Below are 230,686 nucleotides of genomic sequence, written 5' to 3'. Positions count from 1 at the left end.
GAAAGAACTGCTCGTGAAGTTAATTAAAACAACAGATCAAGCCACTGTTGATTCAATCAAACAGGGGTAAGAATGATGAAGATCATAATTGGAACATATAATCAAGCTAAAATGAATGCCGTTAAAGATGTTTTTTCAGAAGCAGAAGTAATCGGAGCGGACGTAGATTCCAAGGTGGACTCCCAGCCCAGAACGGATGAAGAAACACTTGCTGGAGCTATCAATCGTGCAAAGGCAAGCAGGATGCAAATCGAAGATGGTTATGGGATTGGTCTGGAGGGCGGCGTAATGCTGATTGGCGACCAATTGCACCTTTGTAATTGGGGAGCACTTGTCACACCTGATCATCAATTATTTGTAGCTAGTGGTGCAAGAATACCGCTCCCAGATTCTATTGCGGAGCTTGTCATGAACGGACGAGAACTTGGAGATGTCATGAAAGAATGGACGAAGCTGAAAGATATCAGACATCATCAAGGTGCTATTGGCATTTTTACCAATGAGTGGGTATCCAGAAAGGAAATGTTTATCCACGTTGTAAAGTTGTTAGCTGGCCAATTAGCCTATTATGCAAAGTCTGAATAAATGGCATAATTTTTCTCTTGTGAAATTTTCAAAACATAGTATGATAGTAAAGGGGGTAAATAGGACTAAATTTCAGGAGGATTTATTATGAGAATGGAGAAATTTGGATTTCTGACTGTTTCGATATTGCTCATTTTCGTCATAGCTATGAGTATATGGTCCATTGAACCAACAGAAGAAGTCTTAACAGAAGCAACGGATGTAGCAGAGAATCAATTTGAACAAGAAATAAAAGACCCTAATGAAGAGTTAGATCATTTCTCTTTATTTGTACCAGAAGGATTTGAAGTGGAAGAACAATCACAGAATAATGTGATATTAACAAAAGATAATCAAACGTACATTTTATTTTATAATAAATTGGAATCGGATACGAGCAAATTAAATTATGAAGCAGCAATGGAAATGGAAGATCATGATAAGCTTGTTTCATTTGAAGATCAGGACCGATTTGGTTATATTAATATTGCAGAACGTGATGATCAATTTGAGGTGCAACTTGGTGTCGGTGGAGTGAAAGTGACTACCATCAGCTCCAAACAAGAATTAACAGAAGATGTGAAATCCATGATGAATATGGCTAATTCACTTGCATATGTAGAAGAGATGGGAGCATCATAAAAATAATGAGAACATTAAAGACAGAACAAGAATATCATCAATTAAAGGGCGAAGAAAAAGTTATTTTTTTATTTTCAGCAGATTGGTGTCCAGACTGTCGTGTAATTGAACCTTTCATACCAGAAGTAGAGGAAAAATTCTCCGACTATCTATTCGTATACGTGGATAGAGATCAATTTATTGATGTTTGTGTTGCCAACGATATATTTGGCATACCAAGCTTTGTGGCTTACGACCAAGGAGAAGAATTAGGCCGGTTCGTCAGTAAGGACAGAAAAACGCAAGAACAAATCGAGCAGTTTATTCAAGAGCTGTCATGATGTTATGAAACAAAGAAAAAGACTGGAACTAAGCATAGCGTACTAGTCCAACAAACCGAACAGAACGAAAAAATGTCATCCGTTGACATATCGTTCTGTTCGGTTTTCTTTATATGGTGGGAAGTGAAATTTTAGCAATGATGAAGCACGACGAAGTGAAAATTTAGTATGTACCAAGTATAAGGCATTTTTTACAAAGAAAGCACAATCATGGCTGTAAGCATGCTTAATAGGAAGATGGGTTCTTATAATATGGATAATGTCAGGACTGTATTGCAAAGTGGTCATTTTGAAATATTTTATCTGCTTAGCAAAGCTCTGGAGATAGGCTCCGCGTCCTTTGGGCACGGCTACTACTTGAAATACATCTGTGCTGCCATGTGCCGAGGAAGCCCACTTCGAAGCGATACTTGAAGACACAGGCACAAATGAAGTGGATCTTCAGCTCGCGCTGATTCCACGAGAGTCTCCGCCTATTTCCTACACTTGAGGGAAGTGTAACAACTTATGTAACAGCAAAAAGCAGTGGTTCTAGGCATAATGTTATTCAAAATCTGATATTTATGGATGCAATCAATATGCTAGCAATTCCAAAAGTTGTAGAGCAAACATCCTAGCACATGAATCCTTTCAAAATCACCACTAAGCAGCTAGTTGACATAATCCATATTATAGGGAGCTGCATATTATTTACATCAATTAGGTCCGACGAGTTATGCCCTGATCTTCTTATATGGTAAGAAAGAAAATTTTAAGTTGTCGTTCCGTTTTCTAACAGTACAGCCATGTCCACTCGGCGCCTGGAAACTAGGCGACTTATGCCCTTGGGCGAAAATGATCATCGGTGCGTATGCTCACCGTGATTCCATTATCTCTGTTGATGCTGTCCGGTTGATGCGTTTCTAAATGGCGCTTGCGTTATTCTAAGTAACAAAACAAAGCCCATCAAAAAAATATTCCTTCTGCACAGCATGCTATTTTTCATTTGCGACAAAAAGTGTTACAATACATTTTAGTGTTTTCTTCCGAGAAGGAGGATGAAGGATATGAAAATAAATGCATTACAAATGAAAAGAAAACTCGACGAATTATTTGAACGTGAGGAATGGAACGTTTCTTATAATAGAGATAAAAATATCTACCGTGTAGAATGGAAGGAATCAAAGCAAGGTGTTTCGATCAATATACCTAACGTCATTGCAAAATTTGAACGAAGAGGAGATATTGCACTGAAGGAACTGGAATTTCATGTTAGTGAATCATTAAAAATGATGAACGAAGAGCATGAATTAGAAGGAAAGGAAAGTCACATTTATCCAGTAATCCGTGCAACATCATTCCCTAAGAAAACTAAATCTGGTGTAAAACTTGTCTACACAGAACATACCGCTGAAACAAATGTATATTATGCGTTAGACTTAGGCACTACCTATCAATTGATTGATCAAAAAATGCTGGAGGAGCAGGGATGGACACTTGACAGACTAAAAGAAATCTCCCTCTTTAATATCCGGTCACTGTCTGTTGATTATAAAAAAGATACGGTAGCAGAGAATGATTTTTATTTCATCGCTTCTCAGGATGGTTATGATGCCAGCAGAATTCTAAATGAAGTTTTTCTAGAAGAAATGGCCGCTAATGCCTTAGGTGAAGTTGTAGTTGCCGTACCGCATCAGGATGTGCTGATTGTAGCAGACATCAAAAACGAAACAGGCTATGATATCATGGCGCAAATGAATATGAAGTTTTTTGCAGAAGGTCGGGTACCAATCACTTCTTTACCGTTCGTTTATGAGGATAAGCATTTGGAACCTATTTTCATTCTAGCGAAAAACAAACCAAAAAATTAAGAGAGAGGAACAAGCAAATGTTTGTATATTATAATCAGCAAGGTGTTGGAGATGTTTTATTATTTCCGCTAAAAAATAGTGAGAAAGTAAGCTATCAGACTTATCAGGATGTCGTCCAAATTGTCGATGACCAAAGCAATGAAATAGTAGGCTATAATATTTTTCATGCATCCAATTACTTCTCATCTTTAACAAACGGCAAAATTAAACTGACGGACGACATGGTAAGTGAAATTGCGAAGGCTTTTGAACAAAACAATGTCCCTGAGAAGCTTGATATCGACCTTTCTCCTAAATTCGTGGTTGGGTATGTCCATGATATTGCACAACATGACAACGCAGATAAACTTAAGGTATGTCAGGTTGATGTTGGTTCAGGACAATTACAAATTGTTTGTGGAGCTCCTAATATTGATAAAGGGCAGAAAGTGGTTGTTGCCAAGGTCGGAGCAATTATGCCGAGTGGAATGGAAATCAAACCAACTAAACTAAGAGGCGTTGATTCAGCGGGGATGATTTGTTCACAGAAAGAATTAGGACTGCCTAACGCTCCACAGGAAAAAGGAATTTATGTATTGCCAGCAGATCACGAAATTGGCAGTGAATTTCAATTTTAGAACCTTTGTCTTATGACAGAGGTTCTTTACACGTTTACATGACTTTTTTGGTGATAAAAAATAAGCTATTACAACCAGTCTTTTCATGATAAAATAAGAAGAAGGTTCTCGATTGCAAAATCGTACATTTTTAAGGAAGCGAGCGTGAACGTACGATGTGGAAAAATATTAAAAAGAAATGGGAACATCTATTTGATGAAGAAGAGCCCGAGGTAAAAAGAGAAGTGAAACAGCAGGATGATGCTATCGTTCAGCGAAAGTCAATCGAAACGAAAATGGCTTATCAATATCCGAAAAGTAACAATATGGAAATAAGAAAAAGACGCCAATCTGTACATAGTAAAAAGCAACAGAGAAGGGAAGAACAGTACGATCATAGAGAAACGCAATCAGAAGTTAAGCATGAACCATTTAAAGTACAGGAAATTCCTTCACCTATACATGGATTTCGCCCTCGGATTAACCGTACAGCGGAACGAGTGACGCAAGATGAAATAAAGCTGGAACCAAAGAATACGGTAATGGCGAACAGTCAAGATATCGAGGAGCCATACGAAGAACGAACAGAAAACGAAGAGCTGACACCAACCGCAATTACAGAAGAGATTGCTGATGAAACAGGGGCTGGAGAAGTGAATAAAGGAGTACATGAAGAGCGTGCTCTGGATAAAACACAGTCTCCAAAGGAAACTGAGCAGCCAAATGATACTAAATCAGTACAACTATCAAAAGTAATTGAAAAGAGGCATGAAACAAGATCTGATCGTAAAGTTCGACCGTTAAATGTAATGATGACGCCTCGGGATAAATGGCATCATGACCAAAAAAGACAAACGGAACATCAACAGGAAAGAAAGGAAGAGACACGGCAAAAGCAGCCAGTACAACCTGCAACGCCAGTACAACCTGAACAACCTGTCCAAGAAGCGTCTAATCATGTGGAACAGTCCCATAGTGATATTAGAAGGTCTGTGCCATTTCATTTACTCAATGATGTCGAGGAAGTAACGCATAATCATGAATCCTGGGTAGAAGAACAGTCGCAGAAATTACAGACAACATTACGTTATTTTAATATAAAAGCCAATGTTGTCGATGCTACACAAGGTCCGTCTGTCACCCGATTTGAAATACAGCCAGAACCAGGTGTCAAGGTTAGTAAAATAAAGAATTTAACGGATGATATAAAGCTGAATTTAGCAGCAAAGGATATAAGGATGGAAGCGCCGATACCAGGAAAAAACACAATAGGTATTGAAGTGCCGAACGAGCAATCTGAACCAGTCTTTTTACAAAAAATGCTGGAAAGTGATGCATTTCAGGATCATTCGTCTCCATTAACCGTTGCCCTTGGTGCGGATATTGAAGGACAATCTGTCGTAACAGATTTGAAGAAAATGCCTCATGGATTGATCGCAGGGGCAACTGGGTCGGGGAAAAGTGTATGTATCAACACTATCTTGATTAGCTTATTGTATAAAGCAAATCATCAGGAAGTGAAATTTCTGCTGATTGATCCCAAAATGGTGGAATTAACTCCATATAACGACATTCCTCACCTTGTATCTCCTGTCATAACAGATGTAAAGGCTGCAACGGCTGCACTAAAGTGGGCAGTAGCAGAAATGGAAGACAGATATGAGAAGTTTGTAACAGAAGGAGCACGTGACATTAACCGTTTCAATGAAAAAATGAAACAGCAAAATCGACCAGAGGATTATCTTCCGTATATGGTTATTGTCATTGATGAGCTGGCTGATTTAATGATGACATCCCCTCAGGATGTTGAAGATGCTATCTGCCGAATTGCTCAAAAAGCTAGAGCGTGTGGAATTCACTTACTAATCGCGACGCAAAGACCATCAGTAGATGTTATTACAGGATTGATCAAAGCAAATATTCCAACTAGAATTGCGTTTAGTGTTTCATCTCAAGTAGATTCACGAACGATCTTAGATACTAGTGGAGCAGAGAAATTACTAGGTAAAGGTGACATGCTGTTTGTTGAAAGTGGCTCATCTGATACAAAACGGATTCAAGGTGCTTTTGTATCAGATGATGAAATAGAAAGAATTACTAATTATGTAAAACAAATGGCTAGTCCAAATTATTTATTTGAACAGGAGCAATTAATTCAACGTTCTACGGAAAGTGAAGAAACCGATGAATTATATACTGAAGCAATCCAGTTCGTGATGGATTATAATGGTGCAAGTGCTTCCTTATTACAACGTCGTTTCAAGATTGGTTATAATCGAGCAGCAAGATTAATTGACATGATGGAGGATAACGGTATTATTTCTGGACAAAATGGAAGTAAACAAAGAGAAATCCTTGTGTCAAGCCAAGATATACGACAGAATAATTGAAGCATTTCACAATGGATGAACATTCCGCGCATGCCTTGTATATACTATAGGTAAATAGATGGCTGTGAAAGGGATTTTAACAAAAGACTTGACACATGAATAGATTTATAAGAAGATAAATCCTTGTGTGATCATATTAAAAACAAGCAAACACAACATACTGATAATGGAAAAGTAATGATGTGGTGCATGATATCCGTAAGTTGAACATCATGTTCCAGGGTTAGTGTACTGCAGGAAGTCAGACACTTCAGTAGCTATTATTTAAGCGTAAGTATAGTGAAGGTCTTACTTTATCTTTGATTTTGGAGGTTCTTTTTTATGGAAACTTACCATTTTATCGGAATCAAAGGAACTGGAATGAGTGCTCTCGCACAAATTCTAGTTGATTCTGGAATGAAAGTGCAAGGTTCAGATATTGAGAAATATATTTTTACTCAGGATGCATTAGAACGTAAAAACATAAATATTTTGCCTTTTTCGAGAGAAAATATACAAGAAGGTTTAACGATTATAGCAGGTAATGCTTTTAAAGATGATCATGAGGAGATTCAGAAAGCAAAAGAACTAGGCCTGCCATTTTACCGATACCATGAATTTCTAGGAGAATGGATTAATCGCTATACAAGTATTGCGGTAACAGGAGCTCACGGGAAGACTTCAACAACAGGATTGCTGGCGCATGTGCTGGATAGAAATAATCCAATCTCCTATTTGATTGGTGATGGTACTGGCAAAGGATCGGAGGATAGTCAGTATTTTGTATTCGAGGCTTGTGAATACCGCAGGCATTTTCTAGCCTATCAACCTGACTATGCTATTATGACCAATATTGATTTTGATCATCCGGATTATTTTCATAGTATTGATGACGTTTTTGATTCTTTTCAGGAAATGGCAGACAAGGTAAAGAAGGGTATAGTAGCTTGTGGTGATGATGAGTATTTGCAAGCCATCCAAGCTAAGGTACCTGTGCTTTATTATGGATTAAATGATAGTAATGACTTCCATGCCAAAAATGTGAAGGTATCGGAAAAAGGTACCTGCTTTGATGTTTTTGTACGAAACAATTTCTATGATACGTTTGAAATAAACGCATATGGAAATCATAATATTCTGAATGCGTTAGCGGTTATTACAATTTGTCATTATGAAGATTTCACAGCAGAACAAATAAAAGAGATTGTGTCGTTTCAAGGAGTAAAAAGAAGGTTTTCTGAAAAACCATTACATGACCAGATTCTTATTGATGATTATGCGCACCACCCAGTTGAAGTGGATGCTACAATCGAAGCAGCACAAAAGAAATATCCAAATAAAGAAATTGTTGCGATATTTCAGCCTCACACTTATTCACGAACGAAAACGTTCCTGCATGAATTTAGTGAAGCATTGTTGAAGGCAGATACCGTTTATTTATGCGATATTTTTGGATCGGCAAGAGAGTCTCAGGCTAACCTGACCATTCAGGATTTGCAAGCGATCATCGCTAATAGCAAACTGCTTGATATCGATAAGATTAATGTATTGAAGGAGCATAAAGACAGTGTGCTCGTATTCATGGGTGCTGGAGATATTCAGAAATACCAAGCGGCTTATGAAAAAACTTTTGAAAATTAAGAAGGATTCAACCGAACTTTGTAGAATGTATTATAAAGGAGGTTTGAATCCTTCTTTTTTTCTTTTTAAATGGTTAGGCGTAGCGAACTTTGTTTGCGTACAAACTGAGTTTATGATAAAAATGAAGTAAAATATTTGACAATATTGGATACTTTTCGCGTGAATTTCTTGGAAATCTTGTTTAGAATATGGAATTAAGGGTATAACAAAACTATCAGTTTTTTGCAATACATATAAAGGAGTGAAGTGCGCATGGAAATACTCTTATACTTAGCAGCCATTATAGCAGCAATTGCTTTCGCTGTTTTAGTTATCTATTTAGCGAAGGTTCTAAAGGAAGTAAAGCGTACGATGTCACATGTGGCAGATACTTTAGAAGGTTTGGAGAAACAAATGGAAGGTATCACAGTCGAGACCACCGCATTATTAAATAAAACTAATAAATTAGCGGAGGATATAAATGATAAAACAACTCGATTGAATACGTTGGTAGACGGTGTCAAAAATATTGGAGATAGCGTAAATGATTTTACGAATTCCATTAAAACCGTGTCACAATCTGTAAATCGAATTGCAGATGAAAATAAAGAAACAACAGCTCAAGCAATAAAGTGGAGTACTGTTGTAATGGAGTTATTTAATAAAAATAGAAATAAAAAAAACACAATGGAGGAATGAGAAATGACAAATCAACAAACACAAACTCAAAATGACAACGCTCAAAACATTAACAGTAAGGATTTTTTAATAGGTTCTTTAATCGGTGGAATTGTCGGAGCGTCTTTAGCTTTAATTTTTGCTCCTAAATCTGGGAAAGAATTGAGAAGTGATCTTAATCAAGGTGCAACATATGTAAAAGATCGTGCAAATGAATGGAAAGACGTTGCATACGAGAAAGGAAATGAATGGGGACACTATGCCAAAGAACAATCCCAAACTTGGGGACAGACTCTTTCTGATAAATCCCAGGATTTATCGACTAAATTGAAAGAAACAAAAGAAACCATTCAGGAAAAAATGACGAAAGACGAAGATCCAGAGAAAGCAGCAGAAGAAGTAGCACAAGCGATTGAAGAAGCTGCACAGGCTGTAGAAGCAGAAAATAAAGAAACGAACGTATAAGATATAAAATGGGCTGTAGCTGATGCAGTCCATTTTACTGTTTACATCACATTAAAAGGAGCATAATCAATGGAGATCACAACTATTACTTCGGTGGAGGATTTTAAAAGAGTGACAGAAAGCAATGATGACTTTGTTGTCTTTAAGCATAGCATAACTTGTCCGATCAGTGACGCTGCAAATCGAGAATTTGAGCAGTACAGTCAACATTCTAATAAGCCGCTTTTTCGCTTAGATGTACAAAAGGCCCGAGAACTTTCCAATTATATAGCGGATAGCTATCAGATCAAGCATGAATCACCACAAGTGATTTCTTTTACGGACCAAGAACCAACTTGGAACAATAGTCACTCTGCCATCACCGTTAGTAACTTAAAAGCAAATATCTAAGCAAGCTTAATTTACTCAACTATAGCCGAACATAACAACGACATGTCAGTAATCAACATTCTTGTTATGTTCGGCTTTTCTATGCAAATATTCTACACATCAGTGAAGTGCTGCATGCTTAACTTCATATTAATCACGGTGTTAACCGTCTGTAAGACTCCCACTTATCACAAAGTAGATAAGTGGGAGTAAACAGACGCTAACACCCTGGTAAGTTTCGCTAATGATCAGTGGGGGTCACCCCCAACTGATCAAAGTCCCGCTATATTACAGTATGATTTCTATTTGATCATTTGGTTGTAATTCTTCGAAAAAAGTGGCAGGGTTTCCGTTGCGAATTAGTTCAACTCTTCCTTTTGCTTGAGATAGATCTAAGGAAATAAAGCGGAAAATATCCTGAAAAATAAATGGATCAGTAGATGAGTGCTTTATTTGCAGTTTATCCTGATCGGAAATAACATCATCAAAGGCAAGTACCTCTCCGTGTCGATATACGGTTACCAATTCTTTTCGCAGTGTTAGCGGTTTGTGATTATAGGTTATCATTAGCTCGCGATAAGCTTGCACCCCTAATTTCGAGATAAGATCATTCACAGTCGGTTCTATATACATATAGTCGACTAATTGATCACCGTTCTTTAAAGATTGCTTCAGCTGTGCTTGTTCTTTATTAAGCTGCAATGACTTACTAAAATCCTCTAATACTAATTTCTGATCGTCAACCCATACGGAAAAGTCTTGTTGAATATTATTATCTATTTGAAATTGATGTAAGAAATCAGCTACGGAAATTTGCGAACGGTAGGCAATTTTATCTCCATCATGCAGATAAGTGTCCATCCCTGCAGCCTGACCGTTAATTGTCAAAGATGCATGTACCTGATAGGCAGATTGATTATAGAATATTGTAATCGTATGTAGCTCACCAATGAATTCCCCTGCTGTCATTTGAGCTGGTTCTCCATCTTTCCCCTTTTCAATTAACAATGTATCACCATTGTGGATTGTATCATCAACGTTCGCATTCATTCCATTTAATTGAATAGTCGGGGCTAACCCAAACGTTCCTGGCAGTGTAACGACTTTATCGTTGTATTCCACCATAGCAGCCATTCCGGGTTTTCCGTATAATTTCTTAACATTAATTCCCGCAGCAAGCAAACAATCTGCAACCGTTAAAGCTTTCATTTCAAATAACCGGATCATTCGATGATTAACCGTCACACTTATATAGTGGACGGGATTTTGTTTAGCGGCAATAGCGATCCCTATCGGTGTTATAAATTCGGGACCGACTGGTAAATTATCTTGTTTGGAAAGGAATGGAATGGCATCCACACCTCTGATAGCTACTCTGTTAGTTGGAAGATTTAATTTAATGGCAATTCGCTTTGCTAACTCTGGCGTTTGGCTTCCACCTCCAACTAGCATGACCGCTTTGGGTGGTGTCCCGTTTAACTGAATGATCTCTTCAGCTATCGAACCAGCGAGTGATTCGACGGCCGGAGCCACTTGTTCTATAAAATCCGGAAACTCTATCGTTTGTTCAAAGCCTAGAATATCTGAAACAGTAGCTTGCTTGTTCAGTGTGATTTCTTTCTTGAAATCCTCGGCTTGATTAAAATCTAATAAATACTGATCACTAATAGCCTCGGTGATCTCATCACCAGCCTTTGGAACCATACCGTAAGCCGTAACGGTGCCTTCCGATGTCAGTGCAATATCACTTGTGCCTGCACCGATATCAACCAGTGCAACGTTTAATCTTCTCATAGATGGAGGCATTAAGACGTGGATGGCAGCAATCGGTTCCAGAGTTAACGCTTCTAATTCTAAATCTGCACGTTGTAAAGCAGAAAGGAGAGATTCTACTACCACTTTTGGTAGAAATGTTGCAATGATTTCAACTTCGGCTTCTACACCCTGCTGATCAATCAATGAACCGATTGTTTCGCCATCTAGGCTGTACTGAATGACAGAATAACCGACACAATAATAATCCAGGCTTGCCTCTTCTTCTGTGGTGGCAAGTTGATATTGCGCCTTTTGAACGGCCTCCAATTCTAAAAAAAGGATATCTTCCTGATTCATTAAAGGCTGTTGCGTGATATCTTTAGCAGAAATAATGCGTTTTGTTTTTAATGCTCGGCCCGCGGCAGCAACACAAACACTATGTAATACCGTATTATGTTTGTTTTCTAACTGTAATTTGACCTGCTGAATCACTTTTGAAACAGAAACAATGTTATGTATTTGTCCATCTAACATCGAACGTTCTTGATGTTCGATCATATAATAATCAACTAATTTGTATTGGTTTTTATCCCTTTCCATTAATAGACCAACAACTGATCTGGTACCGATATCAAGTGCAAAGAGTTGCTCATTCATTATTCTGTTATTCCTTTCTATTGTGAAAAAATTATAAATATTCGTTTCTAAATGGTGACAATTCGACTTTTTTTAGCTATAATTATCCGTAATTCTATAGAAAGTATAACATTTTTTCTGGAATTTAAAATAGGACTAGGGGGATTTATAATGAGTAATGAGCAATTGGATCAGCTTCGCGGAAAGCTTGACCAGGTTAACTTAGAAATTCTTGAGTTAATTAACAAACGTGCTGAGCTAGTAAAAGAAACTGGCCAAGTAAAAGAGAAACAAGGTGCGAACCGAAGCTATGATCCTGTGCGTGAACGTGATATGTTAAATCTAATCACAAAGCATAACAATGGCCCGTTCGAAAATTCGACTATCGTTCACTTATTTAAAGAGATCTTTAAAGCAGGTCTTGAATTACAAGAAGATGATCATAGTAAAGCTTTACTAGTATCTCGTAAGAAAAAACCAGAAGATACTGTAATTGATATAAATGGTGATACATTTGGTGACGGTAACCAACACTTTATTTTTGGCCCATGTGCGGTGGAGAGTTATGAACAGGTGGCAGAAGTTGCCTCTGCGATTAAACAAGAAGGGCTTAAATTAATCCGTGGTGGAGCGTTTAAACCGAGAACGTCTCCTTATGATTTCCAAGGTTTAGGATTTGAAGGATTGGAAATCTTGAAAAAAGTTTCGGACGAATATGGTTTAGCAGTTGTAAGTGAAATTGTTAACCCTGCACATATTGAAGAAGCGGTTAATTACATTGATGTTATTCAAATCGGTGCACGAAACATGCAGAACTTTGAATTGTTAAAAGCTGCTGGTGAAACAAATAAACCAGTATTGTTAAAACGCGGTATGTCTGCGACTATTTCTGATTTCATTAATGCAGCTGAATACATCAATTCAAAAGGAAATGGACAAATTATTCTTTGTGAACGTGGTATCCGTACGTATGAGAAAGCAACACGAAATACATTGGATATTACGGCAGTGCCAATTCTAAAACAAGAGACACACTTACCTGTAATGGTCGACGTAACGCATTCTACTGGACGTAGAGATCTGTTACTGCCGGCAGCAAAAGCAGCATTAGCTATTGGTGCAGATGGTGTCATGGCTGAAGTACACCCAGATCCAGCAGTAGCACTTTCTGATTCAGCACAACAAATGGATATCCCGACATTCCATAACTTTATGAACGAGCTATTAAACAAATAATCTAAAAAACTCCTGATCTTCAGGAGTTTTTTTGTGCTAAACAAAGAAATTATATACGTACAGTCTTAGAAGTAATCATGCTAAATAGGAAAGTAGGTTCTATAATATGAATTATGTTAGCCATTGCTAGCCGAGCATCCATATTGAGATATTTACTGTGCTGGGATACCGCATCGGCAACAACGCCTATTTCCGGAGCTTTGCTAAGCAGACAATCCATATCAAAATAATATACAGCCTTTGTTAACATAATCCATATGCAAAGCATATCAAATCTATCTAAATTACCATTTGGCTATACAATCTTAGTTAGCATACATAATCTGTATTATAGAGCTTCTTTGTGATACTTGAAGTGGGAGTCTTACAGACGGTTTCACTTTATTCGTAATTTCGGCTTGCGTTTTTCCCATTTAAACCGTGATTCTTTTTGATCGGAGGAGCAATTGGGACAGATGACCGCGCGGGAGGGGATGGGCAGACAGCAGTACGGACATTCTTTTTTTGTCATCGATTCCATAGGGTGCTGATGCGGTTTCTTCCAGCGATTGATTTGTCTTACTACGATAAATACAGCAAAAAGGATAATGATAAAGCGAACCACTGCGGTGAGAAACAATCCATAATTAATCGTAACAGCACCTGCTTCTCTAGCAGCAGCAAGAGAGGAATACACTCCGCCATTTAAAGTGATATATAAATCTTCAACATTCATTTTAGAATAGAATAGACCAATTGGCGGAAGCAAAATGTCTGTAACCAATGAGTCAATAAAGCCACTAAAAGCAGCTCCAAGAACCATCCCTACACCCATGTCGACTGCGCTTCCGCGAATAGCGAACTGTCGAAATTCTTGAAATAACCCCATCTTGTCCACTCCTTTCTTCTTTTTCATCCTATGAATCAACAAATGAAATATGTATCGTATCATAAATTTCATAGAATTGTTTATACTAATAAATAGAAAAAAATGGTTGTTTTAAATGTGGTGAGGGAGGGAAGTGAAAGAAAGCTACAATCTATGATATCATCAAGTTTCATGATATACACCAAAATGCTTGCTACAACGGCTTCATTTCTTGTATAGTAGAGGAAATGGTTATGCTCTTAAAGCTAGGAATGAGTCAAAAAGAGAGTGACAAGCATCATTTGCTAGCATTTTTTGGAAAACGTTTTAGTTCATTTATGAAAAATTTTCATAAATGACATTAAATATTGTTAATTTTTGCACGAAATTTGTTATAATATCAGTGATATACATAAATAATGTAGATATCCAAACATTTATGCAGATGTGTTTGTTATAGAGTAACTATATCGTTAATACAATATTGGAGGTTAGGACAATGAATGTAACAATTTATGATGTAGCTAGAGAAGCGAATGTCTCAATGGCTACTGTTTCACGAGTAGTAAATGGTAATCCAAACGTGAAACCAGCAACAAGAAAAAAGGTACTTAATACAATTGAAAGATTAGGATACAGACCGAATGCTGTCGCGCGTGGACTAGCTAGTAAAAAAACAACTACTGTTGGGGTTATCATTCCGGATATCTCAAGTATCTTCTTTTCAGAGTTAGCAAGAGGTATTGATGACATTGCTACGATGTATAAATACAATATCATCTTAAGCAACTCGGATCAAAACAAGGAAAAAGAACTAAGACTGATCAATACAATGTTTGAAAAACAAGTAGACGGCTTAATTTATATGGGTGCAACCATTGGAGAAGATCATGTACAGCAATTAAAAACATCACCTGTACCTGTTGCACTTGCTGCAACGATTGATGCTACAGAAACGATTCCTTCTGTTAACATTGATTACGAACAAGCAGCATATGAAGCAACATCTCTCTTAATTGAAAATGGTACAAAACACCCTATTTACGTAACAGGTGCCGAGGACTCAGTAGTGAATGAAAGAAAATATGCAGGTTACGTAAAGGCAATTAAGGAAGCGAATAAAGAAGTGAATGAAGAATATGTAATTAAAACAGAATTCTCTTATGAATCCGGAGTAGATGCAGCTTCTAAAATTCTGAATATTACAGACCATCCAAAAGCTGTTTTTGCTGCAACGGATGAGATCGCATTAGGTGTTATTCATGGTTTACAAGATAATGGAATCAACGTTCCGGAAGATATGGAAGTGTTTGGTTTCGATAATACCAGATTAGCGACAATGGTCCGTCCAACACTTTCTACCGTAGTTCAGCCAATGTATGATATTGGTGCAGTAGCGATGCGACTGTTAACGAAATTCATGAATAAAGAGACAGTTGAAGATCAAAATGTCGTATTACCACATCAAATTGTAAAAAGAAACTCAACAAAACAATCATAATGTCGATATAAAAACTAGGGTGCATGTTACACCCTAGTTTTTATTAATTTATTAGAGCTTTTTCACTAGGGAGAGAAATCAAATGAGTAAAAAAGATATTTTAACTCCAATCGGCATTACGATAGGTTTTATTATGATTATGTTTGGAATAGTAAGCAGTGGTGGTGTTGGTGGATTTGCGGGTTTTATCCAAGGTTCATCAGTATTAATTGTCATAGGTGGGCTAGTAGCTGCCTTACTGGTCAATTTCAATATTGATCAAATTAAAACTACTAAGCATGTGATACAAGAAGTATTTAAACGAAATCAACATCAGTTAACTGATTTAATAGAATTATTCGAACGATTATCGGAAAGAGCACGTCGTGAAGGTTTATTAGCGTTAGAGAATGAATTAGAAGAAGTAGAAGACCCTTACATTCGAAAAGGGGTATTGCTTGCAATTGATGGTATCGAACCAGAGGTTATTACGGATATTATGAACGCAGAGATAGATGCAATGGAGGATCGCCATTACCGAGGTCGATTAATCATTGAGAAAGCGGGTGAATATGCACCTGCATGGGGGATGGTAGGGACATTAATTGGTTTGATTCTAATGTTGCAGAATTTAGAAGATCCGACTACTTTAGGACCTAGCATGGCTGTTGCTTTATTAACTACTTTCTATGGCTCTGTATTGGCCAATTTGGTTTTTATGCCAATGGCAGGTAAGTTAGAAACAAAAACAAGTGAAGAAATTTTTATGAAGCAAGTCATTATCGAAGGGGTAATTGGCGTTCAATCGGGCCAGAACCCTCGGATATTAAAAGAAAAATTAAGTGCATTCTTATCTGAGAAAGAAAAGAATAAAAAAATCGCCGAAGTAGAAGAGACCTTTACGGAGGAGTCTTTTAATGAAGCGTAGAATGAATCGTCGTGAGAAAAAGGGTGCACCGAAATGGATGGTCACATATTCTGATATGGTGACATTGATATTAGTTTTCTTTGTTTTGTTATTCTCGATGTCCCAAATAGATGTAGAGAAGTTCAAGGCAATTGCCGAGGCATTTCGAAGTGAAACAATCTTTGAAGCGATGCCTTCTGTAATGGAGGAACAATTTCCCTCTGAAAACACAAAAGTAAACAGTGAAGAGTTTATGAAAACAGAAGCGTTCGATTCAGAAGCAAGCGATGCCGTTACCAACACAGAAGAAGTACCAGATACGGATGAATTGGATGAATTACTTGCCGAAGTTGAAAACTATCTAAACAAGAATGACTTGAATAACGTTATTTCAGCAACTAGAACGGATCAAGGCGTCGTATTAGTTTTACAAGAAAGTGTGCTGTTTTTGTCCGGTGAAGCAGATATACTAGATCCTGCCAAACCTTTTTTAAATAAAGTTAGTAAATTGCTTTCTAATATTCCGAACGAAGTAAGAGTCGAGGGACATACCGACGATCGACCAATTTCGAGTTATCGTTATCCTTCAAATTGGGAATTGTCAGGTGCGAGAGCAAGCAGTGTTATCCGGTATATCCTGCAAACTGGAGATTTTAATGAATCACGTTTCATTGCAGCTGGGTTTGGAGATACCAGACCGGTGGCAGCTAATGATAGTCCGGAAGGGTGGAGCATTAATCGCCGGGTTGAGATCGTCATATTGGATTCGGAACAAGCGAATTAACGGCAGTCTGCCATTATGGGATAACGCTCTAATATTTAGTATCTTTATACATACAATGTGGAAAGTTACCTGGATGGAAATGTAATCTTGTTGTTCTAAATTTCACAAGTTAGCTAGTGAAAGAAAGGATGAAGCCTCATCCTTTCTTTTTATTTGTGATAAATTTTAGAACTTGTTGATACATGATTTGATTTTGTTCGGTAATCTCGAGGCGTCTCGGGATTTCTTTGTACTGCTCAGTTGTATCATGCCAGAAATGCGGCAAAGGAACAGGTGATGACGGTTGCCAATTATCAAGCCATTGTTGTGGAATAGATCCATGAAAAATATGATCTGTATTCATAATCTGCCATAATTGAGCCCATGCTCGCGGTACAACTCTCCAAATATCGTAGCCGCCACCACCAAGTGCCACCCATTTTCCGTCTGTAAACCGATGAGCAAGGGAATGAATAATCTGCGGTATCTCCTCAAAGATATGCACGGTGCAGTGAAGATGTGTTAAAGGGTCTAAATAATGAGCATCAACGCCATGCTGACTCACGATAATATCTGGCTGAAAATCTTCTGTAATGACTTCAATGGATGTCCGAAATACTTCGAGAAAAGAATCATCCTCAGTAAAAGCATCCAGTGGGAAATTGTAGCAGAATCCAAATCCTTGCTTAATTCCTCTTTCACTTGTTTTCCCTGTACCAGGATACAAATAGCGACCAGTTTCATGAAAAGAGACGGTACAGACATTGGGGTCATCGTAAAAGCAATGCTGTACACCATCTCCGTGATGGGCATCGGTATCAATATACAATACTTTCAATCCATATTGATCTCGTAAAAATTTTATTGCTATGGCAATATCATTAAAGATACAAAAGCCCGAAGCACGAGAAGGGAAGCCATGATGAAGTCCACCTCCTAAATTAAGAGCATGGGAAGCTTCTCCATCAGCTACTTGTTGACATGCTGCTACTGAGCCGGAAACCGTCATTAATGCAGCCTCATACATCCCTGAAAAACATGGCGTGTCATTAGTACCGATACCATACTTCTCCAAGTTAACTATCTCAGACCCGCTAGCCTGTTTTACAGCTTGAATGTAATCATCTGTATGTATCGTGGATAAAATCGATTCAGACACACGTGACGGTGTTACTATTTGATCATCAGACAGAGCTTGCATCATTTCTAATAAATCGATTGTTAGCAGTAATCTTTTTTGATTAAATGGATGCTCTTCATGAAATGAATAGTGTTGAAAGTCTTCAGTGTAAATAAAAACGGTTCGATCAGTGCTCATGTTGATCCTCCCAGTACGGGTACAGTACTTCATATTCACTCGATTCAAAATCTCGTACAACCACAATGGGATTCATCGTTTGAATACGGAATACTAATACTTTATAGCTTTGCTGCTTTGGATCCGGATAGCTGTAAACGGATACAATTTTAATTTGTCGTCTTGAAAAAAATTGACACACATCGGATAGGACACCAATACGATCAGGTACTTTTATTTCTAACTGAGTGCTTGGTGCATGTGTACCTGTTAGTTGTATATATGCATAAAGTAAATCCTTTTCTGTGACCATCCCTACCAATTGCTTATTCTGAACAACAGGCAAACAGGCAAACTCTTTTTGATAGAAGATGGTTGCTACTTCTTCAAAGAATTCATAAGGATGAATCGTGACGACCGGATTTATCATAATTGCTGCAATCGGTTTTTTTAGTAATTCTTTTTCAAATGATGGTTCGAGTATTGATGGACTGGCATCTCGAATATCCCGGTCTGATACGATTCCGATCACATGTCGTTCATTGTTTATTACTGGGATGTGGCGAATATTATGCTCTTTCATTAGTTGCAAAGCATGCAGCACTGTAGCTGATGAAGTTAAGGTAATAACGTCTTCTTTCATAATATCTTTGACAAGCATGTACTCACTCCCTATTGAAGGAATCTTAATTTATCGAAAAGCTCTATATGTTCTTTTGGTACATTCTTTCCGATCCGCACCATTAAGCAATTGGCTGGATGTGCCATGATTTCTGGTTCATTGGTAGGTGCCGGATACAAATCACCGGCTTTCATCATTTTTTCCATAATTTTGCGGTAATCCCAAACACTTAATGTGGTTTCATTTAAATCCCAATGCCAGTAATACTCAGTAGATAGAATAATGTAATTCTCCATATGTTCGTCTTTCATTGATGTTTCAATCAAAAGAGAACCTAACTTATTTCCTCTGTATGCAGGCGCAATTTCTATTGCTCCAAGCTCTAACATATCTGGGTATGGATATTTAGCCCATCTTTCTATTGGATCAGGATGCAAGAAGGTGACATACCCGATAATTTGATCTTGTACGGTAGCAATGATAATTCTTGCTTCAGGCAGCTCTGCAATTTCCTGTAATGCTCTCCATTGCTCTGAAGGTGGCCTGAAAGAAGTAAGTTCGTGGTGAAATTGTAAGGCAGCTATCTTATTTTTTGAAACAGGACCTTCTATGTGAATAGGAGTATGGCGACTATGTTTCTTGATGGATTGATAGTTTTTCGTATGTTTCACAAATTCGATCATCCTTTCAAGAGCCTATTTTTACCATTATAACGTAATATTCTATTTATGAATAGTGAGAAGAAGGGGATAGTATGATGTTAGAAAAAAACGGGCATAACCCGCCCGGTCCTCATTGAAATAAATGAAATACAACTATTTATAATATGAATTATGTTAGCTAAGCGTCCATATTGATAAGAACCCATTTTCATGTTCAGCATGATTACTTCTATTGCTGTACTTATATATTTTCTGTACTGATAAATAAAAAACTCTTATCATCTCATTGAGATGATAAGAGTTTTTCCGTTTATTGGCTATCTTGATTGTCTTGTTGCGTGTCTGGAGTTTGCTCATTTGGTTGTTGTTCTTCCGTTTGCTCATTATCGTTTTGTTCCTGGTTTTGATTATTTTGCTCCGATTCCTGCTCTTTATTGCCATTATTGTTATTGTTTGGCTGCTCTTTATTGTCTTCTTTTTGCTCTGGTTCAGGTTCAGAGAAATCACCTTGTACGACTACATTACTTCCTGAGGATTCCTGACCGTAATAATCGACAGCGCGAATCTGATAAACAGCTTTACTGCTTGGAATAGTGAATGAAGTTTCTGTAGTGGAACCGATTCGTTTGAAATTTTTGTCATCTGGATTACTTGCCTGGTAAATTCGGTAACCAACTACATCAGAACTGTTCGATTTGCTCCATGACAATTTCTGCTTATTTAATTTCAATCCACCAGGTGCACTTGGTGCTTTTCCGTCATTTGACACTTCTTGTTCATTAGGATATTTAATTTTTTCCCAAGCGCCGCCTTTTCCAGCCGTTAATTGTTTGATATTGCTTAGTTTGGTATAGCCCATATCCTTTAGCCAATCAGGATTGAAACTAAAGCCATTTCCATCAGAAAATTCATCTGGTGTTTTTTCACCTGCTAACACAACTTCGTCATCGATCGTTGCGTAAGAATCCTGAATCAGACTATAGTCTTTCTTAGTAGGAACGAAATTCGCATTATAAATATCTGTGTTGACTAAGCCAAGCTTACCGCATTCTTCAGAAGGCAGTAACCCTGATACAGCACAATACGAACGTGTTACTATACCCCCGGGACTTTCAAATTTATTTGATGGTGCCATCAGTTCAGGACGGATTTCTGTTGCTGCATTTACTAATTTTGCCCAGAATGTATTGTTTCGACTACTGTATCCTTTGTCTAATTGTTGATTATAGTCATAGCCCATCCAGCTTCCTAACGTAACATTCGGATTGGTTGCAATAAACCAAGTGTCCTTGAAGCTGTTGGTTGTACCTGTTTTGCCTGCCCAGTCTACGCTCTTATTCGTAAGATTAGCTCTTCCGGCAGTACCGGTACCACGTGTTAGTACATCGCGCATCATATCAAGCATTAAATAGCTTGTTTGCGGGCTGAATACTTCTGTTTTTTCACTCTCATGCTGATAAACCACTTCGCCTTCTTTTGTTTCGATTTTTTCAATCATATAATCTTCTACGAAAGAGCCCATGTTACCAAATGTAGCATAAGCATTTGTATTTTCCTCGACGGTTACACCATTTGTGATTCCGCCGAGTACTATGGATCTATATTCTTCATCTCCTTCTACGAGAGATGAGAAGCCCATTTTCGATAGAAATTGCTCGACAGGATTCTGATTTAGGATTTGACTGTAAACTTTTACCGCAGTTGCATTGTGTGAGCGGTATAAAGCTTCTCTTACTGAAGTCAGTCCATAAAAGCGACCTGAATAGTTTCCTGGAGAGTACCCTCCAGGATAAGCCCATGCTGCATCCGCAATAATCGATCCAGGCTGTACAACTCCCCATTCCATTGCCGGTGCATAAGCCACTAACGGTTTCATGGTACTACCATTTTGTCTGTTAACACTTGTGGCATGGTTTTTTTGAGAAGTATCAAAATCACGACCACCAACGAAACTGATAATTTTACCTGTGCTGTTTTCAATTAATACACTACCAACCTGAACTGGTTGTTTACCTAGCTGTACCATCTCTCCAGTTTCCGGGTCTTCTACCATAATTGCCTTGTTTGTTTTCTCATTACGTGCCAGCTTATCCTGTCCGTAGTTGTTATATTCTGCTGCAACCTTCTGAAAGGCATCATAGATATCCTTATCAATTGTGGAATGAATTTTATAGCCGTTGCTGCTGATTTCTCTCGATGCTTTTATCTCGTATTCTTCTTTCAATGTTTCACTTGTATCTATTTCTTCTTTTGTATAGCCGTCTTGCTCAGCGAGTACATATACTAATTTATCAATTGCCCGCTTTTGGATCTCTTGCATTAAATAAGGGTATTTCTCAGACTGTGACTCTTCCGGCTGTTTGAAATCTGCAACAATGTCATATTCCAATGCTTTCTGGTACTCATCCTGATTAATGTAACCTGCTTCTAACATTCTGCTAAGTACGGATTTCATACGAGTTAGACCTGGTTCTAATCCTTCTTCATTTTTGAGACCACCACCATTAATGAAGGGGGTGTAGTAGGATGGACTTTGAGGTAACCCAGCGATAAATGCAGCTTGCGGCAAGTTTAATTCATCAGCATTAACGCCAAAAATACCATCTGCAGCAGTCTGAATACCTGCAATATTTTGACCGGAAGCATTACGTCCAAATGGTACGATATTTAAATATGCTTCCAATATTTCATCCTTTTCAAAGAATAATTCCAAGCGCATCGCTAGTAGCATTTCTTTAGCTTTACGTTCAAAGGATACTTCATTTGTAAGAATTTGATTTTTGATAATTTGTTGTGTCAAGGTACTACCACCTGATTGTACGGAAGCATTTGTCACTTCCTGAAAAACTGCCCGTAACACTGCTTTTGGAACGATGCCGTTATGCGTGTTAAAATATTCATCTTCTGTTGCGATTACCGCATTTTGCACGTATGTACTTACATGGTCCAATGTAGTTTCATCACGGAGCAGGTCTGCACTGACTTCAGACAGAAACACATCATTGGCAAAGTATAATTCAGATGTTTCTGCATAATTATAGATAGCGCTTGCCATTTCTTCCTCACTTTGGATCTTTTCATCATCCACCAGGGAAGCGAAATATCCTGCACCAAGCCCCGCGACAAAAAAGCCGCCAACCAGCGCAATTGCGATAAAAAATAATATGATATTCCATATAATATGGTAACTGATTCTAGATGTACGTTGAATTACTTGTTTATTCCATAATTCTTTAAACGACTGCCATGTTTTTTGAAAAAATTCTTTTGCATTCTTTGCATTCATTCGTATATCCCCCTAAATATTCCACTATATATTATAGCACAGCCGTCAATCCAATTTACTTAAAAGTTGAAAAAATATTGCATTTTTCAATTGTTTATGCTATTAATGTAATAACAATGAAACATAACAAAAATGATGATGGTTTGAAGTAGCAGAAGATTCCCTTTATCAGCGAGCTGACGGTTGGTGCGAGTCAGTAAATAATCTGTCTGGCGAATTACGTTCCGGAGTTTCTTCATGTTGAATGAAGACGGCAGGTCTATGTCGTTAATTCCTTGAGTGACAGTTCTAATCGAGCTGTAACGAGGGTGGTACCGCGATTTAACTCGTCCCTTATTTAGGGAGGAGTTTTTTTATTGTGTAGAAAAGGAGTGGAAAGCATGCATATTTTAGACGAATTGGCTAAACGGGATTTAATTCAGCAAACAACTGATGACGAAGGATTGCGCAAGCATTTAGAGAATAATATTGTAACGCTGTACGCAGGCTTTGATCCGACAGCTGACAGCTTGCATATTGGTCATCTAGTACCGGTATTAATGTTAAAAAGATTTCAAAAAGCAGGTCACAGACCTATTGCTTTAATTGGTGGAGGTACAGGTCTTATCGGTGATCCAAGTGGTCGTTCAACAGAACGTTCGTTAAACAGTCCTGAAGTGGTGAAAGGCTTTAGTGATAAAATCAAAGACCAACTAGCAGGCATATTGAATTTCGATCAGGGTGAAAACAGTGCGGTTGCCCGTAATAATCATGAATGGCTGTCGACGATGACGATCATTGAATTCTTGAGAGATATCGGGAAGCATTTCAGCATTAATTACATGCTGGCAAAAGATTCCGTTGAGTCCCGTTTGGAGAACGGTATTTCTTTTACAGAGTTCAGTTACATGATGCTGCAATCGATTGACTTCTTGAATTTATACGAAAAAGAAAATTGTACATTACAACTTGGTGGCAGTGATCAATGGGGTAATATTACTGCGGGAATGGAATTAATTCGTCGTAAACGATTTGAGCAAAGTGAGGAAGAGGCGGAAGTATACGGACTGACAGTGCCGTTAATTACGAAAAGTGATGGGACGAAATTTGGTAAGACAGCAGGTGGAGCAGTTTGGCTAGATCCTGAGAAAACAACACCGTACGAATTCTACCAGTTTTGGATTAATACCGATGATCGTGACGTTCTTCGATTTATCAAATACTTCACATTTATTGACTTTGACGAGATAGAAGCATTAGAGAAAGAATTAGCAAATGCACCTGAAAAGCGTATTCCGCATAAACGTTTAGCAGAAGAAATGACTAAATTGATTCACGGTGAAGATGCCTTGAAGCAAGCACAAAAAATTACAGAAGCACTATTCAGTGGAGAACTAAGCAGTTTAAATGCAGCTGAAATTGAACAAGGCTTTAAAGATGTGCCATCCGTTGCGATTGAAAATAAAGAGATTGCTCTAATCGAGCTCTTAGTAGAAGCAGGTATATCTTCATCCAAGCGTCAGGCTCGTGAAGATATAAACAATGGAGCGATCTACATCAATGGTATCCGTAATCAGGAATTGACGCACCAATTAACAGAGCAAGATCGTATTGAAGATAAATTTACGATTATCAGACGAGGTAAAAAGAAATATTTCTTAATTCGCTTTTAGAGTAATTTAAAAAGGTTCTGATCTCCAAAGATCAGAACCTTTTTTGACGAATAAGAAAGAAAAGTGCTGACATGGAGTAATCAATGCTGAACAAGAAGATAGATTCTTATAATATGGATTATGTTAGCGGCTTAGTGGTGATTTTGAAATATTATGTGTAGTATGATACCTTCTACCAACCACTTCACGTTCTGCGGGGTACGGCTGAAGCTAGGCTGCTACACGAATCACTTCTCTGCTGCCTTGCACAGAGGAACCCTACTTCGAAGCATTACGAGTAGATACAGGTGCAGACGTTGTGGATCTTCAGCGCCTGCCTGTTCCGCGGGAGTCTCCGTGGTTGGCCTACGCTAGAATTGATACTCTACAATTTTTGTCAGAGCTAGCATATTGATTTCATGCCTATATAATAGCTATTGAAAAAAAACAAGTACCACTGCTATTTGCTGTTCCATACGTTGTAGCACTTCCCGTAAGCGTAGGAAATAGGCGGAGACTCCCGTGCCCACAGGACGCGGAGCCTATTTCCAGAGCTTTGCTAAGCAGATAAACGATATCAAAATGACCATTTTGTAATACAGCCTTTGTTTACATAATCCATATTATAGGGTTGTATATTATTCGTAGGAGGATGTCTGCACGACAAATCATGTAAGGATTCCCCCTTATCGCACAGTTGCAAAACCTGCTACTGCTATTAAGGTAATAGGCATGATTTTTGTTCTTTGATCATATGAAATGATGAGGAGGGATTTATTTTATGCCGAGTGGAACACATTTTGTACAGCTAGACTTACCGATCGGAAAAGTGTGGGATTTTGTCAGTGATTTTGAAAAATGGGCCGATTTAGTGCCGGGTTATATCGAGCATCGTGTGGAAGATGATTATCGCTCTGTCTGGAAATTCAAAGGTGAGGTAGCAAAAATTCACAAAACCATTACGCTCTATATTAATATTAATAAATGGGAAAAGCCAAACTGTGTCAGCTTTTCATTACAGGATAAAAGTAAAAATATTGTCGGTGAAGGTTGTTTTAAAGCAACTGCCGAAGACGCAGAACATACAGATGTGACAGGCAGTTTAACAATCACAGCTAACGGTATTCTTGGGCCAATGGTAAATGGTGTCCTGAAAACATTCATTCCTAAAACAACCATTGAATTTACAGAAGCAGTGGCGAATCGAATGGTGGAAGAATCAGCTGTGTCGAAGTAGCTACATATCCCTTATCCAGAAATGGATAAGGGATTTACTTGTTTTTTTATGAAAAATGTAATATATTGAGTCTTTTGGGGTATATGTTTTGCAAAACGAAGAAAGGGGTTTATCAACATGAGTACTATTGAACAAATTGCCTCCAAAATTGTAGAATGGGGAAATTTGGTTTTATGGGATTACGTTCTGATTTATTTATTAATTGGAGCAGGATTATTTTTTACGTTACGATCTAAATTTGTTCAATTCCGATTATTTGGAGACATGTTTCGTGTTCTTTCAGAAGAAGCAGTCGAGCAAAGTGGTAAAAAAGGTACCAATGCATTCCAGGCATTTAGTATTTCGATTGCATCAAGAGTTGGAACCGGTAACCTGGCAGGTGTCGCATTAGCGGTTGCGCTTGGTGGTCCGGGCGCTGTCTTTTGGATGTGGGTAATTGCATTAGTCGGTATGGCGACAGCTTTTATTGAAAGCACGCTTGCACAGGTATATAAGGTGCCGGACAAAGATGGTTTCCGAGGCGGACCAGCTTATTATATGGAGAAAGCCTTGGGGCAAAAATGGATGGGTATTCTTTTTTCCATTCTAATCACCTTTACATTCGGATTTATATTTAATGCAGTGCAGGCCAACACAATTTCTGCCGCTGTAGAAGAAGCATTTAACATCGATAAAGTGTGGACAGGCATTGTATTAGTGATTTTAGCAGGGATTATTATCTTCGGTGGAATTAAACGTATTGCAACTGTTTCAGGTGTAATTGTGCCAATTATGGCTGTTATTTATATGGCCGTTGGTTTTTACGTCGTATTCTCCAATATTACGGCATTACCAGAGGTTTTTATGCTCATCATCAAAAACGCTTTCGGAATAGAAGAAGTGTTTGGTGGAGGAGCGGGTGCCGCAATGATGTATGGTATTCGTCGAGGATTATTCTCCAATGAAGCAGGTATGGGTAGTGCGCCTAACGCAGCGGCTACAGCAGGTGTCAATCACCCGGTTAAGCAAGGTTTAGTCCAATCTTTGGCTGTATTTTTTGATACGATTGTCATTTGTAGTTTAACTGCGTTTATTATTATTTTGTACGATAATGTTGGTCAATCGTCAGCTGATGGTATCCAGTTAACACAAGTTGCTCTCAGTGCGCAAGTAGGGGAATGGGCATCCATCTTCCTGGCGTTTGTCATTTTCTTCTTTGCATTCAGTTCCGTGATCGGGAACTATTATTATGGTGAAACAAATGTGAGCTTTATGAATCCGAAGGGAATATGGCTGAATGTTTACCGTGTCGTAGTTCTGGCAATGGTTATGTTTGGATCACTCGCTTCGATTCAGTTGGTATGGAATATGGCAGACTTATTCATGGCTATGATGGCAGTGGTTAACTTGATTGCCATTCTGTTATTGAGTAAAGTCGCCTTCGATGTATTACGTGATTACACACAACAGAAAAAACAAGGCAAAGACCCAGTGTTCCACTATAAGAATGTAGAGGGATTGAAAAATATTTCCTGGTGGGGAGCACAGGATGAGAACAAGCAAAAATAAAATAAGAATGATTTCAATTAACCGCAAGGACAACACGAGAGTCCTTGCGGTTTTTATATGTTCTAGGCAAGTATAAAAGTGGAGTAACAGCAGTAAATCATTTCAGACATGAAGTAGAGTTCTTATAATAGGGATTATGTAAACTAGCCATCGCTAGCCAAGCATCCATATTGAGCTATTTAATGTGCTAGAATACCGCTTCGTCCAACCACTCCGCGTCCTGCGGGGCACGGCTGAAGCTAGGCTACTACTTGAGTTACTTCTTTGCTGCCTTGCACCGAGGAAGCCTACTTCGAAGCATTACTAGAAGACGCAGGTGCAGACGTTGTGGATCTTCAGCACCTGCACAATCCCGCGGGAGTCTACGTGGTTGGCCTACGCTAGGATTGGTACTCCACAATGTTTGTAAGAGATAGCATATTGATCACTCATCACTATATATAACAGGAATTGAGTGAATAATAACATAATGCCTAGAACCACTGCTTTTAGCTGTTCCATACGTTGTAGCACTTCCCTAAAGCGTAGGAAATAGGCGGAGACTCCCGTGGAATCAGCGCGAGCTGAAGATCCATTTATGAAAGAAAAGAATTTTCTTTCATAAATTAGCTGAGGCCGTGCCCACAGGACGCGGAGCCTATTTCCGGAGCTTTGCTAAGCACATAGTGTATATCAAAATTACCACATTGATATACACTCTAGTTTACATAATCCATATTATAGGAAGTTGTAAATTATTTACAACAATTAGGACCGGCGAGTTATGTTTGGTTTTCTAATGTGGGATTGAGTAAAAGTGCGTCATTATGAATCATGCCTGTCATTTAACCTTTTCTCCAATAACCGGCTGCTGATTGATTTATTTTCATACACAAATTGTTTATGTAGTTGGTGTAATAAATAGACGGCTCTAATCATTAATGCCAGCAATAAACTAACTGTAATAAATGGGAGATAGGAGCTGACTCCTAAAAAGCTTAATAAGTAACCTATGATTAAAATAAACAAGAATAATATAAAGGTATACATTCCTGCACCTCCTTCTACTGTGTCATTATAGACTAACTGGAAAAAGGCATTCCCGCAATGAGAATACCCTTATTATTTCTTGATTTAGCTGTTACGAAACAGGAAACCTTTTGAAGCAAGGTCCTTTTGATACTTTTGTTCCAACTGTTCAGCTCCATCAGATCTTCCGGTTCTCCTTAAATGGCTAAGATATCGGATTAAGTCTTCGGTTTTAGCGTGATAGGGGCCTCCTTCTTTTATTACTGTCCACATTGGATCTGTATCGTAATTCATTGAAAACATCATGTCGTCATGCCATTGATTCAAAATGTAGACCGCTTCCTTACATAAATCTCGGCGCTTTTCAGATAAGTTGTGTTGTTCGTGTGGATCATTAACGATATCAAACAGCATCTCCTTATCAAATAAGTGAAAGCCATCGTGGTACGTGCGAATATAGAGCCATTTGTCGAAGCGCACCGCTCGCTGACAGACATGGGCATTTTGAGAGAATACTAGAAACGTTCGATCTGCAGATTTTCCATTTCTCAGTATAGAAGCATAGCTTTGTCCATCCCAAGTTGGTCGGTGTTCCTGTTCCAATAGATCTGCAATGGTAGGTAACAGGTCAAGATGATAATGAAGCCCATTGTCAACATGATTTGCTTGTAAACCTGGCCAACGAATAATCATTGGTAATCGACAAGTCATTTGATCAGCTGTACCATGTTCCGCATAAATACCGAGTTCGCCGAGGTTCTCTCCATGATCCGCGGTTATGATGACCACTGTATCTTCCAGAATATTTGCATTATCCATTTGCTTGAAAATCTCTCCAATATGCTCATCCATATAGTGTAAACCAGTATCATATCCATCGATTACTCGTCTTAGACCTGCCATATCAGTTATCTCACCAGGATGACGAGGGAAGGATGGATTTTCAAAGTTATCATACATATTTATCTCTCTAGCAGAATGTGGTCCAATACTTTGTAAATGCTCCTTTAACACATCCTCTGTTAGCCAAGCTGGAAGTGGCTCATTTTCAAAGGGATTACCGTAATCTTTCGGCGCACGGTATGGGGTATGAGGGTCCCAGTAATTCACATACAAAAACCAATCGTCCTTATCACCATTACGTTCGAGCCAATCTAACACAGTAGGAGTGACTTCTTCAGCTGACTCGTCCCCGGTTTTGCCGGTATTATACATTTCCGTAAAGCCGGCATAAAATTGCCAGGATGAATGTCTTTCTGCAAAAGGACTGATAAGTGCTGTTTTCATACCGTTGCGCCTGAAAATAGCAGGGAAACTATCAGATTTTAATCGATCGTGAAACTCTCGCTCTATTCCTTCCGTTCTCATATCACCGGCAGTGCCACCATGACCGATATTGCCGGTGTGTATACCGAAACGACCAGTCATAAGTGCATTTCGAGATGGTGCACAAGGCGCATCTGTTGTGTAATAATTTGTAAAGCGTACACCTTCTTTTGCAATTCGATCGATATTAGGAGTTGTATCACGATGATACCCGTAGCATCCTAAATGATCAGCTCTCGTAGAATCCAAATCTAACAATAAAACACGCATGGTTAGCCTCCATTTCAATACATGTATTCGTACACATTTTTGGTCTATGCATTATACAGCCACCAGTAGAGTTCTTCCGTTTCATATGCCGGAACCCAGGAGTCATGCCCAATGTCGGGATAAACGGTGAGTTGAACATGCGCTCCGAGCTCTTGAAGATGTGCTACAATCTGTTTTGTTTCATCAATTGGAACCACTTCATCCAGTGCGCCGTGAAATGCCCAAATAGGCAAATGCTTAATCCTTGTGATTGCTTCCAATACCTGTTGTTTTGTATAAAGTTCATGAAATGCCTTTTTTCGGTGAGTGGGAAGGGTGATCGAACCACAAACAGGTGCCAAAGCGTGAAAAAAGTCAGGGTATTGCAGAGCCAAATTCCAAGCTCCGATCCCACCCATACTCATGCCGGTTAAGCAGATGCTGTTCACATCAATCTCATATTCATCTATAAGGTAATCTAAGAACAACTTCAAATCTGTTAAATGCTCTGTCCAGTAAGAATCCTCAGGGCATTGGGGTGACACTGTAACAAAAGGAAAGTCATGATATTCCTTTTGTTCTAAAAGTTTTGGCAGACCATGATTTTTCAATAACGCTAAATCATTACCACGTTCGCCCGCACCATGTAAGAAAAGCAGTAACGGATATTGACACGGTCCTTCTAATACATAACGATCTGGTACATGGATGAGGTAGGGTAAAGATGTGGAACCACCGGTAAATATACATTCTTTTTGCAAGAGCATACACCCTTTTTATTGTTTTTTTGATATGACGGATTTTCGGTCAATTAATTCGGTTGATAACTTGTAATGGCTATTTATATTTTTTCCTTCTAATAGTTGAAAAATAAGGTGCACAGCCAGTGCGCCGACTTCATATTTTGGTTGTTTAATCGTGGTTAATGGCGGGTGTACATATTCAGCCAATTGAATATCATCAAACCCGATAATTGATATATCCTCTGGTACCCTGATATTTTTCTCATGGAAAGCTTGCAAACCACCTATCGCCATTTCATCATTTCCATAGAAAATTGCATCTGGAAGTTCACCTTGGGCAATTAATAGCTTTGTTGCTTTATACCCGCCTTCTTTGGTGAAATAACCAATTGAATTCCATTTTGAATGAGTGGGTAACTGGTAGTGTTCCAATGCCTGTTTGTAGCCTTCAAATCGTCTCTGATTATCAAGTGAGGCACTTGGTCCGCCGATATATGCAATATTTCGGTGACCATGGTTAATGAGACTTTCGGTTGCGATGAATCCCCCTCTGCATTATCTACTTCCACATGGTAGACATTCTTGTCCATTAAGTCCCTATCGAGAACAATGACAGGAAAACCTGCTTGTGCTGATTCGATCGTGATTTCGTCACTAATGTTATGGGCGAGTATGATTGCGCCATCCACTCTTTTTTCCTTTAGGAATTTTACTGCTGTCGACTGGTGGCCACCAATGGAACTGCACGCTATCAAATCAAAGCCATTGGCAGTAGTAACGTCCTGTACACCTTTAATCAATTCTGAATAATAGGGTCCTGATAAATCACTGAGTATCAATGCAATCGTATTTGTTTTGGTTCTTTTCAAATCAGAAGCGATGCCGTTTTTCTTATAGTTAAGTTGTCTTGCTGCCTCTGAAACTCGTTCCTTCGTCGCAGCACTAATACGTTTACTGTTATTAAGTGCATAGGAGGCAGTGGATACTGCTACTCCAGCTAATTTTGCTACATCTTTTATCGTTGCCATGTGTCTTTCCTCCATCACTACACAAATATATTATCTATATTACGTTATTTGTCGCAGATTTTTAAGGGCATTATTTAATTCCGGATACATTAAAGCCTTCGATAATGTATTTCTGGAAAATAATAAAAATAATGAGAATAGGTAGTACCATAAAGGTGGAACCGGCCATTTGCAATCCATAATTGGTCACGTTCTGATCTTTTAACAGTGCAAGTCCTACAGATAACGTGTACAATGCTTCGTCGTTAGCGACAATCAGTGGCCATAGGAAACTATTCCAGGCACCGATAAAGGTTAAGATTACCTGAACCGCTAGTATGGGCATCGACAAAGGAATGATTATCCTGGTGAAAATATAGAACTCACCAGCACCATCTAAGCGTGCTGCCTCTATTAAATCATCTGGAATGGTTACCATAAACTGTCGGATTAAGAAAATGTTAAAAGCGGCAATTAAACCTGGCAGAACTATCCCGGTCATTGTATTTGTTAATCCCATTTCATTTAGTAGTAAATACGTAGGTATCATCGTAACCTGTCCAGGCAGCATCATGGTAATTAACACGACAACAAACCACGTCTCTTTACCTTTGAACTGAAATTTACCAAATCCGTAACCTGCCATTGTGTTTAAAAATAAACCAATCATCGAGCAAGCAACGATAATCAACGTGTTAAGTAAATAGACATCAAAATTTAAGTTTTGAAATAAATTGACGAAATGCTCCATTGTTGGGTCCTGTGGAAAAAGGGTTGGCGGAATGCTTAGTACTTCTTGTTCTGTTTTAAAAGAACTTAAAACCATCCATATAAAAGGAAGCGATACGAGTAACCCGCCAACTGTCATAATGGTAATTACAATTGTTTTTTCCATTTTATTTCGTAAATACACAATGGTTCACCTCACAGTGTTTGGTCTGATTTTCTGAATTTAAATTGTATAAGGGTTGCGACAATAATGATCGCAAACAGGATAAATGAAGCGGCGGCACCGTAGCCGAATTCGTTATATTGGAAACCTTCCTGATAAATAAACAATGCAATCGAATTGGTACCATTTAAAGGTCCGCCTTCTGTCATGACAAACGGTTCCTCGAAAAATTGCAGCCAGCCAATTAATGTCGTCACTGTTACAAAAAACGTAGCAAAACTCATAGATGGAATGGTGATCTTGATTAATTTCTGCCATCTGTTTGCACCATCAATATCAGCTGCTTCATAATATACCCGTGGTATTGCCTGCAATGCTGCCAGGAAAATAAGCATACTCACGCCATTGCTTTTCCAAACGGCAAGAAGAATCAATGACAATTTAGCTACAAGCGGATCTTCTAACCAGGGAACATTGTCAATATCAACTAACGATAAAAGGTAATTAAATAAGCCGTATTCCTGATTATAAAGAAACCCCCATACTACGGCGATAGCCACAATGTTAGTGACAGATGGCACGTAATAAATGACACGAAAAGTCGAAGCCAGCCAGCTGCCTACTAAGTTAAGCAAAAAGGCAATCATAAAAGAGCTTCCTACTGCTAATGGAACTCCGATAATGACATAAAAAATCGTATTTCCGATTGATTCAAGGAATTTTTCATCACTAAACAGGTCTGCATAGTTATCAAATCCGATCAAATTTATTTTGGACCAGTTTGCCAAACCAATTAAATTGGTATCTGTAAAACTGATACCGAATGCAATTAGTATAGGTATAAATGAAAAAATGATTAACAGCACAACTGCTGGACCAATAAATAAAAATGGTGTCCATTTGGACTTCATTTGATATCCTCCTCTCGTGGAACTGTCAGAAAGTACTAAGGGGCACTTTGCATCTTCCGGGCTATCTGTCTAAAATATCTGCAGCTTTTGTCTGAAATTCCTCTAGTGTCTGATCAATATCCGCTCCACCACGATTAATTTCTTCTAATGAAGTCAAAATTTCCTGGCCAAGACGTTCATATTCTGGAATTAATGGTAAGGGTTGTGTCGATTTTAATTGCTCACCGAATGTACTAACCATTTCATCATCAGATAGTGCCGGATCTTCCCATGCAGTTAAATTTGCAGGCAATTCACTATTTGCTTTATACCATTTCACCTGAGTATCTGGATCTGCCATCCAATTGATGAAATCAAGAGACTTGTCCACCTTTTCAGAATTATGAAAAATAGAAAGGTGTGCTCCGCCCATCATTGATTTGTTATTTTCTGCAGATGGCATCAGACGCACATCCCAGTTTCCTTCAATATCCGGTGCGCGATCCTTGATCGTGCCAATATCCCATGGACCACTAATAAACATTGGTTTAGAACCATCAGAGAATGCTTGAAAGAATTCTTTACCTTCGCCTGTTTGGGAAAATTCTTCTTCATAGAATAAATGGTGTAATTCAATTGCTTCTTTAAAACCTTGTGATTGGAAGTTGTCTGCACCGTTTCCGATTTTATAATTCCACCCTTGTTCCCATGCCAAAATAAAGGGGAACTGTGGATCCGTTGTTGGTAAATCAATGGCGTACTGGCCATCTCCGCGAGCTGCCAGCTGCTTTGAAGCATCAATCATTTCTTCCCAAGTAGAAGGGCCTTCTGGATAACCAACATCTGCTAAAATATCTGTACGGTAGAATAATGCCCTTGTATCGACATACCATGGGATCCCAATCGTTTGTTCTTTATATTTTGTTGTACCAATAGCGCTTTCATAAAAATTGTCATCAGCAAGGTTATCATAATCATCAAGATATTCTGTCAGATCAAGAAATGTACCAGCTTCCGCAAATTCTGCTACCCATGTGGTCCCAATTTGTAGGACATCTGGACCTTCACCGGAAGCAACAGCAGTTAATAACTTATCATGCGCATTATCCCAAGGAATGACCTGGACATCGACGTTGACCCCAGATTCTTCCTCATATTGTGGAACAAAATCTTTTAACGCTTTCGACATTGTCCAGACAGTAATCGTATTTTCATCAGATGATCCTGCTTCAGATGCCGTATCATTAGAACATGCAACAATCAGTAAAAGCGAACCAAACATCAACATTAACATCATCTTTGTCGTGCTTAACAATTTGATCACTCCTCTTGAAATATTTTCGAACATAATGCAAGTTACTCTTTGAACTATCACCTCAACATCAAACAGATTGTTGAAACGTTTCGACGACTTCATTATAAAACAAGGTGTAATCGGTTTCAAGTATTTTGTGGAAAAATTAATATAAGGGAATTACATTAAGTATTAACTGTTATTCATTATTTAATTAATTTTACAAACATATGTTGAAACGTTTCAATTTATGTTTTATAGTGGTAATAGAATGAAAGGGATTACTTATTGATTTTTTGGAGGAGGTACCAGGATGAAAAACATCCAACATCTAATAGGAGAAATGACCTTACAAGAGAAAATTGATCAATTAACTCAATTAGCCGCTCCTTTTTTTAAAGGGGCGGAGGATGCGGGAGCTATTACGGGACCGATGATGAATATGGAAATAGAAGATGATAATATACGGAATGCAGGTTCCGTACTCGGTGCATCTGGAGCGAGAAATATAAAGTCTATTCAAAAGAAACACTTAGCGGAAAATCGTCTCGGCATACCACTTTTGTTTATGTCTGATGTGGTCCATGGTTATAAAACCATCTTTCCTATTCCGTTAGCGATTGGTTGCTCTTGGAATCTTGAGCTTGCGGAAGACAGTGCACGAATTGCAGCTTTGGAATCAGCTGTATCAGGTATTCACGTTACTTTTGCCCCGATGGTAGATTTAGTAAGGGATCCAAGGTGGGGGCGTGTAACAGAAACAACAGGAGAGGATCCTTTGTTGAACAGTTTGTTTGCCAAAGCACAAGTCCGCGGTTTTCAAGGAGAGGATGTAACGAATGACGTGAAACGAGTGGCAGCATGTGTGAAACATTTTGCCGGTTATGGCGCAGCTGAGGGAGGACGTGATTACAATACAGTTAATATGTCTGATCGACAGTTGCACGAGTTCTATTTGCCGGCTTATAAAGCAGCATTGGATCAAGGTTGTAAAATGGTGATGTCTTCTTTTAATATTATTGATGGTATTCCAGCAACAGCGAATCATCCTTTAATGAGAGGGGTGTTGCGTGATCAATGGCAATTTGATGGAGTAGTCATTTCTGATTGGGGTGCTGTCAAAGAATTAATCGCACATGGTGTTGCAGTAGATAAAGGAGATGCCGGTCTCAAGGCGGTTCTCGCTGGAACGGATATAGAAATGATGACAGACTGTTATTCTAGTTATTTAAAAGAATATGTCGAAAATGGCATGCTGTCGGAAACGGTCATTGATGAAGCGGTGTTTCGGATTTTAAAGTTAAAAGAGGAGTTAGGCTTATTCGAAAATCCTTACAGAGGAGCTGATGAACAATTAGAAAAAGAAATAATCCTATCAGGTCAGCACCGTGCATCTGCGAGGGAACTAGCAGTTGAATCAACCGTTTTACTAAAAAATGAACAGATCCTCCCATTGGACTGCACCCAAAAAGTAGCGCTTATCGGTCCTTATGCTGACAACGGAAATATCCTGGGACAATGGTCTTGGTTAGGATCGAAAGACGATTCCGTAACAATGTTACAAGCGATTCGAAGTAAATCTGAAAATGAAGTATCGTGCATAGAGGGCTGTAGTATTCAGGAAAAAATAGAAAATGGTTTTGAGGATGCGCAACAAGCAGCGACTCAGGCGGATGTAGTTATTGTAGCAGTAGGAGAAGACCCGCTTATGAGCGGTGAAGCAGGCTCGCGAACCAACATTAAATTGCCAGAACCACAATTAAGTTTGATCAAAGAACTAAAAAAAATAGGCAAACCAATTGTCACCGTTTTATTTAATGGTCGACCTCTGGACTTACGTGGAGTTATCGAAAATTCAGATGCTGTCGTGGAAGCCTGGTTCCCTGGAACAGAAGGAGGACAGGCGATTGCGGATTTGATCTTTGGTGATGAGAACTTTTCCGGAAAATTATCGATGTCGATTCCGCACTCAGCAGGTCAAATACCGGTCTATTACAACCATTATTCAACAGGAAGGCCGAAAGGAGCGCCGGATGCACAGGAGAGGTACGTGTCACAATATTTGGACAGCCCAAATGGACCGCTGTTCCCATTTGGATACGGTCTAAGCTATACGAGCTTTCAATATGGCGACGTGCAGCTCTCAACAAATGTTTTGACCCAGGATGCTGAATTAAAAATCACTGTTCCCGTTAAAAATACTGGAGCAATTGCGGGGAAAGAAGTGGTACAGTTATATGTACAGGATGTCTTTGGTGAGGTCGTTCGTCCGGTGAAAGAACTAAAGGAATTCCAAAAGGTGGAGTTTCATTCCGGTGAGGAAAAAGAAGTTACCTTTGTTCTGACAGAAAAAGACCTTCGTTATTATCATTCCGATATGACATACAAGAGTGATCCTGGAGAGTTTATTGTATATGTAGGAAGTAATAGTTTGGTGGATAGCGGAGAATCTTTCACGTTAAAATAACACAAATATAAGGAGCTGCCGGTATAGTTGCCTGGGTGGCTCCTTTTATCGTTCGTAATCCTAGCTACTTCAAGAGTTGATTGAAGAAAAAAATATATTGCTTTCATGCGTAACTTTCGTTAAGTTTAAAGAGACTAGAAAAAAATGTTAATAATGTACTGGATGATATTAAGATTTTGATAGGAGGGCAGCTTATGCGGTTGTTTCTGTATTTTTGCTGTAATATGGTTAACCTTTTCCTTGTCAAATTATTTACGATCGAACCAGAAGTCATTTCTGGTAATGGGAATTTAGGGATTATTTTTGTCTTCACTGGTATTTTATTATTGGTTTTGTTTATTTTGGAACTAATAAAATTCATGAAAGAAAAAAGATGGATTGGCAAAAATAAACGACTGTTATTTGCGATAGCAATAGTTGTCATAATGATTTCTTCATATTTTGAATACCTGTTCGTCATGGATCTGGTAGGACAATTGGGTGGGCCGCCAGATGCGGAAAATTCACGCATTTATCGTTACAGTTGGCTGAATCAGTACACGAATACGATTTATTTGAATGTTTATACGTACTGTATGGTTCTTTCTTTCGTGGTAGTTGTTTATTTAGTGAGCAGATGGAATAAAATCAGGTGACAGTACAGTGGGTTTATGTATGTTGAAAAAGTAAGGTAATTTCGATCAAAAAAGCCGAAGTTTATCACGGTGCTAACCGTCTGTAAGACTTCCACGGGACGTGAAGTGGTTGGACAGAGGTATCCTAGCACAATAGATCTCTCAAGGCGGATGCTTGGTTAGTATCTACTAACATTAATATGTTGTCAGTTAGGATCGGGTGAACTAGTAAATCATTTCATTCATAGAGATATATTAGTTCTAACAAAAAAACCTGGAATTCTTGAAAAATCAAGGATTCCAGGTTTTTTAACATTTTTAACGAATATGCTCTGAAATTAACGAGAGTAGAATTCAACAATAAGAGCTTCGTTGATTTCAGCTGGTAATTCAGAACGCTCTGGTAAGCGAGTGAAAGTACCTTCTAGTTTGTCTTCGTCAAAAGTTACGTATTCAGGTGTGAATGTGTTAGCCTCAATAGCTTCCTTGATGATGTCAAGGCTTTGAGATTTTTCACGAACACCGATTACTTGACCAGGTTTGATTTGGTAAGATGGGATATCAACGCGTCCGCCATCTACTGTAATGTGACCATGGTTTACTAATTGACGTGCTTGACGACGAGTACGAGCAAGACCTGAACGGTAAACAAGGTTATCTAAACGAGTTTCAAGAAGAACCATGAAGTTTTCACCGTGAATACCTTTGATCTTAGCAGCACGATCAAATAGGTTACGGAATTGACGTTCAGTCACTCCGTACATGAAACGTAATTTTTGTTTTTCTTGTAATTGTAAACCATATTCTGATAGTTTACGACGTTGATTAGGTCCGTGTTGACCTGGTGCGTAAGGACGTTTGTCTAACTCCTTACCAGTACCTGTTAACGAGATACCAAGACGACGAGACTTTTTCCATACAGAACCTGTATAGCGAGCCATAGTGCATCTTCTCCTTTATATATGAAATTTGCATAAAATAAGACAGTGTGTCCCTCACATAACAGCTATTTTGTATTCATGCATCTTCGCCCTAGTAGCAGAGAGTTACAGGATACACCTTACTGTTTAAACAGGTAAGGAACAAAATAGTCAGCTAGCGGTTCACATAGGCTACCTTTTTTACACAAAGTTCATTATATGATGTTAGGAGTTGAATGTCAACAGCAACTTCCTTTACTTTAGATATATTTCTCTAATGTTTGAACGAATTGCTCTAAATATTGCTTATCTGTTTCATCAAAGCGGTTTTTACTAGGACTATCGATATCTAATACACCGAAGATTTCGCCATCCTTCAAAATTGGAACGACAATCTCAGACTGACTGGCTGCATCACATGCAATGTGACCAGGGAACTGATGTACATCCGCAACCAATTGTGTTTGTCTGTCAGATACAGCGGTTCCGCAGACACCTTTTCCGCTCTTAATACGAACACAGGCCGGTAAGCCTTGGAATGGTCCTAATACAAGTTCGTCTTCTTTCCATAAATAAAAGCCTACCCAGTTCACATCATTTAAGAATTGATTCAATAATGCCGATGCATTAGATAGATTAGCGATAACATCCGGCTCATCCTGTAGTAATGCGTCTAATTGTTTAATCACAATCGGGTAGTTTTGTTCTTTGTTGCCTTGATAATTTTTGGTTTCAAACATGTACTCCCACTCCCTTGATGGATAGTTTTTTATGAATTTTTTTAATCATACAATAGATTGATTAGTGTGACAAATGTTCAAGCTTTGCTAAAAATATGCTTTATTCGATAAAAATATTCAAAAAATAGTAAAATTCTTAGCAAAAAGCCATAGAAACATGGTATCATAACAAGTAATCATATAGACGTGTTTATCTTACTAGATAAATGGAAAGTTATCGGGTGTTTTTGAAGGAGGATTACTTATGTTGTTGGAATTCGTGATCGGCGGAATTCTTGTTATTATCGCATTATTGATTATCGGACTGATCTTTAGGAAAAAGGTCTATGATCAAGTTGACCGACTGGAAGCATGGAAAATGGAAATCATGCACCGGAATGTGACAGAAGAACTGGCTAAAGTAAAGAAGTTAAATCTGTCGGGTGAGACCCAGGTCAATTTTGAGCGATGGAAGGATAACTGGGATATGATACTTACTCGCGATCTGCCAGATATGGAGGAATATTTGTTAGATGCAGAGGAAGCAGCAGATAAGTTTCGAATCAAAGCATCCAGAAAGAACCTTCAGCATGTAACAGATGCATTGCAGGCAATCGAGAAGAATATTGAAGAAATGTATAAGGAACTGGATTATTTACTTGATTCAGAGAAATATACCCGTCAAGAATTAGAAGAATTGGAACCACAGATCAAAGAATTGAAGAAACACCTTTTACATAACCGGACGCAATACGGAAGAGCTGAAATTGTCTTCGAATCAGAATTAACGAAGATGGAAAAAAGACTGACAGAGTATGCTGTATTAACAAGTGAAGGTAACTATATTGAAGCACAAGGTCTGATTCAGTCGTTAAAAGAAGAACTCGAAACAATAGAAGAAAAGATTACGTCCTTCCCGACAATTTACCGTCAAAGTAAACAGCTCATCCCTGAATTAATGAAAGATTTATTGCGTGGAATGGCAGAAATGGAAAAAGAGGGCTATCGTGTTCAGCAATTCGGTTTCGAGAAGGAATTGAAACAATATGAAACGATGTTGAAAAACGCAATTAAGCAGTTGGAAAATGGTGAGATAGACACAATCGAAGAATCATTAGAACAGATGGAAGATCGCATCAATGAAATGTTCCAGCTGTTAGAAAAAGAAGCGAAGTCTAAATCGATCGTGGAGAGTCATCTCCCTAATGTGAAACAGCAGCTAGCTGATATCCAAGAAGAAGTCGCTACTACAAAAGAGCAGATTCAAGAGCTTCAACAAACCTATTTTCTTGAAGAGTCCGAATTAGAAATGTTCTTAAGTGTAGAGAAATGGCTGGAAAAAGTCGAAAATCAATTTGATCAAATTGAACAGGATTATATCGACAAAAAAGCAAACCATTTAGAAATTAAGGATAAGTTGGATACTTTATCCGAGGAATTGGAAAAGCTTAATCAAGCACAGCAAGACTTTCAATCACAAATTTCTGATTTACGTAAAGATGAGATGGAAGCGAAAGAAAAAATCACTGAATTAAAGAAACAGCTTATTTACACGAGTAAGCAATTGCAAAAAAGCAATATTCCTGGTGTGCCTTCTTTCATCGTCAATGCATTAGACGAATCGACAGATAAGTGTGAAATGGTATTGCAGCACCTCCAGAAGCACCCATTAGATATGGGCAAAGTTCAGCATAGTATTACAGAGGCGAATAAATCAGTGGATCATTTTGTCAATCAAACTAATCTACTGTTGGACCAGGCGAGACTTGTAGAACTTGCCATTCAATTTGGCAATCGATATCGCAGTTCTCACCCTATTCTTTCTGCACAGCTATCAGAAGCGGAGCAACTGTTTAGGGATTACAAATACGAAAATGCGTTGGAAACCGCGGTCAAAGCATTAGAAGAAGTGGATCCGAATGCGATGGAGAAAATCGAGAAAATGGATCAGGCATTTCAACAGATGGCTAACTAGCGCATAAAGGTGGAGATTGGATGAAGTGGCTGCTTTCGGCATTAGCTGTCGTTACACTTAGTGTATGGTCAATGGTATTGTTCATTTATTTTGATCATAAAGAAACGAACTATGTTGCGGCATCAGATCATGTAGCTTTTGAGCATCAGGATCAAACCAAATATACAAATTTTGTTTTTCAGCTTTCGAAATCACAGCACCCGGAACTTAATAAGGAGACCTCTGTTAAAAGTGTGGAAGCTAACCAATCTGCTTCCAACGACATTTCCTCTCCATTATCCGGATTGTCGCTGCCGCAAACAGCTGATAACAAAGTTTCCGTCGATGAATTGTTAACAGCATTAGAAATAGAATAACTAGCCAATAATAGTATATAAGTTAAAAGAATAGCCGGACATAACATGATTGATAATCAAGAATCCTTCGTGTTATGTTCAGCTTTTTTCTTATGTCGAAAACAGCTGCTGCGAAGTAATTTCTGATACCAATACTCTATTTTAAACGGTTATCAATTACCATTGTATAGCAGTAAAACATTTTGGAACCATTTAATGACATGCAGTTTCACCAGCAATATCATAAATATACCAGCACTGCTAGGCATAACTTATTTTCACTGACGGAAAAATGTGATAAGATATGGCAATGTTAACAGAAAAAAAGAGGGATCATGGATGATATATTTAGATAACAGTGCAACAACAAGACCAAGTCCAGAAGTACTGGAGAGCTTTACGAAAGCATCCAGTCATTTTTTTGGTAATCCGTCTTCGATACATGGTATTGGAATGGAGGCGGAAAGACTGCTACGCAAATCACGCGAGCAAGCAGGATCTATTTTGCAAGTTCAGCCAAATGAAATTATATTTACATCAGGTGGAACGGAAGGTAATAATATTGCAATTAAAGGTGCTGCCTTAGCACATCAGAACAGAGGAAAACATATTATTACAACGGCGATCGAGCACCCATCAGTATTGGAAGCTTGTCATGGTTTGGAATCACTGGGATTTGAAGTGACGTACCTTCCTGTAAATGCTGATGGTTTTGTTGAGGCGAAATCTGTCAAGAATGCAATCCGAAAAGATACCATTCTAGTATCCATTATGCATGTGAATAATGAGATAGGCACTATTCAACCGATCGAAGAAATTGGTGCGATCGTGAAGGATTATCCAAAAGCGTTGTTTCATGTTGATTATGTTCAAGGGTTTGGTAAGCTGCCATTAAATATAGATAAAAGTCACATTGATCTGTGCACGATCTCAGCTCACAAAATCCATGGTCTAAAGGGAACAGGATTATTAGTTGTCAAAAATGGCGTGCGATTGTTTTCTTTAGCTCATGGTGGCGGCCAAGAGCGATCGATTCGTTCTGGTACTGAAAATGTAGCAGGCATTGTAGCTTTCGTCAAAGCGATGCGCTTGGCTAAAGAACAGCAGAATGAAGCGGTGGATAAAATATGTGAATTAAAAAAATATTTAATCAATCAATTACAATCGATGGCGAAGGTTAAACTAAATACACCTGCTACTGGAAGCGCACCGCATATCGTTCATTTTTCTGTACCAGGATACAAGCCAGAAGTGATGATTCATGCACTTGAAGAATCAGATATTTATATTTCAACGAAATCAGCTTGTTCCTCCAAAAGCGCTGACGAGAGTGCAGTGCTGATAGCTTGTGGAAAAGATCGTTCTGTCGCGACATCAGGACTCAGGGTAAGTATGTCTTATGAAACAACAGAAGAAGAAATTGTTTTTTTCAGTCAACAACTAAAAAAAGTTATTCAAAAATTAAGTGAAGTAATGGGGTAGATAGAGATGCAATATGATCATATAGTTATAAGATATGGTGAATTAGGATTGAAGGGGCGTAATCGAAAAATATTTACGACGCAGCTTGCTAAGAACGTGCGAAAAGTATTGCGTCATTTTCCGGCAATTAAAGTAGATAAGTTACGAGATCGTATGTATATCGTATTGAATGGTGAAAACCCAGAACCGATAATGGAGATTTGCCAAAAGATATTCGGTATTCAGAATATGAGTTTAGCAGTAAAAGTGGCAAATGATCCTGAGCGAATAAAAGAAGAGGCATTGCAGTTATTAAGAGAGACAGAAAATGTCCAAACTTTCAAAGTCACGACGAAACGATCCAATAAGGAGTTTCCGATCGGTTCACAGGAATTTAATCAGGTACTTGGCGGACATTTGTTAGTAAATACCGATGACATTTCCGTTGATGTGCACCATCCTGATCTTGAAATTACCGTAGATATACGTGCAGAAGCAACGTATTTAACCTCGAGAAAGATTCCGGGTGCGGGTGGCTTGCCTGTCGGTTCTTCCGGTAAATCACTTTTATTATTATCAGGCGGAATTGACAGCCCGGTAGCAGGTTATTTAACGATGAAGCGGGGTGTGCAACTAGAAGCAATTCATTTCCATTCACCGCCATATACGAGCGAACGCGCGAAAGAAAAAGTGGTCGATCTGGCTGAAAAATTAGCTTCTTACGGACATTCTGTAAAAATACATGTCGTGCCATTCACGGCATTGCAACAAAAAATTCATCGTGAAATTCCACACGGTTATTCGATGACAGTGATGCGCAGAATGATGATGCGTATTAGTGAAAGAGTGGCAGAACGTAATGGTATTCTTTCGTTAGTCACTGGTGAAAGTCTTGGGCAAGTGGCGAGCCAGACGATGGAGAGTATGCATGCTATTAATGCAGTGACGAATTTCCCAATCATTCGACCATTAGTTGCGATGGATAAAGACGAAATTATCTCCATTTCGGAGGCTATTGATATGTATGATATTTCAATCAGACCATTCGAGGATTGTTGTACAGTCTTTGTGCCAAAGCAGCCTAAAACAAAACCTAGGTTAGAAAAAGTGGAACAATTTGAAGGGAATATCGCGTTTGATCAAGATATTGAAGAAATATTAGATACTATCGAAACTATTGAAGTAGAGGCATCTGATCAATCAGAACAACAAGTAGATGACCTGCTCTAATGCTTGGATAAATTAACAACAACTACCAGAAAAATTCTTGCATGAGATCGCCTCCTTGAGCGCATCATAGTATTGTAGTCAAGAGGAGGTGAATGACAATGGCGAACAGTTCTAACAACTTAGTAGTACCAGGAGTAAGCCAAGCACTAGATCAAATGAAATATGAGATCGCACAAGAATTTGGTGTAAGCTTAGGTGCTGATACAACTTCAAGAGCAAACGGTTCAGTTGGTGGTGAAATCACTAAACGTCTAGTACAAATGGCTGAACAACAATTAGGTGGTCAAGCTAAATAATAAATGGAATAAAATAAAGGATAGTGCTCAGTGCACTATCCTTTTCTTCGTCTTGAGTTTTTGCTATTCTTTAAGTTATTAACAGAAGATTTAGAAGCATAGGCAAGGTGATGAAATGTCTACACTTTTTTATGGTGGTACGATTTATACAATGACTGAAACAGGAGCGACAGTAGAGGCTGTTATCGTTGAGAATGGTAAAATCAGAGATACTGGCGAAGAGGCATATCTGAGGAATACATATGACATTGACCAACAGTATCATTTGCGAGGTGCAGTTATGTATCCTGGCTTTGTGGACAGTCACTTACACATTGCGGGGCATGGGGAGAAACTCTTGCACTTAGACCTGTCTCTAATGACGTCTGCTGAAGAAGTACTGGAGTCGCTCACTCAGAAAGTCCACGACTTGGAGCCGGATGAATGGCTGATTGCAGAAGGTTGGAATGAGAATCAGTGGCAAGAACCACGAATTATTGATAAAAATGAATTAGATCAGATATCCAGTGATCATCCCATGATTTTAACACGTGTTTGCCGACATGCGATTATCGTCAATTCGAAAGCATTATCGCTAGCGGGGATCCATGCAGGCATGGAAGATCCGCAAGGTGGCAAAATCGTTCGAGATGAAACAGGGGAACCGACAGGCTATTTACTTGATCAGGCGCAGGAATTAGTGAAAGAAATTATTCCGACTATTTCAGAAGCTTCATTACAAAAAACGATAAAAGTAGCGATTGAAGATTTGTTGCGTTTAGGCTTAACTGGTGGTCATACGGAGGATTTGTCTTACTATGGTGGTTTCGGCCGAACGTTAAGAGCATATCAGGAAATTGTGCCAAAGCAATATAAATTTAGAGCGCACTTATTGGTTCACCATCTTGTATTTGATGATATGCTGGCACAAGGATATCGTTATGGCCAAGGTGGCGAATTTACATCCTTGGGTGCAATGAAAATATTCTCTGACGGTGCATTAGGTGGTGCGACTGCTTGGTTAAGTGAGCCGTATGAAGATGATCCGAGTAACGTTGGTATTCCCATTCATACAAGGCAAAATCTCGAAATATGGTTTCAAAAAGCAAGGAAATTCGGTTTTCCAGTAGCAGTTCATGCAATCGGTGACAGAGCTGTGGAGGAAGTGGTAAACTGTATGAACAAATATCCGCTTACAAATGGTTTGCGCGATCGCATTATTCATGCGCAAATTATGAATACGGAGCTTTTGACACAGCTGAAAGAATCGAACGCGGTACTGGATATACAACCGTCCTTTGTTGCTTCTGATTTTCCTTGGGTCAAAGATCGAATAGGTGAAGAAAGGACGCGAACCTCTTATCCTTGGAAAACATATATAGAGGAAGGAATTGCTTGTGCCGGTGGTTCTGATGCACCGATTGAACAAGTCAATCCGTTGTTAGGTATACAGGCAGCAGTAACCCGAAGATCTGCGATAGACGGAAAAGTGTATGGAAAGAAACAGCAACTTTCTGTTTTTGATGCTATCTCTTTATATACAAAAGGAAGTGCTTATATCATTCGTCATGAACATGACAGAGGAATGATTGTGCCGGATTATGTGGCAGACTTCACCATATTAGAACAAGACCTGTTTCAAAGCGATCCTGATCTTTTCCATGAAATTGGAGTGCAAGCTACAATTGTCGATGGCGAAGTTATGTATAAAAAAACAGAGGACTAAATGATCCTCTGTTTTTTTTGATAAACAATGAATGTATATGGTGGACTTCCCGTATTTCTAACTGAACCATGACTCAAGTTGATAACAGTCTCTCTTATAGAAACGTTCGTTGAACACGGTCCCAAAAGGAGTTATTTTTTAATTTGACAGTCTTAATTCGCTTGTCACTCAATTGCATCGTCAGTGATTTGATATTCCGGATTGAATAAGCCTCATTGTCCAAACCGACGATTGGATAATCGTTACCGTCCTGAACTACTTCCAAACGTAGAGTGCGGTCTTGATTAAGTACGAAGGAAGAGCCGAGTGTCCGATAGCGGTTGTTGTTTAGAGAGGCGAGCTCTGTTACTTGAAAACAAGGAATTTTTGGATCAATGACAGCGCCTCTTGTCGACTTGTTGTAGCCTGTACTGCCAGTTGGTGTGGCTACAATCATGCCGTCTCCACGAAAACGTTCAAAGAAATTATCATCAATATAGACATCCATCACAATAGTTTTGATAACTGCCGATCGAATCGTTGCTTCATTAAGACAATGGAAAGTGGATTGACCATTAATATTAATAGCAATAATCGGGAACTTGCGAACTTCGATATTTTCTTCTTTTACAGCTTCAATCATTGCACTGTATTCATCGATGTTGAAGTCACAATACAATCCAGTCTCATCCGCTTGCGTCATCCCAACGTATAAGCAATCCTGACGAAAAGATGTATTGCGAACTGCCTGAAGAAATTCTCCATCACCGCCAATACTTATGATAATGTTTGCGTCTTTGGATTCTTCTACTACATGAAAGCCTTGCTCCTGTACATATTGAAATAATGTTTCTAACTTGTTATTGGTCGCTTTATTCTGTTTGTAATAGAAATAGATGTTGCGTCGTTTATCCATTATTCTCCTCCTAAAACCTTATGTAATTACTTTCATCTTATCATGTACATTTGTTCAATCCCATAGATATCCTTTATTATTTTGTACTATTTACCATTGGATTATGACTAATCTTGTTATTCCTCGTAAATAATAGTTCATGAGGTGAGTTTATGATAATCATTGGACTGATTGCCTTTCTAATTATTCTTTTACTGTTGGGCCTGCTTATTTTTGCATTTATAAAACTATATGTCTTTCTAGCGTGGCAATGGGATGAAGAAGGGAAAATGATCGAAATTAAGGTGAAGGTATTGCGTATGGTGGTCTACAAGCAAACAGTCGATCTAACCGGAAACAAAAAAGAGCAAACATCGGATTCTGAAACGAGTACAAAAGAAATGATGTTACTAGGGAAAGAGATCATCAAAATGGCAACTATTGAGAAGGTAGAAACAGAAACCGTTGTAGCGACACCTGACCCTTCGCTTACCGCACATTTGTATGTTGTCTTGCAAACCCTGAAACAATGGCTGCTTGCTCAGTACCCTAGAAAGAAGTTTCTTCTCAGCGTGGGAGCTGATTTTGAACAGGAGAGTCTAGAATCGATTGGTGAATGCATGATTTCCATGAAATTGAGCAAAACTATCAGAGAAATAAACAAGTTGAAGAAGTTAATGAAAGGAGCAAATAACTAATGGCAGATAATAATAACGAAAACGTACATCCTCTCGAAGGTTTCATGTCGTTAACAATGGAAAACCTTAAACAATTAATCGAAGTAGATACAGCGATCGGCAAACCGATAGACGTACCGGATGGAAGTGTGATCATTCCATTGTCTCAAGTGAAGTTCGGATTTGCCTCTGGAGGAAGTGAGTTCGTACCTGGCGGACAAAAAGGAAGTAGTCAGTCAGAATCAATCATCCCATTTGGTGGCGGCAGTGGTGGAGGGGTATCGATCACACCAACTGCTTTCGTTGTCGCTAATAAAGAAGGCGTAAAGTTGATGCCGGTCCATGAATCCTCCAATGCATATGAGAAAGTATTAGAGAAATGTCCACAGCTGATTGATCAGGTAATGGATATGCTGAAGCAGAAAAAAGGTTCAGATAAAGACAGTAATGACATTTAATGCTTCTCAGTAGACATAATGAATTCACTGCCTTCATAATAGATAGGCAGTGAATTCATTATGTACAAGTTGGAGGGAAGTAGAGTGACGTTTGAAGTAGATAAGGCGTTTAAATACTTAGATCAATTAACAATGTCTATAGAAAAAACAGAAGAAGAAACGTATTTAGATAGTCTGGTATTTGCATTACGAGCAATTCAGACAGAAGAAGCATTAGCGTTTCCTGATGCTGAGACAGAAGAAAGTGTTGTGAAATTGAAGGAGCTTTTTTATCAGGAGAAACCTGACAAAGAATCGATACGAAAAGTAATTCAGCTTGCTTTAATTAAAGGAATGAAAGGTTCTACCCAGCAGCAGCATGTGGTTACACCAGATTCTGTTGCCATGTTTATCGGCTATTTTCTGCAAAAATTATTAAATGATACAAAGCAGTTTCGATTATTTGATCCTGCCAGTGGTGCAGGAAATCTTCTAACAGCTGTTATCAATCAGGTCAGTGCAGAAGTGGAAGGGTATGGTAGTGAAATTGACCCTACTTTAATTCAGTTAGCAGTAGAAAGTGCAAACTTACAGCAATTATCGATCGAATTTTTCCATCAAGATGCACTAATGCCATTATTATTAGATCCTGCTGATGCTGTAGTGGCGGATTTGCCTGTAGGCTATTATCCGAATGATGAGCAAGCGGCTCATTTTGATCTGCAAGCAGAAGAAGGGCACTCCTATGCTCACCATCTATTTATCGAACAAAGCTTACGTTACACAAAAGAAGCAGGGTATTTAGTATTTGTTATCCCTAACTTCTTATTTACTAGTGAACAAAGCGAGCAACTGCAAGTATTTTTGCGTAAACAGGCACACATTTTGGCAATGCTCCAATTACCATTATCGATGTTCTCGTCTGAACAACATGCAAAAAGCATTTTAGTTTTACAAAAGCAAGGAACTGATACGCAGGCACCAAAACAGACTTTAATGGCACAATTACCTTCTTTTAAAGATGTGAATGCCACTCACAATATATTGCGTAAAATTGATGGCTGGTTCCAGACGGAAGCGGAGAAATAGTCAGAAAATAAAAAATTCTGAAAGCAAACGTTACCATTTAACATTCCGGTTGCAAACTTGTCCTGACGGTGTTTTAATGAGTATGGGAATGTAAGAAGCTATTATAAATACGTACATAGCTTGCAGGATAAGGAAATGAAAGGATTGAATATATTGAGTAAAATTTTAGCAGTTAATGCCGGAAGCTCTTCTCTTAAATTTCAATTGATTGAAATGCCAGAAGAAACAGTATTGTCAAAAGGATTAGTAGAACGAATTGGTATTGCTGATTCGGTTTTTTCTATTGAGTTCGGAGAAAAAGAAGATGAAGAAACATCAGACATCCCGGACCATGCGGTAGCAGTAAAGTTATTATTAGAAAAATTAACATCTTTCGGTGTTATTAAAAGTTTAGATGAAATCGACGGAATCGGTCACCGTGTTGTACATGGCGGTGAGAAGTTCAACGATTCTGTTGCAATCAATGATCAAGTGATTGAAGAAATTGAGGAAGTTTCGGATTTAGCACCACTTCATAACCCTGCTAACTTGACAGGTATTCGTGCTTTCCGTGAGGTTCTTCCTAACGTACCTTCTGTGGCAGTGTTTGATACGGCATTTCACCAGACGATGCCTGAACAGTCTTATTTATATAGTCTGCCATATGAGTATTATCAAAAATATGGCATCCGTAAATATGGATTTCATGGAACATCACACAAATACGTTTCAGAACGTGCCGCAGATTTAATGGGTGTACCACTAGAGCAGTTGCGCTTATTATCTTGTCACTTAGGAAATGGTGCAAGTATTGCAGCTATTGAAGGTGGTAAATCGATTGATACGTCTATGGGCTTTACACCTCTAGCTGGTGTAACTATGGGGACAAGATCCGGAAACATTGATCCAGCTTTAATTCCATATATTATGGAAAAAACAGGTCAATCTGCAGCAGAAGTGATGAACGTGTTAAATAAGAAAAGCGGTATGCTGGCATTATCTGGTTTCTCCAGCGACTTACGAGACATTGAAGAGAAAGCAAACAATGGAGATGAAAGAGCTGAATTAGCGCTGCAAGTATTTGCTGAAAGAATTCATAAGTATATCGGTTCTTATGCGTCCAGAATGCATGGCGTCGATGCGATTATTTTCACAGCAGGTGTTGGTGAAAATAGTGTAACCATTCGTGAGCGCGTACTAAAAGGCTTAGAATTCATGGGCGTTTATTGGGACCCATCTTTAAATAACGTTCGTGGAAAAGAGAAATTCGTTAACTATCCACACTCACCTGTAAAGGTAATCGTCATTCCAACAAATGAGGAAGTAATGATTGCTCGTGACGTGGTTCGCTTAGCGCAATAAGTACAAAAAACGGCTTCTTTCTGTGTAGTTTAGTCTATATGGAGGGAAGTCGGTTTTTTTAGTTATTCATTGTTCTTTATTAAAGGAATAGCCGTGTTCTTTCAATCTGTAATTGATAATAAATAATTGTTTGATGACTTCCCCGATGCCAACAAGCCCTAATCCAGTGACTGTTCCTGCTGAGGCATACATGATGAAAACAAGTATAGCATGATCGACCGTATTCATCGAGACAAATATTGCGGAAATGATCCCTGCTGCGAATATAATCCATCCGGCATAAGCCAGAAGTGTAGCAACCCAGTTTACCGGTGTCCCATCATATAGCCGTTTCACCTGATGCCTACTGAAATCATCAAATTCTTTAAATTCTTCGGTCATATTAAAGGCCTCCTCATTATATCCATAACATATTTTACCACAATGTCAGATGTAAGAAAATGTTATATTCACTACTAAACTTCGGAAATATACTCGTCCGCGTCCTGTGGTGGCAGCTTCAGTTAGTTACTACTTGCGCTAATTCTTGCTGCCTTGAGCCGAGTCTCAACAATACTACTTTCACTATGGATTAAGTCACCTTCAGTCGTTTTGTCATGAAACAAAGAAAATCCGGGCATGATCGCCCGGATTTGTTAGCTTCTGACGACTAATACATCACATTTGGCATATCTGGTGATACTTTCAGAAACACTTCCGATTAAAAAACGTTCGACTGCATTCATCCCTGTTGCGCCGCATATAATTAAATCGGCATCAAATGTTTTAGCAAGATCTTTCGGTATTTTCATTTTCGGTGAACCTATTTCCACATGTGTTGTAATACTATTTACTCCATGCTTTTCTGCTTTTTCTTTATATTCATCAAGTAATGTTTTGGCATAATTCTCAGATCGGTTTGCCAATGATTGATCATATACTTCCGGTGCCACTGTCGTAATAGTTCTAGTGTCAATTACATGTGCTAAAAACATTTGAGCATTATTTCGCAGGACAATGTCTACCGCTTTCTTAAATGCTAGTTCGGAAGCATCAGAGCCATCGACAGCTACTAATACACGATTATATTCAAAAGCCATGTCATTTCACTCCTTCATATATCTAATATACAGTATATCATGTATCCGTTTACATGTGTGTAATGATAATAAATTATATGTATATATTTCCACATCTAACACCCTTTCAAACGTTTGAAGGAAGGTACTGCACATTAATAGAAAAAAACGAAACATTGTTGTAACATAGAACTATAATGTGTTTGAAGAAGTAAGGAGGATGAATATGGGGCACGCCTTTATTACGGCTGGTACAAAAGGATTAGGTCGACAGGTAACCGAAGCCTTTTTGAAAGAGGGGCACGCTGTATCCATTACATATTTTCGGGATTTTCAACGCGCGCAGGAATTGGTTGATCTATATCCTGGGGCATCAATTGAAATTATCCAGGCAGATGTATGCAACAAAGAAGATTTAACTGCTGCAGTGAAGCAAGCCGTGCAAAGGTATGGTACCATAGATTATGTAATTAACAATGCTGGACCATTTGTGTTTAAAAGAAAGAAATTAATCGATCACACAGAAGCGGAATGGAACCAGATGATTCGAGGAAATTTAGATGCTGTTTTTCATCTATTAAAATTAACAATACCATCGATGCGGGAACAACGATTTGGCAGAATTATCAATTACGGTTTCCAAAGTGCCAATACCGCTGCAGGATGGATTAACCGTTCAGCATTTTCTGCTGCTAAAGTAGGATTGGTGTCTTTGACGAAATCCGTTGCATATGAAGAAGCTGAGAATGGTATTACGGTTAATATGGTATGTCCTGGTGATATAGCGGGTGAAATGAAAGAAGCGACGATTGCAGAAAGCAAACAAATTGCAGATCCTCATACACCGATCGGAAGGTCAGGTACAGGGGAAGATATAGCGCGTGCTGTGATGTTTTTTTGTGATGAGGATGCGGACATGGTAACAGGCACCATCCTCGATGTAAATGGCGGATTAGACGTCATTCATCAGCATCGCTAAAAAATTTTAAAAAACTTGAAACCTTTTTTGTTGAAAGATCGTAAATAAGAATAATAACCCATCATGGAAGAAAAGAGGTGCACCAAATGGGTTTCTTCTCGAAGCTGTTTAAGAAAGAGGAAAAAAAGCCAGAAGTAAGAAAACGAAATTTGCTATCCATTGAGATAGGCGATATTATTGAGTACGATCTTGCTGATTATGAAGTGGTTGGTAAGATTACATACCGTCAGAACCGGTATGAATGGTACAGCTATCAGCTTCTGGGTGAGGCGAAGACCATCTGGCTTTCTGCAGAGATGGATGATGCATTAGAGATTGGTATTTATGAAGCCATTCAATTGCCTGAAGCGAACAATTTTCCTGACAAACTAGTATATCAGGATAAACGTTTCTCCTTAGATGAAAAGGGGGAGGCGAATATTATCGGAGAAGGTCGGAGCGATTCCTTAACCGGTCAACGCATCCGTTATGCCGAATACTGTGATGATGAGGAAGAAACATTTATTAGTTTGGAAGCGTGGAATAGTGATGTAGAAGCAAGCATTGGTTACTCAATAGAAGAATATGAAATTAAAATTATTGCAGGTTCCCATTAATTATTAGGAGGAGATTTATATGTTTCAATTTTTTAAACGTGTCAAAACAGTGGTAGGATCAGAGTTAAATTCAATGTTGGATAAGGCAGAAGATCCAGTGAAAATGCTTGATCAATTTATGCGCGAAATGGAATCAGATATTCGTGAAGTAGAATCAGCAGTTGCAAAACAAATTGCTAACGAAAAAATGTTAAAAAGAAAAGCAGATGACGCTCAAGCATTAGTAGACAAAAGACAAAAACAAGCAGAGCAGGCAATCGAAGCTGGAAACGAAGATTTAGCTCGCCGTGCATTAGAGGATAAGAAGGACCATGAATCACAAAGTACGATGTTACGTGAATCATGGGAACGTTCGAAACAAGATGCGGATCAATTACGTGATAAATTAGATGAGATGAAGAAAGAACATCAGCAAATGAAAATCAAGAAGGATTCTTTGAAAGCACGTGCTGAAACAGCAAAAACACGTACGAAAATGAATCGTACCATGTCTTCAATCGGTAACGATGAATCTAAACGAGGCTTTGAGCGCATGGAGGAAAAAGTCATGCAATTTGAAGCAGAGGCGGACACGAGTGATGATATGTCGATGAAAAGCAAGTCTCTCGATGACGAATTCGATGCGTTAGACAATAATGAGGTGGATGACGAATTAGCCGCTTTAAAAAAGAAAATGGGCAAAGAGTAAGCATTCTGATAAAAGGTAAGTAACTTGACTGTTTATAACGGTTGATTTCTGATAAAGTAACAAAAGAGAATGAACTGGAATATGGGTGCTCATATTCCAGTTCTCTCTGTAATAGACTGTTGAAGTATAGATCATATATCGGGATTGGAGGTGGTGCGGCAGTGATGAAAAAAATCAACTATGCGATCGGACTGTTTTTACTATGCTTATTAGTTGGCTGTGGATCAAATTCATTATCAAACCTTTCTGCATTTAGTGAGTCTAATGATATTTCTGAAGACGATTTGAAAGTGGAGGAATCGAAAGATGAAGTACTTAATCAATTGCAATCTAACAGTGGTGCGAATTTAGAAGCGCTGATTTCGAATCATTTTCCATTTGTAGATTCAGTTACAGGTGAAGATACAACTGCTAATGTTTATGGGACATTATTGTTTGAAGTCGAAGAGTTAGCGGACATTTTATCCGAGATTGAACAACCTGATGAAAAAAGTGACTTTATTGATGGCCAGCAAATTTTGATGTATTCGAATGATCAGTTTATCATTCTAAAAGAAAGTGAAGAAATACCAGATGCTACATTTATTGAAGTAGCCAGTGAACAATTTGTTCGTGATAATTATTCACCTAATTTTCTAACTACATATTTCACGATCCGAATGTTAGATAGTGTGTTTGGGAATAACTGGGTTACGAACAGGCGGAGCTACTGTAGTTCTAACGATTGTTATGGTGGTTATTCCACGTCACGAAGCTACAATAATGGAAATTTATCGACAAATAGAGGGATGGGAACGTTCCGTGGTGGCGGTCCAAGTTCAGGTAAGTAAAATTAATAAAGGAGTGTGAAAAATGGGACCATTTATTTCAACGTTTATTTATTTCGCTGCAGCGATCATTATTGTCGTTATTGGACTTATTATTTTTGAATGGCTCACAACGAAATATAAAGATTGGGATCAAATCAAATCAGGTAATCAAGCTATTGCATTATCCATTGCAGGCAAAATAATTGGAATTTGTATCATTTTATCTTTTGCTATTTACCATAGTATTAATGTGGTCGAGACATTAATCTGGGGTGCTTATGGCGTCATTCTGCAATTGATTGCCTATTTAATTTTCGAAGGATTAACACGCCAATTTTCTGTGGAAGAACAGCTGAAAGCTAATAATGTTGCTGTGGGGATTGTATCCTTTGCAGTTTCAGTTGGTCTAGCATTTGTAATCGGTTCGTCGATTACATAATTGCTGTTTCCAATAAAACGACAGTGTTATCTCGATGATAGGGAAAATCAGAGAAGCCTGATCATTATTAATGGTCAGGCTTTTTATATCAAGTCTAATGAGGAAGCGTGGATGAACGATGGATGATATAAAAAAGAAACAGAGTCATTTTATATACTGGGCATCTGGGATTGTTTCAATATGTGGTATTATCTTCGAAGTGTTATTCGGCGCGCTGGGATCTTACATTTTGGGGGATGGGGTTAAACAGTATACATTGACGATTTCCCTGTTTTTAACCGGAATGGGGATTGGAGCTAGTCTCAGTGAACGTGTGACGAAGAAGTTAATCTTATCTTTTATTTACATAGAATTTCTAGTGGCGCTCATTGGTGGATTTTCCAGTTTTCTAATGTTTGCTGTGACAGCATTCTCCTCAGAAGGGACAGATGCTCTATTCCTATATGTTGTCACTTTAATCATAGGGGCACTTACTGGTGTAGAATTACCAATACTGATTCGCAAAGCTAACGAGATTGGTGTAACTTTGCAAAAAAGCACGGCAAGGGTGTTATTTTCGGATTATGCTGGAGGGCTGATCGGCGGTTTATTATTCGTCTTCTTGCTGCGACCGCAGTTCGGAATGGTTAAGTCAGCATTTATTGTAGGGCTGATTAACTTAGTTGTGGCGATGGTTGTGTTATATTTATTCCGCAAAGAAATAAAGCATCGATGGGTACATGGCGTTATCGGTGCTATTATTGGAGTGCTGTTGCTGGCCGGTGTGTTTGTCGGGGAATCAATTGCTTTAACTTTTGAACAGAAGCTATATAAAGATCCGATTGTTCACATGGAAGACAGTCAGTATCAAAAAATAGTTATTACCAAGCAAAATGAAGATATCCGATTATATTTAGATGGAGGACTGCAGTTAAGTTCGATTGATGAGCACCGTTATCATGAAGTGCTAGTCCATCCTGCGATGGCTGCATCTGATTCCCACGAGCATGTACTTATTTTAGGGGGCGGAGATGGTCTAGCAGCCAGGGAGCTGTTAAAGTATCAGGATATCAAGGATATTACGTTAGTAGATCTGGATCCGGCTGTTATTGAATTAGCAAATGAAAACCCTCATCTGCTAAAGTTAAACGAAGGGTCACTTAAAAATGATCGTGTTCACGTTCGGAATCAGGATGCATTTGAATATCTTGAACAGAGTGAAGATTGGTATGATGTCGTGATCGTTGATTTGCCTGATCCTAACAACGAAAGCTTAAATAAATTATATACGAAAGAATTTTATTCCTTAATTCGAAACCACCTGAAGCCTGGTGGAGCGATGATGGTACAATCAACAAGTCCAGTGTTTGCGAGAGAAGTATATTGGACCATTTCCAACACAATTGCTTCGACAGGATTAACAACAGAAAATCTCCATGTCGATGTGCCGAGCTTCGGTAATTGGGGATTTGTGTTAGCATCCAGAGAGGAGATAGATGTAGGAGGCCTCCAATTAAATGTACCTACTGATTTTTTAAGTAATCAAATGTTAGAGAGTTTAACGGTTTTTGGAAAAGATGAGGATGACAGTTTTGCAAAACAAGACGAACTAGAAGTTAATACATTAATTGATCCGGTATTAATTGAATTGTATGAAAATGCTTGGAAATATTACTGAGAATGTTTAAACTAGCATTGAAAAGGTAATATCTTAAAAAGAATGTCTAATAGAAGGAGTGTCGTTTGATGAAAGTATCTTTTCACGGACAATCTTGTGTAAAGGTAGAAACTACAAAACATACAATATTAATTGATCCCTTTATCTCTGGAAATGAAACAAGTGATCTAGATCCAAACGTGCAAGAACCTGATGTTATTTTGCTAACGCATGGCCATAATGATCATGTTGGGGATACCATTCAAATTGCCGAACGGACAAACTGTCTCGTGGTTGCTCCTAACGAATTAGCAGAATATTTAGGTGGCAGAGGATTAAATACCCATCCGATGCATATTGGTGGTGCGCACACGTTTGATTTTGGTAAGGTGAAGCTGACTCCTGCATTCCATGGTTCTATGTTTCAGGATGAAGAAGGTAATCTAATTTACGGTGGTATGCCAGCTGGTATTTTATTATTTGCCGATGGCCAAACTATCTACCACGCAGGGGATACCGGACTATTCTCTGATCTGAAATTAATTGGTGAGATGAATCAAATCGATCTGGCCTTTTTACCAATCGGTGATAATTTTACAATGGGACCAGATGATGCATTGATCGCTGCTGATTGGATTAAAGCCAAAAAAGTAGTACCAATGCATTACAACACATTCCCGCTCATCGAACAGGACGGAAAAGCATTTTGTGAACAAGTAAAAACAGGAGACGGCATCCACCTGCAACCAGGCGAAGCCATCGAACTCTAAAGTCAAAGCATAACGCTTTGACTTTTTTTCATAAGTCAAGAAAGTATAAATTTTAGGCTATATGATGTTCGCTGACAGAAACGGCCACGTCTGGCTCTAGCGCCCAGAGACTAGGCGACTTCGCGAAATCGCCCTACGATAAGTCATCATCGATTCGCAAGCTCACCGTGATTCCTTTATCTCAGTTGATTCGCTCCACTCGCTACGTCTCTAAACGGGCGCTTGCGCCTTTGTTCATCAAGAAAGAATAAAAGTGCAGTCACAGCAGTAACCATACTGAACATAAAACGGAGTTCCTATAATATGGATTATGTTAACAAAGGCTGTATTGCAGAATAGTCATTTTGATTTAGTTTAACTGCTCAGCAAAGCTCCGGAAATAGGCTCCGCGTCCTGTGGGGAACAGCTTAAGCTAGCTACTACTTGAAAAGCTGCTTTGCTGCCTTGTGCCGAGGAAGCTCACTTCGAAGCGATACTTGCAGACGCAGGCACAAATGAAATGGATCTTCAGCTCTCGCTGAGGCATGAGGACATGAGGAGTTTCCGCCTATTTCTACGCTTAAGGAAGTACAGAGGTCAATATGCTAGCTCTTACCAAAGTTGTAGAGTCCCCATCCTAGCGTAGGCCAACCACGCAGACTCCCGCGGGACAGGCAGGCGCTGAAGCTAACTTTGTGAAGTGCCCTTCTTCACAAAGTTAGCTTCAGCCGTGCCCCGCAGGACGCGAAGTGGTTGGCCGGAGCGATATTCCAGCACATGAATCATTTCAAAATAGACACTAAGCTGTTAGTTATCATAATCCATATTATAGGAATTAGATAATCATACGTTTTCGCGGTATACTATCATTTATTGTTTGTCCCAACGTGTTGCTATTCGAATATTTTATTAATACAGATGCTTCTAGAAAATTGCTACAGAAGTAGTTGTATATATTTGCAAGTATAAGTATTCATAATATTTGCAGAAAAAATTGAATATTATGGTTATAAACTGTATAATAAAAATAGATAGCAAATTACTAGTACAGATGAAAGAATGGTGAGCTGCGATTGGCTACAAAACATGAACAAATTCTATCTTTTATAGATTCATTAAAAGTAGGAAACAAAATATCTGTAAGACAAATTGCAAAAGAATTAAACGTTAGTGAAGGGACAGCTTATCGTGCCATTAAAGAAGCGGAAAATAAAGGGTTAGTCAGTACCATTGAACGAGTTGGTACGATCCGGATCGAACGAAAGCAGAAAGAGAATTTTGAAAATCTAACGTTTGCTGAAATTGTAAGCATTGTCGATGGTCAAGTGTTAGGTGGAAGAGACGGACTGTATAAAACGTTAAACAAATTCGTAATCGGTGCCATGAAGCTTGATGCGATGATGAGATATACGGAAAAAGATTCACTATTGATTGTCGGGAATCGAACGGAAGCCCATCAATTGGCGTTGAAAGAAGGAGCGGCAGTACTAATCACTGGTGGCTTTGACTCAGATGAGGAAACGAAACAGCTGGCGGATGAAAAACAGTTGCCGATTATTTCTACCAGCTATGATACTTTCACAGTAGCTGCAATGATAAATCGCGCTATTTACGATCAATTGATAAAAAAAGAAATTGTTCTAGTTGGCGATATTTATACTAGCCTGGAAGATACATATTATTTGTCGGTGAAAGATCAGGTAACGAAATGGTATGAGTGGGAAGAACGAACAACGCACAGTAGATATCCTGTTGTGGATGACCGAAATAAAGTAGTCGGAATAGTTACTTCTAAGGATGTTATCGGAAGAAAAGATGATGCGTTAATTGATAAAGTAATGACGAAGAACCCGTTAACAGTGATGAAGGAAACATCATTAGCATATGCGGCACACATGATGGTGTGGGAAGGTATTGAAATCATGCCAGTAGTGGATCAGCACCACCAGCTGGAAGGTTTAATTTCGCGACAGGATGTGTTGAAGGCATTACAGCACATTCAGAAACAGCCTCAAGTAGGAGAAACCATCGATGATATACTCTCTAATTATTTGGAGCCATCATCAGGCGACCCACACTTTTCTACATATCATGCTGAAGTAACACCTCAAATGACAAACCAGCTGGGAACCCTTTCCTACGGTGTTTTTGTTTCCTTTGTTATGGATGCAGCACGACGAATGATGAGGCATCAGAAAAAGCGAGATTTAGTGGTAGAAAATACAACTGTTTATTTTATCAAACCAATTCAGTTAGAAACAACCATTACCTTCCAGCCAAGGATCATAGATCTCGGAAGGAAGTCAGTCAAAATTGACGTTGAAGTATATCATGAAAAGAAGGTTGTAGGGAAAGCCTTGTTAATGGCACAATTAATTGAACGCTAAATAAAAAAGCAAATTGTCAGCTGACAATTTGCTTTATTAGCCTATTGGTTATGTAACCTGCACAATTAAGTTATTCGGAAGTTGCTCTCTTCTCAAACTCACCTTTGTAATGGATCCATCTTTTGACTCCTCCTGTGCCTTGTAGTACACCGAAGAAAAGAAAGACAATCGTGATAAAAAGCGCTAATCGTGTCTGATAAAAAAGATATTGATTAATACCGAAGAAGCTGATACAGACACCTAGTGCAATCCGTGCCTTCGCATTCTTGATTTCCTGTTGAAGCGGGTCACGATCACGCAAAATCATTATTTTATAATAAAAATACATAAAAAATGATACGATAATAATAATTGGAAATACAACCATTCTTTACAACCTCCATCTTCTTAAACAAACGGTAATGCTCTGTATTCGTATCTATTGTATCGCTTCAAATCGACAATTGCTAGTAAAATTACACAATAACTGATAATCTAATAATCGAAAGTCGAAACAATGATAGACAAAGAAAAAAGGAGAAAATAATATGACAGTAACCGCAGATATTCTATCAAAAATAACGCAATACGATAGCATCATTATTCACCGTCATGTCCGGCCAGACCCTGATGCTTACGGTTCACAGGCTGGCCTTGCTGAAATCATTAAGGCGAGTTTCCCTGAAAAAAAAGTACATATTGTAGGGGAGGAAGAGGATTCACTTACGTTTTTAGCGACGATGGATCACATTGAAGATCAAGTATACCAGGGAGCGCTTGTTATTGTGTGTGACACAGCTAATCAAGAGCGTATTTCTGACTCTCGTTACCAATTAGCAGATGCGATTGTGAAAATTGATCACCATCCTGTGGTGGATGCCTATGGTGATATTCAGTGGGTCGACGTAAATTCAAGTTCTGCCAGTGAATTGATTTACCGATTCTATCAAGAACAGAAAGATAAAGGATTGAAGATGACTGATAAAGCTGCGTTTCTTTTATATAGCGGTATTGTCGGAGATACGGGACGTTTTCTATTCCCTAGCACAACGAAACAGACATTTCAAATTGCTGCAGAGCTCGTCAGTTATGATTTCGATCGAACAGCGCTGTATGAGCAAATGTACAAAACGAATTTACGAATTGCGAAATTAAAAGGTTATATCTTGCAGCATATTGAGATTTCTGATGCTGGTGTAAGTTACGTCAAACTTACGAAAGAAACACTGCAATCATTCGACGTCACACCTTCTGAAACGAGTGCTGTTGTCAGTGTGTTAGGTGATATTGAAGGGATTAAAGTGTGGGCGATCTTTGTAGAAGAAGATGATGTAATTCGTGTTCGTTTGCGCTCTAAAGGTCCAGTCATTAATGAAATTGCTGCGAAATATGAAGGGGAGGGCACCCGTTAGCCTCCGGAGCAAAAATTCATCAGTGGGAAACCATGCAACTTGTGTTAGCAGACTTAGAAGAAGCATGTAAGTAAACAACAATAGCGGAAAGTACGCTCAAAAGCAGTAAGTGTATTTTCCGCTTGTATTAGCTAACTGGCTTTTTCTAATTCAATGGATAAGCGCAATGTCTCTCCAACAATAACTCGGCTTACTGTAGCCTGGAAGCGAAAATCATCGATGTTGATGATTTTATTTTCAATGGATGAAATAAGAAGATCAATCGAATTGGATAAATCATCCACACTTTTTCCGATAGCACTAGATGCCTCGTTTCTTAACACCTGATCAAGCTGCTGCACCATCGGTCTGTCGTTATCAATATTCACTTTCTCTAAATTTAAAAATTCAATTTCTAGTTCTTGAATCTGAATGCCGTTTTTCGTCTCCTGATCAAGCTGCTGGTGGTTTTTTAACAACGTGTCATAGCTGTGTTGCAGATCTTGAAGCTCACTCTGCATGGCCAATTTTTCCTCAATCCATTTCTGCTGTAATTCACCAAACATATAAATAAACACAAAATAACCAACAATGGTACCTATGCATATACCTGCCAAAAAGCGTTGCCATCCCGGCCGTTTGTAGTATGGAGGGATATGCATTATTCGATCTCCTCTTGAATCAGCCACTCTATTATTAGCAAGGCGGTATGTGCGCCCCCCATTGCAGTAATGATCAGTAAAATTTGTTTGAATAAATCTATTGTAGATCCGTCATATAACCCTCTTTCAAAGTTGTATATTGCATCAAATGTACCACCAATGGCAGCGACGATTGCCCAAATACGTAACCCTTTCGCAATACGTCCCATATGTGTGATTGGTGCATCCCCCGTAAGAAAAGCGCCGATACTTCCTATCATGGATCCACCTATCATGACTCCAAAGGCGATAAAAAAGCAGTGTATCGCCGTTTGCATAAATCGCTCTTCCATTCACACCCCTCCATCGTACAAGCGTATCTATACTACAATATATGTGAACTTGTCTACTATATGTTTATCAACTTACAAGTTTTACTTCGTCTGCTATAATAGAAGAACAAAACATTTGCTCGCACGTAGAAGGAGGTGAATCGATGCCGGAATTAACAGCTCTTCAAGTAAAGAGTGGATACTCGTTAATGAAGAGTACCATCCAAATTGATTCCCTGATTGAACAAGCTAAGCATCTTGGCTATACGTCACTTGCTATAACGGACCATCAAGTGATGCATGGTGCTATTCGTTTTTATACAGCATGTAAAGAAGCAGGAATTAAACCGATCATCGGTTTAACCTTTGCATTAATGGTCGAGAATGAACCGGTGCATGTCATTGGCCTAGCGAAGAATTATCAAGGCTATCAGCAATTATTACAAATAAGTACCGCTATTCAATATGGGGAGGATATAACCGTTGAGCGGATGAAAGATTCCCAGGAGGATCTGATGTTACTGATTCCTGCTGATCAATGGACTGCAGATGATATAGAGCCTCAAGTTGACGTATTAAGCAGATTGCTTTCGCCAGTAAGGTTCTATTTAGGGATTTCCAAAAGCATGTTGCCAAATCGTGATCAATTACAACAACTGTCCGTTGAGAAGATAGCTCTGCAGGATATCCGTTACCTTGTTGAACAAGACGCCGTCGCATATTCTTGCCTGAAAGCGATGGATCAAGGTGTGAAATGGCACAAAAATATGCTCGATGAATTGGAAGGTTCCTCCCTCCCAACATATGAGGAACAAGAATGGTTATTTCAAACATGGCCTGAACTGATAGGCAATGCCAATCGAGTAGCAGACCAATGCTGCGCGGAAATTCCGTTGGATCAGCGATTGCTTCCGAAATACCCTGTTCCGGATAATAAACATGCAGATCAATTTTTGGAGGAATTGTGTGAGAAAGAGTTGGAGGCTGCCTATCCGACAGTAACAGATGAAGTCAAGGCTCGTTTCCATTATGAACTGGATGTTATTCAATCAATGGGATTCAGTGATTATTTCTTGATTGTATGGGATTTTGTCGAGTATGCGAAACAACAGGACATAATGGTGGGACCAGGAAGGGGATCTGCAGCTGGCTCGCTGGTTGCCTTCTTATTGGGAATAACGAATGTAGATCCGATTAAATATGAGCTGCTGTTTGAACGTTTCTTAAACCCGGAACGTGTCACGATGCCGGATATTGATATTGATTTCTCGGACGAGAGAAGAGATGAAGTGATTCGCTATGTAGTGGAGAAATATGGTGCAGACTATGTTGCACAAATAGTTACGTTCGGTACTTTTGCTGCACGGTCGCTCCTAAGAGAGCTCTTCAAAGCACTTGTGATTGAAGAGAGCGACCAGGCTTACATATTAAAATCACTGCCGAAAGATAGCGGCCAATCGATTGCTGCAATGCTGAAAGCAGCCCCTGAGCTTACGGAATATATTAAGCAGTCAGATTCTTTAAAAAATCTGTTTAAAATAGCTAATCGGTTAGAAGGTTTGCCAAGGCACGTATCAACGCATGCTGCAGGGGTCATCATCAGTCAGGATAAACTGGTAGACTACGCAGCAGCAATGCCAGCACAAAATGAAGTGCCACTTACGCAGTATGCCATGAACGACTTAGCAAAAATAGGCTTATTAAAAATGGATTTCCTAGGCTTGCGAAACTTATCCCTGATTGAAAAAATTGTAAAGCAAATTGAAAGGCAGTATAAGCAAAGAATCTCATTAGATAACATTCCGTTTGATGACGCGGCTACTTTTTCCTTATTGCAAAACGGTCATACGAATGGTGTTTTTCAATTAGAATCACAAGGGATGCAACAAGTACTACGGGAGTTGAAGCCAACCGAATTTGAAGATGTGGTGGCGGTTAACGCTCTGTATCGGCCGGGACCAATGGAGTTTATTCCTGCTTATGTTTCCCGAAAACATGAAAAGGAAAAAGTTCGCTATCCGCATCCGGATTTAAAACCAATTCTAGCCAAGACATATGGAGTGCTTGTCTATCAGGAGCAAATAATGCAAATTGTTCATGTAATGGCAGGTTTTTCATATGGGGAGGCAGACATTTTACGTAGAGCGGTCAGTAAGAAAGATAAAGAGGCATTGATTAACAATCAATCCAAGTTCATAAATGGTTGTCTGCAGAAAGGTTATGACAAACAGATTGCCGAGCAAATCTTTGATTGGATTGTACGGTTCTCTAATTACGGTTTTAACCGAAGTCACGCAGTAGCTTATAGTGTGATTGCCTATCAATTAGCCTATTTAAAAGCTAATTATCCGATTGCCTTTTTTATCGAAATGTTAAGCTCGCAAATGGGCAATCAAGACAAGATTCAAGTCTATTTGCGAGAGGCAAAGGCTCGCGAGATACGAGTACTGCCACCTTCGATAAATGATAGCATTGGCAAATTTAAGGCAGAGAAACAAGGAATTAGAATTGGATTGAATTTGATTAAAGGAGTCGGTTATCAGGCATTCCAAGAGATATTTGAGGTCAGAAAAAACCAGCGTTTCAAAAGTTTATTTGATTTTTGTCTTCGAGTACCGCTTCAAAAAGTGAACCGTTCCATTATTGAATCACTTATTCTCGCGGGAGCTTTTGATGAGTTGCATAATAATCGGGCGACGATGTTAGCGAGTCTGGATGAAGCGATGGAACAAGGGGAACTCTTTAAAGAATTCGATGATCAGATGCATTTATTCGAAGGAGATCTTGCGCTTGATTTCTCTTACACCGAAACAGATCCATTTCCTGTTATGCACCAATTAATGATGGAAAAAGAAGTGATTGGCTTCTTTGTTTCGACACATCCATTAGCTGAAGTGCGAGATAAAATACGTCAGATCGGTTATATTACCATTCAGCAGGCGATTCAAGCTAAACAAAAAAAAACAAAGATGGCAGCAGTGGTACAATCGCTCAAGGTAATTCGTACTAAAAAAGGGGAGGCGATGGCCTTTGTCATGCTCGCGGATGAATCAGCAGAGTTAGATGCGGTTCTGTTTCCCGCTGTTTTTCGTCAAGTCAACCATTGGCTTGAAGAAGACAGCTTTGTATTTGTCGAAGGGCGTTTAGAAGAGCGTAACCAGAAGAAACAATTGCTTGTGGATGTCATACAACCTTACCAACTTGATGAGAAACAATTTACTAGTGATAAAATATATATTAAGGTAGAACGAGAACAAAAAGAGGCGATGACAAAGCTCGGTGAGTTCGCAACCAAGTATCCAGGTGCTTCCACTGTCTATCTCTATCAAGGAGATGCTAACAAACTGTTTAAGATGTCTGCGGATTATAACATGGATAATAATTGGAATGTGATCAAAGAGTTGAAGCAATACTTCGGAGATGGCAATGTCGTCATCAGGCATTCTTCATAGAAGGGTGCCTCTTTACATCATATTTGGTTCTGATATAATGTAATAGTTAATTGGTCTGACCAGTAAAGACGGCTACAGGGGGAAAGGAATGTCAGAACGAACAAAGGTGTACCAGCAAGTTTTAACTGAAATTCAACGTCTTATTAAGGAAGATGGTTATCTGCCAGGAGATAAATTACCTTCTGAACGACAGCTCTCTGTTCAGCTAAATGCAGCAAGGTCGTCCGTTCGCGAAGCATTACGTGCTATCGAATTGTTAGGCATCATTGATACGAGGCAAGGAGAAGGAACCTATCTCCGGAATTATCAGACCTATCAGGCGGTTGGATTGTTAGCTTCTTTCGTACTGCAGGATTCAAAGACCCAATCGGAATTGGCGGAAGCGAAGCAAGTTTTAGAAGATCATGTTATTTCATCGATGACGGCAACAGATCAGCAGATTGAACAATTAACTGAAATTATTAATGATCAGGCGTTAACAGATGAAGAGAAGCATCATCGTTTTTTTTCTGTCTTTTTTGAGGCATATGGTAATCAGCTTTTGTTAAAGATATGGAGATTGATGGAAGATTTTTCATTGGACAACAAATCAGGTGTTCAGTTGGGTCCATATTATAAAAGTATTATGAAACATATACAGGATAACAGGTAGAATAACAAAATTATGAAATGAATATATTGATAGTGGAATGGAGAAGGAGGAATCTTCATTGTTGAAAGATTTATTTGGAAAAAAGAAAAAATACACTCCTATTCCAGGAGAAAATGCAAAAAAGGATATACCACAAGGTTTAATGCAAAAATGTGATAGCTGTAAAAAAATCTTTTATCAAAAAGATTTACACAAAAACCTAAATGTTTGTCCGGAATGTGGACATCATCATCTTATATCGGCTTATGACCGTATTAATAGTCTGTTTGATGAAGGGACGTTTAAAGAGTGGGATCAGGATCTTTTGTCTGATAATCCGCTTCAATTCCCTGAGTATGAGGAGAAAATTGCCAAGGACCGTGAGAAGACGGGCTTAAATGAGGCTGTTGTTACGGGTGAAGGGAAAATCCATGACAGCCGGACAGCTATAGCAGTGATGGATGCACGTTTCCGAATGGGAAGCATGGGGTCAGTAGTTGGCGAAAAAATTGCTCGAGCGATTGAAGGTGCTCGTAAAGAACGCATGCCTATTATTATTTTCACCGCATCAGGCGGTGCTCGCATGCAGGAAGGTATTCTAAGCTTAATGCAAATGGCGAAGACATCGATCGCTATTGAACGATTGCATCGAGAACAAGGCTTGTTTATTTCTGTAATGACCAATCCTACAACCGGAGGAGTATCTGCTAGCTTCGCATCTATTGGTGACTATAATTTTGCAGAACCAGGAGCTCTGATTGGTTTTGCCGGTAGACGTATCATTGAACAGACAATTCGGGAGAAATTACCGAAAGACTTTCAAACGGCAGAATTTCAATTAAAGCATGGTCAGATCGATAAGGTAATACCTCGACAAGAGATGCGAGATACATTAGGAACGATCCTGGAGATCCATACTATAGGAGGCGGAGCAGATGAAGCAAGTGCTAGAGTTTGAGAAACCTGTAGTGGAATTGCGAGAGAAAATTGAAGAACTAAAAGCTATGACTAAAGACAGTGATATTGACCTGTCAGATGAGATTGCCAAAATGGAAAAACGATTGGCACGATTAGAAAATGATATTTATGGAAAGTTAAAGCCGTGGGATCGTGTTCAGATCGCCCGCCATTCTGAACGTCCAACGTCATTAGATTATATTGAGCAATTATTTACTAATTTTATCGAATTTCATGGCGACCGTTTTTATGGGGATGACGAAGCATTGATTGCCGGTATTGCCAAATTCAAAGACAAACCGGTTACTGTAATTGGACATCAGCGTGGTAAAACCACCAAAGAAAATTTAAAGCACAATTTTGGTATGCCTCACCCGGAAGGCTATCGTAAAGCGTTACGCCATATGAAGCAAGCGGAGAAATTTAATCGGCCAATCATTACGTTTATCGATACCAAAGGCGCCTATCCAGGTAAAGCAGCAGAAGAGCGTGGTCAGAGTGAAGCAATCGCTCGAAACCTGATGGAAATGGCCGGACTGACTGTTCCTGTTATCTCTGTTGTTATCGGAGAAGGGGGAAGCGGTGGTGCATTAGGCATAGGTGTTGCTGATCGCATTCATATGCTTGAGAATTCGACGTATTCGGTAATCTCACCCGAAGGAGCTGCTGCATTGTTATGGAAAGATTCCGGACAAGCTGAACGAGCTGCGAAAACAATGAAGATTACTGCGAAAGATTTGAAAGAATTAGGAGTAGTAGATGATGTTATTAAAGAACCATTAGGTGGTGCACACCGTGATGTTGTAACACAAGCATTATCCATCAGCAAAGTCATTGATGACTCTCTTCAGGAATTAGAAGCAGAAAATGAAACAACTTTACTAGATAAGCGCTGGGAAAAATATAATAAAATCGGAAAAGTCCGATCTTTACTAGAAGTATAACAGCAATCCCCTCATTCGTCAGAAGAGGGGGTTGTTATTTTCTGTAAGTAAGAAGGGTGTGGCTAATATAATCTCATTCTTGTTACTGAATGGCCTTTGAGGCAGCCATCATTTCACTTTTCTGTAAAAACCATTCCATAATCTGGTGTATTCATTTTGAATTTGTTCAAATTCAAAGGAAATACTTTAATTGCGTGTCGAAATACGCTAAAATTATATTGTTTAGGGATGTGAATTTGAACGAATTCATGTATAATCTTATGTGGATATTCCTAGCGTTTTAAAAAAGAGATTATTGGGGAAAAATGTAGTAGGACAATTTATTTTGTTAAAGAGGTGATTTATTTGAAAAAAATCGGTGTATTAACAAGTGGTGGCGATGCACCCGGTATGAATGCCGCTGTACGTGCAGTTGTGCGTAAAGCAATATATCATGAATTAGAAGTATATGGCGTTTATAATGGATATGAAGGCCTGATGCAAGGCAATATTAAAAAAATGGAATTAGGCTCTGTAGGGGATATTATCCAACGTGGTGGTACGATTTTATATTCTGCCCGCTCAGAAGAATTTAAGACAGATGCCGGTCAACAAAAAGCAATTGAGCAAATGCGAAAAATTGGTATTGAAGGACTCATTGTCATTGGTGGAGATGGGTCATTTCGTGGTGCCGAAAAATTAACGCAAAAAGGATTTCCATGTATCGGTGTACCGGGAACAATTGATAATGATATTCCGGGAACAGATTACACTATTGGATTTGATACAGCACTAAATACAATCGTAAATGCAGTCGATAAGATTCGTGATACTGCTACGTCACATGAACGTACATACGTAATTGAAGTAATGGGAAGAGATGCAGGTGATTTAGCGCTTTGGGCAGGACTTGCCAATGGTGCGGAGACTGTAATCATTCCGGAACAGGAAGAAAGCTTCGAAAGTGTTGTCAGTAAATTACAACGTGGACAGGAACGTGGCAAAAAACACAGTATTATCATTCTGGCTGAAGGTGTCGGAAGCGGTGTGGAATACGGTAAACAAATCGAAAAAGAAACAAATATGGATACACGTGTCACCGTATTAGGGCATATTCAGCGTGGCGGTTCACCATCCGGTTATGATCGAGTGCTGGCAAGCCGTTTAGGCTCTAAGGCAGTTGACTTATTAATGGAAGGTACCGGCGGCCGCATGGTAGGTATTCAGAACAATGTGGTGGTTGATCATGATATTGCGGACGTATTAAGCAAGAAACACGCAATTAATATGAACATGTATACTCTAGCAAATCAGTTATCTATATAAACAACTATCTAACTAATTTTTGAAACAGGGAACAGTACACATAGGGAGGAAGCAAAATGAGAAGAACAAAAATCGTTTGTACGATCGGTCCGGCATCAGAAGCACCAGAAAAATTGGAAGAACTAATTAAAGCAGGTATGAATGTAGCTAGGCTGAACTTCTCGCATGGGGATTTTGATGAGCATGGGGCAAGAATCAAAAATATTCGACAAGCGGCAAAAAAATTAGGCAAAACAGTTGCAATTCTATTGGATACGAAAGGGCCGGAAATTCGTACAGGTGTATTGAAAACAGGTCAGGCAGACATTGTGAAGGGGAACACTGTTTACGTATCAATGGACGAAATTGAAGGGGACGAGGAACGTATTTCTGTCACATACCCTCAATTAATTAATGATGTTCATGTTGGTTCAAAAATATTATTGGATGATGGGCTAATAGCGTTAGAAGTAACAGAGGTTTTAAAAGAATCAAACGAACTGAAAACCGTTGCCTTAAACTCTGGTTTGTTGAAGAACAAAAAAGGTGTAAACGTACCGAATGTAAGTGTGAATCTACCAGGAATTACGGATAAGGATGCAGCAGACATTAAATTTGGTATTGAGCAAGGTGTTGATTTTATTGCAGCATCGTTTGTTCGTCGTGCATCAGACGTATTGGAAATCAGAGGATTGTTAGAAGAGCATAATGCGACACAGATCCAGATTGTTCCTAAAATTGAGAACCAGGAAGGTGTCGATAATTTAGACGCAATTCTGCAAGTAAGCGACGGATTAATGGTTGCTCGTGGTGACTTAGGTGTTGAAATCCCACCAGAAGATGTACCTCTTGTACAAAAAGAAATGATTTTTAAATGTAATAATGCTGGAAAACCAGTTATTACAGCAACGCAAATGTTGGATTCCATGCAACGCAATCCAAGACCGACACGTGCGGAAGCATCAGACGTTGCCAATGCAATTCTTGATGGTACAGATGCTATTATGTTATCCGGTGAAACGGCAGCAGGTGATTATCCAGTGGAAGCTGTTCAGACAATGAGCAATATTGCGAAGAAAGCTGAAACTGCGATCGATCATAAAGCAATGCTAGATTTACGCACGAAGTCATCAGATATGACAATTACCGATGCGATCAGCCAATCGGTCAATCACTCTGCAATGAACCTAAGTGTTGATGCCATCTTGACACCAACTGTAAGTGGTTTTACTGCACGAATGATTTCTAAATATCGTCCAGAAGCACCAATCATTGCTGTTACATTTGATGAGCAAATCAGTCGACGATTGGCACTTGTTTGGGGTGTGGAATCCATTGTGGGTACACTGCTTCATACAACAGATGACGTGCTTGAAGAAGCCATTGAACAAGGTTTAAAGACTAATCACTTTAACCGTGGTGATCGTGTCATTATTACAGCTGGTGTACCGGTTGGAGAAAGTGGTACAACTAATTTAATGAAGGTCCATATTATTGGTGATGTATTGGCGAAAGGTCAGGGCGTTGGTAAAGGCAGTGTTTACGGACGTGCTGTAACTTGTAAAGATGCTGATGAGGCAAGCTTGAAAGTACAACAAGACGATATAATTGTCACGTATGGTACAGATAAAGATATGATGCCTTCTATTGAAAAAGCTGGAGGAATTATCACGCAAGAAGGTGGTCTTACTTCCCACGCAGCAGTAGTAGGGTTAAGTCTTGGCATTCCTGTTATCGTCGGTGTTGAAAATGCATTAGATGTTATTAATGATGGTCAGGATATTACAATTGATGCACACAAAGGTGACATTTATGCTGGACATGCTAGTGTCCTGTAAGTAGGGAAAGAGAAGAAGCTTGTCTTCTTCTCTTTTTTTCACATATAAGGTAGGATAATAATGCTCACTGAACAATTATGCAATAAAGGATGATGCAGATGTTTCGATGGTTACTCCTATTTATATTAGTTGTACCCGCTTTAGAAATTGGGATTTTTGTTTGGGCTGGTGGTTATATCGGTCCTTGGTGGTTAATCCTTTTCATTATTTTTACAGGTGTGTTAGGGGCATGGTTGGCGAAACAGCAAGGGATGGAAACGATTCGAAAAGCTCAAGAATCAATGCGAATGGGCTACCCGCCGCAGGAAACCATTTTTGACGGTATCTGTATTTTAATCGGTGGTGTTGTCCTGCTTACACCTGGTTTTATTACAGATGCGATTGGCTTCTTATTATTAGTTCCGGTGACGAGAAAGCCGTTTAAACGAATGTTGCAGCAACTTGTCCGCAAGTGGATCGAAAGCGGGAAATTTACGGTTTATCGACGCTAAGATGATTGTATTTTATATAATTCCAGATCAGAGAGAATAATTTAGCTTCACTGCAAGCTTTCCCGATAAACAGAATAGCTGGTCCAATCCAGATACCTTTAACACCAAAAAGCTGAAACCCTAAATAAATGGCCAGTATAGTGAGGATAGGGTGTACGCCTAATGCATTAGCCACCAGCTTGGGTTCTGCAAGCTGTCTCTGTAATAAGACGATGAGATAGAGGCTGAACAGACAGATGGCAAGCACTGTTTGTCCAGTCATGAATAAATACAGACTCCAAGGGACAAATATAAGTCCTGTACCAATTACAGGCAGCAAATCAACGATAGCCAGGATAAAGGCTATCGTTAATGCGTGTTGAACACGGAAAATCAATAAGCCCAGGAGGATGATAACAAATGTCATAGCAATCAGGATTAACTGTGCTTTTACATATTTCATAACTTTTTCTTTTACATGCTGAGAGATCGTAATGGATAAATCAACAAGACTTTGTGGAATCGTATCAGCAAGAAAATGACTAAATCGCATCCAGTCTTTACAGATGAAAAATGTACAAAGAAACGAGAAGATCAAGATCGTTAATGATCCGGGCAGACTTGCTAATTGGTTACCTGTCCAATTTAACAGCATTTCGAGAAATGCTGTCAGTTGATCAGCAGTATTCTGACTTATTTCATTCACTTTATCCTCAATAATAGTATGCTGTTGATTGGGAAGGCTATGGATAAACTGATGCAGTCTCTCAACATGTGGCTGTATCCAAAGGTTAAACTGATAAACAAACGCATCGATCAAAAACTGAATATTTTGTGGAATCCATTTTGCTAAATACATAACCCCCTGCAATAATTCCATTCCAATAAAAACAAAGACAAACAACAGTAAACAAATAGCAAATATAATGGCCAATAGACAACTGATTACATGTGGGATGTTCAATCTGTTCCGCAAGGCTTTAACGAGCGGATACAGGATCAAGGCAAACAGACATCCTAAAAAAAACGGAAATACATAATTTATAATTAAATAAACGGAAAATACTATAAAAAAGAGTGAAATGAGCAAATATAACAATCTAACAGCTATATCCTTGGTTATCATGAACAAAGCTCCTTTAAGCAAAGGTTATTTTTTTAAATTCCATCAACTTTGTGATAAAATATACTCTGGTTAAAAGCAGTGGAGGCACATCATATGTTCAATAGTTCAACAATTTTTTTATTGGTATTATTTCTGCTTGGTTATGTTGCGAAGAATCAGGCAATTATGGTAGCCGTGTACATCTTGTTCGGGATGAAATTATTAAAGCTTGACGATAAATTTTTCCCATACATACAAGACAAGGGAATCGGATGGGGAGTTATCGTCATTACCGTAGCGGTTTTAATTCCAGTTGCGACAGGTGAAATAGGTTTTAAAGATTTATTACAAAGTGTAAAATCCTATCACGCCTGGGTTGCCTTAATTGCAGGTATGTTTGTTGCAGTAGTGGCAAAAAACGGTCTGACACTCCTGGCCAACGATCCTGAAGTGACGACTGCTTTGGTGTTAGGGACGATCATTGCTGTTGTCGCATTTCAAGGAGTCGCGGTAGGTCCTCTAATCGGTGCCGGCATTGCCTACATGATTATAAAAATGCTTGAATCATTACCTTTTATAAAGTGAGACTGCAATCAGTATGGGTTTTGATCCCTGCTGATTGCCAGCAAAACTTATCAGGATGCGTTTATCACCCACTTAGCTCCTTGTTTATCTCTCGAATATGGGAGTGGGGGGTACTACGGACGGTTAGCGCCGTGACTAAGTAATAAAGGTAATACAAGCTATGCAAAAAAAACAGAATATATGATAAATTTTAATCGTTTTCATTTACTATCTTTTTTTGTTTGTTTATAATAGGCATGGGGATGTTCAAAAGCAACATTTTTTTATCGCGCTTTGGACGATAGGAAAAGGAATAAGGATTAGAAAAGGAGAGGGATGTTATGTCAACAACGAAAGGACTTGAAGGGGTAGTTGCAACAGAGTCAAAGGTTAGTTCTATCATTGATGACCAGCTGACTTATGCTGGCTATACGATTGATGATTTGGCAGAGAATGCCAGCTTCGAAGAGGTTGTCTTTTTATTATGGAATAAACGCCTGCCAAATAAACAAGAATTAGCAGAGCTGGAAAAAGCTCTATTCGAAAACATGACATTACCAGATGGTTTAGTAGAACATTTTAAGTCATACGATATACATAATGTTCACCCGATGGCAGCACTTCGGACAGCAGTCTCATTATTAGGATTGTATGATCCGGAAGCGGATGAGATGACAGATGAAGCAAATAAGCGTAAAGCGGTTCGATTGCAGGCAAAAGTAGCAGCAGTTGTGACAGCATTTTCACGAATTCGTGATGGAAAAGAATTAATCCAGCCGAAACAAGGACTAAGCTATGCAGCGAATTTCCTTTTCATGTTGAATGGTGAAGAGCCAAGTGATTTAGAGGTGGAAGCGATCAACAAGGCATTAGTATTGCATGCTGATCATGAATTAAATGCCTCTACATTTACATCGCGTGTATGTGTGGCTACTTTGTCAGATATGTATTCAGGTATTACTGCAGCGATCAGCGCTTTGAAAGGACCGTTGCATGGTGGTGCGAATGAACGCGTTATGTCGATGTTGCTTGAAATTGGTGAGGTAGAAAATGCGATTCCTTATGTGAAAGAGAAGATGGCAAACAAAGAAAAAATCATGGGGATGGGACACCGAGTATACAAAACGGGTGATCCACGTGCCAAACACTTAAAGAAAATGTCTAAAGAGCTGACAAAGAAACATGGCATGGAAAAATGGTACGAAATGTCTGAAAAAATTGAAGAATTCATCAAATCAGAAAAAGGGTTGCCAGCAAATGTTGATTTCTATTCTGCTTCCGTGTACCATAGTTTAGGGATCAAACATGATCTGTACACACCTATCTTTGCGATGAGTCGATTCTCTGGATGGATTGCTCATATTCTAGAACAATATGAAAACAACCGCCTGATTCGTCCTCGTGCAGAGTATGTAGGTCCAACCAAGCAAGTGTATGCAGATATAAACGAACGTTAACCATTTTCATTATGAAAATGATATAAATATTATGGAAACTAGGAGGAGTTACAATTATGGGTGAAAAAATTACAGTAGAAAACGGTGTCGTACAAACACCTAACAAACCAATTATCCCTTTCATTGAAGGTGATGGAACAGGTGCTGATATCTGGGCAGCTGCCAGCCGTGTACTAGAAGCTGCAGTTGAGAAAGCATATAACGGCGAAAAAGGTATCGAATGGAAAGAGGTACTTGCTGGGGAAAAAGCCTATAATCAAACTGGTGAATGGCTTCCGGAAGAAACATTAGATGTTATTCGAGAATATAAAATTGCGATTAAAGGACCTCTTACTACTCCAATCGGTGGCGGTATCCGTTCTTTAAACGTAGCATTACGTCAAAAACTTGATCTTTTCACATGTTTACGTCCTGTACGCTGGTTTGAAGGTGTGCCTTCTCCTGTTAAACGTCCAGAAGATACTGATATGGTTATCTTCCGTGAGAACACTGAAGATATCTATGCAGGTATCGAATGGCAAGAAGGATCAGATGAAGTGAAGAAAGTAATTGACTTCCTTCAAAATGAAATGGGAGTAAAAAATATCCGTTTCCCAGAAACATCTGGTCTAGGTGTAAAACCAGTTTCTAAAGAAGGAACAGAACGTTTAGTTCGCGCTGCAATTGAATATGCGATTAATGAAGGTCGCAAAAGTGTTACATTAGTACACAAAGGTAACATTATGAAATTTACTGAAGGTTCTTTCAAGAACTGGGGTTATGAATTAGCAGAAAGAGAATATGGCGATAAAGTATTCACTTGGGCTGAATATGACCAAATCGTGGAAGAAAAAGGTCGCGATGCTGCAGATAAAGCACAAGCAGATGCAGAAGCTGCTGGCCGCATTATTGTAAAAGATGCGATTGCAGACATTTTCTTACAACAAATTCTTACACGTCCGAAAGAATTTGATGTAGTAGCTACGATGAACCTAAATGGTGACTATGTATCAGATGCACTAGCTGCACAAGTTGGAGGTATCGGTATTGCACCAGGTGCGAACATTAACTATGAATCAGGTCATGCGATCTTTGAAGCAACTCACGGTACAGCTCCAAAATACGCTGGTCTTGATAAAGTAAACCCATCTTCTGTCATCCTTTCAGGTGTACTTATGCTTGAACACCTTGGCTGGAGAGAAGCAGGAGAATTAATCCTAAAATCAATGGATCGAACAATTGGTTCTAAAGTTGTAACTTACGACTTTGCTCGTTTAATGGATGGCGCAACAGAAGTAAAAGCTTCCGAGTTCGCTAACGAACTAATCAAAAATATGGACTAAAAATTATGCCGTGCGCATAAATGATGGTCAAAAAAGCACCAGGATTGATTCCTGGTGCTTTTTTTGTCAGAAAGTAAGTGCAGTCACAACAGTAACCACATGCTGAGTTCCTATACTATGGATTATGTAAACTAGCAGCTTAGTGGTCATTTTGAAAAATTATGTGTGGTATGATACCGCTCCGTCCAACCACTCCGCGTCCTGCGGGGCACGGCTGGAGCTAACTTTGTGAAGAATAACGCTTCACAAAGTGGATCTCCAGCACCTGCACAATCCCGCGGGAGTCTCCGTGGTTGGCCTACGCTAGAATAGGGACTGTACAACTTTTGTAAGAGGTAGCATATTGATCAATGTAAACATAAAAGGAATGGAATGAATTACATAATGCTTAGAACCACTGCTTTTAACTGTTCCATACGTTGTAACACTTCCCTCAAGCGTAGGAAATAGGCGGAGACTCCCGTGGAATCAGCGCGAGCTGAAGATCCACTTCATTTGTACCTGTGTCTGCAAGTATCGCTTCGAAGTGGGCTTCCTCGGCACAAGGCAGCAGAGATGCTGTTCAAGTTGTAGCCTAGCTGAAGCCGTGCCCACAGGACGCGGAGCCTATTTCCGGAGCTTTGCTAAGCAGATAAATTATATCAAAATGACTATTTTGCCAAAAAGACTTTGTTTACATAATCCATATTATAGGAAGTTATATATAGGTTTACTAGGTTTTATCACGGCGCTATCCGTCCTTAATACCGCTACTTCAAGATTCTAGAGATAATTTAAGAAGCTAAGTGAGGGATAAACGGACGATAACTTCTTAATACGTTTCGCTAGCAATCAGTGGGGTCAAATCCCCGCTGATTGAAGTCTCACTTGATCAGCACAATGTTAAAATACTTTAAATTATTGTAAACAAATTTTTACATAAGAATTGCTGTTTTGTGGCGAAAAGCTATTCACAATAGATACTCGTCCATGTATGATAAAATAGTATAGATAAAAAAAGATGGGGTGCTTGGATGGAAGAGAAAGTATTAATCGTTGATGATGAACAATCTATTGTAACCTTATTACAATATAATATTGAAAAATCAGGATTTAAAACAGATATCGCTTATGATGGAGCAGAAGGATTGGAAAAAGCGGTAAGCGGTGAATTTGATTTAATTATTTTAGATTTAATGCTACCAGGCATGGAAGGCACTGAAGTTTGTAAAGCGTTGAGACAGAAGCAAATCGAAACGCCTATTTTGATGTTAACTGCAAAAGATGACGAGTTTGATAAAGTACTGGGCTTAGAATTAGGTGCAGATGACTATTTGACAAAACCCTTCAGTCCTAAAGAAGTGGTAGCCAGAATTAAAGCAATTTTGCGCCGGACAAAAAAACGAGAAAGTGGAGAAGATCAGCCATTTATTAAAATCTCAGATTTGCTCATTTATCCTCAACAGTATGAAGCAACCATAAAAGGAGATTCTTTAGCTTTTACACGTAAAGAATTTGAATTGCTTCACTATCTTGCAAAACATAAAGGGAAAGTGTTATCACGTGATCAATTACTGAGTGCTGTCTGGAATTATGATTTTGTTGGTGATACGAGAATTGTAGATGTTCATGTCAGCCATTTAAGGGAGAAGATCGAACCAGATACGAAACATCCGGTATACATTAAAACTATTCGAGGGCTTGGTTACAAGATGGAGGAGCCCTATTAATGAACACGAAAAATAAAGTGAATTTGTTTTACCGGTACATATTAATGATCGCATCTGTTTTCATTCTAATCGGTATTATTATTATTCCTCTTACCTCGGATGAGGAGCAGTTGTTTGTATTATTTTCTTTAATAATAGGGTTTATCATATTACTGGTATTGATTTATCATATGTTTGAAAATTATGTTCGGCCAATTCGTGCTTCGATAAATGTAACAAATGAGCTTGTAAAAGGAAATTATAATGCACGTACATATGTAAAGCCATCCGGTGAAGCACAGCAGCTTAGCAGTGCAATTAATGTATTGGCAAGAAATTTACAAGAGATGTCGATTCAGGAGAAAATGCAAGGTAGTCAATGGAAAACAGTAATGAACAACATGGAAAGTGGTCTAATGCTGATTGATGAAAGAGGTTATGTTCACTTAATCAATCGTAAATTTATCCACCTTTTTGGTAAGAAATCAGTGGACTTCTTAGGATATTTATATTATGACGTGCTCGATGATCAAATCATTCACAAAGTCGTCCAGGAAACGTTTCTGTATGAAGAAAAAATGACTGGTAATATAACATTAATGATCGACGGAAAAAAACATTATGTTGAAGTGACAGGTGCTCCAGTTATAAATGATGTAAAAGATTTAAAAGGTGCGGTCCTCGTATTTCACGATATCTCTGATTTGAAACGGGTAGAAGAAATGCGAAAAGATTTTGTTGCGAATGTATCGCATGAACTGAAAACACCGATAACGTCTATAAGGGGTTTTGCTGAAACACTTCTAGAGGACGATATGGCGGATGAAGAAATAAGGAAACAATTTCTAAACATCATATTAAAAGAGAGCACGCGTCTCCAATCTTTAATACATGATTTACTTGAACTTTCCAAAATTGAGAAAGAAGAAATGAAACTGTCTTTGAAGCTTATAGAAGTTGACAGCTGGATGCAAAGCAGTCTTACGCTGATTGAACAACAGGCTCAAAAAAAATCATTACTGTTCACCAAAGAAGTGGAACGGGGAATTACTTTTTATGGTGATCCAGATCGATTGCAGCAAGTTATACTGAACTTAATGTATAATGCGATTAATTATACTGGTGAAGGCGGCAGGGTGATATTGCGGGTTGCAGAAACGCAAAGTGATGTAGTGATAGAAGTAGAAGATACGGGAGTAGGAATACCTGAGGACGCGAGGTCACGTATTTTTGAAAGATTTTATCGGGTCGATCGTGCGCGCAGTCGAAACACAGGTGGCACGGGTCTAGGCTTAGCAATCGTCAAACATATCGTGGAAGTACACCAAGGCACGATCGCTGTTACCAGTGAAGTAGGAAAAGGCTCCTGTTTCACAGTTAAATTACCAAAAAAGTTGTGAAGAACCAAAACGGTCTTCACAATTTTTTTAATCATTCAAGAAAGTATAAAAGTGCAGTCACGACAGTAATCATATGGAACAAGTAGTCGAGGTCCCATAATATGGATTATGTAAACTAAGCATTACTAGTCAAGCATCCATATTGAGATTTTTTATGTGATAGAATACCGCTCCGTCCAACCACTCCGCGTCCTGCGGGGCACGGCTGAAGCTAGGCTACTACAAGAATCACTTCTCTGCTGCCTTGCACCGAGGAAGCCTACTTCGAAGCGTTACTAGTAGACGCAGGTGCAGACGTTGTGGATCTTCAGCGCCTGCCTGTCCCGCGGGAGTCTCCGTGGTTGGCCTACGCTAGAATTGGGCTTCTACAATTTTTGGTAGAGCTAGCATATTGATCGTATGCATAAATAATAGTTATTGAAAAATGCCTAGAACCACTGCTTTTTGCTGTTCCATGCGTTGTAGCACTTCCCTTAAGCGTAGGAAATATGCGGAGACTCCGGTGGAATCAGCGCGAGCTGAAGATCCACTTCATTTGTACCTGTGTCTGCAAGTATCGCTTCGAAGTGGGCTTCCTCGGCACAAGGCAGCAGAGATGCTGTTCAAGTTGTAGCCTAGATGAAGCCGTGCCCACAGGACGCGGAGCCTATTTCTGGAGCTTTGCTAAGCAGATAAAATATATCAAAATGGCCAATCTGATATACAGCCACAGCCGACGTCCGGCTCCAGCGCCCAGAGACTAGGCGACTTCGCGAAATCGCCCTACGATAAGTCACCATCGATTCGCAAGCTCACCGTGATTCCTTTATCTCAGTTGATTCGCTCCACTCGCTACGTCTCTAAACGGGCGCTTGCGCCTTTGTTCTACGTTAGGAAAGTATAAAATTTTAGCATAGAAGCAGTTCGACGTAGTGAAATTTTAAAATGTACCAAGTATAAGATAAAACTACGGCACTCGCTAATGGACGAGGCGAATGCCGAGTTTTTCTAATAAAGAAAGCTTGTGATCTTAGTTTTAAAAAACGACATGCCTATTCATTTATACATTTTTGTCATCTAATTGAAACTTTTTTGTAACATGATCCGTATGTAATGAATGAGAGGAATTATTACATATTATTTGCAGGAAGGGGAAATAGCATGACGTTAAAACAAGTATACAAATGGATTACTATTGTCATCGTTATTATATTGCTAGGCTTATTTGCAGCCACCAGCTGGTATACTGTCGATGAATCTGAACAGGCGGTATTAATTACATTTGGTGAAGCAGAAGAGGCTACGACAGAATCAGGGCTTCATTTTAAACTGCCATGGCCAATTCAATCTGTAGAAACACTTTCAAAGGAAACCTTCAGCTTGAATTTTGGTTATGATCCTGAGCAAGCAGAACAGGCGAATGTTGTCCGAATGATCACAGGCGACGAAAACATTCTTCAGGCTGATTTAGTTGTGCAATGGAAAATTATAGAACCTAGTAAATATCTATTTAGCTCAAGCGATCCTGAGCAGATTTTATACAATGCAACTTCTGCCTCGCTTCGCAGTATCATCGGGTCTTCCACCATTGATGAAGCGTTAACAGATGGAAAGGCAGAAATAGAAAATAAAGTACTCGACTTATTAGTATCTGTAATGGAAGATTATGAAGTTGGAATTACTATACAGGATGTGAAGCTGCAAGAAGTGGATTTACCTAATGAAGAGGTACGCCAAGCGTTTATGAAAGTAACAGACGCAAGAGAAACAATGAATACAAAGAAAAACGAAGCAGACAAATATCGAAATGAAATCTACGAAGAAGCATTAGGGGAAAAAGATGCGATTATTACGAGAGCAGAAGGGGATAAAATTGAACGGGTTGAAACAGCACGTGGTAATGTAGCAGAATTTAATGCTCTGTATGAAGCATACAGCAGTAATCCTGATGTCACCAGACAACGACTCGTATTAGAAACCTTGGATCAAGTGTTGCCAAATGCCAACATTTATATCATGAATGACGATGGTAATACAATTAAGTATTTACCTATTGGTGAAAATGCATCGAAAAATACACCACCTGTTACCGAGTCCTCAGAAGATGACACGACGGAAGAGGAAAATACGAATGAACAGGAGGAGAATAATAATGGTTGATGATAACAATGTTTTTGAAATGAAGAAGAAATCGCCTAAAGAAATTAGACGATTAGTGAAGATAGGCTTGGCTGTATTGGTTACGGTTATTCTCATTTTCCTAGTGTTCAGTAGTATGTTTGTAGCGAGAGAAGGCGAATATAAAGTGGTGCGGCAGTTTGGTGAGGTAGTACGAATCGTGGATGAACCAGGCCTGAATTTCAGAGTGCCGCTGTTACAAACGGTATCAACATTACCAAACAAAAAATTAGTCTATGATGTAATGGAACGGGAAATTAATACGTTAGATAAAAAACGGATGATTATTGATAATTATGCGATATGGGAAATCACCGATCCGGCCTCGATGATCGCAAATGCTAAAACAGAAATGGGTGCCGAAGCAAGAATGGGTGAGTTTATCTTCTCTGTGATCCGTTCAGAATTAGGTTCAATGGAATACGATGAAATCATAAATGATGAAGGTAGTACAAGAGGAGACTTAAACAAAAGAGTAACTGAGAAAGTGAACGAATTACTAGTCAGAGATAGCTATGGCATACAAGTAGATGACGTTCGCATTAAACGGACTGATTTACCAGAGGAGAATGAGCAATCTGTCTTTAACCGGATGATTTCCGAACGTGAATCACAGGCACAGCAATACTTATCCCAAGGTGAAGCGGAAAAGAGTAGGATCAGTGCAAATGCAGAACGTGATGTAACAGAAATGATTTCAAAGGCGAATGCCGAAGCAGAACAAATTCGTGCAGAAGGCGAATTAGAAGCTTCCGAAATGTATAACGAATCATTCTCTCAGGACGAAGAATTTTATCAATTGTATCGAACGCTTGAATCCTACAAAAAAACGATAGACGGAGAAACGACCATTATTATTCCACAAGGATCGCCATACGCAGATATACTGTTAGGGTATACCGAATAACAAAAACCTCGGAGACAAAATTAGTCTCCGGTTTTTTTATCATCAGTCAAAAAGTATAAAAGTGCAGTCGCAGCAGTAATCACTTTGAACATGAATTTTAGTTCCGATAATATGGATTATGTCAACAAAGACTGTATTGCCAAATGGTCATTTTGATATAGATTATCTGCTTAGCAAAGCTCCGGAAATAGGCTCCGCGTCCTGTGGGCACGGCTTCAGCTAATTTAGGAAAGAAAATTCTTTTCTTTCCTAAATGGATCTTCAGCTCGCGCTGATTCCACGGGAGTCTCCGCCTATTTCCTACGCTAATGGGAAGTACTACAACGATTGGAACAGCTAGAAGCAGTGGTGCTTAGCAATGTATTTCATCAATTATGGTGTAAATCTTGCAGATAGTGCTTCATATCCTAGCTGCCGCATAAATTGTGGAGCTATACATCAGCGGAGGCCAACCACGGAGACTCCCGCGGGATTGTGCAGGTGCTGGAGATCCACTTTGTGAAGCGTTCTTCTTCACAAAGTTAGCTCCAGCCGTGCCCCGCAGGACGCGGAGTGGTTGGACGGAGCGGTATCATACCACACATAATTTTTCAAAATGACCACTAAGCTGCTAGTTTACATAATCCATATTATGGGAAGTTATTTATTAATTAAGTCAATTAGGACCGGGTGGTTTATGCCCGTTTTTCTTAGTAAAGAAAGCATATAAGTGCAGTTACAATAGTAATCATATTGAACATGTAATAGAGTTCCTATAATACGGATTATGTTTTACGCTGATGCGAGACAAGAATGACGAATATTTTCTTCTTGACAGCAATCATGGTAAAATGAAAGCAATGTTTTTATGAAAAAGGAGATCGGTAACATGGCAAACAAACTAATTTTAATTGATGGAAACAGTATCGCCTATCGCGCTTTTTTCGCCTTGCCGTTATTAAATAACGACAAGGGCGTATTCACCAATGCTGTCTATGGATTTACTACAATGTTATTACGAATGTTGGAAGAGGAGCAGCCTACACACGTGCTGGTTGCGTTTGATGCTGGAAAGACTACTTTCCGACACGAAACCTACAAAGAATATAAAGGCGGACGTGAGAAGACACCATCCGAACTCAGTGAGCAATTTCCATTGCTGCGTGAATTGTTAGACGCCTTTCAAATCAAGCATTATCAACTGGAGAAATTTGAAGCAGATGATATTATCGGAACAATTGCTAACGAAGCGAAGGATAAGAATTGGCAAGTTAAAGTTATCTCCGGCGATAAGGATTTACTGCAGCTGGTTTCCAAACAGGTGGACGTTCGTCTGACGAAAAAAGGTATTAGTGATGTCATGACTTACACACCAGAAACACTGAAGGAAGATATGGAAGTAACAGCTGAGCAAATTATAGACCTGAAGGCATTGATGGGAGACAAATCAGATAATATCCCTGGTGTGCCAGGAGTTGGGCAAAAAACAGCTGTCAAATTATTGAAGCAGTTTGAAACGATAGAGAACTTATACGAGCATCTAGAAGATGTTTCCGGACAGAAGCTGAAAGAAAAATTAGCGGATAATAAAGATTCCGCATTTATGAGTAAAGAGCTTGTTACCATTAATCAGTCTTCTCCCATTAAGATTTCAGCAGAAGACACCATTTATCAAGGATATCAAGATCAAACAGTGAAAGATTTCTTCATCGACCTTGGTTTTCAGTCATTACTCAATCGGATTGATGGAGGCAGTGAAGAAGAAGCAGAGCAAACTGAATTGGCTGATATATCCTATGAAGTCGTGACCAGCATAACCGAAGATCTCTTTACTGGACGTGACGCTTTTGAAATCGAGATTCTTAATGAAAATTATCATACGGAAAAAATGCTTGGTGCATCCCTCGTTAATGAGAAGGGTAGTTATTTTCTACCGATAGACGCCTTGGAAGAATCAGACACATTTAAGGATTGGGCAAGTGATGACAGCAAGAAAAAGTATGTGTTTGATGCGAAAAAAATCAAAGTGCTGCTTAATCGTATCGGAATGGATATACATGGTGTTGCTTTTGATACATTATTAGCGTCTTATTTAATCAATCCGTCTGAAAATAATCATGATATACCTGCAATAAGTCACCGGTTTGGTGAGAAAGACATCCGCTTTGATGAAGAAGTGTATGGTAAAGGGGCAAAAAAAGGTGTACCGGATGATGAATCAGCGCTGCAAGAACATATTGTCCGAAAAACAACAATGCTGTTCCGTCTGAAAAAGCAAATGCAAGAATCTTTGCAGGAAAACAAGCAATTAGAACTTTTAATCGATTTAGAATTACCACTTGCACTTGTATTAGGCGAGATGGAAGCAACTGGTGTGAAGGTGGACAAGCAACGTCTGATCGATATGGGAAAAGAGTTAAAGGAGACGTTATCGCACCTGGAGAAGGATATCTATGAACTGGCAGGGAAAGAATTTAATATTAATTCACCGAAGCAATTAGGTCCTATTTTGTTCGAGGAGTTAGAATTACCTGTTATCAAGAAGACGAAAACAGGTTATTCAACCGCAGCAGATGTATTGGAGCAGTTACAAGGAAAGCATGCGATAATTGATAAGTTACTTCATTATCGTCAGCTTAAAAAATTAGATTCTACCTATATTGCAGGTTTACTTAAAGTCATTCATGAAGATTCCAATAAGATACACACTCGTTTTAATCAAGCATTGACACAGACGGGCAGACTCAGTTCCATCGATCCCAATCTGCAAAATATACCAATTCGGATTGAAGAGGGAAGAAAAATACGTCAAGCCTTTATTCCTTCCAAAGAAGGTTGGAAGTTAATCGCTGCCGATTACTCTCAAATCGAATTGCGTGTGTTAGCCCATATTGCCAAAGATGAGAAATTACAAGCTGCCTTTAAACAGGATAAAGATATCCATACCCAAACAGCGATGGATGTCTTCCATGTTTCAGAAGGTGAAGTAACTTCCAATATGAGGCGCCAGGCGAAAGCCGTTAACTTCGGTATAGTATATGGAATCAGTGATTACGGTTTATCACAAAGTTTAGGAATAACGAGAAAAGAAGCGAAATCCTTCATTAATCGATATCTCGAAAGTTATCCAGGCGTACAGGAATATATGGATGAAATTGTACAAGAAGCGAAACAGCAAGGGTATGTTACAACGATTATGAACAGAAGAAGATACTTACCTGACATCACAAGTCGTAATTTCAATCAGCGAAGCTTTGCAGAAAGAACAGCTATGAATACACCAATTCAAGGAAGTGCCGCTGATATTATTAAATTAGCAATGATTGAATTAGATCGACGTTTAAAAGAAGATCAATACCAGGCGAATCTGCTGTTGCAAGTCCATGATGAGCTTATTTTAGAAGTGCCGGAGGAGGAACTGGACACTATTTCCAATCTGGTTGTTGAGGTCATGGAGCAAGCACTCGAATTGAGCGTACCTCTCAAAGTCGATGTCGAATATGGAGATACTTGGTATGATGCGAAATAAGGAGTTGCAACGATGCCGGAATTACCTGAAGTAGAAACGATAAGACAAACATTAAAGCAATTAGTCATTGGCAAAACAATTGATTCAGTCGAGGTCATGTGGCCGAAGATTATTCAGGAACCAGATGATAGTCACCAATTTGGTCAATCCATTCAACATCAAACCATCCGGGATATTAGAAGAAAAGGGAAATTTCTTTTATTTGATCTAGATCAGTACGTACTAGTGTCCCATCTCCGTATGGAGGGAAAATATGGTGTCCATCCTGCTGAAGAAGCAGTGATGGACCATACTCATGTCATTTTTCATTTCACAGATAGTACCGATTTGCGCTATCGAGATGTACGAAAATTTGGTACAATGCATCTGCAAGAAAAAGGTACGGAAGCAACGAAAAAACCATTGCTTTTATTAGCGAAAGACCCGCTTGAAGCAGATTTCTCATTAATGAAATTTACAGAAAAAGTCCAAAAAAGCGAACGTAATATTAAGAATATATTGCTCGATCAATCGGTTATTGCAGGTTTAGGCAATATTTATGTTGATGAAACATTATTCCTTGCCGGTATCCATCCCTTAACGAAGGGAGTTAGCTTAACAACCGAGCAAATATTAAAAATTAAGGAAGCTGCTGTCCTTACTTTACAGGATGCAGTCAAGCAAGGTGGAACAACGATTCGTTCCTATGTAAACAGTCAAGGACAAATTGGCATGTTTCAACAGCAATTAAATGTATATGCACAGAATGATAAACCGTGTCATCATTGTGAAGACACGATTACAAAAATAAAAGTGAATGGCCGAGGTACCCATTATTGCCCAAGCTGTCAGCCGCAACCACTATAACTGCTCACACGTCTGTGATTACACCATACTATATAGGTATGACCTGATAAAAAGGAGTAATCAGAGACATGATGTTGCCGTTATTACTATTTGCGATCAGTATGGATAGCGTACTGGTGGCCTTTACTTACGGGTTGCGTGGATTAACGCTACCTGCGAAGGAATTAATCAAAATATCGTTCACAGTTGCGGTATGCTTTGGGATTTCGATGGGGTTTGGTTCGGTATTGGCTTCTTTCATTTCGATCGACTTGATGGAATTAGCGGGTGGGTTTATTTTAACGCTAGTAGGTCTCTTTTTAATTGCATCATTAATACAGAAAGAATCGGCGAAAAAGATTCCCTTTCTTATTAAAATTTTAAAAAAACCTATGGAAGCAGATATTGATCGTTCTGGTAACATTAACGGGATGGAACCCTTTCTAATTGGTGTTGCTTTGTCACTAGACTCTTTTGGGGCAGGGATAGGTATTTATCTGATAGGGGCCTCTCCAATTTTTACCCCTATAGCAGTCGGCTTAATTACAGCTTTTTGCCTTTATCTCGGAGTATTCACCGGGAAGTACTTTGCCAATAGTAAAGGCTTGGAGAAAATGTCTTTCTTGCCAGGCTGTTTATTGGTCATCATAGGTATTTGGAAGATGATTGTAGTCTAGTGTATTGGCCGCGTGAGGCGGCTGTCTGCCGAATGGACAAGCATAGAATAAGGTAAAGGATGAACGAAATTGATCATTGGATTAACAGGAAATATCGCTACAGGAAAATCAACCATTAGTCAACTTTTTTCGAATCATTATCATATTCCGGTAATTGATGCGGATATTGTTTCCAGAGAAGTGGTAGAGCCTGGAGAGCAAGCTCTGCTGGACATAACCAGAGCGTTTGGCACTGAGATATTGCTTGAGGATGGATGTTTAAATCGTGCAGCGCTCGGAAATATTATATTTAAAGAAGAAAAAAAGAGGCAATTATTGAATGAGATTGTTCACCCAGCGGTAAGAAAACGAATGCAATATAAGAAGGACAAGCTCCTTAGGGAAGGCTATCAGAACGTCGTAATGGACATTCCTCTTCTATTTGAAAACGACTTAACTTATTTCACAGACAAGAATGTTGTTGTTTTTACAACAGAAGCTATCCAGTTGCAACGATTAATGGAACGTAATCAGTTGACAGAAGAACAAGCAAGAGATCGAATGAACAGTCAAATGGATATCCATCAAAAAAAACAACTGGCAGATGCTGTCATCGATAATAGTGGTACGATTGAATCGTCGCGACAACAACTAGAAGTAATCTTGAAAAAATGGGAATTATTAAAGTAGTTTTGTAAAAAATAAGAAAGTATTTATTTTTGTCTTGCTAAAATCGACAAAAGTAGATATAATCTTTTTGCACAAGTTTTCTAGCTTAGTTTGCTTAGTGTATGTTAAGCTTGTACAAAAGACTTTTGAATAATGGCAAATGATTAATGCTTAAAGGGTTAGGACCTCTTTGGACTAACTTTCCCCCGTGGCATTTAAGCATAATTATTTAAAAGAATCTGTTGAAATGAAGGGGGATAAATTGCATGGATACAATGGGAAGACACGTAATTGCAGAATTATGGGAATGTAATATTGATTTATTAAATGATATGGAAACCTTGGAACGAACGTTTGTCAATGCTGCACTAAAAGCTGGTGCTGAAGTGAGAGAAGTTGCTTTTCATAAATTTGCACCTTTTGGTGTGAGTGGTGTGGTAATTATTTCAGAATCACATTTGACAATTCACAGCTTTCCTGAGCACGGTTATGCTAGTATTGACGTTTACACTTGTGGGAACATTATTGACCCAAATGTAGCAGTAGCGTATATCGAAGAACAATTAGAAGCGAAGTCAACCGAAAAGATTGAAGTGCCTAGAGGTATGGGTGCCGTTCAAATTAAAAATATAGAAGCACAATAGTTATCTGGTAAGAAGTGTGGAAGTTAAAGAAAAAACCGAACGAAAATCGAATGGTTTATCATTCATTCGACGCCGTTCGGTTTTTTCTTTTTCATAACACAAGCAAAGAAAATATGTGTACAACCATAGAAGTATCATGCTGACTAGGAAGGTAGCTTCTAATAATATGGATCAAGTAGAACTGTCTGACATTGTCGTAATGTTGATAGATTCTTTTTCATCTGCTTAGCAAAGCTCCTAAAATTGCCCCCTCGTCCTGTGAGAATATCTCTCAGCTTGCTACTACTTGAATAACCTTATTGCAACTTTGAGCCAAGAAGTTGACGTCGAAGCGATACTTGAAGACGCAGGCACAGACAAAGTGGCCTGCAGACATGCCCTTCGGACGTGGAGCAGTTGCAGGAGTGATCTTCAAGCACATGAATTGTGTCAAAATAATTTACGCAGCTAATCTACATAAACCATATTATACGTAGTCGTATATAATTTGTTAGGACCGGGTGGGATTTCGAACATACGCTGTCAGGCTTATTAACATGTATCAAGTGAATGTGTACTTCTGCTGGAATGACTCCTGCCACCTGAATAAGATTAATCGTTTTCTTTTTAAAAACATGTTACAATAAAAAGTAAATAATAATACATAATGAGGGGTATGTAATAATGGCATTTCGAGATACGTTAAATAAGAATTTTAATAATCATTCGGAAACGCGGGACAAGCACTCCGATCCAGCGTTACAAACACATTATTTCAAAACAACAAAAGATAAAGCATTTGAGAAATTGGAACCATTATTCCGCAATATGAAGGAATGTCAGATTGTCGGTGTTTCTAAAGATCATGGGGAAATTAGTTTCAACTATAAAGCTGGCCGAAAAGTCTTTGTCATTATGACAATAATTATGGTGAAACCTTATCGTACAGCGATAGACATTTCAGCCACAACAGAATCAGCAATTCCTTTTGATTTCGGCTACAGCCATAAATTAATTCCAAAGCTTTATGGCATGATAAAGAAAGAATTAGATTTCGTCGGAACAAAAGAATAACGGAACGAAGGATGATAAAGATTGCGATGTCCACATTGCCAATACAAAAATACAAAAGTATTAGACTCCAGACCAATAGAAGAAGGTCGTTCGATCCGCAGAAGAAGAGAATGTGAATCGTGTAATTTTCGTTTTACGACATTTGAACGCATTGAAGAAGTGCCGCTGATTGTCGTAAAGAAAGAGGGAACACGGGAGGAATACAGTCGTGATAAATTAATGCGCGGTTTAATCCGTGCATGCGAAAAAAGACCAGTTGCACTGGAGCAATTAGAACATATTGCAGTAGAAATTGAAAAAGAATTGCGAAACAGAGGTACATCGGAAGTACAAAGTGATGAGATCGGTGAAATGGTTATGGATCGTTTAGCAGACGTAGACGAAGTAGCCTATGTACGATTTGCTTCTGTTTATCGCCAATTTAAAGATATTAGTGTATTTTTAGACGAGTTAAAAGATTTAATCCGATCAGATAAGAATGAGTAATGGATAGGAAGGGGCTATGTATATGCAGCTCGGCGATATTGGGAAAATACTACCATCAGAATTGTATATAGTCAACATTTCGCAGGAATTACCGCTTTCCTATACCAACGCGTTAACCCACTTGTATCAGCCGCTTATCGGTATAGATGCATTATCGTTGTATCAGACGTTGTATACCGAATCGACATTTGATGCTGGATATCAAACCCATCACATGTTAATGAATTATATCGGTTTACCATTAGACAGGATTTACAGAGCAAGAAGAAAGCTTGAAGCGATTGGTCTGTTGCAGACATTTGAACAAGATCATGAAGATCAGGTTGTCTATCAGTATGTGATACAGCCTCCACAATCACCGGGCAACTTCTTCTCTAATGATTTTTTAAGTCACTTATTATATCACCAGCTAGGTAGTGATAAATATAAAAAAATCAAGCAAATGTTTGTGAAATCAGATGAAAAAGCGGCAGCAAGAAAAGAGACAACCGCTACTTTTGAGGAAGTTTTTCATCTGGTTGATCAACAGCAGGTGCCACGATCCTTGCAAGCCGAGGAACAACAGGCGGATATACCAATGCGAGAACAAGTCGACTTTCAATGGCTGGAGCAAATACTAAAGCAACGGATGCTGCCTGTTACGCAAATCCTGACACCTAATGCCCGAAAAATCATTAATCAGATGTATGCAGCATATGATATGCACAATCAAGATGTAGAAAAAGCGTTGATATGGTCAATTAATGAGCATAATGAAATGCAGATAGAAGAATTTAAACAAGCCTGTATGGATTTAATTCGTACAACAGATAAACCTGTTCCAACACAGGTCGCTTCAGATAAACAGAAAATTGCTGCTGAACCTAGTGACAATACCGGTAAATCAAAAGAAGAGCAGTTTATTGATATGTTAGAACATATATCACCACGGCAATTATTAGAAGATCTTGCTGATGGTAATCAGGCTTCTCAGCAAGATTTAAAAATTATTAGTGATGTAATGACGAATCAAGGCTTGAATCCAGGCGTTATGAATGTCTTAATTCATTATGTGCTGTTAAAGACGGATATGAAATTGACGAAGAGCTACCTTGAGAAGATAGCCAGTCACTGGTCGAGAAAGAATGTTAAAACAGTAAGACAAGCGATGACACTTGCTAAGTCGGAAAATAAGAAATACCAACAATGGACAACTAATGGCAAGTCTAACCAGCGATACCAGAACAAATCGACAAAGAAAGATATTGTTCCAGATTGGTACAAGCAGCAAAAACAACAACAAAAACCGAAGCGGCAGGAAACATCGCAAGAAAAAGAACAAAAAGCAAAAGAAGCAGACGCAATGCTGGCAGAATATCTAGCACAGCAGGCGAATGAAGAATAAGGGTGATCGTCATGGAGCCAATCCAGTCCGCTATGAAAAAATGGATGAATGAAAATAAACAAATGAAACAACAATTTACCCAACAACGGGAAAGTGTCATTAATGACCCGGATATTCAGGCGATTTTAAGTGAGCATGTCGAATTGGATGAACAAGACATTAACCGGCATTTGATGAAGCTGTATGAATATCAGCAAGCTTCTAAAAATTGTGCAGATTGTCCCAATGTCGAAGGATGCAAAAATATAATAAAAGGCTATACACCACATTTGGATGTAGACAGCAACGATATTTCACTTCGTTATGAAAAATGTCATAATAAATTGGATCAAGAAGCACAACAGAAGAAAGAAGAGCTCGTACAAAGCTTATATATTCCAAAGCAAATCAAACAAGCGAAACTGGAAGAGATGGATGCATCCTCTTATGAACGGAAGGAAATTGTGAAAGAAGTAATTGAATTCGTCCAGCATTTCTCTAAAAATAATTATCACAGAGGCTTATACTTACACGGCCCATTTGGAACAGGTAAGTCTTATATACTTGGTGTCGTTGCCAATGAGTTGAAAAAGCATTACATTAAGTCGGATATAATTTATATGCCAGAATTCGTTCGCGAGATGAAAGCATCAATCGGTGATAATCAATTTCAACAGAAGCTGGAATCATTTAAAACCGCTCAGGTGCTAATGTTCGATGACATCGGGGCTGAATCCATTTCTCCTTGGTTCCGCGATGAAGTGTTGGGTGCAATTTTACAATATCGGATGATGGAGGAATTACCTGTATTCTTTACTTCTAATTATAATTTGGAACAATTGGAATACCATTTGTCGACCTCTAACCGCGGCGATGTGGAAACAATCAAAGCAGGTCGTATTATTGAACGAATTAAACAACTAAGTAAACCGATCGAGTTATCGCATCGTTTTCGATCGAGTGAATAAACATGACTTCTGTCTAATCATAGGACAGAGGTTATTTTTTTTCATTTTCACCCATATAATATACCAGTTTGATGGTGATGAGGGTGATGAGATGTGTTAGAAGTATACTTTGAACAAGACAGTGAAGCAGAAGTGTTCTATCAGCTTGCAAAACAAGAAAGTGTTTGGAAGGCAAACCGTAAGCGAACGAAAAAAAATCAAATTCAGCTTTCACTTCAGCAGGAAATGATTTTGGACGATGCGAAGCGGTATTTAGCGCCATTACTGAGTAGGATATTTATTCAGTGCCGTGAGACAGCAATGATTCAGCATATATTAAGAAAAAAATATTATTTTTCAAGTCAGGAGGAAATCGAGCGTATTACTGCGATTGCCAGATCCTTACTTGAGAAAGATGAATCCGTTTATGAAGACAGGATTCATCAGCATGAACTCCGTGATACACTGACCACGATCTTTTCGATGCAAATTGATTCAAGTTATGTTCAATTTGATTCGATTATTCATTTTAGGCTTCATCATTACATCGATTTACTTACAGATATGGTCGGGATGGCGATTGACGAGTTCAAGAGAGAAGAAGAATATCAGGATTTCATTCATTCCATACGTGAGTTCATCAAACGAAAAACACCGGAAGTGGATGTCGTGCATGTATTACAGGGGGAGCATTTTCTTATTCATAAAGATAACGGTGATCAGTATACAATCGAGGAATTCACAGAATTAAAAACGCGTTTCCCGTTATTTATATTCGGACTGGAGCAAGAAGAATGGGATGTATCCCCATTAATTATGTTAGCACCGAACCATGTTTACTTATATGGCGAAGATCAATTCGAATCAAGAACTCATACAATAATGACAATTTTTCAGGAACGCTGTACGTTTTATCCAGTGGAATACTTTCCTTTTTTCTCCTCTGAGGAAAAAGAGTCTTGATTTTTTCTGCAGCAATCGTTATAATTAGCGCATAATAGTATTAATGGCTTTGACGAGGACAAGATAGTTTGAAAGGCTTACTTGATTAGAGAAGGAAACCACGGCTGAAAGTTTTCTGTATGACCGCAAACTGTTACCACCTCTGAGCACTGCTGAGGAACACATATGTTAGTAATTAGCAGCGAGTAATCATCGTTATCGATTTAGCAAGCGCCTGTAATCATTTGCAGGAATTTGGGTGGAACCACGGGTATTAACGCTCGTCCCTTTACTTTTAGTAGGGGGATGGGCGTTTTTTGTTTGTCGTCATAAGCTAAGCAACTGAGGAAAAAAAGGAGTGTGTTACCATTGGATCAGATTCACATTACGTTTCCAGATGGAAATGTTAAATCTTTTGACAAAGGGACAACTGGTGAAGACATTGCAGCGTCTATTTCACCAGGATTAAAAAAACAGGCATTAGCCATCAAATTAGATGGTACATTCTATGATTTACGTACACCACTTGCAACAGATGGTGCTATTGAAATTGTAACAATAAAGTCTGACGATGGCGTGGAAATTGCCAGACACTCGACAGCGCATTTAATGGCACAAGCGATTAAACGTCTGTACAGTAATGTCAAATTAGGTGTCGGACCAACCATAGAAGATGGATTCTATTATGATATTGATATGGAAGTATCGATTACACCAGAGGATTTACCGCGCATCGAGAAAGAAATGAAGCGTATTGTGGATGAGAATCTGGAAGTAGTCCGCAAAGAAGTTACGAGAGAAGAAGCAAAAGCGATTTATGAAGAAATTGGTGACGATTTGAAACTGGAATTATTAGAAGCTATTCCAGAAGGGGAAACCGTCACGTTATATGAGCAAGGAGAATTCTTTGACTTATGTCGTGGTGTTCATGTGCCACAAACAAGTAAACTAAAAGTATTTAAGCTGTTAAGTATTTCTGGTGCTTACTGGAGAGGTGACAGCAATAACAAAATGCTTCAGCGTATTTATGGGACTGCTTTCGAAAAGCAGAGCCAGCTTGATGACTATTTGCGTATACGTGAAGAAGCAAAAGAACGTGACCATCGTAAACTAGGCAAAGAATTAGGTATCTTCACCATTTCGCAAAAAGTTGGCCAAGGATTACCGTTATGGTTGCCGAATGGTGCTACAATCCGCCGTACGATTGAACGTTACATTGTTGATTTAGAGGAAAGATTGGGTTACAACCATGTATATACGCCAATTTTAGGTAGTAAAGAACTATATAAAACAAGTGGACACTGGGATCATTATCAAGATGATATATTCCCACCTATGGAAATGGATAATGAAGAGCTTATCTTACGTCCAATGAATTGTCCTCACCACATGATGGTGTACAAAAATGAGCTGCACAGCTATCGTAACCTGCCTGTTCGAATTGCAGAATTAGGCACAATGCATCGCCATGAAATGTCCGGTGCACTTGCAGGTCTTCAGCGTGTAAGAGCAATGACGCTTAACGATGCCCATATTTTTGCACGTCCTGACCAATTAAAAGACGAATTTATCCGTGTTGTAGAGCTTGTCAAAAATGTATATAAGGATTTCGGTATCGATGATTATTACTTCCGTTTATCTTATCGTGATCCGGCAGACACAGAGAAATACATTGATAACGATGAAATGTGGGAAAAAGCACAGTCATTGTTAAAAGAAACAATGGAAGAAATGGATCTGGAGTATGTAGAAGCAGAAGGCGAAGCAGCATTCTACGGACCGAAGCTTGATGTGCAAGTGAAAACAGCACTCGGTAAAGACGAAACATTGTCGACTGTGCAATTAGATTTCCATTTACCGGAACGATTTGATCTGACGTATATCGGCGAAGATGGTAAGGAACATCGTCCGGTCGTTATTCACCGTGGAGTCGTGTCGACCATGGAACGTTTTGTTGCTTTCCTGATTGAAGAGTACAAAGGAGCGTTCCCTACTTGGTTAGCACCAAACCAAGCAAGAATTATACCTGTTTCAGCGGACGCACACGCTGATTATGCGAAAAAAGTAGAGGAAGAATTACGGTTCGCAGGTGTTCGTGTCGAGGTAGACGAGCGAGATGAAAAAATTGGCTATAAAATCCGCGAAGCACAAACAGCTAAAATTCCATTCGCCTTAATTGTAGGCGATAAGGAAGTAGAAGCAGGTGCTGTGAATGTAAGACGATATGGCGAGCAAGATTCCGAAACTTTAGAACTTGACGCTTTCAAATCACTGATTCTTGATGAAATCCAGCAGAAAGTGTTGCGTAAGAAATAAACAAAAATGCATCTTCCGACGAGGAGGATGCATTTTTTATAACTAAAGAATAGCCGGTTGACAGAATAAAATCTAATTTAAGAACAAAAATGTAACGAGTTGTTGACAAACTTCTAAATGGATGCTAAGATAGTTTAGGTAAATTAAATATGATCAGAAAAGACAAGTAGAAGCACCCGCTTCTCACCTGATTGACACAAATTGTAGTTGACAGGTATGATATCCGACTTTATTGTAATGAAATAACAGGATGTGTGGGTGCCGTATGTGTACCGACACTTTTTTTGTGAAAATCTTTAACTTGTCAATGGTCATGTTTCATTACGCTTTGATTATATTTCGGAGGTGGCTGATTATTAGCAAAGATATGAACGTCAATGAGAGTATTCGGGCACGCGAGGTTCGTCTCATTGATTCAAATGGGGATCAATTAGGAGTTAAATCTCGCCAAGAAGCGCTAGACATTGCTCAAACAAGAAATTTAGATCTAGTATTGGTTGCGCCAAAGGCAAAACCACCAGTATGCCGGATCATGGATTACGGTAAATACCGTTTTGAGCAGCAAAAGAAAGAGAAAGAAGCTCGTAAGAAACAAAAAGTCATTAACGTCAAAGAAGTACGTCTTAGTCCTGGTATTGAAGAGCATGACTTTAATACGAAGCTTCGTAATGCACGTAAATTCTTATCTAAAGGGGACAAAGTTAAAGTCTCTATTCGCTTCCGTGGGCGTGCGATTACCCATAAAGAATTAGGTCAGAAAGTATTAGAACGTATGGCAGAAGAATGCAAAGACCTTTCTACGGTGGAACAAAAAGCCAAAATGGAAGGCCGCAGTATGTTCTTGATGCTTGCGCCTGTAAACGAAAAATAATAACGCGCTAAGAAGGCGACAGTTAAATAGATTCTAGTTTCAAGGAGGAAGAGTTACAATGCCAAAAATGAAATCACACAGCGGAACTGCTAAAAGAATGAGAAAAACAGGTAGTGGGAAGGTAAAACGTTCTCACGCTTATACTAGTCACTTATTTGCTAACAAATCTCAAAAGCAAAAACGTAAATTACGTAAATCTGCTCTTGTATCAGCAGGGGATTACAAACGTATCAAACAAATGTTACCGAAATAAGTTAGATTTTGAACAGACATTAAAACTACAACAGATTTGATCGATTTTAGGAGGGAATTATTATGGCACGTGTTAAAGGTGGAACAGTTACACGTAAACGTCGTAAACGTATATTAAAATTAGCTAAAGGTTATTATGGTGCTAAGCATTCGTTGTTTAAAACAGCAAAACAACAAGTAATGAAATCAGGTCAGTATGCTTACCGTGACCGTCGTCAGAAAAAACGTGATTTCCGTAAACTTTGGATTTCTCGTATTAACGCGGCAGCACGTTTGAATGACCTTTCTTACAGCCGTTTCATGCACGGATTAAAACTTGCGGGTGTAGAAGTAAACCGTAAAATGCTAGCTGATTTAGCAATCAACGACGAAAAAGCATTTGCTCAATTAGCAGATCAAGCAAAATCTGCTTTAAAATAAGTTGAAAAGTTTGACGGATAGTTCTGAACAGGAGCTATCCGTTTTTTTGCCAGGTCAAGAAAGAATAAATTTTGGGCTATATGATGTTCGCTGACAGAAACGGCCACGTCCGGCTCCAGCGCCCAGAGACTAGGCGACTTCGCGAAATCGCCCTACGATAAGTCATCATCGATTCGCAAGCTCACCGTGATTCCTTTATCTCAGTTGATTCGGTCCACTCGCTACGTCTCTAAACGGGCGCTTGCGCCTTTGTTCCAGTAATGAACCATTCATTATATCAGTACAGTCCTAGCAAGTAATCATATTGAACGAAAAGATGAATTCCTATAATATGGATTATGTAAACTAAGCACTACTAGCCAAGCATCTATATTGAGATTTTTTATGTGCTGGAATACCGCTCCGGCCAACCACTTCGCGTCCTGCGGGGCACGGCTGAAGCTAACTTTGTGAAGAAGGACACTTCACAAAGTGGATCTTCAGCGCCTGCCTGTCCCGCGGGAGTCTACGTGGTTGGCCTACGCTAGAATTGGGACTCTACAATTTTTGTCAGAGCTAGCATATTGATTTCATGCATATATAATAGCTATTGAAAAATACCAAGAACCACTGCTTTTTGCTGTTCCATTGGTTGTAGCACTTCCCTCAAGCGTAGGAAATAGGCGGAGACTCCCGTGGAATCAGCGCGAGCTGAAGATCCACTTCATTTGTGCCTGTGTCTGCAAGCATAGCTTTGAAGTAAGCTTCCTCGGCACAAGGCTGCAAAGAAGCATTTACAAGTAGCAGCCTAGCTGAAGCCGTGCCCACAGGACGCGGAGCCTATTTCTGGAGCTTTGCTAAGCAGATAAATTATATCAAAATGACCATTCTGCAATACAGCCTTTGTTTACATAATCCATATTATAGGAAGTTGTTTATTAATGAAGTCATTTAGGACCGGGTGGTTTATGCCCGTTTTTTCTTATGCATATAGCAACCATATATTATTTTGCAAATGTCGCATGCTGTGAGAGGATGGCGTCCTGGTTAGGATATAACCGGAGGGGAGAATTAGCTTTGTATATTTATTTAATGATTATCAACCTTGTAGCGTTTTTTACGATGTGGATGGACAAACAGAAGGCACGCCAGCACAAATGGAGGATTCCGGAGAAGAGAATATGGTTATTGGCGATTGCAGGAGGGGCCTGTGGAGCCACGTTTGGGATGTATATGTTTCGACATAAAACACAGCACCGTACTTTCGTAATAGGTCTGCCTCTAATCATAGCAATCCAGATCGCAGTGTTGCTCTACTTTATGTAACGCTGATGTCATAACAGCTCGTCTCTTGTCATATACTTCAATGAAGGAGATGAGGATCATGATACCGATCGAAATGATTAGCCAATTAAAGGTGATGGAAAGCTATGCATTTGTGGCACCGGTGCTGTTCATCATGATGCATATCTTACGACCATTATTGTTTATTCCGGTATTGCTCTTATGTATAACAGGTGGTCTGTTGTTCGGTTTGTGGGCAGGTACCATATACTCCATTATTGGTTTAGTAATTTCGAGCGTGATTTTCTATATGATCATTCATCTTTTACCTGCAATAGAAGCGCGTTGCAAAAAGTTAGAGAAGCGCTTGCTAGGAGATCAACTTTCCCTTAATACCGTACAAATTATGCTGTTACGCATGTTGCCATTTATACATTTTCACCTAATGTCATTTTGTATCTATCAGAAATCAGTCAGTTTTACGGCTTATCTGCGCACAACCTTATTTACCGTTATTCCTGTTGCCATTTTTTATACTACATTAGGGAGAACCATACAGGAAATATCCGTATATTATGCGATACCGTTAGTCTGTACCATTATAATACTTGCTTATTTCGTTCGCAAAAAGCAAGTTATTATTAAATGGCATACATTTTTTCAAGAAAAGCCGGTCTCGTGAAGCTGTTTATTTCAGCTGAAGTTTATTAATCGGATATTTCCACTCGATCTCAGCGTGAGGATATCGAATCAGAATTTCTTCTTCAAGGAAATAAATATCCTTACGCTCAAATCCTTTTAACTTTTCCGGGCTTTTCGTATGCATCACAATGTTGATGACTTCAAAAGCATCTTCTGTCGCTCCGAGATATTTTTCCCCTTCGAATAAAAATCCTTTATACGTAATAAAGAAATTCTTTTTTATATTATCATTGAAATCCAGAAAGTAGAATTCCTTCTTTTCCTCTGCAACTTCCAGCTTGCGCTTTGGATTCACGAGATATTGATATGCCGTATAAATGAGTACAATCATTGCGATAATAACTAACAAGCGAAATAAAATGACGATCATCATGTCCAACTCCTAACTTAGAAGACTTCTTACTAGTAATACGTATGTAAATAGCTTTGGTTTCAAAAAAATAATGAAATCGTGCTATAATAATAATGAATCCAAATGTAAAAGGGAGAATAAAATGAATTGGCAGACACTTTTTGACATGCAACAACAGTTAGATAATTACATTTTATCACAACATGAATTGAAAAACGAAAATGTATTCGATAAAAAGATTTTAGCGCTGCTTGTGGAAGTTGGTGAGTTAGCGAATGAAACAAGATGCTTTAAGTATTGGAGTGTCAAACCGCCAAGTGATAAACAAGTGATTTTAGAAGAATATGTGGATGGCATTCATTTCATTTTATCTTTAGGATTGGAACTCGGTTTGGAACAGTATGAGTCCAAGCCAGAAGGACAAGACCATGAATTGCCGGCATTATTTCTAGAAGTATATCATGCTGTTTCAACGCTCAAAGATACACCTTCTATCAAGGTATATCATCAAGTATTTAATACATATATAACGCTTGGAGAAGCATTAGGTTTTACGGCAGAAGATATAAAAAATGCTTATATGGACAAGAATAAGGTAAACTTTGAGCGTCAGAATCAAGGCTATTAATCAGAGGAGGGTCATTACATGTCAACGAATGAACAATTAAAAATGTTACAGGAATTAACGGATGCGAGATCAGTACCTGGTGATGAGAAAGAGGCTCGTGAAGTGATGAAAAAATGGATCAGTCCATACGCTGATAAAGTGTATACGGATCATCTTGGCAGTCTTATCGCTGAAAAGAATGGCGATGCCAATGGGCCGAAGGTAATGGTAGCAGGTCACCTTGATGAAGTTGGCTTCATGGTTACCCGGATCGATGACAAAGGTTTTATTTATTTTCAAACAGTAGGTGGCTGGTGGAGCCAGGTAATGCTTGCTCAACGTGTAACGGTTTTAACTAAAACAGGAGATGTTACAGGTATTATTGGTTCAAAACCACCGCATATTTTATCAGCGGAAGCACGTAAGAAACCAGTAGAGATTAAGGATATGTTTATTGATATTGGTGCATCCAGCCGAGAGGAAGCACAGGAATTCGGTGTGAAACCAGGAGATTCAGTTGTTCCATATTTCGAATTTACCCAAATGAAAAATGAGAAATTATTATTGGCAAAAGCTTGGGATAACCGCATTGGTTGTGCAATCGCTATCGAAGTATTGCGTCAGTTGAAGGATGAACAACATCCAAACCGTGTTTACGGTGTTGCAACTGTACAGGAAGAAGTAGGCTTACGTGGTGCAAAGACTTCCTCAAATGCGATAGAACCGGATATCGGTTTTGCCGTTGATGTAGGTATCGCAGGAGATACACCAGGTGTGTCTGACAAAGAGGCAGACAGTAAGATCGGGGATGGACCACAAATCATTTTATATGATGCTTCCATGGTATCGCATAAAGGTTTACGAGATTTTGTTGTAGATACAGCGGAACAGCATAATATCCCTTACCAGTATTCATCCATGGCTGGTGGAGGAACGGATTCCGGTTCCATCCATGTTACAGCTAACGGTGTACCAGCATTGTCCATTACAATTGCAACGCGCTATATTCATACGCATGCGGCAATTCTGCATCAGGATGATTTTGAAAATGCTGTGAAACTGATCGTGGAAGTTATTAAGAAATTAGATAGAAATACTGTCGATACCATTACATTTTCGTAATTGGATAGGCAAAAGGAAAGGATAGGTGAAGCTACTTTACCTATCCTTTTTTCAATAGTCCAGAATGGGAATAAGCGGAGTCACAGCAGTAATCCTATTGAACATGCACGTTTGATAGTGGAAGGATGGTAATATGTCTATAGAAATTGTTCGAGCTAGCGATCTGGGCGAGGTGTACAGGAAGCGAATAAGTGAAATTTTTGTCGATGGTTTTGGACATGAACTGACGTTTTTTACACAGGATAAGCAAAGATTAGCACAAGCGTTGGAACATATGTTTAATCTAAACGTTTTTTATTGTGCACTAGTTGAAGGTGAAATGGCAGGGATAACAGCCTGTACGGATAGCTTTGAGCAATCTGTCACTTTAGATAAGAGGAAGATAATGAAACATTTAGGCCTGTTCAAAGGAATGATAGCATATAAATTCCTAAAACCAGAATTTGAGAAGCAGCCTGTACTTACAGGTTCAAAACTTGCATCTGTAGAGTTTGTCGCCACCGCCTCTGCGTATAGAAAAAAAGGTATTGCGACTGCTCTATTACAATATGTGCAGAAACTCTCTCCTTACCAACAGTATATTCTGGAAGTTGCCAACGTGAACTTAAGAGCCATCCAGCTTTATCAGCAGTTAGGATTCAAAGAATTTAAACGGATAAAACCTAAACATAGTAAGAAAAGCGGTATCGATTATTTGATATATATGAAATATGATAGCAAGTAAACGAACAGTTCAGCTATAAAAAAACCATTCTAATTGCATAAAAGCAATACGCATTAGACTGATACTACGCAGCAAATAAAGTATGATTGTGAAGGAACATAACGATCCTCTAATTGGATATTTATGTTAAAATATAATTATTTTGTGAACTATTGTACTTAAAGTAACGAAGCTTTATTTTAAGTAGATAAAAAGGATAAAGGGGATAACATAATGCTGACAGAAAAAGTTCATATTGCTGTGCCAACAGCTTTTTTTGAAGATGAATCTTTAAATATTCAAGGAACAATAAGTCATATAAAAGATTTGTATAAACAAGGAGTAAAATCTGTTCTTGTTTCTGGAACTACTGGAGAGCAGCATAGTCTAAACCTCCAAGAGAAAATTGAAATAATAAACGGTTTAGAATTGGAAGAAGAACTCATTAGTAATATGGAAATTATATTTGGGGTAGCTTCAATTAGACAGAAAGAAGCAGAGGAATTAGCTGAAAAGATTCGTCACACAAGAATATCAGGTATCATGCTTGGGTATCCACCGTATGTTATACCGACACAAGAAGAAGCATTCGTTTACACAAAGCGGATTATTGACCTTAGTAATAAACCTACAATTTTATATAATAATCCAAAAAGAACTGGATTTGATTTATCAGAGAAGAGTATTATTCAATTAAGTAAAATAGACTTAATGGTTGGAATAAAAGATGCTGGAAACAAAGAAAAAGTTGAACGAATAAAAAATGATATGCATAGAAATGATGTTTATTTTTATGCTGGTGGAGAAGTGGATTTAGAAGAAAAAGTATTACATGGATATGATCGTCTTTCTTCTATTGCTGGGAATGTTTCACCGACAGAAATTAGTCAATGGTTTCAAAAAATTCTTATGAAACAAAAAGTAAGTAAACAAGAAAGCGTAAAAACGGAAAATATTTTGAAGCAAATTTATCAAGGAAATGCTATTGTGAATATTAAAAAAAATATTAATCAAAAGGGTATTCCAATGGGGGGGTGTAGGAGTCCATTAGGTAATATTTTAGACTGATTACTATCATATTTATCTAATTATGTAATATTTTTGTGAATTGCTGCACTTAAAATACCGAGGGCAAATATTCAATAAGGAGTTGTCGACGTGGCAGTTCCTTTTGTGTTAAATGATTGGAATCATAATTAAACAATGTACAGTTATGTTGAATAAGAGGTAAAAACCATTCTCGTAAGAATAGTTTTTACCTCATTCTGGTAATGTACTAAAAATGAAATCTATCATTGTTATTTTGTTGCAAATTCAACAAAAATAAGTTATGTTTAGCACATTACATTTTTGTTGTATTTGCAACAAAACATAGTGAGTAGTTAATTATGAAGGGAATTCTACGTGAAATTAGAATGATAGCAAGGGCATTAGATTCTATAAGTAATATAGAATTTAAAAAATATGACCTTACAAAAGGACAGTATCTATACATTGTACGAATATGTGAAAACCCAGCAATTATCCAAGAAAAGTTGGCTGAGATGATAAAAGTAGATCGTACAACAGCAGCTCGTGTTATAAATAAACTTGAAATTAATGGCTTTATTGAAAAGCAAGAAGATGAAAATAAAAAAAATTAAGAAGCTCTTTCCAACGGAGAAAGGAAAAAATGTTTATCCTTTTATTAAAAGAGAAAATGATTATTCCAAATAATGAACGCTTTCGGAACAGTTGTAACAACAAAAAAGGGGAAACCTATTTCTACTCATTTATCTTTGGAGTTACATAAACATGGGGATGAATACTTTATAACTGGACATATGGCTTATGTAAACCTTCAATGGAGAATGTTTGAGGATGATAATATATAAATTAGCATTATATGATTATGAAAACGGGGGAAATAAATGAGAAAAATCGGTAAATCATTTCTGATATATTTTATTGGGATTTCCATATTAACACTAGGAATTACTCTCACAATTCAATCCCAATTAGGCACTTCACCATTTGATGCATTACTTGTTGGTTTATATCGAACATTTGGATTAACCATAGGTAGTTGGGAAATCGTTGTTGGGTCTGCTATAGTTTTGCTTAATGCAGTAGCTTTAAAAGCAAGACCAGAACTTTTAGCTATATTAACCTCCCTTATTACAGGAGTTGGCATTGATACGTGGCTTTTGTTATTTGGAGAATGGTTAATACCTGATTATTTAGTAGAACAAGTTTTATTAGTATTACTAGGTATTCTTTTTAGTGGAATAGGTATTGCTATTTATTTAGAATCAAATTTTGCACCAAATCCTATGGACCGTTCGATGGTTATTTTAACAGATAAAACAAGTTGGTCTTTTAGTTGGTCACGGGCGATCATTAGTATTCTATTAATAATTATTGCTTTCTTCTTCAATGGTGCTATTGGTATTGGAACATTGCTAAATGCATTAATCACGGGTGTTATAATCCAGCGGGTTCGCCCATATGTTTGGGTCATTCTTTATAAACGTCCTACACAAAAGGCAAATCCATAACGAAATCATCCTCTCGCCATTACTTAGGAAGGACCTATATCGACGAATGAATCGACTTTAAAATAAGTATATGGAACCAGTTGCTGCTGATTCCATATCTGTAACTAGATTGGTATTTAAATAAGTAGTATTGGAAAATTATTATTACAAACCAAATGTAACAATACAAAGTCACTTACTGCGCAGTATATTCATACTATGCAAGAAGCAGCCGAATATAGCACGAAACACGCTTTGATGCTATTTTGTGTTGTATTTGGTTTTTTAATTGATTCTTTGGATGTCTGTTATCTAAATACCGCAAGGATTAAATCTAGAGAAATTCATATCACTTCCTTCTTGTAAGAGCTTTCAAAATATAGTAAAGTTTAATTAGTTAACTTATACATATATTTAAGTTTTGTTTTTTAAAAGAGATTATTATAATAGTTAATTTATTGGAGGCGATAATTTAAATGAATAGATAATTACATAAAATAAAATTTGAAATGTAATCGCTTTATATATGTATGAGTTATTCATATTAGAGGAGGTTAGTGTATGAGAAAAATAGTAATGTTATTATTAATTTTTGTGTTGCTGGTGATTCCGGTACAGGCAGCTGAAGAAGAGGCACCTCCAAGTTATACCAATGCATCTGTTCACGATCCGTCTGTCATTTTTGCCAATAATCAATTTTATGTATTTGGCTCGCATCTTGCTGCAGCTAAAACACCAGATTTGATGAATTGGGAGTTGATAGAAGGCGATGGTGTTACACCTGCTAACTCGTTATTTAATGATGTAACAGTTGAATTAGAAGAGGCATTATCCTGGGCACAGTCGGACACATTATGGGCTCCTGATGTTATTAAACTAAAAAAAGACGGCAAGTATTACATGTATTATAATGCTTGTGAAGGTTCCTCCCCAAGGTCCGCGATGGGGATAGCTGTATCTGATAGTGTTGATGGCCCGTATGAAGATTTAGGTCTGATACTACGATCAGGCATGACAGAAGAAGAATCAGCTACAATTGATGGAACTCCTTATGATGATCAACATTATCCTGAAGTTTATGATGCTACTAAACAACCGAATGTAGTTGATCCTGATGTTTTTTATGATGAGGACGGAAAGCTATGGATGGTTTATGGGTCTTATTCTGGTGGTATTTTTATTCTTGAATTAGATCCGGAGACAGGTTTTCCTAAAGAGGGTCAAGGGTATGGTAAGAAATTACTTGGAGGAAATCATAGTCGAATCGAAGCGCCATATATAGTTTATAACGAACAGACTGACTATTACTACTTATATTTATCTTATGGTGGGCTTGCCTCGGACGGCGGCTACAATGTTCGCGTAGCACGTTCTGAAAATCCAGACGGTCCTTACACAGATATCCAGGGAAATCAGATGATTGATGTAAAAGGGCAAGAGGGAACATTTTATGACGATGAATCGATTGCACCTACAGGCACGAAATTAATTGGTAATCATTTATTTAAAAAGAATTTCGGAGAATCCGGTAACCCAACTGGATATAAGTCTCCTGGGCATAATTCCGTCTATGTAGATGAAGAAACCGGAGAGCAATATTTGATTTTTCATACACGCTTTCCTAGCAGAGGGGAAACGCATGAAATAAGAGTACATCAAATTTTTATGAATGAACAGGGCTGGCCTGTCGTTGCACCGTTCCGTTACAGTGAAGAATCGCTGGCGAGTGTGACAGAAGAGGAACTTGCAGGCAGTTATAAATTTATTAATTACTCATCCGAAATAGGTAATGTAATAGATGAGTCTGTTCCCATCGAATTAAATGAAGATCATTCCATTAGCGGTGATGTGAATGGTACATGGAATTTAGATGGTAGTAATATAACACTTACTGTAGAAAATAATTCCTATCAGGGTGTGGTGCTGAAACAATGGGATCCTGTTGCTCAGAAGGAGTCAATTACGTTCACGACAGTCGTTGGAAATGGATTAAGCGCTTGGGGTGCTAAGTCTGCTGTGAGTCAATTTTCTGATCAGGAGATTGTTGATATTGTAGCAGGGGATCTAACAATTGATAATGCTGACAATATCATGAAAGATCTCACGCTTCCAAAAGAAGGTGAACAAGGAGTCACAATTTCTTGGGAATCCTCTAATCAGGAAGTAGTGAATAATGATGGCGAAATTCAGCGACCTGCTTTTGGAGAAGCGCCTATAGCAGTTACATTAACTGCCCATTTGAAGAAAGGGGAAGCTAGCCAGGAAAAGGCATTTGAGTTAACCGTCCTGCCAGAAACATTTAAAGGGCTGGTGGCGCATTATAACTTTGAAGATAATTTAAGTGATAGTACCGGGAATGTTGAAGATGGAACGTTAACAGGTAATCGATTGAACAATACAGGTGGTACAATTGATTTTGTGGAAGGTCAATCCGGTAAAGCAGCCAAGTTTGATGGCGAATCAGGTGTTAAGCTGCCTGATGGTTTGATTAACAGTTATTCGTATTCCGTTGCGTTATGGTTAAAACCGAGTGACTTATCAGGGTATACGACCTCTTTCTTCGGTGCGTCAGCAAATAACAGCTGGGTTAGCCTTTTGCCGAACGGCTTTGGAGATGAAACGTTGTTATGGTCAGGTGAAGAGTGGTTTGATGGTTCAACGGGAATGCAAATACCACTTGATGAATGGAGTCATGTAGTTTTTACAGTCGATCAAGGTGCATTAACCATTTATATCAATGGTGAAAAAGTATCCGAAATGCCAAAGTTTCCTGATGTATTTACGAAACTGGATGCGGAATTTGGATTGGGAGTAAATTATTGGGACACACCATTTCAAGGTTTAATGGATGAAGTGTATATCTATAATAATCAGGTGCTTAGTCAAGATCAAGTAACAAATTATCTTGCAGAAGGTACTTTTGAATTGTCAACGAGTAATAACGGCGATGATGAAACAGAAGAAGAAGGAACAGATGAAGGTACTACCGAAGAAGAAAATGAAGAAGAAACAGTGACGGAGGACACTTCTCAGGATGAAGAGGAAGGACAAGACTCTAATAAAAATAATTCCACTGAAGAGGAAGCAGCTACTCCGACGGATGATGAGAAAGAACATAGTCTGCCAGATACAGCGACAGGAATGTACAGCTGGATGTTAGCGGGAATTGGTTTACTTTGTATCGGAGCAACTGCTTATCTTGTAACTAGACGAAAAAGAAATGAATCATAATGAAAAAAGGCTGGGACATGTTAGACGCGTGAATGCAACAACATGATTGAGCAATATAGTAGAAGGAAACTGCGCAGTAAAGAAAATTTGGTTAGGCTTCATTAACTTTATGCTTTGAGTCCATTTTGAAATAGCGTTTGTGCTTGGATACCGCTCCGTCCAACCACTCCGCGTCCTGCGGGGCACGGCTGGAGCTAGGCAACTACACGAATTACTTCACTGCTGCCTTGCACCGAGAAAGCCTACTTCGAAGCGTTACTAGTAGACGCAGGTGCAGACAAAGTGGATCTCCAGCACCTGCACAATCCCGCGGGAGTCTCCGTGGTTGGCCTACGCTGATGTATAGCTCCACAATTTATGCGAGAGCTAGGATATGAAGTACAATCTGCAAGACTTACACCTTAATTGATGAAATCCATTTCCTAGCACGACTGCTTTTTGTTGTTACATAAGTTGTAGCACTTCCCTCAAGCGTGGGAAATAGGCGGAGACTCCCATAGGACGGGGAGCCTATTTCCGGAGCTTTGCTTAGTATATTAAAAATGTCAAAATGATCCACTTGGAATAAAGAGTTCTCCTAATTATTTGATTCCTGCTTTGTCACTATCTGAATTAAAGTTACTTCGCAGTATATCCATACAGCGTAGGAAAAAAGCCGAATATAACATGAATCTTCTCTTTGAAAAGAATTCATATTATGTTCGGCTTTTCATTTATTATATATTGTTATTCCAGAGTCTTACTAGCTTTTCGTTATGCTAAGTAACTTCCAAGAACTTTCTTGACATATGCTTGTGTTTCAGCGAAAGGTGGGATTCCTTGATATTTATCAACATTTCCAGGGCCGGCATTGTAAGCAGCTAATGCAAGTGATTTGTTGCCATCATATCGATCCAGCATGTTCTTTAAATATTGCGTGCCGCCAAAAATATTTTCTGTTGGATTAAATGCATTTGTCACACCTAGACCGCTTGCAGTTCCAGGCATCAATTGCATTAACCCTTGCGCACCTGCCTGGCTGACAGCATCCGGATTATAATTTGATTCCGTTTGAACTACCGCATCAATTAATTTTGCATCGATATTAAAGGTAGCGGCAGCTTGTTCTATAATCGATTGTATGTCTTGGTTCGGTTGCTTAGTTGATATATTGTTTTCCACGTTGATTGCTAACATATCACGAATGGATTGACTTGTAGCAGTAGCATTTAAAAATTGTTCAGCTGGAATCTGGTTATTAGTCGTATAGGCTTGTACGGAATCATTCATAACAGATTGGAGGAGCTGCGAGAAATCGGATGAGGAAGAAGTACTATTACCTGTACCGGTTATCGTAGACATAGCCTGCATCTGTATGAGTGGATAGAATGATTGAACGTTCAATGATATAATCTCCCTTTTAGTAAGATATAACTACGTTCACTATACCTTTAATCATTAGAAAAAGCAATCGATTTTGTAAGAAGTAATGTGGGAATTGTAATGATCTAATGCTAAGCACTGCAGCAGGTGACTGTGACTAGCTTTGCTATGCAGAAAAACTATTTCAAAATGACCATATGGCAATACAGCTTAACTGCTTGACTGATTAGAAAAATTCGGCATTCGCCTCGTCCATTAGCGAGTGCCGTATTTTTTTCTTATTCTTGGTACATTTTAAAATTTCACTACGTCGAACTGCTTCTATGCTAAAATTTTATACTTCCTAACGTGCAAGCAAAAACGTCGCAGCTCTTCGTGAACTGCGACGTTTTCTTGTTATTTTTGACTAACTGCTTCTTCTAGAGCTTGCAGTACTTCTGTTTTTTCTTGTTCTTCTGCATGTTGCCAATATAATTCAAATAAAACACCAAGGCCAGGTAACATTTTTTCTTCGCCACTTTGGATGGCGTCGACGATTGTAGCTTCTAATTGGTTGGCATTATTTCCGGTTACATTGGAAATAATTGCTTTACGCAAATTCAAATCCATCTTTTTCACCCCATTTTCTCTCATTATTTCATTTTAGTTTGACCTGAATGTGTCATAATATGTATGATAGAAGCAATTAAAGAAGAGGAATGAAGTAGACATGTTAACATCTGTGAAAAATGAAAAAGTAAAAAGCTGGCGCAAACTAAAAAAGAAAAAAGAGCGAGATATGGAAGGAAAATTCCTCATAGAAGGGTATCATTTAATCGAGGAAGCGATTAAAAGCGATTGGAAAATAGAAGAGATTATTTATCAAACAGGATCCGATATAGAAACGGATTGGAAACAATGTACGCTGCATGAAGTGACAGACAATGTCATGATGGCGATAACGGAGACAAAGAATCCACAGGGTGTATTGGCTGTCGTTCACAAGAAAGAAATAAATAGTGCTAAGATATCCCGAGCATTGCTTATTGACAGAGTTCAGGATCCGGGAAATGTCGGAACAATGATTCGCACAGCGGATGCAGCAGGGTTTGATGCAGTCATTCTAGGAGACGGGACCGTTGATTTGTACAATGATAAGGTAATTCGTGCTACGCAAGGCTCCCTTTTTCATATGGATATTTATCAAGCGAATTTGAAAGACAGCATCGATCAACTACAGCAACAAGGTGTAACGGTTTGGTCTACCGGCTTAAGCAATGCTGCATATTATCATGATTTAGCCATCCCTGATAAGGTAGCTATTATTGTTGGAAATGAGGGAGATGGTGTTTCTCCGGAAATAATGGAACAAGCCGATCAAAATGTAAAGATCCCGATTTATGGCAAGGCGGAATCATTAAATGTCAGTATTGCTGCAGCAGTGCTTATGTATGCTACCGTAAAAAAAGCTTAAATTTTTTAAAGAAAAAAGAACAAGGACTTGCATCCCGCTGCAAGCTTGCTTATACTATATTAAGTAAAAACAATTATAAAAAGCGACGAAAGAGTCAGTAGATATGTCATGAATCGTTTATAGGGAGGAAGCACCGTGGACTGGAAGTGTTTCTGGCGAGTACATATTGAATATTCACTCTGGAGCTGACACTTGGACCTTGCTTCGAGCAAGTAAAGGTGTTCCGGGAAAACCGTTATCTGATTACTGAGGTGGATATAGCTTGATTTGCTGTATCAACAAGGGTGGTACCGCGATACATACAGTCTCGTCCCTTTTATAGGGATGGGGCTTTTTTTATTTGTTTTTGAAATTAAAAAGGAGGTTCCAAATATGAAAGAACAATTGCAAGCCTTGGAACAAGAAGCATTAAAGAAAGTAGATGAAGCAACATCACTGCAAGCATTGCAAGATGTGCGTGTTGCGTATTTAGGTAAAAAAGGTCCCATTACAGAAGTATTAAGAGGCATGGGGAAGTTATCAAAAGAAGAGAGACCTGTCATTGGTGAATTAGCCAATACGGTTCGTGGCAATATTGCAAATGCATTAGATGAAAAGAAAACAGCAATGGAAGCGGAAGAGTTAGAAAAACAACTAGCAGAAGAAACCATTGATGTGTCATTGCCAGGGCGTCCTGTACCAACTGGTGGCAAGCATTTGTTAACGAGTATAGTCGAAGAAATTGAAGACCTTTTTATCGGTATGGGATTTGAAGTTCGTGAAGGTCCTGAAGTAGAAACAGATTACTACAATTTCGAAGCACTAAACTTACCGAAAGGTCACCCAGCACGAGATATGCAGGACTCTTTCTATATTACTGAAGATATCTTACTGCGTACGCATACATCACCAGTGCAGGCACGAACGATGAATATGATTAAAGGTGAACGTCCGGTTAAGATGATTTGTCCTGGTAAAGTGTACCGTCGTGATACGGATGACGCAACGCATTCTCACCAATTCACCCAAATAGAAGGATTGTATGTGGATCGTAATGTGCGTATGAGCGATTTGAAAGGGGTATTAGACCGCTTTGCTAAACAAATGTTTGGAGAAGATCGTCAAATCCGTTTACGCCCTAGTTTCTTCCCTTTCACAGAGCCATCGGTTGAAATGGACATTTCCTGTAAGGTTTGTAATGGGGATGGGTGCAGTGTTTGTAAACAAACAGGATGGATTGAAATTCTAGGAGCTGGTATGGTACATCCTCGTGTATTAGAAATGGCTGGTTATGATCCAAAAGAGTATAGCGGATTTGCCTTCGGTATGGGACCAGAACGAATTGCTATGCTGAAATATGGTGTCGATGATATACGTCATTTCTATACGAACGACATTCGATTCTTGAAACAGTACCATCAAGCATAAGGAGGACGAGAAAGCATGTTAGTATCATTAAATTGGTTAAAAAATTATGTCGATATAGATCAGTTAAGCTATGAAGATTTAGCAGAACGCATTACGAAGTCAGGGATTGAAGTAGAAGGATTAGAAAATTTCGCGACACCAGCAAATAATGTAGTGGTCGGCTATGTGGAAAGCTGTGAACAACATTCCAACGCAGATAAATTGAATGTATGCCAAGTGAACGTAGGTGACGAAACATTACAAATTATTTGTGGTGCACCGAATATTAGAGCTGGCCAAAAAGTAGCTGTAGCTAAACCAGGTGCTGTTCTGCCTGGAAACTTCAAAATCAAAAAAGCTAAATTACGTGGTATTGAATCTAATGGAATGATCTGCTCCATGCAAGAGCTTGGGGTAGAGGAAAAATATGTACCGAAAGAGTTCACTACTGGTATTTTCGTTTTTCCAGAGGATGCAGAAGTTGGTACAGATGTAACGTCATTGCTGAATTTAGATGATGTTATTATGGAATTAGGATTAACTCCGAACCGATCTGATGCCTTAAGCATGCTGGGGGTTGCTTATGAAGTTGCAGCTATCTTGGATGTGCCGATCCGGTTGCCACATACGAATTATCATACAGTTGAGGACAATGTGTCAGATGCTGTAACAGTAAAAGTGGAAGCAATTGAAGAGAACCCTTATTATGGAGCGTTTGTTGCAAAAGATATAAAAGTCGGGCCGTCCCCTCTATGGATGCGAAATTGTTTGATGGCAGCGGGAATCAGACCGATTAACAATGTGGTAGATATTACAAATTATGTTTTATTAGAATACGGACAGCCACTTCACGCTTTTGATTATGATAAATTCGGATCCAACGAAGTAGTCGTAAGAATGGCAAAAGAAGGGGAAAAATTTGTTACATTAGATGATCAGGAACGCACATTAACGAATGAACATCTTGTGATCACGAATGGAGAAGTACCTGTAGCATTAGCGGGTGTTATGGGTGGAGCTGACTCCGAAGTATCGGAAGAAACGACGACCGTGTTACTAGAAGCAGCTTACTTTGCAGGCCCAACTGTTCGCCAAGCATCGAAAGATTTTGATTTAAGAAGTGAAGCAAGTACGCGCTTTGAAAAAGGCGTTGACCCGAACCGCGTTCGTCTTGCTGGTGAGCGTGCCTGTCAGCTACTAGAAAAGTATGCAGGTGCTCAAATTTTGACTGGTATCGCAGCTTATGATGCATTGGATTATACAGAAAAAACAGTTACGATCTGGACTTCTGTTATTAATGATCGTCTTGGTACAGCTATTTCTGATGAAGACATTGCCGATATCTTGCGTAAGCTTCACTTTAAATATGAACAAGATGGTGAGACATTCACTGTTTACGCACCAACTCGACGTCAGGATATTGTTATTTTCGAAGATATGCTCGAAGAAGTCGCACGGATTTATGGTTATGATAATCTGCCGTTTACATTACCAGCTGGAGAACAAGCTGGCGGTTTAACCGAATACCAAGCGTTAAAACGTCACATTAAACGCTTTTTGGAAGGAGCAGGTTTATCAGAAACCGTTACGTATTCCTTGACTAGTGGAGCAAGAGCAACAGAATTAGTAAGTCCAGAAGTGACAGAAGAAATGGTCTCTCCTGTATCATTGTCCATGCCGATGAGTGAGGAACACAGTACACTTCGTCTCAGTATTTTACCAGAGATGCTAGCATCTGTTTCCTATAATGTAGCACGAAAGCAATCAAACGTTGCCTATTATGAGTTGGGAAGTATTTTCCTTTCTAAAGAAGAGCAAGTGACGACACAACCAAAGGAGAAATTACGATTAGCAGGTGCGTTAACAGGTGAGTGGACATTGCAGCCATGGCAACAAGAGAAAAAGACAGTTGATTTCTTCGTTGTCAAAGGTATTTTAGAGGCGTTATTTGCGTCATTAAATACAGATGTGACCTTCACACAGGCGAAGTTGGAAGGTATGCATCCAGGGCGCACAGCACAGCTGTTCCTAGGTGACCGTTCTGTCGGCTTTGCTGGTCAGTTACATCCACAGTTGCAAAAAGATTATGACCTCAAAGAAACGTTTGTTTTCGATGTCGACATGGATTATATTTTGGCAAGCTACCAAAATGAACCAAGCTTTGCTAAGATTCCACGTTTCCCAAGCGTAACGAGAGATATTGCACTTGTAGTGGATCAGGAAGTTGCAGCAGGTGCAGTAGAAGCCACGATTGCCCAGGCAGGTGGTACACTGGTTCAGCATATTCAAGTATTCGATGTTTACCAGGGCGAACACTTGCCAGAGGGTAAGAAATCGATCGCTTTCAGTCTGTTCTATCAGGATCCAGAACGTACGTTAACAGATGACGAAGTAGAAGCATCGTATCAGGCAATCTTAGACGCAGTAGCAACGAAACATCAGGCAGAATTAAGAGGATAAACAAAAAGGCTGCAACTTTTGATAAAGTATGCAGCCTTTTTCTCTTTTTTATCAGTAAAGAAAGCATAAAAAGTGCAGTCACAGCAGTAGTCATATTGAACATGAAGCTGAGTTCCTATAATAAGGGTTATGTAAACTAGCCATCGCTAGCCAAGTATCCATATTGAAATATTTAATGTACTGGGATGCCGCTTCGGCCAACCACTCCGCTTCCTGCAGGAGTCTCCGTGGTTGACCTCTGCTAAGGTAGGTGCTCTACAACTTTTGGAATTGATTGTTAGCATATTGAGTGAACCATAAATATCAGCTTTTGAATAACGTAATGCTAGGAACCACTGCTCTTTGCTGTTCCAATCGTTGTAGCACTTCCCTTAAGCGTAGGAAATAGGCGGAGACTCCCGTGGGATCAGCACGAGCTGAAGATCCACTTCATTTGTGCCTGTCTCTGCAAGTAACGCTTTGAAGTGAGCTTCCTCGGCACAAGGCAGCAAAGAAGTAGTTCAAGTAGTAGCCTAGCTGAAGCCGTGCCACACAGGACGCGGAGCCTATTTCCGGAGCTTTGCTAAGTACATATTGTATATCAAAATCACCACATTGATATACAACTCCACTTTACATAATCCATATTATGGGTTGCTGAATATAATTTTGTTAGTTAGCACCGGGTGAACAAACCCAATTTTTCTTATAAGAAAGGAAAGCCTAATTGACTTCTAAAGGCATTTGACAAAATCATTTCATTTATGTGGTTGGTGTTAATCTATCTTTTTGCGTATTTCAATGCTTTATCTGTGTTGGCGAAGTGCATTTTTGCCAGGGAAGATAAATGTGCCAAGCCATGCTTTTTTATCAAATAGGCAGCTGTTTCGTCCACTTTACTTGAAGCTCCCTTAGGAATGGTTACGCCGGCTTGTGATGACAGTTTATCCATCTCTTTGACAAATTTGGCCCTTGCGATAATGGAGGCTGCAGCCACAGCAGTCGAATAACTTTCTGCTTTCGTCATGAAGTAGGTCTGCTTTTCTAATTTTATGCCTTCCTGCTTAATATGTTTGATATAGGAAGACGGCTGGCAAAACTGATCGATAAGAATGCCCGCATCTGGAGCTGCTTCCATTTTCTTTAGCAGTTTTTGAATCGCGTGCTGATGAAGCATAGCTTTCATCTTTCCTTGATTCCAGCTTTTCTTTTGCAGTTGATTGTACTTGTCATTATGTAATGTCATTAACGTGTAAGGAATTTTCTCTTTTACGAGCTCCTTTGCTAGCACACGGATACGATCATCTGTTAGTGTTTTGGAATCGGTGATACCTAAGGATTTCAGTAATCCGATTTTTTCTTCAGGTACATAGACAGCACTTACCGTGATCGGACCGAAATAATCTCCTGTGCCCGCTTCATCTGTGCCTATATGGGCAGAGCGGAATAAAGTATCCGGCGGCATATAATCATGTTCGTTAACAGAACCTTGACCACGAGAGGATCCCTTTGTATTTGTCGCGAGTTTTTGCCATTTATTCGATTCGGTAACAGCTTGCTGTCCCTGAAACATGACTTTACCAGAATGATAGGCAGTAATCGTGACATTATTAAATTTAGCTAAGAAAAGACTATTCGCCGGAACTTTGGTAATATAATCTACGTAATAATCTTTTAGCTTGGGTAAATCTTTTTTAGTAATCTGTAAAACAATAGTTGACACTAGCATTCGTCCTTTCTTATTTTCTATAATAAGTATAACAGGAATGGTTTTATCAGAATAGTTTTCTAATTGAATGCTTCATGTTAATATTAATTTTAAGGTTATTTGTCTAGAAGGGGGAATCATGGTGTCCCAACCAGAAAAAGCACGGACCACCGTTGATATATATGGTAGATCCTACAACATAGTAGGAAATGAAAAAAATGAACAAGTACGCATAGTCGCTAGTCTAGTCGATGAAAAAATGCGTGAAATACATGAGGTTAATAAATCTTTGGACACTACTAATTTAGCAGTATTAACAGCGGTTAATACCATGAATGATTACATAAAGTTAAAAGAAGAATTTGATGTGTTACAAAAATTACTAGAGGAGAAAGAGGAATAGCATTATCATGGTGAATTTAATATTGATTGTTTTATTTATTATTGGAGTACTTGTTGGAATGAGGAGAGGATTTATCCTGCAAGTTCTTCATTTAACTGGATTTATTGTTGCTTTTATTGTAGCAGCTACTTATTATGATGATTTGGCGTCCAATCTTGAGTTATGGATTCCATATCCGGAAATTATGTCGGATTCGTCATGGGCTGTTTTCTTGGAAACTGTCCCTTTAGAAACGGCTTATTATAATGCTATTGCATTTGGTGCTCTATTTTTTGTGAGCAAAATTATTCTGCAAATCATCGCAACCATGCTTGATTTTGTTGCTGATTTACCGTTCTTGCGTTTGATTAACAGCTGGTTAGGTGCGGTATTAGGATTTATTGAAGTTTATTTGCTTATTTTTGTTGCACTATATATATTAGCATTGGCTCCTGTGTCACATATTCAGACAATGATTGATCATTCAGGCATTGCCACTTCGATTATTGAACATACACCAGTATTATCAGAGAAATTGACGAGTTATTGGTTTGAAAGTGATCCATTTCATAAGGAGTAGTACATATGCCCTTGCAACGACAGACAGCAAGGGTATTTATCTGTAAAGTGAGGGGAATAATCATGACCGTGAACAAAAAAGACGTCATAAAATTATTAGAAAAAATTGCTACTTACCTTGAATTAAAAGGAGAAAATCCTTTTAAAATTTCCGCTTATCGAAAAGCAGCATCAGCATTAGAACGTGACGATCGCTCATTAGCAGAAATCGATGATTTTACGAAACTGCAAGGAGTGGGTAAAGGAACAGCTAGTGTTATCACAGAATTTGTGACAAATGGTGAATCTGACACGTTACAACAATTAGAAAAAGCTGTGCCTGCAGGACTGATTCCGCTTTTAAACCTGCAAGGATTAGGTGGAAAGAAGCTCGCTAAGCTCTATCATGAGCTGAACGTAATTGATGAGCAGACGTTAAGAAAAGCTTGTGAGAACGGAGAAATCCAAGTACTAAAAGGATTCGGTAAAAAAACGGAAGAAAAAATAATGGAAGCATTGAATAATATTGGTGTACGTCCTGAGCGGTTACCAGTATCTGGTGTAACAAGTGTTGCAGAGCAAATCGAACAATTCTTAGCTTCTATTACAGAAATTTCACGCTTTTCCATTGCTGGAAGTATGAGGCGCTCACGTGAAACAGTAAAGGATCTTGATTTTATTATTGCGACAGATAGTCCAGAAAAGGTTCGGGAGCAATTACTAGCCTTCGAATCTCGAATTGACACGATTGCAGCTGGCGAAACAAAAGTGTCCATAGTAGTAGAAGGACGTTATGATATTAGTGTTGATTTTCGCTTGGTTACCAATCAGGAATTCGCGACGACATTGCATCATTTTACCGGATCAAAGGATCACAATGTATTAATGCGGCAATTAGCGAAAGCACAAGGTAAGAAAATTAGCGAATATGGAGTAGAAGATGTGGAATCAGGAGAAACAGAAACATTCGATTCCGAACAAGCATTTTACCAAAGTTTTGGTTTGCATTATATTCCACCTGAAATTCGGGAGGGAAAAGACGAACTTGATTTAGCGAAGTCCGAGATTGAACTGGTAGATCTCGAATCGGTTCGTGGAGATTTACACATGCATACGACATGGAGTGATGGCGCGCAATCGATTGAAGAGATGGTAAATCGTGCCCAAGAAAAAGGATATGATTATATCGCTATTACCGATCATTCGAAGTTTTTACGAGTAGCGAACGGGTTAAATGAAGAACGATTGCGACTGCAACGGAAAGAAATCGAACAGGTGCAAGCTAGACATTCAGATATCCATCTCTTTGCAGGCATTGAAATGGATATTCTCCCAGATGGGAAATTGGATTTCGAAGATGATATGCTGCAAGAGCTTGATTTCGTTATTGCTTCCATACATTCTAGCTTTCAACAATCACAGGAAAAGATTCATCAACGATTGCTTCAAGCGTTGCACAACCCACATGTCGATATGATCGCCCACCCTACAGGCCGTTTAATCGGAAGAAGGGATGGATATGCGGTAGACGTGGAATGGTTGATAAATGAAGCAAAAGATACGAACACGATCCTTGAGTTGAATGCTAATCCAAATCGATTGGATCTCGCTGCGAAATGGGTTGAGCTTGCTCAGGAAAAAGGCGTGAAAATTGCAATTAATACCGATGCGCACAGCTTTCAGATGCTTGAAGATATGAAGACTGGTGTAGGTACGGCAAGACGAGGTAAATTAAGAAAAGAAACAGTCGTAAATACTTGGACAGCAGAGCAATTACGTGAATGGCTAGAGACTAAATAAAATCTGCTGTTATAATAAGGAATAGCAGCTTTTACAAATTATTCTTCAGAAATCAGAAGAAATATATCCGAACTACATGAAGCAAATGCATAACACAAATTAATGGAGGATCATGTTAATGAATAAACGAATTCTTAGAATATTAGAATTTCATAAATTGCTTGAGCAGCTATCGGAATTAGCAGCGTCTTCCTTAGGGAAGGAGAAAGTGCGCAAGCTGCATCCTGCTACAGAACTTGATCAGGTAGTTAGATGGCAGGATGAGACCGATGAAGCCTATCATGTTATTCGCTTGAAAGGTCATGTTCCATTAGGTGGAATTGTTGACATCAAACCGAGTGTTAAACGTGCGGTAATTGGCGGTATTCTATCCACTAATGAATGTCTCGATGTGGCAAGCACTATCTATGGAGGTAAACAGCTTAAGCATTTTATCGATCATTTAGAAGATGTGGACATTCCGATTTTACAGGAATTATCGGAGCAAATTGTGCCATTAAATGAACTCGAACGTGAAATAAAAAGCTGTATCGATGAACATGGGCACATGATGGACGGTGCGTCGGATAAATTGCGCGGCTTACGTTCTAAAATCAGAACCAATGAGAATAAGGTGCGGGATCGGTTAGATAATTTTACAAAGACAAAGGCAAAAATGTTATCTGATGCGATTATCACAATTCGAAATGACCGTTACGTATTACCAGTTAAACAGGAGTACCGCTCTGCCATCGGCGGCATCGTTCACGATCAGTCTGCTTCTGGACAGACACTGTTTATGGAGCCGCAATCTGTTGTTGAAATAAATAATGAACTGCAAGCGGCTCGTGTGGAAGAGAAAAGAGAGATTGAACGGATTTTGAAAGATTTATCGATCCGAATTGCTGAAGATGAAAGTTTTCTGATGACAAATGTAGAAGCTTTAGCAGCTATTGATTTCATCGTAGCACGGGCAAAATTAAGTCATCAGATGAAAGCAAGTCGTCCAACGATGAATGATCAAGGTGTAATCAAAATGAAGCAGGCTCGTCATCCATTGCTTGACGCTAGTGAAGTGGTGGCCAATGACGTTGCACTTGGTGAGGATTATACGGCAATAGTTATTACAGGACCGAATACAGGTGGTAAAACTGTCACCTTAAAAATGGTAGGGATTTGTACACTGATGGCACAATCGGGCTTGCAGGTTCCTGCACAGGACGGATGTGAAATGGCAGTGTTCTCGGACGTTTTCGCCGATATTGGAGACGAACAATCGATTGAGCAGAGTCTGAGTACCTTCTCCTCTCACATGACAAATATTGTGGATATCCTGGCACAGTTTGATCGCCGTTCGCTAATCCTGTTTGACGAATTAGGGGCAGGGACTGATCCGCAGGAAGGGGCAGCCCTTGCGATGTCAATTCTGGACCATGTCATTGAACGGAAGGCAAATGTCATTGCAACGACTCATTATCCGGAATTAAAAGCATATGGATATAATCGTGAAGGTGTTATTAATGCCTCTGTTGAGTTTGATGTACAGACATTGAAGCCGACATACCGATTGTTAATCGGTGTGCCAGGACGGAGTAATGCCTTCGAGATTTCGAAAAGACTTGGATTATCTGAGGGTGTTATTGAAGAGGCGAAAGGTCATATTGGTACCGATTCGAAGAGTGTCGAGAACATGATTGCATCGTTGGAAGATTCCAGAAGAAAAGCCGAAACAGATTACGACGATGCTCATGAATTATTAGAAGAAGCCGTTCAGCTCAAACAAGAATTAGAAAAGAAATGGCAGCAATTTGAGCAAGAACGCGAATCTCTATACAAAAAAGCAGAAGAAAAAGCAGAGAAAGCTGTGACAAAAGCAAGAGAGGAAGCAGAATTCATTGTATCCGAAATTCGCAACATGCAGTCTGCAGCTGAAATCAAAGAACATGAATGGATCGAAGCTAGAAAATTGCTGGATGAAGCCCAGCCAGAATTAACGAAGAAACAGAAAAAACAAGAACCTGTCTTCGATGAAGCAAAAGCCAAAACGCTCCAGCCAGGCGATGAAGTCCGTCTGTTATCGTTAGATCAGAAAGGTTCTATTATTGAACAGACAGGTAAAAACGAATTTCAAGTTCAAGTCGGCATCATGAAGATGAAAGCAAAAAGAAAAGATTTGCTGTTCATCAAACGGGATGAACCAGTAATGGAAAAACCTTTAGCTACTGTTCGGGGTTCCCAGTATCACGTAAAGCCAGAATTAGATCTTCGTGGCGAACGTTATGAAGATGCTCTTAATCAATTAGAGAAATACATCGATGACGCCCTGTTAGCAGGATACAGCAAAGTATCCATTATTCACGGGAAGGGTACAGGAGCACTAAGAAAAGGTGTGCAGACTTTTGCCCGCAAACATTCCAAAATCGCCAATTCCAGAGATGGTGATATGGGTGAAGGTGGTCTAGGTGTTACGGTTCTAGAATTGAGATAGGAGGAGACTGGAATATGAACTTTTGGGAGAATGTGTTTGTGGAGACTGCAGCCAGATACAGTGTCGCGATTTTATGTTTGATTGTGTTTCTTGTTGTATTTGAGCTTGTAACGTCCTACAAAAATTGGGATGAAATTAAAAAAGGTAATTTAAGTGTTGCGATGGCTACTGGTGGGAAGATCTTCGGGATAGCGAATATTTTCCGCTACTCCATTGAGCATAATGATACCATTCTGCAGAGTATTGCCTGGGGTGGCTTCGGATTTTTACTATTATTATTCGGCTATTTTATTTTCGAATTTTTGACCCCAACGTATAAAATCGACCAGGAAATCGCCAATGATAACCGTGCAGTTGGTTTCATATCACTTGTCATTTCCGTTGGTTTATCTTATGTGATCGGTTCAAGCATCCAGTAAGGGAGTGGACTTGTGAAGACTTTAGCTTATGTATTACTCGTTATTGCGATCCTGTTTATGGCGGTTGGTATCTATTACGTAACCTCGGTATAGTTTTGACTGGCTGTCATATGATAGCATTAAGCAAAGTATTAGAATGATTTTTTTGTCAATGTTATACTTGTTAGGAACTTGGAATAATAAAGGAGGAATTATAAATGGCAATCGTAGCAGCTAATGATGGAACTTTTAGTAATGAAACTAGTGAGGGATTAGTGTTAGCAGACTTTTGGGCTACTTGGTGTGGACCTTGTAAAATGATCGCACCAGTGCTAGAAGAAATAGATGGAGAAATGAGCGATACGGTTAAAATCGTAAAACTGGACGTGGATGAAAACCAAGAAACAGCTGGTAAATACGGAGTAATGAGTATCCCTACACTTCTTCTTTTCAAAGACGGTGAAGTAGTTGAGCAAGTTGTAGGCTACCAGCCGAAAGAAGCACTTGTTGAAATTATCAACAAACATGCATAAGGAATGGTCGAATCCCTTGTTATAGCAGTTGCTGTAATGAGGGATTCTTTTCGGAGAGAAGATGGTAGTCGGGAGGTGAGAAATTGGAGGAGAATATAAGAGAAAAGTTAGCTGTGTTGCCAACGCAGCCGGGATGTTACTTAATGAAGGATAAGCATGGCACGGTAATTTATGTCGGGAAGTCCAAATTGCTTCGAAATCGGGTTCGTTCTTATTTTATAGGTGCCAATGATCAAAAAACACAACGACTTGTTCGTGAAATAAAAGACTTTGAATATATCGTGACAAGTTCCGAAATAGAAGCATTGATACTGGAAATGAACTTGATTAAGAAATACGATCCGAAGTATAACGTATTATTGAAAGACGATAAGTCCTATCCTTTCTTGAAAATAACGAACGAAAGGCATCCACGCCTTATTATTACGAGAAAAGTGAAAAAGGATAAAGGAAAATACTTCGGTCCATATCCCAATGTTCTTGCAGCAAGAGAAACCAAGAAATTGCTGGACAGATTATATCCATTACGTAAATGTAATAATCCGAAAGGCCGCCACTGTCTCTATTATCACATGCATCAATGTCTGGCATGTGCTGATGATCCACCATCGAAAGAAGATTATCAAAAAATCACACAGGAAATCGTCAGCTTCCTAAATGGTGGGCATAAGGCAATCAAAAATGATTTACAGGAAAAAATGCTGGCAGCGTCCGAAGACTTAAATTTTGAGCGGGCCAAAGAATTTCGTGATATGATTCAGCATATTGAATCAGTGATGGAACAGCAGAAAATGACGATGAATGACCAGGTTAATCGTGACGTATTCCATTACAGTTATGATAAAGGCTGGATGTGTGTACAAGTCTTTTTTATTCGCCAAGGGAAGTTAATCGAAAGGGACATTTCGATTTTTCCGTTTTTTGATGAAGCACAGGAAACGTTTATCAGCTTTATTGGTAGTTTCTATTTGCACCATCATCATCCGAAACCGAAACAGATCCTTGTGCCGCTTGCAACTGATACAGAGCTGTTAAAAGAGTTACTGGAAGTCGACGTTCACATCCCTATGCGGGGGAGAAAGAAAGAATTAGTAGAACTCGCAGGAAAGAATGCAGAAATAGCCCTGCAGGAGAAATTCAGTTTAATTGAACGGAACGAAGAACGTACAATACGAGCGGTGGAAAGTCTGGGTGAGAAACTTCACATTGAAACACCTCATCGGATCGAAGCCTTTGATAATTCCAACATTCAAGGGACAGATCCAGTTTCAGCAATGGTTGTTTTTGTAGATGGCAAGCCTGCTAAGAAAGAATATCGAAAATACAAAATAAAAAGTGTGGAAGGTCCGGATGATTACGAAACGATGCGAGAGGTTATCAGAAGAAGGTATACAAGAATATTAAAAGAGGACGCACCGCTTCCGGATTTAATTCTTGTCGATGGGTCGAAAGGACAGATGTCAGCAGCTATAGATGTATTGGAAAATGAGCTCGGTCTTGATATTCCACTATGTGGTCTGGCGAAAGATGATAAACATAGGACGAGCGAACTGTTATATGGAAATCCGCCAGAGATCGTAGCATTAGACCGCCGTTCACAGGAATTTTATTTTATTCAACGTATTCAAGATGAAGTGCACCGCTTTGCGATTACTTTTCACAGGCAGCTAAGAGGTAAAAGTGCGTTTCACTCGAAATTAGATGAAATTGAAGGAGTGGGGGCACAACGGAAAAAAACGCTCCTTACACATTTTAAGTCAATCAAAGAAATTGAACAGGCCACCATTGAGGAGATAACAAAGCTGGGAATTCCGAAACCGATAGCAGAGCGGATTCTGCAACAATTAAGTACAACGAATTAAAGCTCCTTAGGAATAAGGAGCTTTAGTTATGTAATACGTGAAAAAGTACGTGGTCTTTTTTCAATTCTGCTAACCCTTCACAGCTTTTATTTGTCTGTTGAAAAATAGTTTCCGCGAGAAAGCCTGCTTCCAAATGAAAGTCGATATCTTTAATCGTTTCTAATCGCGCTTTTACCAGTTCGCCATCGAGCTGATAAATAAAACCGCGACGTTTCTCCTGGATCAGTCGTATTTCTCCCCAGCCAGCGTGCTGAAAAAATTCCTGGATTTCGTCATATGTAGCACATTCAGCCTGACGAGCAAAGTTTTTTCCCATTACATACAGGATCAGATTAGAATCCTGTCCTAATACCTCTGGTAATCCAATATAACGTAACAAATCATAACCACTGCTGGTAGATTGTAAGTTTGCAAGTATAGTTGCTAAGCTTGTCTTATTCTGTGTCACAAATTGTTCCCCTCTCTAACCTACATCAAAACGATACTGTTTGTATTCATTATCTCTTTTTTTTATGCATTCTGCAATCGTTCGAAAGTAACTTTCTCTAAAATTCTCCAGATAATCGACAAATTTTTGAATAAAAAGAATTCGTTTTCTTGACGCTTTTTCATGATAGAAGTACAATGAATGTGGTACCAATATACGAATTTCTTTGGATGGGAGCTCTCGTAAAATCGGGATGAAACGAAAGATAGAATCTCCGTACGAGATGTAAAGCGCTTCACTGCAGAAGTGTTTAGAAGAGTCGTATGTTGTAATTGAGATAAATGACAGAGGGGGGTACAAAAGGTGGAGAATAGGGAATTCTTTTATCGCAGGTTACATTCGCTATTAGGGGTTGTGCCGATCGGTATATTTTTAATGCAGCATTTAGTTGTGAACCATTTTGCTGTATATGGTGAGGAAAACTTTAATCAAGCAGCACATTTTATGGAATCATTACCATTCCGCTATGCACTGGAGATCTTTGTTATCTTCTTGCCGATCTTGTTTCATGCCGTACTAGGTGTGTACATCGTATTTGTAGCTAAGAACAATGTCAGACGTTATGGCTTTTTCCGTAACTGGATGTTTTACTTGCAACGAATCACAGGTATTGTCACATTAGTGTTTATTGTGTGGCACGTTTGGGAAACAAGAATTCAGATTGGAATGGGAACGAAGGAACTCGATTTTAGTCTAATGGAAGACATCGTAGCTAATCCTGGAATGTTATGGTTCTACATTATTAGTATTATTTCAACTACATTCCATTTCGCGAATGGTTTATGGAGCTTTTTAGTCAGCTGGGGTATTACAGTATCACCTCGCTCACAGAAGATAGCTACATACGTAACATTACTTATTTTCTTAGCAATATCATATGTCGGAGTTAGTGCTATTCTAGCATTCGTTTAATTAAGAAGCAGGAAAGTAGAGGGAGTGAGTTTACATGAGTGATCGCAATATTGTTATTGTTGGTGGTGGTCTAGCGGGGTTAATGGCCACAATAAAAGCAGCAGAAGCAGGCGTACACGTTGATCTGTTATCAATTGTACCTGTAAAAAGGTCTCACTCTGTTTGTGCACAAGGTGGAATTAATGGTGCCGTAAATACCAAAGGGGAAGGGGATTCTCCTTGGGAACACTTTGATGATACCGTGTATGGTGGGGATTTCTTAGCAAATCAGCCACCGGTAAAAGCAATGTGTGAAGCAGCACCAGGAATTATTCATATGTTGGATCGTATGGGTGTTATGTTTAACCGTACACCTGAAGGTTTATTAGATTTTCGTAGATTCGGTGGTACACAGCATCACCGTACAGCATATGCCGGTGCGACAACAGGACAGCAATTGTTGTACGCTTTAGATGAGCAGGTACGTCGTTATGAGGTACAAGGCTTAGTTACAAAATATGAAGGCTGGGAATTCATCTCAGCTATTATAGATGATGAAGGTGTAGGCCGTGGTATTATTGGTCAAAACATCAAATCACATGAATTAAAAGCATTCAAAGCAGATGCAACAATCTTTGCATCTGGCGGACCTGGAATTATCTTTGGTAAATCTACCAACTCTGTTATTAATACTGGTTCAGCAGCTGCGGGACTCTACTTGCAAGGTGCTATTTATGCCAATGGTGAATTTATTCAAATTCACCCGACAGCGATTCCAGGTGATGACAAACTTCGCCTTATGAGTGAATCTGCTCGTGGTGAAGGTGGCCGTGTCTGGACATATAAGGATGGGGAACCTTGGTACTTCCTTGAGGAGAAATATCCAGCATACGGAAATCTTGTTCCGCGTGACATCGCAACTCGAGAAATTTTCGATGTATGTGTCAATCAAAAACTAGGTATTAACGGGGAAAACATGGTTTACCTGGATTTGTCTCATAAAGATCCGAAAGAGCTCGATGTTAAGCTTGGTGGAATTATTGAAATCTATGAGAAATTCGTTGGGGAAGACCCACGAAAAGTACCAATGAAGATTTTCCCTGCGGTACATTATTCAATGGGCGGTCTATGGGTTGATTACGATCAGATGACCAATATCCCAGGAATCTTTGCTGCTGGTGAATGTGATTATACACAGCACGGTGGTAACCGTCTTGGTGCCAACTCCTTATTATCATCTATTTACGGTGGAATGGTAGCAGGACCTAATGCCATTAAATATATGGACGGTCTTGAGAAAACGATTGAGGATGTATCTACCGAAGTTTTTGATCGTCACTTACAAGAAGAAGAAGCAAAGTTTGAAGAATTATTGAACATGCGCGGCGAAGAAAATGCCTACCAGATTCATAAAGAACTAGGGGAATGGATGACGGATAATGTAACCGTTGTTCGTGACAACGCCAAACTATTAAAGACAGATGAAAAAATCCAGGAATTACTGGAACGTTGGGAAAACATCAATATGGATGATACATCTCGCTGGAATAACTCTGGTGTGATGTTCACTAGACAATTGAAGCATATGCTTCATTTAGCTCGAGTGATTACACAAGGTGCTTATAATCGTAATGAAAGTCGTGGTGCACACTACAAGCCAGAATTTCCAGATCGTAACGATGAGGAATGGCTAAAAACGACCAAGGCATCCTTTGATACAGCTACCAGCAATCCTAAGTTTGAATATGAGGCCGTAGATGTATCATTAATTGAACCAAGAAAACGTGACTACAGTAAGAAAAAATAAAGGGGGTAGAGAGAAATGGCAGAAGAGAAAATGACTCTAATCGTCACTCGTCAAGACAGTCCGGATTCTCCTCCCTATGAGGAGACTTTCAAAGTCAACTATCGTAAGAACATGAATATCATTTCTGCATTAATGGAAACACAACAACATCCAGTTAATGCAGACGGTAAGAATGTTGCACCAGTACAGTGGGAATCAAACTGTCTGGAGGAAGTTTGTGGTGCGTGTTCCATGGTGATTAACGGAACCCCGCGTCAGGCTTGTTCCACGTTAGTCGATCAGCTCGAACAGCCGATTCGTGTCGCACCGATGAGTACGTTCCCGGTTGTGCGTGATTTAGTAGTTGATCGCAGTCGCATGTTCGATTCCTTGAAAAAGGTGAAAGCATGGATTCCAATCGATGGTACACATGATTTAGGCCCTGGGCCAAGAATGCCTGAGAAAAAACGTCAGTGGGCATACGAATTATCAAAATGTATGACTTGTGGTGTTTGTTTAGAAGCTTGTCCGAATGTAAACAGCAATTCCGATTTTATCGGACCAGCGCCGCTATCACAAGTACGTCTATTTAATTCCCATCCAACAGGTGAATTGAATAAAAGCGAACGTTTAGAAGCATTAATGGAGGATGGCGGTATTTCCGGTTGTGGTAACTCACAAAACTGCGTACAAGTTTGTCCAAAAGGTATACCTTTAACAACTTCTATTGCAGCTCTTAACCGTGATACCAATATCCAATCATTTAAGAACTTCTTCGGAAGCGACAACGCATATTAATCAAGAAAACCCTTTTCCACATATGCTGGAGAAGGGTTTTTGTTTTATATGCTAAGAAAACAAATTCTTCTGCAAAGCCGTATTATAGGTAGTTGCATATATTCTTACAATAGTTACAACCAGGTGGTTATGCTAGGCTATTTGTATCTAATGACTGCGATGGAAAAATATCACACTTTTTACTGTTTTCCGAAATGCAGCTTTCCGTTACTTGCAGGAATCTTCATTTTTAAAATAAAATCATAAAATATCGGGAATTAGACGTTTGTAGAGCACACCTTCCCATCTGATTACATATTATAATTTTGACTAAGTAATTACCCTCTTATTTTCAACGCCCTAAAGTTAGCAAGGAGGGGTTCACATTTGAAAGAAAATGACTACAAGCCGAAGCAATTACTAACGAAACGGGAAAGAGAAGTATTTGAACTGCTAGTACAAGACAAAACAACAAAAGAAATAGCTGAGGAATTATTTATCTCGCAAAAAACTGTTCGTAATCACATCTCGAATGCAATGCAGAAGCTGGGTGTTAAGGGGCGCTCACAAGCTGTAGTGGAATTGTTGCGAATGGGCGAGTTAGAGCTCTAGATGAAAACCAGTTATTCTATAGAGGAATAACTGGTTTTTCTGTATCATATTTTTTGCTAAGCAAGAATCTATCTAATGCTGTAATATTGTATTTCCATTTGGTGATTATGACATTTTTACTGTGCTTAGCAAAGCTTCGGAAATATGCTCCACGTCCTGTGGGCACGGCTTCAGCTAGGTTACTACTTGAAAATGCTTCTTTGCTGCCTTGTGCCGAGGAAGCTCACTTCGAAGCAATCTTTGCAGACACAGGCACAAATGAAGTGGATCTTCAGCTCGCGCTGAGGCATGAGGAGTCTCCGCCTATTTCCTACGCTTAAGGAAGTGCTACAACGCATGGAACAGCTAAAAGCCGTGGTGCTAGGCATTATAATACGTATTTAAGATGAGATATAGACATTAAAGGACACCGCTCAACATGCTAGTTGTATTATTAGTTGTAGAGGCAAAACCATAGCGTAGGCCAACCACGGAGACTCCCGTGGGACGTGCAGGTGCTGAAGATCCACTTTGTGAAGCGTTCTTCTTTACAAAGTTAGCTTCAGCCGTGCCCCACAGGACGCGGAGTGGTTGGACGGAGCGGTATCATAACACTAAGAACGTTTCAAAATGGTCTCAAGGTTTAAAAGCACACATCCCGTTACTTCATAGTATATCCATACAGTTCAACAAATAATGAAATTCTATATTCGGTCATTGCAAATGATCATAAGCCTAATTCTTCAGAGCAAAATAAGAGGAATTAGGCTTTTGTGCTTTAATAACGTATTTCTATTGGTAAACGCATAGACGTCAAGTGGTAAATTTGGTGGCAATGGCTTTAAGTTGCCGTTCTGTGGCAGAAGGCAATCCTATACCAAATAATATTCACAACGCATGTAACCGTACATATAGCTACGACAGCGAATGTGATAGGGGCGATTTGACCGGAAACTTCACCAATTAGCAGATTAATCGGGATTAAAGCTAGATTAATTAATATTCCCACACCACAAAATACGGCCAGCACATATTTCATAGCGTCCACTCCAATCATATACATGATTAAGGGGATCATGTAAAACATAAGAATCATAATGACAGCAAGCCACATACCTAGGGAGTTAAATGTATTCGTATTTGGGCCGGAGTCTGCGAGTGGAGAAGCGGAGCTTAGTGTCATCATGGCGCAAAAGAGGATAGCTGAGAGTAAAGTGGTGATAACCACACGTTTTTTCATTCTTTTCACCTCACAAAAATAATAGAACAGTACTTTAGATCAGCATACACAACTAATTATTCATTTGTAAAACATTTACATATACATTTTCTGGTATCTTATTGCGTTTGTCAAGGTGAAAATCACAATCATTTTAAATTTTGCAAAAATAAAGGACCGATTATCTCACATGAGAATAATCGGTCCTTTTGTGTTAATATAAAAGCTAAATCTCATTATTCTTCGGGTATAGCTGTCTCCGCATTAACATAACCTGCACCGTAAACATTCTCATCACGATCTACCCAGATATCAGCACCTGTCTTCAATCTTTCTTTTATTTCATCAGTTGTCAGGTCCGGATTATGTTGTTTCATTAAACTAACTACACCAGCTATGATAGGGGTTGCCATTGATGTTCCTGACATAATATAGTATTCTCCGTCTACGCGATTCGATTTTTGGAGGCGATCAAGATAGGAATTAGGTGAACGTAAGGAAATAATATCGACTCCAGGTGCAAGGATATCTGGTTTTATTTCTCCATAAAGTGTTGGACCTCGGCTTGAGAAGCTTGCTACGTCATCATCATTGCGTGTGTTTGCTGTAGTACGGTCATCAAGTGCTCCGACTGTAATGACACGATCACTTAGACCAGGACTGCATATAGTTTGCGGATCTGGACCGCTGTTACCAGCTGCCACACAGACAGTAATACCACTTCGCCAAGCTTCTTCTACAATTTGAACCATAGGATCGCGGTCTTCATCGCCATAACTTTGGGCTTCTGTCCCCAGTGACATGCTGATAATGTCAATAGGACTAGTAGGGTGGTCCTCGTTATATTGAATACACCATTCCACACCTTGCATGATCGTATCCAATGAACCTGACCCCATTTTATTTAATACTTTTACACCTGCCAGATTGGCTTTAGGGGCAGGTCCCCTATATTTTCCATCAGAAGCTGATGCGTCGCCGGCAGCATCACCAGCACAATGTGTTCCGTGGCCATTATCATCATATGGATCTGTACGATGATTAATAAAATCTGCAAAATCAGTAATTCTACCTGATAAATCCTGGTGCGGATGTATGCCTGTATCAATAATGGCAATTTTAGTTCCTTGTCCAGTTAATGCGGTATTATTACGAAATACTTGCTTTGCTTTGGCTGATTCAACGGCTACATCCAATAAAGCTTGCACTTCTTTATTTTTATATATTTTTTTGACGTGATTACAGGTGGATAATATTTCTTCTAAACTGTCAGGAGTCATATCAGCTGAACAACAGGATATTCTGTTGTAGTGGTGATATAACTTATTCTTTTTATGTTTCTTGGTGATTTCTGCTATTTGCTGACAACCATCTTCATATGCCTCAGGTTGAAATTGTACAATAACAGAAAGTTTTTTCTTACGTTTTAACTTTTTTTCAAATAACCCATGCAAGAAACACGGTGTATATTTAAAAGGTCGATACAAATGAATTAGTTCATCACGCAAGGATCGGTCTAACTGGTGACTATAATTTCGAACAGTCTGAATCATAGCATATCCAAACAAATTATCCCCTCATTTCTTCTTTGTCTACTTCAATCTATGAAGGGATAATTTGTTTGGCATCCATGATTGTCCAATTATTGTCGAAAATAGGTGAATTTAAGAGATTAAAGAGTTTATACTAAACATTACAAAAAAAGCAGAGACTAACCATATCCAAACTCGAATTTGGAGCTTAATGATCATGTAGTCAATATTTTGATAGATTTCATCTGCTAAGCAAAGCTCCGAAAATAGGCTCCGCGTCCTGTGGGCACGGAGTGATTGGGAGGATCGATCACTTCTATGACTGTACATGCTTTCTTATACTTGGTACATACTAATTTCTCACTATGTTGTGCTACGTCATTGCTAACATTATATGCTTTCCTACCGTATAAAAAACCAGCTATTCCATTTATGAAATAACTGGTTTTAGAGTAATTTTGTATTGCACACAATTCTTTACTTTATTACGGTGCTAACCGTCTGTAAGACTTCCGCTTCAAGTTCACAAAGAAGCTAATTTGGAGTAAACAGACGCTAACACCTGATAAGTTTCGCAAATGATCGGTTTGGGGTCAAAAACCCCATTGATTAAAGTCTCACTTTATCCATTTTTTCCGCTTTGACCATTCATATATAATCGCATTACACTCATTATAATATTTGGTCGGTACTTGGTGCTTGGAATGGTGGATATAAGCAACCTCTGTATCGCCAATCTTCTCTTGAAAACCGTGGCGGTAGGAGTGAACATAAAAGTCATTTGCTCCATAAATAAGCAAAAGTGGACAGTGGATATGGTGTAAACGATCAGTAGCTTGATAATGCAATCCTAGCTGATATTGTTGTGTCAGTGAATGTGGGTTTGTTTTCTTTATTTCCAGTTCCATGTCTTTAGCTGCTTTTTTATCACGAAAATGGTTGAAGCTAAGTGCTTTTGCAAGTAAGCTGATCCATTGCCACTTTGCTATCGAAATCCCTATCTTGTACTCCAGCCGTAACGTGCTATTCGCTGGAGAATGGTAACCACCTATCAATATAAGTGCCAGCGTATGATTCGGATATTGTAAAGCGAACTCCTGCGCAAGCAAGCCGCCATTTGAGTAGCCACATATGATGGCTTGACTAATGTCATTCGCATCTAGAATTCGTTTCACATCATTAACAAAATCAGAGAATTGAAGGGTTTCATCTTTATTACTGCTTCGGCAGTCTCCTCTGTTATCAAAGGTGATGACCTTGAAGTGATCCTTTAGTAACTGCTGGTAGCGAAAGGTTAGATGTCCCATAGCTGGCGGAGATATAAAAATGATGGCTGTTCCTGAACCAGTACATTGAAAATACAATGAAGGCTGTGTTTCAGTATATGGCATAATCACACTTCCTATCTGACTGCTCGATTTCATCTATTAAGAGTGTTCACTACCAAAGATTATTTTATCCAGATTTGATCGTTCTGTTAACGCTCCTTTTGTGTATAGTTAGCATAAAATTGGAATTTTTTCGTAAATAGTATTGACGTCAAAATATTTTGAATATATAATTATTGAGCATTGATAAAAAAATTTAAAAGGAGGTTACGCAAAATGAATACTAAACGATTATTTCCTGTTCGTATTCTACAACTGAATGATATTACCGTGACCTCCATTTCGATGAATCAATAGTTCGTTACACAACTATTATCATTAGAAAGCTGTATGTATGAAAAGTCGGATGATCACGGATTTGTTCGTGATCTTTTTTGTTGCCTGTTAGAACTGGATAGATGTGCAACATTTTAGCGTATACGTCACGAACGTATACGCTTTTTTATTTTTATCAATGTACAAAAAAATGAAGGAGGAAGGAAGATGATATTTTTGATGGGAGTAGCAGATAACAAAGATAGGATAGATGGTGGATAGCAGGAATAGAAGAGGGTCGTCAGCAGAGGGGAGAGAGGTTAGCGTATGTTTTCAGTATTTTATAAATTATCATGGTTTTTTAAAGAGCAATGGGTTCGTTATTCCGTTGCGATCACAGCACTAATTATCGTAAGTTTTATCGATTTATTGCCACCAAAGTTAGTAGGGATGGCGATTGATGCGATTCAGTATAATGAATTGACTGCAGAACGTTTAATGCAATATATTGTCGTCTTTATCGGATTGATTGTGATTAGTTACGGCATCATGTTTTTGTGGGATTATCATTTATTCGGAGGATCCTTATTATTAGAAAGAAAAATGCGCTCGAAATTGATGAGCCATTTTATGAAAATGAGTCCTCGTTTTTTTAGTCATAATCGCACTGGTGACTTAATGGCTCGTGCAACGAACGACTTGAAAGCGATTATGATGACAGCAGGTTTCGGGATACTTACACTGGTAGATTCCACGATTTTCATGTCCTTTATCATTCTCATGATGGGATTTACAATCAGCTGGCCATTAACGCTTGCTGCATTAATTCCAATGCCGTTAATGGCAATTATCGTTCATCAATACGGGAAGATCATTCACACCCGATTTACTGCGGCACAGTCAGCTTTCAGTGAATTGAATAATTATACGCTGGAAGCGATCAGAGGTGTCCGGGTTACCCGAGCATTTGTACAGGAACAGCAAGATTTTGAGCGGTTTTCAGATAGGACAGAAACAGTCTTCCAAAAGAATAAGTCCGTAGCCAATATGGAAGCATTCTTTGAACCAACAATTAAAATTTTAGTAGGGATTTCGTACACAATTGGACTTGGTTACGGTGCGATGATGGTGATCGACAATCGGATATCATTAGGAGACCTTGTAACTTTTAATGTTTACTTAGGTATGCTGATATGGCCAATGTTTGCGATTGGAGAATTAATTAATGTCATGCAAAGAGGGAACGCATCGATCGATCGTGTAGATCATGTATTTGCACAACAAGCAGATGTAACGGATCCTGTCATTCCCAAAAAGATAGAGATACCAGAAGTAATTCATTTTGAACAGGTGGATTTTACTTATCCGGATGTTACTGGCAAGCAATTAGCTGGCCTCAACGTTACGATTCAACGAGGGGAAACAATCGGGATTGTTGGCAAGACTGGTTCTGGAAAAACAACATTTTTCAAGCAGCTATTGAGGGAATATGCTCCGCCTCAAGGAAACCTAACCATCAATCAGATTCCGATAGCAAGTTTTTCGTTGGATACAACAAGATCATGGATCGGATATGTACCACAAGAGCATGTATTATTTTCTAAGACAGTCAAAGAAAACCTGACATTTGGCTGTGGTTCCAAATCAAATCAAGAAATCGATCGTATCCTGGAATCTGCCTGCTTGAAAGCAGATATGGAAGCATTGCCGGAGGGACTTCAAACGTTAGTTGGAGAAAGTGGTGTAACCTTATCAGGGGGACAGAAACAGCGTGTTTCATTAGCGCGAGCATTATTAATGGATCCAGAAATATTGATTCTTGATGATTCACTTTCAGCCGTAGATGGTAAAACAGAGGCGAATATTATCACTCATTTAAAAAGAGAACGAAAAGGAAAAACAACTATGATCGCTGCCCATCGCTTGTCAGCTGTTAAACACGCGGATCAGATTATTGTGTTAGACGAGGGGCGGATCGTGGAAAGTGGCCGGCATGAAGAACTGATGAAACAAGCTGGCTGGTATAAAACACAATTTAGCTTGCAACAGATGGAAGGTGGTGAAGAATAATGAATCCTTCAACAGAAAAAAGATTATTACGCTACGCTTTTACGAGTAAAAAGTTTATTATAATTGGTTTGGTCTGTCTCATCATTGCTGTAGGTCTTGAATTATCTGGTCCACTGATCGCTAAAAGAGTAATTGACCATCATATTGTTGGTGTACAGGCAAATTGGAAGCAAGTAAATGCAAAGGATGACCCGGATACTATTGCCTACCAGGATATGTTCCTTAAAAGAGCCGACCGGGTGATAGGTGAAGACGATGTAATAAACGATTTTACCTTACTACAATCCGAGAGAAGTTATTATTTAATAGAAGGAAACATTTCTGCAACTAACACAGTTGAATCAGCAGAGAACGGGTTGGTAACGGTTAGAGACGGTGATTCAGCGACAGAAGTCGAAGGACAACGAATATCTGCAGCTGAGCTGGTAACATTCTTTCAGCCTGAATTTCATCCAATTATTCTGTTGTTAGCTTTATATATCGGACTTATTCTGATTGCGGCTGTTTTCCAATATTTTAAAACGTATTTACTTCAAGTTTCTGCAAACAAAATCATTCAGCGTATGCGAAATGACGTGTTTACTCAAATCGAAAAATTGCCGATGAAGTACTTTGTCGATCGGCCGGCTGGTAAAATCGTAGCACGAGTTACGAACGATACGGAGGCCATTAGAGAATTATATGTAAAAGTATTAGAAACATTTGTTAACGGTTTTGTTTATATGACCGGAATCTTTATAGCACTGTTTCTATTAAACCCACCCCTGGCCAGTTTCTGTTTGATTTTAATTCCGCTTCTTTATTTGTGGATGAAGTTTTATAAGAATTTTGCTGGTAAATATAATCGGGTGATTCGTTCGACCAATAGCGAAATTAACGCATCGATTAATGAATCGATTCAAGGAATGCCTGTCATTCAAGCGTTTCGCAGAACGAAAGAAACGCAGGATGAATTTGAGGTGCTAAATAATCGTCATTTTGCTTATCAGAAGAAAATGATAGTATTAAGTGCACTCACTTCATTTAATCTTGTCAATGCTATTCGTGGTATTGCGTTTGTCGGATTTATCTGGTTTTTTGGTTCTGCGTCGCTAACAGGCGAGAGTATTGTGACAGCCGGTGTTCTATATGCATTTGTCGATTATCTTACTCGTTTATTTGAACCAATGACGCAGATTGTTAATCAATTACCACAATTAGAGCAGGCAAGAGTAGCGGGCGGCAGGGTGTTTGAATTACTAGATGAAGAAACTGAAGTAGTAGGTAAGGTAGAAGAGCAAAATGTTCAAGGGGATATTCTTTTCCGGGATGTCAGTTTTGCTTATGAAAAAGATGAATACGTATTAAATAATCTTAGTTTTCATATTAAACCAGGACAAATGGCGGCCTTCGTGGGTCACACTGGTTCGGGTAAGAGCTCAATTATGAATGTTCTTTTCCGTTTCTATGATCCACAGCATGGTAAAATCGAGATTGATGGTGTGAACACAATGACGCGCACCAGACAGCAAATTCGCCAGTCAATCGGTATTGTTTTGCAGGACCCGTTTATTTTTACCGGTACGGTTCTTTCAAATATTACATTAGAGGATCCAACTGTTTCACGAGATAAAGCAATTGCAGCTTTAAAAGCAGTGGGAGCGGATCAATTTATTGAAAAATTACCGCAGCAATACGACGAGCCTGTCGGTGAAAACGGTAGTCAGTTTTCTACCGGTCAGCGGCAATTACTGTCATTTGCCAGAGCACTAGCTTTTGATCCCGCCATCTTGATATTAGATGAGGCTACTGCTAACATCGATACCGAAACAGAAGGAATGATTCAGGAAGCCATGCAGGTATTAGCAAAGGACAGAACGATGCTTGTCATTGCCCACCGTTTATCAACGATTCAGCATGCCGATCAAATAATTGTGTTGGAAAGAGGTAAAATTATAGAAACTGGATCACATCATGAGTTATTGAAACAGAAAGGGAACTATTACCAGATGTATCAGATGCAGTTAGGTACCGACCGCGAAGTTACGGCGGTATAATTTGAAAAAAATATAATATACTAGTTTAAGTGTCAAAGGATGAGGGTATATAGGTCGTATGTATGAATCGATCGTATAAGTACCCTCGTTTTTTCTGATTTTGTAAGGTTCATGGTCGATAATTGCTATTAAATGTTGTAAAATATTTTATGATAAATTTATTTGTAGTAGTTATAGGAGGATATTATGACGCCATTAGAAAAAGAAAATCTAGCAACCATCTCAAAAAAAATCTTGAATGAAAAAGATAAACTAGTAAATGAGATACCGGTACCTAAACTTAACGGCGTTGATATTACCAATGATTTAGTTCAATGGCGTAAAGAATTACTTGATGTATATGCTGAGTCTATCGTTTCTAATAACCAGATACCAATTGAACAATTAGAAGGATGGGGCGTTGAAGTTAGTAAGCGATTATTAGATCTCATGCTGCCATTAGATATTGCTTTGGAAGAGATCGGCAATTATCGTGCGGCAATTAGTGAAATTATTCATCAGGAAGCAGTGGACACGGAATTTACTTTAGAAGCGTACAATAGAGCAATTGTTAATTTTAACTATATAGTGGATCAAGCGGTAAAAATTGTGAGCAGTCATTATATGCAGGATTATAATGATACGATTGCGAAAGCGCGTTATGCGGTGGATGAGTTATCTATTCCACTAGTAAAAATAACGGAGCAAATCGGTATTATTCCGATTATCGGAGAGATTGACACGCATAGAGCAGATCAATTAATGAAAAATGCGTTAAATCAAGGTAATAGCAATGATTTAGAGTATATTATTATTGACCTGTCAGGGGTTAGTGCTATCGATACAATGGTAGCACAGCAATTGTTTAAAGTGATTGAATCATTAGAATTGATCGGTATTCATCCATTATTAAGTGGTATCAGACCAGATATTGTCCAGACAATGGTAAGTTTAGGAATTAACATGAGACATATAGATACGTTTAGTAGTTTACATCGAGCCTTGGCTACCATTCAATCATTTGATTCCAACTGAACAAGTTTATCAGCCAGTTATTTCATTTTATGAAGTAGCTGGTTTTTATTTTCCAAGAAAGCATAAAAGTGCAGTCACAAGCAGTAATCCTTATTATAGGAAGTTGTCTATTATTAACATCTATTAGGACTGACGAGTAAGTCCGGTATATAGAAGCACTTACATACAATGGGATATATAATGATAGGTTTTTAGTATTTTTTTACGGGAATAGTTATATATTCAATACTACAGGATTAATAATAGAAAGAGAAAGTAGGGAGAGAGATGGATGCAGCGAGAAAGTATACGTACTGGTCTCTAGCTTGTTTGGTTGTCTGCTTATTACTTTGGTTACCAAATTTGTGTATATCAAAGAGCAGTGCGTTTTGGCTGTTTACTTATATTGTGGGGCCATTAGGGGTTTATTTCGCACTTAAAAATAAAAATAAGCTCTTAATTACGTTCAACGGAATTATGAGTGTTAGTTTTTTTCTGTTTTTGGCCTTTGATTACTACTTCGTCGGACCGTAATCTCCTTTTGCTTTCCTTGAATTACTAACGCGTTTGTAAGATAATGTAAATAGCAAAACTGTAAAGAAAGGGGTGTTATTTTGCATTATCCATATTCTTCAACTGTCAACTGGCGAAAATTTAGTATATATTGTTTACTTGTCGCTTTTGTAATTATTTTTATAGGTTCCTATTACATCTTGCAGTCTACAGGTATTGGATCCTACGCAAACATAATCATTTCCATTGCTTATTTAGCAGTAATTTTATTTTGGTTATTACGAGGGATGTATTATTGGAAGCTTCCGAATAAAACTTACATTGGTGCTAACGAAGATCAGTTAACAATTGATCGCATTTCATTCTTTCGTACACGTACGATTCCTCTTGAACAAGTGCAACGCATTGTCGATCGAGAAGAAATGTTTATCGTTGTTGTATCGAATGGGAAAGAAGAAGTCATACAAAAAAAGTGGCTGTTAGAGAAAGATGTAGAACAATTAAAAAGGGAATTGTCTTCACTATTTGGCGACAGATATGTTACATCTTCTTAGTGACGATGAAAGTAAAATATAAAAGAAAAGCACCTAAATGAATCGAGGTGCTTTTCTTTCGTTAAGAAGGCGAAAAATATCAGCAATCAGTTATTAGCTGCAGTGTCAAGCTTAAATCACTGCAATTCCCATTGAACCTTAAGTATAACGTTTTATGCACTATGCGTTAGCTATTTACTTTCTAATTTTTCTAAATAGGAAGATGCATAATGAGTTAGTATACGATTAGCAAACGTTGAAATCTTGTTTTGTTTTGTTCCTTGTTCCACCTGTCTATTGAATTTGTTAATAAATTTAATCGCTTGTTTAGATGAACCTTTATCAAGATGGTGTTTCGCTTGTTTAAGACTATTTTCTAATGGGGCAGCTAAAGAGCCTTTTATATCACCGGATTGTTTAAACTGATTGAGATAATTATTTAGTACAGTGTCATGTCCAGGTATTACGGTTACATGATTAGAAGATTCTGATTCCCCGGCGGCATTTTCCCCTTTAATAAAATAGGTATAGTGAACACCTGGTTCCGCAGTACGATCATAGAAGGTGTTGACTTTGGCATTGCCTAGGTTCTCCACTTCATCACCATTTTTTCGATAAATATTGTATTGACTGGCTCCGCCATTAGCAGTCCAAGCTAGCCCAACAAAGTCAGTTCCAGTCTTAGAGATTCTTAATTGACTCGGTTCTTGAGGTAATGGCATTTCAATCAAAAGAGATTCGGAAAAATCCGATTCACCTAATTCGTTGATGGCTTTTATTTTGTAATTGTAGCCTGTTTGATTAACACTGATCGAATCATCAACGAAGCTGGTCGAATCTGTCTCAGTCAACATGCTGTAGTTACTATCTTCATTCGCTTTTCTATAAATGGCATATTGTTCAGCATCCTGCACAGCATGCCATGATAGTTCGAACGAAGAGGTCGTCACACTCTCAGTTGTTAAATTTGTTGGTTCCACAGGAAATTCGATAGCTTCTTTCGTTTCGGTAGTGAGTACTTCTGACTTATCTGATTCACCACCAACTCCAATTGCAGAAACCTGATAGGAATAGGCAGTGGAAGGCTCCAAAGGTTTATCGATAAACGATGGAGAATGAGTATAACCAATTAACTCAACATTATCAGCAGAATTGGAAGATCTGTATATTTTATAACTCTTGGCACCTTCTACTTCTTGCCACTCCAATACAGCGGTAATAGATTTGACTTCTTTAATGTTAAGTTCTGCTGGCTTAGTTGGAGCTGGTGTATTGGCGTCGAAATACAAGATATCTTTCGCTTCCGACAGACTTGACTCTCCGGCAGAATTAATGGAAGATACTTTATATTGATACGTAATACCCAATTCGACTGTCTCATCTGCATAGCTTGTTGAATCAGAGCTGGCAATAGCACGATAAGCAGGATCCATGGAAGAAGATCGGTATATCAAATAGTTTTCAGCGTCTGATTCGTTCGACCAGGTTAACTCGACCTGTTTATTCTCAAGATCTGCTGTTAGTTGCTCAGGTCTACCTTGTGGAGCTGATTCTTCGGTTGCTGTCGGTTTTATCAGAACAAAATAATTCATTCGTTTACTATTGTTGTTTGAGCCAAGAATAGCATGATCTCCAGCTGTGTAATGTTTTTTATACAATTCAAAGGTGACCGGCTGATCATCTGTTATCGATAAACCTGTTTCTTCATAAGAAGATAACCAGTCTGGTTTGTCACTTATTCTGCTGTCATGCGCGACATACACATCAGCATCCCCAGCTAAATAAAAGGAAACTAAATCTTCACTAGAAGCACTTCTGGAATTAACTGCAGATCGGATCCATTCGACTCCTAATAATTCTTGGGGAATGGTTGTAAAACGGTAGCTATCACGATCTCCTGCCACAAGGTTCCCCGTTTGTAAATTTTCTTCAATAGACCAATTAAGCGCATTGGCATGACCATTACTACTATTATCATTAATAACTACATTTCTTAGTATGTCTCCGTCTAATACGGGCAATGGTTCAGGATCTGTTTCAGGTTCAGGATCTATCACTGGAGGCTCAAATGGTTCTTCGTTCCATACTGGGGGTTCCATTGGATAATTTTCAGGAAAAGTAGAGCTGGCTAACTCATTCAAATAATCTTCTAGATTTGTATAGCCGTTTCCGTTACTATCCTGATTTCGATCTGCTGGATCTTCATGATCTAGGTTTTGTTTCTTCTCCCATTTATCTGGCATACCATCCTGATCGGTATCATCGTTACTTGTCTCTGAGCCTAATTCAGGATAGCCGCCAACATCATTCTCATTTCCGATAATAGCGCCTGTTTGATTTCTGACGTCATAGATTACTTGTTGATCGGTCAAATCCCGCTCTAGCGAGGAACCAGCATAATCCAATACATGCTGATAGGCATCATCGGGATTCTCGGTATTGGTCAGAGGATAAGCAAACCGGTTGTCGACAATAACGCTCGGACGTTCTTCTTCCATCATATCTGTTCCTGTGTTTGTTCCGTCCAATTTTCCGTTTTTATTACTATCAATTTTGTTATCTTGCAGGAATAAGCTATAATTTTCATTACCGCGAACGATCGCATATTCGGGATTTGCCGAATTCACTCCAGCTACAAAATAGTTCCCAACAACATTTCCATAACCTTTAGTGCCTGATTCGCCACCAGCTACATAAGGATATCCACCCCAGTTATACACAACGTTATTTACAAAATCGATTTGCCCTTTTGTTTTGGGGTTCCGGTCGTTATTGTGAGCATAAAGATTATGGTGCATCGTTATTGTATTCATCTCAATCAGACCGCCCATAGAGTGAGTTAACAGCCCTTCTGAGATTATCGACCATTGAACGGTGATATTTTTAGATTCAGGATTCTCATAATTCTTACTTAAGATGGACAGGTTCTCGTCTGTCCCCCACGAGAAGGAGGAATGATCGATGATAACATTCTGACTATCTTCAAAATATAACGCGTCATCTTGGAAATCATTTTTTCCTAGCCGGAATCGCATGTAACGAATCACGATGTCATGGCTATCTATAAAACGGATATTATTTCCTTTAATGGTCACTCCTTCTCCTGGTGCTGTCTGACCAGCTATTGTAATGTTCGCTTTATTTCTGACGATAATTTGTGGAATAGTGATGTTACCGGAAATATCGAAAACGATTGTTCTTGGTGTATCTCCGGCAGTAGTTAAGGCATCATGAAAAGTTCCTGGACCTGTTAATTCATAACTTGTGACATGATACACCTCACCACCACGTCCGCCTTTTGCATATTGCCCAAAACCTTCTGCCCCCGGAAAGGCGAGCTGGTCTGTGTCTTCAGAAGATGCTTGAGCGACAGGGGAGATGGCATAGAAAGCACAACAGCAAACAAGAGCATAGAGTATAATGGCTAGCGTTCGTTTCATCGGATCCCTCCAATTAAATTTTTTGGCTGTTGATGTATGGCGCTATCCTCCTCTCTTTCTTATTACCATACAGTCTACCAGTTTTGTAAACGCTAACAATGAACAATTATTACAATTAATATACAAAAACGTTAGTCAACAATTCTTGTATGTTTGTAAGAGACTTCTAGATGAAAGTCTCACTTTATTGAAATGCTTCATACAATATAAGAATAGTTAATCATACTAAATTGTTTTGTTAACCAATAAAAGCAACTCTATAACAAATTAGCTAAAAAAGTGTTATAGTATAATTATGTATTTATAGGTATGAAGGAGCGTTAAAACTTGGCAAAAACGAAAGAGCAAGAAAGTATTGCAGATATCGAAAAAGAATTACGATATATCTCAGGTATTATCAAACAAAAAGGTCGTGAAATTTTAAATAATTATCCGATCACGACACCACAATTTATTGCTTTACAATTTTTGTTGGAGCACGGTGATTTAACACTTGGAGAGCTATCCAAGAAAATAAACCTCGCATTTAGTACAACAACTGATCTCGTGGACCGTATGGAAAAGAATGATCTCGTGGAGCGGGTACGTGATACGAAAGATCGACGCGTGGTACGAATACATCTGTTGGAAAAAGGAAGAGAAATCATTCATGAAGTAATTGAAAAACGACAGAAGTATTTAGGTGAGGTTCTATCGAATGTTAAAGAGGAGGACATGGAACAGTTATCTACACTTTTACATCTCCTTCACCGTGAGATGCGACAACAAACAAAAAATGCAAAATTGTAAAGAGGCGATGAATAGTGAAACAACCAATTGGTGTTATAGATTCTGGTGTTGGCGGACTGACCGTAGCGAGTGAATTAATCCGGCAGCTGCCAAAAGAATCCATTATATACTTAGGTGATACCAAACGTTGCCCGTATGGTCCGCGTCCTAAAGAAGAAGTGATAAAGTACACATGGGAAATGGTTCGCTTTCTGTTGACTAAAGATATCAAAATGCTTGTGATTGCATGTAACACAGCAACAGCATTTGTCTTAGAACAATTGAAAGAAGAACTGCCATTTCCGATTGTAGGTGTGATCCAACCTGGTGCCAGAGCGGCGATTACGAACTCAAGGACAGGTGACATTGGGGTGATCGGCACAGAAGGAACAATTAACAGTCGTGCCTACGTGGATGCATTAAAGTATATTAATTCACAGATTACAGTTCGAGACCTAGCGTGTCCAGCTTTTGTGCCATTAGTTGAACAAGGGATTGTTAAAGGAAATGAAGCGTATCAAGTAGTACGAGAAACCTTGCGACCAATGAAAGAATATCGCGAGATGGATACGATCATCCTAGGATGCACGCATTATCCAATGATTAAGGACCTGATCCAAGAAGTAATTGGCTCGACGGTGACAGTCATTTCATCCGGAGAAGAGACTGCCCGAGAGGTCAGTACCATTCTTGGCTATCAAAAGAAATTGTATCAAGGGCAAGAGGAACCGCAAAATCATTTTTACACAACAGGGGACGTGGAAGTATTTCAGGCAATTGCTTCACGCTGGTTTGACCAAAGAGTAGACGCAGTCAGCAAAATCGATTTGCATTCCGTAAGAAGCGTATGAAAGGCATAAGAGGAGACCTCTTATGTCTTTTTTTTAAGCAAAGAAAGTATATAAGTACAGTCGTAGAAGTAATCATGCTGAATAGGAAGATAGGTTCCTATAATATGGATTATGTAAACAAAGGCTGTATTGCAGTATAGTCATTTTGATATAATTTATCTGCTTAGCAAAGCTCCGGAAATAGGCTCCGCGTCCTGTGGGCACGGCTTCAGCTAGGCTACTACTTGAACTACTTCTTTGCTGCCTTGTGCCGAGGAAGCTCACTTCAAAGCGTTACTTGCAGACACAGGCACAAATGAAGTGGATCTTCAGCTCGCGCTGATTCCACGGGAGTCTCCGCCTATTTCCTGCGCTTAAGGGAAGTGCTACAACGCATGGAACAGCTAAAAGCAGTGGTTCTAGGTATTATGTTATTCATGCAATTGCTATTATGTATAACGCTGTCGATATGCTAGCTCTTACAAAAGTTGTAGAGTCCCTACCCTAGCGTAGGCCAACCACTTCTCCTCCGGTTTTGTCTCCTTGAAGAGTCTGAACTGCAGCGCAGGCAGATAGATAGCTTCCTACATAACGAAAAGCATATTTATGGAGCTGTGCTAAGCTAATGGAATTTACCTCTACGTCAAACAGTTCCACCTTACATAATCCGTATTAAACGATGTTAAATATACTTACATACCAGCCTATTAATCACTGAAAAGAAAGTCATTTCAAAAACGTTTAACTCTTGTGAGACAATCGGACAGCTTGTTTAGAAGAGCACCGTGGATGCTCACTTTCTTGAATTATACAGGAAAGATTTTTTTGTTTGGTCTATTTTAGTTATAAGCTCGTATACATAATAGTACAAACCATCGTAGGAGGTATCGGTTATGAAAATCGATGTGACTAAAAAAATCTTAGGGGTTGCATTACTGTGTATGTTTTTCTTTTTAGCTGGTTGTGGTGTTTTTGAAGGAGAGCAAACAATGGAACAAATGGATGCCCCTCCAGAAGACGCAGAAATGACAGATGATCTGGAAAATGTACCTGGCGAAGAAACAGACGAAGCAGAAGAAAATGCTGCTGAAGAAGGAGAAACAGAAGGAGAAGGGGATACAGAAGGAGAAGAATCAACTGATGCTGGACAGACGGTGACAAGAGTATTGTACTTAATGGATCAAAGTGGACTAGTTGTGCCTCAAGAAGTGGATTTACCGGCACCACAATCAAAAGAAGTAGCAAAACAAGTGTTAGAATATCTTGTGAAGGACGGTCCTGTTTCTTCGATGTTACCAAATGGTTTTGAAGCAGTATTGCCTGCAGGAACTGAGATTATCGATTTGAACTTAGAATCAGACGGTACGATCGTAGTCAATGTGTCAGAGGACTTTAAAACATACCAGGCTGAAGATGAGCAAAAAATTCTTGAGTCGATGACATATACATTAACGCAATTTGAGAATGTGAAGCGCGTCAAGCTATGGATCAACGGAGAAGAACAAGCAGAAATGCCGGTGAATGGCACACCGATATCAGAAGGCTATTCACGAGCTAACGGTATTAACGTGTTGCAGGCAAAAGGCATTGACTTGATGGAAAGTAAAGCTACTACGCTTTACTTTCCAATGCAAGGTGACAATGAAGTCTACTATGTACCAATTACGCAGCATGTTTCTGTTGACAAAGACAATCAATTCCAATCAGTTGTACAAGCTTTATTGAATGGACCGGCATATGAATTGAATATGCAGCCATATATTAATACAGGTTCACAGCTTGCAGCAGAACCAGTGATGGAAGATGGCGTATTATCTTTAACATTCAATGAAAGCATTTTATCTAACAGCGAGAAGAGCGTAATAGCGGATGAAGTCATGAAGTCGATTGTATTAACCTTAACTGAGCAGGAAGGCATTGATGCGGTAAATGTATCAATCGAAAACCATGAAGAAGTTATGGGTGAAAATGGACAACCGTACACAGAGCCTGTCTCACGTGACATGGTCACACCTACAGAAAGTATCTAATGTTAAACATCTCATGCTTCGGTATGAGGTGTTTTTCCTTTTATACGGTAGGAAAGTGAAAATTTTAGCAAGGAAGAAGTTCGACGTAGTGAAAAGTTAGAATGTACCAAGTTTATGAATAAGCCGTATCACAGGAATCTGCTTGAATCTACTTAAGATTTAGCATTTTTTAACGTAGACAACTTTGTCCACTCGGGCACTTGTGCATTTCTTATAATTGACGTAAGAATGCTCTAATTAGAATTGAATGTATGAAAAGGACAACTACTGAAAGAATATGTTAAGATAGTACAGAATGTAAGGAGGAAATAGAATGCGCGAAACAGGGAGAGAAATAGATCAACTTAGACCTATCGATATCCAAACGGATTTCACCAAACATGCAGAAGGATCTGTATTAATTACAGTAGGTGATACGAAGGTCATTTGTAACGCTAGTGTGGAGGATCGTGTTCCACCTTTTATGAGAGGTTCAGGAAAAGGCTGGATTACAGCAGAATATGCGATGCTGCCAAGAGCTACAGAAACAAGAAACATTCGGGAATCTTCTAAAGGAAAGGTTTCGGGCAGAACGATGGAGATCCAGCGGTTAATCGGACGTTCACTGCGAGCGGTTGTCGATTTAGATTCGATTGGTGAACGTACCATTTGGGTGGATTGTGACGTCATCCAGGCAGATGGAGGTACGAGAACCGCATCGATCACAGGAGCATTTGTGGCAGTGGTTCATGCGTTAGGAAAACTTTTAAAAGATGAAAAAATCAAATCAATGCCGATAACTGATTATTTAGCGGCCATTTCTGTCGGCGTGTTACCAGATGGTACAGAAATCTTAGACTTGGAGTACTCAGAAGATTCCCAGGCACATGTGGATATGAATGTCGTGATGACTGGTAAAGGTCAATTTGTTGAGCTGCAAGGAACTGGCGAAGAAGCGACGTTTTCAACTGAACAGTTAAATCAGATGTTGGCATTAGCTGATAAAGGCATGAAAGAGATTTTTACTATACAAGAAGAGGCAATCAAACCGTATCAGATCAATCTTGATCAAGCGTAAGGGAGTTTTATGCAGATGAAGGAATTAATCATTGCCACAAAAAATGAAGGGAAAATGAGAGACTTTCGCCGTTTATTTGAACCATACGGCATTAAGGTTCTTTCCCTGATAGATTTAACAGATCCGGTAGAAGACATTGAAGAAACCGGCACAACGTTTGAAGCCAATGCTGCGATTAAAGCCGAGGCGATCTGCCAAAAGTTTAATACAGCCGTGATAGCAGATGATTCAGGCATCGCTATTGATGCATTAGATGGAGCACCAGGCGTGTATTCTGCCCGATATGCGGGAGAGAAAAAAGATGATCAGGCAAATCTTGAAAAAGTGTTAAACGAGCTAGCAGATGTTCCCCGTGAAGACCGTACCGGCAGGTTTGTATGCGTACTTGCTATCGCTCAACCTGAGAAGGAGACAATTTTCAAGCGTGGTGAGTGTGAGGGGACGATCGCCTTTGAACAAGCAGGGGCACATGGTTTTGGTTATGATCCCATTTTTTATCCGTCTGACAGTGCTAAAACGATGGCAGAATTGACACCCGAAGAAAAAAATCAAATCAGTCATCGCCGAAAAGCGTTAGATCAGATCGAGAACTGGGTAAAACAGTTGTAAGAGGGGTGAGACAAATGCCAAAAATTCTAATAATAAGTGATAGTCATGGATGGACAGATGAAGTGATAGCAATCAAACAGCGTCACCAGGACGAAGTACATACGATGATACATTGCGGCGATTCAGAGTTAGCTTATGATGGAACAGAATTGGCTGGTTTTGAGAAAGTCCAAGGTAATATGGATATGGATTTTCAGTTTCCAGAAGAAGTTGATTTTCGCGTAGGTAACATGCATTTTTTCGTAACGCACGGACATTTACATCAAGTGAATTCTACATTAATGCCATTATCCTATCGGGCGAAAGAATTGGGAGCAAACATCATTTGTTTCGGTCATACGCACAGAGCTGGTGCTGAGAAAGTTAATGGTCAGCTTTTTATCAATCCAGGCAGTATACGCCAGCCGAGAACAGCACATCCAGGTTCTTATGCAATATTATCAGCGGATGATGCATTAACGGATATAGAGCTTCGCTTTTTTACAAAAGAGGGCACGGAAATAACAAGCCTTGCTTACCAAACTTCTTTGAATGAGTAAAAACAGTCAGCAGTAGTTGAAATACTACTGCTGATCACTTTTTAGCTAGATAAAAAAGATTTTAAAAAAACTTTTGATAAATCTGTTGACAATAGCTGCTTAATTTTATATAATGGTACTTGTCCGTTAACGAGATACATATTTTTTTGAAGCGAAGCATACATATTAATTAGCAATTCCGATCGTTATGTACATTATGAAAATATTTTATATGCGGGTGTAGTTTAGTGGTAAAACCTCAGCCACGAGCGAAACATCCACCGAGTAAGCTTCGAGTTGTTCCGAAGCATTGAACATCTTTGAATTATCATGAAGATGCAGGAACATTTAGAGCGTAAGCAGAACAAATTGAATACAAATTTTATATGCGGGTGTAGTTTAGTGGTAAAACCTCAGCCTTCCAAGCTGATGTCGAGGGTTCGATTCCCTTCACCCGCTCCATGTCCCAGTAGCTCAGCAGGATAGAGCAACAGCCTTCTAAGCTGTGGGTCGCAGGTTCGAATCCTGCCTGGGACGTTTTACTTTACGGCAATAAAGCCCGTCAGAGAGCCTTCTAATACGTTGGTTGTATCGGTCAATGAATCGGTCAGCTAGCGATTAGGAGGCTTTTTTGTTATGACGAAAAGGAAACCGTCACTATCCGTACAAACCGATTTAACCGACTTGTCGGAGGCTTTTCGAAGCTCCTCCGATGGTAAGAAGAAGGGTTATCCGATTAATAAAGCGCTAACAACCGTTATAAAGCAAATGAGAGCATCCGGATTACGTCCGCGAACCATTAACGACTACGAGCTACACGTTAACCACTTCGTAGAAGTAACCGGAGTCTCTTACGTAGAAGATATAACGGTTAACTGCATCTACGAATGGTTGTCGTCCATGAACGTTAACAACCAAACAAAACTGACGCGCCTAAAGTGTTTGAAGGCGTTTCTTAGTCGTTGTTTAGATAACGGCTGGATAACCGTTAACTTTTGGCGGAGTATCCGTATTAAAGTCGACAATCCTGTTAAAGAGGGCGCCACCGACAAGGAGTTAAACATTCTATTAACGATGTTAGACTTGTCGAGATTTACCGAGCTAAGAGACGCAACCGCAGCGCTATTAATGTATCAAACCGGAGTACGAGTCGGAACGTTGACGGAATTACAGGAGAAGCACGTTAACCTTGACGAAAAAATACTACGCATTGACGGCGGATTAATTAAGAATCATCAAGCGATATACCTTCCGTTTGATAACGTACTGTATCGACTACTTGACGCCTTGATTAAACAGAATACCGTTATCCGCAGCGAGCATAAAGAGGACAACCGTTATTTATTCGTGACCAAAAACGGCACAAAGATCGCTAGTGACGTTAACAACCACAACAACATAATTAAACGGTTGAATAAGCACGCCAGAGAATACGGACTAAAGAACATAAATCCTCACGCACTTAGACGAGGGTTTGCGAAGAATCTGTTACGCAAGGGAGCGAACATTGCTCTAATCTCGAAAGCGCTAGGGCATAGCGATATAGGGATTACGACTAGATACCTGCACTTAGACCGTGAAGAAGTAGCCGAAAGCTTACGTAACTTTTTATAGACAAAAAAAGAGTACCGGAGAACTACCCTAAAAAGAGTACCACCGATACACCTATTACCGTAGGTTTATTGTATCGAACTTTCGAAAAAATCGCAAGCATTAAAATTCGAAACGTCTGTCCGTTAAACAGAACGTACGTTTGCGAAAGGGGTAAGTTCTCCGGAATTAAACGGAGGAGAGAAACGCCATGCAGGAAAAACGTAGGTCGAATATGAAATATTTAACCGACTTCCAACAATTCGCAGACAAGCAAGAATTAAACTTCCACGTAAAACGCCACCTAGACGCTACAACCGACGACATTAACGCTACTGACCGTCAAGTATTTAAATTCATCGCCAGGTATGCCGTAAAGTATGCAGGCGCTAGTCACTTGAAGGTGGCGACAATAGCCGAATACATAGAACGTACAGACAGAGCCACTCGGAACATACTCGCCAAGTTAGAACGGTTAGGCATGATTGCAAGGGTTAGCCGTAACCGTCCGAAGACAGGCGGTAGAGGTGCGAATATTATTATAATTAAGCCGTTTTTAGAGCTGGAAACTTCCGAGCCAACTTCCGGACTAACTTCCGAGCGAGCAGAAGCCGACAACCTAACAGACGCAAAGGAACCGGCAACAAATTCCGAGAAAGAACCTTTACGCAAACTTGCGAAAAATAATACATTCGTTACTAATACGTATCCTACAGGCGTTAGCACGTATTCAGCGGTTAAACAGGCGATAACAACATTCTTAGGCGAGGACAGCCAGCCGACAATAAGCCGACTCTATGGCGTCTATCTCGGACAAACAAAGCCGTTAAGAGCTACGGAATACTATTCTACGGAAGGTAAAGCCGAGCTAATCTCCGCAGTTATAACCGCCATACAGGAGACGTTTAAAGCGACAAAGCGAATTCCTATCCGTAACCTTGCCGGCTATTTTAACGGAGTGTTATCGAACAAGCTAGATGACCTGATGGCGGAAGCTATGCAAGCAACCGGACTGTAACTCCGTAGGTTTGTAACTCGGTTGTAAACGCAACACTTTACCGTGGTAAAGCGACATAAGAAGTAAGTCGGAATAGTTACGATTTAACCAGTAGATTACGTTTACAATCGGAGATACAGTCGGAGGTTGAATAGGGTTACAGTGGCGGTTAGTTACTCGACTAACTAACCTCGGAGCAAGCGAATATAGTTCCGTAAGGGGTTCCGTAAGAGTGTGGCGACTACATTCCGACAAGGGTTCCGTTTAATCAGACGGCACGTTCACGACGGACATACCTCGCCAAAACTCGAGGGGTAGTCGCCAGCAGCACGAAAAAGACGCAGGGACTAACTCCCTACGCCAGACTGTTTCCGTTTATTAAGTTCCTTATACAATAACGCCTTACTGATGCCGGTCTCTTCCGTTATCTGAGGTACGGAATACTCTTTGCTATCGTATAACGCAAGCGCCTTTTTAACCTTCGCAGGATCAGCCTTAGGACGTCCGCCTTTACGTCCTCTAGCACGTGCAGACGCTAAGCCCGCCGTTGTACGTTCTCGAATCATGTCACGCTCTAACTCCGCCATAATGCCGATCATTCCGAACATAGCTTTACCCATTGGCGTCCTAGTGTCGAGCTGTTCCGAGATACTAACGAGTTCTATGTCGCCACTCTTCAACATGTGAGCGATGTCTTGTAACTGTTTCTGTGACCGTGCTAAGCGGTCAAGTTTATACACGATTAACGTGTCGCCAGGGCGTAAGGCATCCAGCATTCGGTGTAATTCCTTGCGCTGCCATTTTCCACCGGAATCTTTCTCCGAGTATAGGCGTTCAACTCCGGCACTGTTTAAAGCGTCTTCTTGTACACTTAGCGATTGGTCAGCCGTACTAACGCGAGCATATCCGATTTTCATAGGTAACAACCTCCGTTATTTTTAGAGTATTTACTGTACCTATATCGTACATTAAACGGATGGAGAAGTCAACGGTAATTTATAAACGAGTTTGTAGACGGTTATCGGATTATTTTCGGAAGGATTGTAGCCGTTTATTTACCGTGTATTTATCCTTCGTTTTATAGACGCTAACAGACGTTACGAGTCGGACGTTAACCGTTAGCCATTTACGCTAGCTTTGTCGCCACTGACGAGGATTCCGCTTGCTCAGCGGTTGCGGTTCCGCGGATTAAGGGGGCGGGGATCAAGCGTTCGGACGGCGCTGCCAAGGCTCCGGTAATTTCCGCCAAGTTTTTCGGAGACCGGGGGTCAACTTTCGGAGCCTTTGGCGGAACCTTACTCCGGAGGTTCTTCTATCGTAAGTATTTCGTTAAAGTCGGTAATTTTTAGCGTCTCCATAACCGTTAACAGGTGCGCCAGTTGAATACGGTCATATTTATTGTTAACTAACTGGCTAATTGTTGCAGTACGTAATCCGGATAACTCTGCAAACTCTTTTTGTGAGTATCCTAGCCGTTTAATGTGGCCGTCGAGAGTGAGTTTTATTTGTCGCATTTAGATTCGTTCCCTTCTATTATTATTACGTTCATTATACGCTACACTAATAAATTTCGCAAAAGTGTAATTTAACCGTTGACTTTTATTACGCATTACTGTAATATGTAATTAAGCGATAAGACAAAGCCAAGCAGTCGCAATAATATAATTTACTTACACGAAAGGAGGGTTGCCGGATGCAACTACGCGAAGTAAATCGGTACTTACACCAACTAGATAATATTAATCGTCAGCTAGCTACTCCGGAAGCTCGCGATCAAAAACTAGCGCAATTTATGACCGAAATTGAAGGTACGAAAGAGTTTGCGCAAAAAGACTACGCTATGATGGAAATTTATATCCAGGCAAGTGTAGCACGTGCATTTCGATAACAAGGTGAAAGCTAACAGAGCGAAAATGCACGCTAAATATATATTTTACGGATTGGAGCGGATTAATTATGAGCGAACAAGTAAACTGGATGGACGCAAAAAGTGGAAAGGTGGTTCCGTTATTCTCGGAATCTGATCGAGCAGCATATGGAACTCCGGAGGTTAAAGCCGAGGTACAGGCGCAAGCTTTAGAAGAGCGTCAGGTGGCTTTAGAATGGTTCGAAGCTAATCGGGATTATGTGGCGGACTTGATGATCGAACGCATTGAGCGAGGAGAGGTCGACTTTTCCACGGATGAAGTGGCGACTATGCGGAGAGAGTTAGCGCGGAAAGACTTGGCGAAGAACTGGGGGCGGAAATAGATGCGGAGGTTGTCAGTTACGGATATGTATTACGCAGGTTTGTTTGTCGCAGGGTTGGCGTTTGTGGTGGTGGTTGCTTAACGGAACTAAGGGGAGCGTTTTAGGGCGCTTCCTTTATTTTTTTTTGAGAAATTTTCGGAATTGTGCCGAGTTAGGTGTCTGTTTGACGAAGGTTACAGTAGGAGGGTTTTATTTTCCGGTGGGTTTTATGACTGAAAGTAATACAGACGGTTTTACCTGTATCATGGTAATTAATTTCCATTAATGGTAAAAGTGAAAAGTCGTAAACAGGCGCTATAGGTAGCGAATGCAAAAAAGTTGTAGGACTTTTATACCTTTTTTAGCGATAATGGTTCTAATCGTTCACAATTTAGACACAACTTTGGAAATAACAACGTTTTCCTAACCTAATTCTTGTAAAAATGTGGAATTGGAAATTTGCTATAAGTGAGGGGGTTACTTTTAAGTTTCGAAAAAGGTCGGACTCTGCCTCCAGACACCAATCATCGAAACACTGACGCTCTCAAAAGCAAATAGAGGCGCTCTCAGCCGTTTTAAGGGGTGTAGTAGGGTGTTCGTACCCGAAAGCGCCATAAAACGCTTATAATCGCTCTGTGTGGCTCGTATGTAATTTGGCGGTAAAAACTGATACAGTTAGCCGCCTGTTAGGCGTTTAGGACTAGTACAGATTTATCGCCACTCTACGCTAACTTGATTATAACCGATACTCAGACGAAAAGCAAGCGCTAATTTGCAGGGAAAATTCCACGTTAATTATAGGAGGTGATCGCGGATGAATCGCGAACTGAAAACAATTTACGGAAGTCGGAGGGTTGTTACGATGAATACGAACTCAACGGAAGCACAGTCGGAAATTATGTCAATGGAATACTTTGACGCCTTACTGGTGGACGCTAGGCACACGCTATTACAGCTAATGGAATCCGTCGAAAGTGGCTCGGCAGTTAACAAGGCGCAAGCTAAACGTGACCTAGAGAACGCGCTCAAGAGGTACGAAACACTACTTCGGACTATTACGCCTTATGCTAGCGAAGGGTGGCTTCGGTATTACTACGCTAATATTCGAGACAAAGCAAGCGCCGAAGTTTCGATATTACGTAAGATGGTCGATGTAGTGGCGACAGATGGCGTCAGGTTAACCGAGTATGTTAGGCGTTATATTTCGGCTTTGATTGGCGACAAGTACTAACGAGGTTATCTATTTTCGCTAATGTATTTCCGAATGTAATAGGCGTTTTATTAGTAGTACCTAAGCTGTCAAAGACAGCTAGGCTTGCAAAGCAAGCCTTAGATAGACGATAAATAATACCGATACAATTTCGAACTATTCCGAGTAAAAAACGTACTATTTTCTTTTAAGGATTAAACGCTGTATCCCTTGGGGCGCAAGGATTCCGCTTTCAATCTCGGACGGTTAGCGTCCGAAAACGGACTAAACAGCGTACAAAATAACGCTATAAATTAGCGATAAATTTAACGGATTGGAGAGATTTTATGAGCAACATTAACGTAATTGATTCGATTATGGGGAGCGGTAAAACACAATACGCTATTCAACGTATGAACGAGGCAAGCGACTTAGAACGGTTTATCTACATTACTCCGTTTCTTGACGAGGTACAACGTATTAAAGATAACGTTAAAGGTCGAACGTTCAAAGAACCGGATAACCGTAATAACGAGGGAACTAAACTTCGCAGCCTAAAAGATTTAATCGCTAGGGGCGAAGATATAGCGTCTACACATGCGTTATTTAGAACGGCTGACGACGAGGTAATTGAACTACTTACTGACGCTGGGTATACGCTAATCCTAGACGAAGTTATGTCGTGTGTAGAGCCAGTTAACGTTAGGGCGTCAGATATCCGCAAGTTAGAACGTGCAGGAGACATAGAGATTAGCAATAACCGCGTAACATGGACTGGCGACCCTAACGACGATAGCCGTTATTTAGATATACGTCTAACAGCGCAGGCAGGAAACCTATTCTATTACCGAAGTAAGTTTCTCGTTTGGTCGTTTCCGCCGGATGTTTTTAAAGCGTTTGACGACGTGTTCGTTATGACGTACCTATTTGACGGGCAGATTCAGAAATACTACTTCGACATGCACGGCTTTGACTTCGAATTACATTCCGTTAAAACCAGTGGAGACAGATACGTTTTAACTCCTTATGACAAGACGTCAGAAAACCGACAAGAACTTTACCGACTAATCGATATACATCAAAGCAAGTTAAACGACATTGGCAAGCGGAAAAATGCGCTAAGTGTTACGTATTTAAGCAAACGAAGTAGTGATATCGACTTTTTAAAGCAAGTACGTAATAACCTTCGAAGCTTTTTCGAAACACACACACAGGTTAAACGTGATGAGGTTTACTATTCTACGTTAAAAGAGATTGAAAAGACGATTCAGCCTAAAGGATACAAGGAGCCTCGCCGTAAAAAAGGAGCAGAAAAGCAACCGCCAAAAGTGGTTATTCCGCATAATGCACGCGCAACTAATTTATACGGAGATAAGCGAGCTATGGCATACATCTTTAACCGCTACATGAATCAAGATATCAAAGTATTCTTTCAAGATAACGGCGTATCTATTAGCGATGATACGTATGCCGTCGGAGAGTTGCTCCAGTGGATATATCGATCACGTATCCGTAACGGAGAACCGGTAGAACTTTACTTGCCGAGTAGTAGGATGCGTAAGCTGTTAAAAGATTGGGCGGAGTACCAGTTATAGATATAAATAAGTTATTAGTACCGAAAACCAACACATTTTAAAAAGGGAGACTGATTGATTGATGAAGATGATTGAAGAGACGCGAATTGACCACCGCCAAGTTAAAGGATTAAAGAAGCAGTTTCAACGAGCAAACGTAACCGACTTTGAACTAGTGTCGGACTCTATCGGAAGAGCACTCGAAGAAGCCGACCACCATCCGAAGCCGGAAGTCTTATCCGACCTCGGAGATATACTCGACTATGTAGCCGAAAACTTAGAACGCCAAGCACAACAACGCGAGATAGAGACACGGACTTCTGCCGACTGGAGAGCGTTAGAATACCAATACGTAACAAAGTCGACTTACACAGAGCCGGACTTACGCGACGACTTACTGCTAGAAGTATCCACCGGAACTGTTACCGAAGCAGAGGCGCAAGCCACCTACGACAACTACACCGACTGCAAACACCGCTTTTGTTTAAACGTATTCGAGCCGAAACATAAAAGTCAGTCGTACTGTTCGCCTGAGTGTCGAGAGTCAGAAAAATACGCTATCCGAGAGTTTGAGCGGACTAGTAATCTGTACGACAACGGCACTTATTTACCTGTTAGCGCATACAAAGACATTCGGCTAAGCCAGTCCGAGCATGAGTATCGGAAGCACGTCCGACTGTTTGAAGCGGATAGTTTACAGTTGATTGCAGACGAAGCCACATCAAAGGCTTACGGCATTACGAGAGCGACTACATTAGCCGATAAGGCTAGGCGGATTGACTCGGAGGCTTTCGACAACGGGGAGAGTAGCGAGGTTGTTTCGTACAATGTGCACGATTTAAGCGAGCGAGAAGTAAAGTCGAAAAAACTTGAAACTTTTTTGAAAAAAGTCGCGAAATAACACTAATTCGCAGGGAGAAAACCGCGTTAACAGTGAAGGGGGAACAGTTTTTCTGAGAAGGAGGGTCGGCTGTTTCTCTTAAATAATATACTTACGCCGGATTGATTGAAAGGGGAGCGAGAGGATGACAGTAGAGCAAATGATCGACTATCTATACGCACTAGCCGAGTTGAAGTCACAAGGCTTTCACGTAACAGCCGAAGTTAGTTCGACTTTAAGTAAGCTGCAAGCACACTTATAGGATTGGAACAGATTGGATTGACGAGAGAGACGATAAAATTTGAGGAGAGATTGACAATGGCAAAATTAAAAAATATTACAGGTAAAACTTACGGACGATTAACGGTGATGAAACGTGTAGAAAACAGTAAAAACGGACACGCATGCTGGCTGTGCGAATGCGAGTGCGGAGGCGCTGTAATAGTTTCCGGAGATAACCTACGAAACGGAAACACAAAGTCTTGCGGTTGCCTTAGTATGGAGAGGTCGTCAACAAACCGGATGACAAACACACGTATCTACAGCACCTGGAGAAACATGATGAACCGATGCTACAACGATAAACACGACAGTTACAAAAACTACGGAGCTAAAGGCGTCCAAGTATGCGACCACTGGCGAGAAGACTTCTTACACTTCTATCGCGATGTAGTGGAAGCGTACAACGCACACGCACTTGAACATAGCGAAAAGCAGACGACACTTGACCGCATTAATCCGGAAGGCAACTACGAGCCCGGTAATGTCCGCTTTGCTACGTATAAAGTCCAGGCGTCGAACAAGCGAGCTGAGGCGTAATGAGTAGAACCGAATTGTTACTCCAGTCGCTACTACGCCGTCAATACCGAATGCACGAAGACACACGTCGAACATTAAAGAAACTTCGAGCGTTTTAAAATGAAAACGCTTACAATTTCAAAGGGGGATACGTATGACGTACGATGAACAAATACAGCAACTCCGAACAGAACTCGGAGCCATCCACGTAGACTTACGTCGAATCACGCACGACTTACAGGCACATTGGGCGGAATCAATTCGCATCAGAGAGCGGTTAATCGCGCTACAAGCGGAGGTGGATTCCGAATGAGTTTCTACGCAAAAGCCGAACAAGAAACGGTATACACTTACGAACCACTGGACGGATACTGGCGAGTTTATTCAAGCTATCCGCCACACGTTCGTCAGTTACAAGCTAAAGCGGAAATTATCCGAACAGACACGGACGAAGCCGGCAAGGTTATTGCCGTTACTGGACTTGTAGACACGAATCAGATACGCCTATTCAAGCCTAAAAAATAGCGCTCACTAAGCGGTTTTTACGGACTGTATAACGTTTAGGACTAATCGTACCTAACCGATACCTAAGGTGCTAAAAACCGCCTTACTAGCGCACTATTTTAGCGAATATAAGCCGTATCTGTTTATTTAAACGAAAGGGAGCGGTTTTATTGAATTACACGAAAATCACGGAACACGGACGGCTAGGCAAAGGCATTACAACGCTAGTCCATGCCGATACCTTAACGCCAGTCTTCGCTAAAGGCGGAACCCTAACGATAACGGAAGCCGGCTACAAGTTAACGCCAACTAATAGCGCCGAGGTAATCCGCAGCGGAAGTCAGACAGACGCTTTCGAGGTAGTGGAGGCGCTGGACTTCGATATCGAACAGTTAACCGTAGTCGACGAAACTAAAGGCGTCACTTTACCACTGACCGACTATAGCAAACGTTTTAGGCACGGATATCATTGGAGAGACGGTAATCGAAAGTTTTTCGCTCATATCATTAAAGACGAGGAAGCGGGAGCAACTGGCTTCGGGATTACGGAGAAGGCTAACGGATACACTTACGCTATACATTCGATATACGTACCGAAAGCTATGACGCGAAAAGAACGCAGCCAGTATCTTGTGGAATATTTAGCGCCACTTACAGACGCCACAGAGTATGCTAGAGTGCAAGCAATCGGTGCGAATAACAGTAATGTGACGGATTGGCTAGGCGTTGAGTATGTTCGAATACAGCCGTCGATTACAGCGCAGACAAATATAGAGGAAACCGAGCTATTAGCCAAGGACGCTTTAGCACGGCAGAGTACGATTACAGAAAGACTGCAAGAGCCGATTAAATATACACGGAAGGACGTTGAGTAGAACAGATGCCGAAGAAAATAAACCGAAACAGTAGAGCAAAACAACGCAACAAAAACGGAATACCGATGGATACAGACCGACCACCTAAGGGAGTGCAATCATTCCGAACAGTATTCGAGCAAAATCCGTATCCAACGCTTAAAAACGAATTAAGAAGCCGGAAACGCCGGCAAGAAAAATATTATCGAGTAAAGGGGCGGAGATATTAATGAGCGAAGAGCAACCGAATTATAGAGAGTTATTCGAACAGCTACAAGCTAACATTGACGCGGATAAACAACAGGCAACCAAAGACAAAAAACGCAAGGCTTTGACGGATGCAGGTTACACCGAAGAGCAAGCCGACAAGTATTTACCGAAAGTTGTCGGAGATACTTCGCAGGAATTTAAAGAGTCTGTCGAGATATTAAAGGAAGACATTCCACCGACAAAAAAGTACGTTGAGCCTAGCCTCGGTAATGGTAAACAGAACCAACCTAAGAAGAAAGACAAAGCCGAGATTGGACGCGAGGCTGTTAGACGCCTTAAAGCCAAAGGCATGACAAATAAATTCTACAGAGGGGTGTAAGAAATATGTCAGAGCTAACGCAAGACAAAGTTAACGAGATTGTAAGAGACCGATTGAAAAGAGAACGCTTGAAGCACGAGAAAGAGGTCGAACAGTTGAAAGGTAGAATTGCAGAGCTTACGCAGGAGCTTGAAGACGGTCAAAGCGAACCTACACAAGAGCCGGCAAAAGAGCCGGAGCCACAGCAAGAGCCGGAACCTTCCGACGAAGAGCAGGAAGAGTATAAGCGTAAATATTTCGATGCACTAAAGCAAAAAGCGTTAATTGACGCCGGATTTACGCACGAACAGCTAGATAGATATACGCCTTACCTGTCCGGTGATACGAGAGAAGATATCGAGCGCAGTGCTTTAGAGTTGTCGGAGGAAGTGTCCGGCGGTAGAAGTTACGTTGATCCGGTAGGCAAGTCGAAAGTCAGTAAAGCATGGAATCCGTTCGCCTAAAGCGGAACAAAATAAACTTACAAAGGGGAAATTTAACGATGACAAAACGATTATTTATGTTAGAAAACGTAGGGAACAACGAACAGCACTCAGTGGCGAATATAGACGACAAACAAGCGGACGCCTTAATCCAAAGCGGAAAGGCTACGGAAACTAGCTTCGGACGCTATGACGAATTTAGGACGGAAGCACAGCGCTTGCATAATTCGTACAGAAAGAGCCGAGACAAAATTAACGACTCGGATAATCCGCTTCACACGGACGAGTACAAAAAGTATGAACTCGATAAGCTGTACGCGGAATATGAGGCGAATGCAACCGCCTTACAATCGGAATGGAACGACCTTAGAGCGCAAATGGTAGAGGACGCTTACAAAAAGTCTGCCACTGCGAAGGTACACGTAACTACTTCCGACAAAGAGCAAGCGGAACAGATCGCGAATAGATTCGCTTTAAAAGTGAAGTCAGCGCCTAACGTTACCGAGTTTGCTAGTATCGTTAAAGAGGCGGAGCGTACCATCGGTTATCAGTCCGACGAGGTTAAAACGGCTTTACAGGGGCAGCTTAACGGCTTAGTCGATGATATTAACGCCAAAGCGGAGAAGTACGAGACTACCGCATTAAACGCAAAGGGGTTATTATCTAGCGTCCAAAAGGTAGATAACCTCGACTTGCTTGCGAGTAAATTAGCCGACCAGTTACCGATGGGAGTAACAACCGAGTTTAGAACGTACAAGAACGTAAGAAGTCGCGCGCATAAAGTTTAAGCGAATAAAGCTAACGCAACTATGTAAGCGATATCAATATTGCTCCGTCTGTACTGTGTGTCGGCGCAGGAGGAGCGTAAAAATAAACTTAAAAAGGGGAAATTTTAACGATGAAAAACGTAACAATCACAACGAAAATGTACGAGGAAACAAAGCACGCCAAAGGATACCGCTCGATGAACGCAAAGCTGGACGGAAAGAACGTATTAACGTCCATCTACAGCAACATGACCGCGGTGGACTTTATCGAGGATACCATTAAAACGGTAGTAGCTGACGCAATCGACAATAACGAAGGGGAGCTAACTATCAACGTTACTTTGCCGGCAGAGGTTACGCTAAGCACAGCGTTAGAAACGCACTTAGTCGACAAATACGAAGCGGACGAAGTAGTTAGTACCGTAACTTTCGCATAAAGAGGAGCGCCTTAAAGGCGTTCTTTTTATTTATCTAAAATTACCGAGGAGGAAAACGAATGAAAACACACGCAACAGTATTAAAACGCAAGAAAGCCGGCTTTGCATTCCGAAAATTCAGAGGTTATGCCAAAGCGACTGAGGGCGGAGGAGCTACGGTAGAATCTACGTCAAGTGGCGGAGGATCGACGAGAACTACAACGTCGGGTGGCGGAACAACAGAAACAACAACGTCCGGAGGCGGTACGGTAACGAGTACAAACTCCGGAGGAGGAACAAGCGTTACTAGTGCGCAAAATAGTCCGTTTGCAACGCTACAATTCGATAGTGGGCTAGATCAAGACGGATCACCAGCGCCATCAGGTCGACACTTTCACACGATCACAGTTCCGACTTCTACGTTAAACCATAGCCATAGCGTCTCTATACCAAATCATAGCCATAGCGTCTCTATACCTTCACATGATCATAGTGTAACAATTCCGAACCACAGCCATAACGTAACGATTCCGAGCCACACGCACGATATTACGTTACCCGACCACGTTCACGACATTCAGCATGGTATCTACAAGTTAAATACGATGCCTAGTAATGTCACAATCGAAGTGGACGGAAACCCTGTTCCCTTTTCCGGAACTAGTGCGGATGAGTTAGACTTAATTCCGTATTTAGCAAAGGACTCGGACGGCAAGATTCTACGAGGTCAGTGGCACGAAGTAACGCTAACTCCGGATACCTTATGCCGAGTAAATGCGAATATTATTTCACGGATGTTTATTCAATCCGATTTAGGAGGCAAGTATTAATGTCGTTAGTAATAGCGATCGCAATGCACGATAAAGTCGTAATCAGCGGTGACTATAAAGCCGTAAGTTTTAAAGATGAATCGAAAACCTTATCCGGAATTAATAAAGTGTTCCGATTTAACGACAAAGTGGCGTTCGGATTAACCGGAGACTTAAACGTTATGATCGAGCTAAATAACTACTTATCCGAGCAACAGTCGAAAAAGCCTAAGGCAACCGTGCAAGCAGTTGCGGGTATGATACGTAGATACCTGCGAAAAGCGTTAGCAGCTAATCCGGACTTGCAGCAACGGGTTATAGTTGCCGGAATAGGTAACGGAAATAAGATAACGATAATCGAAATGTCGCACGAAGATAACTACAAAGGGCAGACTTATGCGCCTAAGCCTTCAGAGGCAGTTTGGCGAGTTATGTACTCGAATGTTTCCGCAGAGCCTTTTATCGCGAAAGCCTTCGGAGAGTTATCCGACTATAGTAGTCAACGCCTTATCTCGCTACTGAGTGGCGTTAACGCAGAGGTGGCGAGCAAGGACAGTTACGTTTCAGAAGGTTGCGAAGTAATTGCGATTAGTAAGTAAGCGTTGCTGAGGACGTCTCAGACGCAATGAGAAAACCGAAGCAAGGTAATCGGTCACTTAATTACGTTCTACGGCTTGCTATTTTCTTCCGTTAATGGTACGATAGGTTAAAACGTCGGTTGTCCGACTCAATGACCGAATCAGCTACCGTATTAATGGACGGATAGGCTTTATACGCCGTATGTAGAACGCAGGTTCGAATCCTGCCTGGGACGTTAGCTAAAGCCTCGCAACGATTATCGTTGTGAGGCTATTTTTATAAGTCAAGAAAGAATAAATTTTAGGCTATATGATGTTCGCAGACAGAAACGGCCACGTCCGGCTCCAGCGCCCAGAGACTAGGCGACTTCGCGAAATCGCCCTACGATAAGTCATCATCGATTCGCAAGCTCACCGTGATTCCTTTATCTCAGTTGATTCGCTCCACTCGCTACGTCTCTAAACGGGCGCTTGCGCCTTTGTTCTAAGTGAGAATTATATCGATCATATGGGTCTGTTTTTGTCTGATGCTTTTCTCTTAATAGATATTTCAGTCCTGTACATTCTAAATTTAGCCATATAACTAAAAGCAAGTAACCCGCACATCGGATTACTTGCTTTTCCTCTTTACAACTTCCAAATACTAGTCGCATATTCCCTTATCGTCCGATCACTCGAAAATTTCCCTGAATGGGCAATGTTCACCAGACTTTTAGACAACCAGCTGTCCTTATTACGGTACGTCTGATCAATATGCTGATGTGTTTCTACATAGTCATCGAAATCTTTCAATATAAAATAGGGATCATTAGTGGAGAGCAGCTGGTAACAGATATCTTTAAATTCATGACCGAAATAGCCATCACGTAATTGATCTAATATTTTTGCCAGTCGGTCGTCGGTCTGGTACAGTTCGTTCGCCTGATACTCACCGTTTTCGTAATACTGGAAGACCTCATCAGATTGCAAACCGAATAAGAAGATATTGGCTTCACTTACCAGCTGCTTCATTTCAATATTGGCACCGTCTAATGTACCGATCGTTAACGCACCGTTCATCATCATTTTCATATTACCGGTACCGGAAGCTTCTTTCCCGGCAGTGGAGATTTGTTCGCTTAGATCGACTGCAGGTATGATCCTCTCTGCTAACGAGACATTATAATTTTCCAAGAAAACAACCTTAAGCTTCCCGTTGATCGCAACGTCATGATTGACAATGGAAGCAACGGTGTTAATCAGTTTGATCACTTCTTTTGCGAAATAGTAGCTGGGAGCTGCTTTGGCTGCGAAAATAAAGGTCCTTGGTGTGATATCCAACAGAGGGTTTTCCTTCAGTTCATTATATAAATAGATCACATGGAAAATATTTAATAATTGCCGTTTGTATTCATGTAGCCGTTTAATCTGGACATCAAATATTGATTGATGATCAACCAGAATACCAGTTGTTTGCTGAATGTAGTCAGCCAATCTTTGTTTGTTTTTATTTTTGATGACATCGAGCTGATCAAGGAGTGGCTTATCATTAATGTGTCGCAATAAATGGGTCAGTTCGCGTGGTCTTGTGATCCAATGAGAACTGATCGTTTCGGTAATCACTTCTGCTAAACGTGGGTTGGCCATTAATAACCAGCGTCTGTGAGTAATGCCATTCGTTTTATTATTAAATCGTTTCGGATACAGATGGTAAAAATCCTTCATTTCCTGTGTTTTTAAAATTTGGGTATGGAGTTTTGCTACACCATTGACGCTGAAGCTGCCGACAACGGCCAGTCTCGCCATATGAACGTAACCGTCAGCAATAATCGCCATCTCTGGAATACGTTCTCTTAATTCCGAATGTTCTTCCCAAATCCCGCGACAAAATCGTTCGTTGATTTCATTAATAATCATGTATAGGCGAGGAAGCAGCTGCTGCATTACAGTAACTGGCCATTTTTCTAAGGCTTCGCTCATTAATGTGTGATTGGTATAAGCGAAAGTATGATTGGTGATCTGCCACGCATCGTCCCAGCCAAGCGATTCTTCATCCATTAAGATACGCATCATTTCTGGAATAGCTAAACTGGGGTGAGTGTCATTGATCTGGATGACGACTTTTTCCGGCATTTTGGATAAAGGTTTCCGAACGTTTTCCTGATACTCCCTCAATATCTTCTGCAAGCTCGCAGCTACCAAAAAATATTGTTGTTTTAATCGTAGCAATTTTCCTTCTTCACTTGAATCGTCTGGATAGAGAAATCCGGAAATTTGTTCAATCGCATGATGATGTTCTAACTGGTGGTAGTATTCCGTTTCGTTAGGTTGTTGAACAGCATCTGCCGGTTCTGCACTCCACAGGCGTAATGTGTTGACCACTTTATTTCGAAAGCCGACAATCGGTACGTCATATGGGACGGCAAGTACTTTATCGGTGTTGTGATAAGTGCAAGTAAAAGAGCCATCCTCAGCTTGTTGCATATGTACGGAACCGCCATATTCAATTTCTACTGCCTCATCGATTTTGCGGACTTCCCAAGGGTAAGGGGAGTCTAGCCAATAGTCAGGCAATTCGGTCTGGTAACCGTTAATGATCCGTTGTTCGAACAGACCATACCGGTAACGGATACCGTAGCCATGTCCCGGATACTGGAGGGCTGCCATAGAATCGAGAAAACAAGCGGCGAGTCGTCCTAAACCGCCATTTCCCAGACCGGGATCACGTTCTTCCTGAAAGATCTGTTCGGGGTCAAAGCCAAGTTCTGTCATTGCTTGGTTACAACTATCGAGCATGTCATAATGAAAAAGGTTATTTTTAAGTAAGCCACCGATTAGAAATTCCATCGAAAGGTAATAGAGCTGTTTTGGTCGCTTAGAGTGATAACGCTTCTCTGTTTTCTTCCAATTCCGTTCAATCTCCTGGTTGATCAGTGAACTGATCGCATAATACATATCTGTGGATGAAGCCACTTTGATTTCCATTTCATGTTCTTTAAAGATGCTTTCTAACTGAGAAATAAACAATGCAGGTGTCCACTTTTTCAAAGGTGCTCATTCTCCTTTCTGTGACTTTATCAACGAATGATATAATTGCACATAGGCATCAGCGGACTGCTGCCAGTTAAAACTGCTTTTATCAATATTGTGGTGGAGTGCCTTCCATTGTGTCTCATCATGATAGATTTGCAGTGAATAACGTAACACGTGCAGTAAATCATGTGCGTTATAGTTCGGAAAGCTAAATCCATTTCCGCTTAAATTGTGTTCATTATAGGCCTGTACGGTGTCTTTTAGACCACCTGTTTCTCTTACGATCGGAACTGATCTATACTGAAGTGCTATTAATTGTGATAACCCACATGGTTCAAATAAGGATGGCATCACAAAAAAATCACTAGATGCATAAATTTGTCTCGCTAATGATTCGCTGAAACCTAAGTAGGTTACGAGCTTGGAATGGTTGCGACACGCTGCGTGGTAAAAATAATCCTCGAATTCGTGATCGCCAGTTCCAAGAATAATAAACTGAACATCTTCTGTTAGAAATTCATCGATAATACGTTGTACAAGATGAAAACCCTTCTGTTCCACCAGTCGGGAAACCATAACATATAATGGAATGTCTGCATTTACGGGTAACCCTAATTGTTGTTGCAGTGCTTTTTTGTTAGACCGCTTGCTATTACCTGCATGGTCGTAGGGACAAACAAGTGCACTATCGGTCATTGGATTATATTCCTCGATATCAATTCCGTTCAATATACCTGAGACATCCTGATGCCGTTCGTTAAGGATGGAATGTAGGCCTTCACCGAAATAATGTGTTTTTATTTCCTCTGCATAGGTTGGGCTTACCGTTGTAATCTTGTCAGCATGGAACAAGCCAGCCTTCATACAGTTCAATAAACCATTCCATTCAAATCCAGCGATATGATCTGGTGCTAGATTAAATAAATCAGAAAAAGCATATTTTTGCATGATGCCTTGATATTTTAAATTATGGATCGTATACACTGTTTGGAGTTGCCAATCTGGATATTGAATCTTGCTAAATGCGATAGACAAAGCAGCTTGCCAGTCATGAGCGTGCAAAATGTCGACAGGGAAATCTTCTAATTTAGAAAGCATTGCGCAAACTGCCTGACAGAAGAAGATAAATCGTTCACCGTCGTCGTCATAGCCATATATTTGATGTCTGGAGAAATAGTAATCATTATGAATGAAATAGTAGTGTGTATCCTGATGAAACAATTGGTAGACTTTAACGTGATGATGTCTCCAGCCAACATCGACTGTAAACGACAGAAATTCCTTGATAGTATCCTCCCATTTGTCAAGAGTTTCCTGGTAGAGAGGGAGGACCACTCGGACTTGGACGTCATTCCGCTTATTTAATGCTTGTGGGAGTGACCCGATGACATCTGCTAATCCACCGGTTTTGACAAAAGGGGATGCTTCAGAAGCAACAAATAATACACGTGTCATAAGTCAGCTCCTTTAAACCGTACTTCGCTTTGCGATGATAAATGGTTGTTCCTTTGCCCCTTTTAACAGCTGGTCTTCGGTGACAGTCACATCTTTATCCAGAATCACATTTTCTATATGCGCACCATCCTCAATCTTGCAATGCTGTAAAATAATCGAATTTTTTATTTTTGCTCCTTTGCCTACTTTTACTCCACGGAAGAGAATGCTGTTTTCTACTTCGCCATTAATAATCCCTCCTGTGGCAATAAGTGATTTCGCTATTTTGGCTGAGCTGTTATATTTAGTTGGTGGTTGATTACCAATTTTGGTGTAGACTCTTTCACCGTTTGGAAATAATTGCTGATAATTATCTGAATCTAATAAGGAAAGATTTTGGCGATAGTAGCTATCAATAGAATTGACGATCATGCTATAGCCTTGATAGTTATAGACTTGAATCTTTAATCGGTCAAGGTTATTCTGAATGCCATCCAGGAAAAAATTACTCTTGTTATTGGCGATGCATTCTTCCATCAAGGAATAGAGCAGGGATTTTCTTAATAAATAGACCCCGGTATACACATGGTTATTTTTGGTATCATTAGTAAAGGCTGTGACATTACCTTGGTCATCAGCTTCTACTTTTAAACAACTAGTATGCTCAGGCTTTAAATCGTACTGACTGGTGAGAATAGTGACGTCAGCTCCTGATCCAAGGTGCTGTTCGAATAAATGATTATAGTGCATGTTAGATATGAACTGACTGCCACTGATTAGTACATATTCCGATTTGCATCGTTCAAAGAAATCCCAATTATTACGGAAATGGCGCAGATCTCCTTTGGAAACATCGTGTGGGTCATGCCACTGTGGAGGTAAAATAAATAAACCGCCATGTCGTTTATTCAGATCCCAGTCTGCTCCTGAACCTAGATGATCAATCAAGGAACGGTATTTATGTTTAGCGAAAATAGCAATCTCGTTCATGTATGATTTAGTCATGTTGGATAAAGTGAAATCAATCAGACGATAACGACCGGCGAAGGGAGTGGCAGCTCCACAACGAAAATAGGTCAGCTCGTTCAAAAAATCATATTCATGTTCTAAATTTATTAGGCCGATCATGGTCTTCATGGCGCAACCCCCCGATTTACGGAAATAACGTCTATGTTTTCATTCGAGATAACGATTGGTTCTTCGTCAGGTAAGGATATGATCGTGGTATGATCTGGGATAATAACATTTTCCTGCACGATGACACGCTTTAATGTGACGTTGTCGCCTATTCTTCCACCAGGTAATAAAATAGATTGATCAACAGTTGTGTCTGTACCGATCCTTACATTTTCAAACAGGACGGACTGTTGCACATCCCCTGCAATCATACAGCCATTATTGATTAAGGATTGCTTGATAGAGGCCCCTTCTTCAATTAATTGTGGTGCGAAATTAGAATCGTGCGAATAAATGCGCCAATCATCGTTGTTCAATGAGAACGGTATATCATCTTCTAATAGATCCATATGTGCTTCCCAATAGCTTTGAATGGTACCAACATCTTTCCAGTAGCCTGTAAAGCGGTATGCGTACATCGAACATTGATTAGCAAGCATTGTCGGTATAATATCATGTCCGAAATCATGCTGTGAGGCGGGATTGACCATGTCAGCTTCCAAATATTCTTTTAATAATGTCCAATTAAATATATAAATGCCCATAGAAGCTAGGTTGTTTTTAGGTTCTTTTGGCTTTTCTTCAAATTGATAGATTTTTAAGTTTTCGTCGGTGTTGACGATGCCGAAACGGGAGGCTTCATTTAAAGGGATTTCAAGTGCAGCAATCGTTACATCCGCTTTTTGATCTTTGTGATATTGCAGCAGTTTATCATAGTCCATATGGTATATGTGGTCTCCGGATAATACAACTAAATATTCCGGCTGATAACGCTCGATGAATTTCATATTTTTAGTAATGGCATCTGCTGTTCCGAGATACCAGTTGCCGCCATCATTCTCTGTGTAGGGGGAAAGGATCGCGAGGCCATCTTCTAATCGATCAAGATCCCATGGTTTTCCGACACCGATATGTTTATGCAGTACAAATGGAGAATATTGGGTAAGAACGCCTACGGTATACATACGAGAGTTCAAGCAGTTGCTAAGTGTGAAATCAATAATTCGATACCTTCCACCGAAAGGGACTGCCGGTTTGGCAAGGTTTTTCGTTAATAAACCGAGACGCTTTCCAACACCACCGGCCAAAAGCATGGTCACACATTCTTTTTTCATTCCTTATCCTCCTTTTTATGTTGTTCTCTGGTGAAAATCGCGATAGCTAAAGGTGGAACCTTTACTTGGATGTGCTGTGCATGGCCGTGCCATTGTTCTGGAAGACTGAAATACTTTGCAGAGTTCAGTTGATCAGATCCACCAAAGGGTGCTGCATCTGAGTTAAAAATCTCTACATACGTACCAGGGAATGGAACGCCTATGCGATAGTCGTAATAAACATTAGGTGTAAAATTACATAGGATGATTAAGTTGTGTTCGCTCTCCTTTGCTTTCCTGATGAATAGTAGAATGCTTTGTTCGTTGTTATCTGCATCAATCCATTGAAAACCAGCCGGATCGAAGTCCAGTTGATACAATGCCGGCTGAGCCAAATAGAAATGATTCAGTTTTTGTACGTAATGTTGATGGGCGTGGTGTAATGGGTATTCTAAGAGAAGCCAATCTAATTCCTCCTGATCACGCCATTCAATATATTGACCGAATTCACCACCCATGAACATTAGTTTTTTTCCTGGATGTACCATCATATAGCCGAGAAGTAAGCGTAAATTAGCGAATTGCTGCCATTGATCACCTGGCATTTTGTTTAACAGTGATTTTTTTCCATGAACGACTTCATCATGAGACAAAGGAAGAACGAAATTCTCACTATATGCATACATCATAGAGAAGGTTAGTAAATGATGATGCCATTTCCGGTAAACAGGATCGTACTCCATATAGGTTAATACATCATTCATCCAGCCCATATTCCATTTGAAATTAAATCCGTAGCCACCGTTCGATGTTGGCCAGCTGATCATAGGTAAATCAGAACTGTCTTCTGCCATCATGAGTGCATGCGGATAGTAAGTAAATACGATTTCGTTTAATTTTTTGATAAACGCGACCGCTTCTAAGTTCTGATCTCCACCAAAGCTATTTAATATTTGCTCCTCATCGTCTCCTCGATCAAAATTAAGGTAGAACATACTTGCAACAGCATCTATGCGCAAACCATCGATGTGAAATTCCTTCAACCAGTAAATGGCATTAGAAATTAAAAAGCTTTGAACCTCCGGTCGACCAAAGTCAAAGGTTAATGTTCCCCAAGAACGTTTCTCTGCTTTACTGGCATCACGATATTCATACAGGGGTTCGCCATCGAAAAGTCGTAATCCATGCTCATCCTTGCAGAAGTGTCCTGGAACCCAGTCGAGAATTATACCAATATCGTGTTGGTGACACTGGTCAATGAAGTACTTGAACTGATCTGCCGTGCCATATCGGCTGGTGGGTGCGTAATATCCAGTGATTTGATAACCCCATGATAAATCGAATGGATGTTCTGCTACAGGTAACAATTCAATATGGGTATAACCTAACTTTTTTATATAAGGAATTAAAACACTGGCTAATTCATTATAATGATAATAACTGCCGTCTTCTTTTGTCTTCCAGGTGCCCAGGTGTAATTCATATATAAGCATCGCGGCTGGATAAGGAGTGTTAACTTGTTTATTAGATTCCCATTTTTGATCATTCCACGTATATATATCAAATGAAGGGATAACAGAAGCAGTACGTGGTCGCAGCTCTGATTGAACGGCATAAGGATCTGCTTTTAAAAAGGGTGTTCCATGTTGTGGTGTAATCATATATTTATAAGAAATATTGTTGGGAATATCAGTGAAAAATCCCGACCACAAACCGTTTGTGCTGATCTTCTCAAGTGAATAACCAGAACCGGTCCAATGATTGAAATCGCCGGCAACATTTACTTGCACAGCGTGAGGTGCCCAAACTGTGAAGCGCAGCCCTGCTTGATTGTCCTCCTGCATAAGATGACAGCCAAGGAATTGATAGCTTTGGTAGTGAGTGCCTTGGTGGAATAAATAGATATCCGTTTCTGTAATTGCTTGTTTCATAGATACTCCTTTCCTTACACCTGTGGAATGTTAAACTGTTATTATTCTATGACTTGAAGTAACGCAATATTACTTGTACACCAATTATGCAAAGATAATTATTGGGTGCAATTTTATGAGAGGGAGAAGGTTATGGACTGTTTTCAGGCATATATTGATGAGCCGGATGTTGTCGTGTTGGAACATCCTGATACAGCTTTTGTTTCAAGAGAAAATGTGAAAGTTATTGCTTCATCCCAATCCTTTCAGGTTCTATCTATCGAACGTGCAGATGAACATACCTTGTATCTTCATCTGGAAGAAACGGTGGTTTTAGGAGAGGAGATGCACCTGATTGTTGGAGACAATTACATACCGATCGATCCACGGCATATAGTATGGACTGATTGGTTTGAAAGACATTATACGGCCGAAGCAGAAGAATTAGGTGCGAACTATACGACTGAAAAAACGACTTTTAAGGTCTGGTCACCTACAGCTACCAAGGTGGAAGTATGTATGAATAACAAGCGTTATCCAATGATTAGAAAAACGAATGGTGTCTGGCAATTAGAGATGAATGGCGATTTAGCGGGGAGTCCTTTTCAATACGCGGTAACGATTAATCGAAAGGAACAACTTGTAAATGATCCCTATGCGAAAGGCATGAAGGCTAATAGTGAATGTAGTGTTGTGATGGATTTGTCAAAAACAGATCCAACAGCATTTCGGCAATTATCCTCTCCTTCTGTTGAAAAACAGGACGCAGTTATTTATGAACTGCATGTACGTGATGCCACTGTCGCAGCAACGAGCGGTGTACAACATCGAGGTAAGTATTTAGGCCTGACTGAAAAAAATACGACAACAGAGGAGGATTATGCAACTGCGTTATATTATATGAAGGAATTAGGAATTACCCATGTGCAGCTGTTGCCGATCCAGGACTATGCACGGGTGGATGAACGAAACCCATCCTGTCAATATAACTGGGGCTATGATCCACTTTATTATATGGTGCCTGAAGGTAGCTATGCGACAAATCCTGATGAACCAATGACCCGGATCATTGAATGTAAAAGAATGGTTGCGGCTTTTCATGAGCAAGGTATCGGTGTCATACTGGATGTTGTTTTTAATCATGTGTTTGCCTATGAACATTCAGTCCTCGAGGCTCTAGTGCCAGGCTATTACTTTCGCTTTTATCAGGATGGCACGATAAGTAATGGGAGCGGTACAGGTAATGACTTGGCAACTGAACGAGTGATGGTACGAAAATTACTTCTCGAAACAATTGACTATTGGTTAGAGGAATTCCGGGTGGATGGTTTTCGGTTTGATCTGATGGGACTGATTGATGTTGAGACGATGACAGCTATAAGTGAACGATGCCAAGCATGCGATCGCCCCATTCTACTACTGGGCGAGGGATGGGAAATGGAAACGGCAATAACAAGTGATAAGCATAAGAAAGCAAGCCTCTCTCAAGCTTCAGTCCTTCCAAACATCAGCTTCTTTAATGATCAGTACAGAGATGTGCTCAAGGGAAATTTGTTTGATCAGAATCAGAAAGGATTTGTTAATGGTAATGGTCAGTTTCATGACAGAATTGCCGCATTAATTGCGGGCAGTGCAGATAGTCGGTTCGGAAATACGCTCTTTTCAACCCCGCTGCAATCTGTCAATTATGTAGAATGCCACGACAATTTAACATTAGCTGATTTTTTTGCGCGTTCGAATCCCGATGTATCAGAAGAAAAACAGAAGAGGATGCATCAGCTAGCTACAGGTATGGTGCTGCTGAGCCAAGGTGTCCCATTCCTTCATGCTGGCCAGGAATTTTACAGATCAAAAAATGGGAATGAGAACAGTTACAATGCAGGTGATGAAATCAATCAATTGGATTGGCTTCAACGAGTCAAAGAGGATGAAAATGTGGTTTGGGTTCAGCAGTTAATTGCTTTACGCAACCAATACCCTCATTTCCGACTCGGGAATGAGGACAAAACGAAAGCCTTTCTGCATATAATTCCAGCGCCGCTTCCTGTCTTTGCATACATGTTAATTGGACCAAACGAAGATTTTACTATTTTCATCAATCCAACAAATGAAGTGAAAAAGACAAATTTAGCCGCGCTTGGCAGATGGGAAAAAATCGTAAGCAATTATTCAACAGCTTCCGCGCCTGTATACTTTACAGACCAAACAGAGATTGAACTTGCAGGGTATGAACTCGCGGTATGGAAAAAGAACAGATGGTAACAGGAACTGTGTAATAATTGAATAAGAGGTTACGTGGTGTGGTTTATGGGAATAGGAAAGTAAAGTTTGCAGAAAAATAGATAGACCATTCATTCTCACATATTAAGAAAGAATGAGTTGTTGGCGGTGAGGAAGATAGTTGAAGAAAAATTTCGGCACTCGCTGATAGAGAAGACGAATGCCGAGTTTTTCAAAAATATTGAATAAGAGGAGTCTTTAGACATGGTTTTAATGACGTGAATGGAAAGGGATGGAAGAATTCCTTTTATTCCTCCTACTTGTTTCTTTCCATTAATAAATTTATAATAGTACTTACTACATATATAGAAGGCAGGTGAGAAGATGGAAGAACGGGAAAAGGTCATAATTTTTCCAAAATGGAAAGATAACCTTGAGGAAAAAGCTAAAACTGCCATGCAAGAGAATCAATTTAATCAAGCCTTCGAATATTTTGATCAACTGACGGACAACGGTGTTCAAACACATGAAGTAATGACCGGAAAATTGATATGTATGATGGAACTGAATATGCAAGCAGATGCAGAAGAATTATGTGAGGAATTGATCGCGAAGAAAGATAGTTTTTATGCTTCCTATGTACATATTTATGCTACGCTGTTATTTCAGTCGAGCAAATACAGTGAGGTCATGCACATAGTAGAAGATGCTTTATTACATACAGATATACCGTCACATATTGTTAACCAGCTGCAACATATGTATCAGTTAAGCAAAGAGTTACAACAGCATGAAGATCAGAATTCGTATGCAGATGTGTTGGAGCGATTAAATGTAGCTGTCTTTGAACGGAATGACCGACAGCAGTGGTATTTAGTCAAGCGATTGTTAAAATTGGGTGTATATCGTGATAAATCATTACTTCGGGATATGCTGTCAGAGCCAACCATTCATCCGGTAGTGAAAACAGCCTTGCTGGAATATTTCGAACATGTCAAATTGGAAGACCCTATACATATTGAAAAATTTCAAATAACAGATAAATGGAATGTGGAAGAGGCAGATGCAGTATTGCCAGTTAGCTTTACGACAGGAGTATTGCATTACTTAGATAATCTCCAACATCAAAATCCTACGGAATATCAGATGATACAATTCATTCTAGAAAGATTTATGTATGTATATACACCTTTTTTACCTCACGAAGAAAACTACGAATTACTTGCGGATGCATTATGCTTTTATGTAAATCGAAGCTTTCAGTTAGTAGAGCCGGAGGATGAACGAACAGCCTCTAATCTCAAAAAACACTATGTGAATATGATTGAAACATCAGAGACATTGTATGGCAGTCTGCTTGATGTTTGATAGTCTCCTATCATATCTATTGCGAAAATTTCACTACATACGTTATTATTATTGAAAGCAAGAGCAATTATGTTATAATAAGATGGTTGCAATTTGCGTTCGGTCTATTATAGGATGGTATATTGAATGAACGTCAAATATACAGATTTTTATGTTGGAGGGAATTTAGAATGACAGCAAAATGGGAAAAGCAAGAAGGTAATGTTGGTGTCCTAACAGTAGAAGTGGATGCAGACAAATTCGATAGTGCTTTAGACCAAGCTTTTAAGAAGGTCGTTAAACAAGTACAAGTACCAGGATTCCGTAAAGGAAAAATGCCTAGAGGAATGTTCGAAAAACGTTTTGGTGTAGAATCATTATACCAAGATGCAGTAGATATTATTCTACCAGGTGAGTATTCTAATGCCATTGAAGAAACTGGAATCGAACCGGTAGATCAGCCTGAAGTAGATGTCGAACAAATCGAAAAAGGTAAAAACCTTATCTTTACTGCTAAAGTAACGGTTAAGCCTGAAGTTAAGCTTGGCGACTACAAAGGACTTGAAGTGGAAGAGCAAAATACAGAAGTAACGGATGAAGACGTAGATGCTGAAATCCAAAAACAACAAGAACAACAAGCTGAGCTTGTTGTTAAAGAAGAAGGCGAAATCGCAGAAGGCGATACAGCTGTTATTGATTTTGAAGGTTTTGTTGATGGAGAAGCTTTTGAAGGTGGTCAAGCGGAGAACCATTCACTAGAAATTGGTTCTGGTCAGTTTATCCCTGGTTTTGAAGAACAGCTTATCGGCAAAAAAGCTGGCGAAGAAACAGAAGTAACAGTGACATTCCCTGAAGAATACCATGCTGAAAATCTAGCTGGTAAAGAAGCAACCTTCAAAGTGACAGTTCACGAGATCAAAGCAAAAGAATTACCTGAATTAGATGATGAATTTGCTAAAGATGTTGATGAAGAAGTAGAAACATTAGACGAACTAAAAGATAAAACAAAAAAGCGTCTGCAAGAACAGCGTGAAAACGAAGCAGATGCGAATAAGCGTGAAAGCTTAATTCAGCAAGCATCTGATAATGCTGAAGTTGAAATTCCAGAAGCAATGGTACAGTCTGAATTAGACCGTATGCTTCAAGAATTTGAACAAAGACTTCAGATGCAAGGCATGACATTGGATATGTACTTCCAATTCTCAGGTCAAGATGAAGAAGCATTGAAAGCACAAATGCAAGAAGATGCTGGTAAACGTGTTAAAACAAACTTAACATTAGAAGCTATTTCACAAGCTGAGAATGTAGAAGTAACAGATGAAGATGTAGACAAGGAATTAGAACAAATGGCTTCCGCATACAACATGGAAATTGATCAAATCAAACAAGCGCTTGGTGGTAACACTGCAGCACTTCAAGATGATTTGAAATTCAAAAAAGCTATTGATGTCCTTGTAGATAATGCAAAAGTAAAATAAATCAATCAATTAGTAAAACAAGGTGCGTACGTCCGTACCTTGTTTTCTATCCATATTCATACATATAATTCAAGCCCCATATACATAAATTTTTGCAGAATGCAATATAAGGATATAGAATTGGGAAGACTAACATATACATAAAGAAAACTATCATTAGAAATGCAACATGTTTGTCATCGAGGTAAAAGACTGATACGCTTCTGTAAACAATGAAAAAGTGTATTACTTTTTTATTTTGAAACAATCTGATATGATTGCTTAAAGACGAGTAAACAGCTCATCGTTTTTGGGAATTTATCGTAATATTTTTTGATCAAGGGGTGAATGTCATGTATAAATTTAATGAAGAAAAAGGTCAATTAAAGTGTTCATTCTGTGGTAAAAGCCAAGACCAAGTTCGCAAGCTAGTGGCTGGCCCAGGAGTTTATATATGTGATGAATGTATTGATTTATGTACGGAAATTGTGGAAGAGGAATTAGGAACAGATGAAGAAGTAGAATACAAAGATATTCCGAAACCACAGGAAATTTGTGAAATCTTGGATGATTACGTCATCGGTCAACAAAAAGCAAAGAAGAATTTGTCCGTAGCGGTGTATAATCACTATAAGCGTATTAACGCACCAAAAGCAAAAGACGATGTAGAATTATCGAAGAGTAACATAGCGATGATTGGACCTACAGGTAGTGGTAAAACATTACTAGCTCAAACTCTTGCGCGTATTCTTAATGTGCCTTTTGCAATAGCAGATGCTACTTCTTTAACTGAAGCAGGTTATGTTGGGGAAGACGTCGAAAATATTCTGCTGAAATTAATTCAAGCTGCTGACTACGATGTAGAGAAAGCGGAAAAAGGTATTATCTACATTGACGAAATTGATAAAGTAGCACGAAAATCAGAAAATCCATCTATTACACGTGATGTTTCTGGTGAAGGGGTGCAGCAAGCCTTGCTTAAAATCTTAGAAGGTACAACGGCAAGTGTACCTCCACAAGGTGGAAGAAAGCATCCTCATCAAGAATTTATCCAAATTGATACGACAAATATATTATTTATTTGTGGTGGTGCCTTTGATGGTATTGAGCAAATTGTTAAACGCCGTTTAGGTAAGAAAGTAATCGGCTTTGGTGCAGACTCAGATAACCAGGAAATGGATAAAGCGACATTGTTATCAAAGGTGTTACCAGAAGACCTATTACGTTTCGGTCTTATTCCAGAATTCATTGGCCGTTTGCCGGTAATTGGAAGCTTGGAACCACTAGACGAAAAAGCGTTAGTTGAAATCTTAACTAAACCTAAGAATGCGTTAGTGAAACAATATAATAAACTGTTTGATATTGATAACGTAGAATTGGAATTTGAAGAAGGTGCATTGGAGGCTGTTGCTCAAAAAGCAATTGAACGAAAAACAGGTGCACGTGGTCTTCGTTCCATTCTTGAAGGTATTATGCTTGACGTTATGTTTGAATTACCTTCACGTGACGACATCAAAACATGTGTCATTACAGAAGAAACGGTATCAAAAGAAAATGGCCGTCCGAAATTGATCCATGAAGATGGTACGGTTCTCGATCTAGAATCTCCAAAAGAGAGTGCATAAAGAAAAAATCCCTTGTTATCGAAACAAGGGATTTTGTATGTTTACTGTTAATATGATAAAACTAAGCCGGAAAATACCTTTTAGATTTACAAAGAAACGAAACTTCTTTAAACTGATAACAATAGATGAGTAAAACCAATGTACTAGGTATTTGTTATTTCATACGCAGATAAAAAGCAGACAAGTGTCTGCCATTAGACTCGGGTGAATTCCATGTACTTAGGGGAGTAGCTATGATGGAGGTGCCACATGACAGAATCAAACTTTTTACATATTCCACTTTTGCCTTTGAGAGGTCTAATTGTCTTTCCAGGTATGGTCATTCATTTAGATGTCGGTAGAGAAAAATCAATCGAATCTTTAGAAAAAGCAATGATGAATGATCAACATATTTTCCTGTCTGCGCAGAAAGAAAGTGCGATTGAAGATCCGGAGAAAGAGGATATTCAGGTAGTTGGATCGGTTGCGAAAGTAAATCAAATGTTAAAATTACCAAATGGTACAATGCGAGTGCTTGTAGAAGGTTTGTACCGAGCGGAAATCAAGAAATTTATAAATGCGGAAAAACAATTTTTTGTAGAAATAAATCCATTAGAGGATAGCCATCAGAAGCCTACTGAAGAAGATGCTTTAAGAAGAGCATTACTTGAGCAATTTGAACATTATTCAAAAGTGTCGAAGAAAATTACGAAAGACACAGTTGCGACAGTAATGGATATCGAAGATCCTAGTCGGTTTGCTGATATTGTAGCCTCTCACATCGCATTAAAAATGTCAGACAAGCAAGATGTATTGGAGACAAGAGATGTTGCCAAGCGATTGCGGAAATTGTTAGAGATTATCTCCAATGAACAAGAAGTTTTGGAATTAGAGCGGAAAATAGGTCAACGTGTCAAAAAATCAATGGAAGAGACGCAGAAAGAATATTATTTACGGGAACAGATGAAAGCCATCCAAAAAGAGCTAGGCGAAAAAGACGGTCGTACTGGTGAATTGCAAGCTTTGCGTGAGAAATTAGAAGAAAAAGCATTGCCGGAACGAATCCAGGAGGTAGTAGAAAAAGAACTAAATCGCTATGAACGCGTTCCACAAAGCTCTGCTGAAAGTTCTGTTATCCGTAATTATATTGATTGGTTACTAACATTACCGTGGCAAGAGGAAACCGAAGACAATCTTAATATTCATCATGCAGAAAATGTATTAAATGCAGATCATTACGGGTTGGAAAAAGTAAAAGAGCGTGTTTTGGAATATCTTGCTGTACAACAGTTAACTAATTCTTTAAAAGGTCCTATCCTTTGCTTAGTTGGTCCTCCAGGTGTTGGGAAAACATCGTTGGCACGATCGGTTGCTCGAGCGATTGACCGACATTTTGTCCGTATATCCCTCGGTGGTGTGCGGGATGAAGCAGAAATTCGTGGTCACCGTCGGACATACGTGGGCGCAATGCCTGGTCGGATTATTCAAGGTATGAAGAAAGCCGAAACGATTAACCCAGTATTTTTACTTGATGAAATTGATAAAATGTCAAATGATTTTCGTGGTGATCCTTCATCAGCGATGTTAGAAGTGTTAGATCCAGAACAGAACAACACGTATAGTGATCATTATCTTGAAGAAACATACGATTTATCGAAAGTAATGTTCGTTGCTACAGCTAACAATTTAGCAACCATTCCACGCCCATTACTGGATCGTATGGAGGTTATTTCCATTGCCGGTTATACCGAGTTAGAAAAGTTAAATATAGCAAAGCAACACTTGTTGACAAAACAATTAAAAGAAAATGGACTTAAAAAAGGGCAGTTGCAAATTCGTGATGAGGCATTAATCAAATTGATTAGAGTGTACACGAGGGAAGCAGGAGTGCGTGGCTTAGAAAGACAACTTGCAGCAGTTTGCCGAAAAGCAGCCAAAATCATCGTATCTTCTGAAAAGCAACGTGTTGTCGTGACAGCAAAACAATTAGAAACTATTCTTGGTAAGCCAATATTCCGTTACGGATTAATGGAATCAGAAAATCAAATCGGTGCTGCCACAGGATTAGCTTACACTGCAGCTGGCGGGGATATTTTATCGATAGAGGTTAGTCTTGCGAAAGGAAAAGGTAAGCTAACCTTAACAGGTAAATTAGGAGATGTCATGAAGGAATCAGCACAAGCAGCTTTCAGCTATATTCGATCACGTGCAGCGGAACTGAAAATCGAGCCTGATTTTCACGAGAAGTTCGACATTCATATTCACGTTCCAGAAGGTGCGACACCGAAAGATGGTCCGTCGGCGGGGATTACAATGGCAACGGCTTTAATCTCAGCATTAACAGGTCGACCGGTCCGAAAAGAAGTGGGGATGACCGGTGAAATCACCTTGCGTGGCAGAGTGTTGCCGATTGGTGGCTTAAAAGAGAAAACATTAAGTGCGCATCGAGCTGGAATCACTACCATTATCATGCCAGCAGACAATAAAAAGGATCTCGACGATATTCCAGATAGCGTAAGAGAAGGATTAACCTTTATTCCAGTTGATCACTTAGACACCGTATTAGAATATGCATTATTGGAGGAGAACGATGAAAGTAAGTAAAGCAGAAATTGTGATAAGTGCAGTATCTGAGAAGCAATACCCGTCTGACAGACGTCCGGAAATTGCCTTAGCGGGACGATCGAATGTCGGTAAATCGTCTTTCATCAACAAATTAATCAATCGCAAAAATTTAGCCAGAACGTCATCAAAGCCCGGAAAGACTCAGACATTAAATTTTTATAATATAAATGATATCCTTTATTTTGTTGATGTTCCAGGCTACGGCTATGCAAAAGTATCCAAAAAAGAGCGGGAAAAATGGGGAATAATGATGGAAGAATACTTCTCGCTTCGTGATACACTTAAGTTAACGGTATTAATTGTTGATATTCGTCACAAGCCAACTGAAGATGATAGAATGATGTATGACTTTTTAAAACATTATGAAATCCCGGTATTGGTCATTGCGACTAAATTGGATAAGATACCGAAAAACAAAAAATCAGCCCATCTCAAACAAGTCATTGATACACTCGATTTAGATCCGGAAGACACTGTGATACCATTCTCGGCTGAAACGAGTGAAGGTAAAGAAGACGCGTGGAGTTATCTGTCTAAATATATTTAAATGGAAAGCAGTATGCAAGGAAGTCTTAGCATACTGCTTTTTTATCGTTCATAACAGTAACCATTTTGAACATGAAACTGAGTTCCTATATAAAGCTTGTAGCAAAAAAAAGAAACCGGTCAGATTCCGGTTTCTATTGTTTAACGGTTATTTTATTTTTCTTTTTCTTCGGTATACCGTCATAAACGCCGCGCTAATGACTAATAAAATACCAAATGTCTGAATGAAAGTCAATTGATCACCGAAAATGACCACACCGACTATTACAGCTACAATTGGTTCCATTGCTCCTAATATCGCTGCTTTGCTTGATTCGATATATGCAAGCCCTAACGTGTACAGCGTATAAGCAGCAATCGTAGAAACAATCGCAATGCCAGCAATATTCAACCAAACTTCAATGGATTGGAAGGCCTCTGTTTTATTCCATAGCCCGCTGGTTGGTAAGATGAAAATACTCCCTGTTAATAAAGCATAGACAGTGGTAGTAAGAAAATTATAGTGTCTGCTTACTTGTTTACCAATAATACTGTATAATCCACAGAAAAAAGCAGAAAGTATTCCTAAGACGATACTGATTAATGGAATTGTCAAGTTGCCAAAAGGGAATAATCCGATCGCTAATGCACAACCAATAACCGTTAAACACAAGGAAATAATTTTACTTCTGGTAACCGGCTCATGGAAAAGGAAACTGGACAAAATCGTTACAAAAATTGGAGCAGTGTAAAGTAAGACGACAGCTATGGATAAGGATGTCTGTTGCATGACGGTGAAATAACACCAGTTGAAAAAGACAATGCTTCCTACGCCTAAACCAAAAAAATACGGAAGGTGTTTCCATTGTATTTTTAATTTACCCGGTTGAGTCAGTAACAGCACAACCAACAAAATTGTTGAGGATACGGTCAATCGTATCGCAACAATTTCCCAGGCAGTGAAGCCATATCCATACAAGCTGTCAACGAATAATCCAGTTAGTCCCCAGAACCCTGCACCAATCATTGTTAACATATACGCAACATAGTTCTTCATACAGTCACCCTCTTTTCTCTCTCTATTATCAAAGGATTTGTATTCCGAAGCATGTTAAGTGTAGCACAGTTTATTTCTTTTTCAACAGTAAATAAGCGCCTAAAGCAATTAAAATGATGGGCCAGAATCGTTCAAGCCAAAGCATCACCTGATTAATCCAATTGAACCAGCTTGGTTGTTGATCCGCAAAAATAGCAAATAAAGAAATTGCTAACAGGATAAGACCTGGAAAAAAGCCATTTTTTGTTTTTAAAGCACGTGCCAGGAATGCTATTGCTACAATAATGGTGAACATAGCCCAATGGTCGATCCAGAAAGGATAATGGTTTAAGCTGTGAAAGTGAATACCTAATCCTAATAGAATAACACCAGGAAAAATATTAGTATAATCTTTAATTGAGAAAGCGTAAATGAGAAACGCAACACCAACTAATATTAATAACGTCGGCCACGAATAAAAATCGGTAAAAACGGGTATCCGTAACTCACGGAGTAAAAAATATATACCGATACCGATTAATAAATAAGCGACAAGACCATTTTTTTTCAACTAAAAACACTCCTAAATTAAAATAATTATTATGTAAAATTTATTTTCTTGATAAAATGTATAAAATATGATAAATTACATTATGAACAATGAAAACAAACATCACTTTATATTTTAGCATAGATGATTCATATACTGTTCATAAAAACATCACGAATTCTGTTGGAATTCATGTTATACTATTAGTAAATGTGTGTTAGGTTTTGTTTTTTTGGGGGTAGATATCGTGCATATCATAACAGCAGGTATAAATTATAAAACAGCGCCTGTCGAAGTTAGAGAAATGCTCGCATTTCGTGAGGATAGCTTAATCGAAGCTATGACAGAGCTCAATAGCAGAAAAAGTGTATTAGAGAATGTCATTATTTCGACATGCAATCGTACCGAAATATATGCGGTCGTGGATCAACTTCATACAGGCAGATATTTCATTAAGCAATTTTTGTCTGATTGGTTTGGTATTGAGAAAGAAGATTTTGTTCCTTATATCATCTTTTATGAAAATGAAGCAGCGGTTGAGCATTTATTCCGTTTAAGCTGTGGATTAGAATCGATGGTGATGGGAGAAACACAAATTCTCGGTCAAGTGAAACAAACCTTTCTTCAAGCTCAGCAGCATAAGTTGACAGGAACGATTTTTAATGAGCTGTTTAAACAGGCCATTACTATAGGTAAGAGAAGCCAACGTGAGACGATGATAGGTGAAAATGCAGTTTCTGTAAGTTACGCAGCGGTCGAATTAGCGAAGAAGATTTTCACCGACTTACAGAAAAAACACGTCGTCATTATAGGTGCAGGAAAAATGGGTGAATTAGCAGCTAAAAACCTTGTCGGTTCTGGTGCTGTCCAAGTTACAGTCGTAAACCGCACGATGGAAAAAGCTGAACAATTAGCCAAACAATTTAATGGTACTGCGAAATCCATCGATGAGCTGGAAGCCTCATTAGTTGAAGCAGATATTGTCATCAGCTCGACTGGTGCCGATCAATATATGATTACCAAAGATTTATATCGCAAGGTGGAAAAACAGCGAAAAGGTCGTCCTTTATTTTTGGTTGATATAGCTGTTCCTCGGGATTTAGATCCGGCCTTAGAAGCAGTAGATAATGTCTTCTTATACGATATTGATGACTTGCAGCATGTGGTCGACAGTAATTTAGAAGCAAGAAAAGCAGCTGCGGAAGAAGTGGAACTATGGATTGAAGAAGCAATTGTAGCGTTTAATGAATGGTTACAAACGTTAGGAGTTGTGCCAGTTATTACAGCGTTAAGAGAACAAGCGCTTGAAATTCAGAAAGAAACCATGAAAAGTATAGAACGCAAAATGCCTAACTTAACAGATCGTGAACGTAAAGTGTTAAACAAACATACGAAAAGTATAGTGAATCAACTATTGAAACAACCAATTCTGCAAGCAAAAGAATTAGCAGGTCAAAAAAATGCAGAGCAATCTTTATCATTATTTATGCAAATTTTTGACATCGAAGAGCTAGTGAACGAAAATGTTCAAAAAACAGAAGATGATAAAGTTATTACCTTTGATAAAAAGAAGGAGAAAATGATACAAAGACTACAAAATGTGTCTACACATTAATTGGGTGGTTTTCCCTTTATGTTGGCTGAACGAATTATTCATGAATGCATGTTGATGTTATACGGCTTAAGTGTCATATTCTATTTTATAGATTTTCTTTACCAAAACCGGAAAGCAAACCATATTGCTTTCTGGTTGCTTTCTGTGGTTTGGATTCTTCAAACCATTTTTTTATTAACGGAGATATGGCAAAATTCCAGTCTGCCAATACAAACGTTGCATGATGGTTTGTATACGTACACATGGATTATTATTACATTCTCACTCGTTGTGCATCGATTTTTCCAACTTGAATTCTTTATGTTTTTTATGAGTGTATTTGGATTCTTCTTTATGATTGTGCATACACTGCAATCGGTGAGACTGACTGATTCCAATCAAATTCCGATGGTATTAAATGAAATGTTATTTGCACATATTGTGCTAGCCTTGTTATCTTATGGGTTATTTACAATTTCGTTTATTTTAGCATGTTTATATTTTATGCAATATCAGTTATTAAAACGAAAAATAGGGTATAAATGGTTAAGAAGATTCCAAGACTTAGAAGGACTGGAAAAGCGTGCTTTTCACCTGATTGTACTTGCAGAACCAATGTTAATCCTGTCGATCATTTTAGGTGTCGTATGGGCTTATATGACGGGGACAGAGTTTTACTGGGGCGATAGCAAGACAATAGGTTCCATACTTGTTTTTGCCATATATGCAGGCTACTTGTATATTCGGATCAAACAAGGTTATCGTGGGAAGAAGATTTTAACATGGAACGTTATCGCTTTTCTGATATTATTAATTAATTTCTTTTTATTCAACAGTTTATCGAATTTTCATATGTAAATTAGGATTAAGGGGGCGTCATGAATGCGCAAAATAGTCGTAGGTTCAAGAAGAAGTAATTTAGCTTTAACGCAATCGGAATGGGTGATTGAACAGTTACAGAAACATGTAGGTGATCAATATCAGTTCGAAATCAAAAAGATCGTAACTAAAGGGGATCAAATTCTCAATGTGACATTATCGAAAGTTGGGGGAAAAGGTCTTTTTGTTAAAGAAATTGAAAATGCGATGTATGACAAAGAAATTGATTTTGCAGTTCATAGTATGAAGGACATGCCTGCGGTTATGCCAGAAGGGTTAATCATTGGCTCTATTCCGGTACGTGAAGATCACCGGGATGCTTTTATTTCCAATAATCATGTTGCATTAGCGGACTTACCTGCAGGTGCAGTAATTGGGACAAGCAGCTTGAGAAGGGGATCACAAATTCTGGCAGCTCGTCCTGATTTGCAAATTCATTGGATCAGGGGAAATATTGAAACGCGCATGCGCAAATTAAAAGAAGAAAATTTCGACGCGATTATTTTAGCTGCAGCTGGGCTAAAACGAATGAACTGGAGCGAGGATATCGTAACGGAATATTTGGAACCTGAAATTTGTGTACCTGCTGTCGGTCAAGGAGCATTAGCAATTGAATGCCGTGAAGATGATGAGGAATTATTACAATTGCTCACTAAAATCAATGACGATTACACAACAAAAACCGTCAAAGCAGAGCGGACTTTCTTGCATTTACTAAATGGTGGTTGTTCTGTTCCAATCGGAGGCTATGCCTATTTAGATGGTGATAGTATTGTACTTACTGCACTGGTTGCCAGCAGTGATGGTAAGACAGTCCTGAAAGAAACCGTGACTGGTACGGACCCTGAACAGGTTGGAAAAGAGGCAGCTGAGAAACTCCAGGCACGTGGTGCACAAGAATTAGTCGATGAAGCGATTGAGGCGAACCAGGAATGAACAAGCCTTTATCAGGCAAAAGAATAATGGTGACGAGGGAAGCGAAACAAGCGCTTCCTTTAGTCTATTTATTGGAATCTTACGGTGCTCACTGTGAGAGAGTTCCTCTGCTTTATTTTGAGAAATGCTTATTGGAAGATGTCCAAAAAAGCTTACAGGAGATCAGTCAATATGATTGGCTTTTTTTCACTAGTGCGAATACCGTACATTTTTTTGACCAATTTGTTAAAAAGCTGGGACTGAAAATAGATCAAAAAATTGCTGCAGTCGGGGAGAAAACCGCTCAACTTCTTGAAGAGTATGGATATCGTGTGGATTTTGTTCCCTCTATTTTCGCTGGGAGTACAATGGTTCGCGAATTTCGTGAGATTGTTTCGTCCTGTCATATTGCTTTATTATGTGGAAGTAACGCCAGAAGAGAAATCCCCGAACAATTACAACAACAAGGTCTTTCTTTTGAAAAAATAGTGATTTATCGTACAATGAAAAATAAAGAAGTAATACCATTGCTTCAGGAAAAAGCGACCGAAATGAATGCTGTTTTTTTTACAAGTCCTTCAACGGTAAATACGTTTCACCAATTCTTAGCTGCTTCGCTTTTGGAACAGGTGAAGAAGAATGTGACAGCCGTTGCCATTGGTTCGACGACAAGCGAGGCACTTGAAAAGCATGGATTTCAGCAAATTATCTATCCTGAGACATTTACGATTGAGAATATGGTAGCTACTTATCTTGATTACATAAGAGAAGGTGATAAATAATGTCTACAACACGATTTGACCGCCATCGTCGTTTACGGTCTTCCAGCGTTATGCGTCGATTCGTTCGTGAAACAGAATTACAAGTAAATGATTTAGTTTACCCATTATTTGTCGTTGAAGGGGAAAAAATAAAAAACGAAGTCTCTTCAATGCCAGGAGTTTTCCAAGTATCTCTAGATTATTTGGACAATGAGATTGATGAATTACTGGAATTAGGGATCCCATCCGTTCTTTTATTCGGGATACCGAAAGAGAAAGATGAAGTTGGATCAGGGGCATATGATCCTGATGGAATCGTTCAACTAGCCATTCGTCAAATTAAAGAAAGAACAGATCAGCTGCTGATTATCGCTGATACATGCCTTTGCGAATATACCTCGCATGGCCATTGTGGACTCATTGAACATGGAGATGTGGATAATGATAAATCATTACCATTACATGTGAAAACGGCAGTAACGCAAGCTGAAGCTGGCGCAGATATCATTGCACCCTCGAACATGATGGATGGCTTTGTAGCAGAAATTCGCGAAGGGCTAGATGAAGCAGGGTATACCAATGTTCCGATTATGTCGTATGCAGTTAAATATGCCTCAGCATTTTACGGGCCATTTCGTGATGCAGCTGATAGTACACCACAGTTTGGCGATAGAAAAACATATCAGATGGATCCGGCTAATCGCTTGGAAGCAATCAGAGAAGCGACTTCTGATAGAGCAGAGGGTGCTGATTTCTTAATTGTAAAGCCAGCTCTTTCTTATATGGATATTATTCGGGACGTAAAAAATGAATTTCCTGTTCCGGTGGTAGCCTACAACGTAAGCGGGGAATATTCAATGGTTAAAGCAGCAAGTCTTAATGGCTGGGTTGATGAACGAGCGATTGTGTTAGAGAAGCTGACTGCCATGAAGCGTGCTGGAGCAGATATTATTATTACGTATTTTGCGAAAGATGTAGCAAGATGGCTGCAAGAAAACTAAGGAGGCGATCATGATGCGAGAAAATCAAAAATCTGTTGATGCATATAAAGAGTCGGTAGAATTAATGCCTGGTGGTGTCAATTCTCCAGTTAGAGCGTTTAAATCTGTGGGAATGAACCCGATTTATATGGATCACGGTAAAGGATCCAAAATTTATGATATTGATGGCAATGAATACATTGATTATGTGTTAAGCTGGGGACCGTTAATTTTAGGTCATGCTGATGATCGAGTAGTCACAAAACTAAAAGAGGTGGCTGAAAAAGGGACTAGCTTTGGGGCACCGACTTTATTAGAGAATGAATTAGCGCAATTAGTGATTGATCGTGTTCCTTCTATCGAAATGGTGCGAATGGTTAATTCTGGTACGGAAGCAACCATGAGTGCATTGCGTCTGGCACGTGGTTATACAGGAAAAAATAAAATCCTTAAATTTGAAGGAAACTATCATGGTCATGGTGATTCTTTATTAATTAAAGCAGGATCTGGTGTTGCAACTTTAGGGTTGCCGGACAGCCCTGGTGTGCCTGAGAGTGTTGCGCAGCACACGATAACAGTGCCATATAATGATATCGAAAGCGTTCGGTATGCCTTTGAACAGTTTGGTGATGATATTGCGGCGGTGATTGTTGAGCCAGTGTCTGGTAATATGGGAGTTGTTCCGCCAAATGAAGACTTTTTGCAAATATTACGTGACATTACGAACCAGTATCAATCCTTGTTGATCTTTGATGAAGTAATGACAGGATTCCGAGTTGGCTACCATTGTGCACAAGGTCATTTCGAGGTCACACCTGATTTAACATGCTTAGGGAAAGTTATTGGTGGTGGCCTTCCTGTAGGTGCTTATGGCGGTAAACGAGAAATTATGGAACGTATTGCTCCAGTTGGTGATATTTATCAAGCCGGAACGTTATCTGGTAATCCGCTGGCGATGACAGCAGGTCTTGAAACATTAAAAGCAATGGATCGTTCCTCTTATGATGATATCAATACGAAAGTAGACCGTTTAATAGAAGGATATAGACTGGCTGCAGAGAAATATAATATTCCTCTGCAAATTAACCGGGCAGGATCTATGGTAGGTATCTTCTTTGCAAATGAGCCTGTGATTAATTACGAGACAGCTTCTAAATCAAATACAGAAGCATTTGCTACGTATTACCGGACAATGGCAGAAGAAGGCATATTCCTTCCTCCTTCTCAATTCGAAGGCTTGTTCCTGTCTATATCTCATACAGATCAAGATATTGAAAAAACAATCGCAGCAGTCGATAAAGCATTCCAAAAATTATCATAACCCGAAAAGCTTACAAGCCACATTGGTTTGTAAGCTTTTTTTATCAGGCAAGAAAGCAAAAAAGTACAGTTGCAGCAGTAACCATATTGAATAAGAAGCTGAGTTCCTATAATATGGATTATGTCAACTAACGGCTTAGTGGTAATTTTGAAATATTATGTATGGTATGATACCGCTCCGGCCAACCACTTCCTGCGGGGCACGGCTGAAGCTAACTTTGTGAAGAAAAGCACTTCACAAAGTGGATCTCCAGCGCCTGCCTGTCCCGCGGGAGTCTACGTGGTTGGCCTACGCTTGGATGGGGGCTCTACAACTTTTGGAATTGCTAGCATATTGTGTGCACTATAAATATCAGCTTTTGAATAACATAATGCTTAGAACCACTGCTTTTTGCTGTTCCATGCGTTGTAGCACTTCCCTTAAGCGTAGGAAATAGGCGGAGACTCCCGTGGAATCAGCGCGAGCTGAAGATCCATTTCATTTGTGCCTGTGTCTGCAAGCTTTGCTTCGAAGTAAGCTTCCTCGGGACAAGGCAGCAAAGGAGCATTTACAGGTAGTAGCCTAGCTGAAGCCGTGCCCACAGGACGCGGAGCCTATTTCCGGAGCTTTGCTTAGCAGATAAATTATATCAACATCAACACAGCTCCACTTGACATAATCCATATTATAGGTAGTTGATATAATTTCAATTACGACTTGGCGGGTTATGTCTTTTTTCTAATAAGCAAAGAAAGTATATATAAGTACAGTCATAGAAGTAATCATGCTGAATAGGAAGGGGTGTTCTTATAATATGGATTAGGAAGTTTGACATTGTGGGATGTATTTGGCAAAGCCTTTAACCTGCTGATAAGAAAATCCCTGTTCGTTCTGAGGTGTTATACAACTTCTCTCTGTCAAGCTTGCATATTTTTCTTCCTCACATCATATAGTTTAATGAAATGCTAGTACGCCTTAGCTAAGCAAAAGGAAGGGGAAGTGCTTTGCAAGAAGCCTTTACATTTAATATTCATGAAGTAGTTGCATTTGAGAACGAACAGCAGATTAAGGAAATGTTAGGAATAGGTCTGGAACCTGTTATATCAATGGAGGAGTTAGGTAATACACTTTCGATTAGAGGTGTGATGGAACTAAAAGGAGAATATATCAAAAGCGATACACCAGATCTTAGAGTGGAAGAACCGTTGAACGGCAATTATGTCGAACGAGTAGAATCATTATCAGATGAAATGAATGAGTTTTTTCATAAATTTCTCATTGATGTGTCTGTGCCGCTCGATCGCATCGCATCATTAGATGATGTCTTAATAGAAGTCGATCATTTTGACTACAATTTGGATGCTGTTAATAAGATGACGATTGAAGCAACATTAGCTATTCATGGTTTACAGGAACCACAACCAGATCGAGCAAAAGAAGAAGAAGAAAGTGAATATACAGAGGAAACGGAATTGCCGGCTTTTGAAGAAAACCGATTCGATGAGCAGACTGAAGATAACGAAGAGACGTTTCATTTAGAAATGGATGAAGAAGACCTCGACACAACGAATGAAGAGTACGAAGAGGAGAAAGTAGTGCCTATCACGAGCGTTCGAGCCATGCAGGAGAATGAAGCGCAAGACACAGAAGAACGTCAGAATCAAGAAGAGGATATATCAGCTGAAGAAGAGCTTGCAGAAGCAGAAAAAGAAGAGGATAAACTACATGTGAAAGCGAGAAATGAGTCTCAAGATGAGACATCCTATTTGTTGAATGTATTTGCAGATGAAGAAGCATCGAGTTACACACGGTTGAAATTATATATCGTCCAGCCAGATGATCAGATGCATACGATTGCCGAGCGATATCAACTCTCATCAAAACACATTATGAGAGTGAATCGATTAGAAGATGAAGATGTTTCTGCCGGACAATTGATTTATATTCCGATTCCTTCTGAAGAATAATTTGTTAGTCCCTTGGTAGCCTGTCAAGGGATTTTTTATTTGATGAATCAGAAATGGGGGATTCGCCGATGAGGTGGTCACAACTATTACAATCATATCAATTGCAGCCAGAGTCTATTGAACAAATCACAGATCGTTTATACAAGATAGAAGCAGATCATCAACAATATGCATTAAAGCATGCGAGACTATTGCCAGAAGACGTAGGAAGATGGCAGGCAATTCAACAATATATTCAGGGAAAAAAGATTTTTGGCTTTGTGCCTGTATATTCTACTGTTCACCAGCGGTCATTTGTCGAAGACAACGGGGAGATCTATTATCTAATGCCATGGGTTAACCGTGAAATATCCGAACAGCCGGCAGATGAATATGCAACAGCTATTCATACAATTGGCAAGCTGCATGCCGCAACGATGGATTATCATAAGATAGAAGCAGTTAAACAAAATCGGAGCACATTAGAAAGCCAATTTGAGCAGGAGCTATCATACTGTCGTGAGCAAATGCTGCAATATGTTCGTTTATTTGAAGCAAAACGATTCATGTCACCAGCAGAATTACAAATATGCATGTATTATCGTGACGTGGAGCAGCTTTTTAATAAAATGGAGGAGTGGCAGGAAATATATTTAGATAGAATGGAAGAAACAGATCAGATGAAATATACGTTATGCCATGGAAACGTAAAACCATCCCATTATATGACAACTGGAATGAATACGTACTTATTAAATTGGGAGTATGCATTGATGACTTCGCCAACTTATGATTTAGTTTCTTATTATCAGTATTTGTTCAGGTTTCATGATTGCGACATGGATAAAATCTCAGAATCATTCTCAGTATATTGTCGCTATATCGATTTATCAGACTATGAGAAATCGCTTCTTGTATTACAGCTGCTGTCTCCGCATAACTGGTTTCGATCTATGTCAGAGATAATGCAGCCAAGAAGGGGCACAAGTAATGTAAGAAAGTCTGTTGAAATCGAAGTAGAGTTCCGTAAGTTGTTTCATGGCTTCCAAATGCAAGAATATATATATCAGACATTGAAAACGGATCCGATAGATGATTTAGGTTAAATCCATTCTAATTGAAAGGCTAGCAAGATACCAATCAATATTCCTAATAATAATACGTCAAAAGTAGTTGGGAAAAATATGGTGCGAATCCCTTGAAATACGACAATTGGTAATATACAACGTTCACAGATTAAAATCCATTCTCTTGCCCAGGGTGGTAGACGATAACGATAATAACGTGCCAAGATATCACCTCATTTTCACTATATTTTCGTTATATTCTAGCTTATGCATTCAAAGTGGAATCGTACCCCTTAATTATGAATCGTTTAACGAAATAAACGAAAAGGACTACATCTGTCAAGACTGTAAGTTGATAAGGTGGGCTTTCGTCTACTAAGTTAAAATACGTAGTTCAAAATTATTAAAAAAATAATTTTTTTGCAGGAAAATCAATTTTTTTAGCGAATATATACTATTAGAATGATATTAATCAATGATGTCTCGCTTTTGGATGCGTATAAACGATTGTCTTGAACATTAGAAAAGGTAACAGATAAATTGCTCTTATTCTAACTGATTATTTGTCTGTATGTACTATACGCTGACAATACTAGACAAGCATCTTGTTTCAAAATCAATTTTTCTGGGTGTTACCAAGAATCATCTTTGTTAGAATGCGTTGCCGAATAATAGCTATGACAAGAATTCTGCACTCATTCATTGGTATTAAAGTGTATAAACAGGTTTTATATGATTGATTTTGCTAATACAAGATAAAGTTACTACTAGTAAAAAAGCGGTATTTTTCTATATTAGCTGAATATAATATACTAATTATAATAGCTGTTTATATTACTTTTTGTTTTTCTGCACTATTCGTTTTTGTAGGTATGCTGTGGTATTGCAATTCGTTCAAGGTGTTTTCGTGTAGCATGCATGATCAGAAAAAGGCAAACCTATTGCAAGATAGGGACGCAAAGTTCCAGGTCCGTTCATTTATCCAATACGGACGGCTGAGCTGCCTGAAATACAGATTTGTATTTTAGGAGGAGAAAGGTTATGGAATCGAAAGTAAACGTGGATTATGAATGGATCTATCTAATGCTCAAAGCGAAAGAGATTGGATGTTCAAAAGAAGAAGTAAAAGAATTTCTGACAAAGAAAATGGCAGAGAAATGTGTGGAACAGCATTAGACCTTAAAAACCCCATTTAAAATATGGGGTTTTTATTTTGCTGTAGGGGAAGATAAAAATAGTAGCAATCCTAACATGAACTGCCAAGACCATGAGGTAGCCCAGAAACCAGGCAACTTCCTGCATCGTCCTACAATAAAGAAGATGAAGCTGGGTTCCTATAATATGGATTATGTAAACTAACAGCTTAGTATTAATTTTGAAATGATTCATGTGCTAGGATACCGCTTCAGCCAACCACTCCGCGTCCTGCGGGGCACGGCTGAAGCTAGGCTACTACACGAATCACTTCTCTGCTGCCTTGCACCGAGGAAGCCTACTTCGAAGCATTACTAGAAGACGCAGGTGCAGACGTTGTGGATCTTCAGCACCTGCACAATCCCGCGGGAGTCTCCGTGATTGGCCTCAGCTGATGTATAGCTCCACAATTTATGCGACAGCTAGGATATGAAGCACTATCTGCAAGATTTACACCATAATTGATGAAATACATTGCTAAGCACCACTGCTAATAGCTGTTCCAATCGTTGTAGTACTTCCCATAAGCGTAGGAAATAGGCGGAGACTCCTCATGCCTCAGCGCGAGCTGAAGATCCACTTCATTTGTGCCTGTGTCTGCCATTATTGCTTTGAAGTATGCTTTCTCGGCACAAGGCAGCAAAGAAGCTGTTCAAGTAGTAGCCTAGCTGAAGCCGTGCCCACAGGACGCGGAGTCTATTTCCGGAGCTTTGCTAAGCACATATTCATATCAAAATTACCACAATATCAGATAGTCCTAATTTACATAATCCATATTATAGGTAGTTGTATATTATTGTATGAATTAGGACTGGAAGGGTTGTTGCTGGTAATTTTCGCCCGGGAAATAATGATTTAATTATGAAGGCTTTTGCCTGTACTTGCAGAGAAACTTAGTTTTTCTTTATGGTGAATAGGGTATTGCTTATTAGACGATCTTATGTGTCATTTGCTATACTGAATATGATATCTATGGAGTACATATCTAGTCAAAAGTGAGATAAACTATCATAGTTTAGCAATGATATCGACTGGAAAGGAATGATTAGATGACAGTGAAGAAACCAAAAATCGTAGTACTAGGTGCAGGTTACGCCGGTATGATGACAACGAAACGACTTACGCAACAATTCGCTCCTGAAGAAGTGGATATTACATTAGTTAACAAGCATAATTATCATTATCAGACAACATGGCTGCACGAAGTAGCTGCAGGCACAATTGATGTAAACCGCTCCAGAATTATGATCTCTGATGTCATTAATACTAGACATGTTAACTTTGTGCATGACACCGTTAAGAAAATTAACAAGGAAAACAAAACGGTTGAATTGGATAATGGCACACTAAGCTATGATTTTCTTGTGATTGGTTTAGGCTTTGAGAAAGCTACCTTTGGCATTCCAGGCATGGACGAGCATGCATTTTCTATTCAGAGTGTGGATAAGAGTCGAATGATACGTGACCATATTGAATACCAATTCTCACGTTACCGAAATGAACAAGATCCTGATCCGAGTATGCTTACCATTGTTGTAGGTGGTGCCGGTTTTACCGGGATTGAATTTCTAGGTGAACTTGCTGAACGAATTCCGGCTTTATGTAAAAAATACGATATTCCACGCCAAGACGTGAAGATTATTGACATTGAAGCGATGTCTACTATTTTACCAGGTTTTGATGAGGATTTATTAAGCTATGCGAAAGAATCATTAGAATCACGTGGAATTGAATTTAAGCTCGGTACAATGATTAAAGAAGTGAAAGCAGACCGTGTTATTGTCGGAGAAGACAGACAAGAAATTAAAACGGACACGTTTGTTTGGACTGGTGGTGTACAAGCCAATCGAATTATTGGAGAATCCGGTTTCGAATTGACAAAGGGTAAAGTGAACGTAGATGCAACGTTACGAACACCAGAGCAAGATGATGTATTTATACTAGGTGATTGTGCTTGGGTAATGAATGAGGAAACAGGCAAACCATATCCACCAACCGCGCAAATTGCTATTCAGGAAGCTGATGTATGTGCGCATAATATCAAAACGCTTATTTATGGCGGTACACTTCGCACGTTCCAATTTGACAATAAGGGAACGGTTGCTTCTCTTGGTGGAAGTGATGCAATGGGTACTGTTTTTGAAGGAACTAAATTATATGGTATGCAAGCCAAAGTGATGAAGAATGTAATCGATGATCGCTATTTATTTATGTTAGGTGGACCAAAGCTAGTGTTACGAAAAGGAAAATTCCGTCCATTTTAATTGGAAGCATGATCTGATCTAGGAGGTAAAAAAATGAAAAACACTTTACTTTACACATTAGCTACAGCAGCAGCGACAGTTGCCTATGTTTTAATCTCACGAAAAATGGAAGATAAGCGAGACTTTCGCTAAGTAAAAAGAGCAGATGCCACTGTGTATCTGCTCTTTTTACGCAAGAAAGTGAAAGCTAAAGACTTTTATAAATGAGAATGACTAGCAAATATTCGTTCACAATAGAAGTAAAGGAAAGTATGGAGGAAAAGGAACATGTTTGAGATCAGGAATTTGGTATACAAAGATATATTGCGAATCGACCATCTCGAGATTGAATCAGGTAATATTTACTGTCTGTTCGGTGCAAGCGGAAGTGGCAAAACAACGTTGTTGAAAATGTTTAACAGTATGTTAACACCAGACGAAGGTGAAATCCACTTCAATAATACATCTATTCAAGAACTGGATGCCGTGGAATTAAGAAAGAAAGTAGTGATGCTCGGACAAGATCCAATTGTATTCGAAGGATCGATACGAGATAATTTGCTGATTGGCTTGCACTTCTCTGAGCAAGATAAAGAGCCAGACGACAACGATTTAACAGAGCTATTACATCAATTAAAACTGTCAAAAGATCTCGACGAAGATGCTGCTAATTTGTCAGGAGGAGAGAAACAGCGAATCGCTTTTGGCAGAGTGTTAGTGATGGAACCAGATGTATTCTTGCTTGATGAACCTACTTCAGCATTGGATGATGATACCGAAACCCTGGTGATGGATTATTTTACGAAGCGTATTAAAGAAGCCAATAAAACGGTCATTATGGTAACACATTCCAAAGGTACAGCGGAGACATACAGTGATCAATTGATATATATGAACGAGCTTCAGAACGATGAGGAGGTTCGATCATGAATGATATGCTGGAGATTACGATATGGCAATTAGTTTCCGCCTATTTATTTATTCTGCTCTTATTAGCTATTGTTCGCTGGCGGAAGATACCTAGAGAAAAAGAAATAATTATTGCGACACTGCGAATGACAATTCAGCTGGTACTGGTTGGCTATATTTTAATGTTTATATTTGAAAATGAACATTTCCTCTATTCATTAATTGTTCTCATTTTGATGGAGAGCTTTGCTGTTTATAACATCTACAAAAGGTCGAAGCATACATTGAACAAGGAATTAAAGAAAATTATTGCGATAGCGATGGTATCAGGGACATTATTTGCGTTTTTCTATTTTGATTTTGTCGTTGTTCAATTTTCACCATGGTATGATCCTCGTTATTTTATCCCGATTGCCGGTATGTTGATCGGTAATTCAATGACAGGTATTACACTTGGTGTAGCTGCACTTATGGAAGGATTTACGTCTCGTAAAAAAGAGGTTGAAGCAGCTTTAATGCTTGGTGCTACCCCTCATAAGGCAGCACGTAATATTGTTAATCATTCCTTTGATTCAGCAATTCTGCCAACCATTAATAATATGATTGGGATGGGAATCGTGTTTCTTCCGGGCATGATGACAGGTGTCATCCTTTCAGGTGCAAATCCTGTAGATGCGATTAAATACCAAATTGCTATTATGCTTGGTATTACAGGGAGCGTTTCTTTAACGGTTATTTTGTTTTTGTATTTTGGTTATAGAACCTTTTTTAACAAATATGCGCAGCTTAAATAAAAATAAACTTGACTTATATGTTTCCAATTGGATAAAATAACATATAATATAACAAAACATAACAATGCGATGAAGAGGAGGAGTACTCCATACTATTCGATAGAGAGGAAGACCCATTGGCTGGAAGGTTTTCTCGAATACAGGTGGAGGAAGGTAGCCTCAGATGCAGCTTTATTGAACATACAGTAAGTAAAGCCGGTGAAGCCGATATCTTCTAAAATGAAGTGTATAAGTTACGGAACTTATAAACAAAGGTGGTACCGCGGAAAACTCTTTTCGTCCTTTATTTAAGGATGAAGAGGGTTTTTTTCGTTTCGTCCGCTACAGTTAATTGAAGTAATGCAAGTCATCTAAAAGGAGGAGACATATCATGTCAGAGAATAAAGAAGTAAATTTACCACCTAAATACGATCCGACAGCCGTAGAGCAAGGCAAATACGAGTATTGGGTGCAGGGTAAATTTTTTGAAGCAGAACGTAACAAAGAAAAGGATCCATTTACCATCGTGATTCCTCCACCAAACGTAACAGGAAAATTGCATATCGGTCATGCATGGGATACTACGTTACAAGATATCATTACTAGAATTAAACGAATGCAAGGGTATGATGTATTGTATTTGCCAGGAATGGACCACGCAGGGATTGCAACGCAAGCGAAAGTAGAAGCGAAATTGAGGGAAAATGGGACATCACGATATGATCTCGGACGTGAGAAATTTTTAGAAACTTCTTGGGACTGGAAAGAGGAATATGCAGGTTTTATTCGTGAACAATGGTCTAAATTGGGCTTAGGTCTTGATTACTCCCGTGAACGATTTACGTTGGATGCCGGTCTTTCAGAAGCGGTAAAAGAAGTATTTGTTACTTTATATGAAAAAGGATTAATTTACCGTGGTGAGTATATTATTAACTGGGATCCAGCAACGAAGACGGCACTTTCTGATATTGAAGTTATTTATCAGGATGTTCAGGGTCATTTCTATCATATGAAATATCCATTAACAGATGGATCGGGCCATATTGAAGTGGCAACAACCAGACCTGAAACGATGTTAGGAGATACTGCAGTAGCTGTTCACCCGAACGATGATCGTTATAAAGATTTAATCGGCAAAAAGGTTACATTACCGATTGTCGGGCGCGAAATTGAAATTGTTGCGGATGATTATGTCGATATGGAATTCGGTTCTGGTGCTGTTAAGATAACGCCAGCGCATGATCCGAATGACTTTGAGATTGGCAATCGTCACGATTTAGAGCGAATCCTTGTCATGAATGAAGATGGCACAATGAATGAGAATGCTGGTAAATACCAGGGAATGGACCGTTTTGCATGCCGTAAACAAGTTGTCAAAGATTTGCAGGATGCAGGTATTTTGTTTGAAATTGAAGATCATATGCATTCAGTAGGCCATTCGGAAAGAAGTGGAGCAGTGGTGGAGCCATATTTATCAACACAATGGTTCGTCAATATGCAACCACTAGCAGATGCAGCAGTAGAGTTGCAAAACGGATCAGAAGAGGATAAAGTCCATTTCGTACCTGATCGCTTTGAGAAAACATATTTACGTTGGATGGAAAATATTCGTGATTGGTGTATTTCTCGTCAATTATGGTGGGGGCATCGTATTCCTGCCTGGTATCATAAAGAAACAGGTGAAGTGTATGTGGGGAAAGATGCTCCAGCAGACATTGAGAACTGGGAGCAAGATGAGGATGTATTAGATACATGGTTTTCATCTGCATTATGGCCATTCTCTACACTGAACTGGCCGGATACCGAAGATGAAGATTTCAAGCATTTCTTCCCGACGAACGTATTAGTTACCGGCTATGACATTATCTTTTTCTGGGTTGCCCGTATGATTTTCCAATCCAAGCACTTTAATGATGAGCGTCCATTTAAAGATGTCTTAATTCATGGTTTAGTAAGAGATGCAGAAGGCCGTAAGATGAGTAAATCACTCGGAAACGGTGTCGATCCAATGGAGGTAATCGAGAAATATGGCGCAGACTCCTTACGCTATTTCTTGGCAACAGGTTCGAGTCCTGGTCAAGATGTTCGTTTCCAATGGGAGAAGGTAGAGTCTACTTGGAATTTTGTTAATAAAATCTGGAATGCTTCTCGATTTGCACTGATGAATATGGATGGCTTAACGTATGAAGAAATAGATCTTAATGGTAAAAAGTCAGTCGCAGACAAATGGATTCTGACTCGATTGAATGAAACGGTAGAACAAGTAACGCGTCATGTTGATAAATATGACTTTGGTGAGGCTGGTCGCTACTTGTATAACTTCATTTGGGATGATTTCTGTGACTGGTATATTGAGATGGCAAAGCTGCCATTGTATGGAGAAGATGAAGAAGCGAAGCACACGACACGATCTGTATTAGCGCATGTTCTCGATAACATTATGCGTATGCTTCACCCATTTATGCCGTTCGTTACAGAAGAAATCTGGCAGCAGTTACCACATAAGGGAGAGTCAATCGTTCGTGCTGCTTGGCCAACAGTAGATTCGAAATTATCTGATCATGACGCAACAGAAGTGATGAATCAATTAGTGTCGATAATCCGTTCTGTTCGTAATATTCGCGCAGAAGTGGATACGCCAATGTCGAAAGAAATTCCAATTCTTGTTCTGGCAAATAATGAAAAAGTCAAAGAACAGCTTACGGCAAACAGCAGTTATTTAGAGCGTTTCTGTAATCCAAGCGAGCTAACAATCGATACGGCGATGGCTATACCAGATAAAGCAATGTCAGCTGTTGTGACAGGCGCAGAAATTATTTTGCCGTTAGAAGGATTAATTGATATTGATAAAGAGTTGCAACGTTTGCAAACAGAGTTGGATAAACTGAATAAAGAAGTAGAACGTGTAGATAAAAAACTTGCAAATAAAGGATTTGTCGATAAGGCGCCAGCGCATGTAGTAGATGCTGAAAAAGAAAAACAAAAAGACTACATCGAAAAACGCAGCAAAGTAGAAGCACGAATGAAGGATTTGCAAAATAATTAACAGAAGAATAATTGCGAGTAAAGCTATGTGCGTAACATGGGCTAGCTCTCGTTTTATTAGAAAAAGAGGCTGTCTCGGACAGTCTCTTTTTACACGGGAGGAAATAGTTTTAATAAAGAAGCCCGACGTAGTTAAAGTTTAAAGTGTACCAAGTATAAGAAAAACGATGGCCATCGCTAAAAGACAAAGTGAATACCGTATTTTCTAAAACTAAAGGATGTGAGAAAAATGATTAAAAATCTTGAAGAATTGGACCGATTTTTAGAGCAACGAAGAACGTTGGGGATCAAGCCGGGACTGGAGCGCCTTGACTATTTGCTGGATCAGACTGGTCATCCCGAGAAGAAGTTACCAACCATCCATATCGCAGGTACAAATGGCAAAGGTTCCACTTTAACTTATTTAAAAGAAGTGTTAATGGCAGGTGGATACCGGGTAGGTACATTCCAATCACCAGGTTTACCGACAATATTTGACCATATCGCGATCAACGAGCGTGTAATTTCCTCAGTGGCCTTTATCGATATGTTGAATCCATTACTTCCGGTTATCGAAGAGATGGACAAGCGTGACTTCGCTCCATCTGAGTATGAAATATTGATGGTGATTACGTTATTATATTTTCAGGATGGAGTGGATATAGCAGTGATCGAAACATGTATGGGTGGAAGGGAAGATGTGACGAACAGAGTCAACCCTATCGTTACCATCATAACATCCATCGATTATGATCATACAGCATTTCTGGGTTCAACGATTGAAGCTATCGCGGGACATAAGGCTGGGATTATTAAGGATAAGGTGCCGGTCGTAGTTGGTCCTATTCCTGAAAAAGCTCGCAGCGTCGTCCAGAATGAAGCGGCATGCAAGCAAGCACCTGTTTTTGAATATAATCAAGATTTTTTTGCAGAGGGGATAGCTGATCAGGAGTTTTTATGGAGAAATCAAGATCACGAACATTGTGTGGCACTATCTATGCCAGGAAAGCATCAAATTGAAAATGCATCATTAGCGATCCAAACGATTCATTTATTACAAAAGATGGGTTTTCCTGTGGAAGGGAACCTGTTTCGCAATGCCCTATTTCAAGCACAAATGCCAAATCGAATGGAAACTGTGAAGGAAGAGCCGAGAATCATCGTAGATGGGGCCCATAATACCGCTAGCACCCGTCAGCTTGTTAATACTTTTTCCGGACAATCATACTCGGCCATTCATGTTTTGTTTAGTGCGTTTCGTGATAAAGCATTAACTGAAATGATTTCCCTTTTGGCAAATATGACATCGGATATTACAATTACTACCTTTGACCATTCCCGCGCTCTTAGAGAAGCTGATGTACCTGCAGGTATTCGTTATATGTCAAACCCTGAGGAAGCATTGCTAGATATTTTGCATAGAAGTAATCCCGATGATGTAATTCTGATTACCGGTTCACTACATTTTGTCGATTTCGCGAAAAAAATAATTCAAAAGTAATACAAAGATGTAGTTCGTTATAAGAAAAGTATTGTTCTTTGAGGTTGGAGTAGTATAATGGACTTAAGAGAAAAGGAAGGTTGGAAAGGAGATAGTAGCTGATGAGAAACATTTCCCAGCAGGAATCAGGATTTACCTTGATCGAAATGCTTGCTTCCATCACGATTCTAAGTATTATCTCCTTTGGTTTTATTGCTCTATTTGTCCATGCTTCTAAGACAACCCAAACATCTGGTGACATCATCCATGCAGACTATGTGGCGCAGACAGAGATGGAGAAACTCTATCAATATAGTACCGAGTCTTCGGTGCAAGACACGATAAGTTTGCTAGAATCAGATGGTTATCAATTGCTAAATAACACAGAAATGACCTATCAACTGGGAAAATCAACTGAAAATGATTACATACGTTTAAAAATGGTGAAAGATCAATCAGTAACAGATTTCTGGATGGTATCAGTTCAGGTTTTTAACAATCAGAATGAAAGTACGATACAAGCTACTTTGGAAGCGGGTTATGTCTGGTGCATAGAAAGGTTTGATCACGCATGTTCAAAAATCAGCGAGGGGTAACACTGGTTGAATTATTAGCAGTCATTATTATTCTTTCATTGATTGTCCTACTCGTCGGATCAATTCAATTATTCTCACAAAAGCAATTTAATAATCAAGCCCAGCAAGTAGCCCGGCAGTCAGACGTACGGCAAATAGTAACCGAAATCAATCGGGAAGTTCGACTTACGCCAAGTGAAGAGATTAAAGTAGCTGATAACCGATTGGAGATCAATGATGAAGTTTACGCCTTACAGGACAATCAATTGTTGCGGAATGGTTCCGTGAGAGCAGAGAACATTCGTACATTTGATGTTGAATTATCAGGCAATCAGCTCACGATCGAAATTACGGCAGAACAGACAATAATGAATGATACTACTTCAGTAAAGACGACTATTTTGTTAAGAAAGTAGGCTGTCAATATGAACAAACGACGGGCGCAATTAGCAAATGATAAAGGTATAGCTTTAGTATTGGTTATGATGGTATTTATTATCATATCGTTATTAAGTATCGCCATTCTTACGGTGTCGGCCAGTAACCTGCATTTAACAACCAAAGACAGATCGGTCCAATCGAGCTTTTATATTGCGGAAACAGGGCTCAACCACACTATCGCCAATATTTACGACACAGCTGATACGCTTTATCATACAAGTTCGAATGAGGCCAGTTTTTTTCAACGGTTGGAAGACATAATTATAAAAACAGATCAACCAGTGGATGTGTCTTTTGCTGAGCAATATCAGAAAGAGCCTAAGGTGTGGGTGACGGTAAGGCGTCTTAATGATAAAAATCCGAGATCTTATAACATTGTTGCTACCGGTGGAACGGATAGGAGCAGTCGAACGGTAGAGACAGAGATTAAAATTAGATGGCAAGCCAATCAAACGATAGATATACCGCAGAACCTGGTAGCGTATACTGGGGTTTTTCAGCCAAAGCAGTGTCGTGCACCACAAATCACATTAAATGAAGGTGCTAATATAAAGGGTGACTTCGGTACGACTTGTCTATCTCAAGGTGCTATTACCATTACCGGTGGACCAAATCTTAGTGGCGAGCAAATCTTTGTACCAGAAGATGCTAAAGACAGCGTAATAAAATTTCCGCCCAATTATGCAGGTAATAAACCTCTGCTAAATTTCCAAAATAATGTAATTGATCCAGAAAATATTAGACGAATGATGGATAGCTTTCCGAGCATTCCATCCTATACAATACCAGTAGATCAAACAATTGGAGATGAATTTAATCGTCATCAAGTGATTCAAAACGGAAATTTGAATATTACACATTACAAAGCAGATGGATATCAATTGAAGATGAACAGCAACTTATCCTTTCATGAGATAAAGCTATCAAGTGGGTGGAAACTTTATATCGATACGAACGGTCAGGATAGAGAAATAACTGTAGAACGGTTAAATCTGGAGAATGGTCACATCTATATTACCGGAGAGGGATCTTTAACGGTGTTTGTGACAGATTGGATGAAATTTGGGTCTAGCAGTACCTTTAATGCAGACCGGAATGTAGACGATCTATTCGTATATTTAGCAGGTGCAGATAAATCTTTTACTCTTTCAGGTGCTCAAAGACTGAATGGTCACTTATTTGCCGAGGATACTAATTTGACATTTACAGGAAGTGGAAGTTTTGACGGTTCGATTATTACAGGTGGTGACCAAGTAAATTTAAGCGGCGGAAGTTACAATGAAACATTAATTCTTGCACCACATGCAAAGGTTACAGCATCTAATGGAGCCAGTGTACACGGAACAGTCATCAGTGATTCGCTCAATGTAACAGGAGGAGCAACGTTATCGTTTAAAGAGCTGAATCTCGAAGATGTCCCTATTTTTGGCGGATCGGGTGATACTACTATTCCTCAGGATGCCTATAAAACTGGACAAACGCTCGAATCTCAATAGCAGAAAGCAGGTGTGCAAATGGTAGTACCATTCAAGAAGCAAAAATTAGGAGACTTATTAAAGCAGTCCAATATGATAACGGAAGATCAGATCTTGCAAGTGCTGGAAGCGAAGAAGGAAGGGCAAAAGCTAGGAGATGCCCTGTTGGAACAAGGGTTAATTACAGAGAAACAATTGCTGGACGTACTTGAACAACAGTTAGGCATTGAATCTGTTTCCTTATTTCGCTATCCGATTCAAGAGGAAGTTCTGAGTTATGTATCCAAGCAGTATGCACGGGAAAACTGTTTAATTCCAATCCACCAATCCGAGCATCAATTAACGATTGCAACCAATGATCCAATGGACTACTTTGCTATTGATGATATCGAGCTGGCAACAGGTTTTCAAATTAAGACAGTTATCGCAAGTAAAGATGATATTCTGCAAGCGATAAATAAGTATTATGACCGCAATGATAGTGACTCGGAATTAGCACCTTCTGTTGATGAAGATGCACCAGCCGTTCGTATCATGGATCAAATACTGCAAACGGGAGTTAACTTAAAGGCGAGTGACATTCATATTGACCCGCAGGAACAGCAAATAACCGTGCGTTATCGCGTGGATGGGATGCTTCGAACAGAAAAGACTGTGAAGAAATCATTGCAGAACGCGATTATTGCCAGGACAAAAATTCTTGCTAATTTGAATATTACCGAATCAAGATTGCCTCAGGACGGTCGAGTCCGAATCGAGATTGATAAGCGCCCGATTGACTTACGTGTGTCTATCCTGCCGACAGTTTTTGGAGAAAAAATCGTTGTCAGAATCCTGGATTTAACTAACGCCTTTAAGCGATTATCGGAATTGGACTTTTTACCGGCAAACAGACAACATTATCAAGCGGTTTTGAAGCAGCCGTCCGGACTTATTCTTCTTACCGGTCCAACAGGTTCAGGAAAGACAACGACGCTGTACGCATCGATTACCGAGTTGAACCAGGACGATGTCAATATTATCACCGTTGAGGATCCGGTCGAGTACCAAATAGATGGAGTCAATCAAGTTCAGGTAAACAGCGCAATTGGCTTGAATTTTGCAACAGGGTTACGATCTATATTGCGACAGGATCCGAATATCATCATGGTCGGGGAAATACGTGATAAAGAAACAGCTGAAATAGCAATTCGATCATCATTAACCGGGCATCTTGTCTTCAGCACGCTACATACCAACAGCGCAATTGCAGCGATTCCTCGTTTATTTGATATGGGGATTGAGCCCTATCTCGTTGTATCATCATTAACCGCTATTATGGCTCAGCGATTGGTCAAAGTAATTTGTCCAGATTGCAAAAGGGAACGGGAAGTAACGGCGATGGAGAATGACATTTTTCAAAAACGTGGTATTGATATTGACCGTGTCTTTGAAGGAGTAGGATGTAATACATGCAGAGGAACAGGCTATAAAGGCAGAATGGCCATACACGAGTTACTCGTCATTGATGATGCAATTAGGAAACTCATGATGAATCATCACAACATGACGGAAATTCGTGACTATGCTCGTCGTAACGGCATGCATTTCTTGTTAGATGACGGTCTCTTTAAAGTGAAAAGTGGCAAGACCACATTAGAAGAAATAGTAAGAGTGGTAGCACAAGATTAAGGGAGGCGGCTGCACAATGAATTTATTAGAAGAGTTACTGATCGAAGCGCATGATCGCAAGGCATCAGATCTTCATCTGACAGTAGGATCAAGTCCTGTTTTTCGCATTAATGGAGAGCTGTCCACCTTTCACGAGCTAGTGATCAAGCCAGCTGATACGGAGTCTATCGTAAAAGAAATGTTGAGTGAAGAACTATCTGCTAAATTAAATAAAGACAAGGAGATTGATCTGTCATACAGTATCCCCGGCGTTTCAAGATTCCGTGTCAATATATATTTTCAGCGTGGTTGTCTTTCACTAGCTTTTCGTACGATACCGAAAGATGTTCCGACGATAGAGGGTTTGCGATTACCAGTTTCGCTTCAGTCTATCGTGGAAAAAGAGAATGGATTAGTGCTGGTTACAGGGCCGACCGGCAGCGGTAAATCGAGTACTCTTGCGGCCATGGTCAACCATATGAACCTATCAATGAAGCGTCATATTATTACGTTAGAAGACCCGATCGAATATCTACATGCACATAATCAATCGATCATCGATCAGAGAGAGATTGGTTTTGATGCCAAAAACTTTAAAAGCGGTCTAAGGGCTTGCTTGCGTCAAGATCCAGATGTGATATTGGTTGGAGAAATGCGCGACCTTGAAACCATTTCGATCGCCATTACTGCAGCGGAAACCGGTCATTTGGTTCTCGGAACCTTGCATACGTCGGATGTGATGTCAACCGTACACCGGATCATTGATGTTTTTCCAGCTACTCAGAAGGAACAGATCAGAATTCAATTAGCAAGTGTGCTGCATGCTGTCATTTCACAAAAATTATTTCCAACAACAGATAAAACGGAACGCATTGCAGCAACCGAAATACTGATAAATAATCCAGCGGTTCAAAATGTGATCCGCAACGATAAAATTCATCAGATTCCTAATATTGTGCAAACCTCTCGGGAAGTTGGGATGCACACATTTGAACAGGATATCACGCGGCTGATGGCACAAGGGGTGATCGAAAGGGAAGGATCGAAATCCCATTTGACGAATGAGAATTTTTACTAAGATGGGAGGTGCTATCTGTTGATTTACTATCTGTACCGCGGTAGAACATTGCAAGGAAAAGTAAAAAAAGGAAAAGTAAAAGCAGAATCAGAGAAAGACGTGATCCGCTCGATGAAGGCAGAAGGTGTAACTGTGTTTGAGGTTAAACCTTTGGATTCGGTACTGTATAAAGATATCACAATTGGCAAGCCGGTCAAACTAAAGGAATTTGTCATTTTCCTGCGCCAGTTGGCGACGTTGATTGAATCAGGGATACCGATTATAGATTCGATTGAAATTTTGGCAGAACAGACTTCGAATAAAGCTTTTGCGCTAGTATTAAAAGCCATTAGAGAAGATTTACAGGAAGGAACTGGCTTATCAGAAGCAATGAGTCAACACTCTACATTTTTTCCGGAATTACTGACCAGAATGGTTTATGCGGGGGAAGTCAGTGGTAACTTAGATGAAATCCTGGAGAACATGGCCAGTTATTATGAGAAGCAATATGCACTAAGGCAAAAAATAAAAACAGCACTAGCTTATCCTCTGTTTGTCAGTATTTTTGCCGTAGTCATCACATTATTTCTGTTAGTATACATCGTGCCGATTTTCACCAATTTGTTTTCTTCCTTCGGTGAAAGTCTGCCGATTTATACGGTGATCGTGTTACAAATAAGTGAAGTCATTCAACAAATTTGGTGGGTATTGCTGCTGCTCCTGCTATTGCTCATCGTATTGTGGAAGGTAATGATGCGGTCTGATTCTTTTGCATTTCGAATCGATGGCATCAAACTGAGACTTCCTGTTATCGGAAGCTTTCTGAAAAAATCACAAATAACCCGGATGTCTCAAACTTTAAGTACATTATTAAATAGCTCGGTACCTATTCTGCAATCGGTAAAAATCACAGAAAAAATTGTTGATAACCGCTTGCTAGCACAAGTTCTTCATAACAGTCATCACGCACTTGAAAGAGGGCAATCGATGGCTGCAGCAATGCAAAGCCATGCGATAATTCCGCCGATGGTGATCCAAATGATCGCAGTAGGGGAGCGAACAGGATCCTTGGATAAAATGTTATACAAGATTGCTGATTTCTATGAAAAAGAATTAGATGATGCGTCTGCTAAGCTAAAAGCACTAATTGAACCGATACTTATTGTCATTCTCGCTGTGGTTGTCGGGGCGATCGTATTAGCTATCGTCATTCCGATGTTTTCAATTTTTGACGCAATTTAAATGTCTAAACGCCTATTATTTTTATGCTTATAGTTAGATTTGTAGTATAATAGTCATGGTAAATGCAGAATAAATTCCCTTGATTTCCAAAACATTCTGCAATGATAAATATATAAATCAGAAAGGGAGAGATGTATGATGAAAAAAGTATGGAAGCTATGGAAGGAAGAAAAAGGTTTTACATTAGTAGAATTATTAGCGGTTATAGTTATTCTAGCGATAATTGTCGCGATTGCGGTACCAGCGGTTGGTAATATTATTGATCGTGCGGAAGAAGGAGCAAATGAAGCAGAAGCGGAATTGGTAGAAAATGCAGCAAGATTAGCCTTTCTAGCAGCGGAATCTGGTGGAGATGAAGCTGATTGGGTATATGATGGAGGAGACTCAGTAAACATTACGGTGGATGAACTCAGAACGAATAATTACTTGGATGTTGAAGAAGAAGATCAACCAGTTGGTAATATAGTACACAATGGTGATAGTTCATTTACTTTCAATCAGACTACTGAATAAATAGTAAGTTAAAATTAGGAGTTTAACAAATGGACATTATGTACAGTGTATTTTTCTTCATCCTTGGATTAATATTAGGGTCTTTTTATAACGTAGTTGGTTTACGTGTGCCAGAGCAAACATTTTTTTCTTCATCAAGATCGATATGTCCAGCGTGTAAACAGACGTTAAGCTGGTATGAGCTGATTCCGGTTGTGTCCTTTGTTATCCAAAAAGGGAAGTGCCGGAATTGTAAAGAACGAATTTCTGTACTATACCCTGTCGTGGAATTGCTAACAGGAATAGGCTTTTTGCTGGCATACCTTTATTATGGTATGTCGATATCACTTTGGATAACATTATGTTTAATCAGCTTATTTGCAATTATCATCGTGTCAGACTTTCGCTATATGATGATTCCGAATCGGATATTACTTGCCTTTCTGCCGATAATGGTTATCCTCCGGTGCCTATCACCATTAGACCCGTGGTGGTCCAGTTTGTTAGGGGCTGTCACTGGATATGGTACGGTGGCACTAATTATTTTGATAAGCAGAGGTGGCATGGGCGGAGGAGACATGAAGCTGTTAGGTTTATTAGGAATCTTATTAGGATTTCCGTACATATTACTCGCTTTCTTTCTTGCTAATGTCATCGGTCTTGCATTCAGCCTCGCCATATTAGCTAAGAACGGATGGAGAAGGAAGCAAGAAGTGCCATTTGGTCCGTCCATCATGATTGGTGCGATTCTCACCTATATATGGGGCGAAGAGATTGTACGTGCTTATATGCAAACACTTTGGTAATACTTGATGGAAAGGGGAGTACCATGTTACAGAAAAAACATGTGCATCTCGTATTTTACGATCGCTACTTTCGATATCTAGTTTCGAGAAGAAATCGTCTCGATGATATTATCGATTATGGAGAAGTTTTAATAAAAGAAGGTTTAATAGAAGATGGGAAATTGGTAGATGAAAAAGGTTTCCAAAATTATCTTGAGAAAATCGTCAAACAAAAGAAATGGAAGCATGCCCATGTTTCCTTATCAGTTTCAGATGCCTTCGTGTCGATTCGAAGGCATCAAGTGCCAAATGGTTTGAAAAAAGAAGAAATAAACGCTGTATTACATAGGGAGGCCCAAGAGGTACTCCGCTTGCCATTTCAACAGCCGATTATTACGTTTGACATTATTCGGAATTACGAAACAACAGTAGAACTTCTCGTTTTCGCTTATCCAAAAGATGTATTGCAAGCATTTCTAAACGTTTTTGCTGCCATTCATTTGAAACCAATTATAGCCGATATTTCTTCGTTAGCACTTTGGCGACTCTATCAAGAGGTTTTGCCTGATACGAATTATGAGCAAGATACCTTGTTGATGCAATGGACGAAAACAGGACTAGTTTTGGCAGCATTTGAAAATGGGTTGCTTGTCTTTTCGAGACATGTTCAATTACCAGTGGAAAATCGTTTGTGGTCCTGGAGTTTTGAACGGGAACAGCTAAAGTGGACCGGTGACGAAGAGGAATTGCAGGCATTGATTGATACACACCTTGTCACGATGGAGCGGTTTAATGATTTTTACCGCTATTCTGTCCAAAAGGGAAATAAAGGAATCGAAAAAATTGTGCTGGCAGGAGATTTTCCGTATATGGATCAGGCTCGAACTGCGTTAACTTCTTTTTCGTCATTGCCGGTTGACGCATTGCAGAATTACTTACCAGGAACTATTCCAAGAGGATCTAGTGATCTAGCTGGATTGGTGATTAGAGGGAATTCGAAGTGATAGGGTGATAGTATGCAAATAAATTTTATCGAACATAAGGCTGTCAATCTTGTGCCATACTTCATTATAGTTATTGCGGTCATTGGTTTAAGCATTTCTGCTTGGCTTATTTTCCAGCCTTATATGTCTCTGCAAGAAGAAATCTCTGCGATGGAAGCTGACATCGAATCCAATCAGCAGGCGGAGGCAGACGCAATCAGTCTCGAAGAAATGGTAACACAGCAGCAACAATTAACAACAAGTATTGATCAATTAGAAGGAAATTTGATGGGGAATGTTGAATTAACGGATAAACTTCAAAAACTGAAACCAGCCAGTAGTGTGATTAGTCATTTTTATTATACGCAAGGAGATGTGCTGGAAATTTCAATATCATCCTCTCATTATGCCGATTATGCTGCTTATAATCAATCATTAGTAGCTCAACCATTTACTTCAGATGTCCGTTTTAATTATTTAGCGGAAACGGATGCAGGAGTAAGCGGCGCTACTTTTCAAATAGAATTGAATGATCAGGCATGGCTGGAGGTGTTAGCGAATGACCGTTAAGTGGACGCGTGCCAGCATTTTTTGGTTACTCCTTGTGCTCTTATTGATAGTAGGTGCTTATTTGTTGGGGAGAATTTATTTTCTTGATCCAGTAAAAGCCGATCATCAAAAAATCTCTATGGACTTGCAAACACAGGAACTTTATCTAGCCAATGCGGATACATGGGAAGAAACGGTTGGGAATATGTCGCCCGAACTGCTGGAAAAGCTTCCGGTTCACAAACAAAATGATGCTATTATTCAATTGTTGGATCAAGCAAAAAAGGCAAGTCAGCTTTCTATCAGCAGCGTACAAGTGGAAGAGAACACTTCAGAAATAGAAGATGTCCAGAGTCTCATCTATTTGATAGAAGGTCAAGCTCCGGCATATGATAACTTTCACCAATTTCTAACAAAATTAAATGAAAATAGCAGGGTGATAGATATTCGTCAAATTAATTTTGATCGAACGGATGATGAGCATGCAATCGACTTTACCATACAATTTCATACCTTTTTTACTCCTGATTTACAAGGGTTAGAAGCGAATTAAGTAAAGAGTACATCGATTATCATTGGTGTGCTCTTTTTTTAATTAAAACAAAATATTCGAAACTTTCACTAACGAGCATTGATGCAATTACTGATTTCCTGTCAGTATTTGATGAACACTTTTCTGATAGAGATGACAAAAGTCGTCTTACATCTCGTAATAGATATGATAGTGTGATAGAAAAGGATTCGAAACGAGGGATTTCATGGATAACAAAAAAGCTATTACTATTCAAATTAATCGCAATCAACATGACGCTCCCAGTCAAAGAGATGCACAGGTGCATAATGCTAGTAATCAGTCTTCTTTAGAAGATTATATAAGAGAAAATCATCACCCAATGGATGATGATCATGTATTTCAACGCCAATATACACCTGACCCCGGTTCATTTAAGAAAAAGCCATCACAATCCTTCTGGAAAAAATACAAATCCTTATGGTTATCGGCACTTACTGCCATAATCATTGGTTCATTTCTAGGATTTATTATGCTAAAAATGTTTGTAGATCTTGATCCAGAGGAAATGGCGACAAATCAGAATAGTACGAATGGCGCTGTGCAAACAACTGGCAGTACAAGTGAAGAGAATAGTGGAGGGGCAACAGGTGGAGATGCCCTTGAACTAAAATCTTATCCGTTATTTGTCATTCAGGCAGGTGTCTATTCAAATCAGGCTGCTGCGGAAGAGTTGATCACAGGATTAGAACAAGAGAATGTCGCAGCGATGATTTGGCAGCGTGATGATCAGTATCATGTCTTTGTTGGCGCAGAGACATCACATGATGCTTCTAAACAATTTGCCTCTAGTTCAATTAATACGACCTATGAAATATATGCTGGAAAAGAATGGACGACGAATACGGAAACGGCGTCTGTATCTGCTGAAGAAAAAGCTTGGTTAACTGATTTGGGAAGTATGATCGATCAACAACTCGCTGATGGACTGGATCCGTCCAGTATTACCGAATGGTTGCAGGCAAAGCCGGAGAATATGTCTGAAAAAGTGCAAGTAGTTGCTACAGCAGCCGATGAATTTGCAAATGCTTCAGACGAACAGGCAAAACAAGTGGCATTACTATCCATCATAGAAAGCTATGAAAAGCTCGCAACTAACTAATTCATTTTTTGTATTGATCTGGTCGATGCATTTTCATGTTTTCTTATAAGAGAATCAAGCGAATCATATATAATGGAGCTGTGAAAACATGAAAAGCTCCATTTGCCGTCACACATCCTTCTCGATAAACTAGGAGATATTGGAAAAGAAGGAGGATACAAGTGTGGAAATAACAACAATTACGATGAAAGAAGTACCAAAGGAAGATCGTCCAAGGGAACGGTTGCTTACATTCGGACCAGGACATTTATCCAATCAGGAGTTATTGGCAATTTTGCTCGGATCTGGCACAAGGAGTGAAAATGTACACCAGCTGGCAGAAACGGTTCTTTGTCATTTTGAGGGCTTGAAAATGCTCAAAGACGTTACTATTGAAGAATTGATTCAAATCAAAGGAATTGGCCAGGCGAAAGGTGTACAGATATTAGCTGCCGTTGAATTTGGCAAGCGAATACAACAGTTTAAGGAGAAAGAGAAATATACGATACGAAGTCCTGAGGATGGTGCCAATTACTTAATGGAAGAAATGAGCGGCTTAAAACAAGAGCATTTTGTATCCATGTTTCTTGATACAAAGAACCAGATTATTCATCGGCAAACTATTTTTATTGGCAGTTTGAATGCTTCTATTGTCCACCCTCGCGAAGTATATCGGGAAGCGGTCAAACGGTCAGCAGCTTCCATTATTTGCGCCCATAATCATCCTTCCGGAGACCCTTCACCATCCCAAGAAGATATCCATGTAACAAAACGGTTGTCAGAAAGTGGCAAAATGATTGGAATCGAACTTTTGGACCATCTTATAATTGGAGATCATAAATTTATCTCTTTAAAAGAAAAAGGGTACTTATAACACTATCTATTTTCCGAAAAGTTCAGTATAATAGAATATAGACAAGCTTTTTAGCGCCTTATACAAGCGTAGTTGTATAATGGCGCTTATTCTTATGATTGGATAGTTTCTCTGGCCATTTACATAAATCATAACAGTGCCGGAACAAAGTCGAAAAACAAATGGAAGAGATTCGGAAAAAAGATTGTCGAATATCAGAATACAAATTCTTGATAGAAATGGAATAAAAGCATAAAATATTGAAGTAAATGTTTGTATTATTATGTCTGAGAGGAAGAAAAAGAGTGGGATTATTTAGTTTTTCACAGGATCTAGGGATTGATTTAGGTACAGCAAATACGCTGGTTTTTGTAAAAGGAAAAGGAATTGTTGTGCGTGAACCGTCTGTAGTAGCGATAAATAAGACAACTGGTGACATAGAAGCGGTCGGTGGCGATGCTAGAAATATGATAGGACGTACTCCTGGGAATATTTCAGTAATTCGTCCGATGAAAGACGGAGTTATTGCAGATTATGATACGACAGCATCGATGATGAAATATTATATTAAATTAGCACAAAAAAATCGTTCCAGTTTTGCCAAAAAGCCGAATGTCATGGTATGTGTACCTTCAGGCATTACGATGGTAGAAGAAAGAGCGGTAATAGATGCGACCAAGCATGCAGGTGCGAAGGATGCCTTCCCGATTGCGGAGCCATTTGCTGCTGCTATTGGTGCGGGTCTGCCTGTATGGGAGCCTACGGGAAGTATGATTGTTGATATCGGGGGAGGTACGACAGAAGTAGCCGTGATTTCTCTTGGTGGTATTGTAACAAGTCAATCGATCCGTACGGCTGGTGATGATATGGATGATGCGATTATTCAATATGTAAAACGAACCTATAATTTGATGATTGGGGAACGATCAGCTGAATCGATCAAGGTCGATATTGGATCAGCGAAAACCAGTTCTGACAATGCGCAAATGGATATTCGAGGTCGTGATTTATTGACGGGCTTGCCTAAGACTATCAGCATTTCAGCTTCTGAAATTACGACAGCATTACAAGATACTGTAGATGCTATTGTGGATGCAGTAAAGAGTACGTTAGAGAATACACCACCAGAACTTGCAGCAGATATTATGGATAGAGGGATTGTCTTATCTGGTGGCGGTGCGCTGTTAAAAGATTTAGACGAAGTCATTAGTGATGAAACGAAAATGCCTGTCTTTGTTGCGGAGGAACCACTGGATAGTGTAGCTATTGGAACAGGTAAATCATTAGAGTATATTGAACATTTCAAATCACATCCGAACGTCGGAGTGCAGCGCTTATCAGATTAAGAAGGTGTTATCATGTTTTATAAAAAAAGGCGACTGTTTATTTTTATGATCTCGTTAATTATCATCGTCGGCTTGATTGGGTTTTCCTTACGAGATCGTGCTAACTTAACAATGATTGAAGATTTTGTCCATGACACAACGGGATGGGCGTCAGGTGTCATAAATAAGCCGATTACGTTTGTGACAGGAGTTGCAAACAACATAAAAGAAATCCGAAATGTATACGTAGAGAATCAACAGCTTAAGTCAAGTCTTGACGAGTTAAGACAGCTTGAATATGAAAATCAAGAATTAGGCAAAGAAATCACTGAATTGAGAGAGGTTTTAAATAAGACTGATTCTGATTTTCTGGATAGCTTTCAATCGATTCAGGCATCCATTGTCGCAAGAAGTAAAGATCAATGGTTTAAGCAGGTTACGATAAATAAAGGGACGCAAGATGGTGTAGCACCAAACATGGCCGTGATTACCGGGAAAGGGATGATTGGAAAGGTACAATCCAGTTCTCCTTTTACCTCGACTGTATTGCTGTTAAATGGTTTTGACAGATCGAATCGGATTTCTGTTAATGTCTATCAGGAAGAGTCCGAAACAGATATGTCAGGTTTTATTGTAGGGTATGATGATGAATCAGAATTATTAATGATGGAACTGAACGAAAATTATCAAGACTTGAAGGAAGGACAATTTGTGTTCTCTTCTGGACTTGGAGGCGTTTTTCCTAGAGGACTGGAGATTGGTGAAATAGTTGAGATTCGAGCGGATCGCTATGAACTTACAAGTGTGGCCTATGTGAAACCATCAGCAGATTTAAGTCAACTAAATCATGTTATTGTCATTGATCGTTCGATGACAACTACAGATGAGCAAGCGGAGGAGGAGGAAGGTTCATGAAACGAATGATTCCTTACCTGATTGCTCTGATCTGTTTTTTGCTTGTCATATTAGAAGGTATCGTCTCACTGATGGATCTTCCTCTTGTAAAGGAAGATTGGTTAGTAGTTTCACATTTTCTATTTGTTTTTTTGATATTTGTAACGATTTTTTTCGAGAAAGAAAATACGTTTTATGCCATTACATTATCGATTGTATTTAGTTTTATCATTGATATTATTTATACAGATGTGATTGGCGTATACGTATTTGCTTATACTGTTATTCTTTATGGTGTAAGAATACTAATGAAAATGTTGCAATCTAATTTGATTATTGCTTTACTTATGACGGTTATTGCTGTAACTGCTACAGACATTTTAATATTTTTCCTATATAATATAATTCAAGTACATGATCTAAGCTGGCACGAATATTGGCGTTATCGACTCATACCAACAGTTTTGTGGAATGTTATAACAGGAGCTGTCATGTATGCATTGTTGGCAAAGAGATTAACCAGATGGTCCGTCATAAAGTTTGAAAGATCGGATCGATAGCTGATATTGCTTGTTTTTAAGGGGTTGAATAGGATTGGCTGCGAATAAATTAATTATGATAAAAGGGACGAGAGACGGTCTGACCCTTTCGATGAACGATCGGTGTTCATGGGAGGAACTGCTTAATGAATTAGATCATATATTAACCAACAAATATATGGCTGCAGATGAACCACTCATCACGGTGAAAATAGAACTCGGTAATCGTTACATAACGGATCAACAAGAACAGCTGTTAAGAGAAATTATCCGAAAACATAATAAATTGGTTGTAGACCATATCGAGTCAAATGTCATTTTAAAACAAGATGCATTAAAATGGAAAGATGAAACAGATATTAAGTTATATAATAAAATTATTCGTTCTGGACAAGTGTTAGAAGTGCATGGCGATTTATTATTGATTGGCGATGTCAATCCTGGTGGAAAAGTGATTGCTACTGGTAATGTCTTTATCATTGGCAGCTTAAGAGGGATCGCTCATGCAGGTGTTAATGGTAATCGGGAAGCAGTAATAGCTGCTTCTTACATGGCTCCTAGTCAATTGCGAATAGCAGAAGTGATTAGCCGTTCGCCTGATAAAGATACAGAAGGCGTCCCAATGGAATGTGGTTTTATCAATGCAAATGGGGAACAAATTGTCATGGATCGAATCAATGCCATTGCAAAGTCACGACCAGAATTGAATGCTTTTGAGAGGAGAGTTATGAATGGGTGAAGCAATCGTTATTACTTCAGGTAAAGGTGGCGTTGGCAAAACAACGACAACGGCCAATCTAGGTACTTCATTAGCATTGCTAGATAAGAAAGTTTGTTTAGTAGATACGGATATTGGTTTACGTAATTTAGATGTGGTAATGGGGCTGGAGAATCGAATCATCTATGATATCGTTGATGTACTGGAGAAGCGTTGCAAAGTTTCGCAGGCACTGATTAAAGACAAGCGCTTTGATTGCTTATCTTTACTGCCAGCTGCTCAGACTAGCGATAAGTCAGCAGTGACACCAGAGGGCATGAAGGAGATTATCGAAGTGTTAAAGCCTGATTATGATTATATACTAATCGATTGTCCTGCTGGAATTGAACAAGGGTATCGAAATGCTGTGGCCGGAGCAGACCGGGCCATTGTCGTAACTACTCCTGAGAAGTCGAGTGTTCGAGATGCGGATCGTATTATCGGTTTACTCGAACAAGAAGAGATCCAACCTCCTAATCTCGTTATTAACCGGATTCGAAATCATATGATGAAAAATGGCGATATGCTGTCAGTTGATGAAATAGTACAAGTATTATCGATTGATTTATTAGGTATTATTGCGGATGACGATGACGTAATTAAGGCATCTAATCACGGTGAACCAGTCGCATTTCAACCGAATGCACGTGCTTCCATTGCTTATCGAAATATCGCCAGACGAATTCTGGGGGAATCTGTCCCGTTATTATCATTAGAAGAGAAACCTACCTTATTAGATAAAGTAAAGAAAGCCTTCGGTATGAAAAAATAAAAGGCTTGAAAAAGAGTTTGTCCATTTCGGACAAACTCTTTTTCATATTCTGCGGGTTGTCCACATATATTGGTACAAACGTTGGAAAAAGGAATGGGTGCCGATGAAAAATAACGATTTATCTAAAATCCGTCAAAACATTAACAGAAGAAAAGAAACAAAAAAGAAAATTCCTAATGCGAAAGGAATGCCTTTAAAAGAATTTCAATACCTGTCTCAGTCACAAATGGAAGATGAAGAAAGACATGGATTCTCTCCCTCATTTTCCGGTTATCAGCGTCAAAGTGAAGCATCACCTTTCATGAAACGATTTTTGATACGAAGTCTCATTGCTACCATTCTATTTTTTATGATGGTCTTATCTGTTGGAAATGAGAGTAAATGGTTAGAGCAGCCACAAAGCTGGATTAATTATGCGATGAATGAAGAATTTCCATTCGCTACTGTTAATGCATGGTATCAAGCAAGGTTTGGAGCACCATTTGCGATGGAAACCGACTTAGGCACGGAAGCAACAGCCGAGCCTGCTGCACTTCCTGTTTCAGGACAAGTAAGTCAGACATTTCAGGAGAATGGGGAAGGGATTTTAATTTCTTCTAAGGAAGAAACAGAAGTGGTCGCAGTTGATGCTGGCACCGTATTATTTGCCGGTAATGACAGAGAAACAGGAAAAACTGTTATCATCCAACATGCGGACAACAGTAAATCCATTTATGGTCATTTAACCAATATTAATGTGCATTCATATCAATCAATTCGTTCTAACCAGCAGATAGGAAGTTACCAGCCAACCGAAGCACAGGAAGCGATGTACTTTGCTATTGAGAAGGATCAACAATATTTAGATCCAATTCAGGTGATTCAAGTTGATGAGCAGCCGTAATCTTCCACCTGTACGCATCCACCCGATTCTTTATTTTTTCCTGTTCATTGCTATCCTGACCGGGATGCTGGTGGAATTTGCAATCATCTTCCTGATTGTATTCCTGCATGAATTAGGACATTATACATGCGCTCGCATTTTTAATTGGCGAATACAGCGCATTTTTTTATGGGTATTTGGCGGTGTGATGGAAACGGATGAGTATGGGACAAGGCCATTAAAGGAAGAATGGTTGGTAACGATTGCTGGTCCAGTGATGCATTTATTTATTTATTTGTTTTTATTTTTATTAGAATTAGGAAACGCACTTCCTGATACGACGCTGATAATGGCGTATCAATATAACAGTTTTATTTTAATTGGAAATCTGTTGCCGATTTGGCCGCTTGATGGGGGAAAGCTGACACAGCTTAGCCTTGATACTTTCTGTTCTTATCAATTATCTCATAAGTGGATGATCGTGATTTCAGTTAGTACAATTGTGATCACAAGTCTGTTTGTTTATGCGCGCGAGTGGCTGTCATTAAGTTTTGTTTTACTTATTGTTTTTTTAATTTGGGAAAATCGATTAGAATGGAAACGAAGGTATTATAAATGGTGGCGCTTCTTGTGGAACAGATATACGATGCAAGAGCACTATCGTAAACAAATAGAAATCGATGTACCAACTAATTTACGCTTGTTGGATTTATTTCGATTATTTAAGCGAGATACGACATACCACATTCGTGTGTTTGATAGCGTTGGAAATGTGTATATCGTTTCAGAAAAAGACTGTTTGCGGGATTTTTTTGACAGAAGAGATATTACTGCCAGTTTAGGGCAAATGCGGAGTGGATAGAAAGAGGATTTTTATGAAAAAAATTCATTTTACAACAAGATTAACCGAGAAGGTCGGATTACTGTTCGAAGACAATGCTTGTATGGATATTTTTATTGATCGGCCACGTATACAGGAGGCAACACTTCAGACGATATTTGCAGGAAAAGTCCGGAATGTGGATGAAAGTATAGAAGCGGCCTTCATCGACATTGGAGTCGATAAAGTAGGCTTTCTGCCAAAAAGTGAAGTACCTTGGGTTAAGAAAGACGAGAAGCTTTCCTCTTATCTAACAGAAGGCGCTTCTCTCATCGTGCAAATTACGAAAGAAGCGTATCAGGATAAAGGTCCGAGATTAACAGCAAATATTACTATCCAGGGTCAATATCTTGTTTATTTACCTAAAGGCAACTATATTGCCAGTTCAAAAAAATTACCAGAGGAGGCGGCTGTTGAGTGGAAAGCATTGGTCTCGCCTTCGCTGGATAACGTAGAAGGGGCAATTTTAAGAACAGAAATTATGGAAGCGGCGGAAGAGGATATTTTGCAAGAATTAACAAATAGGAGAGTACAATGGAATGATCTTAAGCGGTTAGCGGATAAAGTGAAAGCACCAGCATTATTATGGCGTGACCCGTTAGTTCCGAATCAAATGCTTCACTATTATCAGAGTCAGGCAATTACGGAAATTTCGTTCGATGATCCAAGAAGTCTTGAGAACATGAAGCAACAATTTCCACACCTTGCGACAGTTATGACGTTGCGAAAAGATCCGCATAACATCAGTGGAAAGCACATCGATCGTTGGTTAACAGAAGCCATTCAACCTCAAGTGGATAAGCAGGACGGCATTTCTTTAATCGTGGAAGAAACGGAAGCGTTAACGGTGATTGATATTAACAGCAGCCGGTTTTCCAGTCGTCAAAATAAACAAGCTACTATTTTTAAAATAAATCAACGTGCTGCCCGTTATTGTGTAGAAGAAATTCGTAAACGAAACCTCTCTGGGATTATTGTCATTGATTTTCTAAAGATGAACAGAAAGCAGGAAGTGCAAATTATAAAAGAAATGACTGCGATGTTGCAATCAGATCCAGTTCGAACAGAGGTGTATGGATTTACGAAGCTGGGCTTGCTGGAAATGACTCGAAAAAGAGCACGAACAGGATTGTTACAGCTTTTAACTAATCATACGGTAACGACAGATAACTTGACAGCGGGTACATATGTATATCAGCTGGAACGCGAAGTATATGGATTTAACCGGCGTGTCGAAGGGCTTGTTGTTGCCTGTCAACCGGAGGTATACCGTATGCTGCAAGAGCGTCCTTTTCGTGATACAGATCCTTTAACATTAGAGCTATATGTTTACATAGATAATGCGATCACTGGCTATCAGATAATCCGTTCTGGCAGTAAGGAAATCGTTGAATTATTTATTGCAGAACATAAGGATTTAGACATTGACAAGATATACTGAATTATGATAAGATTTTCATGTTGTTTATGTGGCACCCGTTGCTACTGCAACCGCACAGAGCAGGTTTTTAAAGCATGTATTGCTACCTGTATGGCGAGTCTGAGTTTATGAGGAGGTGCAGAGAATGTACGCTATTATTGAAACTGGTGGAAAACAAGTAAAAGTAGAAGAAGGTCAAGTGATTTACGTTGAGAAGCTAGCTGCTGATGCTGGTGAATCTGTAACATTTGATAAAGTACTTGCAGTTGGTGGAGAAGATGCTAAATTTGGTACGCCATTCGTTGACGGAGCTTCTGTTACTGCGAAAGTAGAAAAACAAGGTCGTCAAAAGAAAATTACTGTTTTCAAGTACAAACCAAAGAAAAACTATTCACGTAAACAAGGTCACCGTCAGCCATACACAAAACTTACAATTGAAAAAATCAATGCGTAAGGTTTTGTCTTTATGATAAAAGTGACGATAGTACGTGAGCATTCACATATTAAATCATTTTGTCTGACAGGGCACGCGGACAGTGGACCAGAGGGGCATGACTTAGTTTGTGCTGCTGTATCTGGTATCTCGTTCGGTGCTGTCAATGCAGTGTTTGCTTTATGTGAGATTGAATTAAATATTGATCAGGCCGGTGATGAGGGCGGCTATTTGAAGGTTACGGTACCTGATATCAATGATCGATCACTTTCAGAAAAAGTGTCATTATTATTGGAAGGTATGGTTGTATCCTTACAAACCGTTGAGCGGGATTATGGTCAGTATATTTCCATCTCTGAAAAATAAGGAGGTGCAACAATATGTTACGTCTTGATTTGCAATTTTTCGCTTCGAAAAAAGGTGTAGGTAGTACAAAGAACGGCCGTGATTCAGAATCGAAACGTTTAGGCGCTAAGCGTGCGGACGGTCAGTTCGTAAGTGGAGGTTCTATCCTTTACCGTCAACGTGGTACGAAAATCTACCCAGGTGAAAACGTAGGTCGTGGAGGAGACGACACACTTTACGCTAAAGTAGACGGCGTTGTAAAATTCGAACGCCAAGGACGCGATCGTAAAAAAGTTAGTGTATATCCTGCATAAGTAGAAATTGGCTCTAATCTGTAAAGGTTAGAGCCTTTTATATTTTAAGTTATTCCTAATCGTATATAAGGTCCAGTTACAGCAGTAATCATATTGAACAGGAAGTCGAGTTCCTATAATACGGATTATGTTAACTAAGGATGTATTGCCAAATGGTCATATTGATATCGTTTATCTGCTTAGCAAAGCTCCGGAAATAGGCTCCGCGTCCTGTGGGAACGGCTTCAGCTAGGCTACAACGCATGGAACAGCTAAAAGCAGTGGTTATAGGCATTATGTAATTCATTCTATTGCTATTATATATACAGCGACAATATGCTAGCTCTTTCACAAGTTGTATAGTCCCTATCCTAACGTAGGCCAACCGCATAGACTCCTGCGGGACAGGCAATATTTGATCACGTTAAGCACAGAAGTAGTGCTGAATTAATCCTTTAAGCTGTCTAAAAATATGAGCAATAGAATTCTTGAGTATTACAATTAATTTTTGAAAGAATTTTTGTTGAAATCGTCTGTAATACGATAAGTTACACTAGATAGGTGAATCATAGGCTGTTTTATGCTATAATTTGCTTATTGTATGAGGGGTGAGCACGTTGAAAGAACAAGATGTGGTCGAGATGTTGCGGCATTATCGCCATGATTGGCTAAATGATTTGCAGCTGCTATTAGGTTATGCTCAATTGGGGAAACTTGATAGAATCGAAAATAAAATACAACATATTATCGAACGCTCTAATCAGGAACGGGGATTAGATCGATTAAATATACCAAAAACAATGGTCTGGCTCTATCAACTGAACTGGCGGTCTGAATCGTTCCAGCTAGAATTCCAGTCAGATACGAATGATCAGTCGACTATTGTTGATGACGAATTATTATTAACAAAAATACAAAAGATATTTCAGATATTGCCGTCCTATCAAGAAGAATTTCAACAATATCGAGGTCAATTAATTTTTGAGAAAGTGGATCATCTGTTACATATTCACTTAATTTTTGATCAGAATTGGACCGATCTGGATGCATTGAAAGAGGAAATGGATTCCTTATCATTTATTGATCAAGTTATGATAGATAACCAATTAGAGATAGTGTGGCAGCAAGATTAACGAAAGAAGGTGACAAAATGTTTGTCGATCAGGTTAAAGTATATGTGAAAGCAGGAGATGGCGGAAACGGTATTGTAGCATTCCGTCGCGAAATATATGTCCCGATGGGTGGACCAGCCGGTGGAGATGGCGGTAATGGTGGCGATGTGGTTTTTGAAGTGGATGAAGGCTTAAACACATTGATGGATTTCCGTTATCAGAGACATTTTAAAGCAAAACGTGGAGAGAATGGTATGGGAAAAGGCATGCACGGAAAAAATTCCGATCCATTAGTTTTATCTGTCCCGCCAGGTACCAGTGTTCGTGATGTGAATAGTGGAGAAGTTATTGCCGATTTAATTGAGCACAAACAGAGAGCTGTCATTGCAAAGGGTGGACGAGGCGGCAGAGGTAATATTCGATTTGCATCACCACGAAATCCGGCACCTGAAATGGCAGAAAATGGCGAACCGGGTATCGAACGGGATATTCAGATCGAATTAAAATTAATAGCGGATGTTGGACTAGTAGGTTTTCCGAGTGTAGGAAAATCAACGTTGCTGTCCACTGTCAGTGCGGCTAGACCGAAAATAGCCGATTATCATTTTACTACTTTATCACCTAATTTAGGTGTAGTGGATACAGCAGATCAGCGCAGTTTCGTATTGGCCGACTTACCAGGATTAATAGAAGGTGCTCATGAAGGTGTAGGATTAGGACATCAGTTTCTACGTCACGTAGAGAGAACACGGGTCATTCTTCATGTTCTCGACATGGCTTCTACAGAGGGACGAGATCCCTATGAAGACTTTGTCACAATAAATAAAGAATTAGAGCAGTATGATCCTACATTATTAGAACGCCCTATGATCATTATTGCAAACAAAATGGATTTACCAGAAGCAGAGGAACAATTAAACTCTTTTAAAGAACAATTAGAAGAAGACTATCCGATTTATCCGATCTCAACGGTTACGAAAGAAGGGATTCGTGATGTATTATTTGCAGTCGCGAATAAATTGGATCAAATTCCGAAAAATTATAAGCCGATAGAAGAGAATGAAGATCGAGTTGTTTACAAATTTGAAAAAGAAGAAAAAGCTTTTTCAATTACGAGAGAGCCAGATGGTGCTTTTGTCTTATATGGTGATAAAATCGAAAAACTATTTAAGATGACTGATTTCAGCCGTGATGAATCCGTTCAACGTTTCTCCAGACAGTTACGTGGTATGGGTGTGGATGATGCTTTACGAGATCGCGGTGCAACAGATGGAGATACTGTTCGACTACTTGATTACGAATTTGAATTTATGGAATAATGGAAACGATGCTGGTGATCGTCACGATCTGTTCAAACAAAGGGGAATAGTGGATGTCTGCTAAAAATGACAAGTTCTATTTAGTAAGTGAACAGTTCTTACCAGATGGAATGAAAAAAACATTAGAAGCAAAGAAATTATTGGATACCAACAAAGTAGATTCTATTCATGAAGCTACAAGACAAGTTGGCTTATCGCGAAGTGTATTTTATAAATATCGTGATGCAGTTTTTCCGTTTCAACATATGGTAAAGGAACAGATGATTACCTTGTTTTTTCATTTAGAGGACCAGACAGGTGTGTTATCACATCTTTTATCTGTAGTTGCCAAAACGGGATGCAATATATTAACGATTCACCAGACGATTCCAATTCAAGGAAAAGCTAATGTTACTTTATCCCTGAATACCAATGGCATGACTTCGGATATTGATCAGCTTCTTTTTGAATTAAAACAAATTGATTTTGTTACTCAAGTGGAAATATTAAGCTCAGGCGTTTCATAAGCTAGGGGGAACATGCGAAATGAAAGACACAATAGGTTATTTAGGTCCAAAAGGTACATTCACTAAAATTGCAGTGGATTCTATGTTTAACGGAGAATCAAAAAAAGGTTTTAGTACAATTCCAGAATGTATCGATGCGGTAGTAAATGATGAAGTAACATATGCAGTTCTGCCGCTTGAGAATGCAATAGAAGGCACCGTAAACATTACACTGGATTATTTAATTCAAGCAGAAAATATTAATATTGTCAGCGAGGTGATTGTGCCAATCCGACAACACCTGATGGTACACCCTGATAATGTGAATGAATGGTCAAAATTAGATGCTATTTATTCTCATTCCCATGCTATAGCGCAATGCCACCGATTCATACACAAGGATTTACAACAAGTGAAATCACATTCTATGACTTCAACTGGTGCTGCAGCTGAATTCGTCAGTAAAAATCCTGATCAACGAATTGGTGCTATTGCCAATCACCTTGCTGCCAAAGAATATGGTCTGTCAATCGTGCAAAAAGACATTCACGATTTTGATAATAACCATACTAGATTTGTAGTACTTCACAAAGCAAAAAAAGTTCTAACATCAAAAAATCTAGAAGAAAAAGGCCGTAAGACGACCGTTACAGTAACATTACCATCTGATCAGCCAGGGGCGTTACATCAAGTATTATCAGCGTTTGCCTGGCGAAATCTGAACCTTTCCAAAATTGAATCCCGTCCAATGAAAACGGGATTAGGAAATTATTATTTTCTTATTGATATCGAACAGCAAATGGATGACGTGCTTATCCCAAATGCGATTACCGAAATGGAATCTCTAGGCTGTAAAGTATCAGTTCTTGGCAGTTATCCATATTATTTACACAGTGGAAACGGCGTAACGCTTGCGGTCTAAATCGCAAGCGTTTTTTTTGTAAGTCAAGAAAGTATAAATTTTGGGCTATATGATGTTCGCTGACAGAAACGGCAACGTCCGGCTCCAGCGCCCAGAGACTAGGCGACTTCGCGAAATCGCCCTACGATAAGTCATCATCGATTCGCAAGCTCACCGTGATTCCTTTATCTCAGTTGATTCGCTCCACTCGCTACGTCTCTAAACGGGCGCTTGCGCCTTTGTTCTGTCAGTCAAGAAAGTATAAACGTGCGGTCACAGCAGTAATCATATTGAACATGAAGCTGATTTCCTAATATGGATTATGTTTACTACCAACTTAGTGGTCATTTTGAAATATTATGTGTGGTATGATACCTTTTACCAACCATTATGCGTCCTGCGGGCACGGCTGAAGCTAGACTACTACTTGAACCACTTCTTTGCTGCCTTGCACCGAGGAAGACTAATTCGAAGCACTACTAGTAGATGCTGGTGCAGACGTTGTGGATCTTCAGCGCCTGCCTGTCCCACGGAAGACTACGTGGTTGGTCTACGCTGATGTATAGCTCCACAATTTATGCGACAGCTAGGATATGAAGCACTTTCTGCAGTTTACACCTTAATTGATGAAATACATTGCCTAGCACGACTTGTTTTTGTTGTTACATCTGTTGCAGAACTTCACTAAAGCATAGAAAATAAGGGGAGACTCCAGTGGAATCAGCGTGAGCTGAAGATCCATTTGGTTTGTGACATGGAAAAGCAGTGGACTTCATGTGTTGTGTGGTGCAAGAGAACGTCCAACGCATGAAGATGGGGAAACTTCAGGCGAAAGGGGTAGCAGGAGAACGCCCAATGCATGAAGATGAGGAAGAGCAATCTTCATGCTTACCTGATAAACATCACCAAACATCATTTGTCCATACATAGAAAAAGCCTGAAGCTAATAAGCCATCAGCCTTCTTTTTTTATGAGTACAAAACGTAGTCCGCTTTCTTATAGGAACAGCCGTGTCCACTCAGAAACTAGGCAACTTCCTGCACCGCTCTACGATAAAAAAGATGAAGTTGAATTCCTATATCATGCATTATGTTAGCCATCGCTAGCAAAGTATCCATAGTGAGAGATTTAATGTGCTGAGAACCGCTTCGGACAACCACTCCGCGTCCTGTGGAATCAGCACGAGCTGAACCCGTGCCCACAGGACGCGGAGCCTATTTCCGGAGCTTTAGCAGATAAACGATATCAAAATGACCACAATGTAAGATAGTCCTAGTTGAAATTATCGATATTACAGCTAACTAAATATTTTTTGAACGTTAGTTGTATAAGGGGGCATGGCCCGGTTAGTTAGAAGATTTATTCGACAATAAAGCCTTTGTTAACCAGTGCTTCGAACGCTTGGTCCAGTTTTGCTTCGTCTTTTGCTGCTATCGTGTGATTGTGGACACCTTCTGTTAATTCTAATAAATAAGGTGCCTGTTTTTCCTCGATTTTTTGAACGAACTGATCGACATCTGCTCGATTGCTTAACATTAGGGAAGCCTTTAAATCTCCATATATCGGATGTTCGATGATGACATCCTCCACGGTGACACCGTAATCTACGATGGTATACAATTCTTCTCTCGTTTGTGAGCTTTCATGCTGGCAGGCGATGACACGACGAGCGTCTTGAGCTTCCTCTTCCAGTTTCATATATAAATAACCACTGCTTGTTGCAATGATCGGCTGGTTTTGTGCTTTTAACAATGAAATATCTTGTACGATTACTTGGCGACTGACTTGTGCTTTTGCTGCTAATTCGGTACCCGTCATCGGTTTAGCAGAAGCCTTTAACCAGCTTAACAAGCTATCTCGCCTTGTTTTACCTGTTAACTTCTTGTTCATATTTCCTTCTTTCTCCCTTCATTTTTGAAAAAATCTGCTTGGAAACTTTTATAAATTGTTCCACCTCTTCATCGGTTGTGATATGACTGAAAGAGAAACGGTTGAATCGTTTTCCTTCCTCCTGATTCAATATAAACGGTTGTATGGAGGCAGGTATCTTTTGCTGGTTGACACTGCATGCTGTACCTGTCGATAAATGAATGCTCCGACGATTATATTCTAACATGACATAGTCACCTTGAACGAATGGATTAACACAGCCAAGTATGGTAGGTGCCTGATGGCTTGTGATAATCGGCAGGAGCGGTATGTTTTCTTGTTCAAGTCGATCAATAAATAGATTTCTTATGTAATGTAAATGATCTATTTTTGCCTGATGATCGGTGAAAATTTCATTGGCAGCTGCCGCAAATGCAGCAATTGCCGGAACGTTTACCGTGCCAGGCCGTAGCCCAAACTCGTGATTTGTTTGAATGGGATGTGGTTGTAGTGCCAGTTTTTCTGAAAAATAAATGGCACCGGCTCCCTTTGGTCCATGGATCTTGTGGCTGGACACGCTCATACAATCAACAAATGGTAACAGGCTGGTTATATCTATTTTACCAAAAGACTGAACGATATCGCTATGAAAAGCAATATCTTTTCCTTTGATGCGTTGTCCGATTTTTTCTAATGGCTGAATGACTCCTGTTTCGCTGTTCACATGTTGAATGGAGAGAAGACATGTGTTAGACCTAATCGCTTGTTCTAAAGCACTGATACTTATTTGTCCATCTTTTTCGGGTGATAAAAAAGTAACTTCATAATCTGGCAATTGATTTAAATGTGTTAAATAAAAGAATAATGAACTATGCTCCATCTTCGTACTAATAATATGTTTTTTTCCTGAAATTGGGCTGGATCGTAATAAGGTGTCTATAGCCAGAATATTACTCTCTGTACCCCCATTGGTAAAAATAATTTCTCTGGAGTCAGCGTGAAAGGGGACTGCAATTAGTTGCCGAGCCTGATCTAGAATATCTTTTGCTTGTCCTCCAATGTCATGGAGGCTACTTGCATTTCCGTAATAATTTTTGGCAATCTGCTGATAAGTTAACACCGCCTGTTCGCTCATTGGTGTGGCAGCGGCATAATCAAAATATACCATCGTCTCATCCTCTCAAAAAAAGTCTTGTCTTTTCTATTATTATATGTAAAGATAACTGTAAAGACAACTGTAAAGTTAGGTGATGTCATTTTGTCAAAACCAACTGTATTAATTGTTGGTGCAGGCTTGTCTGCATTCGTTCTGGCAAGCAAACTGTACGAGCAAGCAGAAGTAACCATTATAACTAAAAAAAGTATGTGCGAAAGTAATTCTATTCGTGCGCAAGGGGGAATTGCAGCAGCTATTGCCAAGCAGGATCATTGGAGATGGCACCTGAAGGATACATGTGAAGCAGGTAGACATCATAATAATCTCCACGCTGCAGAAATCTTGGTGAAACAAGGACAGCAATTAGTTAAAGAATTATTAGAACAAGGGTTTCCAGCAGATTGTAAGGAAGACGGATTGCCCCAATTAGGAAAAGAAGGCGCCCATAGTTACAGGAGAATTGTTCATGCGGGAGGCGATCAGACTGGAAAGTACTTGTTAAACTATTACCAATCTGCGCTAATAGACAAAATTAACATAAAGGAAAACCAATTAGCAGTTGATTGTATTGTGGAAGATGGTTGTTGCATAGGAATCACAACCATTGATACAAATGATCACTATCATACATATTTGGCAGATCATGTTGTATTAGCAACTGGGGGTGCCGGGGGGATTTATGAGACAACTACTAATGATCGAACCGTTACCGGGGATGGAATAGCGATAGCATATCGTGCAGGAGCGATCCTTGCTGATTTGGAATTTATTCAATTTCACCCGACGATGCTAGTAACAAACGATGCGAGTAATGAATTAGTATCGGAGGCAGTACGTGGGGAGGGAGCTGTGTTAATAGATCAGAATGGCAACCGGATTATGGAAGGAAAGCATGAACGCCTGGATTTAGCACCTCGTGATGTTGTATCAAGAGTTATCGAACATGCTTTGCATGAAGGAAATTCGATCTATCTTGATATTAGTAGTGTTCGTCATTTTAAACAGAGATTCCCTTCTATTAGCAAAGCTTGTGAAAAACATAACATTGAGTGGCAGAACGGAAAGATTCCGGTGAAGCCAGGTGCTCATTTTACAATGGGGGGAGTAGAAACGGACCTAATAGGCAGAACTTCCATTGCAGGATTGTATGCAATTGGTGAAGTCGCCTGCACCCATGTGCACGGTGCGAATCGTCTTGCCAGTAATTCATTATTGGAAGGATTAGTATTTGCCACGCGATTAGCAGAAGCATTATTGGTGCCAGTATCACGTTGTCCCAGTAATGTCAGACAGGTAATATCGAAATCTGTTGCAATTGATATGCCAGCGATCGACAAGGTTCAGGTTAAAATGAGCAGACATGTAGGGATTAACAGGGAGGCAAGCTCATTAAAAGAAATGATGAACTGGT

Annotated in this window: 207 protein-coding genes, 2 tRNA genes, 4 pseudogenes, 1 riboswitch and 6 other annotated features (2 of these 220 cut by a window edge); of the genes and pseudogenes, 170 read left to right on the top strand and 43 right to left on the bottom strand. The window is 39.4% G+C overall.

Annotated features, from left to right (window positions below; all coding sequences use genetic code 11):
• The 11 genes from MUN87_RS05435 to ytxJ form a co-directional block, all read left to right on the top strand.
• Positions 1 to 70 carry the 3' end of a M42 family metallopeptidase gene (locus tag MUN87_RS05435; RefSeq protein ID WP_244747893.1) on the top strand. It extends 995 nt beyond the left edge of the window, so only the last 70 of its 1,065 coding nucleotides appear in the window; its start codon lies off the left edge, out of view; its stop codon occupies positions 68 to 70.
• A 5-nt stretch (positions 71 to 75) separates the two neighbouring features.
• Positions 76 to 585, top strand: coding sequence for a DUF84 family protein (locus MUN87_RS05430; RefSeq protein ID WP_244747892.1), 510 nt, complete (start codon positions 76 to 78; stop codon positions 583 to 585).
• An 87-nt stretch (positions 586 to 672) separates the two neighbouring features.
• The gene (locus MUN87_RS05425; RefSeq protein WP_244746649.1) at positions 673 to 1,206 is read left to right on the top strand and encodes a hypothetical protein; all 534 of its coding nucleotides are present in this window, start codon (positions 673 to 675) and stop codon (positions 1,204 to 1,206) included.
• 5 nt (positions 1,207 to 1,211) lie between these two features.
• Positions 1,212 to 1,526 (top strand): thioredoxin family protein, encoded by a 315-nt coding sequence (locus tag MUN87_RS05420; RefSeq protein ID WP_244746648.1) that lies wholly within the window; start codon positions 1,212 to 1,214, stop codon positions 1,524 to 1,526.
• Between the two features lie 1,046 nt (positions 1,527 to 2,572).
• Positions 2,573 to 3,376: a DUF1444 domain-containing protein gene (locus MUN87_RS05415; protein WP_244746647.1), complete on the top strand. Its 804-nt coding sequence runs from the start codon at positions 2,573 to 2,575 to the stop codon at positions 3,374 to 3,376.
• 17 nt (positions 3,377 to 3,393) lie between these two features.
• Complete coding sequence (ytpR, locus tag MUN87_RS05410) at positions 3,394 to 3,993, top strand: YtpR family tRNA-binding protein (RefSeq protein WP_244746646.1); 600 nt, start codon at positions 3,394 to 3,396, stop codon at positions 3,991 to 3,993.
• Between the two features lie 155 nt (positions 3,994 to 4,148).
• Positions 4,149 to 6,362 (top strand): DNA translocase FtsK, encoded by a 2,214-nt coding sequence (locus MUN87_RS05405; protein ID WP_244746645.1) that lies wholly within the window; start codon positions 4,149 to 4,151, stop codon positions 6,360 to 6,362.
• Between the two features lie 321 nt (positions 6,363 to 6,683).
• Complete coding sequence (gene murC / locus MUN87_RS05400; RefSeq protein WP_244746644.1) at positions 6,684 to 7,982, top strand: UDP-N-acetylmuramate--L-alanine ligase; 1,299 nt, start codon at positions 6,684 to 6,686, stop codon at positions 7,980 to 7,982.
• 252 nt (positions 7,983 to 8,234) lie between these two features.
• Positions 8,235 to 8,660 (top strand): DUF948 domain-containing protein, encoded by a 426-nt coding sequence (locus tag MUN87_RS05395; protein WP_244746643.1) that lies wholly within the window; start codon positions 8,235 to 8,237, stop codon positions 8,658 to 8,660.
• A gap of 3 nt (positions 8,661 to 8,663) precedes the next feature.
• The gene (locus MUN87_RS05390) at positions 8,664 to 9,104 is read left to right on the top strand and encodes a YtxH domain-containing protein (RefSeq protein WP_244746642.1); all 441 of its coding nucleotides are present in this window, start codon (positions 8,664 to 8,666) and stop codon (positions 9,102 to 9,104) included.
• A gap of 69 nt (positions 9,105 to 9,173) precedes the next feature.
• Complete coding sequence (gene ytxJ / locus MUN87_RS05385) at positions 9,174 to 9,494, top strand: bacillithiol system redox-active protein YtxJ (protein WP_244746641.1); 321 nt, start codon at positions 9,174 to 9,176, stop codon at positions 9,492 to 9,494.
• Between the two features lie 267 nt (positions 9,495 to 9,761).
• Here the strand turns inward: ytxJ and pilM (MUN87_RS05380) are convergent, their stop codons facing one another.
• The gene (gene pilM / locus MUN87_RS05380) at positions 9,762 to 11,885 is read right to left on the bottom strand and encodes a cell division protein FtsA (protein WP_244746640.1); all 2,124 of its coding nucleotides are present in this window, start codon (positions 11,883 to 11,885) and stop codon (positions 9,762 to 9,764) included.
• 150 nt (positions 11,886 to 12,035) lie between these two features.
• On the opposite strand from pilM (MUN87_RS05380), the gene MUN87_RS05375 reads away from it, so the two are divergent.
• Positions 12,036 to 13,100: a bifunctional 3-deoxy-7-phosphoheptulonate synthase/chorismate mutase gene (locus MUN87_RS05375; RefSeq protein WP_244746639.1), complete on the top strand. Its 1,065-nt coding sequence runs from the start codon at positions 12,036 to 12,038 to the stop codon at positions 13,098 to 13,100.
• A gap of 376 nt (positions 13,101 to 13,476) precedes the next feature.
• Here the strand turns inward: MUN87_RS05375 and mscL are convergent, their stop codons facing one another.
• A complete protein-coding gene (mscL, locus tag MUN87_RS05370; RefSeq protein WP_244746638.1) occupies positions 13,477 to 13,968 on the bottom strand; it encodes a large conductance mechanosensitive channel protein MscL in 492 nt (163 codons plus the stop codon).
• Between the two features lie 478 nt (positions 13,969 to 14,446).
• Between mscL and ccpA the strand changes: the two genes are divergently transcribed.
• From ccpA to motS, 3 genes are all read left to right on the top strand, one after another.
• Entirely contained in the window at positions 14,447 to 15,448 is a 1,002-nt protein-coding gene (ccpA, locus tag MUN87_RS05365; RefSeq protein ID WP_244746637.1) for a catabolite control protein A, read from the top strand.
• Positions 15,449 to 15,530: 82 nt separating this feature from the next.
• Positions 15,531 to 16,355 carry a flagellar motor protein MotP gene (gene motP / locus MUN87_RS05360; protein ID WP_244746636.1) on the top strand — a complete coding sequence of 275 codons (825 nt, stop codon included), beginning with the start codon at positions 15,531 to 15,533 and terminating at the stop codon, positions 16,353 to 16,355.
• Complete coding sequence (motS, locus tag MUN87_RS05355; RefSeq protein ID WP_244746635.1) at positions 16,345 to 17,118, top strand: flagellar motor protein MotS; 774 nt, start codon at positions 16,345 to 16,347, stop codon at positions 17,116 to 17,118. The genes motP and motS overlap by 11 nt, the downstream gene beginning before the upstream one ends.
• 136 nt (positions 17,119 to 17,254) lie before the next feature.
• On the opposite strand, the gene MUN87_RS05350 is transcribed toward motS, so the two are convergent.
• The 4 genes from MUN87_RS05350 to MUN87_RS05335 form a co-directional block, all read right to left on the bottom strand.
• A complete protein-coding gene (locus tag MUN87_RS05350) occupies positions 17,255 to 18,415 on the bottom strand; it encodes an acetoin utilization protein AcuC (protein WP_244746634.1) in 1,161 nt (386 codons plus the stop codon).
• A complete protein-coding gene (locus tag MUN87_RS05345; RefSeq protein ID WP_244746633.1) occupies positions 18,405 to 19,055 on the bottom strand; it encodes a CBS and ACT domain-containing protein in 651 nt (216 codons plus the stop codon). The genes MUN87_RS05350 and MUN87_RS05345 overlap by 11 nt, the downstream gene beginning before the upstream one ends.
• Before the next feature lie 11 nt (positions 19,056 to 19,066).
• The gene (locus tag MUN87_RS05340) at positions 19,067 to 19,687 is read right to left on the bottom strand and encodes a GNAT family N-acetyltransferase (RefSeq protein WP_244746632.1); all 621 of its coding nucleotides are present in this window, start codon (positions 19,685 to 19,687) and stop codon (positions 19,067 to 19,069) included.
• 301 nt (positions 19,688 to 19,988) lie between these two features.
• Positions 19,989 to 22,964, bottom strand: coding sequence for a transglycosylase domain-containing protein (locus MUN87_RS05335; protein WP_244746631.1), 2,976 nt, complete (start codon positions 22,962 to 22,964; stop codon positions 19,989 to 19,991).
• A gap of 126 nt (positions 22,965 to 23,090) precedes the next feature.
• Positions 23,091 to 23,301: a binding site (T-box leader), on the top strand.
• 43 nt (positions 23,302 to 23,344) lie between these two features.
• On the opposite strand from MUN87_RS05335, the gene tyrS reads away from it, so the two are divergent.
• The 3 genes from tyrS (at position 23,345) to MUN87_RS05320 (ending at position 27,380) form a co-directional block, all read left to right on the top strand.
• Positions 23,345 to 24,616: a tyrosine--tRNA ligase gene (tyrS, locus tag MUN87_RS05330; protein WP_244746630.1), complete on the top strand. Its 1,272-nt coding sequence runs from the start codon at positions 23,345 to 23,347 to the stop codon at positions 24,614 to 24,616.
• 760 nt (positions 24,617 to 25,376) lie between these two features.
• Entirely contained in the window at positions 25,377 to 25,832 is a 456-nt protein-coding gene (locus tag MUN87_RS05325) for an SRPBCC family protein (protein WP_244746629.1), read from the top strand.
• A gap of 117 nt (positions 25,833 to 25,949) precedes the next feature.
• Positions 25,950 to 27,380 (top strand): alanine/glycine:cation symporter family protein, encoded by a 1,431-nt coding sequence (locus MUN87_RS05320; protein ID WP_244746628.1) that lies wholly within the window; start codon positions 25,950 to 25,952, stop codon positions 27,378 to 27,380.
• Between the two features lie 804 nt (positions 27,381 to 28,184).
• Here the strand turns inward: MUN87_RS05320 and MUN87_RS05315 are convergent.
• The 7 genes and pseudogenes from MUN87_RS05315 to MUN87_RS05285 all read right to left on the bottom strand — a co-directional run bounded on the left by MUN87_RS05315 (position 28,185) and on the right by MUN87_RS05285 (position 34,819).
• The gene (locus tag MUN87_RS05315; protein ID WP_244746627.1) at positions 28,185 to 28,409 is read right to left on the bottom strand and encodes a hypothetical protein; all 225 of its coding nucleotides are present in this window, start codon (positions 28,407 to 28,409) and stop codon (positions 28,185 to 28,187) included.
• An 84-nt stretch (positions 28,410 to 28,493) separates the two neighbouring features.
• On the bottom strand, positions 28,494 to 29,984 hold the full coding sequence (locus MUN87_RS05310) for a sulfatase family protein (RefSeq protein ID WP_244746626.1): 1,491 nt from the start codon (positions 29,982 to 29,984) through the stop codon (positions 28,494 to 28,496).
• Positions 29,985 to 30,028: 44 nt separating this feature from the next.
• Complete coding sequence (locus MUN87_RS05305) at positions 30,029 to 30,724, bottom strand: carboxylesterase family protein (protein WP_244746625.1); 696 nt, start codon at positions 30,722 to 30,724, stop codon at positions 30,029 to 30,031.
• Between the two features lie 15 nt (positions 30,725 to 30,739).
• Positions 30,740 to 31,734, bottom strand: a pseudogene (locus tag MUN87_RS05300) (LacI family DNA-binding transcriptional regulator).
• A 70-nt stretch (positions 31,735 to 31,804) separates the two neighbouring features.
• Positions 31,805 to 32,608, bottom strand: a complete 804-nt coding sequence (locus MUN87_RS05295) for a carbohydrate ABC transporter permease (RefSeq protein ID WP_244747891.1) — start codon at positions 32,606 to 32,608, stop codon at positions 31,805 to 31,807.
• Between the two features lie 29 nt (positions 32,609 to 32,637).
• Positions 32,638 to 33,516: a carbohydrate ABC transporter permease gene (locus tag MUN87_RS05290; protein ID WP_244746624.1), complete on the bottom strand. Its 879-nt coding sequence runs from the start codon at positions 33,514 to 33,516 to the stop codon at positions 32,638 to 32,640.
• 61 nt (positions 33,517 to 33,577) lie between these two features.
• Entirely contained in the window at positions 33,578 to 34,819 is a 1,242-nt protein-coding gene (locus MUN87_RS05285) for an extracellular solute-binding protein (RefSeq protein WP_439649659.1), read from the bottom strand.
• Between the two features lie 283 nt (positions 34,820 to 35,102).
• Here MUN87_RS05285 and MUN87_RS05280 point away from each other — a divergent pair, with 283 nt between their 5' ends.
• Positions 35,103 to 37,256 carry a glycoside hydrolase family 3 N-terminal domain-containing protein gene (locus tag MUN87_RS05280; RefSeq protein ID WP_244746622.1) on the top strand — a complete coding sequence of 718 codons (2,154 nt, stop codon included), beginning with the start codon at positions 35,103 to 35,105 and terminating at the stop codon, positions 37,254 to 37,256.
• Between the two features lie 194 nt (positions 37,257 to 37,450).
• Entirely contained in the window at positions 37,451 to 37,891 is a 441-nt protein-coding gene (locus MUN87_RS05275; protein WP_244746621.1) for a hypothetical protein, read from the top strand.
• Positions 37,892 to 38,208: 317 nt separating this feature from the next.
• Here MUN87_RS05275 and rpsD read toward each other — a convergent pair whose 3' ends face one another.
• Positions 38,209 to 38,811 carry a 30S ribosomal protein S4 gene (gene rpsD, locus MUN87_RS05270; protein ID WP_244746620.1) on the bottom strand — a complete coding sequence of 201 codons (603 nt, stop codon included), beginning with the start codon at positions 38,809 to 38,811 and terminating at the stop codon, positions 38,209 to 38,211.
• A 239-nt stretch (positions 38,812 to 39,050) separates the two neighbouring features.
• On the bottom strand, positions 39,051 to 39,530 hold the full coding sequence (locus tag MUN87_RS05265; RefSeq protein WP_244746619.1) for a free L-methionine (R)-S-oxide reductase MsrC: 480 nt from the start codon (positions 39,528 to 39,530) through the stop codon (positions 39,051 to 39,053).
• Between the two features lie 244 nt (positions 39,531 to 39,774).
• Here MUN87_RS05265 and ezrA point away from each other — a divergent pair, with 244 nt between their 5' ends.
• The 6 genes from ezrA to MUN87_RS05235 all read left to right on the top strand — a co-directional run bounded on the left by ezrA (position 39,775) and on the right by MUN87_RS05235 (position 46,511).
• A complete protein-coding gene (ezrA, locus tag MUN87_RS05260; protein ID WP_244746618.1) occupies positions 39,775 to 41,484 on the top strand; it encodes a septation ring formation regulator EzrA in 1,710 nt (569 codons plus the stop codon).
• A gap of 20 nt (positions 41,485 to 41,504) precedes the next feature.
• Positions 41,505 to 41,840, top strand: coding sequence for a hypothetical protein (locus MUN87_RS05255; protein ID WP_244746617.1), 336 nt, complete (start codon positions 41,505 to 41,507; stop codon positions 41,838 to 41,840).
• A gap of 318 nt (positions 41,841 to 42,158) precedes the next feature.
• On the top strand, positions 42,159 to 43,301 hold the full coding sequence (locus MUN87_RS05250; protein ID WP_244746616.1) for a cysteine desulfurase family protein: 1,143 nt from the start codon (positions 42,159 to 42,161) through the stop codon (positions 43,299 to 43,301).
• A 6-nt stretch (positions 43,302 to 43,307) separates the two neighbouring features.
• Complete coding sequence (thiI, locus tag MUN87_RS05245) at positions 43,308 to 44,510, top strand: tRNA uracil 4-sulfurtransferase ThiI (RefSeq protein WP_244746615.1); 1,203 nt, start codon at positions 43,308 to 43,310, stop codon at positions 44,508 to 44,510.
• A gap of 92 nt (positions 44,511 to 44,602) precedes the next feature.
• The gene (locus tag MUN87_RS05240) at positions 44,603 to 44,806 is read left to right on the top strand and encodes an alpha/beta-type small acid-soluble spore protein (RefSeq protein ID WP_305037440.1); all 204 of its coding nucleotides are present in this window, start codon (positions 44,603 to 44,605) and stop codon (positions 44,804 to 44,806) included.
• A gap of 115 nt (positions 44,807 to 44,921) precedes the next feature.
• Complete coding sequence (locus MUN87_RS05235; RefSeq protein WP_244746613.1) at positions 44,922 to 46,511, top strand: amidohydrolase; 1,590 nt, start codon at positions 44,922 to 44,924, stop codon at positions 46,509 to 46,511.
• A 94-nt stretch (positions 46,512 to 46,605) separates the two neighbouring features.
• Here MUN87_RS05235 and MUN87_RS05230 read toward each other — a convergent pair whose 3' ends face one another.
• Positions 46,606 to 47,409 carry an NAD kinase gene (locus tag MUN87_RS05230; RefSeq protein WP_244747890.1) on the bottom strand — a complete coding sequence of 268 codons (804 nt, stop codon included), beginning with the start codon at positions 47,407 to 47,409 and terminating at the stop codon, positions 46,606 to 46,608.
• A 149-nt stretch (positions 47,410 to 47,558) separates the two neighbouring features.
• On the opposite strand from MUN87_RS05230, the gene MUN87_RS05225 reads away from it, so the two are divergent.
• The 4 genes from MUN87_RS05225 (at position 47,559) to MUN87_RS05210 (ending at position 50,929) form a co-directional block, all read left to right on the top strand.
• Positions 47,559 to 48,083 carry a hypothetical protein gene (locus tag MUN87_RS05225; protein WP_244746612.1) on the top strand — a complete coding sequence of 175 codons (525 nt, stop codon included), beginning with the start codon at positions 47,559 to 47,561 and terminating at the stop codon, positions 48,081 to 48,083.
• The gene (gene ytfJ, locus MUN87_RS05220; protein WP_244746611.1) at positions 48,083 to 48,520 is read left to right on the top strand and encodes a GerW family sporulation protein; all 438 of its coding nucleotides are present in this window, start codon (positions 48,083 to 48,085) and stop codon (positions 48,518 to 48,520) included. Before MUN87_RS05225 ends, ytfJ begins: the two co-directional genes overlap by 1 nt.
• 84 nt (positions 48,521 to 48,604) lie before the next feature.
• The gene (locus tag MUN87_RS05215) at positions 48,605 to 49,588 is read left to right on the top strand and encodes a class I SAM-dependent methyltransferase (RefSeq protein WP_244746610.1); all 984 of its coding nucleotides are present in this window, start codon (positions 48,605 to 48,607) and stop codon (positions 49,586 to 49,588) included.
• 153 nt (positions 49,589 to 49,741) lie between these two features.
• Positions 49,742 to 50,929, top strand: a complete 1,188-nt coding sequence (locus MUN87_RS05210; protein ID WP_244746609.1) for an acetate kinase — start codon at positions 49,742 to 49,744, stop codon at positions 50,927 to 50,929.
• 66 nt (positions 50,930 to 50,995) lie between these two features.
• Here MUN87_RS05210 and MUN87_RS05205 read toward each other — a convergent pair whose 3' ends face one another.
• Together MUN87_RS05205 and MUN87_RS05200 are read right to left on the bottom strand one after the other, a co-directional pair.
• On the bottom strand, positions 50,996 to 51,310 hold the full coding sequence (locus MUN87_RS05205) for a hypothetical protein (protein WP_244746608.1): 315 nt from the start codon (positions 51,308 to 51,310) through the stop codon (positions 50,996 to 50,998).
• A 254-nt stretch (positions 51,311 to 51,564) separates the two neighbouring features.
• Positions 51,565 to 52,008, bottom strand: a complete 444-nt coding sequence (locus MUN87_RS05200) for a universal stress protein (RefSeq protein ID WP_244746607.1) — start codon at positions 52,006 to 52,008, stop codon at positions 51,565 to 51,567.
• A 205-nt stretch (positions 52,009 to 52,213) separates the two neighbouring features.
• Between MUN87_RS05200 and MUN87_RS05195 the strand changes: the two genes are divergently transcribed.
• The 8 genes from MUN87_RS05195 (at position 52,214) to MUN87_RS05160 (ending at position 60,270) form a co-directional block, all read left to right on the top strand.
• Complete coding sequence (locus MUN87_RS05195) at positions 52,214 to 52,966, top strand: SDR family oxidoreductase (RefSeq protein ID WP_244746606.1); 753 nt, start codon at positions 52,214 to 52,216, stop codon at positions 52,964 to 52,966.
• Positions 52,967 to 53,052: 86 nt separating this feature from the next.
• Positions 53,053 to 53,562: a DUF4178 domain-containing protein gene (locus MUN87_RS05190; protein WP_244746605.1), complete on the top strand. Its 510-nt coding sequence runs from the start codon at positions 53,053 to 53,055 to the stop codon at positions 53,560 to 53,562.
• A gap of 19 nt (positions 53,563 to 53,581) precedes the next feature.
• Positions 53,582 to 54,250: a PspA/IM30 family protein gene (locus tag MUN87_RS05185; protein WP_244746604.1), complete on the top strand. Its 669-nt coding sequence runs from the start codon at positions 53,582 to 53,584 to the stop codon at positions 54,248 to 54,250.
• A 164-nt stretch (positions 54,251 to 54,414) separates the two neighbouring features.
• Complete coding sequence (locus tag MUN87_RS05180; protein WP_244747888.1) at positions 54,415 to 55,080, top strand: DUF4247 domain-containing protein; 666 nt, start codon at positions 54,415 to 54,417, stop codon at positions 55,078 to 55,080.
• Between the two features lie 22 nt (positions 55,081 to 55,102).
• Positions 55,103 to 55,498: a DUF350 domain-containing protein gene (locus tag MUN87_RS05175; RefSeq protein ID WP_244746603.1), complete on the top strand. Its 396-nt coding sequence runs from the start codon at positions 55,103 to 55,105 to the stop codon at positions 55,496 to 55,498.
• Positions 55,499 to 55,616: 118 nt separating this feature from the next.
• A complete protein-coding gene (locus MUN87_RS05170) occupies positions 55,617 to 57,155 on the top strand; it encodes a polyamine aminopropyltransferase (protein ID WP_244746602.1) in 1,539 nt (512 codons plus the stop codon).
• Positions 57,156 to 57,223: 68 nt separating this feature from the next.
• On the top strand, positions 57,224 to 57,904 hold the full coding sequence (locus MUN87_RS05165) for a metal-dependent hydrolase (protein ID WP_244746601.1): 681 nt from the start codon (positions 57,224 to 57,226) through the stop codon (positions 57,902 to 57,904).
• Positions 57,905 to 58,956: 1,052 nt separating this feature from the next.
• Positions 58,957 to 60,270, top strand: a complete 1,314-nt coding sequence (locus MUN87_RS05160) for a DRTGG domain-containing protein (RefSeq protein WP_244746600.1) — start codon at positions 58,957 to 58,959, stop codon at positions 60,268 to 60,270.
• A 70-nt stretch (positions 60,271 to 60,340) separates the two neighbouring features.
• Here the strand turns inward: MUN87_RS05160 and MUN87_RS05155 are convergent, their stop codons facing one another.
• Positions 60,341 to 60,637 (bottom strand): YtpI family protein, encoded by a 297-nt coding sequence (locus MUN87_RS05155; RefSeq protein WP_244746599.1) that lies wholly within the window; start codon positions 60,635 to 60,637, stop codon positions 60,341 to 60,343.
• Positions 60,638 to 60,797: 160 nt separating this feature from the next.
• Here MUN87_RS05155 and MUN87_RS05150 point away from each other — a divergent pair.
• Positions 60,798 to 61,735, top strand: a pseudogene (locus tag MUN87_RS05150) (DHH family phosphoesterase).
• A gap of 57 nt (positions 61,736 to 61,792) precedes the next feature.
• Here MUN87_RS05150 and ytrI read toward each other — a convergent pair.
• Together ytrI and ytrH are read right to left on the bottom strand one after the other, a co-directional pair.
• Complete coding sequence (gene ytrI, locus MUN87_RS05145; protein WP_244746598.1) at positions 61,793 to 62,302, bottom strand: sporulation membrane protein YtrI; 510 nt, start codon at positions 62,300 to 62,302, stop codon at positions 61,793 to 61,795.
• On the bottom strand, positions 62,302 to 62,634 hold the full coding sequence (gene ytrH, locus MUN87_RS05140) for a sporulation membrane protein YtrH (protein WP_244746597.1): 333 nt from the start codon (positions 62,632 to 62,634) through the stop codon (positions 62,302 to 62,304). Before ytrH ends, ytrI begins: the two co-directional genes overlap by 1 nt.
• Positions 62,635 to 62,777: 143 nt before the next feature.
• Here ytrH and dnaE point away from each other — a divergent pair, with 143 nt between their 5' ends.
• From dnaE to MUN87_RS05105, 7 genes are all read left to right on the top strand, one after another.
• Positions 62,778 to 66,065, top strand: coding sequence for a DNA polymerase III subunit alpha (gene dnaE / locus MUN87_RS05135; protein ID WP_244746596.1), 3,288 nt, complete (start codon positions 62,778 to 62,780; stop codon positions 66,063 to 66,065).
• 88 nt (positions 66,066 to 66,153) lie between these two features.
• Positions 66,154 to 66,717, top strand: coding sequence for a FadR/GntR family transcriptional regulator (locus tag MUN87_RS05130; protein ID WP_244746595.1), 564 nt, complete (start codon positions 66,154 to 66,156; stop codon positions 66,715 to 66,717).
• A gap of 58 nt (positions 66,718 to 66,775) precedes the next feature.
• Positions 66,776 to 67,654 carry an acetyl-CoA carboxylase, carboxyltransferase subunit beta gene (gene accD / locus MUN87_RS05125; protein ID WP_244746594.1) on the top strand — a complete coding sequence of 293 codons (879 nt, stop codon included), beginning with the start codon at positions 66,776 to 66,778 and terminating at the stop codon, positions 67,652 to 67,654.
• Positions 67,632 to 68,597, top strand: a complete 966-nt coding sequence (accA, locus tag MUN87_RS05120) for an acetyl-CoA carboxylase carboxyl transferase subunit alpha (RefSeq protein ID WP_244746593.1) — start codon at positions 67,632 to 67,634, stop codon at positions 68,595 to 68,597. The genes accD and accA overlap by 23 nt, the downstream gene beginning before the upstream one ends.
• 345 nt (positions 68,598 to 68,942) lie before the next feature.
• Positions 68,943 to 69,902, top strand: coding sequence for a 6-phosphofructokinase (pfkA, locus tag MUN87_RS05115; RefSeq protein WP_244746592.1), 960 nt, complete (start codon positions 68,943 to 68,945; stop codon positions 69,900 to 69,902).
• 56 nt (positions 69,903 to 69,958) lie between these two features.
• Positions 69,959 to 71,719 carry a pyruvate kinase gene (gene pyk, locus MUN87_RS05110; RefSeq protein WP_244746591.1) on the top strand — a complete coding sequence of 587 codons (1,761 nt, stop codon included), beginning with the start codon at positions 69,959 to 69,961 and terminating at the stop codon, positions 71,717 to 71,719.
• Between the two features lie 98 nt (positions 71,720 to 71,817).
• On the top strand, positions 71,818 to 72,210 hold the full coding sequence (locus MUN87_RS05105; RefSeq protein ID WP_244746590.1) for an FxsA family protein: 393 nt from the start codon (positions 71,818 to 71,820) through the stop codon (positions 72,208 to 72,210).
• Here MUN87_RS05105 and ytvI read toward each other — a convergent pair.
• Positions 72,191 to 73,315: a sporulation integral membrane protein YtvI gene (gene ytvI / locus MUN87_RS05100; RefSeq protein ID WP_244746589.1), complete on the bottom strand. Its 1,125-nt coding sequence runs from the start codon at positions 73,313 to 73,315 to the stop codon at positions 72,191 to 72,193. The two genes, MUN87_RS05105 and ytvI, sit on opposite strands and share 20 nt — an antisense overlap.
• A gap of 93 nt (positions 73,316 to 73,408) precedes the next feature.
• Between ytvI and MUN87_RS05095 the strand changes: the two genes are divergently transcribed.
• The 23 genes from MUN87_RS05095 (at position 73,409) to MUN87_RS04985 (ending at position 99,686) form a co-directional block, all read left to right on the top strand.
• A complete protein-coding gene (locus tag MUN87_RS05095; RefSeq protein WP_244746588.1) occupies positions 73,409 to 73,879 on the top strand; it encodes a DUF441 domain-containing protein in 471 nt (156 codons plus the stop codon).
• A gap of 320 nt (positions 73,880 to 74,199) precedes the next feature.
• A complete protein-coding gene (citZ, locus tag MUN87_RS05090; RefSeq protein ID WP_244746587.1) occupies positions 74,200 to 75,315 on the top strand; it encodes a citrate synthase in 1,116 nt (371 codons plus the stop codon).
• 56 nt (positions 75,316 to 75,371) lie between these two features.
• On the top strand, positions 75,372 to 76,637 hold the full coding sequence (gene icd / locus MUN87_RS05085; protein WP_244746586.1) for an NADP-dependent isocitrate dehydrogenase: 1,266 nt from the start codon (positions 75,372 to 75,374) through the stop codon (positions 76,635 to 76,637).
• Between the two features lie 1,013 nt (positions 76,638 to 77,650).
• A complete protein-coding gene (locus MUN87_RS05080) occupies positions 77,651 to 78,346 on the top strand; it encodes a response regulator transcription factor (RefSeq protein WP_244746585.1) in 696 nt (231 codons plus the stop codon).
• Positions 78,346 to 79,725: a two-component system histidine kinase PnpS gene (pnpS, locus tag MUN87_RS05075; protein ID WP_244746584.1), complete on the top strand. Its 1,380-nt coding sequence runs from the start codon at positions 78,346 to 78,348 to the stop codon at positions 79,723 to 79,725. Before MUN87_RS05080 ends, pnpS begins: the two co-directional genes overlap by 1 nt.
• Before the next feature lie 1,140 nt (positions 79,726 to 80,865).
• Positions 80,866 to 81,864: an FtsH protease activity modulator HflK gene (gene hflK / locus MUN87_RS05070; protein ID WP_244746583.1), complete on the top strand. Its 999-nt coding sequence runs from the start codon at positions 80,866 to 80,868 to the stop codon at positions 81,862 to 81,864.
• A complete protein-coding gene (gene hflC / locus MUN87_RS05065; RefSeq protein ID WP_244746582.1) occupies positions 81,857 to 82,789 on the top strand; it encodes a protease modulator HflC in 933 nt (310 codons plus the stop codon). Before hflK ends, hflC begins: the two co-directional genes overlap by 8 nt.
• An 868-nt stretch (positions 82,790 to 83,657) precedes the next feature.
• Positions 83,658 to 86,297, top strand: a complete 2,640-nt coding sequence (gene polA / locus MUN87_RS05060; RefSeq protein WP_244746581.1) for a DNA polymerase I — start codon at positions 83,658 to 83,660, stop codon at positions 86,295 to 86,297.
• Positions 86,298 to 86,309: 12 nt separating this feature from the next.
• Positions 86,310 to 87,143: a DNA-formamidopyrimidine glycosylase gene (gene mutM, locus MUN87_RS05055; RefSeq protein WP_244746580.1), complete on the top strand. Its 834-nt coding sequence runs from the start codon at positions 86,310 to 86,312 to the stop codon at positions 87,141 to 87,143.
• A 68-nt stretch (positions 87,144 to 87,211) separates the two neighbouring features.
• Positions 87,212 to 87,799: a sporulation membrane protein YtaF gene (gene ytaF / locus MUN87_RS05050; protein WP_244746579.1), complete on the top strand. Its 588-nt coding sequence runs from the start codon at positions 87,212 to 87,214 to the stop codon at positions 87,797 to 87,799.
• Positions 87,800 to 87,868: 69 nt separating this feature from the next.
• Positions 87,869 to 88,468 carry a dephospho-CoA kinase gene (coaE, locus tag MUN87_RS05045; RefSeq protein WP_244746578.1) on the top strand — a complete coding sequence of 200 codons (600 nt, stop codon included), beginning with the start codon at positions 87,869 to 87,871 and terminating at the stop codon, positions 88,466 to 88,468.
• Positions 88,469 to 88,713: 245 nt separating this feature from the next.
• Positions 88,714 to 89,091, top strand: coding sequence for an adenosylmethionine decarboxylase (gene speD, locus MUN87_RS05040; RefSeq protein WP_244746577.1), 378 nt, complete (start codon positions 88,714 to 88,716; stop codon positions 89,089 to 89,091).
• A 663-nt stretch (positions 89,092 to 89,754) separates the two neighbouring features.
• Complete coding sequence (locus MUN87_RS05035) at positions 89,755 to 90,144, top strand: cytosolic protein (protein ID WP_244746576.1); 390 nt, start codon at positions 89,755 to 89,757, stop codon at positions 90,142 to 90,144.
• 21 nt (positions 90,145 to 90,165) lie between these two features.
• Positions 90,166 to 90,630, top strand: a complete 465-nt coding sequence (gene nrdR / locus MUN87_RS05030) for a transcriptional regulator NrdR (protein WP_244716080.1) — start codon at positions 90,166 to 90,168, stop codon at positions 90,628 to 90,630.
• Between the two features lie 16 nt (positions 90,631 to 90,646).
• Positions 90,647 to 92,014 carry a replication initiation and membrane attachment family protein gene (locus MUN87_RS05025; protein ID WP_244746575.1) on the top strand — a complete coding sequence of 456 codons (1,368 nt, stop codon included), beginning with the start codon at positions 90,647 to 90,649 and terminating at the stop codon, positions 92,012 to 92,014.
• 11 nt (positions 92,015 to 92,025) lie between these two features.
• Positions 92,026 to 92,961, top strand: coding sequence for a primosomal protein DnaI (gene dnaI, locus MUN87_RS05020; RefSeq protein WP_244746574.1), 936 nt, complete (start codon positions 92,026 to 92,028; stop codon positions 92,959 to 92,961).
• 93 nt (positions 92,962 to 93,054) lie between these two features.
• The gene (gene ytxC / locus MUN87_RS05015; RefSeq protein WP_244746573.1) at positions 93,055 to 93,903 is read left to right on the top strand and encodes a sporulation protein YtxC; all 849 of its coding nucleotides are present in this window, start codon (positions 93,055 to 93,057) and stop codon (positions 93,901 to 93,903) included.
• A gap of 40 nt (positions 93,904 to 93,943) precedes the next feature.
• Positions 93,944 to 94,174 (top strand) — a binding site (T-box leader).
• Between the two features lie 77 nt (positions 94,175 to 94,251).
• A complete protein-coding gene (gene thrS / locus MUN87_RS05010) occupies positions 94,252 to 96,198 on the top strand; it encodes a threonine--tRNA ligase (protein ID WP_244746572.1) in 1,947 nt (648 codons plus the stop codon).
• A gap of 158 nt (positions 96,199 to 96,356) precedes the next feature.
• Positions 96,357 to 96,489 (top strand) — a sequence feature (ribosomal protein L20 leader region).
• A gap of 76 nt (positions 96,490 to 96,565) precedes the next feature.
• The gene (infC, locus tag MUN87_RS05005; RefSeq protein WP_244747887.1) at positions 96,566 to 97,069 is read left to right on the top strand and encodes a translation initiation factor IF-3; all 504 of its coding nucleotides are present in this window, start codon (positions 96,566 to 96,568) and stop codon (positions 97,067 to 97,069) included.
• 58 nt (positions 97,070 to 97,127) lie between these two features.
• The gene (gene rpmI, locus MUN87_RS05000) at positions 97,128 to 97,322 is read left to right on the top strand and encodes a 50S ribosomal protein L35 (protein ID WP_244716090.1); all 195 of its coding nucleotides are present in this window, start codon (positions 97,128 to 97,130) and stop codon (positions 97,320 to 97,322) included.
• Between the two features lie 62 nt (positions 97,323 to 97,384).
• Positions 97,385 to 97,741, top strand: a complete 357-nt coding sequence (rplT, locus tag MUN87_RS04995; RefSeq protein WP_244746571.1) for a 50S ribosomal protein L20 — start codon at positions 97,385 to 97,387, stop codon at positions 97,739 to 97,741.
• A gap of 963 nt (positions 97,742 to 98,704) precedes the next feature.
• Entirely contained in the window at positions 98,705 to 99,046 is a 342-nt protein-coding gene (locus tag MUN87_RS04990; RefSeq protein WP_369414003.1) for a DUF1294 domain-containing protein, read from the top strand.
• 58 nt (positions 99,047 to 99,104) lie between these two features.
• A complete protein-coding gene (locus MUN87_RS04985; RefSeq protein WP_244746569.1) occupies positions 99,105 to 99,686 on the top strand; it encodes a TVP38/TMEM64 family protein in 582 nt (193 codons plus the stop codon).
• A 6-nt stretch (positions 99,687 to 99,692) separates the two neighbouring features.
• Here the strand turns inward: MUN87_RS04985 and MUN87_RS04980 are convergent, their stop codons facing one another.
• Positions 99,693 to 100,076, bottom strand: coding sequence for a sigma-w pathway protein ysdB (locus tag MUN87_RS04980; protein WP_244747886.1), 384 nt, complete (start codon positions 100,074 to 100,076; stop codon positions 99,693 to 99,695).
• A gap of 124 nt (positions 100,077 to 100,200) precedes the next feature.
• Between MUN87_RS04980 and MUN87_RS04975 the strand changes: the two genes are divergently transcribed.
• The 8 genes and pseudogenes from MUN87_RS04975 (at position 100,201) to MUN87_RS22355 (ending at position 108,237) form a co-directional block, all read left to right on the top strand.
• Positions 100,201 to 100,686, top strand: coding sequence for a dUTP diphosphatase (locus MUN87_RS04975; protein ID WP_244746568.1), 486 nt, complete (start codon positions 100,201 to 100,203; stop codon positions 100,684 to 100,686).
• A gap of 18 nt (positions 100,687 to 100,704) precedes the next feature.
• Entirely contained in the window at positions 100,705 to 101,787 is a 1,083-nt protein-coding gene (locus tag MUN87_RS04970) for a M42 family metallopeptidase (protein ID WP_244746567.1), read from the top strand.
• Positions 101,788 to 101,920: 133 nt separating this feature from the next.
• The gene (locus MUN87_RS04965) at positions 101,921 to 102,511 is read left to right on the top strand and encodes a GNAT family N-acetyltransferase (protein ID WP_244746566.1); all 591 of its coding nucleotides are present in this window, start codon (positions 101,921 to 101,923) and stop codon (positions 102,509 to 102,511) included.
• A 213-nt stretch (positions 102,512 to 102,724) separates the two neighbouring features.
• Positions 102,725 to 103,558, top strand: coding sequence for a dihydrodipicolinate synthase family protein (locus tag MUN87_RS04960; RefSeq protein ID WP_244746565.1), 834 nt, complete (start codon positions 102,725 to 102,727; stop codon positions 103,556 to 103,558).
• A 320-nt stretch (positions 103,559 to 103,878) separates the two neighbouring features.
• Positions 103,879 to 104,200 (top strand): annotated as a pseudogene (locus MUN87_RS04955) (MarR family transcriptional regulator); the annotation flags it as partial.
• Between the two features lie 5 nt (positions 104,201 to 104,205).
• Positions 104,206 to 104,349 (top strand): annotated as a pseudogene (locus MUN87_RS04950) (FMN-binding negative transcriptional regulator); the annotation flags it as partial.
• Positions 104,350 to 104,400: 51 nt separating this feature from the next.
• The gene (locus tag MUN87_RS04945) at positions 104,401 to 105,027 is read left to right on the top strand and encodes a YczE/YyaS/YitT family protein (protein ID WP_244746564.1); all 627 of its coding nucleotides are present in this window, start codon (positions 104,401 to 104,403) and stop codon (positions 105,025 to 105,027) included.
• 540 nt (positions 105,028 to 105,567) lie between these two features.
• Positions 105,568 to 108,237: a family 43 glycosylhydrolase gene (locus MUN87_RS22355; protein ID WP_305037439.1), complete on the top strand. Its 2,670-nt coding sequence runs from the start codon at positions 105,568 to 105,570 to the stop codon at positions 108,235 to 108,237.
• A gap of 753 nt (positions 108,238 to 108,990) precedes the next feature.
• Here MUN87_RS22355 and MUN87_RS22270 read toward each other — a convergent pair.
• Complete coding sequence (locus MUN87_RS22270) at positions 108,991 to 109,620, bottom strand: lytic transglycosylase domain-containing protein (RefSeq protein ID WP_255840637.1); 630 nt, start codon at positions 109,618 to 109,620, stop codon at positions 108,991 to 108,993.
• 375 nt (positions 109,621 to 109,995) lie between these two features.
• Positions 109,996 to 110,208: a small acid-soluble spore protein SspI gene (gene sspI, locus MUN87_RS04925; RefSeq protein ID WP_244746563.1), complete on the bottom strand. Its 213-nt coding sequence runs from the start codon at positions 110,206 to 110,208 to the stop codon at positions 109,996 to 109,998.
• Between the two features lie 100 nt (positions 110,209 to 110,308).
• Between sspI and MUN87_RS04920 the strand changes: the two genes are divergently transcribed.
• The 3 genes from MUN87_RS04920 (at position 110,309) to pheT (ending at position 114,898) form a co-directional block, all read left to right on the top strand.
• Positions 110,309 to 111,052, top strand: a complete 744-nt coding sequence (locus MUN87_RS04920) for a TrmH family RNA methyltransferase (protein WP_244746562.1) — start codon at positions 110,309 to 110,311, stop codon at positions 111,050 to 111,052.
• A gap of 76 nt (positions 111,053 to 111,128) precedes the next feature.
• Positions 111,129 to 111,370, top strand: a binding site (T-box leader).
• Positions 111,371 to 111,424: 54 nt separating this feature from the next.
• On the top strand, positions 111,425 to 112,459 hold the full coding sequence (gene pheS, locus MUN87_RS04915; protein WP_244746561.1) for a phenylalanine--tRNA ligase subunit alpha: 1,035 nt from the start codon (positions 111,425 to 111,427) through the stop codon (positions 112,457 to 112,459).
• Positions 112,460 to 112,474: 15 nt separating this feature from the next.
• A complete protein-coding gene (pheT, locus tag MUN87_RS04910) occupies positions 112,475 to 114,898 on the top strand; it encodes a phenylalanine--tRNA ligase subunit beta (protein WP_244746560.1) in 2,424 nt (807 codons plus the stop codon).
• A 760-nt stretch (positions 114,899 to 115,658) separates the two neighbouring features.
• On the opposite strand, the gene rnhC is transcribed toward pheT, so the two are convergent.
• Positions 115,659 to 116,606, bottom strand: a complete 948-nt coding sequence (rnhC, locus tag MUN87_RS04905) for a ribonuclease HIII (RefSeq protein ID WP_369414002.1) — start codon at positions 116,604 to 116,606, stop codon at positions 115,659 to 115,661.
• A gap of 121 nt (positions 116,607 to 116,727) precedes the next feature.
• On the opposite strand from rnhC, the gene zapA reads away from it, so the two are divergent.
• The 7 genes from zapA to uvrC all read left to right on the top strand — a co-directional run bounded on the left by zapA (position 116,728) and on the right by uvrC (position 124,585).
• Complete coding sequence (zapA, locus tag MUN87_RS04900) at positions 116,728 to 116,988, top strand: cell division protein ZapA (RefSeq protein WP_244747883.1); 261 nt, start codon at positions 116,728 to 116,730, stop codon at positions 116,986 to 116,988.
• A gap of 7 nt (positions 116,989 to 116,995) precedes the next feature.
• On the top strand, positions 116,996 to 117,547 hold the full coding sequence (locus MUN87_RS04895; RefSeq protein WP_244746558.1) for a CvpA family protein: 552 nt from the start codon (positions 116,996 to 116,998) through the stop codon (positions 117,545 to 117,547).
• 62 nt (positions 117,548 to 117,609) lie between these two features.
• Complete coding sequence (gene polX, locus MUN87_RS04890) at positions 117,610 to 119,325, top strand: DNA polymerase/3'-5' exonuclease PolX (RefSeq protein ID WP_244746557.1); 1,716 nt, start codon at positions 117,610 to 117,612, stop codon at positions 119,323 to 119,325.
• Positions 119,326 to 119,443: 118 nt separating this feature from the next.
• Positions 119,444 to 121,792, top strand: coding sequence for an endonuclease MutS2 (locus MUN87_RS04885; protein ID WP_244746556.1), 2,349 nt, complete (start codon positions 119,444 to 119,446; stop codon positions 121,790 to 121,792).
• 14 nt (positions 121,793 to 121,806) lie between these two features.
• Positions 121,807 to 122,211: a DUF350 domain-containing protein gene (locus MUN87_RS04880; RefSeq protein ID WP_244746555.1), complete on the top strand. Its 405-nt coding sequence runs from the start codon at positions 121,807 to 121,809 to the stop codon at positions 122,209 to 122,211.
• A 197-nt stretch (positions 122,212 to 122,408) separates the two neighbouring features.
• On the top strand, positions 122,409 to 122,723 hold the full coding sequence (gene trxA, locus MUN87_RS04875) for a thioredoxin (protein ID WP_244716118.1): 315 nt from the start codon (positions 122,409 to 122,411) through the stop codon (positions 122,721 to 122,723).
• A gap of 143 nt (positions 122,724 to 122,866) precedes the next feature.
• Positions 122,867 to 124,585 (top strand): excinuclease ABC subunit UvrC, encoded by a 1,719-nt coding sequence (uvrC, locus tag MUN87_RS04870; RefSeq protein ID WP_439649658.1) that lies wholly within the window; start codon positions 122,867 to 122,869, stop codon positions 124,583 to 124,585.
• Positions 124,586 to 124,607: 22 nt separating this feature from the next.
• On the opposite strand, the gene MUN87_RS04865 is transcribed toward uvrC, so the two are convergent.
• Positions 124,608 to 125,033: a DUF2507 domain-containing protein gene (locus MUN87_RS04865; RefSeq protein ID WP_244746553.1), complete on the bottom strand. Its 426-nt coding sequence runs from the start codon at positions 125,031 to 125,033 to the stop codon at positions 124,608 to 124,610.
• Between the two features lie 342 nt (positions 125,034 to 125,375).
• Between MUN87_RS04865 and MUN87_RS04860 the strand changes: the two genes are divergently transcribed.
• The 4 genes from MUN87_RS04860 to MUN87_RS04845 all read left to right on the top strand — a co-directional run bounded on the left by MUN87_RS04860 (position 125,376) and on the right by MUN87_RS04845 (position 129,138).
• A complete protein-coding gene (locus MUN87_RS04860) occupies positions 125,376 to 125,984 on the top strand; it encodes a succinate dehydrogenase cytochrome b558 subunit (protein ID WP_244746552.1) in 609 nt (202 codons plus the stop codon).
• Between the two features lie 34 nt (positions 125,985 to 126,018).
• Positions 126,019 to 127,770, top strand: coding sequence for a succinate dehydrogenase flavoprotein subunit (gene sdhA / locus MUN87_RS04855; RefSeq protein ID WP_244746551.1), 1,752 nt, complete (start codon positions 126,019 to 126,021; stop codon positions 127,768 to 127,770).
• Positions 127,771 to 127,785: 15 nt separating this feature from the next.
• Complete coding sequence (gene sdhB, locus MUN87_RS04850; RefSeq protein WP_244746550.1) at positions 127,786 to 128,547, top strand: succinate dehydrogenase iron-sulfur subunit; 762 nt, start codon at positions 127,786 to 127,788, stop codon at positions 128,545 to 128,547.
• Positions 128,548 to 128,913: 366 nt separating this feature from the next.
• A complete protein-coding gene (locus tag MUN87_RS04845) occupies positions 128,914 to 129,138 on the top strand; it encodes a helix-turn-helix domain-containing protein (RefSeq protein ID WP_244746549.1) in 225 nt (74 codons plus the stop codon).
• Between the two features lie 820 nt (positions 129,139 to 129,958).
• Here MUN87_RS04845 and MUN87_RS04840 read toward each other — a convergent pair.
• The 3 genes from MUN87_RS04840 to MUN87_RS04830 form a co-directional block, all read right to left on the bottom strand.
• On the bottom strand, positions 129,959 to 130,357 hold the full coding sequence (locus MUN87_RS04840; RefSeq protein WP_244746548.1) for a DUF5391 family protein: 399 nt from the start codon (positions 130,355 to 130,357) through the stop codon (positions 129,959 to 129,961).
• Positions 130,358 to 130,572: 215 nt separating this feature from the next.
• Positions 130,573 to 131,904 carry a S8 family peptidase gene (locus tag MUN87_RS04835; RefSeq protein WP_244746547.1) on the bottom strand — a complete coding sequence of 444 codons (1,332 nt, stop codon included), beginning with the start codon at positions 131,902 to 131,904 and terminating at the stop codon, positions 130,573 to 130,575.
• A gap of 581 nt (positions 131,905 to 132,485) precedes the next feature.
• Complete coding sequence (locus MUN87_RS04830; RefSeq protein WP_244746546.1) at positions 132,486 to 133,259, bottom strand: alpha/beta fold hydrolase; 774 nt, start codon at positions 133,257 to 133,259, stop codon at positions 132,486 to 132,488.
• 579 nt (positions 133,260 to 133,838) lie between these two features.
• Between MUN87_RS04830 and MUN87_RS04825 the strand changes: the two genes are divergently transcribed.
• The 4 genes from MUN87_RS04825 to MUN87_RS04810 all read left to right on the top strand — a co-directional run bounded on the left by MUN87_RS04825 (position 133,839) and on the right by MUN87_RS04810 (position 139,677).
• Positions 133,839 to 135,581 (top strand): ABC transporter ATP-binding protein, encoded by a 1,743-nt coding sequence (locus tag MUN87_RS04825; RefSeq protein ID WP_244746545.1) that lies wholly within the window; start codon positions 133,839 to 133,841, stop codon positions 135,579 to 135,581.
• On the top strand, positions 135,581 to 137,617 hold the full coding sequence (locus MUN87_RS04820) for an ABC transporter ATP-binding protein (protein WP_244746544.1): 2,037 nt from the start codon (positions 135,581 to 135,583) through the stop codon (positions 137,615 to 137,617). The genes MUN87_RS04825 and MUN87_RS04820 overlap by 1 nt, the downstream gene beginning before the upstream one ends.
• A gap of 186 nt (positions 137,618 to 137,803) precedes the next feature.
• The gene (locus tag MUN87_RS04815; protein ID WP_244746543.1) at positions 137,804 to 138,631 is read left to right on the top strand and encodes an STAS domain-containing protein; all 828 of its coding nucleotides are present in this window, start codon (positions 137,804 to 137,806) and stop codon (positions 138,629 to 138,631) included.
• Between the two features lie 593 nt (positions 138,632 to 139,224).
• A complete protein-coding gene (locus MUN87_RS04810; RefSeq protein ID WP_244746542.1) occupies positions 139,225 to 139,677 on the top strand; it encodes a hypothetical protein in 453 nt (150 codons plus the stop codon).
• 170 nt (positions 139,678 to 139,847) lie between these two features.
• On the opposite strand, the gene MUN87_RS04805 is transcribed toward MUN87_RS04810, so the two are convergent.
• On the bottom strand, positions 139,848 to 143,096 hold the full coding sequence (locus tag MUN87_RS04805; protein ID WP_244746541.1) for an FIMAH domain-containing protein: 3,249 nt from the start codon (positions 143,094 to 143,096) through the stop codon (positions 139,848 to 139,850).
• A 327-nt stretch (positions 143,097 to 143,423) separates the two neighbouring features.
• Here MUN87_RS04805 and MUN87_RS04800 point away from each other — a divergent pair, with 327 nt between their 5' ends.
• The 10 genes from MUN87_RS04800 (at position 143,424) to MUN87_RS04755 (ending at position 151,516) form a co-directional block, all read left to right on the top strand.
• Positions 143,424 to 143,885 (top strand): MarR family winged helix-turn-helix transcriptional regulator, encoded by a 462-nt coding sequence (locus MUN87_RS04800; protein ID WP_244746540.1) that lies wholly within the window; start codon positions 143,424 to 143,426, stop codon positions 143,883 to 143,885.
• Positions 143,886 to 143,899: 14 nt separating this feature from the next.
• On the top strand, positions 143,900 to 144,715 hold the full coding sequence (gene racE, locus MUN87_RS04795; RefSeq protein ID WP_244746539.1) for a glutamate racemase: 816 nt from the start codon (positions 143,900 to 143,902) through the stop codon (positions 144,713 to 144,715).
• Positions 144,716 to 145,587: 872 nt separating this feature from the next.
• Positions 145,588 to 146,724 carry a GerMN domain-containing protein gene (locus MUN87_RS04790; RefSeq protein WP_244746538.1) on the top strand — a complete coding sequence of 379 codons (1,137 nt, stop codon included), beginning with the start codon at positions 145,588 to 145,590 and terminating at the stop codon, positions 146,722 to 146,724.
• A gap of 313 nt (positions 146,725 to 147,037) precedes the next feature.
• Positions 147,038 to 147,781, top strand: coding sequence for a ribonuclease PH (rph, locus tag MUN87_RS04785; protein WP_244746537.1), 744 nt, complete (start codon positions 147,038 to 147,040; stop codon positions 147,779 to 147,781).
• A gap of 15 nt (positions 147,782 to 147,796) precedes the next feature.
• On the top strand, positions 147,797 to 148,390 hold the full coding sequence (locus MUN87_RS04780) for an XTP/dITP diphosphatase (RefSeq protein WP_244746536.1): 594 nt from the start codon (positions 147,797 to 147,799) through the stop codon (positions 148,388 to 148,390).
• A 14-nt stretch (positions 148,391 to 148,404) separates the two neighbouring features.
• Positions 148,405 to 148,929 carry a metallophosphoesterase family protein gene (locus MUN87_RS04775; protein WP_244746535.1) on the top strand — a complete coding sequence of 175 codons (525 nt, stop codon included), beginning with the start codon at positions 148,405 to 148,407 and terminating at the stop codon, positions 148,927 to 148,929.
• 367 nt (positions 148,930 to 149,296) lie between these two features.
• Positions 149,297 to 149,370 (top strand) — tRNA-Gly (locus tag MUN87_RS04770).
• 1 nt (position 149,371) lies between these two features.
• Positions 149,372 to 149,445 (top strand) — tRNA-Arg (locus tag MUN87_RS04765).
• A 99-nt stretch (positions 149,446 to 149,544) separates the two neighbouring features.
• Entirely contained in the window at positions 149,545 to 150,522 is a 978-nt protein-coding gene (locus MUN87_RS04760; protein WP_244746534.1) for a tyrosine-type recombinase/integrase, read from the top strand.
• Positions 150,523 to 150,895: 373 nt separating this feature from the next.
• Positions 150,896 to 151,516: a hypothetical protein gene (locus tag MUN87_RS04755; RefSeq protein WP_244746533.1), complete on the top strand. Its 621-nt coding sequence runs from the start codon at positions 150,896 to 150,898 to the stop codon at positions 151,514 to 151,516.
• 326 nt (positions 151,517 to 151,842) lie between these two features.
• Here the strand turns inward: MUN87_RS04755 and MUN87_RS04750 are convergent, their stop codons facing one another.
• Positions 151,843 to 152,412 (bottom strand): recombinase family protein, encoded by a 570-nt coding sequence (locus MUN87_RS04750; RefSeq protein ID WP_244746532.1) that lies wholly within the window; start codon positions 152,410 to 152,412, stop codon positions 151,843 to 151,845.
• Positions 152,413 to 152,790: 378 nt separating this feature from the next.
• Entirely contained in the window at positions 152,791 to 153,009 is a 219-nt protein-coding gene (locus tag MUN87_RS04745; protein WP_244746531.1) for a helix-turn-helix domain-containing protein, read from the bottom strand.
• Between the two features lie 179 nt (positions 153,010 to 153,188).
• Here MUN87_RS04745 and MUN87_RS04740 point away from each other — a divergent pair, with 179 nt between their 5' ends.
• From MUN87_RS04740 to MUN87_RS04670, 15 genes are all read left to right on the top strand, one after another.
• Entirely contained in the window at positions 153,189 to 153,383 is a 195-nt protein-coding gene (locus MUN87_RS04740; protein ID WP_244746530.1) for a hypothetical protein, read from the top strand.
• A gap of 68 nt (positions 153,384 to 153,451) precedes the next feature.
• Positions 153,452 to 153,745: a hypothetical protein gene (locus MUN87_RS04735; RefSeq protein WP_244746529.1), complete on the top strand. Its 294-nt coding sequence runs from the start codon at positions 153,452 to 153,454 to the stop codon at positions 153,743 to 153,745.
• A gap of 793 nt (positions 153,746 to 154,538) precedes the next feature.
• Positions 154,539 to 154,955, top strand: a complete 417-nt coding sequence (locus tag MUN87_RS04730) for a hypothetical protein (protein WP_244746528.1) — start codon at positions 154,539 to 154,541, stop codon at positions 154,953 to 154,955.
• A gap of 305 nt (positions 154,956 to 155,260) precedes the next feature.
• The gene (locus MUN87_RS04725; protein ID WP_244746527.1) at positions 155,261 to 156,508 is read left to right on the top strand and encodes a YonV family putative phage-derived protein; all 1,248 of its coding nucleotides are present in this window, start codon (positions 155,261 to 155,263) and stop codon (positions 156,506 to 156,508) included.
• Between the two features lie 58 nt (positions 156,509 to 156,566).
• A complete protein-coding gene (locus tag MUN87_RS04720) occupies positions 156,567 to 157,388 on the top strand; it encodes a hypothetical protein (protein WP_244746526.1) in 822 nt (273 codons plus the stop codon).
• Positions 157,389 to 157,685: 297 nt separating this feature from the next.
• Positions 157,686 to 158,186, top strand: a complete 501-nt coding sequence (locus MUN87_RS04715) for a hypothetical protein (protein WP_244746525.1) — start codon at positions 157,686 to 157,688, stop codon at positions 158,184 to 158,186.
• 133 nt (positions 158,187 to 158,319) lie between these two features.
• Positions 158,320 to 158,478, top strand: coding sequence for a hypothetical protein (locus tag MUN87_RS04710; protein ID WP_244746524.1), 159 nt, complete (start codon positions 158,320 to 158,322; stop codon positions 158,476 to 158,478).
• Positions 158,475 to 158,690 (top strand): hypothetical protein, encoded by a 216-nt coding sequence (locus MUN87_RS04705; RefSeq protein WP_244746523.1) that lies wholly within the window; start codon positions 158,475 to 158,477, stop codon positions 158,688 to 158,690. Before MUN87_RS04710 ends, MUN87_RS04705 begins: the two co-directional genes overlap by 4 nt.
• A gap of 149 nt (positions 158,691 to 158,839) precedes the next feature.
• Positions 158,840 to 159,544 carry a hypothetical protein gene (locus MUN87_RS04700; protein ID WP_244746522.1) on the top strand — a complete coding sequence of 235 codons (705 nt, stop codon included), beginning with the start codon at positions 158,840 to 158,842 and terminating at the stop codon, positions 159,542 to 159,544.
• Between the two features lie 208 nt (positions 159,545 to 159,752).
• Positions 159,753 to 160,112 carry a hypothetical protein gene (locus MUN87_RS04695; RefSeq protein WP_244746521.1) on the top strand — a complete coding sequence of 120 codons (360 nt, stop codon included), beginning with the start codon at positions 159,753 to 159,755 and terminating at the stop codon, positions 160,110 to 160,112.
• 5 nt (positions 160,113 to 160,117) lie between these two features.
• Positions 160,118 to 160,555 carry a hypothetical protein gene (locus MUN87_RS04690; protein ID WP_244746520.1) on the top strand — a complete coding sequence of 146 codons (438 nt, stop codon included), beginning with the start codon at positions 160,118 to 160,120 and terminating at the stop codon, positions 160,553 to 160,555.
• Positions 160,537 to 161,322 (top strand): hypothetical protein, encoded by a 786-nt coding sequence (locus MUN87_RS04685; RefSeq protein WP_244746519.1) that lies wholly within the window; start codon positions 160,537 to 160,539, stop codon positions 161,320 to 161,322. The genes MUN87_RS04690 and MUN87_RS04685 overlap by 19 nt, the downstream gene beginning before the upstream one ends.
• Positions 161,323 to 161,432: 110 nt before the next feature.
• Complete coding sequence (locus MUN87_RS04680) at positions 161,433 to 161,738, top strand: hypothetical protein (protein WP_244746518.1); 306 nt, start codon at positions 161,433 to 161,435, stop codon at positions 161,736 to 161,738.
• 59 nt (positions 161,739 to 161,797) lie between these two features.
• Positions 161,798 to 162,547, top strand: a complete 750-nt coding sequence (locus tag MUN87_RS04675) for a hypothetical protein (protein WP_244746517.1) — start codon at positions 161,798 to 161,800, stop codon at positions 162,545 to 162,547.
• Positions 162,547 to 163,125: an Ntn hydrolase family protein gene (locus MUN87_RS04670; protein WP_244746516.1), complete on the top strand. Its 579-nt coding sequence runs from the start codon at positions 162,547 to 162,549 to the stop codon at positions 163,123 to 163,125. The genes MUN87_RS04675 and MUN87_RS04670 overlap by 1 nt, the downstream gene beginning before the upstream one ends.
• 606 nt (positions 163,126 to 163,731) lie before the next feature.
• Here the strand turns inward: MUN87_RS04670 and MUN87_RS04665 are convergent.
• The 5 genes from MUN87_RS04665 to glgB form a co-directional block, all read right to left on the bottom strand.
• Complete coding sequence (locus MUN87_RS04665; RefSeq protein ID WP_439649657.1) at positions 163,732 to 166,068, bottom strand: glycogen/starch/alpha-glucan phosphorylase; 2,337 nt, start codon at positions 166,066 to 166,068, stop codon at positions 163,732 to 163,734.
• Between the two features lie 69 nt (positions 166,069 to 166,137).
• Entirely contained in the window at positions 166,138 to 167,571 is a 1,434-nt protein-coding gene (locus MUN87_RS04660; protein ID WP_244746514.1) for a glycogen synthase, read from the bottom strand.
• Between the two features lie 12 nt (positions 167,572 to 167,583).
• Positions 167,584 to 168,687 (bottom strand): glucose-1-phosphate adenylyltransferase subunit GlgD, encoded by a 1,104-nt coding sequence (glgD, locus tag MUN87_RS04655; RefSeq protein WP_244746513.1) that lies wholly within the window; start codon positions 168,685 to 168,687, stop codon positions 167,584 to 167,586.
• A complete protein-coding gene (locus MUN87_RS04650; RefSeq protein ID WP_244746512.1) occupies positions 168,684 to 169,841 on the bottom strand; it encodes a glucose-1-phosphate adenylyltransferase in 1,158 nt (385 codons plus the stop codon). The genes glgD and MUN87_RS04650 overlap by 4 nt, the downstream gene beginning before the upstream one ends.
• Entirely contained in the window at positions 169,838 to 171,751 is a 1,914-nt protein-coding gene (gene glgB / locus MUN87_RS04645) for a 1,4-alpha-glucan branching protein GlgB (protein WP_244746511.1), read from the bottom strand. The genes MUN87_RS04650 and glgB overlap by 4 nt, the downstream gene beginning before the upstream one ends.
• A gap of 132 nt (positions 171,752 to 171,883) precedes the next feature.
• Here glgB and pulA point away from each other — a divergent pair, with 132 nt between their 5' ends.
• The 6 genes from pulA to yihA all read left to right on the top strand — a co-directional run bounded on the left by pulA (position 171,884) and on the right by yihA (position 181,530).
• A complete protein-coding gene (pulA, locus tag MUN87_RS04640; protein ID WP_244746510.1) occupies positions 171,884 to 173,992 on the top strand; it encodes a type I pullulanase in 2,109 nt (702 codons plus the stop codon).
• 342 nt (positions 173,993 to 174,334) lie between these two features.
• Positions 174,335 to 175,318: a hypothetical protein gene (locus MUN87_RS04635; RefSeq protein ID WP_244746509.1), complete on the top strand. Its 984-nt coding sequence runs from the start codon at positions 174,335 to 174,337 to the stop codon at positions 175,316 to 175,318.
• Positions 175,319 to 175,488: 170 nt separating this feature from the next.
• Entirely contained in the window at positions 175,489 to 176,775 is a 1,287-nt protein-coding gene (tig, locus tag MUN87_RS04630) for a trigger factor (RefSeq protein WP_244746508.1), read from the top strand.
• 332 nt (positions 176,776 to 177,107) lie between these two features.
• Positions 177,108 to 178,379: an ATP-dependent protease ATP-binding subunit ClpX gene (gene clpX / locus MUN87_RS04625; RefSeq protein ID WP_244746507.1), complete on the top strand. Its 1,272-nt coding sequence runs from the start codon at positions 177,108 to 177,110 to the stop codon at positions 178,377 to 178,379.
• A 249-nt stretch (positions 178,380 to 178,628) separates the two neighbouring features.
• Positions 178,629 to 180,962 carry an endopeptidase La gene (gene lon / locus MUN87_RS04620; protein ID WP_244746506.1) on the top strand — a complete coding sequence of 778 codons (2,334 nt, stop codon included), beginning with the start codon at positions 178,629 to 178,631 and terminating at the stop codon, positions 180,960 to 180,962.
• The gene (gene yihA / locus MUN87_RS04615; protein WP_244746505.1) at positions 180,949 to 181,530 is read left to right on the top strand and encodes a ribosome biogenesis GTP-binding protein YihA/YsxC; all 582 of its coding nucleotides are present in this window, start codon (positions 180,949 to 180,951) and stop codon (positions 181,528 to 181,530) included. The genes lon and yihA overlap by 14 nt, the downstream gene beginning before the upstream one ends.
• A gap of 147 nt (positions 181,531 to 181,677) precedes the next feature.
• Here the strand turns inward: yihA and MUN87_RS04610 are convergent, their stop codons facing one another.
• Positions 181,678 to 182,565: a DMT family transporter gene (locus MUN87_RS04610; RefSeq protein WP_244746504.1), complete on the bottom strand. Its 888-nt coding sequence runs from the start codon at positions 182,563 to 182,565 to the stop codon at positions 181,678 to 181,680.
• 70 nt (positions 182,566 to 182,635) lie between these two features.
• The gene (locus tag MUN87_RS04605) at positions 182,636 to 183,115 is read right to left on the bottom strand and encodes a LiaI-LiaF-like domain-containing protein (protein ID WP_244746503.1); all 480 of its coding nucleotides are present in this window, start codon (positions 183,113 to 183,115) and stop codon (positions 182,636 to 182,638) included.
• Between the two features lie 226 nt (positions 183,116 to 183,341).
• On the opposite strand from MUN87_RS04605, the gene hemA reads away from it, so the two are divergent.
• The 8 genes from hemA to MUN87_RS04565 all read left to right on the top strand — a co-directional run bounded on the left by hemA (position 183,342) and on the right by MUN87_RS04565 (position 192,575).
• Positions 183,342 to 184,709, top strand: coding sequence for a glutamyl-tRNA reductase (hemA, locus tag MUN87_RS04600; RefSeq protein WP_244746502.1), 1,368 nt, complete (start codon positions 183,342 to 183,344; stop codon positions 184,707 to 184,709).
• An 18-nt stretch (positions 184,710 to 184,727) separates the two neighbouring features.
• Positions 184,728 to 185,546, top strand: coding sequence for a cytochrome C assembly family protein (locus tag MUN87_RS04595; protein WP_244746501.1), 819 nt, complete (start codon positions 184,728 to 184,730; stop codon positions 185,544 to 185,546).
• A gap of 24 nt (positions 185,547 to 185,570) precedes the next feature.
• Entirely contained in the window at positions 185,571 to 186,503 is a 933-nt protein-coding gene (gene hemC / locus MUN87_RS04590; RefSeq protein WP_244746500.1) for a hydroxymethylbilane synthase, read from the top strand.
• A complete protein-coding gene (locus MUN87_RS04585; RefSeq protein ID WP_244746499.1) occupies positions 186,500 to 187,264 on the top strand; it encodes a uroporphyrinogen-III synthase in 765 nt (254 codons plus the stop codon). The genes hemC and MUN87_RS04585 overlap by 4 nt, the downstream gene beginning before the upstream one ends.
• Entirely contained in the window at positions 187,264 to 188,244 is a 981-nt protein-coding gene (gene hemB, locus MUN87_RS04580) for a porphobilinogen synthase (protein ID WP_244746498.1), read from the top strand. Before MUN87_RS04585 ends, hemB begins: the two co-directional genes overlap by 1 nt.
• Positions 188,245 to 188,257: 13 nt before the next feature.
• Positions 188,258 to 189,544: a glutamate-1-semialdehyde 2,1-aminomutase gene (gene hemL, locus MUN87_RS04575; protein WP_244747882.1), complete on the top strand. Its 1,287-nt coding sequence runs from the start codon at positions 188,258 to 188,260 to the stop codon at positions 189,542 to 189,544.
• A gap of 983 nt (positions 189,545 to 190,527) precedes the next feature.
• Positions 190,528 to 191,490, top strand: a complete 963-nt coding sequence (locus tag MUN87_RS04570; RefSeq protein WP_244746497.1) for a LysM peptidoglycan-binding domain-containing protein — start codon at positions 190,528 to 190,530, stop codon at positions 191,488 to 191,490.
• Positions 191,491 to 191,558: 68 nt separating this feature from the next.
• Positions 191,559 to 192,575 (top strand): phosphotransferase, encoded by a 1,017-nt coding sequence (locus MUN87_RS04565; RefSeq protein WP_244746496.1) that lies wholly within the window; start codon positions 191,559 to 191,561, stop codon positions 192,573 to 192,575.
• Here the strand turns inward: MUN87_RS04565 and MUN87_RS04560 are convergent.
• On the bottom strand, positions 192,572 to 192,760 hold the full coding sequence (locus tag MUN87_RS04560) for a YszA family small membrane protein (RefSeq protein WP_500796463.1): 189 nt from the start codon (positions 192,758 to 192,760) through the stop codon (positions 192,572 to 192,574). The two genes, MUN87_RS04565 and MUN87_RS04560, sit on opposite strands and share 4 nt — an antisense overlap.
• A gap of 697 nt (positions 192,761 to 193,457) precedes the next feature.
• A riboswitch (cyclic di-GMP riboswitch) is annotated at positions 193,458 to 193,544 on the top strand.
• A 33-nt stretch (positions 193,545 to 193,577) separates the two neighbouring features.
• On the opposite strand from MUN87_RS04560, the gene MUN87_RS04555 reads away from it, so the two are divergent.
• The 35 genes from MUN87_RS04555 (at position 193,578) to MUN87_RS04385 (ending at position 227,180) form a co-directional block, all read left to right on the top strand.
• On the top strand, positions 193,578 to 193,712 hold the full coding sequence (locus MUN87_RS04555) for an anti-repressor SinI family protein (protein WP_244746495.1): 135 nt from the start codon (positions 193,578 to 193,580) through the stop codon (positions 193,710 to 193,712).
• Between the two features lie 1,067 nt (positions 193,713 to 194,779).
• The gene (locus MUN87_RS04550; RefSeq protein ID WP_244746494.1) at positions 194,780 to 195,994 is read left to right on the top strand and encodes an NAD(P)/FAD-dependent oxidoreductase; all 1,215 of its coding nucleotides are present in this window, start codon (positions 194,780 to 194,782) and stop codon (positions 195,992 to 195,994) included.
• Positions 195,995 to 196,261: 267 nt separating this feature from the next.
• Positions 196,262 to 196,903 (top strand): ABC transporter ATP-binding protein, encoded by a 642-nt coding sequence (locus MUN87_RS04545; protein ID WP_244746493.1) that lies wholly within the window; start codon positions 196,262 to 196,264, stop codon positions 196,901 to 196,903.
• Positions 196,900 to 197,676: an ABC transporter permease gene (locus tag MUN87_RS04540; protein ID WP_244746492.1), complete on the top strand. Its 777-nt coding sequence runs from the start codon at positions 196,900 to 196,902 to the stop codon at positions 197,674 to 197,676. The genes MUN87_RS04545 and MUN87_RS04540 overlap by 4 nt, the downstream gene beginning before the upstream one ends.
• Before the next feature lie 60 nt (positions 197,677 to 197,736).
• Positions 197,737 to 197,963: a binding site (T-box leader), on the top strand.
• 83 nt (positions 197,964 to 198,046) lie between these two features.
• Positions 198,047 to 200,701, top strand: coding sequence for a valine--tRNA ligase (locus MUN87_RS04535; protein WP_244746491.1), 2,655 nt, complete (start codon positions 198,047 to 198,049; stop codon positions 200,699 to 200,701).
• Positions 200,702 to 200,929: 228 nt separating this feature from the next.
• Positions 200,930 to 202,180, top strand: coding sequence for a bifunctional folylpolyglutamate synthase/dihydrofolate synthase (locus MUN87_RS04530; protein WP_244746490.1), 1,251 nt, complete (start codon positions 200,930 to 200,932; stop codon positions 202,178 to 202,180).
• Positions 202,181 to 202,281: 101 nt separating this feature from the next.
• Entirely contained in the window at positions 202,282 to 202,755 is a 474-nt protein-coding gene (locus MUN87_RS04525) for a type IV pilus modification PilV family protein (protein WP_244746489.1), read from the top strand.
• Positions 202,731 to 203,150: a prepilin-type N-terminal cleavage/methylation domain-containing protein gene (locus tag MUN87_RS04520; RefSeq protein WP_244746488.1), complete on the top strand. Its 420-nt coding sequence runs from the start codon at positions 202,731 to 202,733 to the stop codon at positions 203,148 to 203,150. Before MUN87_RS04525 ends, MUN87_RS04520 begins: the two co-directional genes overlap by 25 nt.
• A gap of 9 nt (positions 203,151 to 203,159) precedes the next feature.
• Complete coding sequence (locus MUN87_RS04515; RefSeq protein ID WP_244746487.1) at positions 203,160 to 204,671, top strand: DUF7305 domain-containing protein; 1,512 nt, start codon at positions 203,160 to 203,162, stop codon at positions 204,669 to 204,671.
• Between the two features lie 18 nt (positions 204,672 to 204,689).
• A complete protein-coding gene (locus tag MUN87_RS04510; RefSeq protein WP_244746486.1) occupies positions 204,690 to 206,321 on the top strand; it encodes a GspE/PulE family protein in 1,632 nt (543 codons plus the stop codon).
• A gap of 16 nt (positions 206,322 to 206,337) precedes the next feature.
• Entirely contained in the window at positions 206,338 to 207,378 is a 1,041-nt protein-coding gene (locus tag MUN87_RS04505) for a type IV pilus twitching motility protein PilT (protein WP_244746485.1), read from the top strand.
• Positions 207,379 to 207,396: 18 nt separating this feature from the next.
• Positions 207,397 to 208,599, top strand: a complete 1,203-nt coding sequence (locus MUN87_RS04500) for a type II secretion system F family protein (protein ID WP_244746484.1) — start codon at positions 207,397 to 207,399, stop codon at positions 208,597 to 208,599.
• Positions 208,600 to 208,734: 135 nt separating this feature from the next.
• Positions 208,735 to 209,112: a prepilin-type N-terminal cleavage/methylation domain-containing protein gene (locus tag MUN87_RS04495; protein WP_244746483.1), complete on the top strand. Its 378-nt coding sequence runs from the start codon at positions 208,735 to 208,737 to the stop codon at positions 209,110 to 209,112.
• 29 nt (positions 209,113 to 209,141) lie between these two features.
• Positions 209,142 to 209,897 carry a prepilin peptidase gene (locus tag MUN87_RS04490; protein ID WP_244746482.1) on the top strand — a complete coding sequence of 252 codons (756 nt, stop codon included), beginning with the start codon at positions 209,142 to 209,144 and terminating at the stop codon, positions 209,895 to 209,897.
• A gap of 23 nt (positions 209,898 to 209,920) precedes the next feature.
• Complete coding sequence (gene pilM / locus MUN87_RS04485; RefSeq protein ID WP_244746481.1) at positions 209,921 to 210,880, top strand: type IV pilus biogenesis protein PilM; 960 nt, start codon at positions 209,921 to 209,923, stop codon at positions 210,878 to 210,880.
• A 12-nt stretch (positions 210,881 to 210,892) separates the two neighbouring features.
• A complete protein-coding gene (locus MUN87_RS04480; protein WP_244746480.1) occupies positions 210,893 to 211,429 on the top strand; it encodes a PilN family protein in 537 nt (178 codons plus the stop codon).
• Positions 211,419 to 211,961, top strand: coding sequence for a type 4a pilus biogenesis protein PilO (locus tag MUN87_RS04475; protein WP_244746479.1), 543 nt, complete (start codon positions 211,419 to 211,421; stop codon positions 211,959 to 211,961). Before MUN87_RS04480 ends, MUN87_RS04475 begins: the two co-directional genes overlap by 11 nt.
• Before the next feature lie 205 nt (positions 211,962 to 212,166).
• Positions 212,167 to 213,081: an SPOR domain-containing protein gene (locus MUN87_RS04470; RefSeq protein ID WP_244746478.1), complete on the top strand. Its 915-nt coding sequence runs from the start codon at positions 212,167 to 212,169 to the stop codon at positions 213,079 to 213,081.
• Between the two features lie 184 nt (positions 213,082 to 213,265).
• Positions 213,266 to 213,934 (top strand): RadC family protein, encoded by a 669-nt coding sequence (gene radC, locus MUN87_RS04465; RefSeq protein ID WP_244747879.1) that lies wholly within the window; start codon positions 213,266 to 213,268, stop codon positions 213,932 to 213,934.
• Between the two features lie 284 nt (positions 213,935 to 214,218).
• Entirely contained in the window at positions 214,219 to 215,259 is a 1,041-nt protein-coding gene (locus tag MUN87_RS04460) for a rod shape-determining protein (RefSeq protein WP_305037437.1), read from the top strand.
• 12 nt (positions 215,260 to 215,271) lie between these two features.
• A complete protein-coding gene (gene mreC / locus MUN87_RS04455; RefSeq protein WP_244746476.1) occupies positions 215,272 to 216,153 on the top strand; it encodes a rod shape-determining protein MreC in 882 nt (293 codons plus the stop codon).
• Positions 216,150 to 216,692, top strand: coding sequence for a rod shape-determining protein MreD (mreD, locus tag MUN87_RS04450; RefSeq protein WP_244746475.1), 543 nt, complete (start codon positions 216,150 to 216,152; stop codon positions 216,690 to 216,692). Before mreC ends, mreD begins: the two co-directional genes overlap by 4 nt.
• Positions 216,693 to 216,726: 34 nt before the next feature.
• Positions 216,727 to 217,410: a septum site-determining protein MinC gene (minC, locus tag MUN87_RS04445; RefSeq protein ID WP_305037436.1), complete on the top strand. Its 684-nt coding sequence runs from the start codon at positions 216,727 to 216,729 to the stop codon at positions 217,408 to 217,410.
• Complete coding sequence (gene minD / locus MUN87_RS04440; RefSeq protein WP_244746474.1) at positions 217,403 to 218,200, top strand: septum site-determining protein MinD; 798 nt, start codon at positions 217,403 to 217,405, stop codon at positions 218,198 to 218,200. The genes minC and minD overlap by 8 nt, the downstream gene beginning before the upstream one ends.
• 103 nt (positions 218,201 to 218,303) lie before the next feature.
• Positions 218,304 to 219,083: a M23 family metallopeptidase gene (locus tag MUN87_RS04435; RefSeq protein ID WP_244746473.1), complete on the top strand. Its 780-nt coding sequence runs from the start codon at positions 218,304 to 218,306 to the stop codon at positions 219,081 to 219,083.
• On the top strand, positions 219,070 to 219,924 hold the full coding sequence (locus tag MUN87_RS04430) for a site-2 protease family protein (RefSeq protein ID WP_244746472.1): 855 nt from the start codon (positions 219,070 to 219,072) through the stop codon (positions 219,922 to 219,924). The genes MUN87_RS04435 and MUN87_RS04430 overlap by 14 nt, the downstream gene beginning before the upstream one ends.
• A 13-nt stretch (positions 219,925 to 219,937) precedes the next feature.
• Positions 219,938 to 221,383 (top strand): ribonuclease E/G, encoded by a 1,446-nt coding sequence (locus tag MUN87_RS04425; RefSeq protein WP_244746471.1) that lies wholly within the window; start codon positions 219,938 to 219,940, stop codon positions 221,381 to 221,383.
• Positions 221,384 to 221,421: 38 nt separating this feature from the next.
• Positions 221,422 to 221,494, top strand: a sequence feature (ribosomal protein L21 leader region).
• A 13-nt stretch (positions 221,495 to 221,507) separates the two neighbouring features.
• Entirely contained in the window at positions 221,508 to 221,816 is a 309-nt protein-coding gene (gene rplU, locus MUN87_RS04420; protein WP_244746470.1) for a 50S ribosomal protein L21, read from the top strand.
• Between the two features lie 12 nt (positions 221,817 to 221,828).
• Entirely contained in the window at positions 221,829 to 222,161 is a 333-nt protein-coding gene (locus MUN87_RS04415) for a ribosomal-processing cysteine protease Prp (RefSeq protein ID WP_244746469.1), read from the top strand.
• A gap of 14 nt (positions 222,162 to 222,175) precedes the next feature.
• Positions 222,176 to 222,454: a 50S ribosomal protein L27 gene (rpmA, locus tag MUN87_RS04410; RefSeq protein ID WP_244746468.1), complete on the top strand. Its 279-nt coding sequence runs from the start codon at positions 222,176 to 222,178 to the stop codon at positions 222,452 to 222,454.
• A 596-nt stretch (positions 222,455 to 223,050) separates the two neighbouring features.
• Positions 223,051 to 223,566 (top strand): Spo0B domain-containing protein, encoded by a 516-nt coding sequence (locus MUN87_RS04405; RefSeq protein WP_244746467.1) that lies wholly within the window; start codon positions 223,051 to 223,053, stop codon positions 223,564 to 223,566.
• Positions 223,567 to 223,583: 17 nt separating this feature from the next.
• A complete protein-coding gene (obgE, locus tag MUN87_RS04400; protein ID WP_244747876.1) occupies positions 223,584 to 224,864 on the top strand; it encodes a GTPase ObgE in 1,281 nt (426 codons plus the stop codon).
• A 53-nt stretch (positions 224,865 to 224,917) separates the two neighbouring features.
• Positions 224,918 to 225,370, top strand: a complete 453-nt coding sequence (gene thrR, locus MUN87_RS04395) for a transcriptional regulator ThrR (RefSeq protein WP_244746466.1) — start codon at positions 224,918 to 224,920, stop codon at positions 225,368 to 225,370.
• 19 nt (positions 225,371 to 225,389) lie between these two features.
• A complete protein-coding gene (gene pheA, locus MUN87_RS04390; RefSeq protein ID WP_244746465.1) occupies positions 225,390 to 226,271 on the top strand; it encodes a prephenate dehydratase in 882 nt (293 codons plus the stop codon).
• Between the two features lie 765 nt (positions 226,272 to 227,036).
• A complete protein-coding gene (locus MUN87_RS04385; protein ID WP_244746464.1) occupies positions 227,037 to 227,180 on the top strand; it encodes a hypothetical protein in 144 nt (47 codons plus the stop codon).
• A 429-nt stretch (positions 227,181 to 227,609) separates the two neighbouring features.
• On the opposite strand, the gene MUN87_RS04380 is transcribed toward MUN87_RS04385, so the two are convergent.
• Entirely contained in the window at positions 227,610 to 228,140 is a 531-nt protein-coding gene (locus MUN87_RS04380) for a transcription repressor NadR (RefSeq protein WP_244746463.1), read from the bottom strand.
• Positions 228,118 to 229,287: an IscS subfamily cysteine desulfurase gene (locus MUN87_RS04375; RefSeq protein ID WP_244746462.1), complete on the bottom strand. Its 1,170-nt coding sequence runs from the start codon at positions 229,285 to 229,287 to the stop codon at positions 228,118 to 228,120. Before MUN87_RS04375 ends, MUN87_RS04380 begins: the two co-directional genes overlap by 23 nt.
• A gap of 90 nt (positions 229,288 to 229,377) precedes the next feature.
• Here MUN87_RS04375 and nadB point away from each other — a divergent pair, with 90 nt between their 5' ends.
• Positions 229,378 to 230,686, top strand: partial view of an L-aspartate oxidase gene (nadB, locus tag MUN87_RS04370; protein ID WP_244746461.1) — the 5' portion only. 230 nt of this gene lie beyond the right edge of the window; only the first 1,309 of its 1,539 coding nucleotides appear in the window; it begins with the start codon at positions 229,378 to 229,380; the stop codon falls past the right edge of the window.

This window comes from Gracilibacillus salinarum (genome assembly GCF_022919575.1).
Taxonomy (GTDB): Bacteria; Bacillota; Bacilli; order Bacillales; family Amphibacillaceae; genus Gracilibacillus; species Gracilibacillus salinarum.
This window is presented reverse-complemented; position numbering and strand designations above follow the sequence as displayed.

What these genes read in the sequence shown, in the direction of transcription:
- MUN87_RS05430 (WP_244747892.1), top strand. Translation starts at nt 76, where the DNA reads ATGAAGATCATAATTGGAACATATAATCAAGCTAAAATGAATGCCGTT.
- MUN87_RS05425 (WP_244746649.1), top strand. Translation starts at nt 673, where the DNA reads ATGAGAATGGAGAAATTTGGATTTCTGACTGTTTCGATATTGCTCATT.
- MUN87_RS05420 (WP_244746648.1), top strand. Translation starts at nt 1,212, where the DNA reads ATGAGAACATTAAAGACAGAACAAGAATATCATCAATTAAAGGGCGAA.
- MUN87_RS05415 (WP_244746647.1), top strand. Translation starts at nt 2,573, where the DNA reads ATGAAAATAAATGCATTACAAATGAAAAGAAAACTCGACGAATTATTT.
- ytpR (WP_244746646.1), top strand. Translation starts at nt 3,394, where the DNA reads ATGTTTGTATATTATAATCAGCAAGGTGTTGGAGATGTTTTATTATTT.
- MUN87_RS05405 (WP_244746645.1), top strand. Translation starts at nt 4,149, where the DNA reads ATGTGGAAAAATATTAAAAAGAAATGGGAACATCTATTTGATGAAGAA.
- murC (WP_244746644.1), top strand. Translation starts at nt 6,684, where the DNA reads ATGGAAACTTACCATTTTATCGGAATCAAAGGAACTGGAATGAGTGCT.
- MUN87_RS05395 (WP_244746643.1), top strand. Translation starts at nt 8,235, where the DNA reads ATGGAAATACTCTTATACTTAGCAGCCATTATAGCAGCAATTGCTTTC.
- MUN87_RS05390 (WP_244746642.1), top strand. Translation starts at nt 8,664, where the DNA reads ATGACAAATCAACAAACACAAACTCAAAATGACAACGCTCAAAACATT.
- ytxJ (WP_244746641.1), top strand. Translation starts at nt 9,174, where the DNA reads ATGGAGATCACAACTATTACTTCGGTGGAGGATTTTAAAAGAGTGACA.
- pilM (WP_244746640.1), bottom strand. Translation starts at nt 11,885, where the DNA reads ATGAATGAGCAACTCTTTGCACTTGATATCGGTACCAGATCAGTTGTT.
- MUN87_RS05375 (WP_244746639.1), top strand. Translation starts at nt 12,036, where the DNA reads ATGAGTAATGAGCAATTGGATCAGCTTCGCGGAAAGCTTGACCAGGTT.
- mscL (WP_244746638.1), bottom strand. Translation starts at nt 13,968, where the DNA reads ATGGGGTTATTTCAAGAATTTCGACAGTTCGCTATTCGCGGAAGCGCA.
- ccpA (WP_244746637.1), top strand. Translation starts at nt 14,447, where the DNA reads ATGAATGTAACAATTTATGATGTAGCTAGAGAAGCGAATGTCTCAATG.
- motP (WP_244746636.1), top strand. Translation starts at nt 15,531, where the DNA reads ATGAGTAAAAAAGATATTTTAACTCCAATCGGCATTACGATAGGTTTT.
- motS (WP_244746635.1), top strand. Translation starts at nt 16,345, where the DNA reads ATGAAGCGTAGAATGAATCGTCGTGAGAAAAAGGGTGCACCGAAATGG.
- MUN87_RS05350 (WP_244746634.1), bottom strand. Translation starts at nt 18,415, where the DNA reads ATGAGCACTGATCGAACCGTTTTTATTTACACTGAAGACTTTCAACAC.
- MUN87_RS05345 (WP_244746633.1), bottom strand. Translation starts at nt 19,055, where the DNA reads ATGCTTGTCAAAGATATTATGAAAGAAGACGTTATTACCTTAACTTCA.
- MUN87_RS05335 (WP_244746631.1), bottom strand. Translation starts at nt 22,964, where the DNA reads ATGAATGCAAAGAATGCAAAAGAATTTTTTCAAAAAACATGGCAGTCG.
- tyrS (WP_244746630.1), top strand. Translation starts at nt 23,345, where the DNA reads ATGCATATTTTAGACGAATTGGCTAAACGGGATTTAATTCAGCAAACA.
- MUN87_RS05325 (WP_244746629.1), top strand. Translation starts at nt 25,377, where the DNA reads ATGCCGAGTGGAACACATTTTGTACAGCTAGACTTACCGATCGGAAAA.
- MUN87_RS05320 (WP_244746628.1), top strand. Translation starts at nt 25,950, where the DNA reads ATGAGTACTATTGAACAAATTGCCTCCAAAATTGTAGAATGGGGAAAT.
- MUN87_RS05315 (WP_244746627.1), bottom strand. Translation starts at nt 28,409, where the DNA reads ATGTATACCTTTATATTATTCTTGTTTATTTTAATCATAGGTTACTTA.
- MUN87_RS05310 (WP_244746626.1), bottom strand. Translation starts at nt 29,984, where the DNA reads ATGCGTGTTTTATTGTTAGATTTGGATTCTACGAGAGCTGATCATTTA.
- MUN87_RS05295 (WP_244747891.1), bottom strand. Translation starts at nt 32,608, where the DNA reads ATGGAAAAAACAATTGTAATTACCATTATGACAGTTGGCGGGTTACTC.
- MUN87_RS05290 (WP_244746624.1), bottom strand. Translation starts at nt 33,516, where the DNA reads ATGAAGTCCAAATGGACACCATTTTTATTTATTGGTCCAGCAGTTGTG.
- MUN87_RS05280 (WP_244746622.1), top strand. Translation starts at nt 35,103, where the DNA reads ATGAAAAACATCCAACATCTAATAGGAGAAATGACCTTACAAGAGAAA.
- MUN87_RS05275 (WP_244746621.1), top strand. Translation starts at nt 37,451, where the DNA reads ATGCGGTTGTTTCTGTATTTTTGCTGTAATATGGTTAACCTTTTCCTT.
- rpsD (WP_244746620.1), bottom strand. Translation starts at nt 38,811, where the DNA reads ATGGCTCGCTATACAGGTTCTGTATGGAAAAAGTCTCGTCGTCTTGGT.
- MUN87_RS05265 (WP_244746619.1), bottom strand. Translation starts at nt 39,530, where the DNA reads ATGTTTGAAACCAAAAATTATCAAGGCAACAAAGAACAAAACTACCCG.
- ezrA (WP_244746618.1), top strand. Translation starts at nt 39,775, where the DNA reads ATGTTGTTGGAATTCGTGATCGGCGGAATTCTTGTTATTATCGCATTA.
- MUN87_RS05255 (WP_244746617.1), top strand. Translation starts at nt 41,505, where the DNA reads ATGAAGTGGCTGCTTTCGGCATTAGCTGTCGTTACACTTAGTGTATGG.
- MUN87_RS05250 (WP_244746616.1), top strand. Translation starts at nt 42,159, where the DNA reads ATGATATATTTAGATAACAGTGCAACAACAAGACCAAGTCCAGAAGTA.
- thiI (WP_244746615.1), top strand. Translation starts at nt 43,308, where the DNA reads ATGCAATATGATCATATAGTTATAAGATATGGTGAATTAGGATTGAAG.
- MUN87_RS05240 (WP_305037440.1), top strand. Translation starts at nt 44,603, where the DNA reads ATGACAATGGCGAACAGTTCTAACAACTTAGTAGTACCAGGAGTAAGC.
- MUN87_RS05235 (WP_244746613.1), top strand. Translation starts at nt 44,922, where the DNA reads ATGTCTACACTTTTTTATGGTGGTACGATTTATACAATGACTGAAACA.
- MUN87_RS05225 (WP_244746612.1), top strand. Translation starts at nt 47,559, where the DNA reads ATGATAATCATTGGACTGATTGCCTTTCTAATTATTCTTTTACTGTTG.
- ytfJ (WP_244746611.1), top strand. Translation starts at nt 48,083, where the DNA reads ATGGCAGATAATAATAACGAAAACGTACATCCTCTCGAAGGTTTCATG.
- MUN87_RS05205 (WP_244746608.1), bottom strand. Translation starts at nt 51,310, where the DNA reads ATGACCGAAGAATTTAAAGAATTTGATGATTTCAGTAGGCATCAGGTG.
- MUN87_RS05200 (WP_244746607.1), bottom strand. Translation starts at nt 52,008, where the DNA reads ATGGCTTTTGAATATAATCGTGTATTAGTAGCTGTCGATGGCTCTGAT.
- MUN87_RS05195 (WP_244746606.1), top strand. Translation starts at nt 52,214, where the DNA reads ATGGGGCACGCCTTTATTACGGCTGGTACAAAAGGATTAGGTCGACAG.
- MUN87_RS05190 (WP_244746605.1), top strand. Translation starts at nt 53,053, where the DNA reads ATGGGTTTCTTCTCGAAGCTGTTTAAGAAAGAGGAAAAAAAGCCAGAA.
- MUN87_RS05185 (WP_244746604.1), top strand. Translation starts at nt 53,582, where the DNA reads ATGTTTCAATTTTTTAAACGTGTCAAAACAGTGGTAGGATCAGAGTTA.
- MUN87_RS05180 (WP_244747888.1), top strand. Translation starts at nt 54,415, where the DNA reads ATGAAAAAAATCAACTATGCGATCGGACTGTTTTTACTATGCTTATTA.
- MUN87_RS05175 (WP_244746603.1), top strand. Translation starts at nt 55,103, where the DNA reads ATGGGACCATTTATTTCAACGTTTATTTATTTCGCTGCAGCGATCATT.
- MUN87_RS05170 (WP_244746602.1), top strand. Translation starts at nt 55,617, where the DNA reads ATGGATGATATAAAAAAGAAACAGAGTCATTTTATATACTGGGCATCT.
- MUN87_RS05165 (WP_244746601.1), top strand. Translation starts at nt 57,224, where the DNA reads ATGAAAGTATCTTTTCACGGACAATCTTGTGTAAAGGTAGAAACTACA.
- MUN87_RS05155 (WP_244746599.1), bottom strand. Translation starts at nt 60,637, where the DNA reads ATGGTTGTATTTCCAATTATTATTATCGTATCATTTTTTATGTATTTT.
- ytrI (WP_244746598.1), bottom strand. Translation starts at nt 62,302, where the DNA reads ATGCATATCCCTCCATACTACAAACGGCCGGGATGGCAACGCTTTTTG.
- ytrH (WP_244746597.1), bottom strand. Translation starts at nt 62,634, where the DNA reads ATGGAAGAGCGATTTATGCAAACGGCGATACACTGCTTTTTTATCGCC.
- dnaE (WP_244746596.1), top strand. Translation starts at nt 62,778, where the DNA reads ATGCCGGAATTAACAGCTCTTCAAGTAAAGAGTGGATACTCGTTAATG.
- MUN87_RS05130 (WP_244746595.1), top strand. Translation starts at nt 66,154, where the DNA reads ATGTCAGAACGAACAAAGGTGTACCAGCAAGTTTTAACTGAAATTCAA.
- accA (WP_244746593.1), top strand. Translation starts at nt 67,632, where the DNA reads ATGAAGCAAGTGCTAGAGTTTGAGAAACCTGTAGTGGAATTGCGAGAG.
- pyk (WP_244746591.1), top strand. Translation starts at nt 69,959, where the DNA reads ATGAGAAGAACAAAAATCGTTTGTACGATCGGTCCGGCATCAGAAGCA.
- MUN87_RS05105 (WP_244746590.1), top strand. Translation starts at nt 71,818, where the DNA reads ATGTTTCGATGGTTACTCCTATTTATATTAGTTGTACCCGCTTTAGAA.
- ytvI (WP_244746589.1), bottom strand. Translation starts at nt 73,315, where the DNA reads ATGATAACCAAGGATATAGCTGTTAGATTGTTATATTTGCTCATTTCA.
- MUN87_RS05095 (WP_244746588.1), top strand. Translation starts at nt 73,409, where the DNA reads ATGTTCAATAGTTCAACAATTTTTTTATTGGTATTATTTCTGCTTGGT.
- citZ (WP_244746587.1), top strand. Translation starts at nt 74,200, where the DNA reads ATGTCAACAACGAAAGGACTTGAAGGGGTAGTTGCAACAGAGTCAAAG.
- icd (WP_244746586.1), top strand. Translation starts at nt 75,372, where the DNA reads ATGGGTGAAAAAATTACAGTAGAAAACGGTGTCGTACAAACACCTAAC.
- MUN87_RS05080 (WP_244746585.1), top strand. Translation starts at nt 77,651, where the DNA reads ATGGAAGAGAAAGTATTAATCGTTGATGATGAACAATCTATTGTAACC.
- pnpS (WP_244746584.1), top strand. Translation starts at nt 78,346, where the DNA reads ATGAACACGAAAAATAAAGTGAATTTGTTTTACCGGTACATATTAATG.
- hflK (WP_244746583.1), top strand. Translation starts at nt 80,866, where the DNA reads ATGACGTTAAAACAAGTATACAAATGGATTACTATTGTCATCGTTATT.
- hflC (WP_244746582.1), top strand. Translation starts at nt 81,857, where the DNA reads ATGGTTGATGATAACAATGTTTTTGAAATGAAGAAGAAATCGCCTAAA.
- polA (WP_244746581.1), top strand. Translation starts at nt 83,658, where the DNA reads ATGGCAAACAAACTAATTTTAATTGATGGAAACAGTATCGCCTATCGC.
- mutM (WP_244746580.1), top strand. Translation starts at nt 86,310, where the DNA reads ATGCCGGAATTACCTGAAGTAGAAACGATAAGACAAACATTAAAGCAA.
- ytaF (WP_244746579.1), top strand. Translation starts at nt 87,212, where the DNA reads ATGATGTTGCCGTTATTACTATTTGCGATCAGTATGGATAGCGTACTG.
- speD (WP_244746577.1), top strand. Translation starts at nt 88,714, where the DNA reads ATGGATACAATGGGAAGACACGTAATTGCAGAATTATGGGAATGTAAT.
- MUN87_RS05035 (WP_244746576.1), top strand. Translation starts at nt 89,755, where the DNA reads ATGGCATTTCGAGATACGTTAAATAAGAATTTTAATAATCATTCGGAA.
- MUN87_RS05025 (WP_244746575.1), top strand. Translation starts at nt 90,647, where the DNA reads ATGTATATGCAGCTCGGCGATATTGGGAAAATACTACCATCAGAATTG.
- dnaI (WP_244746574.1), top strand. Translation starts at nt 92,026, where the DNA reads ATGGAGCCAATCCAGTCCGCTATGAAAAAATGGATGAATGAAAATAAA.
- infC (WP_244747887.1), top strand. Translation starts at nt 96,566, where the DNA reads ATGAACGTCAATGAGAGTATTCGGGCACGCGAGGTTCGTCTCATTGAT.
- rpmI (WP_244716090.1), top strand. Translation starts at nt 97,128, where the DNA reads ATGCCAAAAATGAAATCACACAGCGGAACTGCTAAAAGAATGAGAAAA.
- rplT (WP_244746571.1), top strand. Translation starts at nt 97,385, where the DNA reads ATGGCACGTGTTAAAGGTGGAACAGTTACACGTAAACGTCGTAAACGT.
- MUN87_RS04990 (WP_369414003.1), top strand. Translation starts at nt 98,705, where the DNA reads ATGCATATAGCAACCATATATTATTTTGCAAATGTCGCATGCTGTGAG.
- MUN87_RS04985 (WP_244746569.1), top strand. Translation starts at nt 99,105, where the DNA reads ATGATACCGATCGAAATGATTAGCCAATTAAAGGTGATGGAAAGCTAT.
- MUN87_RS04980 (WP_244747886.1), bottom strand. Translation starts at nt 100,076, where the DNA reads ATGATCGTCATTTTATTTCGCTTGTTAGTTATTATCGCAATGATTGTA.
- MUN87_RS04975 (WP_244746568.1), top strand. Translation starts at nt 100,201, where the DNA reads ATGAATTGGCAGACACTTTTTGACATGCAACAACAGTTAGATAATTAC.
- MUN87_RS04970 (WP_244746567.1), top strand. Translation starts at nt 100,705, where the DNA reads ATGTCAACGAATGAACAATTAAAAATGTTACAGGAATTAACGGATGCG.
- MUN87_RS04965 (WP_244746566.1), top strand. Translation starts at nt 101,921, where the DNA reads ATGTCTATAGAAATTGTTCGAGCTAGCGATCTGGGCGAGGTGTACAGG.
- MUN87_RS04960 (WP_244746565.1), top strand. Translation starts at nt 102,725, where the DNA reads ATGCTGACAGAAAAAGTTCATATTGCTGTGCCAACAGCTTTTTTTGAA.
- MUN87_RS04945 (WP_244746564.1), top strand. Translation starts at nt 104,401, where the DNA reads ATGAGAAAAATCGGTAAATCATTTCTGATATATTTTATTGGGATTTCC.
- MUN87_RS22355 (WP_305037439.1), top strand. Translation starts at nt 105,568, where the DNA reads ATGAGAAAAATAGTAATGTTATTATTAATTTTTGTGTTGCTGGTGATT.
- sspI (WP_244746563.1), bottom strand. Translation starts at nt 110,208, where the DNA reads ATGGATTTGAATTTGCGTAAAGCAATTATTTCCAATGTAACCGGAAAT.
- MUN87_RS04920 (WP_244746562.1), top strand. Translation starts at nt 110,309, where the DNA reads ATGTTAACATCTGTGAAAAATGAAAAAGTAAAAAGCTGGCGCAAACTA.
- pheS (WP_244746561.1), top strand. Translation starts at nt 111,425, where the DNA reads ATGAAAGAACAATTGCAAGCCTTGGAACAAGAAGCATTAAAGAAAGTA.
- pheT (WP_244746560.1), top strand. Translation starts at nt 112,475, where the DNA reads ATGTTAGTATCATTAAATTGGTTAAAAAATTATGTCGATATAGATCAG.
- rnhC (WP_369414002.1), bottom strand. Translation starts at nt 116,606, where the DNA reads ATGCTAGTGTCAACTATTGTTTTACAGATTACTAAAAAAGATTTACCC.
- MUN87_RS04895 (WP_244746558.1), top strand. Translation starts at nt 116,996, where the DNA reads ATGGTGAATTTAATATTGATTGTTTTATTTATTATTGGAGTACTTGTT.
- polX (WP_244746557.1), top strand. Translation starts at nt 117,610, where the DNA reads ATGACCGTGAACAAAAAAGACGTCATAAAATTATTAGAAAAAATTGCT.
- MUN87_RS04885 (WP_244746556.1), top strand. Translation starts at nt 119,444, where the DNA reads ATGAATAAACGAATTCTTAGAATATTAGAATTTCATAAATTGCTTGAG.
- MUN87_RS04880 (WP_244746555.1), top strand. Translation starts at nt 121,807, where the DNA reads ATGAACTTTTGGGAGAATGTGTTTGTGGAGACTGCAGCCAGATACAGT.
- trxA (WP_244716118.1), top strand. Translation starts at nt 122,409, where the DNA reads ATGGCAATCGTAGCAGCTAATGATGGAACTTTTAGTAATGAAACTAGT.
- uvrC (WP_439649658.1), top strand. Translation starts at nt 122,867, where the DNA reads ATGAAGGATAAGCATGGCACGGTAATTTATGTCGGGAAGTCCAAATTG.
- sdhA (WP_244746551.1), top strand. Translation starts at nt 126,019, where the DNA reads ATGAGTGATCGCAATATTGTTATTGTTGGTGGTGGTCTAGCGGGGTTA.
- sdhB (WP_244746550.1), top strand. Translation starts at nt 127,786, where the DNA reads ATGGCAGAAGAGAAAATGACTCTAATCGTCACTCGTCAAGACAGTCCG.
- MUN87_RS04840 (WP_244746548.1), bottom strand. Translation starts at nt 130,357, where the DNA reads ATGAAAAAACGTGTGGTTATCACCACTTTACTCTCAGCTATCCTCTTT.
- MUN87_RS04830 (WP_244746546.1), bottom strand. Translation starts at nt 133,259, where the DNA reads ATGCCATATACTGAAACACAGCCTTCATTGTATTTTCAATGTACTGGT.
- MUN87_RS04825 (WP_244746545.1), top strand. Translation starts at nt 133,839, where the DNA reads ATGTTTTCAGTATTTTATAAATTATCATGGTTTTTTAAAGAGCAATGG.
- MUN87_RS04820 (WP_244746544.1), top strand. Translation starts at nt 135,581, where the DNA reads ATGAATCCTTCAACAGAAAAAAGATTATTACGCTACGCTTTTACGAGT.
- MUN87_RS04815 (WP_244746543.1), top strand. Translation starts at nt 137,804, where the DNA reads ATGACGCCATTAGAAAAAGAAAATCTAGCAACCATCTCAAAAAAAATC.
- MUN87_RS04805 (WP_244746541.1), bottom strand. Translation starts at nt 143,096, where the DNA reads ATGAAACGAACGCTAGCCATTATACTCTATGCTCTTGTTTGCTGTTGT.
- MUN87_RS04790 (WP_244746538.1), top strand. Translation starts at nt 145,588, where the DNA reads ATGAAAATCGATGTGACTAAAAAAATCTTAGGGGTTGCATTACTGTGT.
- rph (WP_244746537.1), top strand. Translation starts at nt 147,038, where the DNA reads ATGCGCGAAACAGGGAGAGAAATAGATCAACTTAGACCTATCGATATC.
- MUN87_RS04780 (WP_244746536.1), top strand. Translation starts at nt 147,797, where the DNA reads ATGAAGGAATTAATCATTGCCACAAAAAATGAAGGGAAAATGAGAGAC.
- MUN87_RS04775 (WP_244746535.1), top strand. Translation starts at nt 148,405, where the DNA reads ATGCCAAAAATTCTAATAATAAGTGATAGTCATGGATGGACAGATGAA.
- MUN87_RS04760 (WP_244746534.1), top strand. Translation starts at nt 149,545, where the DNA reads ATGACGAAAAGGAAACCGTCACTATCCGTACAAACCGATTTAACCGAC.
- MUN87_RS04750 (WP_244746532.1), bottom strand. Translation starts at nt 152,412, where the DNA reads ATGAAAATCGGATATGCTCGCGTTAGTACGGCTGACCAATCGCTAAGT.
- MUN87_RS04745 (WP_244746531.1), bottom strand. Translation starts at nt 153,009, where the DNA reads ATGCGACAAATAAAACTCACTCTCGACGGCCACATTAAACGGCTAGGA.
- MUN87_RS04740 (WP_244746530.1), top strand. Translation starts at nt 153,189, where the DNA reads ATGCAACTACGCGAAGTAAATCGGTACTTACACCAACTAGATAATATT.
- MUN87_RS04735 (WP_244746529.1), top strand. Translation starts at nt 153,452, where the DNA reads ATGAGCGAACAAGTAAACTGGATGGACGCAAAAAGTGGAAAGGTGGTT.
- MUN87_RS04730 (WP_244746528.1), top strand. Translation starts at nt 154,539, where the DNA reads ATGAATCGCGAACTGAAAACAATTTACGGAAGTCGGAGGGTTGTTACG.
- MUN87_RS04725 (WP_244746527.1), top strand. Translation starts at nt 155,261, where the DNA reads ATGAGCAACATTAACGTAATTGATTCGATTATGGGGAGCGGTAAAACA.
- MUN87_RS04715 (WP_244746525.1), top strand. Translation starts at nt 157,686, where the DNA reads ATGGCAAAATTAAAAAATATTACAGGTAAAACTTACGGACGATTAACG.
- MUN87_RS04710 (WP_244746524.1), top strand. Translation starts at nt 158,320, where the DNA reads ATGACGTACGATGAACAAATACAGCAACTCCGAACAGAACTCGGAGCC.
- MUN87_RS04705 (WP_244746523.1), top strand. Translation starts at nt 158,475, where the DNA reads ATGAGTTTCTACGCAAAAGCCGAACAAGAAACGGTATACACTTACGAA.
- MUN87_RS04695 (WP_244746521.1), top strand. Translation starts at nt 159,753, where the DNA reads ATGAGCGAAGAGCAACCGAATTATAGAGAGTTATTCGAACAGCTACAA.
- MUN87_RS04690 (WP_244746520.1), top strand. Translation starts at nt 160,118, where the DNA reads ATGTCAGAGCTAACGCAAGACAAAGTTAACGAGATTGTAAGAGACCGA.
- MUN87_RS04685 (WP_244746519.1), top strand. Translation starts at nt 160,537, where the DNA reads ATGGAATCCGTTCGCCTAAAGCGGAACAAAATAAACTTACAAAGGGGA.
- MUN87_RS04680 (WP_244746518.1), top strand. Translation starts at nt 161,433, where the DNA reads ATGAAAAACGTAACAATCACAACGAAAATGTACGAGGAAACAAAGCAC.
- MUN87_RS04675 (WP_244746517.1), top strand. Translation starts at nt 161,798, where the DNA reads ATGAAAACACACGCAACAGTATTAAAACGCAAGAAAGCCGGCTTTGCA.
- MUN87_RS04670 (WP_244746516.1), top strand. Translation starts at nt 162,547, where the DNA reads ATGTCGTTAGTAATAGCGATCGCAATGCACGATAAAGTCGTAATCAGC.
- MUN87_RS04665 (WP_439649657.1), bottom strand. Translation starts at nt 166,068, where the DNA reads ATGGAAATCAAAGTGGCTTCATCCACAGATATGTATTATGCGATCAGT.
- MUN87_RS04660 (WP_244746514.1), bottom strand. Translation starts at nt 167,571, where the DNA reads ATGACACGTGTATTATTTGTTGCTTCTGAAGCATCCCCTTTTGTCAAA.
- glgD (WP_244746513.1), bottom strand. Translation starts at nt 168,687, where the DNA reads ATGAAGACCATGATCGGCCTAATAAATTTAGAACATGAATATGATTTT.
- MUN87_RS04650 (WP_244746512.1), bottom strand. Translation starts at nt 169,841, where the DNA reads ATGAAAAAAGAATGTGTGACCATGCTTTTGGCCGGTGGTGTTGGAAAG.
- glgB (WP_244746511.1), bottom strand. Translation starts at nt 171,751, where the DNA reads ATGAAACAAGCAATTACAGAAACGGATATCTATTTATTCCACCAAGGC.
- pulA (WP_244746510.1), top strand. Translation starts at nt 171,884, where the DNA reads ATGGACTGTTTTCAGGCATATATTGATGAGCCGGATGTTGTCGTGTTG.
- MUN87_RS04635 (WP_244746509.1), top strand. Translation starts at nt 174,335, where the DNA reads ATGGAAGAACGGGAAAAGGTCATAATTTTTCCAAAATGGAAAGATAAC.
- tig (WP_244746508.1), top strand. Translation starts at nt 175,489, where the DNA reads ATGACAGCAAAATGGGAAAAGCAAGAAGGTAATGTTGGTGTCCTAACA.
- clpX (WP_244746507.1), top strand. Translation starts at nt 177,108, where the DNA reads ATGTATAAATTTAATGAAGAAAAAGGTCAATTAAAGTGTTCATTCTGT.
- lon (WP_244746506.1), top strand. Translation starts at nt 178,629, where the DNA reads ATGACAGAATCAAACTTTTTACATATTCCACTTTTGCCTTTGAGAGGT.
- yihA (WP_244746505.1), top strand. Translation starts at nt 180,949, where the DNA reads ATGAAAGTAAGTAAAGCAGAAATTGTGATAAGTGCAGTATCTGAGAAG.
- MUN87_RS04610 (WP_244746504.1), bottom strand. Translation starts at nt 182,565, where the DNA reads ATGAAGAACTATGTTGCGTATATGTTAACAATGATTGGTGCAGGGTTC.
- MUN87_RS04595 (WP_244746501.1), top strand. Translation starts at nt 184,728, where the DNA reads ATGTTGGCTGAACGAATTATTCATGAATGCATGTTGATGTTATACGGC.
- hemC (WP_244746500.1), top strand. Translation starts at nt 185,571, where the DNA reads ATGCGCAAAATAGTCGTAGGTTCAAGAAGAAGTAATTTAGCTTTAACG.
- MUN87_RS04585 (WP_244746499.1), top strand. Translation starts at nt 186,500, where the DNA reads ATGAACAAGCCTTTATCAGGCAAAAGAATAATGGTGACGAGGGAAGCG.
- hemB (WP_244746498.1), top strand. Translation starts at nt 187,264, where the DNA reads ATGTCTACAACACGATTTGACCGCCATCGTCGTTTACGGTCTTCCAGC.
- hemL (WP_244747882.1), top strand. Translation starts at nt 188,258, where the DNA reads ATGCGAGAAAATCAAAAATCTGTTGATGCATATAAAGAGTCGGTAGAA.
- MUN87_RS04565 (WP_244746496.1), top strand. Translation starts at nt 191,559, where the DNA reads ATGAGGTGGTCACAACTATTACAATCATATCAATTGCAGCCAGAGTCT.
- MUN87_RS04555 (WP_244746495.1), top strand. Translation starts at nt 193,578, where the DNA reads ATGGAATCGAAAGTAAACGTGGATTATGAATGGATCTATCTAATGCTC.
- MUN87_RS04550 (WP_244746494.1), top strand. Translation starts at nt 194,780, where the DNA reads ATGACAGTGAAGAAACCAAAAATCGTAGTACTAGGTGCAGGTTACGCC.
- MUN87_RS04545 (WP_244746493.1), top strand. Translation starts at nt 196,262, where the DNA reads ATGTTTGAGATCAGGAATTTGGTATACAAAGATATATTGCGAATCGAC.
- MUN87_RS04540 (WP_244746492.1), top strand. Translation starts at nt 196,900, where the DNA reads ATGAATGATATGCTGGAGATTACGATATGGCAATTAGTTTCCGCCTAT.
- MUN87_RS04535 (WP_244746491.1), top strand. Translation starts at nt 198,047, where the DNA reads ATGTCAGAGAATAAAGAAGTAAATTTACCACCTAAATACGATCCGACA.
- MUN87_RS04530 (WP_244746490.1), top strand. Translation starts at nt 200,930, where the DNA reads ATGATTAAAAATCTTGAAGAATTGGACCGATTTTTAGAGCAACGAAGA.
- MUN87_RS04525 (WP_244746489.1), top strand. Translation starts at nt 202,282, where the DNA reads ATGAGAAACATTTCCCAGCAGGAATCAGGATTTACCTTGATCGAAATG.
- MUN87_RS04520 (WP_244746488.1), top strand. Translation starts at nt 202,731, where the DNA reads ATGTTCAAAAATCAGCGAGGGGTAACACTGGTTGAATTATTAGCAGTC.
- MUN87_RS04515 (WP_244746487.1), top strand. Translation starts at nt 203,160, where the DNA reads ATGAACAAACGACGGGCGCAATTAGCAAATGATAAAGGTATAGCTTTA.
- MUN87_RS04510 (WP_244746486.1), top strand. Translation starts at nt 204,690, where the DNA reads ATGGTAGTACCATTCAAGAAGCAAAAATTAGGAGACTTATTAAAGCAG.
- MUN87_RS04505 (WP_244746485.1), top strand. Translation starts at nt 206,338, where the DNA reads ATGAATTTATTAGAAGAGTTACTGATCGAAGCGCATGATCGCAAGGCA.
- MUN87_RS04495 (WP_244746483.1), top strand. Translation starts at nt 208,735, where the DNA reads ATGATGAAAAAAGTATGGAAGCTATGGAAGGAAGAAAAAGGTTTTACA.
- MUN87_RS04490 (WP_244746482.1), top strand. Translation starts at nt 209,142, where the DNA reads ATGGACATTATGTACAGTGTATTTTTCTTCATCCTTGGATTAATATTA.
- pilM (WP_244746481.1), top strand. Translation starts at nt 209,921, where the DNA reads ATGTTACAGAAAAAACATGTGCATCTCGTATTTTACGATCGCTACTTT.
- MUN87_RS04480 (WP_244746480.1), top strand. Translation starts at nt 210,893, where the DNA reads ATGCAAATAAATTTTATCGAACATAAGGCTGTCAATCTTGTGCCATAC.
- MUN87_RS04475 (WP_244746479.1), top strand. Translation starts at nt 211,419, where the DNA reads ATGACCGTTAAGTGGACGCGTGCCAGCATTTTTTGGTTACTCCTTGTG.
- MUN87_RS04470 (WP_244746478.1), top strand. Translation starts at nt 212,167, where the DNA reads ATGGATAACAAAAAAGCTATTACTATTCAAATTAATCGCAATCAACAT.
- radC (WP_244747879.1), top strand. Translation starts at nt 213,266, where the DNA reads ATGAAAGAAGTACCAAAGGAAGATCGTCCAAGGGAACGGTTGCTTACA.
- mreC (WP_244746476.1), top strand. Translation starts at nt 215,272, where the DNA reads ATGTTTTATAAAAAAAGGCGACTGTTTATTTTTATGATCTCGTTAATT.
- mreD (WP_244746475.1), top strand. Translation starts at nt 216,150, where the DNA reads ATGAAACGAATGATTCCTTACCTGATTGCTCTGATCTGTTTTTTGCTT.
- minD (WP_244746474.1), top strand. Translation starts at nt 217,403, where the DNA reads ATGGGTGAAGCAATCGTTATTACTTCAGGTAAAGGTGGCGTTGGCAAA.
- MUN87_RS04435 (WP_244746473.1), top strand. Translation starts at nt 218,304, where the DNA reads ATGAAAAATAACGATTTATCTAAAATCCGTCAAAACATTAACAGAAGA.
- MUN87_RS04430 (WP_244746472.1), top strand. Translation starts at nt 219,070, where the DNA reads ATGAGCAGCCGTAATCTTCCACCTGTACGCATCCACCCGATTCTTTAT.
- MUN87_RS04425 (WP_244746471.1), top strand. Translation starts at nt 219,938, where the DNA reads ATGAAAAAAATTCATTTTACAACAAGATTAACCGAGAAGGTCGGATTA.
- rplU (WP_244746470.1), top strand. Translation starts at nt 221,508, where the DNA reads ATGTACGCTATTATTGAAACTGGTGGAAAACAAGTAAAAGTAGAAGAA.
- MUN87_RS04415 (WP_244746469.1), top strand. Translation starts at nt 221,829, where the DNA reads ATGATAAAAGTGACGATAGTACGTGAGCATTCACATATTAAATCATTT.
- rpmA (WP_244746468.1), top strand. Translation starts at nt 222,176, where the DNA reads ATGTTACGTCTTGATTTGCAATTTTTCGCTTCGAAAAAAGGTGTAGGT.
- obgE (WP_244747876.1), top strand. Translation starts at nt 223,584, where the DNA reads ATGTTTGTCGATCAGGTTAAAGTATATGTGAAAGCAGGAGATGGCGGA.
- thrR (WP_244746466.1), top strand. Translation starts at nt 224,918, where the DNA reads ATGTCTGCTAAAAATGACAAGTTCTATTTAGTAAGTGAACAGTTCTTA.
- pheA (WP_244746465.1), top strand. Translation starts at nt 225,390, where the DNA reads ATGAAAGACACAATAGGTTATTTAGGTCCAAAAGGTACATTCACTAAA.
- MUN87_RS04380 (WP_244746463.1), bottom strand. Translation starts at nt 228,140, where the DNA reads ATGAACAAGAAGTTAACAGGTAAAACAAGGCGAGATAGCTTGTTAAGC.
- MUN87_RS04375 (WP_244746462.1), bottom strand. Translation starts at nt 229,287, where the DNA reads ATGGTATATTTTGATTATGCCGCTGCCACACCAATGAGCGAACAGGCG.